Raw genomic sequence first — 228,686 nt, 5'->3', positions numbered from 1 at the left:
ACGGCAGCAGGACAGTGGTCGTGGAAGTCGATCCAGGCGGTCATGACGCCCGGGCAGTGGACGGTCAAGGTGGAGACACGGGGCGAGGGCGGCCCTGCCCTGGACTACGTCATGGCGGCCCCCTACACGCCGCCCGCGCAGGCGCGGCGCCTCCGGCACGACGCCTATGGCGCGTACGCGGACCACCTGAACGCGTTCGTGCACTACATGCGCGACAACGGGGTGGAGCTGTACGGCATCTCGGTCCAGAACGAGCCCGACTACGCGCACGAGTGGACGTGGTGGACGACGGAGGAGATGAACCGATTCCTGCGCGACTTCGCGGGGCGCATCGACTGCCGGGTGATCGCGCCCGAGTCGTTCCAGTACGTCAAGGAGGTGTCCGACCCGATCCTGCAGGACCCGGCCGCGCTCGCGAACGTCGACATCATCGGCGCGCACCTCTACGGCACCGCCTACGAGGACTTCCCGTACCCGCTGTTCGAGGAGAAGGGCGCGGGCAAGGAGCTGTGGATGACCGAGGTCTACCACCCGAACAGCTCCAGCTCCGCGGACCTCTGGCCCGAGGCGCTCAAGGTCGCCGAGCACGTCCATCACGCGATGACCGACGCCGAATTCCAGGCGTACGTCTGGTGGTACATCCGCCGCTTCTACGGCCCGATGCGCGAGGACGGCACGATCAGCAAGCGCGGTCGGATGCTGTCGCACTACGCGAAGTTCGTCCGCCCCGGGTTCACGCGCGTCGAGGCGCCGCGCGAGCCGCAGCCCGGCGTCCTCACCTCCGCGTACATCGGCCCGGACGGCCTTCTCGTGCTCGTCGCCGTCAACATGTCGGAGTCGACGGCGAACCCGTCACTCGCGGTGCAGGGGCGGCGCGTGCGCAGTGCGCGATCGTGGCTGACCGACGCCACGCGCGACCTCGAGGAGCAGCCGGTGATCACAGGAAAGGCGGGCGGCTTCGTCGCGACCCTTCCGCCGCAGAGCGTGACGACCTTCGTCATCCACTCCTGACACGACGAAGCGCCGGCCGCTCGAGAGCGCGGCCGGCGCTTCGTGTGTCGCGACGCGCTCAGCGCTCGAGCGTCGCGGCGCGGACGATCTGGATCACGCCGAAGACGAGCAGCGAGGCGCCGATGAAGAGCCAGAGCCACACGGCGGCGAGCATCGGCGAGACGAGCAGCACGATGCCCGCGAGGATGCTGACGATCGCGTACGCGATCGTCCAGCCCTTCGAGCGGACGACCGGGCTGAACGGGTCCTTGGGGCCGCCGAGCGCGAACAGGGTGACGACACCCTCGAAGATCCACGCGATGCCGAGGAACGTCGAGACGAAGACGCCGAGGAGGGCCGTCGTCGACGCGAGGTTCGAGAAGGCGACGATCGAGGCGACCACGAAGAGGACGCCGAGGAGCGCCAGGCCGACTCTCAGCCATCCGCTCAGCCCCTTCGAGACGACCGCGAGCGCGATGTCGATGATGCCCGCGACGAGGGTGTAGATCGCGATGAGAACCGTGACGGCGACGGCCGACTTGAACGGCCAGATGACGATCACGAGGCCCGCGATGAGCGAGATGACGCCCGTGACGATGGCGATCGTGCGCAGGGTGCGGGCGAGTCCGATGGGCTGGTGCTGGGTGTCCGTCACGGTTCCTCCTGGTGTGCGCCGATTCTCCGACTGCCTCGACGCTATCGCGCTGGCCGCGCGAAGTGCAGGAGCGCCCCGTGTCTCACGGACACGGGGCGCTCTCTGGCATGTGCTGGCGCGCGATCACAGATGCGCGTCGGCGTAGACCGTCAGCGCGTCGCGCACGAACGTCGCGCCGGCCGTGCCGCCGTAGTTCGCGGCGAACCGGTCGTCGGCCACGTACATCTCGGCGAGACCGAGCACGTAGGCCTTGACGTCGCCGCCGGGCACGGCCGCGGGGGTGCCGGGGATGCCGGTCAGCCACTCCACGTGGCGCTGCGCCAGAGCCTGTGCGTCGTCGGACGCGGGATCGACGCCGGCCTCGGCGGCCGCCGTCCAGTCGCGCGCGAGCTGCGACGTGCGCTCGCCCCAGGCGCTGCGCTCCGCATCGCTCATCCCGCGCCACCAGGCGTCGCCCCGCGCGTACGCGTCGCGACCCCAGCGCTGCTCGACCTCGTCCTTGTACTGCGTGTGGTCGAAGCCGTCGAACATGTTCTCTGCCATGAGCTCCTTCCCCTCCTTCAGGGATCCGATGGTCGACGTCACCGCGCGGATCTGCCGCTCGAGTCGACCCTTCTCTTCCTCCAGCCACGCCAGATGCGTCTCGAGCGCGCGGGCCGGACTCGTCTCGCGAGCCAGCACGTCGCCGATCTGCGGCAGGCCGAGCCCGAGCTCGCGCAGCAGCAGGATGCGCTGCAGGCGGACCAGGGCCGACTCGTCGTAGTAGCGGTAGCCGTTGTGGCCGACGCGCGACGGCGGCAGCAGCCCGATGTCGTCGTAGTGACGCAGCGTGCGGCTCGTCGTGCCCGTCAGGCGGGCGATCTGCTGGATCGACCATTCCATGGCGGCTCCCTCTCCTCTGTCGTAGTGGTGAGAATCACGCTAGAGGTTGACGTTGCGTCAATGTCAACCGCGGATTTCCCGAAGACGCTTGCGGATCGAGATATATCGTGTTTGACTTCCCCCAAGTCGAGATATATCTCGAGTCGGATGCCCGTGCCGGGGCAGACAGGAGCAGATCATGACAGACGAGAAGTGGGTCATCCATCCGGGGGAGACCCGCATCATCGACGTCGAGGGCGTCCGCCGCCTCAAGGTGGGCCTCATCGGCGGCCAGGTCGACATCATCGGACACGACGAGCCGCATGCGCGGGTCGAGGTGCACGGCGTGACCGTCAAAGACCTTCGCATCGAGCTCACGGGAGACGAGCTCGAGATCGACCACCCGCAGCTGCGCTGGGACAACTTCCTCGAGGTCTTCCGCAACTTCGGCGCGGCCGGTCCGCGTGCGGAGATCAGCGTCGCCGTCCCACGCGCGGTCGCCCTCACGCTCGGCGTCGTGAGCGCGGGCGCGCTCGTGGCGGGGCTCGAGCAGCCCGCGCGTCTGAACACCGTGTCGGGCGACGTGCTCGTCGACGGCCTGCGCGGCGATCTCGGAGCGAATGCCGTCTCGGGCGACGTGCAGGTGCGCGACCTCGAGGGCGCCTTCTCGGCCAACACCGTCTCCGGCGATGTCGCCGTCTCGGGCGCCGTGTCGCGGGTCGACGTCGACACGGTCTCGGGCACCACCTTCGTCGACGCGGTCGGACAGGTCGAGCGCGTGTCGATCAACGGCGTGAGCGGCGCGGTGACGCTGCGCCTGGACAAGGGATACGCCGCGAACTACGTGGCGCGCTCGGCGAGCGGCCGCGTGCGCATCGACGGCGTCGCGTACGCGTCGTCCGGACCGGTGAGCTACACGGACTCGGTGGGCGAGCTGTCGAGCCGCTTCGTCGACGTGCGGATCAACACGGTCGCGGGCGACATCACGGTCGTGCGCCGCGAGGACGGCTCGGTGCCCGATGCCGCGGCCGAGACGGATGGCGAGGTGCAGTGGCCGGGGCAGGCAGCGGCCGGCGAGGGAGAGGCTCGCTGATGCCTCCGGTCTTCTCGCACGGCGACCTGCGCCTCTACCTCCTGAGCCTCCTCGACGAGACGCCGCGTCACGGCTACGACATCATGCAGGCGTTCGCGGAGCGCACGGGCGGCACCTACACGCCGAGCGCGGGCACGATCTACCCCCGCCTGGCGAAGCTCGAGGAGGAGGGGCTCGTCACGAAGAGCGTCGACGGCCGCAAGACGATCTACGCGATCACGGATGCCGGGCGCGCCGAGGTGCGTGCGCGCGCGGCCGAACTCGACGGCATCCAGGAGGGGCTCGCCGACTCCGTCCGGATCATCGCCGACGGCGTGCGCTCGAGCGTGAGCGAGGCGATGAAGAGCCTGCGCGCCGACCTCGCGGCGGCCGCGAGCGCGACCGCGGAGGCGCCGCGACCGCACCGTGGGGATGACCCGCGCGTCCGCGCGCGCGAGCAGCTGCAGCGCGCCGAGGTGCTCGTGGGCGAGTTCCGCGGTCGCATCCGGGCTGACCTGCGCACGCACGTGGCGCGCGGAGGCGAGCTCGCGTCATCCGTCGTCGACGACCTCGGCCGTGCTCTCGAGGACGCAGCCGCCGCCCTCGAGCGCGCGCTCGGCGGCCGCTGAGGGCTACTCCTCGAGCGGCCAGTCCTCGTCGTCCGCGAGCGGCTCGCCCACGGGCACCACGAGGATGTTGCGGTGCTGCCGGTGCGACAGGCGCGCGGCGACCGATCCGGTGAAGAACTCCCGGATCGAGTCGCCGATGCCGCGCTTGCGCGTGCCGACGACGATCAGGCGCGCGTCGATCTTCTCGGCGAAGTGCTTGAGGGCGAGCGCCGGGTCGCCGACGAGCTGGCGGACCGTCCAGCGGACGTCCTTGCCGGCGAGGTTCTCCTCGGCTGCTCGGCGGACGGCCTCGAGCTCCTCGGCGCCGGCGTCGATGTGGATGTCGACGGGTGCGGTCTGCACGAATCCGTCCGGATCCTCGTAGGTCACGAAGCGCGTCACGTCGACGTGGGCCACGACGAGCGGCGCGTGCAGAAGGGCCGCATAGCGGGCCGCCTCCTTCATCACGCGGGGTGCCTGGCCCGGGATCGCGCCCACGATGACGGCCCCGTGCAGGGACTCGTCGGCTGCCGCGTCGGGTGCCTCGTCGGCGGGGAAGACCTCGTTATCGCTCATGGCCCGTCCTCTCTGTGCCGCAGCCCGGCCGGTGCCCGAGGGCCGCGTGGTATCCTGGATCCTACTCTTTCCCGGCATCAGCCGGCTGTCGGAAGTTATGCATACGGGCCGGCGCATGAAGCCCGATGCTGCTCAACATAAGGGGGTCTCGCGCATGGGGCGTGGCCGTCAGAAGGCGAAGCACACAAAGCTCGCCCGCGAACTCAAGTCGTTCAGCCCGAGCGTCGATTATCGGGCACTGGAACGCGAACTCGCGCATCCGGATGACGACCCGTACGTCGACCGCTGGGCTGACCAGTACGCCGACGAGGACGAGGACGAAGACGAGCTCGAGAAGGCCTAGCCCTTCTCAGATCATCATGGAAAGTCGCCGCGGAGCACCCTCCGCGGCGACTTTCGTGTGCCTGCGCGACGGGCACCCGCGCACGTGCGTCGAGCCGGTAGTGTCTCGCTCGTGACGCGTGCACCCATCCGCTGGGAGCTGCTGCCCCTCGTCTGCGCGGGCGGCGCGATCGGCGTCGCCGCACGTCACGTGCTGACGGCGCTCGTGCCGGACGGCTCCGTCGTCTGGATGACGGCCGTCATCAACGTGGTCGGATCGCTCCTGCTCGGGTTCGTCGCGGGCGTATGCGGCGCGCGGCATGCACGATGGCGCGGGTTCCTCGGGACGGGCGTGCTGGGCGGCTTCACGACCTACAGCGCGTTCGCCGTGCAGGTCGCGGGCGCGACCCCTGGCCCGCAGATCGCGCTCGTGCTCGCCGGCTCCGCCCTGCTCGTGATCCTCGCGGTCGGCGCGGCGCTCGCGGGTCTCGTCGTCGGCGCGCGCGTCGCGCGCGGGGCCGCGGCGTGACCCCCGGTCTCGTCGCGCTCGTCGCTCTGGCCGGCGGGATCGGCGCCGGTCTGCGCTGGCTCGTCGACGTGCTGCTCTCGCGCATCGTCCCGCGCGGCTTCCCCTGGGCCATCCTCGCGGTGAACCTGTCGGGTTCGCTCGCGCTCGGGGTGCTCACGGGCGCCGCGCTCGGATGGCCATGGCTCGCGATCGCGGGGACGGGACTGCTGGGCGGCTACACGACCTTCAGCACGGTGTCGCTCGACGCGGCGGCGTTCCTCCGCGAGGGCCAGGTGCGGAAGGCGCTTCTCGACGCGCTGGGGACCCTCGCGCTCTGCGTGGCGGCCGCCGCGGCCGGTGTCGCGATCGGTGCCCTGGTCTGATCAGGATCATCCCGTAGGTGGAGGCGCCGCTGCGCGCCCCGCTGAGAGAATGACGACGCGGATACAGGACCGTATCGGTCCGTCCGCTCCCGCGCCAGGCTCCACCAACGAGAGAGATCCGTGTCGAAGCTCGCCGTCCTCAGCCTCAAGAACCGCGCCCTCATCGCGCTCATCACGATCTGCGCAGCCGTCTTCGGCGGGCTGTCGCTCACGAGCCTCAAGCAGGAGCTGATCCCGTCGATCGAACTCCCGACGCTCGTCGTGATGACGACCTACCCCGGGGCATCGCCCGAGGTCGTGGAGTCCGATGTGTCGACGCCGATCGAGACGGCCGTGCAGGGCGTCGCGGGTCTCGAGTCGACCACGGCGACATCGACGACTGACGCGTCGATCGTGCAGGCGACGTTCGCCTACGGCTCGAACCTCGCGACGGCCGAGCAGAAGATGCAGCAGGCGATCAACCGCATCTCGAGCCAGCTGCCGGAGAACGTCGAGCCCCAGGTGCTGTCGGTCAGCATCGACGACCTGCCCGTCATCCAGGTCGCGGTCTCCGGTCTCGGCGAGGACGCGCAGGCGCAGCTCGAGAGCATCGCCATCCCCGACATCGAGGACGTCGACGGCGTCGGCTCGGCCGAGATCGTCGGAGGCACGGGCCAGCGCATCACGATCACCCCCGACGCCGAGGCGCTCGCGGCGAACGGCCTCACGCAGCAGGCGATCTCGGATGCGCTGCAGCAGAACGGCAACCTCTTCCCCGGTGGCGAGATCACGGAGGGCGACCGCACCCTCACGGTCCAGACCGGGGCGAAGATCGAGGATCTCGACACGCTGCGCGAGCTGCCCCTCGCCGCGGCCGCCGCCCCGACGGTCGACCCGACGACGGGGCAGCCGATCGTGCCGCCCGCGCTGACGATCGACGATGTGGCCGAGGTCGAGCAGACCGACGATCCGGCCACCTCGCTGTCGCGCGTGAACGGCGAGGACGCGATCTCGATCTCGATCACGAAGCTGCCTGCGGCGAACACGGTCGAGGTGTCCGAAGGCGTGCAGGCGGTCATCGACGAGCTGCGCGAGACCTTCCCCGACGCCGAGTTCACGATCGTGTTCGATCAGGCGCCGTACATCGTCGAGTCGATCGAGACGCTCGCCACGGAGGGACTGCTCGGCCTCGTCTTCGCCGTGCTCGTCATCCTCGTGTTCCTGCTGTCGATCCGCTCCACGATCGTCACGGCCATCTCCATCCCGACGAGCGTGCTCGTCACGTTCATCGGCATGCAGGCCTTCGGGTACTCGCTCAACATGCTCACGCTCGGCGCGCTCACGATCTCCATCGGGCGCGTGGTCGACGACTCGATCGTGGTGATCGAGAACATCAAGCGGCACTACGTGCGCGGCGCCGAGAAGGGTGCGGCCATCCGCCTCGCCGTCCGCGAGGTCGCGGGAGCCGTCACGGCGTCGACGATCACGACGGTCGCGGTGTTCCTGCCGATCGTGTTCGTGGGCGACATGGTCGGCGAGCTCTTCCGTCCGTTCGCGCTCACGGTCACGATCGCGATGAGCGCGTCGCTCCTCGTCGCGCTCACGATCGTGCCGGTGCTCGCGTACTGGTTCATGCGCCCCGGCAAGCCGCTGCTCGACGCGGAGGGGCGCCCGATCGACCCCGAGCACCCCGACGCTCCGCCGTCGCGACTGCAGCGTGCGTACCTTCCGGTGCTCGGATGGACCCTCCGGCACTCGGGCATCACCCTCGTGCTCGCCGTGCTGGTGCTCGTCGGCACGGTCGCGGCCGCGCCGCTCATGAAGGTCAACTTCCTCGGCGACTCGGGTCAGAACACGATGACCATCTCGCAGGACCTGGGCGACACGGCGAGCCTCGAGGCGAAGGATGCCGCGGCTCGCCAGGTCGAGGACGCGCTCGACGGGATCGACGGCATCGAGGCCGTGCAGGCCTCGATCGGCTCGAGTGGATCCGCGCTGTCCGACGCGTTCCGCGGGGGCGGCGGCGTCACCTACTCCGTCATGACCGAGGACGGCGTCGACCAGGAGGCTCTGCGCGCCGAGGTCGAGGAGGCCCTCGACGGCCTCGAGGGAGCCGGCGAGATCACTGTCGCCGGCTCGTCCGGATTCGGCTCGTCCGACATCGAGATCAGTGTGGAGGCGCCGACCTCCGACGCGCTCGCCGATGCCACCGCGGCGATCGTCGCCGAGCTCGAGGGGCGCGAGGGCGTCGGCACCGTGGCGGACGACCTCGCATCGTCGCTGCCGTACATCGCCGTCGAGGTCGACCGCGCGGCCGCCGCCGAGGCCGGTCTCTCCGAGGCCGCCATCGGCTCGATCGTGTCGTCCGCGATGCAGCCGCAGCAGGCGGGCACGGTCGAGTTCGGCGACACCGCGCTGACGGTGTACATCGCCGCCGAGGACCCGCCCGCGACCGTCGAGGAGCTGCGCGAGCTGGCCATCCCGACGGCCCGCGGCGTCGTGCCCCTCGAGGATCTCGCCGTGATCGAGGAGAGCGAGGGCCCCGCCTCGATCACGACGGTCGGCGGACGCCGCACGGCCACGATCACGGTGCCGCCCTCCGTCGACGACCTTGCGGTCGCGACCGGCTCGGCCTCCGCCGCGATCGCCGCGGCCGACCTGCCCGACGGCGCGACCGCCTCGGTCGGGGGTGTGGCGGAGCAGCAGGCGGAGTCGTTCGCGCAGCTCGGCCTCGCCATGCTCGCGGCCATCCTCATCGTCTACGTCGTCATGGTCGCGACGTTCAAATCGCTGCGGCAGCCCATCCTCCTCCTCGTCTCCGTCCCGTTCGCGGCGACCGGCGCCATCCTGCTGCAGGTCGTGACGGGCGTGCCCCTGGGCGTCGCCTCGCTCATCGGCGTGCTCATGCTCATCGGCATCGTCGTGACGAACGCGATCGTGCTCGTCGACCTCGTGAACCAGTACCGCGAGCGCGGGCTGTCTGCGCATGACGCGACGCTCGCGGGGGCGTCGATGCGACTCCGGCCGATCCTCATGACCGCGCTCGCGACGATCTTCGCCCTCACGCCGATGGGCCTCGGGATCACCGGCCACGGCGGATTCATCTCGCAGCCGCTCGCGATCGTCGTGATCGGCGGCCTCGTCTCGTCGACCCTGCTCACGCTCATCGTGCTGCCCACGCTCTACAACCTCGTCGAGGGGGCGAAGGAGCGCCGTGCCGCCAAGCGCGCCGGCCGCGGCGGCTCGGATGGCGAAGGCACGGCCTCGGACGAGCCGACCGACGACGGGCCGGTTAGCGGCGCCACGGCGGATGGCGGTGCGCGAGCCGGCCACAGCGCGGCGGCTCCCGAGGTGCGCGCGGGGGAGCGGGTCGGCGCCGCGGTGTACGTCGCGCCGACGGCGACTCCGACCCAGACGGCGACGATCGCGGGCGGTCTGCCGGCGGCCTCGCCGGTGCAGCACCGACCGCAGTAGGTGGGGCGCGGGCGCGGGCCCGGCGGAGGCCGCGGGCCCGGGCCCTGCGGGTTCGGCGGGCTCGTGTCTGGAATCGGATCGCTGGGGCTGGTGTGCGCGTGTCGTGCTCATGAGTCGACAGGGGCACCACGGGTCCGATTCGGGGGACGGCGGGCTTGTGTCTGGAATCGGATCGCTGGGGCTGGTGTGCGCGTGTCATGCTCATGAGTCGACAGGGGCACCACGGGTCCGATTCGGGGGACGGCGGATGGCGTTGCCGGGCGGTTTCCCAGACCGGTCCGGTAGTGTCGTCCGGTCGGCTTCGGACACCGCGCACAGCGCGGACGTTTTGGCAAGGTGTGAGTCCAGGGGCCGATGGTGAGCGTCGATCGACGCGCATGAACCATCACATGAATGGCCCCCGGCCGACGACTGTCCGGGTCTGCTCGCGCCTGCGTGCGTCGAGCGCTGTTCTCGTGCGAGAACCCGAAGGACACACCCATGCCCAAGAACAAGAAGCCCGCCGGCGGTCGTCCGGCCCAGAACTTCGACCCCCGCTACGCCAAGAAGAAGCCCGGCGGCCCCTTCCGCGGCAACGACGGGGCGTCTCGCGGCCCGCGTCGCGACGACGCGCGCCCCGCGCGTGACGGCGACCGCTTCGACCGCTCGTCGAGCGACCGCTTCGAGCGCCGCGACGACCGCGGTTTCGGTGGTCAGCGTCGTGAAGGCGGATACGCCGGCCAGCGCCGCGAGGGCGGTTACGAGCGTCGCGACGACCGTGGTTACGGCGGTCAGCGCCGTGAGGGCGGCTACGCCAGCCAGCGTCGTGAGGGCGGCTACGAGCGCCGCGAGGGTGGCTTCAACGGCCAGCGTCGTGAGGGCGGTTTCGCCGGTCGTGACAACGGTCAGCGTCGCGAGGGTGGCTTCGAGCGTCGCGAGGGTGGCTTCAACGGCCAGCGTCGTGAGGGCTTCGCCGGTCGCGATGGTGGTCAGCGCCGCGAGGGTGGCTACGAGCGTCGCGAGGGTGGCTACGCCGGCCAGCGTCGTGAGGGCGGATTCGCCGGTCGTGACGCCGGCCAGCGTCGTGAGGGCGGATTCGCCGGTCGTGACAGCGGCCAGCGTCGCGAGGGCGGCTTCGAGCGCCCGCGCTTCAACCGCGACGACCGTACCGAGCGCCCGCGCTTCACCCGCGACGACCGCGCGCCCCGCACGGACCGCCCGTCGTTCCGCGACGACCGTCCGCGTCGCGACGAGCGCCCCGCGCGCTCGGCCGCGCAGGAGCAGCAGATCGACGTCGTCCACGAGCGTCTCGAGGCCCAGGCGGTCCAGACGAGCGAGGCCGTCGACGTGTCGTTCGGCGAGCTCGGCCTCGGCGACAACATCGAGCGCGCTCTCGCCGAGCTCGGCGCGGCGAAGCCGTTCCCGATCCAGGCTGCGACCATCCCCCCGATCATCGAGGGCCGCGACGTCCTCGCTCGCGGACGCACGGGCTCGGGCAAGACCATCGCGTTCGGTGCACCGCTCGTCGAGCGCGTGCTCCGCTCGAAGGCCGGCCAGAAGCGCGAGTTCGGCCGCGCGCCGGTCGCGCTCATCCTCGCCCCGACGCGCGAGCTCGCCCTGCAGATCGACCGGACCATCCAGCCGATCGCGCGCAGCGTCGGCCTCTTCACGACGCAGATCTACGGCGGCGTGCCGCAGGCCCGCCAGGTGGGCGCGCTGAAGAAGGGCGTCGACATCATCATCGGCACTCCCGGGCGCATGGAGGATCTGCACGCGCAGGGCAAGCTCGACCTCTCGCAGATCAGCATCGCCGTCCTCGACGAGGCCGACCACATGTGCGAGCTCGGCTTCCTCGAGCCCGTTCAGCGTCTCCTCCGTCTCACGGCCGACGGATCGCAGAAGCTGCTGTTCTCGGCCACGCTCGACCGCGAGGTCGCCGCGCTCGTCGACGAGTTCCTCGTCGAGCCGTCGGTCTACGAGGTCGCCGGCGAGACGCAGGACTCGGGCACGATCGACCACCGCGTGCTCGTGATCGACCAGCGCCGCAAGGGCGAGATCCTCGAGACGCTCGTCGACCGCGAGGGCAAGACGCTCGTCTTCTCGCGCACCCGCGCCTACGCCGAGCAGCTCGTCGAGCAGTTCGAGGACGCGGGCCTCACGGCCGTCGCCCTCCACGGCGACCTGAACCAGGCCAAGCGCACGCGCAACATCGAGAAGTTCTCGAAGGGTCGCGCGCAGGTGCTCGTCGCGACGGATGTCGCCGCGCGCGGAATCCACGTCGACGACGTCGATCTCGTGGTCCAGGCCGACGCGCCGACGGAGTACAAGACGTACCTGCACCGCGCGGGCCGCACGGGTCGTGCCGGCCGCGAGGGCCGTGTCGTCACGCTCATCACGCGGATGCGCCAGCGCCGCATGAGCGAGCTGCTCGAGCGGGCCGAGATCGACGCGCCCTTCGATCAGGTGCGCCCCGGCGACGACCTCCTCGAGGAGCTCGCGGGCGCCCCCACCGCGGAGCAGCTGACCGCGTAGCCCCCGTACATGCAGAACGGCCCCGTCATCCGACGGGGCCGTTCTGCGTCAGCTCTCCGGTCAGCGATCGCCGCGGCTGAGCTTCGACGGCCACCAGACGGCACGGCCGATGTCGTATGCGAGCGCCGGCACGAGCAGCGAGCGGACGACGAACGTGTCGAGCAGGACGCCGAACGCGACGATGAACGCGAGCTGCACGAGGAACAGCACCGGGATCACCGACAGCGCCGTGAACGTCGCCGCGAGCACGAGGCCCGCCGACGTGATGACGCCGCCCGTGATCGCGAGACCGCGCAGGACGCCGTCGCGGGTCCCGTGCGCGAGCGACTCCTCGCGCACGCGCGTCATGAGGAAGATGTTGTAGTCGATGCCGAGTGCGACGAGGAAGACGAACCCGTAGAGCGGCACGGCGGGGTCGGCGCCCGGGAAGCCGAGGAGCTCGTTGAAGACGAGCGCCGAGACGCCCATCGCCGTCCCGAACGACAGCACGGTCGTGAGGATGAGCAGCACGGGCGCGAGGATGGCGCGCAGCAGCAGCATGAGAATCACGAGGATGACCGCGAGGATCACCGGGATGATGAGGTTGCGGTCGTGGATCGAGGCGTCGTTCGTGTCGACGTCGGTCGCCGTGACGCCTCCGACGAGCGCACCCGGAACGGCGTCCTCGAGGGCCGCGCGCAGGTCGCGCACCGTCTGCTCGGCCGCGGCCGAGTCGGCGGCATCCGCGAGCGTCCCCTGGAGCAGCACATCGCCATCCGCCACCGTCGGCGCGGGCGCGGGCGTTCCGGGAGGGCCGAACGCGGTGACACCGTCCTCCGTGACGGGCGCCGTGCCGCTGTCGGTGTCGGCCGACACGGCCACGCCGTCGATCCCGTCTTCGGCGAGGAGCACGTCGGCCGCGGCCTGCAGGTCGTCCTCCGCGACGACGACGTATACGGGGCTGCCCGAGCCCGCCGCGAAGTGCTCGCCCAGCACCGCCTGCCCGTCGCGCGCCTCGGATGACCCGAGCACGAGCTCCGACTGCGGCACGCCCGACGCCTGGAACTGGGTGAAGCCGAGCGATCCCGCCGCGAGGACGAGCGCCGTGACGATCCAGATGAGTCGGGGCCGTCGCTCCACGAGACGCGAGACACGCGCCCACAGCCCGCGCGACGGCACGGCGGCCGACGGCGCGTTCGGCGCGTAGACCGGGCGGCGGGGCCAGAACGACGCCCGCCCGAACACGTACAGCAGAGCGGGCAGCAGCGTCAGCGCCGAGAGCATCGCGAAGACGATGCCGATGGCGGCCACCGGGCCGAGGGTGCTGTTCGACTTGAGGTCGCTCAGGAGGAGGCAGAGGAGCCCGGCGATCACGGTGCCGCCCGACGCGAGGATCGGCTCGAACGACCCGCGCAGCGCGCGCATCGAGGCGGTCCAGCGGCGCTCCTCGTGGATGAGCTCGTCGCGGTAGCGGGCGACGTAGAGGAGCGAGTAGTCGGTCGCGGCCCCGATGACGAGGATGAAGAGGATGCCCTGCGTCTGCCCGCTCAGCAGCAGGACGCCCGCCTTGGCGAGCCACCACACGGTGAGCAGCGCGACGCACAGCGCGAAGAGGCTCGTCGACAGCACCGCGAGCGGCAGGAGGAGCGATCGGTACACGATCACGAGGATGACGAGCACGGCCAGCAGCGCGACGAGCAGCAGGATGCCGTCGATGCCGGCGAACGCCGACACGAGGTCGTTCGAGAAGCCCGCCGGGCCCGTGATGTGGACCTCGACCCCGTCCGGGAGTCCGTCGCGGAGCGTGCTCCCGAGCTCGGAGATCGCCTCCCCGAGCTCGGCCTCCGACGACACGGGCACGAACGCCTGCGCCGCGAGCTCGTCTTCCGAGGGGATGGCCGGCGACACCTCGTCGACGGCGGGCAGGTCGGCCGCGGCGGCGAGACGGTCGTCGATCGCGGCGAGGGCATCGCCGTCGAGGGGCTCATCCGACGAGAACACGACGACGGCGGGGATCGCGTCGCCGTCCGTGAAGTCGGACAGGCGCTGCTGCACGGCGGTCGCGTCGGCGCTCTCCGGCAGGTACGTCGTCTGGTCGTTCGACGACACCTCGTCGACCTTGCCGAAGTACGGTCCGCCGATGGAGGCGGCCGCGAACCAGACGAGGATGAGGATCGCCGGGAGAAGGATGCGCAGCCATCGCGGTGCGCGCGGGGTGCTGCCGTTCTGCGGCCTCACCGTCTGGACCCGGGGTGCGGAGGGAAGGTCGACGGGCGTGCGGCGGTCGCGCATGGAGCTCCTGTTCGGCGAAAGTCTTTAGCCAGGCTAGCAAACTCGGACGGCCGCGGAGCGCGATACTGGGGTTGCGGCGGGTGGCCGCAGAAGCAGGGAGCGACGATGAAGCGAATCGATCCGACCGGCGAGCAGGTCGTTCTCCGGGCACAGGGCGCGTCGGGCGAGGTCACCGCGCAGATCGCGCAGGTCGGGGCGTCGCTGCGCGCGCTGACGGTCGGCGGCGTCGACCTCGTGTCGCGGTACCCGGAAGGCGAGCGCACGCCATCCGCAGCGGGCATCGTGCTCGTGCCGTGGCCGAACCGCATCCGCGACGGCCGGTGGACGCAGCGCGGCGCCACGGAGCAGCTCGCCATCTCCGAGCCGAAGTACGGCAACGCGAGCCACGGACTGCTCCGCTTCGCGCCGTATGAGATCTTCGCTGGCGAGGCGGAGGCGACGCTGTCGGCCGTTGTCTATCCCCAGAACGGCTACCTGTTCACTCTCGCCACGAGTGTGACGTACACCCTGGTCGACGACGGGCTCGCGGTGACGCACCGTGTCCGCAACGCGGGCGACGCCGAGGCTCCCGTCGCGCTCGGCACCCACCCGTTCTTCGAGATCGGCGGCGTCGACACGGCGGACCTCGTGATCGCCGCGCCCGGCACGACCTGGTTCGAGGTGGATGACCGGATGCTGCCCGTCGCCGAGCACGACGTCGACGACGCGACGGATCTCCGCGACGGCGTGCGCCTCGGCGACGTCGCTCTGGATCGCGCCTACGGCGGCGTCGTGCGCGGGGAGGATGGGCTCGCCCGAACGACTCTGACGGCGCCGGACGGTCGCCGGCTCACCGTCTGGCAGGACGAGAGCTTCGGCTTCGTGCAGGTCTTCACGACCGAGAACTATCCCGGGCGCGACCTGGCCGTCGCGATCGAGCCGATGACCGCCCCCGCCGACGCGTTCAACTCCGGTCGCGCGCTCACGTGGCTCGCGCCCGGCGAGGAGTGGGTGCTGCGGTGGGGTGTGTCGTACTCGGGGTGAGCGCTCAGAACAGCGTGGGCGCCGCCGCCGGAGCCGAGCGTGTCTCGATGAACCGCGGTGCCGCGCGCGGCGTGACGCGTGTGCGCGGGGGCTCGTCCTCCTCGGCGTAGCCGTTCAGTCCGTGCGCGCGGATGAGCGGGCGGATGCGCTGCGCGAGCCACGTGCGGTACCCCTTTGGTGCCTCGACGGACGCCCCGGGATAGAGCCCGCGATACGCGGGGACGAGGTCGGGATGCTCGCGCTGCAGCCACTGGAAGAACCACGGCTTGACGCCGGGCCGCAGATGAAGCGCGCCGTAGACGACCCGGTGCGCTCCCGACGCCTTCACGCGCGCGAGCGCATCGTCGAGCGCTTCGACCGAGTCGCTGAGGTGCGGCACGATCGGCATGAGGAAGACCTGCACCCGGAATCCGAGGTCGGCCGCCGCGCGGACCGTGTCGAGCCGCGCCTGCGCCGAGGGCGTCCCCGGCTCGATCGCGTGCTGCAGCGCATCGTCGTAGACGGCGATCGACATCGCGAGCGAGATGTCGACATCCGCTCTGCGCCTCGCGAGCTGCGGGAGATCCCGCCGCAGCAGCGTGCCCTTGGTGAGGATCGAGAACGGCGTCCCCGAGTCCGCGAGCGCATCGATGATGTCGGGCATGAGCCGATAGCGCCCCTCCGCCCGCTGGTACGGGTCGGTGTTCGTGCCGAGCGCGACGTGCTCGCGCTGCCACGACGGGCGGGAGAGCTCGCGGCGCAGCACCTCTGCGACATTCACCTTCACGACGATCTGGGAGTCGAAGTCGCGCCCGGCGTCGAGCTCGAGGTACTCGTGGGTTCCGCGAGCGAAGCAGTACACGCAGGCATGGCTGCAGCCCCGGTACGGGTTGATCGTCCAGTCGAACGGCATCGAGCTCGGCCCGGGAACGTGGTTCAGCGCCGACTTGGCCATCACCTCGTGGAACGTCATCCCCGCGAACTCGGGTGTGGTGACGGTCCGCACTCCGGCGTCGACGCGGTCGAGACCGGGGAGTGCCGATGCGTCCACCGCACCCAGACGCTGCCCCTGCCACCTCATCCCTCCATAGAACAGATATCCGAAAATGATGTCAAGTCCATACTGGACAGAAGTTCGATCCGGGGAGTCGGAGGATCGTCAGGGTCGGGTCCGCGACAATGGGGGCATGACGAACGGGCGCTATGCACGGCGCCGCGGGCTCGTCGCGCGACATGCGGCGCGGCCGCCGCGGCTGCTCTCGGGGCGCGGCCTCGTCGTGCTCGCGACCGCGGCGGGCGTCGTCGCCGCGTGCGTCCTGGGTGCCGTCTGGTCGGTCGCCCACGACGAGCGCCCCGCGCACGCGTCGTCGGCGCAGACGGCGTCGCCCGCGCCCGTCGAGACGCCTCCCGGCTCGATCGAGTCGCTGCCCGTGCCGCAGTTCGAGGTGGTCGTCGCGGAGGATCCGTGCGCGTCGCCCGCCGCAGCGGCGGCCGGAGACGCCGCCGCGGTCGTCGCCGCGTTCGGCGGAGCGGAGGAGTTCCGCGAGGCGGCGGCGGAGGGCGCCTCGTGCATCCGCCTCGACGACCCGACGCAGCCCTGGGTGGTCGTGAACAAGCAGCGGCCCGTGAACCCGATCGACTACGCCCCCGAGGTGATGGTGCCCGCGGGCACGCGGAGCCTCGTCGGCGGCGGGCTGCGGCCGGACGCGGCCGCCGCGCTCGACGCGCTCGTGGCGGATGCCGCCGCATCGGGCGCGGGGGACGTGGCGCTCCAGAGCGGGTACCGCTCGTATCAGACCCAGGTCAGCACGTTCCAGGGGCAGATCGGCGCGCTCGGAGAGGAGGGCGCCGAGGCGATCTCCGCGCGCCCGGGCTTCAGCGAGCACCAGCTCGGTCTCGCCGCCGACGTCGTGGCCTGCACGTCGGGCAGCTGCGGCACGATCTACGACATCGCCGGCACGCCGCAGGGTGACTGGATCGTCGAGAACGCGTGGCGGCACGGCTGGATCGTCCGCTACGAGAGCGGCCACACCGACACGACCGGCTACAACCCGGAGCCGTGGCACCTGCGCTACATCGGGGTCGAGCTCGCGCAGGCCTACCACGAGGGCGGCTACCACACGCTCGAGGAGTTCTTCGGGCTCCCCGCTGCGCCCGACTACGCCGACTGAGCGGCTTCGGTCACCCGCCCGCGCCGGCCCCGACCCGCCAGTATCCGCAGAAGCCGATATCGGCCTTGTCGACGCCGCGCTCGTGGACGAGGAGCCGTCGCGCGCCGGTGGCGAGCTGCTGCTCCCCGACGAGGAAGGCATGGAAGCGCTCGGTCGGGAGCGCGGCATCGCGCAGCGCCGCGAGGGCGGCGGCGCCCGGACGGGCGTGCGGATCCTCGCGGATGACCCAGTGCACGGCGACTCCCTCGGGGTGCGCGAACGGGAGCGCGTCGTCGTGCGATGGCACCTCGATGATCGCGAGGCCGGTCGCGTCGGCGGGGAGCGATGCGCAGATGCCCGCGATCGCCGGCGCCCCCGTCTCATCCGAGACGAGCACCACGCGATCGGTGCCGCGCTCGGGATGGAAGACGAGGCCCTCGTCGATGATCGCGACGTCCTCGCCCGGCTGCGCGGCGACCGCCCAGCTCGGCGCGGGGCCCATCGAGCCATCCGGAGCCTCGTGCACGACGAAGTCGACGTCGAGCTCAGCGCCCGCCGCGCCATCCGCCGGGCGGAACGCGCGCACGGTGTAGCTGCGCATCGCGGGCCGCATCCCCTCGGGGATTCGCAGGAACTTCAGGTACCCGAAGAGGCGGTTCGCCTTCGCGGGCACCCGCTCGAGCCCCGCCTCCCCGTGCACGGGGAGGAAGATCCGGAACCACTGGTCGTAGCCCATCGGGCGGAAGCGCGCGATGTCGCCGCCGCCGAGGGTGACGCGCATCCAGTGCGGGGAGAGTCGCTGCGTGCGCAGCACGGTCAGGCGCAGCAGCTCCTGTGTCTCGGGCTTCACGAGTCGGCTGGCGACGGCCATGGCGTTCCTTCGGGTCGGGGCGTCAGCCGAACGGGCGGATGAGCGCGATGAGCAGGGCGGTGCACGCCCAGAAGGCGAGGACGAAGACGGTGTCGCGGGTGCGCCAGAGCACGACGTGCCGCTCGGTGCGCGTGGGATGGGCGCCGAACGCGCGCGCATCCATAGCCAGGGCGACGCGCTCGGCATGCCGGATGGCTCCCGCGAGCAGCGGCACGATGGTGCCGAATCCGCGTCGCACTGCCGCGAGCGGGCCCCGGCCGCCGTGGTGCCCGCGCACGCGGTGGGCCGCGCGGATGAGCTCGAGCTCGTGCCGGAACCGGGGCACGAACCGGTACGCCGCGAGCGCCGCGTAGCCGATGCGGTACGGCAGCCGCAGCGTCCGGATCGCGGCGCGCACGAGATCGGGCCCCTCGGTCGTCGCGCCGCCGATGAGCGCGAGGGCGAGGAGCGCCGCGAGGCGCAGCGACGTCGCGAAGCCGACGGCCAGCGCTCCCGCGTGCAGCCGCCATCCGCCGATCTCCGCGACGACGGGCGTCCCCGCGACACTCGCGGCGTCGGTCCAGATCGAGAACCCCGCGCCGACCGCGAGCACCATCGCGGGCAGGGCGACGCCGAGCAGGAGCGCGACGCGTCGCGTGAGGCGGGCGCCCGCGAGGACGAGCGCGCACGCGAGCGCGAGGAAGGCGGCAGGAGTCGCGAGGTCGCGGCTCAGCAGCACGATCGCCATCGCGGGCAGCGGGGCGGCGATCTTCGCGAGCGGATTGAGGGCGAGGAGGGGAGGGCAGCGGCGGACGGATGGCGCGGTGTGCGCGACCGAGGACGAGGCGATCGTCACGCGGGCACCTCCGCCTCGAGCGCGGTCGCTGCCGCGGGGTGCGCTGCGAGCACGCGCCGCAGGGGCGACGGGCGCAGACCGGCGCGCGCGAGCAGCCCCGCGTCGTCGAGCACATCCGCCGCCGTGCCGAACCCGACGACCGTGCCGTCCGCGACGACGGCGGCGTGCGTCGCGTGCTGCTCGACGACGGAGAGGTCGTGCGTCACGATGACGACGGTCGTGCCCGCCTCGTGCAGGCGCGTGAGGATGCCGAGCAGCTCGTCAGCGCGTGCGCGGTCCTGGCCGAAGGTCGGCTCGTCGAGCACGAGCACGCTGGGCGCCGTGATGAGGGCGGTCCCGACAGACAGGCGCCGCTTCTGCCCTCCGGAGAGGCGGAACGGGTGCGCGTCGGCATGCGCGGTCAGGCCGAAGCGCTCGAGCATGTCGCCGACGCGCTCTCGGATCTCGGGCTCGGGAACCCGCCGGATGCGCAGCCCGTGCGCGAGCTCGTCGAAGACCGTGTGCGCGATGAACTGGTGCTCGGGGTTCTGGAAGACGAAGCCCACCCGCGCGGAGATCTCGCGTGCCGACGCGCGCCCGACATCGAGGCCCTGCACGCTCACACTCCGCTTCGGCGGGGCGACGACGCCCGCGATCGCCTGCACGAGCGTCGTCTTGCCCGCGCCGTTCGTGCCGACGACGGCCGTGAACGATCCCGCGGGAAGATCGAGATCGACGTCGCGGATGGCGACGGCGCGGCCCCGGCGGACGGTGAGACCGCGCACGCTCACGGCGGTGCCGCGAGCCTCGACACCTCGGGTGGTCGCGGCCGGGGACGGTGCGATGCCCGACGGCGGTCCCTGCCTGTCGAGCGCCGAAGCGAGCTCATCGGGAGTGAGCGGCAGGGCGTCGAACCGCCATCCCTGCCGCTCCAGGCGGCGTGCGGCGATGAGAGCGGATGGGAGCCAGACGCCCATCCGCTCGAGCGCGTCGACGCGCGTGCGCAGGACCTCGGCCACCGGTCCGTCGAACGCGAGCCGGCCGGAGGCATCGAGCACGATCGCGCGCGTCGCGAGGGCGACCGCGGCGTCGAGATCGTGCTCGATGAGCACGATCGCCCGGTCTCCGGCGGACACGAGATCGTGCAGCGCCTCGTACACGTCGGCGACGCCCTGCGGATCGAGGTTCGCGGTCGGCTCGTCCAGGACGACGACGTCGGCGCGCGCCGCGAGTGCGCACGCGATCGCGAGGCGCTGGCGACCGCCGCCCGACAGGGCATCGGGGTCGAGGTCGCGCTGCTCCCACAGCCCGACGCGGCGCAGGGCCGCCTCGGAGCGGGAGAGCACCTCGTCGACGGGGAGCAGGAGGTTCTCGAGGGTGAACGCGACCTCGTCGAGCACGGTCGCGGTGACGACCTGGGCGTCGGGATCCTGGAACACGATGCCCACGCGCGTGCTGAGCCGGGCCGGCGAGCTGTCGCGGGTGTCGATGCCGTCGACCTCGACCGTGCCGGCGAGATCGGCGTCGATCGCGTGCGGGATGAGCCCGTCGAGCGTGAGCGCGAGCGTCGACTTGCCCGAGCCGCTCGGTCCGAGGACGAGCACGACCTCTCCGCGCCGGACCTCGAACGTCACGCCGTCGGGTGCGCGTCGCTCGCTTTCCGGATAGGCGACCGAGACCTCGCGCACGCGCAGGAGCGTCTCGTCGTCGGCGGGGGTCACCCCACCAATTTAGCCTTACCTAACCTGAGTGAGCGGTCTGTCGGCTCACGGGGTCCGCGCGGGCTGCCTCCGTGGCGTCGCGACGCCGGCGCGTCGGAGGCCGGCGCCGACGGCGAGCCCCACGAGCGTCCAGGCGAGCGGCCCGAGCACCGAGAGCACGAGGTAGGCGACCTGCGCCCAGGTGGGAAGGGCTGCGATGTCGGCGGCCAGTGCGACGATGACCGCCACGAAGACGCCGATCGCCGCACCGGAGAGGAGGAAGCGCCACCACGACCACGCGCGATAGCGGAACAGGGCGGCGACGCCCTCCTGCAGACCGCCGAAGAGCAGCGCCGTCATGAGGAACTGGAGCGTGAACGGCGGCGCGACCGCGGCGCTCACGAGCGCGGCGAGCACGTGCGCGAGAAGCGCGACCCAGGGCATCCGGAGCAGCTCCTGAGCGACGATGCCCGGGAGCACGTGCACGCCGAGGAGGAACCCGTAGATGATCGGCGCCCCGGCCAGCACCGGCGTGACGAGCCATCCCTCGATGCCGCCGAGAGCGCCGGTCGCGACCCCGATCGCGGCGCAGACGAGCAGGACGCGCGTGGACAGGGCGGAGTTGCGGGGCACGAAGCCCAGCCTAAGTCCGCTCAGATGCGACGGCGCCGAGTGGTCAGGCGGACGTTCGGCAGGGGAGGGGCCGGGATACGCTGCTCGGGCGGATGGCCCTCGACCGTGCCGAAGCGAGCCCCCGCCGCCTCCCACTCCTCGCGCGCGACGGCGATCTCGTCGTGCGATCGCCCCACGAAGTTCCACCACATGACGATGTCGTCGGGGAAGGGCTCGCCGCCGATGAGGAACAGCAGGGCGCCGTCCTCCGTCGCGAGCTCGATCTCGTCGCGGTGCACGCCGAGGTAGAGGAGGTCCTGCGCCCGCACGGGCGTCTCCTCGAGGTCGGAACCGGTCACGACTCGGAGGTCGCCCTCGATGCCGACGACGGCGTGCTCCCACTCGTGCTGCAGCGGAACGCGCACGCGAGAGCGGGGCGGGAGCGAGATCTCGGCGCCGACGATGGGCGTGTGCATGGTCGCCGGGGAGGCGACGCCGGCGAGCTCGCCGACCACGACGGTCGCCTGTGCCGCGTCGCCGTCGCGGGTCGGGAGTGACAGGGTCGGCAGGCGGTCGTGCCGCTCGAACGCGGGGCCGCCGTGGCGGCGCTCCTCGGGGAGCGCGACCCACAGCTGCAGGGCGTCCAGGGGCACAGCGCCCTCGCCGAGCGAGTACTCCGAGTGCGAGATGCCCGCCCCCGCGGTCATGATGTTGAGCGAGCCACGGCGGACGACGACGTCGCTGCCGATGCTGTCGCGGTGGTGCACCTCTCCCACGAGCGGCCAGGTCACCGTCTGGAGCCCGATGTGAGGGTGCGGGTCGACCCGCATGACGGCCTCCTGCGGACCGAAGCGGTCGAGAAAGCACCAGGCGCCCACCGTCGGGAGCTCGCGCTGCGGGAGCGAGCGGTGCACCTCCATCGCACGCACCCCGCCCAGCGGGACCTCCCGCGCGGCGAGGAGCACGGCCCGCGGGCCGTCGCACCGGGTCGAGCCGCTCTCCTCGACGCCGGCGTCGAGCCGGGTCATCCCGGCTGCTCTCCCGGGGTCGCGGCGTCGTGCGGCGTGCCGTCGGGCCACTGCACGACCGCGCCGGAGACCTCGTTCTCCTTGAGGAACTTCGCGATGAAGGGGCACAGCGGGATGATCGTGTCGCCGCGGCGGGCCACATCGGCGAGGGCGTCGGATGCGAGCATCTCGCCGTACCCGCGGCCCCGGAACTCGCGCTCCACGACCGTGTGCGTGAACCGGATCCGGCCCGTTCCCTGCTCGAACTCCGCGTAGCCCGCGACGACGCCTGCTTCGCCGTCGTGAAGCTCGTACCTGCTCAGCTCGTCGTTCCGGGTGACCGTGAGATCGCTCATGGGCGCTCCTTTCCTGGGGCTTCCACGCTAGGGCAGATCCCGGGCGCCGGGGCCGGATGTCGCGGGTCGTCTTTAGACTCGAGGGCATGCCCGCGCATCTGCAGAGCGACCCCCAGGGCGATCCGTGGATCGTCGCGCGCATCCCCGACGACGACAGCTGGGTTCCGCCGGAGGAGCCGTACGACGACGGCCCGCCGGAGGGATGGATCCCGCCGGATGACGCGCCCCGGGCGCCCCGCGAGCCGTCCCGCGCGCGGCAGGCGGCGCCATCCCGCTTCCCCCGTGCGATCGACGCGCTGCGCACGGTCTACGGCTACGAGTCGTTCCGCGGCGATCAGGAGGCGATCGTCGAGCAGGTCATCGCGGGCGGCGATGCCGTCGTGCTCATGCCGACCGGTGGCGGCAAGAGCGTCTGCTACCAGGTGCCGGCGCTCGTGCGCGAGGGCACGGGGCTCGTCGTGTCGCCGCTCATCGCGCTCATGCACGACCAGGTCGACGCGCTGCGCGCGAACGGCGTGCGGGCCGCGTACCTCAACTCCACGCAGGCGCCCGACGAGCGCGCCGCGGTCGAGCGCGCGTACCTCGCGGGTGAGCTCGACCTGCTCTATGTGGCGCCCGAGCGGCTGAACGGCGAGCAGACTCTCGCGCTGCTCGCGCGCGGAGCGCTCAGCGTGATCGCGATCGACGAAGCGCACTGCGTGAGCCAGTGGGGCCATGACTTCCGCCCCGACTACCTCGCGCTGGGCGGGCTCGCCGAGCGCTTCCCCGGCGTTCCGCGGATGGCGCTGACGGCCACCGCCACGCGCGAGACGCACCGCGAGATCACGGAGCGGCTGCGCCTCCCCGAGGCCAAGCACTTCGTCGCGAGCTTCGATCGACCGAACATCCGCTACCGCATCGAGCCGAAGACCGACGTCCGTCGCCAGCTGCTGCAGTTCATCCGCTCGCAGCCCGAGGGATCGGCTGGCATCGTCTACGCGCTGAGCCGCAAGTCCGTCGAGCAGGTCGCGGCGTTCCTCGCCCAGCAGGGGATCGACGCCATCCCGTATCACGCGGGTCTCGACGCGCGGGTGCGCGCGGCGCACCAGGCGCGGTTCCTCCGCGAGGACGGCGTGGTGGTCGTCGCGACGATCGCGTTCGGCATGGGCATCGACAAGCCCGATGTCCGCTTCGTGGCGCACGTCGATCTGCCGAAGTCGGTCGAGGGCTACTACCAGGAGACCGGGCGCGCGGGTCGCGACGGCGAGCCGTCGGTCGCGTGGATGGCCTACGGCCTGGGTGACGTCGTCCAGCAGCGGCGGATGATCCAGCAGAGCGACGGCGACCGCGCCATCCAGCAGCGCCAGGGGCAGCATCTCGACGCGATGCTCGCACTGTGCGAGACGGTCTCGTGCCGTCGGCAGAATCTGCTCGGCTACTTCGGGCAGGAGTCGGGCCCCTGCGGCAACTGCGACACGTGCCTCGAGCCGCCCGAGACGTGGGATGGCCTCATCGCGGCGCAGAAGCTCCTCTCGACGGTCGTGCGGCTGAAGCGCGAGCGCGGGCAGTCGTACGGCGCGGGCCACATCATCGACATCCTGCGCGGGGCGTCGACGGATCGCATCCGGAAGTTCGGGCACGAGTCGCTCTCGACGTACGGGATCGGGCAGGACCTCTCCGAGCAGGACTGGCGCAGCGTCATCCGACAGCTCCTCGCGCGAGGCCTGCTCGCGGCCGAAGGCGAGTACGGCACCCTTGCGCTGAGCCCGGCGTCCGCGGGCGTGCTCCGTGGGGAGACGCCGGTGCCGCTGCGGAAGGACGTCATCGGGCGCGCGTCGCGCGGTCCCCAGCGCAAGGCGAGTGCCGCCGATGCGCTCGCGCCCGAGAATCGTGACCTGTTCGAGACGTTGCGAGCCTGGCGGGCGGAGACGGCTCGCGAGCAGGGCGTTCCGGCGTACATCGTCTTCGGCGACGCGACCTTGCGTGCACTGGCGGAGATCCGCCCCACGACGCTGTCGCAGCTCGACGGCGTCACCGGCATCGGCGCCAAGAAGCGCGATGCCTACGGCGAGGCGGTGCTCGCCGTCATCGCGCGGCATTAGGCGACTCGCCGCGTCACAACCGGTATCCCAGACTGGACACCTCGACTGATATAACGCCATACTCAAATTCGACGTGTGTGCACAGTGTGCCCGGGGGGTGCCCGTGCATGGCGTTCTCCCAACCCCAGAACCAGGAGACCCATGGATAACTCGACTGCGGGCGCGAGAGCGCCCCGCAAGCGAAGGCTCGCGCCTATCGCGACGCTGGCCGCGGCCAGCCTCGTCGCGGGCGGCGTCGCCTACGCGGCGAATGTGAACACGACAGGCGCGGCGAACGCCGCCGTCGGTGACACCTCCACGACGAGCTCGCAGTTCATCAGCGGCTCCCTTCTCGCCGACCTCGATCTGTCATCGGTCGCCGGCGTCGAGGGAACTACCGCCTCGAACCCGGGTGGCGTCCCCGACGTGGTGGATACGACGGATCTTGACGTCACTGCGCTCAGCGCGATCAACGTGATCATCGACGACGGCCTCTCGGTTCCCCTTGGGGAGCTCCTGGCTCTCGGAGCGGTGAATCAGTACTCGGTCGCTAAGGACGCTGGCGTGTCCATGTCGGCGTCCGGAGCTGTCAGTGACGCCGGCGTCATCGACACTTCGGGCAACGGCAGCTTCCCGGCCGATGCCAGCCTCGACCTGACCGCACTTCTCGGCCCCATCGTCGGAGAGAGCGTGATCAGTGAGGCCGGGCTGACGCTGAACGCCGTCACGGGCGTCGCGGCGCTCGACGCGGCGAACCCTGCGGAGATCGCGCAGGCGTGCGCGGACCTCAGCGCGCCGGGCCACTGCCTTGACTACAGCATCGCGGGCGCCACGATCGACGTCGAGTCTCCGCTCATCGGCGAACTCGTGACGGACGCGCAGGGTGCGCTGTCCACACTCTCGACCGGCCTCGATGGCCTCGGCGACGACATCGTCACGGGTCTGCTCGGAGGAGTGACAGACTCGCTCGAGCTGATCTCGTCGCTCGTCCCGGGTGTCAGCCTGGTGAGCAACGACCTCGTTGCCGACGTGACCGTCGACCTCTCCGGTGCTCTCGCCCCCGTGCTCTCCGAGGAGCGGTCGGTCGGAGGGGTCACGCTCGACCTGAGCAACGGCAGCGTCTCGGTCGACCTCTCGCAGCTGCTCGACCTCAACAACCTGCCGCCGAACACGCCGCTGCTCAGCGACGCGGTGCTGTCGACGATCGGCGCGAGTCTGGGGACGCTTATCACGGACCTCCAGAGCGACCTCACCGCCGTGCTCGACGGCGTGCTCGGCTCGACGACGGTCAACATCAGTGGCGGCGTCTGCCTCCTCGAGGTGCTTGGCGTCTGCACGGCCGGGCTCGACCTGAGCTACAACGGCTCGCTGGGTGCCCTGCTCGACGGGACCTCGCCCCTGACTATCGGCGGCACCGGCGCGCTCGCTGTGCTGAACCCGATTATCACGCCCCTGCTCTCGACCGTGACAGCTGGCCTCACAAGCGTGGTTGATCCGCTTGCCGATGGCCTGCTCGCAACCGCGGGTGCGACGATCTCGACCGCGGTCAGCGCGCTCTCGACGGAGCTTGTGCCGGTGTTCAACGCGCTCGCTGAGGTCGTGACCGTCAACATCAACGTGCAGGAGGCTGAGGGAGGCGTGTTCACCGAGACGGCTGTGCAGCTCGCCCTCATTGGCGGCAGTGGCGCGACGGTGAACCTCGGCCGCGCTTCGGTCGGGCCGAACGCGATCCTGGTTCCCGCGACGATCGCCGGCACGGACCCGGCCTACGCCGGGATCGACCTCCCGCTCACGGGAGCGAACTGGCCAACTTCTTCGACGGTCTCCGTGACCCTTGAGGATGGCGACGGCAACATCGTTGCCGGCCCCGTCGACGTCGAGACCGACGCCGACGGTGCGATCGTCGCCGGTGCGGTGCTTCCGCTCGACGACGTGGCTGCGGGCGACTACACGATTGTCGGCACCTCAGGTGCAATCGAGGCGACGGATGCCCAGACCGTGTACGCACCGACGGTCGCTGCGACCGAGCCGGCGACGCCCGGCACGGATGTCCCCGTGACGGGCGAGGGCTTCCCGCCCAGCACCCTCATCGAACTCGTGGTGGTCGACCCCGATGGCAACCCTGTCGAGGACGCTGACGGCAACGTGATCGTCATCGAGTTCACGTCGACGCCCGAGGGCGGAGTTCCCGCTGGCACGGTCTACCCGCTTCCCGAGGACGCCGTCGACGGCACCTACACGCTCGAGGCCAGTGACCCGGCCGTGGGTGGCCCGGTGGCCACCGATGACTTCCTCGTCGGTGACGGCTCAGACGTTGATGCAGCGGCGAACGCGGACGCAGAAGCAGACGTGAACGCCTCCGCCTCCGCGTCGGCCTCGGCTGACGCCACCGCCGACGGCGACCCGTCCGCTCAGGCCGCTGCTCAGGCAGCCGCACTCGCTGACGCCACGACCGACGCCTCGGCTGCGGCTGACGTGACGGCCGCTGCGGCTGCTCAGGCTGCCGCTACCGCTGACGCTTCGTCGGACGCTTCGGCGACCGCGGAGTCCGACGTGAATGCCGCAGCTCAGGCTGCTGCCCAGTCGTCGGCCGAGGCCGACTCGCAGGCAGACGCGAGCGCTGCCGCCGAGGCGAACTCCGCCGCTGCGGCAGAGGCAGCGTCCAACGCCGACTCGTCCACCAACGCGTCGGTCGAGGCCTCGGCCAACGCCAACGCATCGTCCTCGGCCGCCGCTTCGGCGAACGCCGACGCGGACAGCAACGCGGTGGCTGAGGCTGCTGCTCAGGCTGCTGCCTACGCAGACGCAACCGCGGAGACGTCGGCCGCTGCCGACGCCACGGCGAACGCTGCCGCGCAGGCGGCGGCGACCGCTGACTCGTCGACGAACGCGTCGGCTGACATCTCGGCTGACGCGAACGCATCGTCGGCTGCGGCAGCGCAGGCTGCGGCGCTGGCGGACGCGTCGACCGACGCCAACGCAGAGGGCTCGGCCGCTGAAGAGGGCAACGCCGCTGCTGCTGCTGAGGCCGCATCCGATGAGGACTCGTCCAACGAGGCCTCGGCGAACGCTGCGGCGGACGTCAACGCCGCGGCGAATGCGGACGCGGACGCTGATGTGAACGCTTCGGCGTCGGCTTCGGCTTCGGCGAATGCGGATGACAACAGCAACGCGTCGGCTCAGGTTGCGGCGCAGGCTGCGGCTCTTGCGGACGCGACGACGGACGCCTCGGCTGCGGCTGACGCGACGGCTGCTGCGGCTGCTCAGGCAGCGGCGACGGCTGACGCTTCGTCGGACGCTTCGACGACGGCTGACTCCGACGTGACGGCTGCGGCTCAGGCTGCTGCGCAGTCGTCGGCTGAGGCTGACTCGCAGGCGGACTCGACCGCTGCTGCCAACGCGAACGCTTCCGCAGCTGCTTCGGCCGCATCCAACGCCGACTCGTCGACGAACGCCTCGGCTGAGGCCGCTGCCAACGCCGACGCGACGGCTGACGCGACCGCTGCTGCCACGGCTGACGCGACGGCTGACGCCACCGCTGCTGCCACGGCTGACGCGACTGCTGAGGCTTCGGCCGACGCGACCGCTGAGGCCGCTGCTGACGCCACGGCTGAGGCTTCGGCTGACGCGACCGCTGAGGCCGCTGCTGACGCCACGGCTGAGGCTTCGGCTGACGCGACCGCTGAGGCTTCGGCTGACGCGACCTCGGAGGCTTCGGCTTCGGCTGATGCCAACGCCGCAGCAGAGGCCTCGGCCGCTGCCGACAGCTCGTCCGCCTCGGACAGCGACTCCGCTTCGGACAGCGACTCGGCTTCGGACAGCGACTCGTCGGCGACGGCCTCGGCCAACGCCAACGCGTCGAGCGACTCCGACGGCAGCGCGATCTCGATGGAGCTCGAGCACGACCGCCGCATGGTCGGGCAGGTGCAGATCGCCTACGGTCACGGCTTCGAGCCGGGTGAGACCGTCGAGGCGACGATGTACTCGACGCCGCACGAGCTGGGCACCCAGGTGGCTGACGAGAACGGCGACGTGACCTTCACGTGGACGATCAAGTCGGGCACGCCCACGGGCGACCACCGTGTCGAGCTCGTCGGCGCGACGTCCGGCTCGGTCGACGCGACCTTCGAGGTCTACGCGAAGTCCGGTCAGCTCTCGCCCACGGGCGGCGACCTGACCCTCCCGCTCGGCGGTCTCGCCGCAGCGATGCTTCTCGGAAGCGCCGCCATCTGGATGATGGTGCGCCGCCGCGGGGCGGACGTCTGATCCAGACGTGAGAGCCGGGTGCTTCGGGCTGGCAAGGCCCGAAGCACCCGGTAACCTTTTGGGATATCGGCAGTGCCCCGGTGAACGCTCACCGGGGCACAGTCGGTTGGCAAGGAACTCCGGCCAGGGGAGGCGGCACCAGTGCCCGAAAAGACCGTCCCACGACGACGTGTGTACACGCGCGTCGTGATGATCCTCGCGGTGGCCTTCACGGCCTGGCACGTCTTCGCGTCGTTCCTCTGGATCGCGCCGTGGTCGCCGTTGCGCGAGGTCGTCTCGCAGAAGGCGCTCTCGGCGTACATGCTCCCGTTCTTCGGCCAGTCCTGGAGCGTCTTCGCCCCCGAGCCCATCAACGGCGACTACCGGTTCGAGGTCCGCGCGATCGTCGACGGGCAGGAGACCGAGTGGGTCAGCGCGAGCGACGTCGAGCTCTCGATGATCCGCTACAACCTCTTCACGCCGCGCGCCGGCATCCAGGCGATGGATGTCTCGAGCCAGCTCAAGGGCGCCTGGGCCGATCTCAACGACGATCAGAAGGCCGTCGCCGAGCTCAACTACTTCAAGGACGACTGGGAGGCGCGGATGTCCGAGGCCATGACGGCGTACGGCGACGCGGAGGTCGTCGACGCGTACGTCGCTCAGGAGCACCGCGCGACCGCCTACGCGACGCAGGTCGCCCTCGCGGTGTGGGGCGACGACGTCGAGCGGGTCCAGTACCAGGCCACGCGGCAGAACGTCATCCCGTTCGCCGATCGCCACGACCCCGAGGCCGAGCGCCCGGCCATCCAGTACTCGCCGACCGGATGGCGCGGGCTCGTGGTGAACGACGGGCAGTCCCAGCAGGCCTTCGAGGACGTCTTCCTCCCCGCCTACGAGCGGATGGCCGAATGAGCGCGCGCGAGAAGGCCGGGATCGCGGATCGCCTCGGCGAGGTGCGCGCGATCGCCGCCCGCACGCCGCGCGCGCTCGGTCGTCTCGTCTCCGAGCTGCTGCGCATCGTGTGGGATGTCGCCCGGCGCGCGTGGCTCTTCACGGAGGCGTGGCTCCTCGACTCCAAGAAGTCGCTCTACGGCATCGCCGTCACGCGCATCCTGCTCGGCCTCACCGGCGTCGGCCTGCTCCTCACGAACTTCTCGACCCGCCTCTACACCTTCGGCTCGGGATCGGCATGGAACGGCGAGGCTGCCGAGCCGGTCAGCGACTTCCCGAAGATCTGGCTGTTCGGACTGTTCGACAGCGTGCGCCTCGACGACGGCCTCTTCACGGTCCTGTACCTCGTGCTGCTTGCGCTGGCCGTGCTGTTCACGCTCGGATGGCGCTTCAAGATCGTGCTGCCGGTCTACTTCGTGCTGTGGGTCAGCTTCATCGAGATGAACGACGCCGTGGGCGACCAGGGCGACAACATGTACCGGATCGTCCTGATCCTGCTCTTCTTCGCCGACCCCGCCGCCCGCTGGTCGCTCGACGCCCGCCGTCGCGCGCGGGGCGGCGACCGGACCATCCTGCCGCGCGAGATCAGCAACCTCCTCCACAACCTCGCCCTCGTCGCGATGACGGCGCAGGTCTGCTTCGTGTACGTCTCGGGCGGCCTGTACAAGGCCGGCGGCGACCCCTGGTCAGGCGGCTACGCGGTGTACAACCCGCTCATGACCGAGCGCTTCGGCACGTGGCCCGTGCTGAGCGAGCTCATCACCGCATGGGGCCCGGCGGTGACGATCGCGAGCTGGGGGTCGATCATCCTGCAGATCGCCTTCCCGTTCATGCTCCTGTCGCGCCCCACCCGCATCCTCGCGCTCTTCGGCATCATGAGCTTCCACATCGGCATCGGCGTGCTGATGGGCCTGCCGTGGTTCTCGCTCGCGATGATCGGCATCGACTTCATCTTCATCCGCGACCGCACATGGCAGCGCGCGCTCGAGATCGTGAAGGGCAGCTTCCGCAGCGACGACGACGCGATGCGGGAAGCGGCAGCGGAGACCGAGCCCGCATCAGAGGCGGACCCCGTCGTGAGCGACGATCGCGCGGAGCGCGGGCGGCCGGTCGGTGCGGGAGGCGGAGTGCGCGCCCGACGTCGCTAGCGCCGTTATCGATTCGTTACCTGCTGATGATGCGAATCTCTGTACGAATGTCGGGATCCAGAGTAGCATAGAGGCATGGAACGGATGTTCCCCGCGATCGATGAGGATCTGCGGGAGGCCTGCGAGGCGCTCGAGCGGGTGTGCGACCGGCTCGAGCCCGGCGGTGCGGCTCCCGGCGAGCTGTCGTCGCTCCTCGCTCGCTTCGGCGAGGTGAAGCGGAGAGCGGATGCGGGGTTCGCGGCGGTCGCTGCGGAGGTCTCGCGGCAGTCCCGGCGCGAGCTCGGCAAGGACGGGTTCGCGCGCCGGCAGGGGTTCTCCTCACCCGCGGCCCTCATCTCGGCGGAGACCGGGGCCGCGACCGCGGAGGCTGCCCGGCTCATCCAGGTCGGCGAGGCGATCGCGCCGCGCGCCAACCTGGTCGGGGAGACCCTTCCCGCGAAGCATCCGCACGTCGCGGCCGCAATGCGGGCGGGCCTGCTCGGGATGGCGTCGGCCGGCGCGATCATCTCGCTGCTCGACCGAGTGGTCGTGCGCGCCGGAACGGCGGCGTGCGAGCGGATGGAGGAGATGCTCGTCGAGCACGCGCAGGGCCTCACGAGCGACGCGCTGCGGAAGCTCCTCCTCGAGGCCGAGGCCCGTCTCGATCCCGACGGCGCGGCGCCCCGCGAGGGCGCGGCGCACGCGGCCCGTCGTCTCACGTTCCGCCGCGACCGCGACGGCGGCGTCTCGTTCTCCGGCTGGCTGGATGCGGAGTCCGCCGCACCGGTGCTGACGGCGATCGACTCGTCGGTCACCGGCATCCTGCGGCGCAGAGAGCAGTGCGCCGATGAGGCCATGCGCGACGACCGCTCGGTCGTGCAGATGCAGGCCGACGTGCTGGTCGACCTGGCCCGCCACGGGCTCGGCTGCGAGCAGGTGCCGACGCGGCCCACATCGACCGTCGTGGTGCGGATGGCGCTGGATGACCTCCTGGCCGCGACGGGCGTCCGCCCCCTCGGCGAGGGCGCCGCGGAGGTGCACGTGCCGGGCGAGCCGGACGGGGTCGCGGGGTGCGCGGTCGGGTTCGCGACGATCGACGGCGTCGAGCAGCCGGTGACCGCCGGGATGGTGCGGAGGATGGCCGCCGATGCCGACATCATCCCCATGGTGCTCGGCACGGGAAGCGAATGCCTCGACGTGGGCTACCGCTACCGGTCCTTCACTCCCGCGCAGCGCGTCGCCCTCGCGGAGCGCGACGGCGGGTGCGCGTTCTGCGGAGCGCCCCCGGGTCACACGGTCGCGCACCACATCCGCTGGTGGTCGCAGGGCGGTCGCACGGATCTCGACAACGGCATCCTCCTGTGCACGCGATGTCACCACCGGATCCACGACGACGGGTGGGAGATCCGGATCGACGGGGTCGGTCGCGACGGCATTCCGTGGTTCATCCCACCCGCGTGGCTCGATCCGCTGCGCGCGCCGCGCATGGGCGGCCGGGCGCGCTACGCGCTCACCGCCTGAGCGCGGGGGCGGCGGCGGATCACCGTCGTCCGCATCTGTCGCCGACGGACAACACCGCGGCCGTGCGCCGCCGGGCCGCGCTGTGCGCCCTGGACAAACTCCCGGACGCGTCGTTGTCGGGCGCCTAGCGTGAGAGACATCCTTCCCACCCCGCAGAAGAGGTGTGCCCATGGTCGACACAGTCGTTCGTCCCGCTCAGCCTGGCTCGCGTCCGGTCGCCGCAGAAGCCGACGACGCCCGCATCGACATCCCGGCCGTGACCCGGATGCTCCTCGGCACCTGGGCGGACATCCGGCTCGAGGCGCGCGAGATGATCAAGGACTCGGCGTTCTGGCGCATCGACGGCCTCAGCCACCACGCGCACCGCGAGCGCGTCCTCGAGCAGACGCAGCTGCTGGCGGACGCCGGCGCCGGAGCCCGTGCCTACCCGACCGAGTACGGCGGTCGGAACACGAACGGCGGCAACCTCGCCGGCTTCGAGGAGCTCGTCCTCGCCGACCCGAGCCTGCAGATCAAGTCGGGCGTGCAGTGGGGGCTCTTCGGGAGTGCGGTCCTGCAGCTCGGGACGAAGAAGCACCACGACCGCTGGCTGCGCGACATCATGAGCCTCAAGATCCCCGGCGCGTTCGCGATGACCGAGAGCGGGCACGGCTCCGACGTGCAGTCGATCGGGACCACCGCCACCTACGACCCCGAGACGGAGGAGTTCGTCATCCACACGCCGTTCCGCGGCGCCTGGAAGGACTACCTCGGCAACGCGGCCGTGCACGGCAAGGCGGCGACGGTCTTCGCGCAGCTCATCTCGAAGGGCGTCAACTACGGCGTGCACTGCTTCTTCGTGCCGATCCGCGACGACAACGGGGTCTTCCTCCCGGGCGTCGGCGGCGAGGACGACGGCGTCAAGGGCGGCCTCAACGGCGTCGACAACGGGCGCCTGCACTTCGACCACGTCCGCGTGCCGCGCGAGAACCTCCTGAACCGCTACGGCGACGTCGCCCCCGACGGCACGTACTCGAGCCCGATCGCGAGCCCCGGCCGCCGCTTCTTCACGATGCTCGGCGCGCTCGTGCAGGGCCGCGTCTCGCTCGATGGGTCCGCCACCTGGGCGTCGGGCCTCGCGCTCAAGATCGCCGTCACGTACGGCAATCAGCGCCGGCAGTTCGACAGCGGAACGGGCGCCGGCGAGACCGTCCTCCTGGACTACGCCAAGCACCGCCGCCGCCTGCTCCCGCTCCTCGCGACGACCTACGCCCAGGCGTTCGCGCACGACGAGCTGCTCGTGAAGTTCGACGGCGTGTTCGGCGGCACCGCCGACACCGACGAGTCCCGTGAGGACCTCGAGACGCTGGCGGCGGCGCTCAAGCCGCTCTCGACCTGGCACGCGCTCGCGACCATCCAGGAGTGCCGCGAGGCCTGCGGCGGAGCGGGCTACATGGCGGAGAACCGCCTCGTTACCCTCCACCAGGACCTCGACGTCTACGTCACGTTCGAGGGCGACAACAACGTGCTCCTCCAGCTCGTCGGCAAGCGCCTGCTCTCGGACTACGGAAAGCAGTTCACGGGCAAGGACGCACGGGCGCTCGCGGCCTACGCGGTGGGCGAGACAGCCGACAAGATCTTCCACGGCGCGGGCCTGCGCCGGCTGGGGCAGGCGTTCGCCGACCTCGGCTCGACCGCGCGCTCGGTCGAGCTGGGGCTGCGCGCCCACGACCAGCAGGAGCTCCTCACCGATCGCGTCCAGCGGATGACGGCGGATGTCGCGGGCCGCCTGCGTCTCGCGTCTCGCCTCTCGCCCGCACAGGCGGCAGAGCTGTTCAACGAGAACCAGGTCGCCCTCCTCGGGGCCGCCCGCGCCCACGGCGAGCTGCTGCAGTGGGAGGCCTTCACCGATGCCGTGGAGCGCGTGGAGGACGAGGGCACCCGTCAGGTGCTCACGTGGCTCCGCGATCTCTTCGGCCTCGGGCTCATCGAGAAGCACCTCGCGTGGTACCTCCTGAACGGGCGCCTGTCGACGCAGCGCGCGGCGGCCGTGTCGAGCTACATCGACCGTCTCTGCGCGCGGCTCCGCCCGCACGCTCAGGACCTCGTCGACGCGTTCGGCTTCGAGCCGGAGCACGTCCGGGCGCCCATCGCTTCCGGGCAGGAGCAGGCGCGTCAGGAGGAGGCGGCGGCGTACTATGCGGCCCTCCGTGCCAGCGGCGAGGCCCCGGTCAAGGAGAAGAAGCCCGCGCGCTGACCGCCGCCGGTCAGCGCCTGCGGAGCGCGATCACGGTGAGGTCGTCGTCCGGCGTCCCGTGCGACGCGAGCTCGACGACCGCCTCGACGGCCTCGGGCGCCGAACGCGCCGACGACACCCGGCGCCACACGGGCGCGAGGTCGTCGAGCCCGCCGCCGACCGCATCGAGCACGCCGTCGCTCACGACGAGCAGGGTCTCGCCGGGTGCCAGGCGCTCGGCGCCCGCCTCGCGCTGCTCCTCCGGCGCGATGCCGAGGGGCAGGCCGCCCGCGGGGAGGCGCCGGACGTCGCCCTCCGGCGGGACGATCGCCGCGAGCCCGTGGCCCGCGTCGGCGTAGGCGATCTCTCCGGTCGATGCGCGCACGAACGCGCGGAAGGCCGTCACGAAGGCACCCGCATTCGCGAGGTCGGCGTCCATGCGGCGCTCGGTCTCGACGAGCGGCCGCACGACCTCGCCGTCGGCGCTGTGGGCGCGCAGGAGCGAGCGTGTCGTCGCCGCGAGGATCGCCGCGCCCATGCCCTTGCCCATGACGTCCGCGAGCGTGATGACGGCGCCGTCGTCCACCTCGTGCCAGTCGTAGAAGTCGCCGCCCACCGAGCCGGCCGGCACGAAGCGCGCGGCGAGGCTGTAGCCGGGCAGCCGCGGCTGAGCGACCGGCAGGAGGGCCGCCTGCACCTGCGCGGCGCGCTCGAGCTCAGCGCGCTCGAGCGTGACGTCGCGGAGGACGGTGACGACGCCGCCTCCCGCGCGAGCGGGCAGCCGGGCCGTTGTGAACGCGACGGTGCGCTCGTCGGCGACCGGCGGCCGCACGAGAAGCGGCAGGTCCTTGACGTCCTCGCCCGCGAGTGAGCGGCGGAAGGGGAGCTCATGGTCGGCGAGCGGGCTGCCGTCCAGATGGCGGAGGCCCGCGAGGTCGTCCGCGTCGCCCGTGCCTTCCGCGGGCTCGGTGTCGTCGCCGGTCAGGAGGCGCCGTGCGGCGGGATTGCGGACGACGATGCCGCCGTCGCGGTCGACGACCCGCACGCCCTCCGTCATCGTGTCGACGATCGTGCGCAGCAGCTCGGCCTGAGCCTGCGCTCCGTCGCGTGCCTCGCGCAGCGCGGTGGCGAGCGCGTGCCGGTCGTCCCTGTCGAGCGCGAGCGCGAGTCCGATCGTGCACACGAGCACGGTGTAGAGCTGGGCGACCGCGATCTGCGTCGTCGCATCGTCGAGCCCGAGGAAGGGGCCGATGCCGCTCGCGGTCAGGGCGATCGCGACGACCGCGACGAGGGCCCCGTGTCCGATGACGAACCGCGCCGGGAGGCGCACGCCCGCCCAGCAGGCCAGTGTGAGCAGCGGGAAGACGACGGTCGGCTCGGCGAATCCCGAGAACCAGGCGGCGTGCACGGCGGGGGAGAGCACGAGCACCGCGAACCACTCGAGCGGGCGCGACGCGAGGCCGGCGCCGAGGTCGGACAGGCGGAGAATCGGGAGCCCCGCGCGCCGACGACGCACGCTGTCGCCCACCATGAAGCCGAGGGGCACGAGCACGACGATGCTGCCGAGGTTGCGCGCGCACCAGAGGAGGATGACGTTCCACTGCCATCCTGTTCCCGACAGAAGCCCGTCGAGCTCGATGAGCGGTGACGAGATGAGCGGGCCGGCCAGTGCCGCGAGCAGGAACCACCACAGCTCGCGGCGGTCGAGAAGGCGACCGGCGCGGCTGAACCATACGCGCGGGCAGTGCCGAGCCAGCACCGCGCGGCACACGACGGCCTGCACGACGGCGGCGAGCCCGCCGAGCGCGCTCTGCAGCGGGGCGCCGCCGGTCGCCGAGACGACCGCCCACGTGAGGACCCCCATGAGCGCGAGGTCCAGGGCGATCCAGGGACGCCGCGCTCGCGCGACCATCCACAGCACCGAGACGCCGGCGGCCGGCCACACCATGCTGATCCCGCTGTCCGGCAGCACCGTCAGGCGCCCCGCGATCGCGGCGAGGGCGTACGCGAGGGCGAACCCCGCGAGCAGCGACGCCTCCGAGGCGACCGTCACAGCCATCCGCGCGGGGCGGTTCGCGGTCATGGCGCTGTCCTCACTCCGGGGCGTCGGGGGCGGGCGCGGTGGCCGCGAGCGCCTCGAGGAAGCGGATGACGACCTCGCGCTCGTCGGGCGCGAGGGCCGCGGCGACGTCGAACCTCCGCGCATGCGTGCGACCGACGCTCGCCCGTGCGGACGCCCGCGTCTCCTCGGTCACCTCGATCGCCAGGCTCCTGCGATCGTGGGGGTGGGGGAGGCGCCGGATGTGGTCGCCCGCCGCGAGACGATCGAGGAGCTTGGTCGTCGACGCGGTCGAGATGCCCAGGTGGGCCGCGATCGAGCTCGGCGTCACGACCGCGCCGTGGCGCTGCGACGCGATGATGTAGCGCAGGGCGCGCATATCGGTCTCGCCGAGCTTCATGTAGCGGCGCGAGGCCTCGCTCATGGCGCGCTCGGCGTTCCGCCAGGTCTGCAGCGCCTCGAGCACGCGCACGACCTGAGCGAGCTCGTCGTCCGTGAGGTGGGCCCGCTGGACGAGCTCCTCGTCGGGATCGATCACCCGGGGATCGAGCATCGAGAACCGCTCGTCGCGGGGCGCGTGGTCTTCTGGCACAGCGTGAGCTTACCCTCCGTCGGAAAATCAGCTATGTTGATTGCTAGCTTAGCTAATAACACGGTGGGAGAGACGATGCGGACGATGACGGGTCACGACGAGCGGGTGGTGCTCCTCGACGAGGACGGCCGTCCCACGGGCGTCGCCGACAAGGCGAGCGTCCACGGGGCGCGCACGCCGCTCCATCTCGCGTTCTCCTGCCACGTGAGCGATGACGCGGGGCGCATCCTGCTGACCCGCCGCGCCCTGTCCAAGCGCACGTGGCCGGGGGTCTGGACCAACGCGTTCTGCGGTCATCCGGCGCCCTTCGAGCCGATCCCGGCGGCGGTCGAGCGACGCGCTCGCGAGGAGCTGGGGCTCTCGCTGCGCGCGATCCGGCTCGCCCTGCCCGACTTCCGATACCGCGCGGTCGACGCCTCGGGGATGGTCGAGAACGAGCTCTGCCCCGTCTACCTCGCGGTCGCCGACAGCGAGCTCTCTGCGCGCCCGGACGAGGTGGTCGAGGCCCGATGGGTCGACCCCGCCGACCTCGACGTCGCGCTCGCCGCGGCGCCGTGGGCGTTCAGTCCGTGGCTCGTCCGGCAGCGGCAGGAGCTCGTGCGGGCGGGCGCCGCGGCGAGGACGCCGTGATGTCCGCTGTGCGCAGCGCCCCCGAGCGGGTGGACGACGTGCTCGACGCCTTTCTCGCCGAGAGGGTCGAGCGGGCGGCGAGCCTGGGGGCGCCCTACGCCCGCCTCTGGCGGCGGCTCGCCGACGCGTCGCGCGGCGGGAAGCGCCTGCGCCCGCGGCTCGTGCTCGCCGCGCACGACGGTCTCGGCGGGACGGACGACTCCTCGGCGCGGACGGCCGCCGCCGCGATCGAGCTCCTGCACACCGCCCTGCTCCTCCATGACGACGTCCTGGACGGCGATCTCGTCCGCCGCGGCCGTCCGAATCTCGCGGGGGCGTTCGCGACCGAGGCCATCGAGAGCGGCCTCGGATCCGACGCGGCGACGTCCTGGGGCGCCGCGTCCGGCGTGCTGGCGGGCGACCTGCTCCTCAGCGCGGTGCACGCGCTCGTGTCCCGCATCGAGTCGCCGGCGCGCGCCGCCGTGCACGAGATCGTCGACGAGAGCCTCTTCCTCACGGCGGCGGGCGAGCACGCCGACGTCGGCTTCAGTCTCGGCGCCGTGCCCGCGGACACCGCCGGGATCGTGCGCATGATGGAGCAGAAGACCGCGAGCTACTCCTTCGCCGCTCCGCTGCGCGTCGGCGCGGTCCTCGCCGGCGCCGGGCCGCTCGTCGATGCGGCGCTGCAGCGGATCGGCACGCAGCTCGGCTTCGTCTACCAGCTGCGAGACGACGTCCTCGGCGTCTTCGGGACGGAGGAGCGCACGGGCAAGACCGCTCTCGGCGACCTGCGCGAGGGCAAGCGCACCCTGCTCGTGGCCTTCGCCGAGCCGCATGCGGCGTGGCGCGAGGTCGCGCATCTCTTCGGCCGGCGCTCTCTCGAGGAGGACGACGCCGCTCTGCTGCGCGACGCGATCCGCGCGAGCGGAGCGGCGGACGAGATCGAGCGGCTCATCGCGGAGCAGAGCGCGGCGACGCGCCGCGAGATCGCGGCCGCGCCGATCCCCGACGGGCTGCGGGCGGAGCTGGATGCGCTCGTCGGGCGCTGTGCGGAGCGGGACGCATGACCGCCCTGGACCTCTACACCCGAACGGCGCGCGCGGCGTCGTCCCGCGTGCTTCCCGCCTATTCGTCCTCGTTCGGGCTCGCGAGCCGCCTGCTGCCCCCGCGCGTCCGCGGCCACGTCGCCGACGTCTACGCGCTCGTGCGCGTCGCCGACGAGATCGTCGACGGCCCCGCGAGCGAGGCGGGGCTCGGCGACGCTGCGCGGCGAGCCGCCCTGGACGAGCTCGAGGGCGAGACCCTGCGGGCGCTCTCGTGCGGGTTCAGCGCGAACCTCGTCGTGCATGCCTTCGCCGACACCGCGCGGCGCACGGGCATCTCCGAGACCCTCGTTCGGCCGTTCTTCGCGTCGATGCGAATGGACGCCGACGGCGTCGAGATCGGCGACGAGGCGACGTACCGCGCCTACATCCACGGCTCCGCGGAGGTCGTCGGGTCGATGTGCCTGCGCGCGTTCGCCCAGGAGGACGGCGCGCTCCTCATCGACGACGAGCTCGAGGAGGGCGCGCGGCGCCTCGGCGCGGCCTTCCAGAAGGTGAACTTCCTGCGCGATCTGGCGGATGACCGCGAGCGGCTCGGCCGCTCGTACTTCCCGGGGGTCGACCCGTGCGCCCTGTCGGAGGACGACAAGCTCCGCATCGTCTCCGATGTCGACTCCGACCTCGCCGTCGCGTCGTCGGCTCTGACGCGGCTGCCGCGGAGGTCCCGACGGGCGACCGCCGCGGCGGCTGGCCTCTTCTCCCGTCTCAACGATGCCCTTCGCGCGACGCCCGCGCGCGAGCTCCTCGAGCGGCGGGTCTCGCTGCCGCGCCGCGCGAAGGCCGCCGTGCTCGTGCGGGCAGCGCTGGACCGCCCGACGGCGGTGCGCGCATGAGCGCGCGCGCGGTCGTCGTCATCGGCGGCGGCATCTCGGGCCTCGCGACCGCCGCCCTGCTCGCGGCGGAGGGCGACGACGTCACTCTCATCGAGGCTCGCGACGAGCTCGGCGGTCGCGCGGGCCGGCGCCGCGTCGACGGATTCACGTTCGACACGGGCCCCTCGTGGTACCTCATGCCCGAGGTGTTCGACCACTTCTTCCGTCTCCTCGGCACCACGGCGGCGGAGCAGCTCGACCTCGTGCCGCTCGACCCCGCCTACCGCGTGTGGTTCGAGGGCGACGAGGTGCCGTTCGACCTGCCGGCGCACGGCGCGCGGGAGGCGCTGCGGGCGCTCGATCCCGGCGCTGCGTCGCGGATCGACGCCTACCTCGCCTCGGCCGCGGAGACCTACGACCTCGCCACGGAGCGGTTCCTGTACAGCACGTTCGCGTCGCTCCGCCCCCTGCTCGACACCCGCACGCTCCGGCGGCTGCCGCGTCTCGCTCGCCTTCTGGCCGAGCCGCTCGACCGTCTCATCGCGCGGCACGCCGACGACCGCAGGGCGCGCCAGGTGCTCGGCTACCCCGCCGTCTTCCTCGGGACCTCGCCGTCGCGCGCACCGGGTATGTACCACCTCATGAGCCATCTCGACGTGGGCCAGGGCGTGCTCTATCCGCGCGGGGGATTCGGGACGGTGATCGACGCGATCGCGGCGCTCGCCCGCGACCGCGGCGCGCGCCTGCACACCGGATGGCGCGCCACCGGCATCGAGGTCGCGGCCGGCGCGGTGCGCGCGGTCGAGGCGGAGCGCGCGGACGGCTCTCGCACGCGCCTCGTCGCCGACGTGGTCGTCTCGAGCGCCGACCTGCGGGTGACCGAGAGCCTGCTGCCCTCGCCGCATCGCTCGCGCACCGAGGCCTGGTGGGACCGCCGCGACCCGGGCCCCGGGGCGGTGCTGGCCCTGCTCGGCGTGCGCGGCGAGCTGCCGCAGCTCGCGCACCACTCCCTCTTCTTCACGCGCGACTGGGACGCCGGATTCGACGCGATCTACGGCCCCGCGCGTCGCATCCCCGATCCCGCGTCCCTGTACGTGTGCCGCCCGAGCGCGACCGACGACACGGTGGCGCCGGCCGGCCACGAGAACCTCTTCGTGCTCGTGCCGGTGCCGGCCGACCCCGGGATCGGATCGGGCGGGGCGGATGGCGCGGGCGACGCCGACGTCGAGCGCACGGTCGATGCGGCGATCGACCAGATCGCCTCATGGGCGCGGGTGCCCGACCTGCGCGAGCGGATCGTCGTGCGGCAGACGATCGGGCCAGCGGACTTCGAGCGCGACTTCGGCGCCTGGCGCGGGGGAGCGCTCGGCCCCGCGCACACGCTCCGCCAGAGCGCGCTCCTGCGCGGCTCGAACGCATCCGCCCGCGTCGGCGGCCTCCTCTACGCGGGGGCGACGACGATCCCCGGCATCGGGCTGCCGATGTGCCTCATCAGCGCGGAGCTCGTCGTGAAGCGCCTGCGCGGCGATGTCTCCGCGGGCCCGCTGCCGGAGCCGCTGTGAGCCTCGTCTACCTCGGATGCCTCCTGCTCGCGCTCTCGTGCGTGCTGGCGGTCGACCGGCGCTTCCGGCTGTTCGTGTGGCGCGCTCCCGCGCACGCGGCGCTCGTCCTCGCCACCGGGCTCGTCTTCCTCCTCGCGTGGGATGCCGCCGGCATCGCCCTCGGCATCTTCTTCCGCGCCGAGACCGCGGTCATGACCGGCCTCGTGATCGCGCCCGAGCTGCCCGTCGAGGAGCCCGTGTTCCTCCTCTTCCTCTGCGAGCTCACGATGGTGCTCTTCTGCGGCGCCGACCGACTTCTGGCCGCTCGCGACAGGGGGCGGCCATGACCTACGTCGTCCTGTGCGCGGCGTTCCTCGCCGTCGCCGTGGCCTCCGCCCTGGCACTGTCCGCCCGGCGCCGCCCGCGGCTGAGCGCGGTCGCGCTCGCCGCCGCCGCGCTCGTCGTGCTCACGGCGGTCTTCGACAGCGTCATGATCGCGGTCGGCCTGTTCGCGTACGACGACGAGCGGATCTCCGGCGTGCGGATCGGCCTCGCGCCCCTCGAGGACTTCGCCTACCCGCTGGCGGCGGCCATCCTGCTGCCCGCGCTGTGGGTCGCCCTGAGGAGGCGCCGAGATGATCCGTGACCTGCTGGTCGCATCGCGGCCCCTCAGCTGGATCAACACGGCCTTCCCCTTCGCCGCCGCGTATCTCCTGACCGCGCGCGAGGTCGACCTCGCTCTGATCGTGGGCACCGTGTTCTTCCTCATCCCCTACAACCTCGCCATGTACGGCGTGAACGACGTGTTCGACTACGCGTCCGATCTCGCCAATCCCCGCAAGGGCGGCGTGGAGGGCGCCCTGCTCGCCCCGGCCGCGCACCGCGTCGTGCTCGTCGCCGCCGCGGTGTCGTGCCTGCCGTTCGCGGTCGCGCTCGTCCTTCTCGGCGGGCCGATGTCGTGGGCCGTCCTGGCCGTGAGCCTCTTCGCGGTCGTCGCCTACTCCGCGCCGCCCTTCCGGTTCAAGGAGGTGCCGTTCCTCGACTCGCTCACCTCGAGCGTGCACTTCGCGAGCCCCGCCGTCTACGGGATCGTGCTCGCGGGGGACGCACCCGATCGCGGAGCGCTCCTCGTGCTCGCGGCATTCCTGCTGTGGGGCGTGGCCAGTCACGCGTTCGGCGCCGTGCAGGACGTCGTGCCCGACCGAGAGGGCGGGATCGCGTCGATCGCGACGGTCCTCGGCGCGGCCCGCACGGTGCGCTTCGCGCTCGCCGCGTGGATCGCCGCGGCCCTGCTCGTGCTCGCCGCCGGCGGCACGGCGGCCTGGGCCGCTCCGCTCGCGCTCCCCTATCTCGCGACCGCCGCTCCGTACGCGCGCGTGTCCGACGCCGACTCCGCGTGCGCGAATCGCGGCTGGCGGCGCTTCCTCTGGATCAACTACGCCGTCGGCTTCGCGGTGACGATGCTCCTCATCGTCTTCGCCCTGCAGACGGCCTGAGCCCGACCACCCTCGAACGACAGGAGCACGCCATGACCACGGCATCCGTCCCCTTCGCCTCGCCCGCCGCGCGCGACGGCGCCCCGTACGCGACCGTCCCGCAGCGCTACGACGCGATCCTCCTCGCGGGTTTCGGCGGCCCCGAGGGGCAGGACGACGTCATCCCCTTCCTGCGCAACGTCACGCGGGGCCGCGGGATCCCCGACGAGCGCCTCGAGGAGGTCGCGCACCACTACCGCCACTTCGGCGGCGTGAGCCCGATCAACGCCCAGAACCGCGCGCTCAAGGCCGCGCTGGAGGCCGAGATCGCCCGGCGGGGCCTCGACCTGCCGGTCTACTGGGGCAACCGCAACTGGGCGCCGTACCTCTCCGAGGCCGTGCAGGAGGCCGCCGACGACGGGCGCACGCGCCTCCTCGCGGTCGCGACGAGCGCCTACAGCTCGTACTCGAGCTGTCGTCAGTATCGCGAGGACTTCGCGCGCGCCCTCGACGATACCGCGCTGGGGAGCGTCGTCGAGATCGACAAGGTGCGGCAGTTCTTCGACCACCCCGGGTTCGTCGAGGCCTTCGTCGACGGGCTCGTCGACGCGATCCGAGGCTTCCTCGCCGACCGGCTCCGAGTGCGCGTCCTCTTCGCGACCCACAGCATCCCGGTCGACGACGCGCGGCGATCCGGCCCTCGCGACCTCGATCTCGGGCCGGGTGGCGCCTACGAGGCGCAGCATCGCGCGGTCGCCGCGGCGGTCATGGAGCGGGTCGCCGCGATCGTCCCCGAGGCGGCCGATGTCCCGTGGGAGCTCGTCTACCAGTCGCGGTCGGGCCCGGCCTCGCAGCCCTGGCTCGAGCCCGACATCTGCGACCGGATCGCCGAGTTGTCCGCGGAGGGGGTCGAGGCCGTCGCGATCGTCCCGGTCGGGTTCCTCAGCGACCACATGGAGGTCATGTGGGATCTCGACGAGGAGGCGCTGCAGGCGGCGGCCGACGCCGGCCTCCGAGCGGTGCGCACGCCGACGCCGGGCGCCGACCCGCGGTTCGTCGCGGGCGTCGTCGACCTCGTGGAGGAGCGGATGGCCGCCACGCCGCGCGAGGAGCGGCCGGCCGCGACGCCGCTCGGCCCGTGGTTCGACGTCTGCCGCCCCGGGTGCTGCGAGAACGTGCGCGCGGGGTTCCGCCCGGCCGCCGCGGGCATCGCGCCCTGAGGCGTGGGCACCTGTGCCCATGCGCTCGCATGGGCGGATCAGGGGGCACAGGTACCCTGGAAGTCCGTGACCGCGCGCCGCCACGCTCCCTGCGGCCCGCGGCGAGGCGAGCATCAGGGGGAGGCCGACCGCGGATGAAGGCATGGACCCGTCTGCGCGCACGCCGCAAGACCCTCATCGGCACGGCGGTCGTCACGGCCGCGACGCTCGCGATCGGCACGATGGCGTTCGCCTACGACGGCAACCCGACGACCGAGGTCGACCTGCATGACGGGAGCGTGTGGATCACGCGCTCGTCCAGCCTCCTCGTCGGCCACTTCAACCACGAGTCGCGCCTCCTCGACGGGAGCCTCCGGACGACGAGCGAGCGCTACGACATCCGGCAGGACGGCGGCAACGTCCTCGTCGTCGACGAGGCGGATGCGGCGGTCGCCGTCGTGAACCCCTCGACCGTCTCGCTCGGCGATCGCGTCGAGCTCCCCGGCAACGCGCGGGTCGAGCTCGGCGGCGACACGGTCGCGATCCTCGACCCGGAGTCGGGCGACCTCTTCGTCGCGCCGGTCGCGGCCCTCGGCGGGTTCGACCCGGCGGAGGCCGAGCCGGTGGCCGAGCTCGGCGAGGGAGCGGCGGTCACGGTCGGGCTCGATGGCACCGTGCACGCCGTCTCGCCGAAGAAGGGCATCGTGACAGTTCCCGTCACGGCGGAGGGCGAGCCCGGCGAGCCCGAGGCGCGGGAGCTGGACCTCGAGAAGGGCGCCGAGCTCTCGATCACGTCGGTCGGCGACCGGGCGGTCGTGCTCGATCGGTCGACGGGCGTCGTGCACCTCGACGACGGCACCGAGATCGAGGTCCCGGGAGGGAAGGAGGCGGCGCTCGCCCTCGACGCCGCCGCGGCGTCGAGCGTCACGGCCGCGACCGCCTCCGAGCTCGTCACGATCCCTCTCGACGGCTCCGAGATCGTCTCCGCCCCGAGCGGCGCGGGCCCCGGCGACCCGGTCGAGCCCGTCGTCCTCGGCGGATGCGCGTACGCGGCCTGGGCGGGCGCCGGCCAGTTCCTGCGGGACTGCGCGGGCGATGCGCACGACCTCTCCACCGCGGTGCAGGACTACGACTCCGATGGCGAGCTCGTCTTCCGCGTGAACCGCGACGTCGTCATGCTCAACGACTCCGTGAGCGGCGCCGCATGGCTCGCGAGCGACTCGATGCTCCGCGTCGACAACTGGGACGAGCTCACTCCGCCCGACGACGGCGACGAGGAGCAGGAGGAGGAGACGACCGAGGAGACGCTCGAGACGACGCTGCCCGAGCGGAGCGAGGAGAACACCGTCCCGATCGCGGCAGACGACCGGTTCGGCGTCCGCGCGGGGCGCACGACGATCATCCCCGTGCTCGACAACGACTCCGATCCCGACGGCGACGTCCTCACCGTCTCCCTGCCCGACGGGAGCCCCGACTTCGCGGACGTCCAGCTCATCCACAACGGGACGTCGCTGCAGGTCGCGGTGCCCGAGGGGCGCACGGGCTCGGGCAGCTTCACGTACCAGGTCGACGACGGCCGCGAAGGGCGGGACCGCGCGACCGTGCGCATCGACGTGCATCCGGAATCGCAGAACGCGGGGCCGGAGCAGACGCGCACGCCGACCGTCGCGGTCGAGACCGGCGGCACCGTCACCTACGACGTCATGCCCGACTGGCGCGACGACGACGGCGACGACACCTATCTCGTCGACGTCTTCCCCGCCGAGGGCGACGAGGCGGACTTCACCTCGGATGGGCGCATCACCTACCGTGCGATCTCCGGCGCACAGGGGCCGCTCGAGGTCGAGGTGGTCGTCTCGGACGGGAGGCTCGCGCAATCGGGCACGCTCAAGCTCGACGTGCGGCCGGCCGGCTCCGCCCCGCCCGTGACGAACGCCGACCACGTCGTCGTGCGACTGGGACAGCAGGCGACCGTCTCCCCGCTCGCGAACGACATCTCCGCGAGCATCGACCCGCTGCGGCTGACGCGCGTCGACGAGGAGGAGGGGCTCATCATCACCCCCGACTTCTCCGACAAGACCTTCACGGTGGAGGGGACGCGCGTGGGCACGAGATACGTGCAGTACCTCGCGGCCTCGGGGGCTGACGGCGTGCCCGGTCTCGTCCGGGTCGACGTCGTCGCCGACGAGGGCAGCGATCTGCCGCCCGTCGCGGTGCGCGATCTCGCCCTCCTCCCGGCGGGCGGCGAGGTGCTCGCCGGCGTGCTCGACAACGACTCCGACCCCGCCGGCGGCGTCCTCGTCGTGCAGTCCGTGTCGGTGCCCGAGGACGCGGGCATCTCCGTCTCGGTGCTCGGCCACGAGACGCTCCGCATCGCGGACCGTGCCCAGCTCGCTGAGCAGACCACGGTGACATACCGGCTGTCGAACGGGAAGGAGAGCGTCGAGGGCGAGGTCGTGATCATCCCCGTCCCTGCCGACGAGAAGCTCCGGCCTCCCGTCGCGAACGACGACGAGGTGGTCGTCCGCGCGAACGATCTCGTCACCATCCCGGTCCTCGACAACGACTACCACCCGAACGACGACGAGATCCACGTCGCCCCCGAGCTCGTGGAGGCGCCGTCGGCCGAGGCCGGGCAGATGTTCGTGTCGGAGGACACCGTGCGCTTCCGCGCGAGCGATGTCGCTCAGACGGTGTACGCGACCTACGACGTCGTCGACTCGACCGGGCAGAAGGACGCCGGCCTCATCACGATCCAGGTGCTGCCCGTCGACGCCGAGACGAACGCGCCGCCGAACCCGCCCGACGTGACCGTGCGCGCCCTCGCCGGCGAGACCGCGAACATCCCGATCCCGCTGAACGGAATCGATCCCGACGGAGACTCGGTCGAGCTCGTCGAGCCCGCGTCCGCCGCGAAGAGGGGGACGATCGACGAGGTTGCGGTCGACCATCTCGTCTACCGCGCCTACGACGACGCCGCGGGGCTCGACACCTTCACGTATCGCGTGCGCGACGCGCTCGGCGCCGAGGCGATCGGGACCATCCGCGTGGGCGTGGCGCCCGCGGAGTCCGCGAACCAGGCGCCGTACGCCGTGACCGACTCGCTCCATGTGCGTCCGGGGCGCGTCGTCGCCGTCCCCGTCCTCGCCAACGACTCCGATCCCGAGGGCAAGCAGCTGCTCGTCGTCCCCGACGGGCTCGTGGTCCCCGACGTCGACGGGCTCGAGGCGGAGACCCTGCCCGGCCTCGTCGAGATCACGGCGCCCGGCCGCGAGATGGAGACCTCGGTCCAGTACACGATCGAGGACGAGCACGGCGCACGCGCGCAGGGCGTGATCCAGGTGACCGTCGACGACGAGGTGCCGCTGCAGGCTCCCGTCGCGAAGGACGCTCATGTGCTCCCGGCCGACATCCAGGACGACTTCACCGCCGACGTCGATCTGCGCGAGCGGCTCTCGGATCCCGACGGCACGCCGAGCACCCTCGAGCTGACGGCGGACGGCGGCGAGCTCGTCGACCCCGAGGCCGGCGTCCTCCGGGTGTCGATCGGGGAGGAGCGGCAGCTCATCCCCTTCACCGCGACCGACGAGGACGGCCTGACCGCGACGGCGTACGTGCACGTCCCCGCGAGAGCCGACCTCCGCCCCGTCCGCACGAGCACCGAGCCCGTCGTCGTCCAGAGCGGCGAGACGGTCGAGATCGCCCTCGCGGATCACGTGCGCTCGGCGACCGGCGACCCGGTGGTCATCACCGAGGCGGCGAAGGTGCAGGCGGGCAACAGCGACGGCTCGCCGCTCGTGCGCGACCAGCAGACCCTCGTCTACACCTCGGCGTACCGCTGGTCGGGCGATGACGCCATCACGTTCGAGGTCACCGACGGGACGTCGCCGGACGACCCCAGCGGCACCAAGGCGACGCTGTCCATCCCGATCCACGTGCTCCCACCCGAGAACGAGCCGCCCGAGTTCGTCGACAGCGAGCTGACGGTGGGGGCCGGCGACGGCCCCGCCACGCTCGACCTCGCGCCGCTCGCGAGCGACATCGACGAGGACGACCTGACCTTCGCGGTCGCCGCCACCGCGGACGCCGGCGACATCGCCGTCTCGATCGACGGCACCGTCCTCACCGCGGAGGCCCAGCCCGACAGCGCGGGCACGGAGCGCACCGTCAGCGTGACCGTGTCGGACGGCGTCAACGAGCCCGTCCGCGGCGAGGTGCGCGTGGCCGTGACGGCATCGAGCAAGCCGCTGCCGGTCGCGAACGACGACGTCTTCGACGCATGGAACCAGGGCGAGACGCTCACGGTGCCCGTCCTGGACAACGACGTGAACCCGTTCCCCGAGACCCCGCTCGAGCTGCTCTCGGCGACCCTCGAGACCGGCGAGGCCGAGGTCGCGGCCGAGGGCGACCAGCTCGTCGTGACGCCGGCGGCGGACTTCCACGGGACCGTCGTCGTCCGCTACCGCATCGCCGACGCCACGGGGGATCAGTCGCGGATGGTCGAGGGCCGCGTGCGCGTCACCGTGCGCGGCGTGCCGGATGCGCCCGGCAAGCCCACGGTCTCGAGCGTGCAGGACCGCAAGGTCGCGCTCAGCTGGACGCCGCCGTCGGACAACGGCGCGACGATCGCCGAGTACGTCGTCACGAGCGTCGCGGGCGATTACGAGAAGCGCTGCGCCGCGACGACGTGCACGCTCGACGGGCTCACGAACAACGTCGAGTACCGGTTCACGGTCGTCGCCGTGAACGAGGTCGGCGCATCCGAGCCCTCGCTGCCCAGCCAGCCCGCGCGCCCCGATGCGCGCCCCGACCAGCCGCAGGCTCCCAAGCTGCCGTCGTTCGGCGATCGCGCCCTCGGGGTCACCTGGGAGACGCCGGAGACCCCCGGCTCGCCGGTCTCGAGCTTCACGCTCGAGATCTCGCCCGCGCCGCCCAACGGGATCTCGCAGAAGACCGGCGTCACGGGCAACAAGATCACCTGGGAGGGCCTCGAGAACGGCACCGCCTACCGGGTGCGGGTGCGCGCGCACAACCAGGCGCCCGACCCGTCGAGCTGGAGCGCCTGGTCGGCGGCCAACATCCCGGCGGCGCCTCCGGCCGTCCCCGCGCAGCCGTCCGCGCAGATGGCGGCGCCGGTCGGCGATCAGGCGCAGATGACCGTCTCCTGGACGAAGCCGGCGACGAACGGCGATGAGATCGACGCCTATCAGCTGCAGGTGCTCCGGGGCGGCGAGCTCGTGCACACGGTGGACGTCCCCGGCGACCAGACGACGCAGAACGTGACGCTCGACACGTCCGAGACGGACTACCGCTTCCGCGTGCAGGCGAAGAACAAGGCCGGCTGGAGCGGCTGGAGCACGGAGTCCGAGCCGCGACGGGCGTACACCGCGCCCGATGCGCCCACGAACGTGAAGGCCGCGCCCCACGACAACAGCATCTCCGTGAGCTGGACGCCGGCCGCGCGCAACGGTATCAAGGAGAGCGAGATCAGCTGGCAGTACTCGCTCAACGGCGGCGCGTGGAGCAGCCAGTGGTCGGGTGCCGCGGATCCGGCCGGATCGACGATCGCCCAGGGCATCTCGAACGGCGCGTCGTACACCGTCAGCATCCGCGCGGTCTACGCGGCCACCCTGGGCACCGGCAACGGCACGGTGGCGAGCCAGGGCTCGGCGCCGTCGAACGCCGTCGTCCCGTTCGGACCCGTCCGGAACCCCACGGTCGACGCCCAGCGCACGGGCGACGGTCGCGAGATCACCTACTCGTGGGCCGCTCCGCAGCCGAACGGGCGCGACGTCGCGATGCAGATCCGCATCGACGGCGGCGCGTGGCAGGACGTCGCCCTCACCGGCTCGACGAGCGCCCGGTACGGCTACTCGACGACGCACACGATCGAAGCCCGCGCGACGGACACCGAGGGGCAGCAGAGCGCGATCGTCTCGGCGCAGGCGACCACCGTGCCCGAGGCGAAGGCGTGGACGACGCAGGGGCCTGACCGCAGCGCCAAGGACGAGAAGAACTGCGACACGGACAACTGCGAGTACCTCGTCCTCAACACGGAGAACTTCCCCGAGGGCGACTACCGCGCGACCTGCAACGACGCTGACGGCGCGTTCCGCGACGTGGGCGTCATCCACATCCCCGCCAACGGCTCCATCTACGTCGGGAAGAACCCGCACTGCTACTTCGGTACGCCCGGCGACACGGTCTACGTCCACATCGAGGGCTGGGGCAACGCGCAGTCCGTCGTCTGGCGCTGACCGCCGACCTGAGAAGAGAGAACACGCATGACGATGACGCCCGAGCAGGCATCCTGGTTCGAGGGGACCTTCGCGCGCCTCGTCGACAACGTCGACCGCGCCCTCATGGGCAAGCGCGACGTCGTCGGGCTCGTGCTCTCGGCGATGCTCGCCGAGGGCCACGTGCTGCTCGAGGACGCACCCGGAACCGGCAAGACGAGCCTCGCGAAGGCGCTCGCGGCGACCGTGCAGGGCACCTCGAACCGCATCCAGTTCACCCCCGACCTCCTGCCGAGCGACGTCACCGGTGTGACGATCTACGACCAGCAGAGCCACCGCTTCGAGTTCCACCGCGGGCCCGTGTTCGCGTCGATCGTGCTCGCGGACGAGATCAACCGCGCCTCTCCCAAGACGCAGTCCGCGCTCCTCGAGGTCATGGAGGAGTCGCGCGTCACGGTCGACGGCGTCGCGCACGACGTGGGCCGCCCCTTCCTCGTGATCGCGACGCAGAACCCCATCGAGCAGGCGGGCACGTACAAGCTGCCCGAGGCGCAGCTCGACCGCTTCCTCATCAAGACCTCGATCGGGTACCCGACGGTCGAGGTGACCGAGCGCATCCTCGCGGGCTCCGCCGACCGCAACCCCTCCGCGGGGCTCACCCCGATCATCACGACGGGCGCCGTGGCCGACATGGCCGACCTCGCGGCGACCGCGCACGTCGAGCCCAGCGTGCTGCGCTACGCCGCCGAGCTCGCGGAGGCGACCAGGGACGACTCCGACACGATGCTCGGCGTCTCGGTGCGCGGCGCCATCGCGATGGTGCGCCTCGCCAAGGTGCGTGCGGCGTCGCTCGGGCGCCACTACGTCCTCCCCGACGACATCAAGGCGCTCACCGGCCCGGTCTGGACCCACCGCCTCGTGCTCGACCCGGAGGCGGAGTTCTCGGGCGCGACCGCGGAGCGCGTGATCGCACGCGTCGTGTCGCAGGTGCCGGCGCCGCAGGTGCGATGAGCACGGAGGCGCCCGAGGCGGCCGAGGCCGAGCAGGCGGAGGAGCGGGCAGGCTGGGCCGCGGTCCTCCGCTACGTCCTCGCGCGCGGATGGCGAGGCGTCCGCGTCGTCGCGGCCGTCGTCCGTCCGCTCGGCTGGGTCCTCCTCGTCGCCGCCGTCGCGCTGTGGGTCGTCGGCATCGCCTTCGGGTGGGTCGAGGTGCGCGCGATCGCCGCCATCCTCACCGCGACCCTCGTGCTCTGCGCGGGCTTCCTCTTCGGGCGCACGTCGTACGACGTCGAGCTCGACCTCACGCGCACGCGCGTCGTCGTCGGCGAGCGCGCAGTCGGCGCGCTCCGGCTCGCGAACACCGGCAGCCGCGCCATCCTCCCCTCCCGGATCGTCCTGCCGGTCGGATCGGGGCGCGGCGTCTTCGGCATCCCGCAGCTCGCGCCGGAGGAGTCGATCGAGGAGCTGTTCGCGATCCCGACCCAGCGCCGCGCCGTGCTGCCGGTCGGGCCCGTGAGCATCGTGCGGGGAGATCCGCTCGGGCTGTACGAGCGGATCGACCGCCGCGACGAGCCCGTCGACCTGTACGTCCACCCGCGCACGGTGAGACTGGATGGGCAGTCGATCGGCTTCGTGCGGGATCTCGAGGGCATGGAGACGCGCGACCTCGCGCGCGACGACATCGCCTTCCACGCGCTCTCGGAGTACCAGCCCGGCGACGACCTCCGTCACGTGCACTGGCGCTCGACCGCGCGCACGGGCACGCTCATGATGCGCACGTACGAGCAGACCCGCCGCTCGCACTTCGTCATCGGCCTGTCGACCGCGACCGCCGACTACGCGTCGCCCGAGGAGTTCGAGACCGCGATCTCGGCGGGCGGCTCGCTGGGCCTGCGCGCCATCCGCGACGCCTTCCACGTGGATGTGCGGACGCCGGCCGGTCCGCTTCGCGCCGGCACCGGTCGCCAGCTGCTCGACTCGCTCTCGGGCGTCGAGCACAGTCGTGCGCGGGCGGGGAGGGTGGCCGACCTCGCCGGCGCGGTCGCCGCGGCGGCTCCGCTCGCGAGCGTCGTCGTGCTCCTGTGCGGCAGCACGGCTGACCCCGCCGACCTCCGCGACGCCGCCTCGCGCCTGCCGCTCGGCGCACGCACGCTCATCGTCGTGGCCGCCGCCGACGCGGATACCGGGCGCCGGCGCATCGGCGAGACCGACGTGCTCACCCTCGCGACGGTCGACGACCTGCCGCGCGCGCTGCGGAAGGTGCTCGGATGAGCGCGCGCGACGGCGGGCGCCTCGGCGGATGGCGCGGCGACGCGATCGACCTGGGCGCGGTCGCGCTGCTCCTGCTCGTCCCCGTGATCGGCTTCGCGCCGACCTTCGACGGACCGCAGTACCTGATCCCCGCCCTCGCCGGCCTCGTGCTGGGGCTCGGGATCGCCTGGACGGGGGCCATCCGGCGGTGGAGCGTCCTCCTGCTCGCGGCGGCCGCCGTGGGCGTGTACTTCGTGCTCGGCGGGGCGCTCGCGCTGCCGCACACGGCGATCGGCGGGGTGATCCCGACCATCGACACGCTCCGCCAGCTGGCGGCGGGCGTCGTGACGTCGTGGAAGTCGCTGCTCACCTCGATCGCGCCGGTCGCGGCCGCCGACGGGCACCTCATCGTGCCGCTCCTCCTCTCGCTCGCCTTCGCGACGCTCGCGGGGAGCCTCGCTCTGCGCGTCGTCCCGGCGGCCTGGACGCTCGTGCCCGCCGCGGCGCTGCTCGTGCTCCAGATCGCCCTCGGGACGGCGCAGCCCGCCGCGCCGTTCGTGCAGGCTGCGGTGTTCGCCGTCGTCGCGGTCGCCTGGCTCGCGCTGCGGACGGCGCTCGCGCCGCAGCGGAGCGCGGTCGCGACGGCCGAGTCGCCACAGGCTGACGGGGGTCGCTCGAGCGTCGTGCGCCGGGTTGTGTCGGGCGCGGTCGTCCTCGCGATCGCGGCGGGCGCGGGCGCGGTCTCGCTCGCCCTCGCGCCCGCGAACGAGACCCGCTACGTGCTGCGCGAGGTGATCATCCCGCCGTTCGACATCCGCGAGTACCCGAGCCCGCTGCAGTCGTTCCGGCTCTACGTGCGCGACTTCGACGAGGACGCCCTGTTCACGGTCCGGGGCCTGCCGAGCGGGGCCCGCCTGCGACTCGCGACGATGGACGCCTACTCGGGAGTGGTCTACGACGTCGCCGACTCGTCGAGCGACTTCACCCCCATCCGCTCGAACATGGCGCAGGGGGCCGCGGGGGAGGCCGCGCGCCTCACGGTCGAGGTCGGCGGCTACGAGGGGGTCTGGGTTCCGGCCGCCGGCGCGGTGCGCAGCCTCGCGTTCGACGGCGACCGCGGAGAGAGCCTGCGCCGCAGCGCGTACTACAACGCCGACACGGGCACCGCGGTCGTCCGCGACGGGCTCCGCGAGGGCGATCGGTACACCGCCGATGTCGTCATCCCGCCGACGTCGGCCGACGAGGCGCTCGCCGACGACGGCTTCGCGGACGTCGACCTGCCGCGGCCCGTCGACGTTCCCGGCGACGTCGCCGAGCTCGCCGCCGACGCGGTCGCGGAGGCGCGCACGCCGATCGAGAAGGCGCGCGCCCTCACGTCGTTCCTCTCGGAGGGCGGCTTCTTCAGCCACGGTCTCGAGGGCGAGGTCCCCTCCCGCGCGGGGCACGGGTCGCAGCGCATCGCGAGCCTGCTCGGCGCCGAGCAGATGGTCGGCGACGACGAGCAGTACGCGGTCGCGATGGCGCTCATGGCACGGGAGCTCGGCATCCCGGCGCGCGTCGTGCTGGGCTTCCACCCCGGCGAGGACGAGACGGCGGAGAACCCGTACGTCGTCACGGGCGACGACGTGCACGCGTGGGTCGAGATCGCCTTCGAGGACGCCGGATGGGTCGCCTTCGATCCCACACCGCCCGAGGACCAGCAGCCGAACGACCAGACGACCCGGCCGAAGAGCGCACCCAAGCCGCAGGTGCTGCAGCCGCCTCCGCCTCCGCAGGAGCCGGTCGAGCTCCCGCCGCTCGTGCCCGACGATCGGAAGGCGGATGAGGACGCCGAGCCCGAGGACGGCGCTCTCGGCCTGATCCTCCTCGTGGGCGGGGCCGGCGTCTCCGTCCTCCTCCTGCTGCTCGCGCCCTTCGTCGTGATCGGCGCCGTGAAGGCCGCCCGCCGTCGCCGACGGCGCGCGGCCGAGCGCGCGGCCGACCGCGTCAGCGGGGGCTGGGATGAGCTGCGCGATCGCGCCGTCGACTACCGCGCCTACCCGCTCGACGGCGCGTCGGCCGGAGGAACGCGCTCGGAGGAGGCCGCCGTGCTCGTCGCGACGCTCGAGGACGCCCGCGTGACCGACCTCGCCGCGCGCGCGGACGCCGGCGTCTTCGGGCCGGGCGAGCCCGACCCCGAATTCGTCGCGGCGTTCTGGAGCGAGGTCGACACCCTGGTGGACGGGATGGGCGAGAAGGCGACATTCTGGAGTCGCCTCCGCGCCCGACTGAGCCTGCGCTCGCTGCGGCGCAGGACCGGATCGTCGTGGATCCGGAGGCTGCGCGCCGCCGCGGCCGATCGACGGAAGGATGGCTGACATGACCGCGTCGAATCCCCACCGCGCACCGCTGCCGCCTGGGTACGGGCTGCCGGCCGCTGCGCCCGAGCCGCGCCCTGCTCCGCTCGGCCGGCGCGCCGGCGCCTACATCGTCGACATGCTCATCGTCGGCGCGGTGATGTCCGTGCTCTCGGGCGTCACGGTGTGGGTCGCGATGAACGGCCCGCTGTGGCTCACGCTGACGCTCTCCGCGGTCGTCGGCCTGCTCGCGATCGGCTGGGTCCTCCTCTACAGCTGGTGGCAGGGCACCCGTCGCGGAACGCCGGGCATGCGCGCCCTGCGCGTGCGGCTCGTCCGCGACGACGACGGCGCGCCCCTCGGGTTCGGCCGCGCCTTCCTGCGCAACGTGATCTGGGGCCTCGGCGCCGCTATCGTCGTCGGCTACTTCTCGCCCCTCTTCGACGGCTCCCCGTGGCACCGCGGCTGGCACGATCGGGTCGCCGGATCGCGGATGGCCGACGCCCGCTCCGCGCGCGACGCTGCTCCGCTGCACCAGGCGAGCGCGCCTGCGGCCCCCGTCGCGCCCGCGGCGCCGGTGCCGCCGATGCCCGCCGCCGTGCCGCCGCGTCCGCCGGCTCCGCCCGCCGCCGCCCCCGCCGCGCCTGCCGCCGCCCCGGCCATCCCGCCGCGGCCGCCGATGCCCCCCGCACCTCCCGCGGCTCCGCCCGCACCCCCGCGCGTGGGGGGCGGTTCCGCTCCAGTGGCTCCTCCTGCGCCCGCGACGCCGCCCCCGCCACCACGCTCGGAGCCGAGCGCCCCTCTCGGCGTGATCGCGTACGTTCCCGGCATCACGCAGGACCCGCCGGCGCCCGCCCCGGCTCCGGCGGAGGCCCCCGCGCCGGCCCCCGCGTCCGCCCCGGCCCCGGCGGAGGCCCCGGCGCCCGCCCCGGCGGACGAGGTCTCCGACGACACGATCGTGCCGGGAGGCGACGCGCACGACGGGTACGACCCCCTTCTCGATGACACGATCGTCGTGCGTCGCGAGCCGCCGCGGCCGACCGCGACGCTCGTGTGGGACGACGGCGCCGTGCACACGGTCGACGGCTTCACGCTCTTCGGCCGGAACCCCGCGGGGGAGGGGGAGACCGTCGCCGTGCGCGACGAGAGCCTCTCGCTGTCGAAGACGCACTTCGCGCTCGACGTCGACGGCGACGGCGCGTGGATCACCGACCGCCACTCGACGAACGGCGTCGTCATCGTGCGCGGCGGCGACCGCATCGACGTCGTGCCCGGAGAGCGCACGCCGCTCGTCGAGGGCGACGTGCTCGAGATGGGCGACCGGACGGCGACCTACGGGGCGCCCGCATGACCGCGCCGATCACGGTCGCGGTCGGCGCCGCGACGGACACCGGCCGGCGCCGGGCGATCAACGAGGACGCGCTGCTCGCGTCCGCCCCGGTGTTCCTCGTCGCAGACGGGATGGGCGGGCACGACGCGGGCGAGGTGGCATCGCGGATGGCGGTGGCCGCGTTCGCGGACCTCGTCGGGCGCGATCACCTCACGGTCGACGAGGTGCGCGAGGCCGTCGAGGCCGCCCGTCGGCGCATCGACGCGTTCTCGTCATCCCGCGAGACGGGCGCGGGGACGACCCTGTCGGGGGTCGTCATCGTCGACGTGCGCGGAGCGGGCTACTGGCTCGCGCTCAACATCGGCGACTCGCGCACCTACCGGCTCGCGGGCGACCGCCTCGAGCAGATCAGCGTCGACCACTCGCTCGTGCAGGAGCTCGTCGACTCGGGGCGCCTCGCTGAGGCCGACGCCGAGCACGACCCGCGCCGCAACGTCATCACGCGCGCCCTGGGGGCCGGCAGCAGCGAGCGGGTGGACTTCTGGATGCTCCCGGCGAGCCGCGGCGACCGCCTGCTCATCTGCTCGGATGGCCTGCCGCGCGAGGTCGGGCGCGACCAGATCGCGGCCATCCTGAGCGCCGAGGACGACCCGCAGACCGCAGCCAGCCGACTGGTCGAGGCGGCCGTCGCGCGCGGCGGCCGCGACAACGTCTCGGTGATCGTCGTCGACGCCGTGCACGTGGCGTGGCACGACGGAGACACCGGCACCCGCGACATCGACGCCGACACGCGGCCGCGCGAGCCGGTGGGGGGTCGCCGGGCATGACCGCGGGCGATCAGCGCGAGGCAGCAGCCGACACGATCGCCCCGACGGGAGATGGGCTCGGCGACCACGACGGCGCGACGATCTCGGCCGCCGACCTCCGGGGCCTGCGCGGGGACCACGACGGCACGACCATCCCGCGCGGCGCGCGCTCGGCCGCTCCCACGCGGACGGCACGCGCCCGCATCCGCCTCTCGAGCGGCGAGGTCGTCGCGCTCGATCGTCCGATCGTGATCGGGCGCCGTCCGCGCGCGACCCGGTCGACCGGCGCCGAGCTGCCGCACCTCATCTCGGTCGAGAGCCCGTCGCTCGACATCTCGCGCAGTCATGTCGAGGTCATCCCCGACGCCGACAGCGTCGTCGTCGTCGACCTCCACTCGACCAACGGCACGACGCTCCTGCGCGGAGGGGAGGAGCCCGTGCAGCTCCACCCGGGCGAGCACACGGTCGTCGTGACGGGCGACGTCGTCGATCTCGGCGACGGCGTCTCCTTCGCGTTCGAGGACCTGCCGTGAACCAGCGCCGCCCGCCCGCACCGCCGCCGCGCATCCCGGGCTTCCAGTGCATCGAGCTGCTCGGATCGGGCGGCTTCGCCGACGTGTACCGGTACGAGCAGGAGCTCCCGCGTCGCCAGGTCGCGATCAAGGTCCTCCTGCCCGATCGGATGGGCGGAACCGCCGGCCAGTTCACCGCCGAGGCGAACACGATGGCGATGCTCTCGAGCCATCCCGCGATCGTCACGATCCTGCAGGCCGGCGTCTCGGACGACGGCCGGCCCTACCTCGTCATGGAGTACTGCCCGGGCGCGAACCTGCAGGTGCGGTACCGTCGCGAGCCGTTCTCGGTCGCGGAGGCGCTGCGCGTGGGCATCCCGATCGCCGCGGCCGTCGAGACCGCGCACCGCGCGGGTGTGCTCCACCGCGACATCAAGCCCGCGAACATCCTCGTGACCGAGTACGGGCGGCCCGCGCTCACCGACTTCGGCATCGCCGCGACCGCGCACGGGCCGACCGAGACGACCGGCATGTCGATCCCGTGGTCGCCGCCCGAGTCGTTCGGCGACGTCGCGCGCAGCGGCCCGCGCTCCGACGTGTACCAGCTCGGCGCGACCGTCTACACGCTGCTCGCGGGCCGCTCGCCGTTCGAGGTCGCGGGCCAGAGCAACGCGAGCGCCGACCTCATCGACCGGATCGAGCGGATGCCGCTGCCGCCGCTCGATCGGCCGGACGTGCCGGAGGCGCTCCAGAGCGTGCTCGAGCGCGCGATGGCCAAGGATCCGGCCGACCGCCACACGAGCGCGCTGGCCTTCGCGCGCGCTCTGCAGAAGGTGCAGATCGAGCTCGCGCACGCGGTCACGCCGATCGACATCATCGACGAGGGCGCCAGGGGCGACCGCGACGAGGACGAGGACGGCGGCCTCACGCGCGTCCGCGCCGTCATGAGCATCGCCCCCGACGCCGCCGACGTGGCGACGTCGCCGCGCCCGGCGTCGGCAGAGACCATCCGCCGGGGCGCGCAGGACGAGGCGACCGTCGTGCGCGGGGCCCGCAGCATCCATCCCGACGACGCCACGGTCATCCGCCCTCCCGTGCCCGCGTCGGCTCCCGAGTCGACCATCCCGCGGCGCGAGATCGCGGCCGAGGCGCCGCGACGGGGCCGGTGGGGATGGTGGGTGTCAGTCGGCGTGATCGCGCTCGCCGCGGTCGCCGTCATCGGCTTCGGGCTGCCCGCGCTGCTCGCCGAGCCCGACCCGGAGGACACGCCGGCGCAGACGGTCGCGCCGCAGGACCCGATCGTCGCCGTCCCGTCCGTCGCCGACCTCCAGGGCGCCGTGGAGGGCGATGAGGTCGTGTTCACCTGGACGAACCCCGAGCCGGAGGAGGGCGACAGCTACCTCTGGACCATCGCGAGCGTCGCCGGCGAGCCGGACTACGAGCGGACCGTCGAGCCGACGGTGACCGTGCCGGTCGCGGAGGGCGAGACGTGCGTCGAGGTGGTGCTCCGCCGCGCGAGCGGGACGAGCTCCGAGCCCGCCGTCGCGTGCGTCGGCGGCTGACCGGCGCGCCGGGGGTGGGCATCCGCACTGCGGGCACGGCACAATGGACGTGGAGGAGCACCATGAGCCACGCAGACACCGCCGAGACCGAGATCCATCAGGCTTCGGAGTGCCCGAAGTGCTTCGTCGAGCTCCAGCGGGACGGCGGATGGTGGCAGGCGCGTCCTGCGGGATCGCGTCTCGTGGGCCTCGTCGTGCAGCGCGACGACATGCCGTCGGTGATCCAGCAGCGCGAGGACCTCACGCGCTTCGGCGTGCCGATCGAGGGCTTCCGGCACCCTGCGCCCGACATCCTCGAATCATGGGAGGAGCGCCTGCAGCGCCTCTTCTCGCGCCTGAAGTCGGGCGATGTCGTCGTCGTCGCGAGCGTGCACGCGCTGGGCCGCGACGCGGCGGAGGAGGTGCGCACGATCGCCGAGCTCTCGCGCCGCGGCGTCGTCGTGAAGGTGCTCGGGCACGGCCAGAAGCACCTCCACGACGCCTGATCGCGCGAGGGCCTCAGATGAGGGCGAGCTCCTTGAGCTTCGCCTCGACGTCGGCGTTCGACGGCTCGACGTGGTGGGTCGCGTCGGGGTAGACCACGACCGGGATGTTCGTGCGTCCCGAGATCTCCTTGGCGACCTCGGCGGCCGCGGGCTCGGCCTCGAGGTCGACGTACGTGTACGCGACGCCGAGCTCATCGAGCTGCGCCTTGGTGCGGCGGCAGTCGCGGCACCACTCGGCGCCGAACATGGTGATCTCGTTGGTGGCGGAAGTCGTCATGCCTTCCAGGTTACGCGCGCTGCGGGGCGCGGGATCCGCGCGATCGTAGGCTGAGGGGATGGGTGCGCTCGAGGACGCGGCGGAGGCCGCGGATGACGTGATCGACGAGCTGGCGGGGGCGCCGGAGGACGGCCGCATCTCGCGCTTCACATGGCAGGGCGCGACCCTCGTCGCGGAGGAGCGCGGAGCGGGCGAGCCCGTCTTCCTCCTCGTGCACGGGATCGGCATGGGCCGCCGCGTCTTCGCCGACGTCGCCGTCCACCTCGCCGAGCGCGGGCGGGCGATCGCGATCGACCAGCCCGGATACGGGGAGGCGCCCGAGCCGCCGCGGACGCCGTCGATCGAGCGCGTCGCCGACCTCGTCGCGGCGTTCATCCGCGATCGCCGTCTCGAGCGCCCGGTCCTCATCGGGCACTCGATGGGCACGCAGGTCGTCGCCGAGATCGCGGCCCGCCACCCGGATCTCGCGGGGCCGGTCGTCCTCGTCGCCCCGACCGTCGACTCCGAGGCGCGCCGCGCCGTCCCCCAGCTGCTGCGTCTGGGGCGCGATCTCCTCGGCGAGAGCCTCAAGGTGCTCGTCCTCGGTGCGAGGGAGTACCTGCGGGCGGGCCCGAACCTGCGGCGCAAGATGAAGGCGATGCTGTCGCATCGCCCCGAGGACGCGTACGAGCGGATCCGCTCGCGCACGCTCGTCGTGCGGGGCGCGAACGACGTCGTCTGCCCGCCCGTGTGGGTGCGCCGCGTCGCGGAGCTCGTGCCCGACGCGACCTCGATCGAGATCCCCGGCCACGGGCACGAGACGATGATCCGCGACGGCGCCCCCGCGGCCGAGCGCATCCTGGCGTGGCTCGACCGCGGGTGACGCGTCGGATCAGGCCGTCGCGGCGTCGAGGACGATGACTGCCCACGACATCGGCGGCAGGGTGGCGCGCACGGCGCCGTCGGCGATGCCCGCGTCGCGCAGGGGGACGAGCCCCACGCGGTCCTGATCGTCGGCGACGTTCGCGGAGCGCCGGTCGCCGCCCTCGGGCACGGTCAGCACCTCGGCCGAGCGGATGGCCGTGGCTGCGAGCCCGCGCAGGTCGACCGTGACGTCGCCGGCCTCCTCGAGCGAGCGGTTCGCGACGAACAGCGCGATCGTCCCGCTCGCCTCGTCCCACGTCGCGGCCGCGTCGATCGCGTCGACGTCGCCGAACTTGCGCGTGCTCGTCTGCGACGAGTCGACCGCGAGCCGCAGGATCCGCCCCTGCGCGAGACGCGCCATCCGCGCGAACGGCCAGAAGATCGACTGGCGCCACGCGGGCCCGCCCTCCTCCGAGCGGATCGGCGCGATGACGTTGACGAGCTGGGCCTGGTTGGCGATGCGCACGCGGTCGCCGTGGCGCAGCAGGCTGTGCAGCAGGGTGCCGACGACGACGGCGTCGGCGACGTCGTACGTGTCCTCGATGAGGCGCGGGTGCTCGCGCCATCCCGCCGCCTCGATCTCGCGCGCCTCGTGGTCGTTGTACCGGTCCTGGTCCCAGACGTTCCACTCGTCGAACGAGATGTCGACCTGCTTGCGGTGCTTGCCCGCGGCCTTCACGGCGTCGATCGTCGCGATCACGCCGTCGATGAACGCGTCCATGTCGACGCCCTCGGCCAGGAACGACGCGGCGTCGCCGTCGCGCTCCTGGTAGTACGCGTGCATCGAGATGTAGTCGACCTCCTCGTACGCGTGCGTGAGCACGGTGTGCTCCCACGTGCCGAAGGTCGGCATCTGCCGGTTCGACGATCCCACCGCGACGAGCTCGATCGTCGGGTCGACCAGGCGCATCGCCTTCGCCGTCTCCTGCGCGAGGCGGCCGTACTCGTGCGCGGTCTTGTGGCCGATCTGCCACGGCCCGTCGAGCTCGTTGCCGAGGCACCACAGGCGGATGTCGAACGGGTCGGCTGCGCCGTTGCGGCGGCGCAGGTCCGACCAGTAGGTGCCGCCGGGGTGGTTCGCGTACTCGACGAGCGCGCGCGCCTCCTCGACCCCGCGCGTGCCGAGGTTCACGGCCTCCATGACCTCGACGCCCGCCTCGTCCGCCCACTCGACGAACTCGTGCAGGCCGAAGGCGTTGGTCTCGATCGTGTGCCATGCGCCGTCCAGCCGGCGCGGGCGCTGGTCGACCGGCCCGACGCCGTCCTCCCACAGGTAGCCCGAGACGAAGTTGCCTCCGGGGTAGCGGACGACGGTCGGCCCCAGCTCCTTCACGAGCTGCAGCACGTCGCGCCGGAAGCCCCGCTCGTCGGCCTGCGGGTGGCCGGGCTCGAAGATGCCGGTGTAGACGCAGCGTCCCATGTGCTCGACGAACGATCCGAAGAGCCGGCGCGGCACGTCGGCGATCGTGAAGTCGCGGTCGATGGTGATGCGGGCGCGGGTCATTTCTCTCCTGGTTCCGGGTGTCACTGGCCGCCGAAGCCGGTGGTCGCGACGCCCTTGACGATCTGCTTCTGGAAGATGAGGAACACGATGATGAGCGGCAGCGCGGCGAGCACGGCCTGGGCCATCACCTGCGCGTACTGCACGCCGTAGGCGCTGATGACGGTCTGCAGGCCGACCGGCAGCGTCATGAGCGTCGTGTCGTTGATGACGAGGAACGGCCAGAGGAAGTTGTTCCACGCGCCGATGAACACGAAGATCGCGACCGACGCGAGGATGGGCCGCGACAGCGGGAGCACGATCGACCAGAACACGCGGAAGCGGCTCGCGCCGTCCACGCGGGCGGCGTCCTCGAGCTCGATCGGCACGGCGTCGAAGAACTGCTTGAGGATGAACACCATCGCCGGGGCGACGACCTGCGGCAGGATGAGGCCCCAGTGCGTGTCGATCATGTTGAAGGCGAGCATCTCGTAGAACAGCGGGATGATGAGCGCCTGCGGTGGCACGACGATCGCGGCGATGACGGCCACGTAGAGCCAGCGCCGCCCGGTGAAGTCGAGCCGCGAGAACGCGTAGGCGGCCATCGCGGAGATCGCGAGCGTGATGGCCGTCACGGCGGCCGACGTCCAGAGGCTGTTGAAGGCCCAGATCCACACGTTGCCCTGCGAGAGGATGGCCGTGAACGCGTCGGTCGTGGGGCCGCTCGGCCCGATCCACGAGGGGTCGCCCGACGCGGCGTCGGTCTCGGTCTTGAACGCGGTCGCGACCGCCCACAGGAACGGCAGCAGCCATCCGATCGCGAGGAGCAGGAGCACCGCGAACGCGACGATCCGCAGCGGGCCGAACCGCCGGGCCCCGGGCTTGCGCTCGGCGCGGCGCGCGGTGGAGGGGGTGACGAGGGTCTGCGTGACGGTGGTCATCGCTGCTCCTTCCTGCGCGCGGCGGCGGCACCACGGGACATGATCGCCGCCTGGGCGACGCCGATGATGACGATGAGCGCGAAGAACACGTAGGAGATGGCTGCCGAGTAGCCGAAGCGGTAGCCGACGAAGCCGGCCTCGTACATGTACTGCACGATGGAGCGCGTGGTGTCGCTCGCGACGCCGCCGAGCATCTGGTACGCCTGGTCGAACAGCTTGAGCGACGCGAGGATCTGCAGCATCACGATGAGGACCGTCGCGGGCCCGAGCTGCGGGATCGTGATCGACCAGAGCTGGCGCCACGGCCCCGCGCCGTCGAGCGACGCTGCCTCGTACTGCTGGGCGGGGATGTTCTGGAGGGCCGCGAGGTAGAGCAGGAAGTTGAACCCGACCGTCCACCACACGGTCGCGATGACGATCGCGATCATGTTCGTGTCGGGGTTCTGCAGCCACGCGATGGGGGCGAGCCCGAGCGCCTCGAGGATGTTGTTGGCCGCGCCGATCTGAGGGTTGAAGATCCAGACCCAGATCTGCGAGATGACGGTCGAGGCGAGGAGGAACGGCATGAAGAACGACAGGCGCCACAGCCACTGGCCGGGGATGCCGCGGTCGACGAGCACCGCCATGACGAGCGCGATGACGACGAGCGGAACGGTCGAGAGCACCGTGAACCAGAGGGTGTTCCCGAGCGAGCGCCACATGACGGGGTCGGCGAGGGCCTCGGCGTAGTTCGCGAAGCCGACGAGGTCGCCGCCCGCGCCGGTCAGGGACTGGTTCGTGAAGCTCAGGTAGATGCCGTGGAGGATCGGCCACACGAGGAAGAGCGCGAACGCGATGAGGAACGGCGCGAGGAAGACCCAGCTCACGAGCTGCTCGCTGCGCTGGGCTCCGACGTGACGGCGTCCGCCGCGCTGCGCGCCGCCGGTGACGATCGTGCGGGTGGTGGGAGCTGTGGTCGTCATGACTGCCACGTCCCCTCGGGGTCGGCCGGGTTCGGCTTGGAGAGCATGCTGTCGACGCGCGCCTGGAAGGCCGCGATGGCGGCGGCGGGGTCGCCGCCGCTGAGGAGCACGTCCTGCACGGACGCGCCGAAGTCGCCCTGGAAGTTCGAGCCAGAGCCGGTGAACCACGCGGGCGGGTCGTATGCGACGTTCTCGGCTGCATTCGCGTAGTGCGCCTGGGGGACGAGGTCGGCGTAGTCGGGCGACTCCGTGATCGGCAGGTAGGCCGGGATGTGGCCCGCCCCCGCCCAGTCGAACGAGCCCTTGAGGATGTCGGCGACGAACCGGTAGGTGAGGTCGCGCTTGACGGGGTCGGGGCTCGTCTGGTGCGGCAGCACGAACGAGTGCGAGTCGGCGTACACGGAGTCGGTGCCGTAGAGCGTGGGGATGGTCGTCGCGTCGAACGGGATGCCCGCGTTCTGCATGGTCCGCAGCTCCCACACGCCCGTGAGGAACATGCCGCTGCGGCCCGTCGCGAACTCGGCGACGGCCGACTGGTAGTCGTTCTGCGGGGCGGCGATCTCGCCGTCCAGCAGGCTCTGCATGAGCGTGAGCGACTCGACGGCCGCGTCCTGGTCGAGCACGCTCTTCCCGCCCTCGGGCAGCTCCATCGCGAGCCCGTGCTGCGTGTAGAGGGTGTAGAAGAGGCGCCACATCTGAGCGCCGTCGCCGAGGTACCCGTACGAGAGGCCGTGGCTCTCCGACGATCCGGCCACTGCCCGCGTGAGCTCGAGGAACTCCTCGGGCGACGACGTCGGCAGGAGCCGCCCGTCGCTGTCGAGCACGCCGGCGGCGTCGCAGATGTCGGTGTTGAACATGAGGATGAACGGGTGCGCGTCGAGCGCGACGCTGTAGAGCTCGCCGCCCGCGAAGCCCTTCTCCCAGATCGGCGCGGGGAAGGTGCTCTCGTCGACGCCGAGCTCGGCGAGCCGGTCGACGTCCCACGGGTCGAGCAGGCCGCCCGGCGCGTAGCCCGCCACGCGCGTGGCGTGCATGACCGCGACCTCGGGTGCGCGCCCGCCCGTCGCCGCCATGGCGAGCTTGGTGTAGTACGGCGAACCCCACGCGAGGACGGTGGGGCGGATGCGGTACTCCTCCTGCGCGGCGTTGACGCCGTCGAGGAGGCCCGACATCGTCACGCCGTCGCCGCCGGAGAGCAGGTGCCAGAACTGCAGCTGCTGCGCGCCGCGGGCGGCGCTCGCCGGGGTGCAGCCGGCGATGAGCGCCGTCCCCGCGAGAGCCGCGGCGCCCGCGAAGAGCTGGCGCCGCGTGATGTGGACCGGTGGTGATGCCATCGCCACTCCTTCGTGACCGTCTGACAGAGACGACGCCATCATTACATCGATGTAATGGATGCGCAAGAGGCGTGCGGAGGCGAGCCGCTCACGAGCGGTCGGTGCTCGCGCGGACGATGAGCTCATGAGCGACCTGCACGGCGCGCGGCGCCTGCGACCGGTCGGACATCCGGCTCTCGAGCAGCGTGACGGCCTCCCGCGCGAAGGCGCCTCGGTCGAAGCGGATGGTCGTCAGAGCGGGGGTCGCGAAGCGCGCGGGCTCGACGTCGTCGAACCCCGCGACGAGCACGTCGTCGGGGACGCGGAGCCCGTGCGCGTGCAGGGCGTGCAGCGCGCCGATCGCGATCGAGTCGGTGAACGCGACGACGGCGTCGAACGGGGTCCCGCGCGCGACGAGCTCGTCGATGCCGGCCGCGCCCGCCGCCATCGTCCAGGGGAAGCGGTTGACCTCGAGCGCGGGATCGAGGGGGATCCCCGCGTCGGCGAGCGCCTTGCGGTAGCCGGCGAGCCGCAGCCGGCTCGTGGCGGTCGCGATCTCCGACGCGTCGTCGCCCCCGACGGCCGCGATCCGGCGCGCGCCGCGCTCGAGGAGGTGGCGGGTGATCTCGCGCGAGGCCGCGAGGCTGTCGACGAACACGCGGTCGGTGACGTGCTGCTCGACCTCGCCGATGAGCACGACGGGTGGCAGGTGATCGGCGTGCTCGACCGCGCTGTCCTCGAGGCGGATCGGGTTGAGGATGAGCCCGTCGATGAGGTGCGCGCGGGCGCGCGAGATGAGCTCGTACTCGCGGCCGGGCTCGGCGGCCGTCTCCTCGATCTGCACCGCGAAGCCGCGCTCGTGGGCGACGTCGAGGATGCTGTCGAGCAGCTCGGCCGAGAACGCGGTCGCGAGATCCGGCAGCGCGACCGCGATCGTGCCCGAGCGGCCATTGCGGAGGCCGCGCGCACTGAGGTTGGGCACGAAGTCGAGCTCGGCCATCGCCCTCTCGACCCGCTCGGTCGTCTCGGGGCGGACGAAGACCGTGCCCGTCACGACGTTGGAGACGGTCTTCGGCGACACTCCGGCGAGCGCCGCCACGTCCTTCATGGTGGCCCGCATCGCCCTCCTCGCCATCCGCTCAGAATAGACGCCCCCCTGTGCGTGTCTCACTCGGCGCGGGAATGCCGCCGGCATTCCCGCGCCGAGTGAGACACGCAGGGGAGAGAGGGCGGGATCAGCCGGTGTTCTGCAGACCGGCCGCGACACCCGAGACCGACAGGAGCAGGAGGCGCTGCTGCTCGGGGTCGGCGTTCCCGCCCGCTGGCGTCTCGCGCAGCGCGCGGAGGGCGCGCAGCTGCAGGAGCGAGAGCGCGTCGACGTACGGGCTGCGGAGCTTGACCGCGCGCTGGAGCACGGGCTTGTTCGCGAGGAGCCCGTCGCCGCCCACGATCCGCACGACCCACGAGCGCGTGAGCGCCATCTCGTCCATGACGAGCGCGGCGAGGTCGTCGCGGTCGCCGAGGGCGAGGTACTGGCGGGCGATCCGGTCGTCCGCCTTCGCGAGGCTCATCGCGACGTTGTCGATCATCGTGCGGAAGAGCGGCCACTCGGCGTAGGCGGCCCGCAGCCGCTCCTCGTCGCCGACCGACTCGAGCGCGGTGCCGAGCCCGAACCATCCGGCGAGGTTGATGCGCGCCTGCGTCCACGCGAACACCCACGGGATGGCGCGGAGGTCCTCGAGCGACTCGACCGAGAGCCCGCGGCGGGCCGGGCGCGAGCCGAGCGCGAGCAGCCCGATCTCCTCCATCGGCGTCACGGTGGCGAACCACGGCGCGAAGCCCGGGGCCTTCACGAGGTCGAAGAACCGCGCGCGCGACGTCGTCTCCATGACCTGCGCGATGTCGGCGTACCGCTCGGCGGCCGTGCGGTTGCGGTCCTCGTTCGACGGCGCGCCCGCCGTGAGGATGGCCGCGGCCACCTGGTCGATGTGCCGCATCGCGATGTCGGGGTCGCCGTAGCGGGCGAAGATGACCTCGCCCTGCTCGGTGAGCTTGAAGCGGCCGTCGACCGAGTGCGGCGGCTGCGCGAGGATCGCGCTGTTCGCGGGGCCGCCGCCGCGGCCGAGCGCGCCGCCGCGGCCGTGGAAGAGCGTGAGCTCGATGCGGTTCTCCTGCGCCCACGCGGCGATCGCCGCCTGCGCCTCGTACAGGGCGAGGTTCGCCGCGACGGGGCCGACGTCCTTCGACGAGTCGGAGTAGCCGAGCATGACCTCGAGGCGACGGCCGGTCGCGTCGAGGCGCGACGCGAACTCGGGGTGCTCGACGATCTCGGCGAGGATGCGCGGCGCGGCCTGCAGGTCGGCGAACGTCTCGAAGAGGGGGATGACGTCGAGCACGGGCGCGGGCCCCGCGTCGCCGACCGCGTAGCGCGCGAGGCGGTGCACGTTGGCGAGGTCGTCGGCGGACTGCGTGAACGACACGATGTAGCGGCCGGCCGCGCGCGGCCCGAAGCGCTCCTGGATGAACGCGATCGCGCGGAAGACCTCGAGGACCTCCTCGGTCAGCTCGCTGCGCGGGCCGCCCGCGTCGAGCTCGGCGAGGACCTTCGCGTGCACGGCCGAGTGCTGGCGCACCTCGAGCTCGGCGAGATGGAAGCCGTAGGTCTCCACCTGCCAGATGAGGTGCTGCAGGCTGCCGTACGCCTGACGCGCGGCGCCCGCGTCGGCCAGCGACGTCTGCACGATCCGCAGGTCGGCGAGCAGGTGCTCGGGGTCGCGGTAGGCCAGGTCGGCGTCGCGCGTGCGGGTCGCCGTGATGCGGCGCGCGATGAGGAGGAGGATGCGCCGGTGCGGCTCGTTGGGGGAGCGCTTGGCGATGTCGGCGGCGGCGTCCTCGTCGGCGCTGCGCAGACGCTCCCAGAGCGCGAGCAGCTCGTCGCTCGGCGGCGTGGAGGTCGCGTCGAGCGTGAGCCCGCGGCCCACGCGCTGCGCGGCGCGCTCGAGGCCGAGGAGCACGTGCTCGCTCGCGATCGCGGCGGCCTTGCGGCTCACCTTGGCCGTGACGAACGGGTTGCCGTCGCGGTCGCCGCCGACCCAGCTGCCCACGCGGACGAACGGGCGCACGACGGGCGGCCGGTCGCCGTCGACGCCGCCGTGGATGGCGTCGTCGACGCGGCGGTACATCTCGGGGACGGCCGTGAAGAGCGTGTCGTCGAAGACCGCCATGACCGCGCGCACCTCGTCGGTCGGCGACGGCTTCTCGGGGCGGATGGGCGCGGTGCGCCACAGCGTGTCGATCTCCTCGAGCATGAGGCGCTGCGTGCGCTGCGCGGCCGAGCCGCCCTCGGGCGCGGCGCCCAGCTCGTCGACGAGGGCCGACAGGCGGCGGATGCTCGTCGAGACGGCGCGGCGGCGGGCCTCGGTCGGGTGGGCCGTGAAGACGGGGTGGAAGCGCAGCGCCTGCAGGCGCTCGCGCGCCGCGTCCTCGCCGATCTCGCCGGCGAGCTCGGCGAACGCGCCGGCGATCGTGCCGCGCGGGTCGCGCTCGGGCTGGCCGTCGCGCTCGCGGAGCACGCGCACGCGGTGGTGCTCCTCGGCGAGGTTCACGAGGTGGAAGTAGCACGTGAACGCCCGTGCGACCTCGTCTGCCCGCTGGATCGAGAACGAGTCGGCGATCCGGACGGCGCGGTCGAAGGCCTCGGGGCTGGGGTCCGTGTACGCGTGGATGGTCGCGACGCGCAGGCGCTCGACGTCGTCGAACAGGCCGGCCGAGCCGCTCTCGCGAAGCACCTGGCCGAGGAGGGAGCCCAGCAGGCGCACGTCGGCGCGCATCTGCTCGGGGATCTCCTGCTCCGCTTCCAGTCGCCCGACGGCGTCGAGAACTTCCGTGGGGGTGGGATCGTGCATGCAGACAACGCTAGCGGGCGCGCGCGACCGCTCCGTTCACGCGAGGGCGGATGTGACGGCGTGCGACAGCGCGTCGCGCACGCGCTCGACGTGCGGGCCCGCCGGGGCGCCGGGTCGCCGCACGAGATGGAGGGTGTTGCGGGGCGGGTCGTCGGACGGCCGGAGGTCCACGAGCTCGCCGCCGGCGAGCGCCGCGCGGCAGAGATGCTCGGGGAGCGCGGTCACGCCGGCGCCGGCGATCGCGGCCGCGCGGAGCGCGCGCAGGTCGGGGAGCGTGAGCGCGGGCTCGCGCTCGAGTCGCGTTCCGAACACGTGCCGCCAGTACCGGCGCAGGATGGGCACGTCGTGCGCATAGGCGAGAAGCGGCACGTCGGCGAGGGCATCGGGCGCGACCGCGCCGCGTGCGAGCCCGCGGGCGCGCGCGAACGCGGGCGACGCGACGAGGACGAACGCCTCGTCGGCGAGCGGCGCCGCGACGACCGCGCGTCCGCGAGGGCGCTCGGACGCCACGACGAGGTCGAGCACGCCCGCGCGGAGGCCGTCGACGAGCGCGCCGCTCAGCCCGGGCACGAGCTGCAGCCGCACGCCGTCCGCGACGAGCGGTGCGAGCGCGGGCGCCGCGATCTCGGCGAGGAGCTCGGCCGGCCCGCCCACGCGCACGGGCGCGTGCGACGTCGCACTTCCCGCGTCGGCACCGGACAGCGCGGTGGCGAGCGCGCCGAACGGCTCCGCGAGCCGGGCGGCGAGCGCCTCGGCCCGGGGCGTGGGCGTGACGCCGCGGGCTCCGCGGGCGAAGAGGCGCTCGCCCAGGCGCCGCTCGAGGGTCTGCAGCTGCGCCGTGACGGCCGGCTGCGTGAGGCCGAGCGTGCGCGCGGCACCCGAGAGGGACCCGGCCGTGTGCACCGCGAGGAAGGTGCGCCACAGGGCGAGGTCATCCAGCCCATCAGAGGATCTATGGCTCACATCGCGAAGATATCGGAAGAGTAGCGGTCTCCATGCGTTGTCCTCGGTGCCGGCCCGCTCGGGCCGTCCCATCGAGAAGGAGTCGCCATGTCCACCGTCCTGTTCGTCGTCACCGGAGCCCGCACCTGGACCCTCTCCGACGGCACCGCGCATCCGACCGGATACTGGGCCGAGGAGCTGCTCGCGCCGTACCGCCTGCTCGTCGGGGCCGGCCACGATGTCGCCTTCGCGACCCCCGGCGGCGTCGTCCCCGTCGTCGACGAGGGATCGATCGCCGACGACGAGGAGGCGCGGGCCGCGCTCGCCGCGATCCCCGGCCTGCAGCGCCCGCTCGTGCTCGCGGAGGTCGACCCCGGCGCGTTCGACGCCGTGTTCTACCCCGGCGGGCACGGACCCATGGAGGACCTCGCGCGCGACGCCGCCTCCGGCGCCCTGATCGTGCGGGCGCTCGACGCCGGCACGCCCCTCGCGCTGGTCTGCCACGGCGTCGCGGCGCTGCTCGCGGCGAAGCGGTCGGACGGCGCGCTCGCGGCGGCGGGGCGCACCGTCGCGGCGTTCACCGACGAGGAGGAGCGCCAGGGCGGGCTCGCTCCGAAGGCGCCGTGGCTGCTCGAGTCGACGCTGCGCGACGGCGGCATCGCGGTCGACGCCGCCGAGCCGTGGGCCGATCACGTCGTCGAGGACGGCGCGCTCGTGACAGGTCAGAACCCGCAGTCGTCCGCATCCGTCGCGCGCGCCCTGCTCGCGCGCCTGTCCTGAGGCGGCGCGGAGCCATCCGCCCCGGCGGGCGCTACGCGGCGACGGCCGCGTGGCGCCCGCACGGGTGCACGTCGCCGCAGCCCGCGCACAGGACGACGCGGACCTGGCAGGTCTCGTCGACGCAGTCGACCATCCGGTCGGTGGGGCTCTCGCACGCCGCGCAGCGCGAGATCACCGCCGCGCCGTCGCCGAACGTCATCGACTCGCGGCCGTCGAAGACGTAGAGCGATCCCTCCCACAGGCCCGCGTTGCCGAAGGTCTCTCCGTAGCGGACGATGCCGCCGTCGAGCTGGTACACCTCGCCGAAGCCGCGCGCCGTCATGAGGCTCGAGAGCACCTCGCACCGGATGCCGCCCGTGCAGTAGGTCACGACGGGCCGCCCCTTGAGGTCGTCGTAGCGCCCCGAGTCGAGCTCCGCGATGAAGTCGCGCGTCGTGGCGACATCCGGCACGACGGCGTTCCGGAAGCGGCCGATCGCCGCCTCGAACGCGTTGCGGCCGTCGAAGAACACCACCTCGTCGCCGCGCTCCTCGACGAGCTTGTGCAGGGCACCCGGTGTGAGGTGCGTGCCGCCGCCCACGACGCCGTTCTCGTCGACCCGCAGCTCGCCGGGCGCGCCGAACGACACGATCTCGTCGCGCACCTTGACCGACATCCGCGGGAAGTCGAGGCTGCGGCCCTCCGCGTCGAGGCCCGACCCCGACGACCACTTGAAGTCGATGCCCTTGAAGGGCGCGTAGTCCTTCGTCTTGCGGACGTAGCGCTTGAGCGCCTGCATGTCCCCGCCGACCGTGCCGTTGATGCCGTGCTCCGACAGGAGGATCCGGCCCCGCAGCCCCAGCAGCTCGCACAGGTCGCGCTGCCAGAGGCGGATGGCCTCGGGGTCGGCGATCGGCGTGAAGAGGTAGTAGAGGAGGATCTTGGCGGGCACGGATCCAGGGTAGGCGAGCAGGCCGTGAGGACGCCGGTCGGGAGCGGTACCGTGGGCGTCATGACGTTCAACGAGAACGCGGATGTGAGCGGGCACGGCGCACGGCGTCGAGGACGGACCGCGGCGATCGCGGGCGGCGGGATCGGCGGCCTCGGCCTGCTCGGCGTGCTCGTCGTCGGACTGCTCACGGGCGGCGACTTCGGGTCGGTGCTCGGGCTGCTGTCGCCCGACGCCGGCGCGCCCGGCGGCTCCGGCCAGGAGACGGCGATCTCGGACTGCGAGACGGGCCAGGACGCGAACGAGAACGACGACTGCCGGCTCGCGGCCGGATCGCTCGCGCTCGACCAGTTCTGGGCCGGCGCCCTCGAGGGGTACCGCGAGCCCGAGCTCATCATCGTGGACGGGCAGACCGAGACCTCGTGCGGCACCGCGTCGAACGCGACGGGGCCGTTCTACTGCCCGCCCGACGAGACGGTCTACATCGACCCGACGTTCTTCTCCCTGCTGCGCGAGCGCTACGACGCGCAGGCGGGCGACCTCGCGCAGCTGTACGTGCTCGCACACGAGTACGGGCACCACGTGCAGAACCTCACGGGCGTGCTGCAGGAGCATCAGGGCGGCGGAACCGGGCCCGAGAGCGACGGCGTGCGCACCGAGCTGCAGGCCGACTGCTTCGCGGGCGCCTGGGTGGGCGCGATGACCGAGCAGGTCGACGAGAACGGCGTCCCGTACCTCGAGGCGCCCACCCGCGGGCAGCTCGCCGACGCGATGGACGCCGCCTCCGCGGTGGGCGACGACCACATCCAGCAGGAATCCGGCGGCGTCGTCAACCCCGACAGCTGGAGCCACGGCTCGAGCGAGCAGCGCATGCGGTGGTTCCAGACCGGGTACGAGCGCGGAGAGCGCGCGTGCGACACCTTCGCCGTGCCGGGGAGCGAGCTCTGACCCGCGCGTAGTCTGTCGCGTGTGAACGCACCGCACTCCGCGCTCGGCCGTCTGCGGATGGTCCCCATGCGCCCGCGCGACCCGCGCGAGCCCCATCGGGCCGCGACCTCCCTCGAGCTGTTCTTCGACCTCGTGTTCGTGATCGCCGTGAGCACGGCGGCGGTCAACCTGCACCACGCCCTCGTCGAGGCGCACGTGCTCGACGGCGTCGTGTCGTACCTGCTCGTCTTCTTCGCCATCTGGTGGGCGTGGATGAACTTCACGTGGTTCGCGACGTCGTTCGACGCCGACGACTGGCTGTACCGCGTGCTCACGATCGTGCAGATGGGCGGCGTGCTCGTGCTCGCGGCCGGGGTGGGCCCCGCCTTCCACGGCGACTTCACGATCCCCGTCGTCGGCTACGTCATCATGCGCGTCGCGATGGTGGCGCAGTGGCTGCGCGCCTCGCGGGGCGCCGGCCGCACCCGGCGCACGACCCTCATGTACGCGCTCGGCATCGCGGTCGTGCAGGTGTACTGGCTGCTCACTCTGCTCGTGCCCGAGGGCGCGTTCCTCGTGGCCTTCCTCATCGGCGTCGTGCTCGAGCTCGCCGTCCCGATCATCGCCGAGCGCGGAGCGAACACCCCGTGGCATCCGCACCACATCACCGAGCGGTACGGGCTCTTCACGCTCATCCTGCTCGGCGAGAGCCTGCTCGCGTCGGCCAACGCCATCATCGAGGCCCTCGAAGACGCTGACGCGCTGGCTCCGCTCATCGCGATCGCCGTGCTGACCCTCGTCGTGACGGCCGCGCTCTGGTGGATCTACTTCTGGCCCCCGCACCACTCCGCGATCGGATCGCTCGCGCAGTCGATTCGCTACGGGTACGTGCACTACGTCGTCTTCGCGGCGGCGGGGGCGTTCTCGGCCGGCGTCGAGGTCGAGATCGACGCGCTGACCCACCACAGCGAGCTCACGGGGCCCGCCGCGGCCTCCACGGTGACCATCCCGATCGCGCTGTTCGTCCTCGGCATCTGGTGGATCGCCATCCGCGCGCACGCCGATCGCGTCGTGAACACGGTGGTGCCCGTGGGCGCCGTGCTCGTCCTGCTCGACGCGCTCCTGCCGTTCCCGCTCGCGCTGAGCGCGGTCATCCTCGTGGCGATCGTCGTCGTCCTCGTGCTGAGGTCGCCGCGCTCCGCCGGGGCGCCGCTGCCCGGGCAGGCGCGCTGAGCGCCGCCTGGGCAGCGCCTCGGTATCGACTGCATCACGTATCACGCCGCGTGTTGCACGCCTCGTCGCAGGTATGGACACAATGTGTCTGACATGGACGATCTCTCCCTGTCGCCCGCGGATGACGCGGACGACGTCGCCGACGCCCACGGCGCGGCGCGCTGGGAGCAGGCGGCCGCGCACTTCGCGCGCTGGCGCAGCGGCGACCCGCAGGCGATCGACGAGCTGGTGCGCATCATGACCCCCGTGCTGTGGCACGTCGTCCGCGCGTACGGCCTGCGTCGCGCGGCGGCGGAGGACGTCATCCAGACGACGTGGCTCACGCTCGTCCGCAAGCACGACACGATCGCGAGCGCCGACGCGGTCTCCGGATGGCTGCGCGTGACCGCGCGCCGCGAGGCATGGCGCGTCGCGCGCGCGGACCGTCGCGCCGATCCGACCGACGACGACCTGCTCGAGGCGCGGCTCCCGTCGCGCCGCGCGGCCGAGGACGACGTCGCCGAGGCCGACACGGCCGACCGCCTGTGGCTGGCCGTGCGCGCGCTCGACGAGCGGTGCCAGCGGCTGCTGCGGATCGTCGCCTTCGAGGACCGACCGGACTACGCCCAGATCGCCGCCGATCTGCGCATGCCGGTGGGAAGCATCGGGCCCACGAGGCAGCGCTGCCTCGCTAAGCTTCGAGCCAGATTGAATCCCGATATACGAGACGAGGGACGATCGTGAACGACCACGTCGGGGGAGCAGAGGACCGCGAGCTCCTCGACGCGCTGCGCGCGTCCTGGGAGCAGGCCGATCCCGTCCCCGCAGGACTCGCCGACCGCATGATCGCGGCCGTGGCCGTGGACGACCTCTCGCGCGAGTTCGCGCTGCTCTCCCTCGTCGACGGCGCGCAGGCCGCCGTGCGGGCGGGCGACGAGCGCCGCACGCTCCAGTTCGCGGACGACGACGCCGAGGTGCTGCTGCACGTGTCGCCGACGGATGGCGGCGCGCGCCGGATCGACGGATGGTCCCGTCCTGCGGTGCTCGCGGCGCGCCTCGCGCAGGACGACGCCGAGTGGGCCGCCGACACGGTCGGCGACGGCCGCTTCTCGTTCGAGGGCGTGGCCGCGGGGCGCGCGCAGGTGCGGATGGTCGTGCGGCAGGAGGAGGGTCTCCGGGAGGTCGCGACCCCCTGGTTCGACATGTGAGGTCGATCTTCCCGTGACCGCGGTTCTGGGGCAGAATACGCGCAAGCGGTGCTCCCCTGGCCGAGTGCCCGGGGAGGTGCGCGATGCCCGACGACAGCCGGACCACATCCCAGCCCGACGGATGGTCGTGGCGTGATCGCGCCGCGGGATCGATCCCGGTCGGGCGGGTCCTCGACCCGGCGGTCGAGCCCGTCGACGGCGTGCGCGCGTTCCCGACCGCGTACGTTCCCGACCGGCTCCTGATCGCACGGCGCGACGACGATGCGGAGGCGGTCGACGGACTCCGCCTCGTCCGGGAGGCCGCTGCCTTGTTCGGGTGGCAGGTCGTCCCCGAATCGCTGCGCGGCGACGCGCTCGGCGAGGCGGACGAGCCGACCCCGCTGCTGCCGGGCCTCGGGATGCTGCGCGCGCAGCTCGTCGCGCCCGACGGGCCGTCGCGGGGAGAGGCGCCCGTGCCGCCCGATGCATGGCGCGTCCTGCAGCGGGCGCGACGACTCTCTCGAGGCCGACTGCGCGACGTCGCGCTCGACCACGTCGTCGCGATCGACCCCGTCGGCGTCAATCCGTTCACGCGCACGAATCCCTTCACCCGGACGAACCCGTTCACGCGCACCAACCCGCATGGCGCTGACCAGTACGCCGAAGCGGGGCACGGCGGGCGGCAGCCCGTCGTGCGCCTCGGCGCCGGGCCGACGCGCGCGGGGAAGCCGCCGCGCGGCCGACGGCGCCCCGTCGTCGCGATCCTCGACACGGGGTGCGGCGCGCACGAGTGGCTGCCCGACGACATCGTCACGCGGCGCGTCGAGCTCGACGGAGCGCCGCTCGGACTCACGGACGACGCCGACCCCGAGCGGTTCCCCGACCTCTACGGCCAGCTGGACGGGGAGATCGATCCGGTCGCCGGGCACGGCACCTTCATCGCCGGGATCGTCCGGCAGGTCGCCCCGGAGGCCGACATCCTCTCCGTGCGGGTCGCGAACGCCCTCGGCATCGTCGACGAGAGCGCGCTTCTCGAGACGCTGGCCGGGCTCGTCGAGCTGCTCGCGCGGCACCGCGCGGGGCGGGAGGGCGGATGCGCGATCGACGTGATCAGCCTGTCGCTCGGCTACTACCACGAGACCCCGGAGGACGGGCTCTTCTCGACCGTGCTCTTCGAGCTCCTGCGCAGGGCGCGCGAGCTCGGCTGCGCGGTCGTGTGCTCCGCGGGCAACGACGCGATCGACCGGCCGCCCTTCCCCGCGTCGCTCTGGCCGTGGCCGGGCGGCGACAACGGCATCGAGCCCGACGACGGGGCCGAGCACGTGTCGGTGGGCGCGCTGAACCCGAGCGGCGCGGCGGTCGCGCTCTTCTCGAACGTCGGGTCGTGGGTGCGCGTGTACGCGCCGGGCGCCGCGGTGGTGAGCACGATCCCCGCGTTCGAGGGCGGGCGGCAGGCGTCGTCGCGCGATGACCGCTTCGCGCGGCGGCGGGAGACGATCGGGCCGGAGTGCTACCTCGGGAGCTTCGCCGTGTGGAGCGGCACGTCGTTCGCTGCCCCGTTCGCCGCCGCGATGATCGCCGCGCAGCTCGGATGGCCCGCGGCCGGCATCCGCGCGGCGGGCGATGCATGCGCCGAGAGCCGCGCGGCCACGGCGGCCGCGCTCGAGCTGCTCGCCGCCCGGGACCGGTCAGGGGGATGACGTGGCCTCGCGCCCGGAGCTTCCCGTCGAGGAGCTCCTCCGCCGGGGAGTCGACGCCGCCAACGCGAAGCGGCTGCGCACCGCGAGGCGGCTTCTCGTGCGCGCCCTCGAGGCCGCCGACGACGATGTCCTGCGCGCACGGATCAGCGCGTCGCTGGCCTACGCGCTCGGGCAGCTCGGCGATCCGGACGGGGCGGAGCTGCTCTGCCGCACCGCCCTGCGCTTCCCGATGCTGCCGGAGGAGACCCGCGGCATCATCTCCGGTCAGCTGGCGACGCTGCTCCTGCACCGGGGCGACGTCGACGCCGCCCTCCCGCTCTTCGAACGGGCCGTCGCGCTCATCGACAGCCCCGCCTCGCGCGCCAACGTCGTCCTGAATCGCGGCGTCGCGCTTCTGCAGCGCCGACGACTCGGCGAGAGCGCCGACGCGTTCCGGTCGGCGGCCGCGCTCTTCGCGGACCTCGGCGACCGCGGCGGCGAAGCGCAGGCCCGCCACAATCTCGGGTACACGGCGCTCCTCGCGGGGGACCTCGTGCTCGCGCTCAGCGAGATGACCGTCGCGCGCGCGGAGATCGCGCGCGACTCCGCCGTCGCCGCGGCGATCTCCGACCTCGATCGCGCCGAGGTCCTCCGGGAATCGGGTCAGCTGCGCGAGTCGGCCGCTCTGCTCGAGCAGGTCGCCCAGGCGTTCGGCCGGGCGCGCATGCAGCAGGCGCGCGGTGAGGCCGAGCTCCAGCTCGCGCAGACCCTGCTCGGCTACGAGCCGGGTCGCGCCGCCCGGGTCGCGCTCCGCGCCAGTCGGCGCTTCCGCGGGCTCGGCAGCGCGTCCTGGGAGGTGCGAGCGGAGGGCGTCCGGCTGCGGGCGCTCCTCGCGCCCACGGCCGACCGCACGTCGGCGAAGCCCGTCCCCTCGGCGCTCGAGGAGGAGTGCGCGCGCGTCGCGCGGCGGCTGTCGCGCTTCGGGTTCCGCGTCGAGGCCCGCGCGCTCCGCTACGTGCTCGATGCGGCCCTCGCGCGCACGGGGCGGCCGCCGTCGCGCGCGGCCCGCCTGCATCCCGACGACCCGCTGTCCGTCCGCGTGCTCGCCCACGAGGCGAGGGCCGCCCGCTCGGCGGCCCTCGGGCGCGACGCGGACGCCCGCCGGCACGCCGAGGCGGGCCTCCACGAGGTGTCGGCCTGGCAGCGGTCGTTCGGGTCGCTCGAGGTGCTCTCGTCGACGGCCGTGCACGGATCGGGGATCTTCATCGAGGGCCTCGCAGCGAGCGTGCGCTCCGGCCGCCCCGACACGGTCTTCCGCTGGTCGGAGTACACGCGCCACTTCAGCCAGCAGGTCTCGCCCGTGCGCCCTCCGCAGGACGCCGAGCACGCGGCCGACCTCGCGCAGCTGCGTGCGCTGCGCGCCGAGCTCGCCTCGTCGGACTGGGTCGCCGACCCGCGGGTGACGGCACTGCGCCAGCGGATCAGCGAGCGTCAGTGGGTGGCGACGGCCTCGACGGACGGCCCTCCCGTGGTCTCCCTCGACGAGCTGCGGTCGGCGCTCGACGGCGACACGGCCCTCCTCACCTACGTGTACGTCCGGGGCCGGCTCACGTGCCTCGTCGTGCCCGGGCGCGGCGCGCCCTCGCTCATCGACATCCCGTGGGGGCGCGTGCGCGACCTCCGCCGCGGTCTGTACAGCGAGCTCAACGCGGCCGCGGCGACGCGCACGGGGCCCGGAAGCCGGCTCATCCGCGAGTCGCTCGAGGCCCGGCTGTCGTGCCTGTCGCGCGCACTCGTCGAGGAGGCCGTGCGCGCCGCGGGAGACCCGAGGAGGGTCGTCGTGACGGCGCCGGGCGAGCTGCGGGGAACGCCGTGGGGCATGCTGCCGGCGCTGCGCGGCCGGGTCGTGACGCACGTCCGCTCGGCATCGCGCTGGGTCGCCACGCGCGGCTCGGTGCCGCTCTCCTCGGCCGGGTTCGTCGTGGGCCCGGGCGTCGCGCGCGGCGACGAGGAGGCGGACACGGGTGCGCGGGCCTGGCGGCGCGCCGGGCGCCCTGCGCGCATTCTCACAGGCGACGCGTCGCGGATCGAGCACGCGACGGCTCTCGCGGAGGGTGTCGATGTGCTCCACGTCGTCGCGCACGGGCGGCACTCGCCGGATTCGCCGCTCCTGTCCGGATTCGAGCTCGCGGACGGCACGCTGTTCGGCTACGACATCGACGCGATCGCGCGCCCGCCCGCCGTCGTCGTGCTGTCGGCGTGCGAGCTCGGCCGCTCGTCGGCGCTGTGGGGCGAGGAGGCGGTCGGGATGGCGAGGGCGTGGCTGCACGCGGGGTCGCACTGCGTCATCGCGGCCCCCGTGACCGTGGCCGACGATGTCGCCTGCGAGCTGCTGGGCGCGATGCACGAGGGGCTCGTCGGCGGGCTCGACCCTGCCGAGGCGCTCATGCGGGCGACGGCCCAGACCGGGCACGTCGCGCCCTTCGTCTGCTACGGCTCGGGCTTCTGAGTCACCGCGCGACGGGAAGGGCCGGCGCGAGGGCGTCGAGCGCGCGCCGCAGCGCGGTGCTCGAGGTGTGCGCGGTGTAGGGGAAGTAGACGACCTCGACGCCGACGGCGCCGAACTCGCGCTCGAGGCGGAGGCCCTTCTCGGTGCCCCGCCAGTCGTCGCCCTTGAAGAAGTGGGTGAAGCCGACCTCGCGCCACACATCGAGCTTGTCCGGCACCGTCTCGACGTGGACGTCGTCGACGTACCGGATGCTCCGGACGATCTCCGCGCGCTCGGCGGTGGGCACGACCGAGCGGATGCCCTTCACGGCGCGGAGCATCTCGTCGCTCACGACGCCCGCGATGAGGACGTCGCAGTTCTCCTTGGCGTGGCGGAGGAGGTTGAGGTGGCCGACGTGGAAGAGGTCGAACGCGCCGGCCGCGTAGCCGATGCGCGTCATGCGGGCGCCTTCCCGCGGGCGGGACGGCGGGAGGTGCCCCGGTGGCGCAGGGGGCGCACCACCGGGGCGATGGGAGAGAGCTCGGATCTCTCCCATGGCTCGGCCGGGACGGCCGAGGCGACCGATGCGGACGTCGCCGGGGGTTCGGCATCGGCATCGGGGTCTGGGGCCGCTCGGCCGGGGGCCACGGGCACCGCGCGGACCGCCCCAGACGGCGGCAGTGCCCGTGAGCTCTCAACGGATCGCATACTGGGGAAGAGCGCGGACCGCGTCGGCTGATACATCACGACTCGGTAACGAGCTCGGACCGCGGCGAGCGCACGACGCCGCCGGCCGGCACGTCCTTGACGACCACGGCGTAGGGGCCGATCCGCGCGCCCCGGCCGACCGTGATCGCGCCGATGACGACGGCTCCGACCCCGATCTCGACGTCGTCCTCGATCACGGGGCAGTCATGCGGCGTGCGGCGATTGCCGAGCGTCACCCCGTGGCGGAGCATCACGTTGCGGCCGATCACGGTCGCGGGGTTCACGACGACGCCGATGCCGTGACGCAGCCGGAGTCCGGGTTCGACGCGGGTCGTCGGGGGGATCTCGATGCCCATGATCCACTCCGTCACGAGCTTGTATCCCGCGGCGTGCGCGAGGTAGATCGCGCGGCCGAGGGGCCGGCGGCTGCCCTGCCAGCGTTGGCAGCGGCGCAGCCAGCCGAGCACGAACCGGCTCTTCGGGTACCGCGCGTTCGCCGCCCGGTCGGCCTGGAGCGCCGCGCGGAGGCGATCGCGCGCGGCGCTCATGACGCTGCCTCCGCTCGCTCGTCCGCGGCGGCGCGGATCCGCTCGCGGCACCAGGCCGCGCGCCGCGCGAGGCGCGGCAGCACCGCGGCGCGATCCGTCGGCCGGAGCCGCGACGCCGCACAGCGGAACCGCCGCTCGAACTCGTCGAGGCATGCGGCCTTCTCCTCCGCGGGCAGCGGAGCGACCGCGAGGGCCGTGAGGCGCGGGAGCGGGGCGCCGAGCACGCGAGCCGACAGCTCCGCGAAGGCGGCCTGCGTGCGCTCGTCGTTCCACGACCGCAGGCGCCAGCCCTCGGCGGACGTGACCTGCCCCGGATGCACGCGGTAGAGAAGGGACGGGGCCGCGAGACGACGCAGACGAGCGCCCGACGAGGCGAGCCGCAGCCACAGGTCGTAGTCCTCGCTCGGGACGACGCGGTAGCCGCGAACGGCCTCGACCGCGGAGCGCCGAGCGGCCATGGTCGAGTGGGCGACGGGGTTCGTCAGGAGGAGATGGAACGGGAAGGACGCGATCCCGATGCCGGACGGCCACGGCGGGCGGGGCACCCCGGCTCCGTGCCACGAGGCGACGGTCGTGAAGACGGCGTCCGCGGCCTTCAGCGCCCGCAGCTGCCGGCGGAAGCGGCCGGGGAGGACGACGTCGTCGGCGTCCATCCGCGCGACGAACTCGCTCGCTGAGGCATCCAGCAGGGCGTTCAGCGCCCGGGCGACGCCGCGATTCGGGCCCGTCAGCACGCGCAGGCGCGGATCGTCGATGCGCTCGAGCGCCGCGAGCGTGCCGTCGGACGATCCGTCGTCCTGCACGACGAGCTCGGCGTCGGCTGGCAGGTCGCGCAGCGTCGACCGCACGGCGCGGTCGATCGTCGGCGCCGCGTCGAACGCCGGCATGAGCACGGAGAGTCGCGGCATGTCACATCCCCCGTCCGCGCGCGTTCAGGGCCGAGACGACGCGCCCGCCCGAGACGAGGTGGAGGCCGACGCACATCGCGAGGTACGCGCGCGGCTGCAGGAGGTCGTGGCGGATGGCCGCCCGAGCCCATCGCCGGGCGGGGGCGAGCGCGCCGAGCGCTCCGTGCGCGAAGGCGATCTGACCCTCGATGCGCGCGCGGCCGCGCGCGGATCGGGCGAACTCGGGGTGCTTGTCGAGCAGGTAGCTGAGGCCGTCGGCGATGCCGCGCCAGCGCTCGCTGAAGTACGACGGCCGGTCCCAGTGGACGATCGTCAGCGGCGCCGCGACCGCGGCGATGCGGCCGATCTTGGCCGCGCGCAGCAGCAGGTCGTAGTCCTCGCCGTAGCACGCGGGCAGCTCCTCGTCGACGAGACCCAGGCGCCCTCGCGCATCGGCCGTGCGCAGGAGGAAGGAGGACGGGTGCAGCTCGGTGATGCGCGAGCGGAGGAGGTCCTCGAGCGCGACCCGCTCGGGCGGGAGCCGGTCGTGCGCGCCTCCCGTCGAGAGGATGCGGATGCCGGTGGCGGCGATGACGACGTCGGGGTCCTCGAGGAGCGGCAGCTGCGCCTCGAGCTTCCCGGGCGCCCATTCGTCGTCGTCGTCGCAGAAGGCGATGATCGGCGCCTCGGCCGCGAGGATCCCCGTGTTCCGACCGCCCGCGAGTCCGGGCGTCCGGTCGTTCGCGATCGTCCGCACGACGTGGCGACCGCGCGGGAGGTCGGCGAGGGGATCGACCGCGCATCCGTCGAAGACCACGACGATCTCGAGCGGGTGCGCCGTGTCCTGAGCGAGCACGGAGCGCACGGCCCGTCGCAGGAGCTCGGGGCGGTCGCGGGTGGCGATGACGACGGTGACGCGGGGGTTCATGAGGACGGCCTCTCGAGAGCGGTGTCGCGGGGAAGGGCGGCGGCCGCCGGGAGGAGGGCCAGCACGAGCCCGTGCGGGAGCACGCCGTAGTAGAAGACCTCGACGAGGAGCACCACCTGCACGACGTGGACAGCGGTCATCCGCCTGCGCACATGGCGCGTCGACCACGCGAGCCAGAGGAGGGCGAGGAGGAAGACCGCGAGCGCGGGCAGGCCGTGCGAGAACATCACCATCCACACGTGACCCTGCGTGCCCGCGGACGGCGCGCCCTCCGTCCACGACGGGCGCGGCGCCCCGTAGCCGAAGACCGGGGACCGGAGGGTCCGCACGAGCGTCTCCTGGTAGAGGTCCGCACGGTCCTCGGTCGACGAGCTCGACTCGACGCGCCCGAGGAGCCGGTCTCCGACGTCGAGCACCGCGGCCGCGGCGAGGCCCACGGCGCACGCCGCCGCGAGGCCCGCGACGGCGCGGACCCGACCGGAGGCGAGGAGGATGAGGCCCCCGTAGACCGCCGCGACGCCGAGCCCGATGAACATCCCGCGATTGAGGGTGAGGAACGCGGGGACGAACGAGAGCGGGATCGCGACGAGGAGGCCGAGGAACCGGAGGTCCCGGGGGATGCGCGCCACGTACGAGATGACGAGCGGGAGGAGCATCGAGTACGCGTTGCCCCAGCCGTTCGTATAGAGGAAGGGAGCGGCCGGGCGCGGATCGAGGACCGTCCAGGCGTCCGGGTTCCACTGCGTCGCCCGCCGCACCACCATCTCGCCCACGAGCTCGTTGCTCTGGAGGCCGCGGGGGAGCACGTAGCCGAGCGGGGTCCGGAAGGAGAACTCGGGGGCGATCACGCCGAGCCATCCGCCTGCCACGACGAAGAGCCAGAACAGCGTGAGCATGCCGAGCAGCCAGTCGAGCGTGATCGTGCGGCGCGCGTTGTAGACGTAGAGGAAGGCGATCGTGATCGAGAGGTACTGCAGGGCGCGGTAGACGAACCCGATGAGCCGGCCGGGGGTGTCGATCCCGATCACCGACACGGCGACGAGCGCGAGGAACAGCAGCCAGATCCCGAAGCCCCGCGGCGCGCGGACGTCGCCGCGGCGGATCAGGAGCACCGCCATGGCCGCGGCGAGCGGGATCCACGCCATCTCGGCCATCCCGAGCGCCCACCACAGGGGGAACGCCGCGAACATCGCGGTGATCGGCCAGTGCGGCAGGTCGCCGCGAGCCTCCGTCGCGGTCAGCCGTGCGGGAGCCGGGGCGAACGCCGTGTCAGACCGCATCGGCGTACTCCTCGCGAGCGGGCGTCTCGTCGGCCGCGGGCGCGACCTCCCGTCGGCCTGAGCGGCGCCGTGATCGCCGCCGCTCGCGGGGGACGACGACGGCGCCGATGAGGGGCACCCCCGCGGTCACGGACTCGTCGCGCAGGGCGGCGGCTGTGGTGCGGCGGCTCGCGCCCTCCTGCAGCACGACGACCACCGCGTCGGCCAGGCGCAGCGCGGCGAGCAGGTCGGCCGTGCCGGCCGAGACCGGGACCGCGAGCATGACGAGCGTCCCCTCGGGCGCGGACTCGACGGCGACCCGCGCCTCGGCGGTGCGCGCCTCGCCGTGCAGGTCCGCGCGCCCGAAGCGGACGCTGAGCCCGGGCACGGCGGCCCGGGGCGCCGCTCCGGCCGACCGGAGGACCGCGAGGCGCCGCTCGGAAGGATGGGGGAGCACGAGCCGCACGGAGAACCCGCTCTGCGCGGTCGCCATCGCCAGCCCCGTCGCGACGGCCCCCTCCGACGACGTGTCGTCGAGCACCGCGACCGCCCGCGCCCCGGCGGGGAGGTCGGCGAGCATGCGCTCGCGTGCGATGCGCATCGCCTCGGCGTCCGGCGCCTCGAGGGGCGTCCGCGGGTGCGGCGTGCGGAGCGTGGCGAGCACGCGCGCGCCGAGCGCGCGCGTGATCTCGGCTCCGCTGCGCAGGCGCCCGTCGAAGGGCTCGCGGAGGAAGGCCAGCAGGATGCCGACGATCGCGCCGATCCCGATCCCGGTCGCGGCCGTCGTGTAGCGCGGCGGCGCCGAGTCGATCGGGTTGTCGGCGGCTCCCGTCAGCACGCTGCCGCCCGAGGTGTCGACGCTCTGCAGCGCGTTCCGCTGCGACAGCAGGCCCTCGAGCTCGAGGAGGATCTGCTCTCGGTCGCTCGTCGCCTGCGCCTGCGCGGCGCCGGCTCCCGCATCCGCGATCGCCGCGTTCGCCTCGGCCAGCTGCGCGTCGAGCTCGTCGATGCGCGTGCTGAGCCCCGAGACCATGACGTCGAGCCGGCTCTCGGCCTGCTCGCTGCGGTAGGCGAGGTAGGCGGCCGCGACGGAGTCCGCCCGCTCGATCGCGAGCGCGCGCGTCGCGGCCGTCGCGGAGACGTGGGCGATCGTGCCGCCCTCCGAGATCGTGACGTCGACGGTGTCGTGGATCTCGCGCGTCGCGTCGGCGTCGCCGAGCAGGGCCGCCGCGCGCTCGGCCACGACGTGGGAGCGGGCGATCGCGGCCTCGGTGGCATCGTCCAGCAGACCCGACGCCGCGCGCTGCGGATTGAAGGGATCCGTCGTGATGACGGAGAGGTTGACATCGGTCGTCGCCGTGATGCGCTGCGGGGCGACGAGCAGGTACGCGATCGCGGCGATCGCCCCGATCGCGATCGCGGCGACGACGAGGCGCCACTGCCTGCGCAGCACGCGAGCGTAGTGATCGAGACCGAGTGTCGTGGTGTGTGCGGTGTCGGACATCGTGCTTCCCCCGGTGAAGCCGTCACCTCAGACGGCGGTGCTTGCGGCGCATCGAGATGCCCGCGTGGATGAGGTTCGCGATGAAGAGGAGGCCGTAGACCGCGGCGAAGGCCGCGTGCGCTCCCCACAGCGCGAAGGCCCAGCACAGCGTGCCGGGGTCGGTCGGGATGAGCGCGACCGACTTGGCGACGCCGCTCGGCTCCGAGACCGAGCGGCCGTGACGCGACGCGAGCTGCTCCGCGAGGATCTGGCTCATGAACTGGCCCGACGTCAGGAGCGCGAAGCCGAGCGCGACTCCCATCAGCCAGACGTCCTGAGGGCGGTGCACGAAGCATCCGACCGCGACGCCCAGGTGGATCGCCGGGGAGCGGATCGCGTCGACGACGTGATCGAGCCATTCGCCGGCCGGGCTCGACGCCCCGCTGAGCCGGGCGACCTGGCCGTCCGCCGAGTCGAGGACGTATCCCGCCGCCAGGAGCACGGCGGCGGCGACGCCCGAGCCCGCGGACGGCGGGGCGGCCGCGATCACGGCGATGCCCGCCGCCGACATCGCTGCGCTGAGCAGCGTGACCGCGTTCGGCGTCATCCCGATCCTCACGGCAGCGGCTGCGACGCCGCGCGCGAGGCGGCGGTTGATCCAGCGCGTGTACGCGGGGACCCCGGCGCCGCTCTTCTGCGCCTGCGCGAGGGCGGTGCGCGAGGTGCGGAGGGCGCGCGCGGGCCGCGCCGATGCCGTCTGGGCGCTCATGGCGCCGTCACCGTCATCTCGAAGCTGTGGCTGTTCGCGGTCCGGTAGTTGGAGTGGACCTCGACCGCGATCGTGTTGGCCCCCGTGCGGAAGGCGGTCGCGGGGATCTCCGCCACGTACGGCTGCGCCATCGCCGTGGTGCCCGAGACCGCGGTGTTGGCGTAGGTGCTCGCGGTGACCGGGCCGGGGTCGATGTTCCTGCGGAGCACTTCCGCCCCGTTGACGTAGACGACGACCCCGTCGTCGACCCGGACCGAGAAGCGCAGCGCGACCGCGCCGCCCGGGAGGTCGATGTCGTGCCGGTGGTAGCTCGTGAGCGGGCGAGGCGACAGCGACGTGTCGAGGGCGGTCGCGATGTCCGACGTCCCCCAGCCGACGGGAGTCGCGCCGCTGAGCCAGGAGCCGTCGTCGAACTCGGGAGCAGCCCAGTCGGACGGCGGCGCGGCGGTCGACCAGAGGGTCGCCCAGGTCGAGCCGGCGTCGATGAGCGTCGGCGAGGCCGGATCGGGCCCGGGAGCCGCCTCGGCGGGGACGGCCGGGGTGCTCGCCGAGCGGTTCCCGGCCGCGTCCACGGCGCGCACGGCATAGAGCGTGCCGTCGGGAGCGGGCGGGAGAGCCGCCGACGTCCCGCCGACGGTCGCGACCACTCGATCGGCCCGCAGCACCTGGTAGGCGGTCACGGCTCGGTCGTCCGTCGCCGCCGTCCACGTGAGGTTCACGCCCTCGGCCGTCCTGACGGCCTTGAACGCGCCCGGCGTCGACGGGCTCGTGACGTCGGAGGGGGCGTGGCGCACGAAGCCGCCCGACCACTGGCGCACATAGCCCGCGCGGGTCGAGTAGCTGTAGTCGCCGCCCTGCCAGAGCGTGCCGCGCGAGTCGACGAAGAGGGCCCAGGCGCCGGCGCCGGCGCGCGTGTTGAGGATGCCGTTGAACGACTCGAGGTACTCGCCGCTCTCGGCGCTCCAGGCGCCGCTGCCGTAGATCGCGTGCGCGCCGGTCCATGCCGTCCCGATGCCGGGCCACACGGTCGCGCCCTCGTAGTTCGTGCCGAAGCAGTGGCAGCCGGCGTACACGGTCTCGCCGTCGGACGCGATCGCCTGGAAGTCCCCGCCGGCGAGCGTGATGTTCGAGCTCGCCATCTCCATCGTGTCGCGGCGGTAGCTCATGAGCGAGTGCTCGGAGCCGCCGAGCCAGACGCGATCTCCGACCTCGAGCACGGCCTGCTGGTAGCCCTGGCGGCCGCTCGTGCGGTTGGAGAACACGACCGGCCACGGCGTGAGCGACTCATCGGCGGTCGACAGCACAGCGGCCTTGTCGGCGGGGCGCCCCTTCGACTGGCTGAAGAACCCGGCCGCGTACACGCGGTCGCCGTGAGCTGAGGCGTCGAGGCTGATGACGGTTCCGTTGAACTCCGGGTTCCACGCGTCGGGCACGCTGCTCGCGATCGAGAACCGCACGGTGTTGCGTGCATAGACCTGAGCGCCGGTCGCGGCCTTGGCGTGCGTGAAGGACCCGCCCACGTACAGCCAGTCGCCCTGCACGTCGAGGGTGCGCACGACGGGCACGCCGCCGGAGAGGAAGTTCAGCAGGGCGCCCGTGAACGAGGCGTCCACGGCGCCCGTCGTCGCGTCGAGCACGACGAGGCCGGGGTGACTCTCGCCGTTCACGGTCGAGAAGTAGCCGCCGACGGCGATGCGCCCGCCCGGGAGCGGCGCGAGGGCCTTCACCTGGTTGTCGAACACCGGGCGGAAGGTCGAGATCCAGGTGCCCGTGTCGCGCTCGAACGCCGCGAGATACGCCTGCTCGACCGCGCCCGAGCCGCCGGCCGAGCGCTGCACCTTCGTGAAGTTGCCGCCCACGAAGACGCGGTCGACGTTCTCGGTGAAGGCCGACACCTCGTTGCTGCCCTCGAGGGTCGATGGGCCGGCGCCGAGGCCGGCGACACCCCACGGCTGGGTCTGCGCGAAGGCCTCCGCGACCGCCGTGCCGGCCGTCGCGGGCGTGCCGCCGGCCGGGACCGGTGCGAAGACATCGGCGCTCAGGAGCTTCGGTCGGATGAAGACCTGCGTGAACGGCCGGGCGTAGCCCGCGTTCGTGCTCGTCGACCACAGGTAGCTCGTGCCGTCGGGTGAGCCCTTGATGTCGGAGCCGTACCCGAATCCCATCGCCCAGCCCTCGGCGGAGCCGGTGATGGTGCGCACGCGGATGAGCCCGTTGTCGTTCCCGAAGTTGCTCGTCGTCCCGCCGGTGCCGTTGCGGTTGCCGATCCGGAACGACCCCACGCGCTGCTGGTTGTTGAACTCCCACGTCCACTCGTCGCGCGGGCTGGTGAGGCGGAAGCGCGTGTCCTGCCAGGACGTCCCGGCCGCGTTCGCGGCGCGGACGAGGCGGATGCCGTCGGCGAGGGCGCCGATCGGCTGGTCGTTGTTGAGCTGGTCGATGAGGGCGCCGGGCAGCTGCCGGGGCGTGAACGCCGCGGTGCCCGTCGCGGGCTCGCGCACCTGCGCGGGCGTCCCGGAGCCGAGGATGGACTCGGACCATCCCTGGCGTCCGCGCCCCACGAGGACCCAGCCGCCGCCATCCGTCTCCTGGTCGCAGTAGAACTGCTGCGCGGAGCCCATGGCGGGGGTCGCGAGCCAGTAGACGCCGCTCGGGGCGTCGGGGTCGACCTGCGCGACCTCCCAGCAGGAGGCCGCGGCCGTCGCCTCGGTGCGCCCGTCGGGGGCGGGCAGCGTCGGATCGGCGGCCGTCGCGGGGATCGGCGCTGCCAGCGTCGCGATGAGGGCGATCGCGGCGACCGCCGCGATGCGGGTGCGGAGTGTCATGAGCGGGCCCTTCTTCAGCACGCGGGGTCGTCGGGGAACGAGCGGGAGAGGACGCGCCACGTGCCGTCCTCGTAGACGAGGTCGAAGAGGTGGGCGGCCCGCGGGTGGGTGTCCTTCTCGGAGCCGATCCGCTCGCCGTCGGCGTCGACGAGCTCGAGCCCGCTCGCGTCGATGCAGGCCTTCACCTGCGCGGTGGCCGGCTCGGCCTCCTCGTCGAGCGCGAGGATCTCGAGCCCGACGACCTGGGACTCCCCGACGTACGACCATCCGTTCGCCGAGAGCTCGAGCCACTGGGCCTCGAGCTCGGCGCGGTAGGCGCCGGCGGTCACGTCGGCGAGGAGCGCCTCGAGATCGCCGGGGCGGGCCGCATCCTCCGCGTCGGGTGGGGTGAGCACCTCCTCCACGAGCTCCTCGGCCGGACCCTTCTCGAGATCCCGGTCGCCGAAGCGGCCGCGCCCCTCCGCATGCTCGTCGCGATCCGGCTCGGGAGCAGGACGGGTCGTCGCGGGCGGAGCGGGGCGGTCGCGCCGCGGCGGCTCCTCGGTCGCGACCGGCGTCGCGGATGCGGTGGGCGTCGGGGTCGCGGATGCCGTGGGCGTCGGAGAGGGCGGAGCCGCCTCGTCACCGGGGTCGGCGTTCGCGACGGCGCCCGCGAGGAGCGCGGCGCCGATCGCGACGAGCAGGGTGGCGGCGCCGGCGACCGAGCCGGCCACGGTCGCGGACAGCCGGGAGCGATATGGACTCATGAGGGGTCTCCTGTGGTGCTCCGCCGGATCCGAGCGAGATCGGCGAAGGCGTCGAGGTGAAGGGAGCGCGGGGCGAGCCGCGCCCAGGTGAGAAGGGCGCCGCCGCCGACGACGGCGGCGACGGCGAGGCCGAGCCAGGTCGAGCCGAGCAGCAGCCGGGCGCCGAGGGCGGCGGCCCCCAGGGTCGAGAGCGCGATGAGCAGCGGGCGCACCCCCGCCGCGAGCGGCAGGGGCAGCGCGAGGACGCGGTGCACCTGGATGGTCGCGAGGATCGCGTCGAGGAGGCAGGCCGCGGCCCACGCGACGGCGGCGCCGGTGACGCCCCAGAGCGGCACGAGCACGAGCAGGAGCGCGACGTCGGCCGTGACCGCGATCGCCTTGTTCGCCGCGGCGAGACCGCTGCGGCCGCTCATGAGGAGCACCGAGTGGACGCTGCCGGCGAGGAAGGTCACGACCGACCCGAGGCAGAGGGCGGCGAGCGCGACGGCGCCCTCCTCGAAGGATGGCCCGAGCAGCGACAGCGCGAGCGGCGAGAACACCGCGAGGAGCAGGTAGAGCGGTGCGCTGAAGAGCACGAGCCAGGTCGTCGCGGCGCGGAAGAGGTCGGCGAGGGCCGCGTGGTCGCGACGGTGCAGCAGGCGGCTGAAGACGGGCGAGACGACCACGCGGATGGCGGAGTCCACGAGCGATCCGGCGGACGCGATCCGCGTGGCGGCGCCGTAGACCCCGGCAGCGGCCGGGCCGGCGATGGCGCCGACGATGAGCACGTCGAGCCAGATGAGCAGCTGCGACAGGAACTCCGACACGACACGGGGGAGCGCGTAGCGGTGCAGGCGCCGCGGGAGACCGGACGCCCGGAACGCGCTCGCGGTCATCGGCTCCACACCGAGCGCGTCGGCCCGCCGGCGGAGGACGAGGAGGGCCGCCGCGAGGGCGAGGGCCGCGGGCGCGGCCCACGCGAGGCTCGCGGCGACGACGCCGCCCCCTGCGGCGACGGCGAGGGCGACGGCCGCCGGCCGCAGCGCCGGGAGCCCGACGCCGCCGATCGCGACGTAGGGGCCGACCCCGCCGAGCGCTCGCTCCCCGGCGAGCGCGGTCAGCATCATCGCCGCGAGAGGGAGACACCATGCGGCCGCGGGAAGCGCCGCGGCCACGGGGCCGTCGAGAAGCGCGGCGCCGAGGGTCAGCGCGACCGCGCCGACCGCTCCGCCGAGCCCCGCGACGGCGATGAGGTGCGCGAGCGCGGGGCGGATGGCGCCGCGCTCGCCGTCGGCGAGGCGGGGCAGGATCCACAGCGCGGCGGAGTCGGCGCCCCACCGGGCGAACCCGAGTGCGATCGTGAAGAGCGCGATCACCTGCAGCACGATCCCCGCACCGACGTCGCCGAGCAGCCGGCCGAGCAGCACGACGAGCGCGAGTCCGAGGACGGCGCTCGCCGCGGACCCGGCGAAGCTCAGCGCGCTGCCCCGGGCGAGGGCGGCGCGGTCGGATGCGGCGACGGTGCTCATGCTGCTCGGTGGTGCGCGATGCGGGTCGGGCGCCGCGAGGCCTCGGCGAGACGCTGGCGGACGACGGCGGCGACGAATGCGGGGTTCCCCGCGAGATAGCGGCGGGCGAGCCGGCGCGGCTCGAGGCCCAGCCGCCACAGCCACTCGAGACCGGCGCGGATCATCCACTGCGGCGCCCGGCGATGCGTGCCGCTCAGCCAGTCGAAGAGCCCGCCGCAGGTCAGGACGACCGGCGGCAGCTGATCGCGGTGCCGCTCGACCCAGCGCTCCTGCACGGGATCGCCGAGCCCGACGAAGAGGATCCGGGTGCCGTGCTCGCGGATGTCGCGGATGAGCGCATCCGACTCCTCGTCGGGGATGTACCCGTGGCTCGTGCGGATCGCGAGACCCGGCAGCTCCTGCGCCATCCGCTCGGCCGCGGCCGCAGCCACTCCCGGGCGTGCGCCGAAGAAGTACACGGGCAGCCGGTCGCGCGCGGCGGCCGCGAGCAGCGGAGCCGCGAGATCCGTGGTCGCGACCCTCTCGGGCAGCGCCGCGCCCAGCAGGCGCGTCGCCCAGACGACGGACTGCCCGTCGGCGTAGTTCATCGTCGTCGTCGCGAGGAATCGGCGCAGCGTCGCGTCGTGGCGCGCGAGGTTCACGACGTGCGCGTTCACGCCGACGAGGACGTCGACGCCCGTCGTGCGCGTCATGGCGACGATCGCGTCGACGAGGGCGGCCATGGTGAGCGACCGCACGGGTACGCCGTCCACGATGCGGGCTTCGCCGAGCCCGATGCCCTGCTCGGCCGCCGCTGGCCGGCTGAGTGCTGCGGCTCGGGCGAACGAGGGGACCGGCAGCGCGTGGCCGGGGAGGATGACGGACATCAGTACGCTCCTTTCGGGCGGACCATCACCCTGACGGTGCGCCACATGATCGAGATGTCGTCCTGGAGCGACCAGTTCTCGACATAGCCGAGGTCGATCCGGACGCTCTCCTGCCAGGACAGGTCGCTGCGCCCGCCGATCTGCCAGGGACCCGTGATCCCGGGCTTCACGTAGAGCCGCCGCACGGTCGCGTCGTCGTACGCGAGGACCTCGCTCGGAAGCGGCGGGCGCGGCCCGACGACGCTCATGTCGCCGACGAGCACGTTCCAGAACTGCGGCAGCTCGTCGAGCGAGTAGTGCCGCAGGAAGCGGCCGACGCGCGTGACGCGCGGATCGCGGCGCAGCTTGAACAGTGGGCCGGCGCCCTCGTTCTGCGCGCGCAGCTGCGCGAGCTCGGCCTCCGCGGTCGTCCGCATCGACCGGAACTTCACGAGCCGGAACGTGCGCCCGTCGCGCCCCACGCGCTCCTGCGTGAAGAAGACAGGGCCCGGGGAGTCGAGAGCGATCGCGAGCGCGATGACGGGGGTGATCAGCGCGATGCCCGCGAGCGCGACCGTCGAGACGACGATGTCGAACGCCCGCTTGAGGACGAGGGCGCCGCCGTCGTACTCCGGCATCCGGAGGCGGACGAGGGGGAGCCCGCCCACCGCGTCCAGCGACATCCGGGCCCGCGCGACGTCCATAACGCCGTTCGCGACGATGAGCTCGGCGGCCGTGCCCTCGAGGCACCAGCCGAGGCGCTTCACGAAGTCGGCGTCCGAGGCGGCCGTGCTCGCGACGATCACGGCGTCCGCGTCGCGTCGAGCCGCCTCCTGCGCGATGTGCATCGCGGCCGCCTGCGTGCGCGGCGCCTCGTCGAACTCCACGGCGCCGACGACGCGGTACCCCGAGGCGTCGCTGCCGGTGATCGTCGACGACACGCGCGCGACGTCGGAGGGGCGGCCGGTGACGAGGGCGCGCGAGACACGCAGGCCCGCGGCGCGCTCGGCCGTGAGCCGGCGTCGCCAGATGGTGCGCGCGGCGAGGAGGCCGGCGAGCCCGATCGGCGCCGCGACGAACAGCTGCGCGCAGATCGCGGGGGCGCCGGTCACGACCAGGCCGAGGCCGAGGAGCCCGAAGACGTCGAGCGTGACAGCGGCGACCCGCGCGAGCTCGCGTCCGCGGGTGTCGTGGACGCTCCGCGGTGCCGCGATGGCGAGGCCGATCCACCAGAAGAGGCCGAGCGCGACCGCGAAGAGCACGGGGAGCGCGGGGGCGACGACCGCGGAGGACGGGGCGAGGGTCCCGCGTGCGGCGAGCGTCGTGGCGGTCGACGGGCCGGTCGAGGAGACGGCTCCGGCGACGAGCGCCGCGAGGGCCACGACGCCGGCGTCGGAGAGCAGCACGCGCGCCGTGTGGCGGCGCTCGAGGCGCCGTCTCCGCTCGAGCGAGGGGGCCATGCGCGGCGTGCGGATCGCGGGAGCGGCTTCGCGGCTCGCCCGCGAGGGGGAGACGAGGCGGCTGCTCGGCGCGAGGACGAGCGCCCGCTCGAGCACGGTCACCGGTGTCCTCCGCCACGGCGCATGCGCGAGCCGGGTGTCCTCGTGGCGGATGTGGGTCCCTGCTCCCCGATACCGGAATACATCGCGTCTCCCCGCTGCGCCTCGCCGTGGACATCCGGGAGGCGCGCGCTCGCCGGCGCCTCCCGTCACAGGGGAGGAGAGGTCAGCGCCGGATCTGATACATCACGGCTGGATAACGGCGCGCGGGCAGAGCCCCATGCGCTCGGGCGCTCTTAGAGTGGCGGCATGAGCGACTACCAGGTGAGCGAGATCGGCGGCCTCGACCAGTGGCGCGACCACTTCGGCGGCTTCCGCCCCGACAGCTCGCGCGACGGACGGCGCGTGGTCGACTTCGAGCTCGCGATGCAGTACATCGGGCTCACGGCGAACGCGCTCGAGCCCGGGGAGCAGGCGGGCTACTGGCACCGCCATGCGCGCGTCGAAGAGGTCTACGTGTTCCTCGAGGGGCGCGGTCAGATGGGGCTCGACGACGACGTCGTCGACGTCGGCCCCGGGACGATCGTCCGGGTGGGGCAGGGCGTCTGGCGCACGTGGCGCGCGCACCCGGAATCGGATGGGCAGCTGCGGTGGCTCTGCATCAGGGCCGGCGGTTACGAGCTGCCCGACCTCCCCGACGACAGCGAGCGCGGGCCGGAGCGCCCGCTGCCGTGGTGAGCTGAGCGGGGCTCACTCCAGGCCGAACGGGCGGCCCTCCGAGACCGAGATCGCGTAGGCGCGCGCGAGCTCCGACGAGACCCCGGGGCTGAGCCGGTCGACCATCTTCCGCGCGTGCGGTTCGATCTCGTCGACGGGGTGCCCCGTCCATTCGCGTCGGAACTCGGCGTCGAGCTGCTGCCACCTGTGATTCATCTCCTCACGGTCGCACGTCTGAGGGCGCGCTGTCGTGGGGTTGAAGCTCGTCGCGACGCGCGCTAGCGGGGACTGCGCGCGGCGGGGCCGCTCAGTAGGGTGGGGAGCGTGACATCGCTCGTCCTCACCGTCATCGGAGACGACCGCGCGGGCCTCGTGGCGGCCCTCGCCGACGTCGTCGACGCCCACGGCGCCAACTGGGAGAACAGCCGGCTCGCCGAGCTCGACGGCACGTTCGCGGGCGTGATCCAGGTCTCGGTGCCGCCCGAGCGCGTCGACGCGCTCCGCGAGGGGCTGAAGGGCCTCGAAGGGCTGCTCACCGTGGTCGTGCGCGCCGCCGAGGAGGTGCACGCGCCGCGCGGCCGCAGCGTCACGCTGCAGGTGCTGGGGCACGATCGTCCGGGTATCGTGCGCGAGATCTCCTCTGCGCTCCGCGCCCGCTCGCTGAGCATCGAGTCGATGGCGACCGAGGCGCGCGACGCGGCCATGGCGGGCGGGCGCCTGTTCGAGGCGACGGCGGAGCTGCGGGTGCCCGACGACGTCGATCTCGCCGACGTCGTCGCCGACCTCGAGCGGATCGCCGCCGAGATCCAGGTCGACGTCACGTTCGTCGAGTAGCTCAGACGGAGGGGCGCAGCTCGAACGCGGTCGCGCCCGTGGGGGCGATCTCCTCGATCGCGATGTCGTCCACGCGGGAGCCGGTCGGCCCCTGCCGCATCCACTCGACGACCGCGTCGACGGCGTCGGAGCCGCCCTCGAGCTCGGCCTCGACGCGATGCGCGCCCGCGTTGCGGACCCAGCCGACGACGTCCCTGCGCTCTGCCTGACGCGCCGTGCTCCACCGGAATCCGACGCCCTGGACGACGCCCTCGACGACCACCCTGACCCGCCTCATGCGGGCCATCCTCGCATCGGATGGCCCGCAGCTGAAGCAGGTGCGCGGGCACCCCGCACGGCCGATCTCGCCGCGGGTCTTCCGTCTGCGACGAGAACCGGTCAGTATAGGCGCGGGGGAAACATGCAGCAGGACACTTCCGACGGCGAGTCGAACGACGCATCCGCGACGCGGGTGCGCTCGACGCGCGCCGCGCACGCGAGCGTCATCGTGGCGGCCCTCGTCGCCGCGGCCACCGGAGCCGGCGCCCTCGCGGCGGCCGGCGCGCCGCCCGAGAGCGAGCCGGTCGCGGCGGTCTCGATCGCGGTCGACGACGGCGAGGTGTCGGACGACCTCGAGCGCCCCGAGTCACCGACCGCGGGCCTCTCGGATGAGGCGGCGGCGTTCGCCGAGGCCGGCGCGATCGAGGTGCCCGCGCTCGCCGGAAGCGATTACGGCGCGACGACCGTCGACGAGGTGACGAAGCTGCGGCGCGAGGCGCGCGAGAAGCTCATCCGCGCGGCGATCGCCGCGGGCATCGACGTCGACCTCTCGCGCCTCGGGGATGACGGCAAGCTCGCGTCCCTCGACACCTTCCTGTGGCCGATCGCGAACCCCGTGCTCACCGACCAGTTCGGGGCGCGCAACGGTCGCCACATGGGCATGGACATCGCGGCGCCGGGCGGCACGCCCATCGGCGCGGCCGCCCCCGGCATCGTCGTGCTCTCGAGCGAGAGCCACTACGGCTACGGCGTCGCGGTCATGATCCAGCACGTCAACGGCGTGCGCACGCTCTACGGGCACATGACGCACGGGAGCCGCGTGGTCGAGGAGGGCGACTGGGTCGAGGCCGGCGATCCCATCGGGCTCGTGGGCAACACCGGTCGCAGCTTCGGGAACCACCTCCATTTCGAGGTGCACGTGAACGGCGTCCCGGTCGACCCGCGTCGCTACCTCGACGGGGCCGGCGAGCCGGTCGACATCAAGCCGTGGGCTCCTGATCCGCGCGCATCGCAGAACCCGCAGCCGGCCGAGAGCCCGCAGTCGAGCGAGCCGCCGAAGCCGTCGGAGAACCCGCAGCCCTCGGAGAAGCCGAGCGAGACGCCGAAGCCGAGCACGCCGCCGACGACACCGCCGCCGACGACCCAGCCCCCGGCGACGACGCCGCCTCCGACGAGCCCGCCGCCGACACAGCCGCCCGCGACGACGCCGCCTCCGACGAGCCCGCCGCCCACGCAGCCGCCCGCGACGACGCCGCCTCCCACGACGCAGCCGCCCGCGACGAGCCCGCCGCCGACCGAGCCCGCGCCATCCCCCGAGACGAGCGAGCCGGCGCCCTCCCCCGAGACGAGCGAGCCGTCCACCCCGTCGCCATCGCCGTCGCAGACCCATACGCCGGTCACGCCGATGCCGCTGCCGACGGTGACGCTGCCGGCGGAGTGACCAGGCGGCCGGGCAGTCCTGCCGCAGCCCGTTCCTGTTTCTCGACGCCTCGACGCCTCGCCGCCTCGACGCCTCGCCGCCTCGCCGCCTCGCCGCTGACCGAGCGCGGCTGGGGCCTCCGACGAGTCGCCGAGGCACCCCGACATGCGGGGTCGGATTCGCGGGATCACCTCTTCCGCCAGCCCGTTCGAATGTCGGTGGTGGGGTTGATGATGGGGGTGTGACGAGCAGGAAGCCGCGGTTTGTGGATCCGCTGTCGTGGGATGCGACGGTGGAGGAGCGGTGGGTGCTGTCGAATGTGCGGGAGACGTTGACGGGTTTCCGGCGGGCGGTGGCGTCGGCTGCGGCGGCGGAGGTGCAGGCGTTCGCGGTGGCGGCGCGGGTGGCGCGGGCGCAGATGGAGCGGTCGGGGTCGGATTCGGAGTTCGCGTTCCCGTGGCGGGCGGTCGCGGCTGAGCTCGCGGTGGCGTTGCGTGTGCCGGTGGGTGAGGTGGAGGCGCGGATGGCGGATGCGGAGCTGCTGGAGGCGCGGTTGCCTCAGGTGCGGGCGGCGCTGTCGGCGGGGCGGATCACGCGCAAGCATGCGGATGTGATCCGGGAGGTCGCGCAGGGGCTGCCGGATGCGGTGCTGGGGGAGTTCCTGCGGCGGGTGGTGGGGTTCGCGGAGGAGGCCACGCCGCGGCAGTTGCGGGTGTTCGCGAGCGAGCTGGCGGGTGTGCTGCATCCGGTTCCGGTGGCGGAGGGTCAGGCGGCGGTGCGGGAGAAGCGGGGAACGTGGACGCGGGCTCTGCCGGGTGGGCTGGGTGAGTTCGTGATGCGGGACGAGGCGTCGGTGATCGCGGCGGTCGCGGACCGGCTGGATCAGATGGCGCGTCTGGTCGAGGCCGATGAGCGCCGCGCGGACCGGGAAGCGCAGGACGCGGCGCGGGATGCGCGGGATGCGGCGGATGCGGCGGTGGGGGTGACGAGGGACGGGTTGGGGTTCCGGGTGGATCGGGAGGGGAACCGGATCGACCAGGGCGCGGTGCGGGTGCCTGGCGGTGCCCCGGACCCGGTGGTGTCGGCGGTCGATCCGGAGCGGGTGGTGCGGGATGCGGGGCTGTTCTCGGGCCGGTGCGCGCCGGGGGAGCGGGAGGGGGCTCGGGAGGCGGAGCGGGTGCGGGTGACGCGCACGCAGCGGCGCGCGGATCTGGCGGGGAACCTTCTTCTGACGGGGGCGCCGACGGGGTATCCGATCGACGGGGATCCGGAGCGGCTGGCGGGGGTGCGCGGGACGGTGACGGTGACGGTGCCGGTGACGAGTCTGGTCGGGCTGGATGACGGGCCGGCGATGCTGGCGGGGTACGGGCCGGTCCCGGCCGAGACCGCCCGCCGGCTCGCGCGGTACGCGCCGGGGTGGGAGCGGATCTTCCAGAACCCCGACACCGGTGCTCTGCTGACCGTCGATCATTACCAGCCGACCGCGGCGATCCGTCGTCTGGTCGAGCTGCGCGACGAGTGCTGCCGTTTCCCGGGCTGCTCGCGCCCGGCCCCGGGGTGCGAGAAGGACCACGTCCGGGAGTACTCCCGCGGCGGCCCGACGAACGCGGAGAACCTCGAGGCCCTGTGCCGGCCGCACCACTACCTGCGGCACCACACGAGGTGGTCTCCGCGGGCGCTCGAGGACGGCGGCATCGAGTGGACCAGCCCGCTCGGGCACGTGTACGTCACCGAGCCCGAACCCCGAAGACGACACCACGCCATCCACGACCCCCAGCCCCCACCCGAACCCCCACCCTTCTGAGACAACCCAGCCCCGCCATCCGCCATGCGCGCCTTTGCGCGGGTAGCTCGGATCTGCTGTGCTGGGCGGATGGCGATCACCCTCATGCGACCCACGCTCGAGCTGTTCGACAGCTGGTCGGCCGCGATCGACGAGTTCGGTGGCGTGCATGTGGACGGATCGGGGCTGACGCCGCCGACGTCGGGAGACCGGGCGACGTGCGAGAAGCTCGTCGCCAAGGCCGCGGAGATCGCCGACACCTCGCGCGTCCTCCCGGGCGGTCTCGTGCACAACGACCTCTACTGGATCGTCGACGGGGGTGAGGTCGTGGGCTTCGTGTCGTTCCGGCATGCTCTGAACGACTACCTGCGCCGGGTCGGCGGGCACATCGGCTATTCGGTCCGCCCCTCCCGCCGGCGGCGCGGCTACGCGTCGCGGGGGCTCGCTCTCGCGCTCGAGCGTGCGCGCGAGATCGGCCTCGATCGGGTGATGCTCACGTGCGATGACGACAACGTGGGCTCCGCGCGGACGATCGAGGGCGCCGGGGGCGTGCTCGAGGATGTCTCAGATCAGTCGGCGCACGGCCATCCGCTGCTGCGCCGGTACTGGATCGAGCTGTAGGGCGGAGAAGGCTCTCTCGTAGCTCGCTTGCGCTCGAACGACGGACGGGGACTCGGCGTGGAGGTCGGTGCCCTTAGCTTTCACGTCGTGGACGACTCGTGCCAAGTATCCAATCTGGCGGTGGGCGCGGACGCGCGGCGAGTGTCGGTGGGGCGCTCTACCCTCGCGGCATGGCCCTGAAATGTCCCACGACGCGCGCCCCGATCGCATCGCAGGCCGAAGCTATGGTCTTCGCGAGGCGGGCGCACAAGCCGACTAATGTCGTGCGCTGCCGCTACTGCGGATGGTGGCATGTCGTCGGAGTGGGCTCGTCGCTGGAGCGACCCTCGGAAGGGCGCAAGCGTCGATAGGGACGAGGCCTAGGCGGCCACCCAGAAAGGCCAGCCCTCAACGCCCGGGGGAGGAACCAGCCCTCAACGCCCGGAGGTGGAGCCCGCCCTCACCAGGGCAAAGCAAAACCCCCGCGATGTAGAAGCTACGCGAGGGTTTCTGGGACCGTTGTAACGACGGTCCTTGTGGCTCCGACGGGCGTCGATCCCGTGACCTCACGATTTTCAGTCGTGCGCTCTACCAACTGAGCTACAGAGCCGAGCTGCAGAAAACTGCCGCTTCCTAGACGAAAGGCCTTCTCGAAAGAAGGCCCGTCGCTTGGAGCGACCCTGACGGGACTTGAACCCGCGACCTCCGCCGTGACAGGGCGGCACGCTAACCAACTGCGCTACAGGGCCATGAATGTGCTTTCGCACACGATTTTCAATTGTATCAGCTTGAGTGACCCCAACGGGATTCGAACCCGTGCTACCGCCGTGAAAGGGCGGCGTCCTAGGCCGCTAAACGATGGGGCCGCGGTGTGAACCCGGGGCTCACGCTTGCCGACGATCAAGCATACGCAGACGCTCTCCGAAAATCCAAACCGCGCCCGCGCGCCGGGCGTGCCGCGCGGCCGATCCGGGTGAGGATGGCTCTGTTCCGCGCCCCGAAGCGGATCTTTCATAGTGCCAGAAGTGAACGATGTTGCTACTGTTGCGGATGTGATTGGCCGGAGAAGGGTGTGATGGAAGCCGAGCAGAATCTCGCGGAAGAGTGCGGCTGCGCGCCCACCGCCGCTGAGCGACGCATTCTCTGGAACCCCATCTCGCGGCGCAACGCCCTCGTGATGGGCGCGCTCGGCGTCGCTGCCATCGGCGCGGCGACCGCCACGAGCCCCTTCGGCCCCGGTGTCTCCGGCGCGTTCGCCGCGTCGTACAACCCCGACGACTACCCCTCGTGGGAGGACGTCGAGGCAGCCCGCAACAACGAGGCCGCCAAGGCGGCCGAGGTGCAGCGCATCGAGGGCCTCATCGCCGGTCTCAAGCAGCGCGTCGCCGAGACCCAGGCGGCCGCGAAGGCCGCGGCCGACGCCTACTACGCCGCCCAGCAGGCCTACTATGAGGCGGCCTACCGCGCCGACGAGCTCCAGAAGCAGGCCGACGAGCAGGCTGAGAAGGCCGATGCCGCCGCGTTGACCGCGGCCCGCCTCGCCGCGCAGCTCTCGCGCTCGGGCGGAGACGACACCTCCCTCGAGCTCCTCTTCGCAGGCTCGGCCGAGAACGCCGACCAGCTCCTCACCCAGCTCGGCCAGATGGACAAGCTCATCGAGCGCAACGAGTCCGTCTACGCGGAGGCCGCGTCGGCACGCGACTCCGCGCAGTCCCTGAGCGATCAGGCCGAGGTGGCCCGCGCCGAGCGCGACCGCCTGCAGAAGATCGCCGAGGAGAAGATGGTCGCCGCCCAGGAGGCGCAGCAGGCCGCCGAGGCCGCGCTCGCCGACCAGGAGGAGAACCTCATCACCCTCGAGGCGCAGCTCGCGGCCCTCAAGGACACGACGAGCAAGACCGTCCAGGAGTACCAGGAGGGCGTCGAGGCCAAGCGGAAGTACGAGGAGCAGCTCCGCCGCGAGGCCGAGGAGCGCGCCCGCAAGGAGGCCGAGCGGCAGCGCGAGCTCCTCCGCCAGCAGCAGCTCGAGCAGCAGCGCCAGCTCGAGCAGCAGCAACAGCAGCAGCAGAACAGCGGCGGTGGAGGCGGCGGCGGTGGAGGCGGCCAGCAGGCGCCCGCCGACAACGGCGGCGGGGGCGGCACGACCCAGCCCGGAACGGGCGGATGGGTGCGCCCCAACAACGGCACGCGCACGTCGGGCTACGGCCCGCGGTACCAGATCTGCGGCTCGAGCTACTGCTCATCGTCCTTCCACGCGGGGGTCGACCTCGCCGCAGGCTGCGGTGCGGGCATCTACGCGGCGCACTCGGGCACGGTCGTCTACGCCGGCTACAACGGCGGCTACGGCAACTACATCCACATCGACAACGGCGACGGCACCGGAACGGGCTACGGCCACATCGTCGACGGCGGCGTCCTCGTCGGCTACGGACAGTGGGTCGAGGCCGGCCAGCTCATCGCCCTCGAGGGCAACACGGGCAACTCGTTCGGCTGCCACCTCCACTTCGAGGTCTACGTCAACGGCGCGACGGTGAACCCGATCGACTTCATGGCGGCGCGCGGCATCTGGGTCTGACCGTCGGATACGCGAAGGGCGCCTGCCGGCCGGCAGGCGCCCTTCGCGTATCCGCAGCGCGGGATCAGGAGCGGGAGTCGGGCAGCTCGCCCTCGCCCTGCGTGCGCGTCTGGCCCTCGTGCTCCTCGAAGCGCTCGAATGCCTCCTTGACGAGGCGCTCGGCCTCGGCGGCGTTCGCCCACTCGTCGACCTTGACCCACTTGTTGGGCTCGAGGTCCTTGTAGTGCTCGAAGAAGTGCTCGATCTCCTTGCGGGTGTACTCCGGGAGGTCGTCGACGTCCTGGATGTGGTCCCAGCGCGGGTCCTTCGCGAGCACGGCCACGACCTTGTCGTCGCCACCGGCCTCGTCGCTCATCTTGAGCACGGCCACGGGGCGGACCTTGGCGCTCACGCCCGGGTAGATCGCGTGGTCGAGCAGCACGAGCACGTCGAGCGGGTCGCCGTCCTCGCCGAGGGTGTTGTCGAAGAACCCGTAGTCGGTCGGGTAGCCGAAGGTCGTGTAGAGCACGCGGTCGAGGTACACGCGCCCCGTGCCGTGGTCGACCTCGTACTTCACGCGGCTGCCGCGCGGGATCTCGATGACTGCGTCGTACGCGCCCATGCGAGTGGTGTCCTCTCGTAAGGAAATCTGACGTCAGCAAGCGTAGCCGCGCCCGCGAGCCGCGACGAAGCGGGGAGCGCGGGGAGGGCGATTCGCCGCGGGCGGACTACCGTTGACGCGTGCTCGATCCCGCCATCGCCGCCGTCCGCCTCGCCGTGCGCACCGCGCTCGCCCCGCTGGAGGGATCGGCCGCGACCGTCCTCGTCGCCCTGTCCGGCGGCGCCGACTCGCTCGCGCTCGCGGCGGCCGCCGCCTTCGAGGCCCCGCGGCTCGGCCTCCGCGTCGTGAGCGTCACGGTCGACCACGGGCTGCAGGAGGGGTCGGCGGAGGTCGCCGCGCGAGCCGCCGAGCAGGCGCGGATGGCCGGGGTGACGGATGCCCGGATCGTGCGCGTCGAGGTGGGCGCGGAGGGCGGGCCCGAGGCCGCGGCCCGCACGGCACGCTACGCGGCCCTGCGCGATGCGGCGGCGGAGACCGGCGCCGTCGCCGTGCTCCTCGGCCACACCCTCGACGACCAGGCCGAGACCGTCCTCCTCGGGCTCGCGCGCGGCGCGGGCGCCGGGAGCCTCGCGGGCATGGCGCCGCGCCGCGACGAGCGCGGACTGGCCTGGATCCGCCCGCTCCTGGCCATCCGACGCGAGCAGACCCACGGCTTCTGCGAGGCCTCGGGGCTCGAGCCGTGGCACGATCCGCACAACGCCGACGCGCGCTTCTCCCGCGTGCGGGTGCGGCGCGCGGTCCTCCCCGTGCTCGAGGCCGAGCTGGGCCCCGGCGTCGCGCTCGCGCTCGCCCGGACGGCCGAGCAGCTGCGGGAGGACAACGAGGCCTTCGCTGAGATGATCGACGAGACGATCGAGGACATCGTCGAGCACATCGAGGCGGGCATCGCGATCTCGGTGCCCGCGCTCGTCGCCAACCCGCCCGCGCTCCGGCACCGGATCATCCGCCACGTCGCGCAGAGCGAGTTCGGCGCGAGCCTCACGCGCACGCAGACCCTCGAGGTCGCGCGGCTCGTCTCCGACTGGCAGGGCCAGGGGCCGATCGACCTCCCGGGCTTCGTCGCCGACCGGCGCGGAGCGCTCATCGCGTTCACGGCCCGCAGCACGGAGCGGGGGAGCGAGGAGCAGGGGAGCGCGGGGTGAGCGGACCGCGCGACATCGAGCCCCTCCCGATCGGGCCGGCGCTCGCGTTCGCGGCAGGCCTCGCGCGGACGACGGGCGGGGCCTTCGTCGCCTCGGGGATCGTCTTCGTCGTCGTGCTCGTCACGGGCATCATCGGCGAGGAGGCGTACTCCCTCCCGTCGGTGTTCGACGCGATGCTCCGCGCGCTCATGGGCGGCGTCCTCGTCGTCACGGGCGCCGCGCTCCTCGTCGAGCTGCTCCGCGGCATCGCCGAGCGGAGGATGCGGCTGCGCGCGGCCGAGCGCCGGCACGCCCAGCCGACCGCGCCGCGCGTGCCGGTCGTCGAGGCGCGGCGCCTCCGCGAGGATCCGTACGGCGGCATCATGGTGCTCGCCTGGTTCGCCGTCGTCCTCGGCCCCGTCACGGCGCTCGTCGACCTCGTCTCGGGCTTCGACTACGACGGCATCGCCCTGCTCGCCGGAGTGGGGATCACGCTCGCCGCGGTCGCGCTCTTCACGCTGCGCGGCTGGCTCGGCCGGCGCTGGGAGGCGCGGGTGAAGCGCCTGCCGGGGCCCGGCGGCGGCGCGCGGATGGCCCATCCGCGGCCCGCGGGCGCCAAGCGGCGCGACGGACGGTGGGCCGCAGCGGGCTTCGCGCTGCAGCTCGGCGCCTACGTGTTCTTCGCCGGCGTCCTGCTGCGCCAGCCGTGCCGCGACTGCGACCCCGTCGACTACGGCGGCGGCCCGATCGAGGGCGTCATCGATGCGCTGGTGAGCGTCGGCGGGGTGCTGATCCTCATCCCGATCGCCCTCCTGCTGCTCTCGACGGTCCCGTTCCTCGTCCGCACCGCGGTCCTCGAGCGGCGGACGCTCCGGGCCGCGCGCGAGGGCGCCCTCTCGCCATCCGCGGACGTCGACGCGCAGCTGACCGGAGCCGGCGCGCTCTCGCACCTCGCGTCGGGCCTCACCGTGATCGGCTTCCTGCTCGTCATCCTCGGCGCGACCCCGTGGACCGTGCTCGCGAACGACTCGGCGGGCGACGACGACATCGCGGCGCTCGCGGCCTTCCAGCCGCTCCTCGCCCCCGGCTGGGCGCTCATCGCCGCCGGGCTCGCGGCGGGCATCGCCGGGGTCGTCGAGACACGTGCGCGCAGGGCCGCGATCCACCGCGCGCTCCCGCGCTACGACGTCGGGGTCGCAGCGGAGGAGTCGTAGGATGGCCTCCATGCGTGCTGCCGACATCTCCGGTGACCTCGACCGCGTTCTCGTGACCGAGGAGGAGATCCAGGCCAAGCTCCGCGAGCTCGCCGCCCAGGTCGAGAAGGACTACGAGGGCAAGAAGCTCCTCCTCGTCGGCGTGCTCAAGGGCGCCGTCATGGTGATGGCCGACTTCATGCGCTGCCTCACGCGCGAGGTCGTCATGGACTGGATGGCGGTCTCGAGCTACGGCACGAGCACCAAGTCGAGCGGCGTCGTGCAGATCCGGAAGGACCTCGACACCGACCTCGAGGGCTACCACGTGCTCATCGTCGAGGACATCATCGACTCCGGCCTCACCCTCAGCTGGCTGCTCAGCAACTTCGCCTCGCGCGGCGCCGAGTCGATCGAGGTGCTCGCGCTCCTGCGCAAGCCCGACGCGGCCAAGGTCGAGATCGACTGCCGCTACCTCGGGTTCGACATCCCCAACGAGTTCGTCGTCGGCTACGGCCTCGACTACGCCGAGCACTACCGCAACCTGCGCGACGTCGCCGTGCTCGCGCCGCACGTCTACGCCTGACGTACGCCGTGGGCGAATCCCAGTCGGCGCATAGACGCGCCGGGGTAGCCTGAGACGACTACGCGCTCGTCGCGTCGACGGGAGGAAGTCACCCCAGGTATGGACGTCAAGAAGCTCACTCGCAACCCGCTGATCTACATCCTGCTGGTCGGCGTGCTGCTGATCGTCGGGTTCTCGCTCGTGTCCAACCTGGGCGCCCCGCGCCAGGTGTCCACGCAGGAGGGGCTCGAGCTGCTGGACGGCGACACCGTCAGCAAGGTGCTCATCACGGATGGCGACCAGCGCGTCGACATGACCCTCACGAAGGCCTACGAGGGCGCCACGGACGTGCAGTTCTACTACGTCTCGGCGCGTGCCGAGGAGGTCGTCGACGCGGTAGAGGCGGCGGCGCCCGCCGACGGCTACGACGACGCCGTGCCGCGCGCGACGATCTGGGACAGCCTGCTGTCGCTGGCCATCCCGATCCTCCTGCTCGGCCTGCTCTTCTGGTTCCTCATGTCGAGCGCCCAGGGCGGCGGTCGCGGCGTCATGCAGTTCGGCAAGTCGCGCGCGAAGCTCATGAGCAAGGAGCACCCCGACGTCACGTTCGGCGACGTCGCGGGTGCCGACGAGGCCATCGAGGAGCTCCAGGAGATCAAGGAGTTCCTCAAGGACCCGGCGCGCTTCCAGGCGGTGGGCGCGCGCATCCCGAAGGGCGTGCTGCTGTACGGCCCTCCCGGCACCGGCAAGACGCTGCTCGCGCGCGCGGTCGCGGGCGAGGCGGGCGTGCCGTTCTACTCGATCTCGGGCTCGGACTTCGTCGAGATGTTCGTCGGCGTCGGCGCGAGCCGCGTGCGCGACCTCTTCAACCAGGCCAAGGAGAACTCGCCGGCGATCATCTTCATCGACGAGATCGACGCCGTCGGCCGGCACCGCGGCGCGGGCATGGGCGGAGGCCACGACGAGCGCGAGCAGACGCTCAACCAGATGCTCGTCGAGATGGACGGCTTCGACCCCAAGGTCAACGTCATCGTCATCGCGGCGACGAACCGCCCCGACATCCTCGACCCCGCGCTGCTGCGCCCCGGCCGCTTCGACCGCCAGATCGGCGTGGACGCGCCCGACCTCAAGGGGCGGCTCCGGATCCTCCAGGTGCACAGCCGCGGCAAGCCGCTCGCCGACAACGTCGACCTCGAGGTCGTCGCGCGCAAGACGCCCGGCTTCACGGGCGCCGACCTCGCGAACGTGCTCAACGAGGCGGCCCTCCTCACGGCGCGCTCGAACGCCCAGCTCATCGACGACCGCGCGATGGACGAGGCGATCGACCGCGTCATCGCGGGCCCCCAGCGCCGCACGCGCGTCATGAAGGACAAGGAGAAGCTCATCACGGCGTACCACGAGGGCGGCCACGCCCTCGCCGCCGCGGCGATGAACCACTCCGACCCCGTCACGAAGATCACGATCCTGCCGCGCGGCAAGGCCCTCGGCTACACGATGGTGCTGCCCCTCGAGGACAAGTACTCCGTGACGCGCAACGAGCTCCAGGACCAGCTCGCGTACGCCATGGGCGGCCGCGTCGCCGAGGAGATCGTCTTCCACGACCCCACGACCGGCGCGTCCAACGACATCGAGAAGGCGACGAGCATCGCCCGCAAGATGGTCACCGAGTACGGCATGACGACCGCCGTCGGGCCCGTCAAGCTCGGCAGCGGCAGCGGCGAGGTCTTCATGGGCCGAGACATGGGCCACGGCCGCGACTACTCGGAGCGCATCGCCGAGCACATCGACGAGGAGGTGCGCGCGCTCATCGAGCTCGCGCACAACGAGGCGTACGAGGTGCTCAACGCGAACCGCGACATCCTCGACAAGCTCGCCCTGGCCCTCCTCGAGCACGAGACGCTCGATCACGTCCAGATCGAGGAGATCTTCAAGGACATCAAGAAGCTGCCCGAGCGCCCCCAGTGGCTCTCGTCGAGCGATCGCCCGGTGTCGGCGCTGCCGCCCATCGACGTCCCGCGCAAGCGCCAGCACGACGGGATCGCCGCGTCGACGACGGCCGAGAGCTCGCCGTCGCAGCCCGCGACCCGGCCGGCGTCCGGTCACGCGCGGCCCGCGACGGCCTGAGGACGCGACGCGTGACCGTCGATCGGGAGCGCGTCGCGGCGCTCACCCGCGAGCTGCTCGTCGCGATCGGGGAGGACCCCGATCGCGCGGGTCTGCGGCAGACGCCGCAGCGCGTCGCCGACGCGTACGCCGAGTTCTTCGCGGGCGTGGGCCAGGACGCTGCCGAGCCCCTCGCGCACACCATCAGCGTCAGCCGCGGCCCCGCGCCGGACACGCTCCCGTCGGGCGCGGTCCTGCTCCGTGGCGTGCGCTTCCGCTCGGTCTGCGAGCACCATCTGCTGCCGTTCATCGGGCACGCCCACATCGCCTACCTCCCCGGTGAGCAGGTGGTCGGCCTCGGCGCGCTCCCGAAGGTCGTCGACGTGCTCGCCGCGCGCCCGCAGGTGCAGGAGCGGCTCGGCGAGCAGATCGCCGACACGATCGCGGGCTCGCTCGACACCCGCGGCGTCGTCGTCGTGCTCGACGCCGTCCACCAGTGCGTGACGATGCGCGGCGGCCGTCAGAGCGACAGCTCGACGGTGACGGTCGCGGCCCGCGGAGAGCTCGCCGAGCCCGCGGCGCGGGGCGAGATCGTGTCGCTCATCGCGCTCGGGGGCGGCATCGCCCACGAGGACCTCGCATGACCTCCATCTGGGGCATCGTCAACGTCACGCCGGACTCGTTCTCGGATGGCGGCGCCCACTACGCGGCCGACGACGCGATCGCGCACGGGCGGCTTCTGCGCGAGGGCGGCGCGACCGTGCTCGACGTCGGCGGCGAGTCGACCCGTCCCGGCGCGGAGCCGGTGGGCGCGGAGGTCGAGATCGCACGCATCCTGCCCGTCATCCGCACCCTCGCGGCCGACGGCGCCACCGTGAGCGTCGACACCTACCGCGCCGCGACCGCCGAGGCCGCGATCGCCGAGGGGGCCGCGATCGTCAACGACGTCTCGGGCGGCCTGGCCGATCCGGAGATCCTCGATGTCGTCGCCGAGCGGGGCGTCGACATCGCCCTCGGCCACTGGCGCGGCCCGTCATCCGACATGTACGCGCAGGCGACCTACACGCACATCGGCCGCGAGGTCGCCGACGAGCTCTCGGCGCGCGCGGAGGCCGCGATCGCCGCGGGCGTCGCGCGCGAGCGGGTCATCCTCGACCCGGGCATCGGGTTCGCGAAGCGCGGCGAGCAGAACTGGGCGCTCCTGCGCGAGCTCGACGCGATCGTCGGCCTCGGGTACCGGGTGCTCGTCGGGACATCGCGCAAGCGGTTCCTTGCCTCGGCGCTCGGCGAGGAGGCGACCATCGAGCGGCGGGATCTCGCGACAGCGCTCACGAGCGTGCTCGCCGTGCAGGCCGGTGCGTGGGGCGTGCGCGTGCACGACGCAGCGGCGACCCGCGACGCGCTCGCGGTCGCGCGGGAATGGAAGGGCTGAGGGCATGAACCCGTTCGACATGATCGAGCTCCGCGGGCTCACCGCATTCGGGCGCCACGGCGTGTACGAGGCCGAGCGCGCGGAGGGGCAGGACTTCACCGTCGACCTGCGGCTGCACGTCGACACCGCGCGTGCCGCCGAGACCGACGACATCGCCGACACCGTGCACTACGGCGAGCTCGCCGAGAAGGTCGTCGCGATCGTCGAGGGCGAGCCCGTCGATCTCATCGAGACGCTCGCGCACCGCATCGCCGACGCGGTGCTCGAGGACGAGCGCGTGCACGGCGTCCTCGTCACCGTGCACAAGCCGCACGCGCCCATCCGCGCGCGCTTCTCGGATGTCTCGGTCACGGTGCACCGCCTGCGTCAGGAGCGCGCATGACCGCCGGCCGCCGCCCTGACCCGCCGCTGCGTCCCCTCGCGGCGCCGCCCGCGCCCCGACGCCGAGAGCCCGTGACCGCCGTCGTCGCGCTCGGCGCGAACCTCGGCGACCGCGCGGCCACCCTCGACGCGGCCGTGCGCGAGCTCGAGCGGCTGCCGCTCACGGATCGGGTGGTCTGCTCCTCCGCCCACGAGTCCGTCGCGGTCACGCTGGACGGCCCCGACGCCGAGGCGCCGGCGTACCTCAACGCGGTGGCCCTCGTGACGACGCGCCTCGCGCCGAGCGTGCTCCTCGGCTTCCTGCACGCGATCGAGGAGCGGCACGGGCGTGTGCGCCGCGAGCGCTGGGGCGACCGGACACTCGACCTCGACCTCGTGGCCTACGGCGACGTCGTCTCCGACGACCCGCGGCTCACCATCCCGCACCCGCGCGCAGCCGAGCGCGACTTCGTGCTCGGCCCGTGGCTCGAGGTCGACCCCGACGCCGAGCTCCCGCGCGCCGGACGCGTCGACGCTCTCCTCGCGCGACTCCGCGGAGCCGCGCCGTGAGGCGGACGAGCCTCCTCGCGCTCCTCGTCGCCGCCCTGCTGGGCGGAGGCGGCGGCTTCCTGCTCGACCACCTCCTCACCTCGTCGGGGCGCTCGACCTTCGCGCCCTCGCTCATGCTGCCCGTGCTCCTCGTGCTCCTGGGCGCCCTGTGCCTCGCGCTCGCGTGGCCCGTGCGCCGCTCGGTGCGCGACCCCGACGCGCCGCGCATCGACCCGTTCCGCGCACTGCGGATCGCGATGCTTTCGAAGTCGGCGAGCATCGTGGGGGCCGCCGTCACGGGCGCGGCGCTCGGCCTCCTCCTGTACGGCGCGACGCGCCCTGTGGCCCCCGCGCTAGGGTCGTTGGGGACGACCATCGCGAGCGCGATCGCGGGCGCACTGCTCGTGGGCGCGGCGCTGCTCGCAGAGCATTTCTGCACGCTGCCGAAGGATCCAGATGAGCGACAGCCCGACGACACCCCAGCCGGACTCGAACCAGACTGACCCCCAGACCCCGGCCCCGCTCACGCGCGCCGAGGCGCGCGCGGCCGCAGCCGCGCCATCCGCACCCGCACCGGAGGCACCCGCCGGACCCGCACAGCCCGAGGTGCTCGACGCCGGCACCTTCACCGCGATCCGCGAGCCCCGCGGCGCCGGCCGACTCGCTCTCGACGGGGCGTGGCATCAGATCTCGCCCAAGTACGTCGTGTCTCAGCTCGTGCAGAACGCGATCTTCCTCGCGATCGTGTGGGCCGCGGCCTTCGTCGTGGCCGAGGTGGCGCGCCTGGGCATGTGGGCGTGGATCGTCGCGGGTGCGATCACGGTCGTCACGCTCCTGACCCTGATCGTGCTGCCGCGGCAGGCGCGCGCGCTCGGGTACATGCTGCGCGACGACGACATCGTGTTCCGCAAGGGCATCCTGTGGCAGCGGATGGTCGCGGTGCCCTACGGCCGCATGCAGCTCGTCGACATCACGCACGGGCCCATGGACCGCGCGTTCGGCATCGCCAAGCTCAAGATGGTGACCGCCGCCGCGACCACGGGCGTGGAGATCCCCGGGATCAGCCAGGCGGCGGCCGAGGCGCTGCGCGACACGCTCATCGAGGTCGCCGAGACCCGCAGGACCGGGCTGTGACCGGTCAGCCTCCCAGCGCGGCGGAGACGGCCGAGGCGCCCGTCCTGCCCGGCGGCGGTTCGTCGTCGCTCGCCGACGGCGCCTGGCACCGGCTCCACCCGCTCACGCCCCTGTTCAAGGGCGGGCTCGTGCTGCTCATCGTCGCGGGCATCGCGATCGGGAATGCGCGCGACCGGATCATCTTCTGGGTCGTCTCCCTCTTCACCCCGAGGAGGCGCACGTCGAGGACTACGCGGGAGGGGACCCCTTCGACTGGGTGCTCGCGAACAACCTCATCCTCGTGGCGCTCCTCGCCCTCGTGGGCGTGCTCGCGGTGCTCGTCCTCGCGTTCTGGCTCGTCTGGCGGTTCCAGCAGTTCCGGATCACCGACGAGCACGTCGAGGTGCGCAAGGGCATCGTCTTCCGCTCGCACCGGCGGGCCCCGCTCGACCGCGTGCAGGGCGTGAACCTCACGCGCCCCTTCCCCGCGCGCCTCATCGGGATGGCCAAGCTCGAGGTCGTCGGCGCGGGCACCGACGCGAACGTCGCCCTCGAGTACCTCGCCACCGCGCGCGCGGAGGCCGTGCGCGCCGACATCCTCCGCCTCGCCTCGGGAGCGCGGGCCGCGCGGGAGGCTGCGCGCACCGGGCAGCCGGCGCCGCGCACCAGTGCGCGCGGACAGCTCGTCGGGCACCTCAACGACGGCGTGAGCGGCCTCATCGAGGGGGTCGACCTCTCCGACGTCGCGCCCGAGAGCGTCGTCAAGATCCCTACGGGCCGCCTCATCGGCTCGCAGGTGATCAGCGGCGTGCTGTGGCTGGTGTTCTTCGGTCTCCTGTTCGCCGTCGTCATGGCCTTCCTGCTCCCGATCGCCCTGGCCGACGGCGAGGGGCTCATCGTGCTCCTCGGCGCGGGCCTCGGCACCGGCATCCCGCTCGTCCTCACGGCGGTCGCGATCACGTGGGCGCAGATCTCGAAGTCGCTGCGCTACGCGATCGCCCCGACGCCCGACGGCGTCCGCATCACCTACGGCCTGCTCACCACGGTCACCGAGACGCTCCCGCCGGGCCGCATCTTCGCGGTCGAGGTCTCGCAGTCGCTCCTGTGGCGGCCGTTCGGATGGTGGACCATCAAGATCAACCGGATGTCCGGCAAGAGCGCCGCGCAGCAGCAGTCCGGCAGCGCGCAGCAGTTCAACGTCGTCCTGCCGGTCGGCAAGCGCGCCGACGTCGAGCGCGTGCTCGCGCTCATCCTCCCCGACGCCCCGGTCGAGGATCTCCCGCTCGTCTGGGAGCACGGCATCCTCGGCCCCGTCGAGGGCGACCCGTACCGCACGATGCCCGCGCGCGCCTGGTGGCGCCGCCCGGTCTCGTGGCGACGCCACGGATACGCGATCACCGACTTCGGGCTCCTGCTGCGGCGCGGGCGCGTCTGGCGCAAGCTCGCGATCTTCCCCCTCGCGCGGCTCCAGGGCGTCTCGATCGCGCAGGGCCCCGTCGACCGCCTGCAGCGCGTCGCGTGGGGGCAGGCGCACACGGTCGCCGGGCCCATCTCCGGCCAGGTCGTCGGCCTCGAGCGCGACGACGCCATCGCGCTCCTGCAGCGCGCAAGCCGCGGGGCGGTCGAGGCGGCGTCGCGCGATCACACGCATCGCTGGGGCGAGAGGTAGGGCGCGTGCGACGCGACGGACGCCTGGGGGTCGGGATCATCGGGGCCGGTCGGGTGGGCCCCGTGATCGGCGCCGCGCTCGCGGGCGCGGGGCACGCCATCACCGGCATCACCGGCGGATCCGACGACGATCGCGCGTCGGCCGTGCTGCCCGACGTGCCGGTGCTCGACCCGCTCGAGGTGGTGCGCCGGTCGGAGCTCGTGGTCCTGGCCGTTCCGCGCGCTGAGCTGCCCGGCCTCGTGCAGGGGCTCGCCGACATCGGCGCGTGGCAGATGGGGCAGCTCGTGCTGCACACGGACGCGTCGTTCGGCATCGAGGTGCTCCGCCCCGCGGCCGAGAAGGGCGCCATCCCGCTCGCCGTGCATCCCGCGATGGCGTTCACCGGGACGACGATCGACCTCCGTCAGCTCGCCGCCTCGTACGCCGCCGTCACGGCGCCGCCCGCCGTGCTGCCGATCGCGCAGGCGCTCGCGGTCGAGCTCGGCTGCGAGCCCGTCGTCGTCGCGGAGGACGACCGGCCCGCCTACGCCGAGGCGATCGAGACGGCGTCGGCGTTCTCGCGTCAGATCGTGCACCAGGCCACGGGCCTGCTCCGGGGGATCGGCGTCGAGAACCCGGGCGGCTACCTCTCCGCGCTCGTGCGCTCGACGGTCGACCAGGCGCTCAACGAGGCGACACCGGCCATCCCCGATCTGCCGCCCGAGGACTGAGCCCGCCCGCAGGGAGCGCCGAGGCCTGCTGACTAGACTTGACGGCAGACTTTCCTGAGGAGCTTTTGCATGTCTGAGACGCCCGCCGAGAACGCCCCCGAGACCGAGGAGGACGTGTTCGAGCAGAAGGCGGTGCGCCTCGCCAAGCGCGAGCGCCTGATCGCCGAGCGCGCCTCCGCCGCGGGCGGCGCCTACCCGGTCACCGTGCCCGTCACGACGACGATCCCGGCGCTGCGCGCGGAGTACGGCGACCTCGAGCCGGGCGCCGAGACGGGCGTGACCGCGGGCGTGGCCGGCCGCGTCGTGTTCAGCCGCAACACGGGCAAGCTCTGCTTCGCGAGCCTGCAGTCGGGCGATGGATCGCGGATCCAGGCGATGGTCTCCCTCGCGAACGTCGGGGACGAGTCGCTCGCGCGCTGGAAGGAGCTCGTCGACCTCGGCGACCACGTGTTCGTGACGGGCGAGGTCATCTCGAGTCGCCGCGGAGAGCTCTCGATCATGGTGACGGACTGGCAGATCGCCGCCAAGGCCGTGCTGCCGCTGCCGAACATGTACACGGAGCTCAGCGAGGAGAGCCGCGTCCGCAGCCGGTTCCTCGACCTCATCGTGCGGGATCAGGCGCGCACGACCGTGCGGGCACGCGCCAAGGTGAACGCGAGCCTGCGCGCCACCTTCGAGCAGCACGACTTCGTCGAGGTCGAGACGCCCATGCTGCAGGTGCAGCCGGGCGGCGCGACCGCGCGCCCGTTCATCACGCACTCGAACGCGTTCGACACCGAGCTGTACATGCGCATCGCGCCCGAGCTCTACCTCAAGCGCGCGGTCGTCGGCGGCATCGACCGGGTGTTCGAGATCAACCGCAACTTCCGGAATGAGGGCGCCGACTCCACCCACAGCCCCGAGTTCGCGATGCTCGAGGCGTACCAGGCGTACACCGACTACAACGGCATCGCCGACCTCACGCAGGAGCTCATCCAGAACGCCGCGATCGCGGTCGCCGGCGACACGAAGGTGACGTGGGCCGACGGCACCGAGTACGACCTCGGCGGGCAGTGGGACCGCGTGTCCATGTACCCCTCGCTCTCGGAGGCCGCGGGCGTGGAGATCACGCCCGAGACCTCGCTCGACGAGCTCGTGAAGCTCGCCGAGGCGAACGGCGTGGACGTGCCCCCGCACGCGACCCACGGCAAGCTCGTCGAGGAGCTCTGGGAGCACTTCGTCAAGCAGCACCTCACGCGCCCGACGTTCGTGATGGACTTCCCCGTCGACACGAGCCCCCTCGTCCGCGAGCACCGCACCACCCCCGGTGTGGTCGAGAAGTGGGACCTCTACGTGCGCGGCTTCGAGCTCGCGACCGGCTACTCCGAGCTCGTCGACCCGGTCATCCAGCGAGAGCGCTTCGTCGAGCAGGCGAAGCTCGCCGACCGCGGCGACGACGAGGCCATGCGCATCGACGAGGAGTTCCTCCGCGCGCTCGAGCACGGCATGCCGCCGACCGGCGGCATGGGCATGGGGATCGACCGCCTGCTCATGGCGATCACGGGGCTCGGCATCCGCGAGACCATCCTCTTCCCGCTCGTCAAGTAGCGTCACGGGCGCTCGAACGCCCACGGCGGCAGGTAGCTCGCCTCGAGCATCGACGCGATGATGCTCGCGAGGCCGTGCTCGGGGTCGATCTCGGCCACGAGGGCGACGTAGCGGGCCGCGTGCGTCGCCCGGCCGAGCGCCCAGCTGAGCCAGGCCGCCGCGACGAGCGGGCCCACGCGCGCCTCGCGCGGTGCGGCCGCCGCGAGCCTGCGGACGAGTTCGAGCGCGCGCTCGAGCCGGTCGGCGTCGGGTCGCGGGCCCTCGCCCATGAGGCGGACGGGGCCCGTCGGCTCGGCCCGGTGCCCCGCCCGCCAGCGCTCGTTGAAGGCCAGCGTCTCGTACCCCTCCTCGATGTCGGCGCTCCACTGCGAGAGCGCGACGTCGCGGAAGAACGGACGGTTGAGCGCCCACGCGACCGCGCCGGCGAGGTACGGCTCGAGGGCCTCGACGTCCCATGCCAGGCTCTCCTCGAACACCTCGGGGATCTGCCCGAGGAGGCATGCCGTCGCGAGCGCGCGCGGATGGATGCCGGCGATGCCGCTCTCGTCGCCGTCGCTGCCGAGAGCCGCGCACGCGCGGTCGATCTCGGCGAGCGCGCGGCCCAGGCGCTCCTTCTCGGCGAGGTCGCACGCGGGCAGCTCGGCGCCGTCGCCCTGATCGGCCCGCACGGGTGTCGGCTCGACGCCCTCGGGCAGCGCGCCCTCGAACGCGATCTCGTCGAGAGGGCGCCCGTGCTCGGGCGAGGGGTCGTCGAGGTACGAGCCCCAGCCGTCGGCCGCGACGCACAGCGCGTCGACGACCTCGACACCGCAGTGGTCGGCGCGCTCGCGGAGGTAGCCCATGAACCCCTCGAACGCGATCGCACCGTCTCGGTCGACGAACGGGTCGTCGGTGTACACGACCGCAGCGAAGCGCCCGGCGTCGGGCAGGCGGCACACGATGCCGAGCGCGGTCGCGGCGACCTCTCCCCACGCCTCCTCGTCCTGCGGGAGATCGAGCCGCGCGACGCCGGCGGTGCGCCCGTCGACGACGGGGACCACGACGAGGCTGAGGCGCGGCACGTAGCCGCACACGTGGGGGAGGACCGAGAGGAACTTCTGCGCGGATCGCGCGGGGATGATCGTCGTCATGCTCCGAGGCTCGCGCGCCGGGTGGTCGCGGACCCCGATCAGCCGGGTGCTGTGGAGGCCAGGACGGAGCGCCGCGACGCTGTGCACGCGGCGTCGATCCGCTCACGCCCGGGTTTCTCTCGACCGCGCCTCGTAGGATGGGCCCGTGGACAGTTTCTGGGTGGCGGCGCTGTGGTCGCTCGCGCCCACCGTGGCGATCGCGATCGTGTTCTGGCTCATCCTCCGGAACATCCTCCGATTCGACCGCACCGAGCGCCGCACGTACGCCGCGATCGAGGCCGAGGAGCGCGCCAAGCGCGGACTCCCGCCGCGCGCGGACGGCGAAGCGGGCTAACGCCCGGCCGCGAGGCCTGTCAAGGCACTCCCGCGCAGGCCGCGTGCACGCGACCCTGGAGGCCATGTTCATCGGCTACCACGCGTCGCACGAGCAGCTCGCGCCGAGCGAGCTGCTGTCGTCCGTCCAGCTCGCCGAGCGCGTCGGCTTCCACGGCGCCATGTGCTCCGACCATCTCGCGCCGTGGGGCGTCGCGCAGGGGCACTCGGGGTACGCGTGGTCGTGGCTCGGCGCCGCGCTCGCGCTCACCCGCTTCGGGTTCGGCGTCGTCACGGCGCCGGGCCAGCGCTACCACCCCGCCGTCGCCGCGCAGGCGATCGCGACTCTCGCCGAGATGTTCCCCGGGAGGTTCTGGGCCGCTCTCGGCAGCGGCGAGCTCGTGAACGAGCACGTCACGGGCGATCCGTGGCCCGAGAAGGGCGAGCGCGATCGGCGTCTCGACGAGAGCGCGTCGGTCATCCGCCGCCTCCTGCACGGGGAGCGCGTCGACCACGACGGCGCCGTCCGCGTGCACGACGCGCGCGTGTGGAGCCTGCCCACCGCGCCGCCCCTGCTCGTCGGGGCCGCGATCTCCCCCGGCACAGCCGAGCGGGTCGCCGCCTGGGCGGATGGCCTCATCACGACGGGCACGGACGCATCGGCGCTCGCGGACGCGATCGGCGCCTACCGCGCGGCCGGAGGGTGCGGCGAGGTGAGCCTCCAGGTGCACCTGAGCATCGCGCGGACCGCCGACGACGCGGCGGCGCTCGCGCGCGACCAGTGGCGTCATGGGGCCGTGACGCGCGTCTCGCCCTGGGATGTCGCGCAGCCCGAGGACTTCGACCGGCTCGCGGCGGAGTCCGACGCCGACCCCGCCGAGTCGGTCATCGCGGGGGCCGAGCCGCACGAGATCGCCGACCGGGTGCGCGCGCTGTGCGCCGGCGTCGACCGTGTCTACCTGCACCACATCGGGAAGGATCAGCGGCGGTTCGTGGAGGAGGACGCCCCCGCGCTCATCGCCGCGCTGGAGGAGGCCTCATGAGGCGGGAGAACATCGCGGACCTCTGGTGGCGGTCGTCGGTCATCTACTGCCTCGACGTCGAGACGTTCCTCGACGCGGATGGAGACGGCACGGGCGACCTGCAGGGGCTCGCCCGCGCGGTCGACTACATCGCCGACCTCGGGGCGGACGTCATCTGGCTCATGCCGTTCTACCCGACGCCGAACCGCGACGACGGCTACGACGTCACCGACTTCTACGGGGTCGACGCGCGCTACGGCACGCACGGCGACCTCCTCGAGGTCATCCGGCTCGCGCACGATCGCGGGATCCGCGTGATCGTCGACCTCGTCGTGAACCACACCTCCGACGAGCACCCGTGGTTCCAGTCCGCGCGCAGCTTCCGGACGTCGCCCTACCGCGACTTCTACGTGTGGCGCGACGAGAAGCCCGAGAACGACGCCAACACGGTCTTCCCGGGCGAGGAGTCGAGCATGTGGGAGTGGGAGCCGCGCACGCGGCAGTACTTCCTGCACAGCTTCTACCGCCATCAGCCCGACCTGAACTTCGGGAACCCGCGCGTGCGCGACGAGATCGCGAAGGCGATCGCGTTCTGGCTGAGCCTCGGGATCGACGGCTTCCGCGTCGACGCCGTCCCGTTCCTCATCGACGTGCCGCACGAGGGCGTCGCCGATCCGCACGAGTACCTGCGCGACATCAAGCGCTTCCTGCGGCGGCGCTCGCCGCAGGCCGTCCTCCTCGGCGAGGTCGGTCTCGATCACGCGGGACAGGAGCCGTACTTCGGGGCCGGAGGCGACGAGCTCGATCTGCAGTTCGACTTCGAGACGAACGTCGCGATGTACCTTGCGCTCGTCCGCGAGGATCCCGAGCCGATCGTCCGCGCCATCCGGAGCCGCACGGCGCCCTCGTCCGACGTCGGCTGGGCGGTCTTCCTCCGCAACCACGACGAGCTCTCGCTCGAGATGCTCGCCGAGGACGAGCGCGCCGAGGTGTTCGATGCGCTCGCGCCCGACGAGGATCAGCGGGTGTACGGGCGCGGCATCGTGCGGCGGCTCCCGCCCATGCTCGGCGGCGATCCGCGGCGCGTGCGACTCGTGTACAGCCTGGTGTTCTCGCTGCCCGGCGCGACCGCGCTGCTCTACGGCGAGGAGATCGGGATGGGCGAGAACCCTGCGCTCGAGAAGCGCCGGGCCGTGCGCACGCCCATGCAGTGGACCGCGCAGGGCGGCTTCTCAACGGCGGAGGCGGCCGAGCTCGTCGCGCCGTTCCCCGAGGGCGGCTACGCGCCCGAGCACGTGAACGTCGCCGACCAGCGGCGCGACCCCACCTCGCTCCATCGCTTCATGCGGGCGATCATCGCGGCGTACCGGGCGACGCCCGCGATCTCGTGGGGCGCGTTCGAGGTGCTCGAGCACGACGCGCCGTCCGTCCTCGTCCACCGGATGCGCTCCGACGTGGGCGACGCGCTCTTCGCGCACAATCTCGGCGGAAGCCCGGCGACCGTGCGGATCCGCCTCGACGAGGCCGACGACGCGGTGCTCATCGACCTGCACGGCGAGAGCGCGCCGCTCGAAGTGAGCGACCCCCTCGAGCTCGCGCTCGACGGCTACGGGTACCGGTGGTTCCGGCTGCGCAGGGAGTCGGACATCGGCCCCGACGAGGCGGGGCCGACCGTGCGCGGGCACACTCCCTGAGCGCAGGGGCGCCCCGTACCCGCGGGGAGGAGCGGGCACGGGGCGGATGGCGTCAGAGCGAGATCTGCTCGACCGTCTCCCCGGTCTCGACGGGGGCCAGCGCGAGCGCGACGTCGGCCTGGCTGACGATGCCGACGAGGAGGTGGTCCTCGATGACGGGGAGCCTGCGCACCTGGTGGTCCTGCATGAGCGTGAGCGCGTCGCGGATGTCCTGATCCGCGTCGACCGTCACGGGCTTGCCCTCGGCGAGCTCTCCCGCGGTCGTCGTGGCCGGGTCCGCTCCCTTCGCGAGCCCCTTCACGACGATGTCCCGGTCGGTCAGCATGCCCTTGAGCTTGCCGTCGTCGCCGCAGATCGGCAGCGAGCCGACGTCGAGGTCGGCCAGCAGTCTCGCCGCCTCGGTGAGGGACTCGTGCTCGCCGACGCAGCGCGGCGACGGGGTCATGATGTCGCGTGCCGTGGTCATGATGTCTCCTCTCTCTCCTCTTTCCGTGTTCGCGGGCGACGATACGAGGCGCGAGGGCGTCGGGCAGGGCGGTTGACAGATCCGGATCGGGTGATCTCGCGACGAGCATCCCGCGCCGCCCGCGCGCAACCCCCTGTCGCGGGCCCGCGGCCGCGGATACTGTCGCGCCATGACCGTCACACTGACCGGCCTCGCGACCGTCGTGCCGCCGACCGTGCTCCACCAGGACGAGGTGAGGGAGGTGTTCGCGGCGCAGCCGGGGCTCACCCGCCTCTCGCAGCGGATCGTCAGCACGTCGTTCGGCGTCTCGGGCATCGAGCGCCGCTACACCGTGCTCACCGAGCTCGGCGACCGCACGGCCGTGCCGGGTGCGGAGCGCCGCTTCTACGACCCCACGACGAACGAGCTCGCCTCTCCCGGCACGAAGCTGCGCAACGACATCTACGCGGTCGAGGCGAGCCGCCTCTACGTCGAGGCCGGCCGCGCCGCGCTCGCGCAGCAGGAGGACTTCTCGGCCGACGACGTCACCCACGTCATCACGGTGTCGTGCACGGGGTTCTACGCGCCCGGGCCCGACTTCGTCGTTGCGCGCGACCTGGGCCTCCCGGCCGACGTCCAGCGCTTCCATCTCGGCTTCATGGGCTGCTACGCGTCCCTCCCCGCGCTGCGGCTCGCGAGCCAGCTCGCGCAGGCCGACCCCGACGCCGTCGTCCTCGTGATCAGCGTCGAGCTGTGCACGCTGCACCTGCGGACCTCGAACGACCCCGACACGATCGTCGCGACGTCGCTCTTCGGCGACGGAGCCGGGGCGGCGCTCGTCACCTCCCGCCCCGTGTCTGCCCACGAGCCCGGCTTCGAGCTCGAGCGCTTCGCGTCGCGCGTCGCGCCCGAGGGCGAGAGCGACATGGCGTGGCGCATCGGCGACCACGGCTTCGAGATGGTCCTCTCCAACGCGGTCCCCGCGATCCTCGGACAGCACGTGACGGGAGCCGTCCGTCCGCTCTTCGCGCCCGAGCCCCGTCTCGAGCGGGCTCTCGACGAGCGGCGGGCGGGCGAGGCCATCCCGCACTGGGCCATCCATCCCGGCGGCCGGAGCATCCTCGACAAGGTGGAGTCGGCGCTCGAGCTGAGCGAGGCGCAGCTGCTGCCCGCGCGCGCCACGCTGCGCGACTTCGGCAACATGTCGAGCGCCACCGTGCTCTTCGTGCTCCGGCACATCCTCGACTCGCCCGCCGCATCGGCCGGCGAGCGCGTCGTCGCGATGGCGTTCGGCCCCGGCCTCACGGTCGAGTCGGCGCTGCTCACCCTGCGGGGCTCGTGATGCCGGGGCGGCTCGCCGTGCGCGACGCCGTCGCGACCGAGCGGATGGACGACCCGCACTGCGACCCCGAGCGGCTCGCGCGGACCTACGCGCGCTTCGGCCTCGTCAACGCGGTCGTCGCGTCGCCGCGAGCGACGTACCGCCGCTGGATCGCGCCGCGCCTGAGGCAGGGCGACGTGCGCCTCCTCGACATCGGCACGGGCGGGGCCGACTTCCCCCGCGCGGTGTGCCGATGGGCGCGCCGCGAGCGCGGCCGGCTCGACGTGCTCGCGATCGACCCCGACCCGCGCGCGTTCGCGTTCGCGGCGCGTGGTCCTCGGGGGCGCGGGCTGCGAGTGCGGCAGATGGATGCGGCGGCCGTGATCGTGACCGGTGAGCGCTTCGACGTGGTCGTGTCCAACCACGTGCTCCACCACCTCTCCGACGCGGAGGTCACCGCCCTCCTCGAGGAGTCCGCGCAGCTGCTGCGACCGGGCGGCGTCGCCGTCCACCGCGACATCGAGCGCTCGTGGGGCGCGTACCTCGCGTTCTGGATCGGGACGCTGCCCTTCGTGCCGTTCGTCCTGCGGGGCACGTTCCTGCGCGAGGACGGTCTCACGTCGATCCGCCGCAGCCGCACGGCGCGCGAGCTCGCGCAGCTCGTCCCGACGGGCTGGCGCGTGGAGAGGGGATGGCCCGCGCGCGTCGAGGCGGTGCGCGAGGCATGACGCGCGTGCACGACGCCGCGATCGTCGGCGCGGGGCCGGTGGGCCTGCTCGTCGCCGCGCTGCTCGCGCAGGGCGGCGCCGACGTCGTCGTCCTCGAGCGGGCGCAGGCGCCATCCGCCAGCACGCGCGCGATCGGCATCCATCCGCCCGGGCTCGCGGCGCTCGACGCGGCGGGCGTCGGCGACCGCGTCCGCGGCGAGGCGGCGCTCGTGCGCGGCGGCGAGGCGCTCCGCGACGGCCGGATGCTCGGCGCGCTCGCGTTCGACGAGCCCGTCCGCACCCTCCCTCAGCACCGCACGGAGGCCCTCCTCGTCCAGCGCCTGCGCGCGCTCGGCCCCGGCGCGCTCCGTCGCGGCGAGAGCGTGCGGGGCCTGCGCTCCGTCGCGGGCGGCGTCGAGCTGCGGACGGATGACGGCATCGTGCGCGCCCGCGCCGTCGTCGGCGCCGACGGCACCCGCAGCGCGGTCCGCGCGGCCGCGGGGATCGGGTGGGAGCGCCGCGATCCCGACACGCGGTGGGTCATGGCCGATGCCGACGACACGACGGGGCGGCCCGAGACGGCGCTCCTCCACCTCAAGCGCGACGGCGTCGTGGAGTCGTTCCCGCTCCCGGGCGGCCGACGCCGATGGGTCGTGCGCGTCGACGACAGCGCGGGACCGGAGACGGCGGCGGGCTTCGCGGCTCTCGTGCGCGAGCGCGTGGGCGTCGACCTCGAGGGGCTGGAGGAGCCGAGCCGATTCGCCGCGCGGCAGCGGATGGCGCGCGCGTTCGCGCGGGGACGGATCGCGCTCGTGGGCGATGCGGCGCACGAGATCAGCCCGATCGGCGGGCAGGGGATGAATCTCGGATGGCTCGACGCGCTCGCGCTCGCCGAGGCGTTCGCCGCGGCCCGCGCGCGGGGAGCCGAGGGGGAGGAGCCCTGGGCCGGCTGGGCGGAGGAGCGCAGGGCCGCCGCGCGCCGCGCGATGCGCCGAGCCCGCTTCAACATGGCGATGGGCGCGCCCCGCGCCGGCGCGGCGCTCGCGGTGCGCGACGTCGCTGTGCGCGCGCTCTCATCCGCGCCCTTCCGCGGAGCGCTCAGCGCGGCCTTCACGATGCGCGGACTCTGATGCGGCGGCGCGGTGTCAACCCCCTGCCGCGGGTGCGCCGCGCGCGGTTGCCTGGGGGAACGGCAATCACAGCAGCAGAGGAGACACAAGAATGAGCGACAGAACCGTGAACAGGGTCCGATACGCCGGCACGGCCATCCAGAAGGCCGCGCTCGTGTTCGGCATCGTGTTCCTGCTCGTCGGCATCGCCGGGTTCATCCCCGGGATCACGACGGGGACCGACCAGCTCGAGTTCGCCACGCACACGTCCGGCGCGATGCTGCTGGGGATCTTCCAGGTGTCGGTCCTGCACAACCTCGTCCACGTCATGTTCGGCGTCGCGGGGCTCGCGCTCGCCGGGTCGGCGCCGGGGTCGAAGGGGTACCTCATCGTGGGCGGCGCGCTGTACGCGGTGCTCTGGGTGTACGGCCTCGTCGTGCCGCACGACCACGCGGCGAACTTCGTCCCCCTCAACGCAGCGGACAACTGGCTCCACCTCGTCCTCGCGGTGGCGATGATCGCGCTCGGCGTCTTCCTCGGGCGGGACGCGCGCAACCGGGTCTGATGTCCAGGCACGCGCGAGCCGCCGTCCGCCGCACGCGGGCGGCGGCTCGCGCGCTGTGCGCGGGGCTCGCCATCGGCGCGCTCCTCGCGGCGCCCGGATGCGGCCTGCGCGTTCCGGAGGACCCCGACGGCACGCTCGACCGCGTGATCGCGGACGGCGTGCTCGAGGTCGGGGCGACGGTCGAGGAGGGCCTCGTCGAGGAGGGGCCGGGCGGCGCGGCGGAAGGGCCCCTCGCCGACCTCGCGGAGGGGTTCGCCGACACGGTCGGGGCGCGCGTGGAGTGGACATGGGCGAGCGAGGAGTCCCTCGTGGGCCTGCTCGAGCGCGGGAGCATCGACCTCGCGGTCGGCGGCTTCACCGATCAGACGCCGTGGGTCGACCGCGTCGGCGTCACGCGCGGCTACCCCGGCGTGCCGGGCGCCGAGCGGCGGTCGATCGTCATGCTCGTCCCGCTCGGCGAGAACCGGCTCCTGTCGGCGCTCGAGAGCCACCTCGACGAGGAGGTCGGCGGATGAGCGAGACCTGGCGGCGCTTCGGCCGCGCCGACCTGCCGGATGAGCAGCGCGGCGCGCTGCGCAGCGCCGTCCGCTGGGAGATCTTCACGATCTGCTACACGACGGTCACGATCGCCCTCGTCGCCCTCGTGGTCGGCAACTCGCAGGCCATGCGGACCGCGTGGATCGAGGACATGCTCTCCCTCATCCCGCAGCTCGCCTTCCTCGTCGCCCTGCCGTTCGTGCGCAGCGCGCCCTCGCGCCGGTACCCCTTCGGCAAGCACCGGGCGATGGGCGTGGGCCACCTCGTGGCGGGCGTCGCCCTGCTCACGGTCGGCCTGAACCTCGCGGTCGAGGCCGTCGTCGGGCTCGCCTCTCAGGAGCATCCGACCATCGGCACGGTGCGGCTCTTCGGCCACACCGTCTGGCTCGGCTGGCTCATGGTGGCCGTGATGGTCGTCATCGTCGTCGGCCCGGTCTTCCTCTACGGCCCGGCCAAGGCGCGCCTCGCACCCGTGCTCCACAACAAGCTGCTGTACGCCGACGCCGACATGGCGAAGGCCGACTGGCACACGAACGCGGCGTCGATCGTCGGCGTGCTCGGCGTCGGCATCGGCATCTGGTGGCTGGACGGCGCCGCGGCCCTCTTCATCTCCGTCGGCATCGTGTGGGACGGCGTGCGCAACACCCGCTCCGCGGTCGTCGACCTCATGGACCGCCGCGCGCTCACCTACGACGACGCGGCCCCGCATCCGCTCGCGGCCGCGGCCGTGACGCGGCTGCGCTCCCTGCGCTGGATCGAGGACGCCGCCGTGCGCGTGCGCGACCAGGGGCAGGTCCTCCACATCGAGGCCTTCGTCATCCCGCGTCGCGGTCGGGTCGCCGTCGACCGGCTCGTGCGCGCGTCGCAGGCCGTGGCGGCGCTCGACTGGAAGATCCGCGACGTGCAGGTCATCCCCGTCGACGTGCTCCCCGAGGAAGCCGACCCGGCGCGCTGAGTCGGCGCGGCGCGGGGCCTCGGTCCCCGCTTCGCTAGGCTGGCGGGGACGAGGAGGATGCCGATGGACTGGTGGGCGAATTCCGCGTTCTGGTTCGGTGTCTACACGGTCGTCGACATCATCGTCCGCATCCTCGCGCTCGTCGTCGTGCCCGGCAATCGCAAGCCGACCTCGGCGATGGCGTGGCTGCTCGCGATCTTCCTCCTGCCGATCCCGGGCATGCTGCTCTTCCTCCTCATCGGCAACCCGCGTCTGCCGCGCAAGCGCCGCAGGATGCAGACCGAGATCAACGCCGTGCTGCGCGAGGCGAACGAGCACCTCGAGCGCGGGACGCTGCGGCCGCACGAGCCGGAGTGGTTCACCTCCCTCGTCCGCATGAACCGCGAGCTCGGCGCCCTTCCGCTCTCGGGCGACAACGGCGTGCGCCTCGTCACGGGATACCAGGAGAGCCTCGACGAGATGGCCGAGGCCATCCGCTCCGCCCGGCGCTACGTGCACGTCGAGTTCTACATCCTCAAGTCCGACCGGTCGACGGAGAACTTCTTCCGCGCGCTCGAGGAGGCGTGCGCGCGCGGCATCCCCGTGCGCGTGCTCATGGACCACTGGGCGAACCTCTCCAAGCCGCTGCATCGCCGGACGCGCGACCGCCTCGAGCGGATGGGCGCGGACTGGCACTACCTCCTTCCGCTGCGGCCGCTTCACGGCCGCTGGCAGCGCCCCGATCTGCGCAACCACCGCAAGCTGCTCATCGTCGACGGCGAGGTCGCGTACCTCGGCTCCCAGAACGTCACGGACGCGAGCTACAACGTGCGCGCGAACATCAAGCGTGGCCTGCAGTGGGTCGACCTCATGGTGCGGCTCGACGGGCCCGTCGTCTCGAGCGTCGACGCGGTCTTCCTGAGCGACTACTACAGCGAGACCGGCGAGACGCCGGCGGGCGTCGACCTGCGCGAGATGGACGCCGGGTCGGGCGACCTCGACTGCCAGGTGGTGCCGTCGGGACCCGGGTTCGAGGTCGAGAACAACCTGCGCCTGTTCCTTGGGCTCATGTACGCGGCGCAGGAGAAGATCATCATGATCAGCCCGTACTTCGTCCCCGACGAGGCGCTCATGCTCGCCGTCAGCGCGGCGGTCTCGCGGGGCGTGCGGGTCGAGCTCTTCGTGTCGGAGATCAGCGACCAGGCGATGGTGTTCCACGCGCAGCGGAGCTACTACGAGGCGCTCCTGCGGGCCGGCGTGCGGATCTACCTCTTCCCACCGCCGTACATCCTGCACACGAAGACGCTCTCGATCGACGACGAGGTCGCCGTCATCGGATCGAGCAACATGGACATGCGCTCGTTCGGCCTCAACTTCGAGGTCTCGCTGCTCGTGCGCGGCGAGGAGTTCGTGCAGCAGCTGCGCCGCGTGGAGGACGACTACCGCGACCGCAGCACGCGGCTCTCGCTCGTGGACTGGGTGCGCCGGCCGTTCGGGAGCCGGGTGCTCGACAACCTCGCGCGGCTCACGTCGGCGCTGCAGTGACCGGTCAGAGCCGGTCGGTCGGGTGCCCCTTCGGCACGGCCATGAGCAGGGCGCCCTTCTCGATGCGGCAGTAGACGCGCGTCGCCTCGCCGAACTCGTCGCCGTCGAGCTCGACCGGCTGCACGTCGACCGACGCGGTCTCGATCCCCTCCCCGCGCAGGAACCGCACCGACGTGTCCCTGCGCCGCTCGACGACGCGGCGGCCGAGCCGAGAGCGCCGCAGGACGGAGTTGTCCCACCACACCTTGCGGAAGACCCCGAGCCATCCGAAGGGGCCGGATGGCTGGATGATCGCGATGTCGAGCTGGCCGTCGGCGACCGAGGCGCCGGGGATGAGCTCGATGCCGGCCGGGAGCGCGCCGCAGTTCGCGAAGAGGACGCTCTGCACCTTGGCCGCGTGGAGGCGGCCGCCGTCGAGCTGGTACACGACGCGGAACGGCTCGGCGCCCGGGAGGGACCGCGCGGCGCCATCGACGTAGGCGACCCAGCCGACCTGCTTCTTCAGCTTCGCGTTCGTGTTGGCGATCATCGCCGCATCGAGGCCGATGCCCGCCATCACGACGAAGGCGTGGTCCTCGACGGCGCCGTCGGGGCGGCGCAGCCGCGCGATGCCCAGGTCGATCGCGACCGTGTCGCCGTCGATCGCGGCCCGCACCATCTCCGCCGGGTCGGTGAGGGGGAGACGGAGGTTGCGCGCGAGGAGGTTGCCCGTGCCGCTCGGGACGATCGCGAGCCGCACGCCCGTCCCGTTCATCGCCTCGGCGACCGCGCGCACCGTGCCGTCGCCGCCCGCGACGAGCACGGCCGAGACGCCCTCCCTGAGCGCCCGTCGCGTCGCCTCCTGCCCCGGATCCTCGATCGTCGTCTCGAAGATGAGCGGCGGCAGCCATCCCGCCTCGTGGGAGACGAGCGCGACCGCCGACCGGAGGGCGTCGGACGAGGCGACCTTGACCGGGTTGTAGACCAGCGCGGCCCGCTGCGCGGAGGCGGCGGGGGCGGTCATGGTCACACTCTAAGTGGGGGCGGCGAGCCCGGGCGCGCCCCGCGCCTAGACTCGTAGGGTGATCGACCCCGTACTCCTCCGCGAAGACCCCGAGCTCATCAAGCGTTCTCAGGTCGCGCGCGGCAGCTCGCCCGACACGGTCGACGCGGCCCTCGCCGCCGACGCGGCGCGCCGTGCGGCGATCACCGCGTTCGAGGAGCTGCGCGCCGAGCAGAACGCGTTCGGCAAGACCGTCGCGAAGGCCCCCAAGGACGAGAAGGCCGCGCTCGTGGCGCAGGCCAAGGAGCTCGCGGACCGCGTGAAGGCCGCCCAGGCCGCCGCGAACGATGCCGAGGCCGCGTTCCGCGCGGCGATGGACGCGATCCAGAACGTCGTCATCGAGGGCGTGCCGGAAGGCGGCGAGGACGACTTCGTCGAGCTGCGCCGTGTGGGCGAGATCCCCGCGTTCGACTTCGAGCCGCTCGATCACCTGGCGCTCGGCGAGAAGCTCGGCGCGATCGACATGGAGCGCGGCGCGAAGGTCTCGGGTGCGCGCTTCTACTTCCTCACGGGCATCGGCGCGCGCCTCGAGCTCGCGCTCATGAACTACGCGCTGAACACCGCCCTCGAGCACGGGTTCACGCCGATGATCACGCCGACCCTCGTGCGGCCCGACATCATGGCGGGCACGGGCTTCCTCGGCGCCCACGCCGACGAGATCTACCGGCTCGAGGAGGACGACCTTTACCTCGTGGGCACGAGCGAGGTCGCGCTCGCCGGGTACCACAAGGACGAGATCCTCGACCTGCAGGGCGGTCCGATCCGCTACGCCGGATGGTCCACGTGCTACCGCCGCGAGGCGGGCTCGCACGGCAAGGACACCCGGGGGATCATCCGCGTCCACCAGTTCAACAAGCTCGAGATGTTCGTCTACACGGCGCCCGAGGACGCGGAGGCCGAGCACGAGCGCCTGCTCGCGCTCGAGGAGCAGATGCTCACCTCGCTCGGCCTCGCGTATCGCGTCATCGACGTGGCGGCGGGCGACCTCGGCTCGAGCGCCGCGCGCAAGTTCGACACCGAGGCCTGGGTGCCGACGCAGGGCGCGTACCGCGAGCTGACGTCGACGTCGAACTGCACGACCTATCAGGCGCGACGTCTCGACATCCGCCACCGCCCCGAGGGCGGCCGCACGCAGCACGTCGCGACGCTGAACGGCACGCTCGCGACGACCCGCTGGATCGTCGCGCTGCTCGAGACGCACCAGCGCGCCGACGGCTCGGTCGTCGTGCCCGAGCCGCTGCGCCCCTACCTCGGCGGCCTCGAGGTCATGGAGCCGATCGCGTGACGATCCCCGCGCCCGAGGAGGAGCGCCTCTTCATCGCGCTCGACATCGACGGAACGGTGCTGCTCGAGGACGGCTCGTACAGCCCCGGCGTCGAGGAGGCGGTCGCCGAGGCCGCCGAGCGCGGGCACCTCGTGACGCTCGCGACCGGGCGCAGCTGGGAGTCGACCCATCCCGTGATGACGCATCTCGGCATCCTGCCGCCGTACGTCGTGTGCGCGAACGGGGCGACGATCATGTCGCGCGACCCCGATGACCCGACCGGGTACATCCGCCACACGATCGAGACCTTCGATGCGACCGAGGCGCTGCGGTTCATCCGCGAGCACCTCCCCGGCGCGAACTACATGGTCGAGCTCGCCGACGGCACGCGCCTCTTCACGGAGTACATGGACGACTGGGATCTCAACCGTCCCGGCGCGCGCCACGTCGCGTTCGACGAGATGCTCGGCCTGCAGGTGACCCGCGTGGTCGTCGTCTCTCCCGAGCACGACGGCGACGAGTTCAACGCGTTCGTCGAGCGGATGGGGCTGCAGCAGGTGACCTACTCGGTCGGCTGGTCCGCGTGGCTCGACATCGCCCCGCAGGGCGTCAACAAGGCGACAGCGCTCGAGAAGGTGCGCGAGTGGCTCGAGGTCGACCCCTCGCGCGTCGTCGCGATGGGCGACGGCCGCAACGACATCGAGATGCTCACCTGGGCGCACGAGGGCGGCGGTCGCGGCATCGCGATGGGCCAGGCGCCGGACGAGGTGCAGGAGTGTGCGACGCAGCTGACCCTGCCCGTCGAGGGCGGGGGAGTGGCCGCCGCGCTCTCGGAGCTGGGCGCCGCGACGTCCACGATCGCGTGAGGCGCTGACAGGGCTCGCCCAGGGACCGCGTCGACAATAGCGGGAAGGCCGGTCGACTAGACTCGACGCCAGTCCGCGCGCGAGCGGGGGCACGGAGGGTTGTCCGAGCGGCCGAAGGATCCGGTCTTGAAAACCGGTGGGCAGCAATGTCCCGTGGGTTCGAATCCCACACCCTCCGCAGAGCGGGGCGCGCGCCCCGAGGTCGGAGCACCGTTCGTCCCAGCCCGAGAGGACTCGAGTGAGCGAGACCCCGAAGCACGCCGTGCGGCGCACGATCGCCCGCCACGGGCAGCTCTCCTCGCCCGGACCGGTGCAGCAGCTGCTGCGCGTGCTCGGCGTCGCCCTCGCCGTCGTGATCGTGAGCGCGTTCGGCGTTGTCGGCTACGCCGCGTACGACTTCGGCGCGACCTTCAGCGCGGACGCGGTCGTGCTCGAGGGGCAGGAGGCCGCCCCGCCGGACATCGGCGAGCTCGACAACAAGGGCGTGAACATCCTCTTCGCGGGCCTCGACGCGTGCGAGGAGGAGTACAAGCAGTACTTCGGCGGGCGCTGCCCCGACGACGCGGCCTACGACCCCGAGTCGCGCGAGGCGGTTCTGAACGACGTCAACATGCTCGTGCACATCTCGCCCGAGCCGCGTCGCGTGACGGTCGTGAGCTTCCCCCGCGACCTCATGGTCGAGGGGCCGGAGTGCACCGACCCGCAGGGCGACGTCGCCTCCGCGCTCTCGCGCACGCAGCTCAACGAGGCGTACTACCGCGGCGACCTCGGCTGCATCGTGAAGACGATCGAGGAGCTGTCGGGCCAGACGATCGACTACGGCGCGACCGTGACGTGGGGTGGCGTGATCGAGATCACGAACGCGATCGGCGGCGTCGACGTGTGCGTCGGCGGAGAGGGCATCTACGACGAGCACACGGGCCTCGCGATCCCGCCGTCGGAGAAGTACACGCTCGCGGGCGTCGAGGCCCTGCAGTTCCTCCGCACGCGTTACGGCGTGGGCGGCAGCGACCTCAACCGCATCAGCAACCAGCAGGTGTACATGTCGGCGCTCGCGCGCAAGCTCACGAGCGAGGAGGTGCTGTCCAATCCCAGCACGCTGCTCACGCTCGCGCGCACGACGCTCGAGAACGTCGACCCGTCGTCGAGCCTGACGAACCCGGTCACGCTCGTGCAGATCGCGATGGCCGCGAAGGACGTGCCTCTGCAGGACTTCACGTTCGTGCAGTACCCGGTCGTCGACGACCCGTACGACAGCAACCGCGTCGCTCCGGACTACGCCTCGGCCGAGGCGCTGTGGGCCGCCCTCGAGCAGAACGTCCCGCTGCAGATCACGGGCGACACCGGCGGCGGCGCCATCCTCGCGGAGGGCGAGGAGGGAGCGGAGACCCCCGCTCCCGAGGACACGCAGGCGCCCGTGGAGACCACGACGCCGGAGACGCCCTCGATGACGGAGACGCCGGCCCCGACCGACACCCCGGCGAGCGGCGAGCTGAGCGCCAACGTGCACGGCTCCGACGCGAGCCAGGTCACCTGCTCCAACGGCGTCGGCTGAGCCGGACCCGCGGATGGCGCAACGGTGGGGCGTGCTCTGAGTCGCGGTTCGCAGCACCCCGTCGGACCCGTTAGGATGGTCTACGTGTCTGCGTGCAGGCACCTGGAGACGTCGCATAGTCAGGCCTAGTGCACCACCCTGCTAAGGTGGAGTCCCCTTTAAGGGGACCGAGGGTTCAAATCCCTCCGTCTCCGCTCCGATCCGTGGTCCGCGATCCCTTGAAACACTGGGATCGCGGGCCATCGGTTTCTCAGGGAATGCCGCTTGCGAAGAATCTGCGAACAAACGTTTGCGGAATGGCCTTGTGATGTCTCAGGACATCGGTGACGGACGAGTGCGCCAGGACATCGGCGGCTGCGAGGCCGACTCAGGGCAGTTCGTCGATCCCGACCTTCCGGGCACCCTTGTCCAGCCTTTGGCACCGCGAGCAGGCGAACGCCCACCAGCGTGAGAAGTACCACGCCGATCCTGAGAGGCGGCGCCAGCGCCGCCGCGAGGCCTACGCCCGCAACCCCGACGCGCAGCGCACCTACTATGCCGCGAACTAGGAGAAGTCGCTCGCCACGCAGCAGCGCTGGCGCGATCGCGAGAAGCGTCGCGTAGAGGCAGGGCTCCCCGTCCGGCGACTGCATCGGGTATCCCCCGAGGAGCGTTTCTCGAACCGCGCCGCAGCGGATGAGTTCTTCGACCGAGTGCGGACGAACGCTGAGCTTGCCGTCGCGCTGCGGGAGATTGCCCACCGCCCGAAATCTTCGCCGCGTGGAAGCGAGAATCCCTTCGAGTTCGCGCGGCCCACCACCTCGTCGTTCAAAAGGAGGAGCTTGAGCGCCTCCGCACGGCACTCGCTCGTGGACGCCCCGGCCCGGAACCGAATTCGCTCCTGACGCCCGAGCAGATCGAGGACGCGCGGATGGATGCGATCGCGCGGCAGGTCAACAACCGTCTGCGCCACCGTGAGCCGCCACGACGCCGTCACGACCTCGACCCCGCCGCGCCGCGCCCGCAGGCACTCAGCAACGACCAGATGGGAATGAGCCGATGAAAACCATCCGCGACACCCTTCCGAGCTTCATCGATCGATCACAGACCGAGACGGTGCTGTACCGCGCCGCAGTCAGCGCACTGACGTGGCGGGCAGATGCCGAACCGGGCTACAGCATCGAGGACGAACAGCGCTGGTGCCTGGCCCCGCTAAGGGGCGTCGATCCAGGGCTGCCTCTCCGAGTGCTCGTCGTTGAAACGATCCTCGACCCGTCGCGCAACTGCGCCGAGCTCGTCCAGGCGCTCGTCGCGCTCCGCGATGGATGACCGCCGGGCACACGGTCGCGAGCGACTTCCCGGTGGCTGATCGTAGCTCCCGCCAGGGTGCTCCGTTCCGGGCTTTCGCGGCATATCCTCACCCCTCCGCTGGCGCTCCGGGCCTCCGGTATTCCACGATCCGGCACTGCGCACCCCTCCGGTCGCTTCTCGTGCCGCTTACCGGGAAGACGCCGCAGACAGGTCAGGTGCGAGTTCCACGCAGGAGCGTGAGCTGCGTCGGCGCGAGGTTCAGATCGTGAGTGTGGAGGCCGTAGCGACGGCTGCGATCGTCGCCGTTGTCATGGGCGGCGCCTTCGGGGCCGTAGCCGCCGCAGGGTCCATGGGAGCGGTGTGCGAAGGAAACGGCAGGCAGATGCTGCGCCTCGGAGCCCTCGTCGTCACGCTCGCGTTCGTCGCCTTCGTCGTTGCACCCGTGCTGGCTGCTTCTGGAGCGCCTGAGTGCCCCGGTTGCGCTGTCCTGCCGCGAGAAGTACTCAGATGAATCCTGCCGGTCGAGGTGCTCGACCAGACTCTCGGCGTGTCAGGCGGCGATAGCGGGGAACACCAGCAGCGACCCGTCTTTGCGACGCTCGATCTCGATTGCGACATCGGCCGGCTGCGCCGCCAGGTTGAGTTCTTGACCGAATGCGCGGAGGCGATATGCAGCCGCGAGGAGGTCGTCGACTTCGCCCGGGGTGAATGCCGGGATCCGGAAGCCGCCATGACGCTTTAGCTCCAGCGTCGACAGCTTGAGTAGTACGGAACTGATTCCGGCCTCGAGTTCGTTGACGCGGCGCTCGTCGTCATGCAGTTCGCCGAGGAAGCGCTTAAAGGGATTGTCGTCTAGTTGCGCGTGCTCGACAGCCTGCAGCACTAACACTCGCCGCTTGAGAGCGATCGCGAGTCGCGCGAGTTCGAGATGCGCGCGGAACGTGCCGCCGTCCTCGTCGATGCCGGGGAACGACTTGGTGAGCGTGCCGACTTCGACCGGACCTTCAGGGAGCCCGTCGATCGCAGCCTGCCACTTCGTGAGCCGTCGACGGGTCGCTTCGATGGCCTTGTTGATCTCGAACGTCGAGGAGTCGAGCCCAAGCGAAAGCCCGATCCGGCCCTGGTCGAGGAGTATCGCGGTCGCTTTGTCGATCGCGTCTCGACAGCCGTCGAGATTGTTGCGCTCAGCGTCGAGGCTGTCCTCATGTAGCTGCTCAAGCAGATCAGTGATCCGCTCGATCGCCTTCTGGCGCTCATGGTCGGCATGCGCGGCAACAGCGACCGCGACGGCCATGAGCACAAGCGGAGCAGCCACAGTCAAAGCCCCAGCGCTCGCCACCGCCGCTCCGGCCGTGGCAGCCGAGCCCGTCGCCGCCCCGGCGACGGCGGCCTTTCCCGCGACCGGAACGAACGTGGCCTTGGCGACGATCCCGGTCGAGTCGCGCAGTGCGCTGTATACGCCGCCCGCAACGGCCTTGGAAGTCATTGGCGTCACCAGGCCCTTGCCTACCTGCGCCGCGACCTTGGCGGGCACGACCATCCGGTAGAGAACCTCACCAGTCTCCGCGACGTTGATCTTGGCGGGAGCCGCCTTCGCGGTCTGCGCAACGAGTTGCGAAAGCTGCTGTGCGAGCGGGCTTGCCGCGTGCAGGGCGATCCCACCTGTGCGTTCGCGGGCGGCGGGCACCGGATGCGCCTCGAGCGTCGCGACCGGTGCATCGGCAAGCGCCGCGAGCACCGTCCGCAGCTCTGTGAGCCGGGCCGGAGTCATTCCAGTCTCATCGAGCACGCTCGGAACGCTCACAGGCTCGGTTGTGAGAGCCCAAACCGGCACGAGCGTGTCAGTCTCAGCAGCCATGACGTTGTCCTTCCCCAGGTCGGACTCCACCATAGAGCGTGGTTGCGACAACTTGATCGCGCAGCGGGTCGACGCGCGCCAGCGAGGCCCGTTCGCTCATCCCAGTCCGATTTCGAGGCGCGGCGCCGGCGTGGCAGCAGCGGGTTCCGCGATGTCGACACTCGTGCGCTCGGCTGGTGTTGCCCGCCGCAGTGCGTCGATCCGAGCGATGATTGTCGCTTCCGCTCTGGAGCGGGCCAGGGACTCCACTGGCAGCGGCAGGCGAGGGAGAACCTCGCCAAGCGCGAGCTCGTGCAGTTCCATAAGGACTTCGGCCAGTGGAGCGTGCACGCGGCGCGTGTTCAGCGCGAACTCGGTGCTTGCGCGGAGTTCGGAAAGCCACCGCCTCGCCTGGGGTCCGGACATCGGCGTCACCTGCTCGCGTACGAGCGCCCGGCTGGCTCCCGCGAAGCCTTCGGCGCGACGGGCATCAAAGACCCAGTCGCCTGCACGACCGACTACGGTTAGCCGATTGACGGATGCGTCGCCCTCGAGCGCGGTCACCAGCGCTCGCGTCGTCTCGAACCCCGCGTCATGCGTTGCGCGGTCAGTGAATGGAGCGCTCCGTTCGTCGAGAGCTGCAAGTAGGTGCCGCGATGCCTCGGACAGCAGGCTGACAGCGCGCGACTGTCCGACGACGGCCACGTGCGTCTCGAAGCCTTCGCGTTGGAACAGGTCCGCGGTGGCGATCGCTACTCGAGCGGACGAGAAGGATCCTTCGAGAAGGAGCGAGTGTCGATTCGTCCGGGCATATGCCAGGCAGTCACGTAGCCATACCGAGGTCGCCTCGGCGAAGATGCGCAGCGCTTCCGGGGACCGCGACCGCGACAGCTCGAAGAAGCGAGGGTGGAACGCGCGCAGGCGCCCTCCGTCGACTATCGCCGCACCAGGATGCTCCGCAAGCAGCGCCCGAGCCGCTCGGCCGGCACCAGCGCCGGGCTGCCCGACTACGAGCGTAAGGGCCGGAGCTTCGGGGCGGTCCATTGACGGGAACAGGAACGGCACGATCGTCGCGTCGAAGATCGCTCGCGTCTCGGCGGCTTCCAGTTCGAGGTCCGTCACGGCCGCGGCCTCGAGAACTCGGCAATGCGGTGCGTGAGGCGATCAATCAACGTGTCAAGTGTCGATCGGTCGAATGCGTCGACATCGAAGATCTCATGTCGGATCACTGATACCTCGGCGACAGCCTTATCGCGTGAGATCGCGCCGTCCGCGACAAGACGCAAGACGGCCGCGGTCGCCAGGTCCGCAACGTCGCGCAAGGCGTTGTACGCGACGATGTCGTTGGACCTCCATGCCGATTGCGGTGCCATTCGACCTCCAACGCGAGTCTACGAGTCGGGCACGGACACCCGCTGGACCCCACGCACATCCAGCGCGGCCTCCTGCCCCATCGGACGTGCACTTGCGCGTTGCCTGGGGCACGAGATCGAGACATCGCGGGTCCGCGGAAAGCTTGGTTAATTCCCGTGGCGTGGTGCCATCGCCACAGCAATAGGTCTCGGCGTTGGGTCGTCGGTCCGGACCGCTTGACCGTCATTTTTCTTGCCTATCGATCAAACTATGTCTGTGGTCTGGGCCAGACTGAAGGCCGATGGCGCGTTAGGCATAAATTAGCGATCAACACGAGAAGGGGGAAGTGCTGTGACACCGTTGACCGCGGATACTGCGCTCGATGTGCTCGGCCACCTCCACGTTCGTCTTGACTTGCAGTTCCGTGCCCTCCAGGAGTCTCGGCGCACTCTGGCCGCTGACGCCCCAGTATTCGCCTTGGAGCATGGGCTCTCCGAGACGGACCTAGACGCTCTATGCGCCGCCGTCCGCCATGCGGTGGCGCAGGGATTCGACCATCGTTACTGGCGGCAGAACTGGCTCCCATTCATCGTCTACGCTGCTGAGTCCGGCTACTCCTACATCGGCGGCGAGTATTGGCTGAGCTTCGAGCAGTCGACACCGGGATGGGCGCAGTACGGCAGCCGCGACCGTATTCGGATGTGGTTCCGTAAATTCACTACCGAGTACGGCGGAGCTGTCCCGAAGGGCGCGTTCGCCAGGAACTTCCCGATCATCGCCTGGCCGATCACCCACGCGGTCCTGCCGATCTATCTGCAGCGACATCTCGCTCAACTCCTTTACGAGTTCCGCATGGGGTTGACGACCAGCCTGCTCCAGAATCCCGAGGAGCTTGGCGAGCACCTTGCGGCGCGCACTTGGGGGTACACCGAACGGTTCCGCATCTTTTGTGAGAACACCTCCCTGCTCGGACAGGTCGCCGCCGCGTTGCTGTCCGGTGAGGGGGAGGATTCCCCCTACTTGCTCCGCTCGACGCTGCTCCGCCTGGTTGATGGTCTCGAGCAAGAGCGTCAGGCGAAGTTCTGGTTGAATCGCGCGCGTCAGGCAGCCAACCGGATACGGGCGCGCGGGTTCCAGCCAGGACTCTCGCGTGGGACAGGATCGGCCTCGCACGATCGTCTGCCGAGTCCGACTGATCCACGCCTCGTCCTCCGTGCTGGAGAGAACGGCTGGCAACTGTTCGCGGAACTGCCCGACCTCAGCACGCTCAGCGGGCGGCTGCCTCACGTCTATGAGGAACTCCGCACCAAGCGAGCACGGGTTGAGGGCGCCGACCAGACGATGGTGGCGCGCGGTCGACTGACGGCGGCAGGTCAGGAAGTCCGTCTCACGCGACGCCCAAACCCCGAGGTGCCATTCATCCAACTGGAGAACGGCGAGCCTGCCGTCAATGCACTCGTCCGAGATCAGGTGGAGGTCAGCCGCGGACCGATCTGGCTTTTCAAGCGCCGCGCTCCGGGGTCAGCCGTTGAGGTCAAGTGCAAACTGATCCGCCCCAACAGCACCTACTACGTCCTCCATGACGACGAGTGGTCGGTGCCTGATCTGCCCTGGGTGGAGCCGACCGCACTCGACGTTGTCGGTGCTGAGGCGGTGCGGCTTGCCGTCCCCGAGCGTCTCACCGAGGAAGCCACCGCTGCCCTGGTCGCTTCGGGTCTGAGCGTCATGTCCGACGCGTTTATTCGTCCAGTCGGCTTCGCCGCCAGTGCGTGGGACGGTGAGGGCGCGGTCGAGTGGTTGGCTGGTGAGCCAGGGCTTATCGGCATCCACGTTCAACAGATCCCGAGTGGCTGTACGTTCATCATCGCTGGCAACCGCTACACACTGGATTGGCCGGATGGCGAACGCGAACTCTTCCTGAGCCTCGATGATTTGCCTGTCGGTTCGCACGAGTTGAGGGTGACACTCACGGGTGCCCAGCAGCAGACCCTTGTCGAGGGATCTCTGCAGGTCACCATCCGTGATCCGCAGGCGCGCTCCGAGGCGGCCGAGGCTGGCGAGGGAATCCGCCTGCTGGCATCCCCGGCTCGCCCTACTATGAGCGAACTGTGGGAGCCGGAAGCTATCACCATCGCCGGCCCCGAGGGGCTTCACGTCGACCTTGCCGTCGTGCTCCGGTCGGAGACGAGTGCTGAGCTTGCCAACATTCGTCAGCAGATCACGTTGCCGCTCCGTGACACCGACTGGGCTGGTGTCGCCAAGAAGGTTCGCGGCGACACCCGCTTCAGCCGCTCCTTCGATCGGGCTGAGTCGATTGAGCTTTCGGTCTCTCGTGCTGGCGTGGGGTATGCCGTCCTCTCGGCGGATCGGGGCTTCCAACCGCTTCGATGGCAGTTGCTTCGAGATCGTGAAATCAACCGTGCGCGTCTAATCGATCGGACGGACAGCGGCGCGACGCGCGTCGAACTCTTTCGCGTGGAGTCGCCGCTGGCTGCCAGCGTCTGCGAGGCCGGAGTGGACATCGAGGTTCCGGCGTCTGGCGGACTGCTCCGCGCGGTTGCCGGGGAGGGCGTCGATGCCACGGCGACGGTCCTGCTTCCGACAGACCCGAACCAACTTCGAGGGGTGCGGCGTCTCATCCCTGACGTTCCGACGGGGAGCAAGACACCGGAGGAAGCGATGAAGCTTGTGAACGCCTACCAGCAATGGGCCGACGCTGATTTGCCCGGTGACGTTTTCGCGCAGTTTCAGCGCGACATGGTGCTGGCAGCGATTACCCGAGCTTTGGTGTCGCTCATCGCGGGAGGTCGATGGGCATCGGTCGAGCGAGACATCGCGCGCGCCGACGGATTGGAGGACTTTCTCGATGACATGCAGCGCGCGGTCGGAGAAGTCGATGAACAGAGGAAGCTGGCAAGGACGATCGGCATGAACCTCCACGCTTGGCTCAATCCAGCGTCACTCTTGATTGGGTTTGCCGAAGTCGCGGAGAGCGCAATCCGCGCGAACGGGATCGTAAACCGCCCTTCGACGGCTCGCTTCCTCCTCACCCTCGCGGGGCATCCTGGGCAGATACTGCAGTGGGAGGCAGGCGAGCGCAGAGTGCTGCTCCAGCACGTACTGAACTCGCCGATCCTGCTGCGGGCCGCGCGCTTTGCCGTGCTTGGCACGCGGGCGCTCAAGGACGCAGAGGATGCCGTGAGGGGATTCTGATGGAGCTTTCGCTACGGACTGCCGACGAGGTTTCCGCGACCTCGGTACGAGTGCTGGGGCTGGATGCCGGCAGCATCGCGTTGGACTACCCGGAAGCATTGAGCGCTTCGCTTCGGCGGGCGGCCGCGTTTCTCTGCCCGACGACGCCGAGGGCGCTCGTGGACGCGGTACTGGAAGTCCTGATGCCGGTGATCCCGCAGCCGCCAACACGGGATGACCTGATGGCGACGCTCGACCAGATGATCTCGACGGGAGATCTGCTCGAACTGGTCGACGCGACCAGCGATCGGGCGACTCGCTTGCTCTATCTCGGGCCACCAAGCTTCATCGAGCGGTCTCCCGGTCGCTACCTCGTGACGGGCATCCGGCCTCTTAGCCTGGCGCTCGTCGGAAGCGACATCACCCTTGAGCACGAGGGATACACACGCACGGCGGTACTCGACCCGGACGACGCCGTGGCGCGTCTTCGTGCTGCGGGTCTGCACGAGATCAGCCAGACACGGTGGATCGGGCAGCCGAGTTCGGTGCCGGCACTCGACTACCTGGCGGAGTACCGGACTCGACTCGACGTCGCACTGGCCGCAGGTTTCGTTGACGGCCTGACGATCATCGATCCCGCTACTCGTCCGACGTACTATCGCGGTCGCTGGCGCGATCCGGCCGAGGGCGACTCCGGCGAATTCGTGGGGAGGCGTCCCCAGGCGTATGGCGCGGACCGTTGGTGCCTTGTGCGACTGGTCGACGGCACTCCCGAACGCCTTCTTGATCTTCCCGTCGACAGTTCTGTGGCGCCGGGGCGCGACGAGGCGTGGCGGCTCCAAGCCGCGATCGACGCGGCGCGGGGCACCCCGCTTCAGTACCGCACTCGTCCCGTGCCCGGAGTCGATCCCGCGCAGGCGGTCGTTGACTTCTTTTCGCCGCTGCCGAGTTGGGCGGAGCGATACCTTGGACTCGTCGGATTGCCGGTGGAGAAGTCGCGCGGTGCGTTGTTCTCCTACCGGCTCCCGACATCCGCGCTGACAGGTCTCGCGTCGGTGTTGACCGAGACCCTGTGGATGACCACCACGACCGATGAGGAAGTCCAGTGACGGCAGAGGCACCAACGATCGCTGAGACGATCACCAAGATTCAGGCTGCTCTGCGCGACTACATCGAAGCGACCTATCACGTAGGGCATCCGACGCTCATCGAACAACGACGCGCGCTGTTGGACGAGGACGGCGTGATCTTCCGGGCACCGTTCATCGAGAGCACCCCGCGCTATCAGACCGATCGGCGTTTCGTGGAGTTGGCGCTCGACCCAGCAGTTCAGACGCTGTTCGCTCGTCTCACGAGTTCGGACGAAGGAACGCCGCTCCTCTATGACCCGCCCTACACGCACCAGGCAGAAGCTCTGGAGCTCACCATGCGTGACGGGTTGAGCCTGGCGGTGACCACGGGTACCGGCTCTGGCAAGACAGAGTCGTTCCTGCTCCCGATGCTGGCGAAGCTCGCGGCGGAGGCAGCTAACCGCCCGGACTCGTTCGCTCGTCCTGCGGTGCGCGCCTTGATCCTTTACCCGATGAACGCGCTCGTGAACGACCAACTCGGTCGACTCCGCTTGCTCCTCGGTGATACCCGCGTGACGAGTCAGTTTCAGTCGTGGGCCGAGCGCCCAGCGCGCTTCGCGAGGTACACCAGCCGCACGCTTTACCCCGGAGTGCGGAAGGTAGAACGCGACCAGCAGCGGCTGAAGTCCATTGAGGATTTCTACATCGATCTGCTCGACCGGAGCGATGACCCGGCATCGCGGTATCACGCGGACGCCACCGCACTCGTCGGCAAGCTCAAGGAACGCGGGAAGTGGCCCGCGAAGCCAGATCTCCGCGAGTGGTATGGGGCGAAGGGGTCGCGCTGGAAGAAGGACGGAGAGTTCTTGCGCGCCGTCCTTCAGCCGCGCGACGCCGAACTCTTGACGCGGCATGAGGTGCTTGGCGCCCCGCCAGACGTGCTCATCACGAACTACTCGATGCTCGAATACATGTTGATGCGCCCGCTGGAGCGCCCGGTCTTCGATGCAACGCGCGCATGGTTGGCGACCAATCCCGACGAGAAGTTCCTGCTCATCATTGACGAGGCACACCTCTACCGGGGCGCAGCGGGAGCCGAGGTCGCCCTGCTCCTACGGCGGCTGCGTGCCCGGCTGGGTATTGATGCGGATCGCCTTCAGGTGATCGCCACGAGTGCGAGCTTCGACAGCGCCGACTACGCGCGGCACTTCGCCGCGCAGCTCAGTGGCAAGGACGCCGACGACTTCCGCACGATCGTCGGGAAGTTGGCACTTCGTCCGAGGGCAGGCGTCGGTTCTGCTGTCGACGCCTCCCAACTCGCGGCGGTCTCGCTTGAAGACTTCTATGACGGCGCCACAGAGGACAAGCGCATCGAAGCCGTCGCCGGCCTCCTGTCGTATCGCGGACTGACCGCCGAACCAGGCACGACGGTCGGCGCGCTCCTCGACAAGGCGCTCGCCTCCTACGAACCCATGAACCTGCTTGTGAACGAGACGATGCAGCAGGCCCAGCCGGTCAGCGAGCTCGGCGCGAAAGTGTTCCCTGGTGTCGATCAGGAGACAGCGGATCGCGCAATCACCGCCCTTGTCGCGCTGGGGAGTGCTGCTCGTCTCAAGCCAGACGACGCGGGTCTTCTCCCGTGCCGCGTCCACGCCTTCTATCGGGGATTGCCCGGCCTCTGGGCGTGCGCCGATGCCGACTGCCCGCACGTAGATCGGGAGCGATACTCGACGCCCGGCCCCGTCGGCAAGCTCTACGCACAGCCCCAGGCGACTTGCTCCTGCGGTTCCCGAGTCTTCGAGCTCTTCACCTGTCGGCACTGTGGATCGGCGTATCTGCGTGCCTACACGGACGATCTTGCGAACCCGTCCTCGCTTTGGCACGAACCGGGCAACAGCTTCCAGGTGGCTTCCGGTGCGGTCCAGGAACTCCAGCCGCTCGACTTGCTCATGGAGGAGCCCGATCCGCAACTTGTCACACAGCCCGCTGACCTCGACCTCGTCACCGGGCGTCTCGACCCGATGAAACTCGGTTCGCGGGTTCGCACGGTGTATCTGCCAGGCAAGCGAACCGGCGACGTCGGCATCGCCGACGACGAGGAAGTGGACGGTACCAGCGAGGTCAAGGCGAACGGCGAGTTCAGTCCTTGCGGGGTTTGTGGACAGAGAGCTGGATTCGGTCGGTCCTCAGTGCAGGACCATCAGACCAAGGGTGACCAGCCGTTCCAGGCGCTGGTAACGCGACAGATCGAGGTTCAGCCCCCGTCACGCCCGTATAACGACTTCGCGCCGCTGCGCGGTCGAAAGGTGCTGGCGTTCTCGGACTCTCGGCAGGTGGCAGCTCGACTCGCGCCGAACCTCCAGAGCTACGCCATGCGCGACGTGATCCGGCCGCTCATCGTGCGTGGGTGGAGCGAGCTTTCGACCATCCCCGGGATCGGCAAGCAACTCAGCCTTGACCACTTGACGCTTGCCTCGATGGTGGGGGCGAAGAGGCTATCGGTGCGTCTTCGCCCTGAGCTTCGTCCGAGCGAGTCGATGAGTGCGCTTGCTGACGTTGGGCGGGTTCTGGATGCTGGTGCACTCGACGGAAACGATGATGCGCGGACCGAACTGGTCATGATGCAGCCGCAGACGCCGGAGTCGCTCCTCAAAGCCATCTACAAGACCTTGACCGATCGCTACTACGGGTTGTCGTCGCTCGGACTTGCCTCGCTACGCGAACGGGGGTCGCTTCGTGAGGACCTCCTCGACGTCCTGCCGGATATACCAGGAGTCGCAGACAGCGACGAGCGGAAGCTGGCCCTCGTGCGCCTGTGGCTGGCGCAGTGGAGCACGCCGTCGTGGGGCATCTGGTTCCAGTCTATGACCGCCGACTGGCGTGGCGTCAAGGAGGGCGTGCGTCCGCACTCCGGCAAGTTCCGCCCCTTCGAGCGATGGCTTGGCTCCGCTACCATCAGCAAGCAGTTCAACCAGGGCTGGCTGCCGACGCTGCGCCAGAAGTTCTGCGAGACGGCAGGAAACAAGTACTATCTGCTCGCCAGTCGGGTTGCGCTCGAACTCGGCGGCGAGTGGGGCTATTGCGAACGCTGCCGCTATACCCAGCGGCCGTTCCCTGGTGCGAACAAGTGCGCCAACTGCGGAGTTGACGAAGTCCGCGTTCTTGATCCTGAGACGGACCCTGTCTTCCAGGCGCGCAAGGGCTACTACCGCGCGAGCACCGTCCGTGCGCTCGCCAATCCGCCTGAACCGCCGATGAGCATCATCGCGGCCGAGCACACCGCCCAGCTCAACGCGGCGCAGTCCGACGCGGTGTTCTCGAAGGCAGAGGAGCACGAATTGCTCTTTCAGGACGTCAACCTCGGCCTCCCTGGACCGAACGCTCAGGAGCGGGCAGCCATCGACGTGCTGTCGTGTACGACAACGATGGAGGTCGGAATCGACATCGGCGCGCTCTCGGGCGTCGCCCTCCGCAACATGCCGCCGTCCCGCGCCAACTACCAGCAGCGAGCTGGTCGTGCCGGACGTCGCGGCAACTCTGTGGCAACCGTGATCGCTTTCGGTAGTGCCGACACGCACGATGACCACTACTTCCGCGAGCCAGCCGAGATGATCCGTGGCCGCGTTGACGATCCCGTGCTCACGATGGACAACGACGAGATTGCTCGTCGACACGTCGTTGCCTATCTGCTTCAGCGGTATCACCAGGATCGGCTGCCGACCTTCGACCCCTCGACGCAATCATCCCAGTTGTTCGAAGTGCTCGGGACGGTTCAGGAGTTCGTCGGCGCCCAGTCCCCTCTGAATCGCACCGACTTCGCACACTGGCTGGAAACGCACGAGGCACAGCTCAGGAACGACATCGATGGCTGGCTCCCATCTGAGTTGACGTCCGAGAGTCGGAATACTGTCCTCGATGGCATCGTCAGCAGGACGCTGGAGGACATCGACGAGGCACTCGATCTGACGGCCGAGGGTATGCTGCCAAAGCCGGTCGAGGGGGATCTCCCGCCAGAGCCTGAAGAGGTCGAGGCGGAAGGCCCCGGCGAGGACGGCGCGGATGAGCCAAGCCCTCAGCGCAGCCAGACCAATCTGCTCGACCGTCTGCTCTACAAGGGCGTGCTTCCTCGATATGCCTTCCCGACCGACGTAGCGGGATTCCACGTCTTCGACGTGGATAGGTCCGAGCGTTTTCGAGCAGCGTTCCGCTACGCGCCGAGCCAAGGGCTTCCGGTGGCACTGACTCAATACGCACCGGGCAAAGTCGTCTGGATCGACAATAAAGAATGGCGTTCCGGCGCGGTCTACTCTCCGGTAAGGGCTGAGCGGTACAAAGCATGGCAGGGGCACAAGCTCTACTTCGAATGTACGGTATGCCACTACGCCAACTACTTCGATCAGGAGGAGGCGCACCGTGGTGAAATCCGCGAGTGCCCCGCCTGCGGGTCTGAAGACTCGTTCGGCAAGGCGATGGCCTGGATGCGCCCGCCGGGGTTCGCGCACCCCGCCTACGAAGACCCTGGCACCAGCCCCGATGATGCCCCGGCGCGAAGCTACGCAACTCGCGCCAAGCTAGTCGCCCCTGGCCCTACCGATGACTCAGCCTGGACTCAGGTCACCGATCGCGTTCAGCAGACCTACCATCGTGAGACTCTGCTGGTCACGAACACCGGACCAAGGAACGAGGGCTACACCTACTGCTTCAAGTGTGGCCTCATCGAACCGACCAAGTCTGCAACCGGCGTCGTCGTGGGCCAGCATAAGAAGCCGTATCCAGACGAGCAGGAGCCGAACTGCCCCGGCTCATCCTCGACGAGCGGCCTCGTGCTCGGGACCGACTTCATTACCGATGTGCTGCTGGTGCGCTTCAAGGTCAAGCGTCCCGTGCGCCTTGGCCCTCAACTCCTCTCCACCCAGGTCGCGCTTCGCACCATCGCGGAGGCGATGACGATCGCGGCTACGCAGCGGTTGGACATCGAGGCCACGGAACTTCAGGCCGAGTTCCGCCCAGCGCTGACGCTGGGCGGCGCGGAGGGACTCGAGGCAGAGGTGTATCTCTACGACACACTTGCCGGTGGCGCGGGGTTCTCACGACGAGTCGAACACTTCGGCATCGACATCCTTCGTCAGACCCTGCAGCGGCTCGAAGCGTGCCCAGCGGACTGCGACGAGTCCTGCTATCGCTGCCTGCGGAGCTTCCGTAATCGCTTCGAGCACGGCCTGCTCGATCGCAAAGTCGGTGCGAGCCTACTCCGCTACCTGCTCGACGGCACCGCGCCGAGGCTTGACGAGGCTCGCCTGGCGCTCTCGACGGACCGCCTGTATCGCGACCTCATCGGGCGCGACATCGCTGGCGTGACCTTCGAGCGCGATCAGCAGGTCAACATTGCCGGCATCGGGCAGGTGCTGGCACCGATCCTGGCGACGAGGGGCGACCGGCAGTTCATCTTCGGTGTTCATGGCCCTCTGACTCCTGACCTTGCGCCAGACCCCGCGCTCAACGACGCCAAGGAGAACCAGACGACCATTCCGGTTCGTCTCATCGACGACATCGTGATTTCACGGAATCTGCCGAGCGCCAGCCACCAGGTTGAGAAGGCGCTGGCGTGACTGAGATAGCAGGCATGCTCGACACGGGCATTGCGCGGAGCCGAGCCTTGCTCCCTTCGCCGCCGAGTTACTGGAGTTACTCGTCCCTGAAGGAGATCGAAGCCTGTCCTCGCCGCTTTGCGCTGGCGCGGGCCACGTACCCAGACCTCTGGGATGGTCGTGGCTACCCGTCGCTACCGAGTACGCGCGCCTTGTTCGGAGATGTCGTTCACAGCACGCTCGAAGTCGTTGTCAAGGCGCTCGCAGAGGCGGGCGTGGAGTCGCCACAGGCAGTCGAGGCAACAATGGTGCTCCGCGATCTAGGCGGAATCACCGCCGTCGTTGAAGAGGTGGTGACCAAGCAACTTGCCCCGCTGGAGGGTAACCCGCGCGTCGACCTCGATCGCCATCGCAGAATAGCGCGCGAGCTTCGTGCTCAGATCCCGGATGCTCGTGTCCAGGTGCAGACCTACCTCAGCCGGACAGTGTTAGTCCCACGTCCATCTGCGTCGAGCGACATGCGGGACGGGAGTGCTGCCGCGCGTGGAGGCCAGCCCACGCGCAGAGCTCTCGGGAAGGGATCGCACGCCGAAGCGGTGCTCGTCGCCGACGAACTGCGGCTGCTCGGGCGTGTCGACCTTCTCACCATCTCTGGGGTCTCAGTCGACATCGTCGACTACAAGACCGGGGTCGAAGCTCCAGGGCATCACGAGCAACTGCGGTTGTACGCCCTGCTCTGGGATGCGGACCGGCAGGCGAACCCTGCCCGACTTCCGGCGGCGAGCCTCACGGTCGCGTATCGCGACCGTGACGTCGATGTTCCCGTTCCGTCGAGCGCAGACCTGGACGCGCTCCGCGTAGCCGTGTCAGCTCTGATTGAGTACGCCGATGTCGAGTTGAAATCGACGCTGCCCACGCCATTGCCGAGTCCAGCGAACTGCGAACGGTGTGCGGTACGTCACTTGTGCGCTGCGTACTGGGACGAGTCGACTCAAGAGCTGACGGCCATCGGCGACGGGGAGTGGTTCGACTACGAGGGGAAGATCGGGAAGCAGAACGGGCAGCGGAGTTGGTGGGTAATTGACCCCGAAACGGGAATCCAGCGCCTGCTGCTCCGAACCACCTCGGCAACACCGCCCTTCGCGACTGGTGATCACGTTCGTCTACTCGGGCTGCGCCACGAGCTCGATCCCGAAACGAATGCGCCGGTTGCTCTCCTCACGGCCGCCTCGGAGGTGTTCCAGGTCGTCTCTTCCTAGAGGTTCTCGACGCAGAGCGTCCCGTCGCTCTGCTCGATCTCTGCCCTCTCACCGCTCGGCAGCGGTACTCGCGCCGCATGCCGGAACGGTCGCACTAGTCGATGAGCACGCATCGACTCCCGCACCGGCGCTTGCTCCGCTCGGCGACGTCCCCAGCGCTCGAACCACCAGCGCGCGACCTCTACCTCACCATTTGTGAGATCAGCGTCGATCAGATACGTCGGATCGGAATCGATGCCAAGCGAGTAGTCGCGCAGGTTTTCCACCAGGCGCACGCCGTAGACGATGCGTTCGCGGCCATGCTTAAGCAGTTCGTTCGTCGGCCACCCGAGCGCAGCGAGACCGAGCCGGACCTTCCGCAGGCGCGGGCTGACGCCTTCGCCGAAAAGGCTGTTGACACGAACCGTCGTTCCATTGAGTCGCGACAAACGCACGAGCGCGTCTACGGTCTCGTCGCTGAACTGCGACGTGCCGAATGAGCGTGACCGACCAAGCTGCTGAAAACTGATCTGCTCATCGCGCGAGCCGCCCATGACATCAGCCGGCCAGCGAAGTCGGTTGTACTGACTTGATCCGCTGCCGTAGAGCGAAGTGGTGCTGATGAATGAGAGGCGCGACTCGCGCTCGATGGAGCGCCCCGCGATTGACGAGGCAATCTCGCTGGGGCGGGCGTACTTGGCGCGGTACGCCGCGACGACCTTCGGGGAGACCGCAAGCGCTCCAACCAGCTTGCCTGCAGCGAGCGCACTGTACGGCGCGACAGCACCGCACACCGTTAGGTCAGCGATGACGGTGCCTACGCGTTCGCCTCGAGCGCGACGGACAAGTCGGCGGATCTGCGTCCGAGCCTTCGAGTTCTCGAGGGCCTCCTTCAACCCTTCGGCCGTTGGAGTCGGGCGTAGGAATGGGCCGAGGACGAAGGCGATCTCCAGGGTTTCCGCGAGCACCGAAGCGCGCTTGCTCCGAAAGAGCGGCGTCAGCGCGCGCTCCAGCCAGGAGTCCTGCTCAATCTGACGCATAGCTTGGAGGGGGCCGCGGTGATGCTTCTGGCGATGTCGCTCTGCATCAGCCCGAAGCAGGGCGATGGCGTCGGGGGTGGGGTGCCGCAGGTCCGTAGGCTGGAGGACTCCGTCCCGAAGGAGGTCATCGAAGTAGATCTCACTGAGTTGAGCGTCGATACGCTCGGTGATCCACACGGCGATTTCGTCCGTCGGGTTGGCGCGCACCGACTCTAGGAACGTGTCGGTGTCCCATCCAATCCACTGGTCGCGTTCGGCAATCTGGACGACGGGGCTTGAGATGGCGGCGAGGCCGATCACAGCATGGTTCGGTGTCGCCGCATCTCGAATGAGGATCGGCATCGAGCGTCCAGGGACCGTGAAGTAGGCGTTCGACCAGGTGTGACGGAAATAGCGCCAGATGTCGTGGAGGGCGAAGCCCGTCAGGTCGCACTTTCCGCCATCGACGATCTGGATATATGGGCGGATGATGGTCTCGGGATTGGGGTCGCGCTCTAGGGCGTCGGCCAACTCACGCCCATCGCGCATGAGGCTGAAGATGGAGACTAGTCGTCCTCCGTGTTCGCGGGGCTTCTCCATCCTTTCGACAAACCGTCTGACGCTCGGCTTCCGAAGCTGTGGGTCACGCCGCAGATGCTCTTGGCGTCGGATCCGTACCTTCTCGATCTCGGGGTCGGCGTGCGACGGTGGCGGAGCCAGCAGTGGTCCGTGCTTGTAGTCGGTCAATTGCCACCCCTGGTCCAACAGGTCGATCAAGGTATGCGCGGCCGCTGCCAGGGTTGGCTGGTTGTAGAGATCGCCCAGTTTCGCCTGCTCGAACCAGCGCGTCCGGTCGATGGCCTCGGTCGGGTCGAGAGCCGCCGCGGTGAGCGCCTTGCAGAGTCGGAGGAACCCCTCGCGCTCGACGCGGCGTGTTCCCCTGGGCAGTGAGATGTTGATGAACTTCGCTTCGTTCTCGTGGCTCATGACTTCTGCAGCATCCGTCCGTAGGTCGCACCCCATACGCGGAGCAGGTCACGACAATCCTGCTCGCTCGCACCGACAGAGGCGACCGATCGCGCGAACGAGAGGAGTAGCAGTTCGAGTGCCGTGCGAACGGGCGCACCTGAGTCGCCCAACTCCTGGAGCGGGACGTACAGTGCGGTGAAGCCCGGATGGTCGATGTTCATCGTGACGTATAGGTGGCGCTGCTTCAGTGTCAAATCGAACATCGACTCTCCCGACATTTGATCTGCCCCAAGGTGGTAGCTCAGCGCTCCGGTGGTGCGTCCCGAGGTGCGGATCACCGGGAGGTCGGCGTCGGCGGCGCCGGCGATGCGGCAAGCGCCTTGCACGGCTGCCTCGAACTTTACCTCCTCGAAGGCACGGCGGACGCGGGCGTTCAAGACGCGGGCGATGGACTCCAGTTCGGGTTCGAGCGCTTCACGAAGCGCCGCGGTGGGGCGCACCCCCTGCTTGTTGACGGTTATTCCGAAGTGCTCGTCGAGCGCGGGGTCGAACTCGATCTCGCACCGCCACCAGTCGTCGTAGTTCTCCTTCCGTTTGCCCCCCATGAGGTACCAGCCGTTGGCAATCTCCCGCCCCGCGCGCAGGATCGAGACACCGCCGTGTCCCACAATGCCGGCCTTCCGCTTCGTGGTGTTGTCGAGGTGATGCCAGCGAGTGACGGGGAGGACCGTGAACGTGACCGTTACAAAACTCGTGTCGCCGGTCGTGGTAGCGATCTCGTAGCGCATTGGCTCGAACGCGAGCCGGGCCGCGTGGCCATTGAGTTCCGTAGAAAGCAACATCGGATCGAGCGGTTCGACCGTATGTCCGTTGATCCGCAGCGTCACGCCGCGGGCGAGGAACTTCCGAAACATCCGGCCAAGATCGCGGTGGAGCGCGCGCTCGAGCCATGCGAGGCGCCGGTACTCAATCCGGTCGCACTCCGTCCAGACGACCCGGCAGCCTGACGATGCGGCGCCTCTCACGCCATCGCGAAGCAACAGTGCTTCCTCGCCGCGCGCCACCGCGTCGACATCGAGGTGAACCGCCCGCGCAGCGGTGTCCGCTTGCCATGCTGTCACCTCGACCTTGCGTGCCTGGCTTAGCGATGCCGCAGGTAGCCCCATACCGAACCGCCCAAGAGAGGAGCGCGAGTCAAAGCGAGATGATCCACCAAAGCGAAGGCAAGCCGCCAGTTCGTCGTGGGTCATACCGTCGCCGTCGTCTTCGACACAGATCCGAGGAAGCGTATCAGGATCGCTCCGATCGACCGTGATGTCGATGACTGCAGCATTCGCTTGGAGCGAGTTATCGATCAGTTCTGCCAGCGACGTGGAGAGGCTGACGTAGCCCGATTCGCGGATCGCCCTGATGAAATTCGCGGGTACGAGCAGGCTGAGCGTCCGGTCCTGGAATCCGCCCATGTTGGCTCCCTCCGTCGGAGTTGGGGATAGGTCTAGGGTAGCTCGCCGGACTCGCTCACGAGCCACTCAACCTGTCCCCTCGCGATGCACGCAGGCACTGTCCTCGGGGAGCACGACGCCCTGGCGCAGTTCGAGTTGCGAGGCGCGCATGTCCTCTTCGCGGTCCGCCTCGGACGTGTAGCGGGTGTCGTGCGTAAACCAGGTGTCGAGGTACGCGAGCCACTCTTGTCGAGTGGTCAGCTGGGTGTCGAACGTGGAGGCAGTCGCCAGCGCCGCGCGCACGTAGTCCTCAGGGTCGGTCGTGATCGGCTCGGGTGCCCAGCCCTCCTCGGACGCCGTGTCGTCGACGTATTCGCCGGTGGGAGGCGCCGTCGCGGGCGGGGCGGACGTCTCGCGGGGATCGCTGCTCGGAGAGGGTTCGGTGGTCGGCGCCTGTGCCGTGACGGCCGAGAGGATGATCGCCGCGATCGCGGCGACGACGATGATGCCGCCGACAACAGCCCAGATAGCACCCCGGCGCGCGGGAGTTCGAGGGCGCGACATTAGCTGCCTCGCGCGCTTCCCGTGGCTCCTGACGGCCTTGACATGAGGGAAGCATATAACACTACCCTAGCGAAGGGGAAGCGTTTTTCGCTTCCGTTCCATGGACGAGTGAATCTCGCATGCGTCAGACTGGGGCGGTGCCCCGTTACGCTCGCCCCGCGAACAGTGATTTCGCGGAGGATCCGATCAAGGCTCTCGGGAACATGATGCAGGCGACGATCATCGGTCACCTGCGGAAGAACCCTGGCCAGACCAGGGGTGAGATCGCCGACGCGCTCGAGATCCCCGCGCTCACCGTCTACAACGGGCTCGAGAGGCTGCTCGACGCGGGCCTGATCATTGCTGATCCGCCGCGTGATGTCGCGACCCGCGGACAGCGCGTCCGGTACATCGTCGACGATGCTCAGGTCACCGAGATGGTGATGCGGCTGGAGCAGGTGCTGGGCGAGTTCTAGCCAGGTCGTGTGATCTCGGCCGCGCCGGTCTGGCATGCGGTCACGGAGGTCTGGCATGTCGACCCCGCTCGGCGATGTCGTCGTATCCACCCCTCGCGTTGAGCATGCTCAAACGCGGGCGGGACCCAACCGAGCCTTACCCGAAGGCGGAGGATGGGCAGGGGAACATGACAGAAGATGAGAGCAAGGCCGCGGCCGAGGGCCTGGCCAGGCGGTTGCGCCTGCTGCTTGACGTTGCCATTGCCGAGACGGGAGCTGAGCCGACGTACTCCCAGATCGCCGCGTTCGCGCGACCGGGGCGTCAACCTGTCCCGGTCTCGATGGACCTACATGGTCAACGGGCACCGCTATGTGCAGGACCGTCCGCTCTTCGAGGTACTCGCTGAGTTCTTCGACGTCGACGCCGCATTCCTTGCCGACGGGGACGACGCGCCGATGCCGGCGAAGGTCAGGGCGCAGCTTGATCTTGTCCGGTCGATGCGGGCCGAGAAGGTGAAGTCGTACGCGGTGCGAACGCTCGGCAACATCTCACCAGAGGCGCTCGAGGCGATCAGTCGATTCCTGGACAAGGAAGTGGCGAACAGATAGCGGCTGGCCCGGCGGGTGCGTGCGCTGCGACGGGTCGGATGGATGCGGAAGGAGTGGAACCGTGAACATCGAAGCGACCGTGTCGACGGCCATGGCAGAGCTCGCGCTCGGCGAGGCTTTCTCATTCGACAACCTCGTCGGCGCGTTGTAACTACGCAGACAGCGCCCGATTCGGATCGTGGAACTCGCGAATCTGAGCGACCAGGACGGCATCTGCGCGTTGTGGTTGATGACGGATACCGAGGACCTCGTCCTTCACGCGCGAAGTGAGTCGGCGTTGCATCGGCAGCAGTTCGTGCTCCACGAACTCGCCCACATGATGCTCGGCCACGGCGAGCACGAAGAGGCGACGACGCCCCACTTCCTGCTGCCCGACTCCCGCATCCACTCGCCAGCGTCTGCTCCGCCGCCAGGACCTTGTGACGGACGACGAGATCGTGGCGGGGTCGCTCGCGGACCACCTCGCCGGCGCGATCCGCGGTTCGGCTCTCCACCGCTCCCGTACTGCGGGCGATCACCATCTGGCTCAAACGGTTATGAGACACGCCCTAGTGCGCAGCAGGCGCCGACTCGGCGCCACCGCCTGCGGTCAGCAGCTCCTCGCTCAGGTGCCACAGCCGTCGAGCGGCATCGGGATCGATCGCGTGCGGCGCGACATCGGTGGGCGGCGGGCCGTCGAACGCGACGGACATCGGCGTTGCGTCGACCGCGGAGATGTCGTTGTCCTTGAGGTAGACGCCCCCGATGCCCTCGAGCAGGGGACTCGTCGCCGCGAACACCATGGTGCTCGCACCCTGCGCGACGGTCTTGAGTCCGTGCTCCGGCGCGATCACCGGCCGCCCTTCCGCGTCGATCAGGCCCTGCGCGCGCTGGAGCTCCTGCGGGGCCTCGATGCGCTCGCCGACTGCGCGCGCCGGCCCGAGGGACGTGCCGACGATGATGCCGGGGTGCACGGCGTAGCCGCGGATGCCGACCTCCGCCCACCGGCGGTCGAGCTCGACGGCGAACAGCACATTGGCGGTCTTCGACTGGCCGTAGGCGACGTGCCCGTCGTAGTCGTCGACGAGGAAGTTCGGATCCTCGAAGCGGATGCCCGTGAGCCGGTGGGCGCCGGAGGTCATGTTCACCACGCGGGCGCCGGCCGCTGCCCGCAGCGCGGGGAGGAGGCCGATCGTGAGCTGGAAGTGGCCGAGGTGGTTCGTGGCGAGATTCGCCTCGTAGCCGCGCGCGTCGCGCACGAGCGGGCCGGCCATGATCCCGGCGTTGTTGATCAGGATGTGGAGCGGACGACCCGACCCGAGGAAGCCGGCGACGAAGGCGTCGATCGAGGCCGGGTCCAGCAGGTCGAACTGCGCGGTCTCGACGCGGGCGATGCCCTCGAGCGCGACGGCGGCGCGCTCCGGATCGCGTGCAGCCACCGTGACGGATGCTCCTGCTGCGCTGAGGACGCGGGTCGCCTCGCGGCCGAGGCCCTGGTGCCCGCCGGTGATGATGACGTTCTTCCCGGCGAGGTCGATGCCCACGGCGACCTCCTCGGCGGTGGAGGCGGGTGAGAAGCCGGTTCCGATGGGGTGCTGGGTGCTGGTCATGAGAGTTCTCCTGTCGTGAGTGCGGGGAGGGGGAGGAGGGCGCGGGTCAGCGCGACGGCGGCCAGCGCGACCGCCGCCGACATCACCACGGCGGTCGCGAGTCCATCGCCGCCGAGGGTTCCGACCGCGGGTGCCGTGAGCGCGCCGCAGGTGAACTGCGCCGCGCCGATGACGGCGGCGGCGGTGCCTGCCGCCTCGCCGTGGCGCGAGAGGGCGGCCGCCGTCGTGTTCGGGATGACGAGCCATCCGCCGGCGAGCATCACGGCGACGGGGAGCAGGAAGCCGAGGACACCGCCCACCTGGAGCAGCTGCAGGGTGATGAGCACGACGCCGGCGACGAGGACGGCCGCGAGTCCGGCGGCGGCGATGCGCTCGGGTCGGTGATGCCGCAGCAGCACGGGGTTCACCTGGGAGCTCGCGACCATCACGACAGCGCAGGAGCCGAAGATCGCGCTGAACTGCTGCTCGTCCATGCCGTACTGCCCCTGCAGGACGAAGGACGAGCCCGCGACGAACGCGAACATCGCCGCGAAGCTCAGCGCCGTCGTGGCGACGAGCGGTCGGAAGTGCGGATCGTCGACGACCGCCCGGTACGACGCGAGCACCTGCCGGATGCCGAGCGTGCGCCGCCGTGCGGGAGGGAGGGTCTCCGGGAGGGCGAGAGCGGCGAGCACGATGACGCCGATCCCGAGCACGGCGAGGACAGCGAACACCCACCGCCAATCGCCGACGACCAGCACGGCGCTCCCGAGCGTCGGCGCGAGGATGGGCGCGACGCCCATCACCAACATGAGGCGGGAGACGGCTGCGGCCGCCCGGTGCCCGTCGAAGAGGTCGCGGACGATCGCCATGGCGACGACCGTCGCCGCCGCGGCGCCGAGCCCCTGCAGGATGCGCAGCGCGCCCATCGCGGCGAGGTCGGCGGCGCACGCGGTGAGCGCGGAAGCGATGACGTGCACGGCGACGCCGGCGAGGAGCGGACGACGGCGCCCGAGGGCGTCGGACAGCGGGCCGATGGCGAGCTGACCGAGCCCGAGGCCCAGCAGGGTCCCGGTGAGAGTGAGCTGGACGAGGGCGTCAGACGCTCCGAGGTCGGAGACGACGCGCGGCAGCGCGGGCAGGTACATGTCGATCGTGAGCGGGCCGAGCGCGACGAGCGCGCCCAGCACCGCGATCACGCGGGCAGAGCCCTGGCGTGTGGAGACATCCGGCGGGGACATCACGGCTCCCATCTGATTTCGGTGCGGTGCCTCCACGGTCGCGGGCGCTCCGGGATGCAGGAAGGCCCGCTTCATCCAGGGACGACCCGTCCCTGGATGGCTCAGAGCGCGCGAACGATACTGGGGTCATGATCGACCGCGCCGGGCTCGCCGCCTTCCTCCGCCGTCGTCGGGATCAGCTGCGCCCCGCCGACGTCGGTCTGGCCGACGGCGTGCGGCGTCGGGCGCCCGGCCTTCGGCGCGAGGAGGTCGCCCAGCTCGCGGGCATCTCGAGCGACTACTACGCGCGGATCGAGCAGGCGCGCGGGCCCCATCCGTCGGAGCCCATCATCGCGTCGCTCGCGCGGGCGCTGCGTCTCGACGTGGACGAGCGCGACTACCTTCTCCGCCTCGCCGGCTTCGCGCCTTCTCAGCGAGGAGGACATCACATCAGCCCGGGGCTGCTCCGCCTCGCCGATCGCCTCGCCGATGTCCCCGTGCTGATCGCGACCGATCTCGAGGTCGTGCTGTGGCAGAACCGCCTCGCGGCGGCGCTCGTGGGGCCGAGGAATCAGTCGCCGGGAGTCGAGGCGAGCGTGACCTGGCAGTGGTTCATGCGGCCGGAGACGCGGGCGATCTTCCCGCGGGAGGACTGGGAGCGGCACTCCGCGGCTCACGTGGCCGACCTGCGCGCGACCTCTGCCCGCCGCGGCGGCGATGCCGATGTGCGGCGGCTCATCCGGAGCCTCCAGGAGAGCGAGGAGTTCCGCCGGCTGTGGGAGCGGCATGACGTCGCCGTGCGCCGCTTCGACCGGAAGACCTTTCCTTGTTCCGAGCATCGGCGAGATCGCGCTGACCTGCGAGGCCGTGCTGAGCGCCGAGACGGACATCCGCCTGCGCGTGTTCTTCCCGGCCGAGGGGAGCGACGCGGGCGAGAAGCTCGAGCTGCTCGCCGTGATCGGCACTCAGAGGTTCGACGCCACCGCGCTGGGCTGAGCCGCAGCGCGGTGGCGTCGAACGGGCTCAGCGAGCGCTGACCTCGACCCTCAGGATGCGGTCGTCGCCGGGTCGCGGCTCGGTGCCGCCCCACGTCGCGCCGTCCGTGTTCGACGTGATCAGCCACAGCGAGCCGTCGGGTGCGGCCTCGACCGTGCGGATGCGGCCGTATTCCTCGACGAGATGGGCGATCGGCTCGGCCGCGGCCCTGCCGCCTTCGACGGGCAGCTGCCAGAGCCGCTGCCCGCCGAGCGCCCCGATCCAGAGCGATCCGCCCGCGTAGGCGACGCCGGATGGACTCGCCTCGTCGGGGTGGATCGTCGTGATCGGCGGCTCTCCTGTGTCCCCCGCGATGCCCTCCGTCTCCGGCCAGCCGTAGTCCGCGCCGGCGCGCAGGACGTTGACCTCGTCCCACGTGCGGTGGCCGAGCTCCGTGGCATAGGCCGTGCCATCGGGGCCGAAGACGATTCCCTGGACGTTGCGATGGCCCGAGGAGTAGATGAGGGAGTCCCGCGGATTGTCCTCTGGGATGCTCCCGTCCACCGCGATGCGCAGGATCTTGCCGTTGAGCGAGTCGGCCGTCGCGGCGTTCTCGGGCTCGAACGCGTCGCCGGTGCCGATCCAGAGGTGCCCGTCGGGGCCGATCGCGATCCGACCGCCGTGATGCCGGTCGGCGGTCTCGATGCCGTCGAGGAGCACGCGCTCGACGCTCAGGGAGCGCCAGTCGTCGGCCACCCTCACCGCGACGACCTGATTCTCATCGGCCCCGGACCGGTAGACGAAGACGGTGCGGTCCTGTTCGAACGTCGGCGACGCGACGATGCCGAGGAGGCCCCCCTCCGACGAGACCTCGACGTCGGGGACGACGCCGACGGGCTGCGCCGGCCCGCCCCCTGCCGGGATGCGGAGGATCCGCGCGGTGAGTCGCTCGGTGACGAGGGCGGACCCGTCGGGCAGGAACGTCAGTCCCCATGGAGAGCGCAGTCCGGTGGTGAGCTCGACAGGATCGGACAGGGTGGCGATGGCGGCCCTGTCGGGTGCCGCAGCGGGCCGGCTCGGCCGAGCTGAGCCATCCGCATCGTCGGCGTCTGCCGTGCCCGTGCACGCGGTCAGCATGCCGAGCACGAGAGCCAGGGCGGCGGCGGGAAGCGCCCTCGTCGCGCGGACCCGGCGTCGGGTGTTCATGCGTCTTCTCTCCTCGACGGCGGCTCAGGCGGCGCCGCCGTTGACGAAGATGTTCTGCCCGTTGACCCACCGGGCGGGGCCGGCGAGGAAGGCCACCGCCTCGGCGATGTCCTCCGGCGTGCCGAGCCGCTGGAACGGGTTGCCGCCGGCGATCTGGTCGATGAGCTCCTGGCTCTTGCCCTCGAAGAACAGGGGCGTCGCCGTCGGGCCCGGCGCGATCGCGTTCACGGTGATGTCCCGACCCCGCAGCTCGCGGGCGAGGATCAGCGTGATGGCCTCGACCGCCCCTTTCGACGCCGCGTAGGCAGCGTAGGCCGGGTACTGGAGCCGCGTGATCGATGTCGAGAAGTTGATGATCGCGCCGCCGCGGCGGATGCGCTGAGCGGCGAGCTGGTCGACGACGAAGGTGCCGCGCACGTTGACCCGCTGGACGCGGTCGAAGACCTCGAGGTCGAGCTGCTCGAGCGGCGACAGCGGCATGATCCCGGCGGTGTGCACGAGGACGTCCACGCCGCCGAACTCCTTCTCCGCGAGGTCGAAGAGCGCCTTCGCCTCGGCTTCCTCGGCGATGTCCGCCGAGGCGGCGATGGCGCGCCCGCCGGCGGCCTCGATCGCCGCGACGACCTCGTCGGCACCCTCCCGGTTGCTGCCGTAGTGCACGACGACGTCCATGCCCTCGGAGGCGAGGCGCCGAGCAGCGAGACCGCCGATGCCGCCTGAGCCGCCCGTGACGATGGCCACACGGTCGCTGATGCTGTTCATGAAGACTCCGTTCCTTATATGGACATTGTGTACATTACCGTGTCGCGGAGGAAATGGACAGAGGGTCCAGATGTATTCTCGGACGATGCGAGATGAGGCGAACACGCCGCAGACGCCGGCGACGCCGCGGCGCGGGCGAGGTCGTCGCCCCGCCGCCGAGGTACGTGCGGAGGTGCTCGCCGCGACCGGTCGCGTCCTTCTCGGCGAGGGACTGTCGGCCGTGACGTTCGGCCGCATCGCGGACGAATCCGGCGCGAGCAGGATGACGCTGTACAAGTGGTGGCCGTCGCCGGGCGCGCTCGCGGCGGAGGCGTACTTCGCGCAGAGCGCCCCGGTGCTCGACTTCCCGGATACGGGCGACGTGCGCGAGGACCTCGTCGCCCAGCTGACGGCGTTCGTGCGGTGGCTGACGGGTGGCGCGGCCGCCCCGGTCTCGGAGCTCATCGGGGCGGCGCAGCGGGATCCGGACGTCGCAACGGCGTGGGCTGAGAGCTACGCTCGCCCGCGGAGAGAGCTCGCGCGCAAGCGGCTGCAGAGTGCTCAGCAGCGGGGCCAGCTCCGGCCCGACGTCGACCTCGACGTCATCGTGGACCAGCTCTGGGGTGCGTGCTATCACCGGCTCCTCGTGCTCAAGGTGCCGCTGGACGAGGAGATCGTTCCTCGCCTCGTCGACCAGGCGCTCTTCGGCGCGGCCAGGCCCGATGCCACAGCCCGGTGACCCTGTCAACCGAGTGCGCCCGGCGACCCGCGCGCGTAGCGTCGCACGTGATCCCACCTCGAGACGACGGAGGACCACATGCAGGAGACGCCGCACGCGACCGACGAGGACCTCGCCCGCATCGCCGGGATCGTGAGGTCCGCCAAGATCGGGCTGCTCACGACCACCAGTCCCGAGGGGCAGTTGCACAGCCGCCCGCTCGCCGCGCAGGACGTCGAGTTCGACGGCGACCTCTGGTTCTTCACCCAGGACCCGAGCGAGAAGGTGCGCGACATCGCCGTGCACCCCGCCGTGAACGTCGCGTTCGAATCGGGCAAGGGCTACCTCTCGGTCGCCGGCACCGCGGAGGTCGTGCACGACCGGGCGAAGGCGGACGAGTACTGGACCCCCGCGGTCGAAGCCTGGTTCCCCGAGGGGCGGGAGGATCCGACCGTCGCGCTCATCCGCGTGCGCGCAGAGTCCGCCGAGTACTGGGCGACGGATGAGCCCGGCATCGTGTCGGCGTTCAAGATCGCGAAGGCCGTCGTGACGCGCACGCAGCCCGACGTCGGCGAGAACCGCGCCGTCGAACTCTGAATCGAGAGGAGCACATCATGGCGGATGCCCAGAGCCAGCCCGAGGGGAGCGTCGACGAGGAGGCGGCCGACACCATCCTGGACGACCCCAGCACGGAGAAGGACCCGGGTGAGGAGCCCAAGGCACCTCAGCCGCAGGAGGGGGAGCCGAGCCACCACGCGGTCGGCATCGGCGTCATCGACGCGGAGATCCCGGGCGAGGAGGAGTAGTCCTCACCACGCGGCTCGGCGCCCCACGGCGGCGAGCCGCGTGAGCGCGTCGGCGGGATGTCTCAGCAGGGCGCGAGACTCGGCGGACGAGGTCAGCACCTCGACGATGCGCTGCGCCGAGCGCACGTGCGACCGCCGGTAGCCAGCGATGTAGTGCGGGTCGACCTCCCACGTCACCTCGTCGCCCGAGGTGACCGTGAGGACGACCGGATACCGCTCGACCTCGCCCAGCGGGCTGACGTCGCCGAGCACGGCGAGCAGCAGCGAGCCGACCGTCTCCTGCATTCCCGGCCACGGCCAGATCGTGGTGGGCGGGCTGAAACGCAGGGCGCGGATGTCCGACCATGGCAGCACGGCCCTTGGTGCGTCGCCGACGCACTCTGCGACCCCGTCGGCGCGGAGCCGGACGTGGAGCGCGGCGACGTCGCCGATCGCGAGGCCGTCGGGGGTCGCGGTGAGGGGGCCGTGTCGAGACGCCATGCCTCGATCCTCACACGGCCCCCGCCGCCGTCGATGTCAGGGGAGGTCCTCGACCTCCACCCGGTCGTCATCGTCCTCCGCATCGTCGCGCCCGGGGCCGCGGATGGCATCGGGCGGCACCTCGCCGTCGCTCGAGCCGAGCCCGGGCGCGCCCTCGTCGGGGAGTCGGTCGGGGTCGCTCACGGCGTTCTCCCGCGCGAGGTCGGAATCGGACGTCTTCTTCTCTTCTGCGCTCATGTCGCGATCCTCGCGCGGGCGGGCGGATGGCGCGAGGGCGTTGACAAGCCCGGGATGCGCGGGAACGCCTTCCTGTTATCGCCAGACGGCCCGCGGCGCAAGGGGATGACGTCGCCCGGTCGCCTCCCGCAGGGTGGAGAGGACCCGACGAGGAGGACACCATGGGCAGGGAAGACGAGATCAAGCGCCAGGAGGACGAGGGCGAGTACACCGACGTCGAGGAGCCGGACGGCGAGCGGCGGCCCGACCGGGTCATCGAGGAGCCCGGTCAGTACACCGACGTCGACCGCGACGAAGAGGTCTGAGCGGTCGGCACGACGGCGCCCGGGGTGAGCAGGTCGACACGTCGGGCGCCGCACCGCGTGCAGCGGACGTAGAGGACGACGCCCTCGGACGTCGGATGGCGCGACTCCGTGCGCCATCCGTGCTCGCACGTGCGCGCGGTCGCGAGGTCGACGAGGGGCTGGCTGCGCGGGGAGGTCATGCGACCAGCGTGATGTAATGCTCTTGTGCATCTCAACCCTTACGGTGAGTACGCGGTGCTCCTCGCGGCGTCACTCGCGAACGCATGGCCGCACGATCGTGCGGGCATCGAGAGCCGCACGCGCGACTTCGGGATGACGATGCCGTTTCCCGAGCGCGCCGATGACCACGCCGCGACGCGCGAGGTGATCGACCGCTGGCTCGCGGTGGTCGACGCGGATTCGCCGGATGAGCGCGCCCGTCTGCTGAACGGGCTCATGAAGGAGGCGACCGCGTACCCGCGTCTGACCGACCATGACGGCGAGGGATGGCACCTCCACTACCGCGACGACGACCAGTCGCTCGCGCACGTGCTGCTCGCCGTCATCTCCGTCGGGACCGCTCTGCACCTGACGACCCGCGGGATGACCCGGCTCGGGCGGTGCGCCGCGGGCCGCGCGCCCGGCGATCCGTGCCGCAACGTCGTCGTCGACATCACCCGGAACGGCCGGCAGCGCTACTGCTCCGTCCGCTGCGCGAACCGCGACGCCGTGCGCCGCCATCGCGCCCGGCTCCGGTGAGCGTCGAGACTACTTCTTGCCGTTGCCCTGGCCGCCGTTCCCGCCGCCCTGATTCCCGTTGCCCTGCCCGCCGTTGCCCTGGCCGCCGTTCCCGTTCCCGGGGTCGCCGTTGCCCTCGCCTTCACCGCCCTCTCCGTCATCGCCGGCGCCGTCCTCGGCAGGCGGGTCTGACGGGAGGACAACCGGCTCCTCGCTCGGAGTCGGCGTCGGAGACGGCTCGGCGAGCCGCTCGAGGTCGGCGCGGACGGCGTCGATCGCCTCCCGGATGGCGACGGCGCGCGCCGCGTCGATCCGCCCGTCCACAAGGGCCTCGTTGACGTCGGCCTCGAGCCTGTCGAGAGAGGCGAGCGCCCCCGCGGCGTCGCCGTCCGCGGCCTGCTCGGCGACCGTCGCCACGGCGTCCTGGAACGCGGCGGTCGGGGTGTCGGACGGCGCGCAGCCGGTCAGGACGACGGCCGAGACGATCAGGGTGGGGAGCAGGAAGCGCCTCATGGCGTGACCGCCTCCATGAGGTCGTCGAGATGGCCGCGCAGGGGCTCGTCGAGCGCGGGCAGGGCGGGCGGCGCGGGTTCCTCCTGCGGGAACATCGTCGGCGCGCCGAGTGCCAGCGCGAGCGCGATGAGGGCGACCGCCGTCATCACCGCGACCATCGCGAGGATGCGCCGATGGCGCCGGCGGGGAGCCGCGGCCACGGCCGGCGGCTGGAGCGTGCCCAGCGGGATCGCGGCGGTCGGCGCAGGGCGGGATGGCAGGGGCGCGGTCGCCTGCGCGACGGGGAACGGTCGCGTCTCCTGCTCGTGGACGGCGGCCGACCGCGGCGTGAGCGGCTCGCTCGGGTCGGCCGCGATCTCCCGCGCGGTCGCGGCGACCTCGCGCGCCGTGGGGCGCCGCGCCGGGTCGCGGTCGGTCATCGCGGTGAGCAGGACGCGCCATCGCGGATCGAGCTCGTCGGGCATCTCCGGCTCGCCCGCGATGCGCGAGGCGAACAGCTCCTGCGCCGTGCCCGAGGGGAAGGGATGGCGGCCGATGAGGAGCTCGAGCAGCATGAGCCCGAGCGAGTAGATGTCGGATGCGGGGGCCGGCTGCATGCCGCGGACCTGCTCAGGGGAGAGGTACGCGGCCGTCCCGATCGTCGTTCCCGGCGTCGTGATGCGGCTCGAGTCGAGCAGGTAGGCGATCCCGAAGTCGGCCAGCGTCGCCGCGCTCGTGATGCCCGGCAGCTTCGGCGCCCGCATGAGCACGTTCGACGGCTTCACGTCGCGGTGGACGATGCCGGCGTCGTGGACGACGGCGAGAGCGTCGGCGAGCGCGACCGCGGTCTCGGCGACCTCCCGCCCCGAGAGCGGGGCTGCGGCCATCCGATCGCGCAGGGTCGGCCCTTCGACGTACTCCATCACGAGGTACGGATGGTCGTCCTCGTCGACATGCGCGTCGAACAGCGTGACGAGGGACGGATGGTTCAGGGCTGCGAGCAGGCGGGTCTCCGCGAGCCGACGCTGTCGCGACTGCGGATCATCCGGCATCGGGCGGAAGAGCTTGACGGCGACGTCGCGGCCGAGCAGCTCATCGCGCGCGCGGTAGACGGTGGCCATGCCGCCGGCGCCCACGCGCGCGATGAGCCGATAGCGGCCGTCGAGCACCTCTCCCGTGACGGGCTCGTCGAGGAGGTCGGACATGCGCGCTCAGGCGAGCGGCTCTCCGTTGTCCGTCGTCCGCCGCGTCGTGATCTGCTCGCCGCTGGCCGGGTCGACCGCCGTGCGCTGAGTGGAGACCGCGCTGCGGCGACGGAGCATGAGGACGAGGCTGATGAGGAAGACGACGGCACCGGCCGCCATGAGGATGTACCCGATGAGGGTGAGGTCGACCGCTCCGCCGAGGTCCACGTTGATGGCGAAAGCGATGATCGCGCCGATCGCGATGAGGGCGATTCCGGATCCGATTCCCATGGTCGTGCTCCTTCCAGGCGCTGGGCCCTGCGGCCGCTGACGGACGGGCTCGGGCGGCTCGTCACCGCGTCAGCGGGTTCCTTCAGGTGTACCGTCCGCGTCGTCCTGGCGTCTCGCGGTTGACACGAAAGCGCCGGGACGGTAGCCGTGCGCGCCGGGCATCAGTCCTCGACGGTCGACGGCGGCGTGCCGAGCTTCTCGAGCTCGGGCCAGAACTCGTCCGGCACGTGCGTCGCGCAGAGCTCCTCGAGCTCGGCGATGCGCTCGGGCCGGCCGACTCCCACGACCGTCGAGTGGACGCCGGGATGACGCAGGGAGAAGTGGAGCGCGGCGGCCGGGACCGAGAGCTTCCATTCCGCGCAGAGCTCGCGGACCCGGGCGAGCCACGCGAGCAGATCGGCGGGCGCCTCGCGATACGCGTAGCTCGTCGACGTTCCGGCGAGAAGCCCGCCGCCGAACGGCGCGGCGTTGAAGACGCCCATGCCGCGCTCGTTGGCCTCCGCGATGAGCTCCTCGGCGCTGCGGTCGACGATCGTCATGCGGTTGTGGGTGAGGACGGCGTCGAAGATGCCCGTCCCGACATACGCCTTCTCGAGGCTGATCTCGCCGACGGCGATGCCGATCGCCCCGGCCCGACCCTGCTCGCGCAGCTCGATCATCCCCTGGACTGCTCCGCCGGGAGCGAGCGCCTCCTCCACCGTGACGGCCCACGGGTCGTGGAGGTGCACGAGCGGGAACCGCTCGAGCCCGAGCTTCTCGACGCTCTCCTCGAACGAGCGCCACACGCGGTCGCGGTCGAATCGTCCGTCCTTCCCGACGTCGACCTTCGTGACGATGCTGTGGCCATCCGCGAGCCCGCCCCGGGCATCCAGCGCCCGCCCGAGCACCCGCTCGCTCTCGCCGCCCGCGTAGTTGTTCGATGTGTCGACGACCGCGAAGCGGGAGGACAGCATCGCCTCGGCGACCTCGAGCGGGTCGGAGGCCGAGCGCTGCGGATCGCCCAGCGACGAGGCGCCGAGCGTCACGGGGCTCACGACGAGAGGAGTCGCGCCGAGCGGGCGGGGGTCGAGCAGGGATGACATGGGGCCTCCATCGGTCGCAGGTGTCCCCACCAGCATGGCGCACGGGTCCGCGGATGTCTGCCGCCCACAATGGACTCGTGCCCATCATCGACAACGCCGTCTACGTCGACGGGCGGCGCATCGCCGACCCGGCGAGCCTCGACCAGACCTTCGAGTACATGCGCGACCAGAAGGGGATGGGCTGGATCGGCCTGCTGCGCCCGACCGACGACGAGCTGATGACCGTCGCGGCCGAGTTCGAGCTGCACGCGCTCGCCGTGGAGGATGCGCGCAAGGGGCACCAGCGCGCGAAGCTCGAGCGCTACGGCGACACGCTCTTCCTCGTGCTGCGGCCCGCCTGGTACATCGACGAGACCGAGACGGTCGAGTTCGGCGAGCTGCACGTGTTCGTCGGACCGGACTTCGTGCTCACGGTCCGTCATGGCGAGGCTCCCGACCTCTCGCGCGTCCGGCAGCGGATGGAGGCCGATCCGGCTCTCCTCGCGCGCGGGACAGAGGCCGTGCTCTACGCCATCCTCGACGAGGTGGTCGACCAGTACACCCCGGTCATGCGCGGCGTCGAGAACGACATCGACGAGATCGAGGACGCGCTCTTCACCGACACCGCGACATCCCTCTCCCGCCGGATCTACGAGCTGTCCGGCGAGGTGATCGCGTTCCAGCGCGGCACGCAGCCGCTCGACGGCATGCTCGCCGGCCTGCTGCGCGGAGGCGAGAAGTACGGTGTCGACCTCGAGCTGCAGCGCCTGCTGCGCGACGTGCACGATCATGTGCTGCGTCTCAACGACCGCATCGCGTCCTTCCGAGCCATCCTCGACAACGCGCTCACGGTGCACGCGACGATCGTCACGCAGCGGCAGACCGAGACGTCGCTGCAGCAGAACGAGCAGGTCAAGAAGATCTCGGGGTGGGCGGCGATCCTCTTCGGCCCGACGCTCATCGGCGGTATCTACGGCATGAACTTCGATCACATGCCCGAACTCCACTGGGCGTGGGGATACCCGCTCGCCCTCGCGCTCATGGCGGCGACGAGCGTCACCCTGTGGGCGCTGTTCAAGTGGCGGAAGTGGATGTGAGGACCACCGTGGCGTGCGGCTCGAGGCGCAGCGTGTCGCCGCACCAGAAGCTCGCGATGCCGCGCGTGCCCACGTGGACATGCTCGCCGGATGCTCCGGACATGCCGGTGCCCGACAGATCGAGCTCGATGGGCTCATCCCACTTGCTGATCAGGAGCAGCGACCTGCTGCCGTCGGGGCGCGTGAGGCCCTGCGCATGCAGGCGGGCGTCGGGGAATCCGGGGTAGCCCGTCGACGTCGGAACAGCGCGATCTCCCGGAGCGAAGTGGCGCAGGAGGAGCTGCGTCACGGCATACCGGGCGTTCGGCTCGCCGGTCTCCCAGTCGAGGAGCGACGTGCCGGGGATCATGCCGGGGTAGTCCATGAACTCCGCGATGCCGAGCAAGTCGATCCCCATGGGCAGCAGCCGCGCCCAGAGGTAGGCGTGGACCGTCCCGCTGAGGGCCCAGTAGAACGCGGGGATCTGCGGAGCGGGGTTCATGATGTCAGCCGGGTACGTCCCGATCTCATTGAGGAACATCCGCGCGCCCGGCGCCAGTCGCCGCGCGATGGACTGGATGTACGCCACGCTCTCCACGAAGGCATCGGCCTGCGCGAAGAAGGTGCTGCGCCACGTGCTCGGGTCGGCGTTGCCTTCCGGCCCGAACGGGTTGACGATCTCCGGCGACGCATAGAAGTGGCAGGAGAAGGCGTCGATGGGGATGCCGTCCTGGTGATTCGCGGCGTCGAGGAAGTGCCAGAAGTACTCGGGGTCGTGGTGCACGTGACTGAGGGACAGGCCGATGAACTTCATCTCGGGGTCCAGGGGCTGCAGCCGCTCGACCACGGCGTCGTACAGCCGGGTGTAGACCTCGGGCGGCATGCGCCGGTTGAGGTCGGGCTCGCAGAGCACCTCCCAGTACGCGAAGCGGTATCTGTGGCCCGACTCGTGCCAGCGGCCGAGCTCGTCGGTGAAGCCTCCCGTGATGTACCAGCTGGCGAGTCGGAAGAAGTAGTCCGCGACCTCGGCGAGCGTCTCGTCGCGGAAGTCCGATCCCTGCTCGTACTGCCAGTGGATCTCATCGCGGTCGCGCGAGACCACGACGTCCTCGGCGCCCTCGAACATCCAGTGCGGGATGGTCGCGAAGTTCGCGACGACCGGTCGCCCCTCGGCCGCGGCCATGAAGTCCTCGACGAACGGATCGAGGTGCGAGAAATCCCATGAGGTGGTCGTCTCGGTGGGCGGCTCCAGGGCGGGCACGGAGAGCACCGGATGCGAGAACCAGGGGAGGAAGCGCGCGCAGTCGGCCTTCAGATCGCGGAGAGCCGCGAACGCGCGATCGTGGATGGGCGACTCGCGGCGGAGGGGCGGTGCGGCCCAGAGGTGCGTGGTGAGGACCGTCTGGTTGACGTGGAACGCGCCATCCCACGACACCGTGACGGGTACGGCGATGCTGCCGGCGTCGGGCGACACGGGCGGGGTCTGCTCTGCGGACATGAGGCTCCTCGAGAGTTTGATACGTGCGTCTTATACGTATGTATAGCACGCCCGTACAGGGTGCGCCGTATGCTCGAGGAATGGGGCAACGTGAAGCGCTTCTCGCGGGAGCGAAGCAGTGCCTGGCCGAGCGCGGGTACGCGCACACCACGGCGCGCGACATCGTGGGCGTCACTGGGGCCAATCTTGCTGCGATCGGATATCACTTCGGCTCGAAGGACGCTCTGCTCAACGCCGCCGTCATCGAGACCTTCGAGGAGTGGGGCGATGCCGTCGCCAGCAGTGTGACCGCCGACCTCGACGGCGGCCCGGGGAGACGCCTCGAGCACTTCCTCGCCGGTCTGCTCGCGGCGGCGCCGGGTAAGCGCAGCGTCCTCGTCGCCAGTGTTCAGGCCTACGCCCAGGCGGAGTTCGCCGAGGAGGTCCGCAGGCAGCTTCTCCGCATCTATGCGGAGAGCCGCCGCGACCTCGCCGCGCTCGTGCTGGAGGTCGATCGGAACGAGGTCTCCGCGGACGACGCCCGCACCGTGGGTTCGCTTGCGCTCGCCCTCATCAACGGCGTGATGCTGCAGTGGATGCTGGACCCCTCGGCCACTCCGTCGGCAGAGGAGCTGTCGCGCGCGATCCGGGCGGTCGCGGCGTAGGTCCGGTCGACGGTCGCGTGGGCGTCACGCCATCGTCTCTATCTCCGAATGTGAAGTTATCCACAGTTCGAGATTGTTCGGTGGAATGTCCGATGGGGTGGGTAGTGTGGGGGTATGTCGAGGACGATGCCGCGGGTGGATGCGGGGGTGGGTTGGGAGCCCACTCCGGCGGAGGTCGCGGTGACGCGTTCGGCGGTGGAGCGGGCGCGTCGGGCGCGGGCTTTGCGGGCGGAGGCGGATGCGCTGGAGATTCAGGCGCTGGCTGAGGCGGGGGAGGTCGCGCGGGCGCAGCTGGCGAGGTCGGGGGCGGTCTCGTCGCGGTATGACTTCCCGTTCCGGGCGATGGCGGGGGAGTTCGCGGCGGCTCTGGGGGAGTCGAAGGGGCGGATGCAGACCCGCATCTCGGATGCGATGGTGCTGGTGGGATCGTCCCGGAGACGTTCGCGGCGCTGGAGGGCGCGCGGATCACGGGCCGGCACGCGGACGTGATCCGGCAGGTCGGGATGCGGCTGCCGGACGGGCTGCGGGAGGTGTTCGAGGCCGCGGCCGTCGGGTACGCGGAGAGTGCGACGCCGTTCGAGACGCGGGTGTTCGCGGAGGCCCTCGCGGAGAGGCTGGATCCGCGGTCGTTCTCGGATCGGCATCGGTCGGCGATGGCGCGGCGGGGCGTGTGGGTGAAGGTGCTCCCGGACGGGACGCAGGCGCTGGAGATCGTGGGCGAGGCGACCCGGATCCAGGCGATCGCCCGGACCCTGCGCCAGCACGCACGGCACCTGGCCCGACAGGAACGCCGCGCCGCCGAAACCACCACCGGTGGGGGCGTCGGGAGCGTTGAGGGCGCGGGTGCGGGTGTGGGCGCGGGTGCGGGTGTGGGTGTGGGCGCCGCGGGTGCGGGCGTCGCCGGTGGGTCGGGTGTGCGGTTCGAGGATTCGGAGCGGGTCGGTGAGGGTGGGGAGGGGCCGCGGACGGCGAGACAGATCGCGTCGGACCTCGCCGTGGAGGTCCTGTCCGCCCTGTGCGGCGACCCCGACGACGGCCCCGCCCCCTGGACCACAGACGCGAACGCAGACGGCACGGGCGCGACGGATGTCGGCGATGCGGACGCGGGCGCGACGGGCCTGGACGTGGATGCCGCGGGTGCGACCGCGGACACGGATTCGGCGGCCCCCGATGCGGGCACCGAGGTCGACGGAACGAAGGTCGACGCGGACGACGTGAGCGTGCACGCGGATTCCCGTGTCTCGGATGCTGCGCGAACGGCTGACGGGGCCGGCGGCCGAGCTGATCCGGTGGGTGCGGGCGCGGAATCCGATCCGCCCGACACCGCCGACGCCGCGCGAGGTCCCGGAGCCTCACCCCCGGACGGATCGCCTCGGGACGGAGGTCCTCCTCGTGGGGCGCCGCCGTTGCGGGGCTTGGTGGGGGATGTGGATCGGGTGCTGTCGCGGGTGCGGGCGGTGGTGCAGGTCACGGTCGCGGCGACGACGCTGGCGGGGCTCGATGATGAGCCGGGGTTCCTGGCCGGGTACGGGCCGATCGACGCGGACACGGCCCGCAAGCTCGCGGGGAACGCGGCGGGGTGGGAGCGGGTGTTCTGCCATCCCGACACCGGGGCGCTGCTCACCGTCGACCGGTACACCCCCACCGCGGCGCAGAAGCGGTACCTCCTCGCCCGCGACGAACGCTGCCGCACCCCCGGGTGCCGCAACCTCGCGATCACCGCCGACCTGGACCACACCATCCCGTACGCCCAGGGCGGTGTCACGGACGTGGGCAACCTCGCCTGCCTGTGCGAGGGATGCCACCAGGACAAGCACCACACGCCCTGGCAGGTCAGGCAGCTCGGCGACGGGGTCCTGGAATGGACCAGCCCCGCCGGTTACACGTACACCGAGAAGCCACCCCCGCGGGTCCGCGCGGAAGCCACCCCGAACCCGCTCATCGCCGACGCCCTCGCCCGCCACCACCGCGACCGCGAGCAGGCCGAGCAGCGCCGCCACGCCCGCCAGCACGAACGCGAACAGGAACGCGAGCGCGAACAGCACCAGCCGGAACGCGAACAGCACCAGCGGGAGGCGGAGCAGCGCCAGCGGGAACAGGAGGAGCGGGAGCGGGAGCGGCGACTGCACCTCGAGATCGAACACGACATCCAGGAATGGCTCCGCCACTACCGGACAACCCCCGAATACCTCGCCCAAGCCCTCCTCGACGCCGACGACATCGCCCACCACGAAGACCTCGACCACGGCGCGGACGCCCGATTCACCCTGGAACCCGCCTGAGCGAGACACCCTCGGATGCGCGGCGGGCCCGGGTTCAATCAGGGAGGAGAGCCCCGGGAGCGGGCGCCGTCCTCGCGATCACCTGCCGCGGGCCCCGGAGGCGTGGCCGGCCGCTCATTCGCCCCGGTCGCTCATTCGCCGCCGCCTCCACCGCCTCCGCCGCCGTCGCCGCCGCTCCCTCCGTCGCCGCCTCCACCGCCGTCGCCGCCTCCCCCGTCACCGCCGCTGCCGTCGCCGCCGTCTCCGCCGCCGTCGCCCCATCCGCCGTCGGTCGAGCTCCAGAGGCCCGCGTCTTCGGCCCACGTGAGCGCGATGCCGCCGCCCACCACGGCCGTGACGCCGTCCACGACGTGCCGTTGCTTCGGTGCGGTCCGCAGGACCTTCAGTGCACTCAGCGGCACGACGCGTCCCAGAGGCCAGCAGACGTCACGCTGTCGGTCGACCGCGATGACCGCGCTCGACCGCGAGCGCGCGTTGACGAGATAGCCCTCGATGCGCGCGGGAACGGAAGGAGGCATCAGCGCGCGGTCGCCCAGCACCGCCACTCGGGTCTCTCCGGCGAGGGCGCGAGCGAGCGCGGTGTCGGGGTCGAGGTGCTCGATCGTGCCCGCGATGACGACGCCCGATGGGCGGCCCCGCATGCCCATGCGACGCACGTCATCCTCGGCGACGCCGAGGATGAGATCCGGACGCCTGCGGTCGGCGTCGAACCCGTGCAGCACTCGCCACCGGCGGAGCCGGCTCACCGCGCGTCGCCCCGCGAGGATGAGCACAAGCAGAGGCCCCGCGAGCGTCAGCACGACGAGCAGGAGCCACAGCAGGAGGCCCATGGGCACAGCCATCCACTCCTGCTGCTCGGGGATCGAGCGCATGAGCTGATCGGTCCAGACGCCGGGCACGAGGATGGCGCCGTCGGTCGCCTGGATCACGCCGCGACTGAACCAGCCCATCCACGCGACCATCCCGAGGCAGAGCAGGATCGGGGGCAGGGCACGCCACAGAGACCGGCGTGCCGCTCGGTCGAGCAGGGATCGGTCCATCGCGTGTCCTCCTCACCGCCATCTTGGCCCATGACGAGGAGGGATCGGTCCGATGACCTCCTCACACCACCCGAACACCGGCCCGCCAGACGGCGGACGTGAGCGGCATGCCGGGGCGATAGGCGAGGTGGCTGACCGACGGGGCGTCGAGCAGCTGCAGGTCGGCGCGCGCGCCGGGCGCGACGACGCCGAGGCGCGGGCGGCCCGGTCGGTCGACGTGGCGGTCGAGCGCGATCGCTCCCCCGAGAGTCGCGGCGCGCACGGCCTCCTCGATGGTGAGCCCCATCTGCAGCACGGCGGTCGCGACGCAGAACGCCATCGACGATGTGTACGACGTGCCGGGGTTGCAGTTGCTCGCGATCGCGAGGACCGCCCCGGCGTCGATGAGCCGACGGGCGGGCGCGAGCGGCATGCGCGTCGAGAGGTCGCAGGCCGGGAGCACGGTCGCGACGGTGCCGCGCCCGTCGCCCTGCCACGTCGCCGCGAGGGCCTCCACGTCATCGTCGGTCAGGAAGCCGAGGTGGTCGACGCTCAGCGCTCCGTGCTCCACGGCGATCCGCACGCCGTCGCCGTGCCCGAGCTGATTGCCGTGCACGTGAGCGGCGATTCCTCGCGCCGTCGCGGCGGCGAGCACGCGCGCGCTCTCCTCCGCCGAGAACGCGCCGCGCTCGCAGAACACGTCGACGGCCGTCACCCACGGCGCGACCGCATCGAGCATCGGCCCGGTCACGAGTTCGAGGTACTCGACCCGGTCCGCACCCTCCGGGACGACGTGCGCCCCGAGGAAGGTGACTTCGTCGACCGCCTCCGCGGCGATCCGCGCCGATCGAACCTCGTCGTCGACCGTGAGCCCGTAGCCGGTCTTCGTCTCGAGAGCGGTCGTGCCGCCCGCGCGCGCCTCCGCGACGAGCCGAGCGACGCCCGCGCGCAGCTCGTCGTCGGAGGCGGCTCGCGTGGCCGAGACCGTCGCGTTGATGCCGCCGGCGGCATACGGCTGGCCCGCCATGCGCGACTCGAACTCGGCGGACCGGTCGCCCGCGAACACGAGATGCGTGTGGGAGTCGACCCACCCCGGCAGCGCGGCTCGACCATCCGCATCGACGCGCTCGTCGGCGTCGGGTGCGTCTGCGGCCGACCCGACCCACGCGAATCGGTCGCCGTCGATCACGACCGCGGCGTCGCGCAGGCGCGGGCCCTCGTTCGTCGTGAGCTCGCGGATGCCCGTGACGAGGATGCTGCCCATGTCAGTCCCGCACGACCGGCGTGAGCGGGATGCGCACGCCGCGCTCGGCGGCCACGTCGACCGCTCGTCGGTAGCCGGCGTCGACATGGCGGATGACGCCCATCCCGGGGTCGTTGGTGAGCAGGCGCGCGAGCTTCTCCGCCGCGAGCGGCGTGCCATCCGCGACGCCCACCTGCCCCGCGTGGATCGAGCGCCCGATGCCGACGCCGCCCCCGTGATGCAGCGACACCCAGGTGGCGCCCGACGAGGCGGCGGTGAGGGCGTTGAGGAGCGGCCAGTCGGCGATCGCGTCGGATCCGTCGAGCATCGACTCCGTCTCGCGGTAGGGCGACGCGACCGAGCCCGAGTCGAGGTGATCGCGGCCGATGACGATCGGCGCCGAGATCTCCCCCGAGGCGACGAGCTCGTTGAAGCGCAGTCCCGCCTTCGCCCGGTCGCCGTAGCCGAGCCAGCAGATGCGGGCGGGCAGGCCCTCGAACTCGACGCGCTCCTGCGCAGCGGTGATCCACCGGCGCAGGTGCGCATCCTCGGGGAACAGCTCGAGGATGGCGCGGTCGGTGACCTCGATGTCGCGCGGGTCGCCCGACAGCGCGGCCCAGCGGAACGGGCCGAGACCCTCGCAGAAGAGCGGGCGGATGTAGGCCGGCACGAACCCGGGGAAGGCGAACGCGCGCTCGTACCCGGCCTGGCGGGCCTCGTCTCGGATGGAGTTGCCGTAGTCGAAGACCTCGGCACCCGCATCCTGGAACCCCACCATCGCCTCGACCTGGGCCGCCATCGATGCGCGGGCGCGCTCGGTGAAGCCCTCGGGGTCGGCCGCGGCGGCGTCGTGCCACTCCTCGACGGATATGCCGACGGGCAGGTACGACAGGGGGTCGTGCGCGGAGGTCTGGTCGGTGACGATGTCGATCGCGACGCCGCGGCGCAGCAGCTCGGGGAAGACCTCGGCCGCGTTGCCGACGACGCCGATCGAGAGCGCGCGGCGCTGCTCCTTCGCCTCGAGGGCGACCGCGACGGCGGTGTCGAGGTCGGCCTCGACGCGGTCGAGGTAGCGCTTGCCGACGCGACGGCGCAGACGCGTCTCGTCGACGTCGACGACGAGGCAGACGCCCTCGTTGAGGGTGACCGCGAGCGGCTGAGCGCCGCCCATCCCGCCGCAGCCTCCCGTGAGCGTGAGCGTTCCGGCGAGCGTCCCGCCGAAGCGCTTGCGGGCGACGGCGGCGAACGTCTCGAACGTGCCCTGGAGGATGCCCTGCGTGCCGATGTAGATCCAGGAGCCGGCCGTCATCTGCCCGTACATCGTGAGCCCCTCGGCCTCGAGACGGCGGAACTCGGGCCACGTCGCCCAGTCGCCGACGAGGTGCGAGTTCGCGATGAGCACGCGCGGCGCCCACGGGTTCGTGCGGAAGATGCCGACCGGCTTGCCGGACTGCACGAGAAGCGTCTCGTCGTCCTCGAGATCAGTGAGCGCCGCCGTGATCGCGTCGAACGCCTCCCAGCTGCGCGCGGCGCGCCCGGTGCCGCCGTAGACGACGAGGTCGTCGGGCCGCTCGGCGACCTCGGGGTCGAGGTTGTTGTGCAGCATGCGCAGGGGGGCTTCGGTCTGCCAGCTCTTCGCCGTCAGGGTGGTGCCGCGCTGTGCGCGGACGGGGCGTGCGCCGGGGAGCGTCATCGTCGGGGGCCTCTCTCTCGAGCCGGGGTCTGCCTCGATCCAATCCCGCGACGGCCCGCGCGACAACGGGGAACGCGACGGCCCCGTCTGGAATCCCAGACGGGGCCGTCGCGTCGCGTCACGGCGCTCGAGGAGGCAGGGGGATGGGCGCTGTCGCGTCTTCGAGGTCAGGCGCCGATCGCCCCTGCTCGCGGACGAACAGCGTGTACGCCAGCCAGAGGACGGCCAGCCACACCGCGCCCACCATGAGCGCGGGCCGCGTGTCGGGCACGATGCCGAGCACGACGACGACGAACAGCACGAAGGCGATCGCCGCGTAGGAGGCCGCCGGCCAGAGCGGGACGGGGAACTCCGACGGCAGCCGGCCCTCCCGCGCGATCGCGTGCTTCATGCGCACGTGCGACAGCAGGATCATGAGCCACACCCACACCGTGGCGAACGTCGCGACCGATGCGATGAGGAGGAACGCCTGCTCGGGGATCACCGCGTTGAGGACGACGCCGACGAGCAGCGTCACCATGAGGATGAGGACAGGGAAGATCGGCACGCCCTGGCGGGAGGTCTTCCGGAAGATCGCGGGCGCCTGCCCCTGCTGCGCGAGGCCGAACATCATGCGACCCGCGCCGAAGATGTCGGAGTTGATGGCCGAGACCGCGGCCGTGATGACGACGGCGTTGAGGAGGTGCGGCGCGAACGGGATCCCGAGGGTCGTGAAGATCGAGACGAAGGGGCTCGCCTCGCCCGTGATCGACGTCCACGGCACGAGCATCATGATGACCCCGAGCGTGAGCACGTAGAAGAGGAGGATGCGCAGCGGCACGGTGTTGATCGCCTGCGGCAGCACGCGCTTGGGATCCTGGGCCTCCCCGGCCGTGACGCCGATGATCTCGATGCCGCCGAACGCGAACATGACGACTGCGAGGCTCGCGATGAGCCCGCCGATGCCCTCGGGGGCGAAGCCGCCGTGGCTCCACAGGTTCGCGATGCCGGAGGCGTTCTCCTCCTGGTTGCCGAGCCCGAACGCGATGATGGCGATGCCGCCCGCGATCATCGCGATGATCGCCGAGACCTTGACGAGCGAGAACCAGAACTCGAGCTCTCCGAACACCTTCACGCTCAGCAGGTTGAGCGCGCCGATGAAGAGGATGATCGAGAGCACCCAGATCCAGCGCGGCACGTCGGGGAACCAGAAGCCCATGTAGATGCCGAACGCCGTCACGTCGGCGAGGCACACGATCACCATCTCGAACGCGTACGTCCATCCCGTCACGAAGCCCGCGAGCGGGCCGAGGTAGCGGGCGGCGTACTGGCCGAAGGAGCCCGCGACGGGATGGCGGACGGCCATCTCGCCGAGCGCGCGCATCACCATGAAGACGGCGGCGCCGCCGACGATGTACGCGAGGAGCACGGCGGGTCCCGCGGACTGGATGGCCGCGGACGACCCATAGAAGAGGCCGGTCCCGATCGCGGAGCCGAGCGCCATGAAGCGCACGTGCCGGGCGGAGAGCCCGCGGCGGAGGGTGTGCGCGGAAGGGGTCGCGGCGGGCGCGTGCGTGGCAGAGGTGTCAGACATCGTCGTCTCCATTCTCCTCGGTCGGGCTAGCGTCCGGCGACGCCCGCGAGCGCCTCCAGGACGAGCGTCGCGACGAGGCGCACGGTGCGCCCGTCGGGGGTGTCCGCGGTCGCATCGACCTCGGTGAGGTCGAGCGATCGCACGCGGGGGTCGCGCGTGACGCGTCGGACGGCCCTGCGCAGCTCGGCGGCCGAGAGGCCGCCGGGCACGGAGGCCGGGCAGGCGGGAGCGACCGCGCGGTCGCAGACATCGACGTCGACGTCGACGTGGACCGCGCCTCCGCCCGCGCCCGCGATCGAGAGCGCCTCGTCGACGACGTCGGCGATCGGGCGATCGTGCAGGGCATCGCGCGGGATGACGGTGATCCCGAGCTCCTGCGCCCTCCGCGCGTACGCGAGCGAGTTCGCGAAGTCGGCGATGCCGATCTGCACCACGCGCCGCCCGTCGAGCCCTGCCTCGATGAGGCGCCGCACGGGGGAGCCGTTGCTGATCCCGTCGCGCAGGTCGTGATGCGCGTCGAAGGCGATGAGGCCGGCCGACACGATGCCGTCGCCCCACGCGCCGCGCGCCGCGGGGACCGTCGCCGCGTTGTCGCCGCCCAGTGCGATGACGAGCCGTGCGCGCTCCGCGAGCGCGCGGACGGCCGCGACAGCGGCGTCCTCATCGCGGCCGTGATCGGGCTCGGCGATGTCGCCCGCGTCGACGATGCGCAGCGCCTCGTCGAGGTCGACGGCGCCCCTGCCCTCCACGTGCGCGAGGGCCGAGTAGCGGCGCAGCGCGTCGCGCACCGCCGATGGCGTCGCGTCCGCGTGCGTCGGCGAGAGCGAGGTGCGCCGCGTCGGGAGCCCGATGAGGGCGGCGTCCGCCTCCGCGCCGTCGGGGCGCGGCCATCCGCCCGTGCGCGGCCAGAGGGGATCGTGCGAGAGGGCGGGGGAGGGCTGATCGCTCATGGCGTCACGGTACCCACGGGCGGTGCGGGGCGAACCGTCGCCTCGCACATCGTCGTCTGGGATCCCAGAGCGTGCCGTCTGGGATCCCAGACGGCGGGAGGCCCTCGGTGCTGTCCGCCGGGACGGACGTGACGTTCCATGGAGGGATGACCACCTCGCACGCCCTCCGCTCCATCTCGCTCGGCTCCGCGGGCCTCCGCCCGGACGACGTCGTCGCCGTGGCCCGAGACGGCGCGCCCGTCCATCTCTCGGAGCAGGCGCTCCGCGACATGGCGGAGAGCCGCGCGCTCATCGACGACCTCGCACACGACGCGCTCCCGCACTACGGCGTCTCGACGGGCTTCGGCGCCCTCGCCACCGTGCAGATCCCGCGCGAGAAGCGCCGGCAGCTGCAGCGCAGCCTCGTGCGATCGCACGCCGCCGGAACCGGGGAGGAGGTCGAGCGCGAGGTGGTCCGCGCGCTCATGCTCCTGCGTCTCGACACCCTCGCGACGGGCCGCACGGGCGCTCGCCCGATCGTCGCGGAGACCTACGCGAAGGTGCTCAACGCAGGGCTCACGCCCGTTGTGCACGAGTACGGCTCGCTCGGCTGCTCGGGCGACCTGTCGCCGCTCGCGCACTGCGCCCTCGCCATCATGGGCGAGGGCACCGTGCGCGATGCGGCCGGCGAGCTGCGCGACGCGGGCGATGCCCTCGAGGAGGCGGGCATCGCCCCCGTCGTGCTGGAGGAGAAGGAGGGCCTCGCCCTCATCAACGGCACCGACGGGATGCTCGGCACGCTCCTGCTCGCGCTGCACGACCTCGAGGCGCTCCTGCGCGTGGCCGACGTCGCGGCCGCCGCGAGCGTCGAGGCGCTCCGCGGGACCGACTCCGTGTTCGCCGCGGATCTGCAGGAGCTGCGCCCGCACCCCGGGCAGGCCGCCGCGGCCGCGAACATGGCGCGGGTGCTGGGCGACTCGGGCCTCGTCTCCCGGCGGGTGAGCGGCGAGTTCACGCGCGTGCAGGACGCGTACTCCCTGCGCTGCGCTCCGCAGGTGCACGGCGCTGCGCGCGACACGGCGGCGCATGCGGCCTCGGTCGCCCGCATCGAGCTCGGCAGCGCGATCGACAACCCGGTGGTGACCCGCGACGGGCGCGTCGAGTCGAACGGCAACTTCCACGGGGCGCCCGTCGGGTACGTGCTCGACTTCCTCGCGATCGCCGCGGCCGACGTCGCGTCGATGTCGGAGCGCCGGACCGACCGCTTCCTCGACGTCGCGCGCAACCACGGCCTCCCGCCGTTCCTCGCCGCCGACCCGGGGCTCGACTCGGGCCTCATGATCGCGCAGTACACGGCCGCGGGCATCGTCTCCGAGATGAAGCGGCTCGCGGTCCCCGCCTCGGTCGACTCCATCCCGTCCTCTGCGATGCAGGAGGACCACGTCGCGATGGGATGGGCGGCCGCGCGCAAGCTGCGCCGCTCGATCGACGGCCTCGCGCGCGTGCTCGCGATCGAGCTGCTCACCGCGACGCGCGCCCTCGACTTCCGCCTCGCCGCCGGCGAGGGCGAGCCGGGCGCGGCCACCCGCGCGCTGCACGCCCTCTTCCGCACCGACATCGCCGCGCCCGACACGGACGCCTTCACGTCGCCCGACATCCAGGCGGCGGTCGCGCACGTGCAGTCGGGCCGCGTGCTCGCGGCGGTCGAGACGGCGATCGGCGCGCTCGCGTAGCCTCGACCTCGATGTCAGAGTCGTCCCGCGTTCCCGCGTTCGAGAACGGGCTGCGCATCCTCGACCTGCTCGCGCGCGCGAGCGGGCCGCTCCAGGCCGCGACGATCGCGCAGCGCCTGGAGCTGCCCCGCTCGACGGTCTACCACCTCCTGAACGTCGCCGAGCGGGCGGGGTACGTCATGCGGCTGCCCGACGAGAGCCGATACGGGCTCGGCATCGCGGCTGTCGACCTCGGCAGCTCCTATGCGCGCACCGATCCGCTCGCGCGCCTCGGCCGCGTGCACGTCGCTCGCCTGGTCGACCGGATCGGGCTCAGCGCGCATCTCGCCGTCCTGCACGGGCGCGAGGTGCTCTACATCGTCGAGATCCGCGCGAAGCACGCCCCCGACCTCGTCACGGCCGTCGACGTCCGCCTGCCGGCCCAGCTGACCGCGAGCGGGCGGGCTATCCTCGCCGCGCTGCCCAAGGCGCAGCTGCGCGCGCTGTACCCCGATGCGCGGGCCTTCGTGCAGCGGCATGCCGAGACGCCCGCCGTGACGACCTACGCCGAGCTGCGCCGGGTGCTCGAGGAGGGGCGCCTGCGCGGATGGGCCGAGGAGACCGGGGACGTCACCCCCGGGCTGTCATCGGTCGCGGTCCCCGTGCTCGATCACCGCGGATGGCCCGTGGCCGCGATCGCGATCACCTATCCGGACGCGTCGGTCGCGCCCGAGCGCCTCCCGGCGCTCGTCGACGACGCCCGATCGGTGGCGGAGGAGATCTCGCGCCGCATCCACGGCGCGCCGCGCGACGCCTAGGCTGGACCCGTGGGCACAGCAGCGCGGCGGGTCGTCATCACGGGGAGCAGCGGGAAGCTGGGGCGCGCGGTCGTCGCGCACTTCGCCGAGCACGGGTACGCGGTGACCGCGGTCGACCGCGTGCGGCCCGCCTCGCTGCAGGAGGGGGCGCGCTTCCTGCAGGCCGACCTCAGCGACTACGGGCAGGCGGTCCAGGTGCTCACGCACGTCGACGAGCACTACGGCGCGCTTCCCGTCGGGTCGGGCCGCGGCGTCGACGCGCTCGTGCACCTCGCCGCGATCCCGGCGCCCGGGCTGCTGCCCGACGCGGCGACCTTCGCGAACAACACGGCGATCACCTACAACCTCTTCTCCGCGGCACGGCTCGCCGGCATCCGCCGCGTGGTGTTCGCATCGAGCGAGACCCTCCTCGGGCTGTCGTTCGCCGACACCCCTCCGCCGTACCTGCCCGTCGATGAGGAGTACGCCGTCCGGCCGCAGACGTCCTACTCCCTCGGGAAGGCGGTCGACGAGGAGCTCGCCCGCCACTTCGCCCGCTGGTGCCCCGATGCGGGCTTCCTCGGCCTGCGGTTCTCGAACGTGATGGATCCCGAGGACTACGCGCGCTTCCCAGCGTTCGACGCCGACCCGTCCGAGCGCTCGTGGAACGCGTGGGGCTACATCGACGCGCGCGACGGCGCGCTCGCCTGCCGCCTCGCGGTCGAGAGCGGCATCGTCGGCGCGGAGAACTTCGTCATCGCGGCGGCCGACACGGTGATGTCGCGGGGCTCGGCCGAGCTCGCCGCCGAGGTGTTCCCCGAGGTGCCGGTGCGCGGCGAGGTCGCGGGCACGCAGACCCTGCTGTCGATCGAGAAGGCGCGCCGCCTGCTGGGCTTCGAGCCGCAGCACTCCTGGCGCGGCTAGCCTCGGCCGGGCACGTCGACGACGCGCTCTCCGCCGACGACCGGCGCGAGGGCGCCGGCCGTGGCGGCTGCGAGGTCGTCGCGGAGCCGGCCGAGCTCGGCGGCCGGCGTCCAGAGCTCGAAGGTCGCGTGCGTCGCATAGGAGGTCTCGCCGAGCGTCGCACCGTGGTGCGCGGCCCACTCGCGCAGCAGGTTGTCGATGCGGCCCGCGTCGCCGTGCGGCACCGCGACCGTCACCTGCGTGAGCGCCTCCCGGCGCACGGGCGCGGCGAGGTCGAGCGCCTCCGACACGGCAGAGGAGTACGCGCGGACGAGCCCGCCCGCCCCGAGCTTGATCCCGCCGAAGTAGCGGGTGACGACCGCGACGACGTCGGTGAGGTCGCGGCGTCGCAGCACCTCGAGCATGGGGATCCCCGCCGTGCCCGACGGCTCGCCGTCGTCGGATGAGCGCGCCTGGTCGCCGAGGAGGCCCGTCACCATCGCGACGCAGTGGTGGCGGGCATCCCATGCGCGCCGGCGCGCGGCGGCGATGACCTCCTCCGCCTCCTGCGGCGAGGAGACCGGCGCGACCTGGGCGATGAAGCGCGACTTCCGCTCGACGAGCTCGTGCTCGACAGGCGCCGCGATGGTCGACGGATAGCGCCGGCTCACGGGGCGGCCGTCGCCCGGACGGTGTCGATGAGCGACGCCGCGAGGGCGCCCGCCGCGTCGCGGTCGCCGCGCGCGATGGCCTCGGCGAGAGCGCGATGGGCGTCGCCCACCTCGCGCGGCTCGGGGAGGGCGCTCGTCTCGGCGATCGAGTGGGTCACGAGCCCCGCCATCGCCTCGTGGAGGCGCGCGAGCAGGGGGTTGCCGCTCGCCTCGATCACCGCCCGGTGGAAGGCCGCGTCGGCCGCGACGCAGGCGTCGAGGTCGCCCGCCTCGTGCGCGCGCATCCGCTCGGCGAGGGCGCGCTCGATCGCCGGGCCGGCGGTCTCGGGGATGGCCGCGGCGGCGCGCGCGGCGGCGGCCTCGAGCCCGGCCCGCGCCTCGAAGACGTGGTCGATCGACACCTCGTCCCGCGCGAGCAGCACGGGGAGCTCGTCGGACGCGCGCACGTAGGTGCCGTCGCCCACGCGCGGCTCGAGGAGTCCAGCGACGCTCAGCGCGCGCAGCGCCTCGCGGACCGTGCCGCGGCTCACGTCCAGATCCTCTGCGAGCTGGATCTCGCCCGGGATCCGCGACCCCACCGGCCACGCGCCCGACACGATGAGCGCGCGGAACTGCTCGGTGACCTGCACGACGAGCGGGGCCTGCCGGATCGGCGCGTTGAGCGGCATCGCGATACCTCCTCCCGTCGAGCGTACCGGCGTCGCCGGCGTCCGGCTGGCGCGCGACGGCCAGATGTCCTACATTTGCACAGATGAACGAGGGCATGCGCAGAACCGGCTGGATGGCCGCTCTCGTCTTCCTCGTCGCGCTCTGCCTGCGCCCCGCGATCACGGCCGTCGGCCCGGTCCTCGGCGGCATCGGCGCGGAGACCGGGCTCGGGGAGGGTGCGCTCGGCCTGCTCTCGGCCCTGCCCCTCCTCGCCTTCGCCGCGGTGTCGCCGCTCGTGCACCGGATGGCGACGCGCTTCGGCGACGACAGGGCCGTGCTCGTCGCGCTCATCGTCCTCGTGGGCGCGACGCTCGTGCGCTCCTACGCGGGCGACGTCGGGCTGTGGGTCGGCACGTTCGCCGTGGGCGCCGCGGTCGCGGTCGGGAACGTGCTCACCCCGGTTCTCGTCAAGCGCGACTACCCGACGCGCATCTCCCTCGCGACCGGGTTCTACACGGCGTTCCTCACGTTCGCGGCGGGCGCCGGCTCCGCGCTCTCCGTGCCGCTCGCGCACCTCGTGGACTGGCGGTTCTCGCTCGTCGTGTGGGGCGGACTCGCGCTCGTCGTCGCGCTCGCGTGGCTGCCGCGGGTGGCGGGCCCCTCGTCGCATGCGCGCTCGCTCGATCCCGTTCCCGTGCCGCACCATCCGAGCATCTGGCGCTGGGGCACGGCGTGGCTCGCGACGGCGTACATGGGGCTGCAGTCCACGACCTTCTACGTCGTCGTCACGTGGCTGCCGACGATCGAGGGCACGTGGGGCGTGCCCGCCGCGACGGCCGGCCTGCACCTCTCCGTCGTGCTCCTCCTCGGCATCGCAGGCGGCCTGCTCATCCCGCGCCTGCTGCGCGATGGCGTCGACCAGGGCCCGGGGATGGTCGTGGCGACGGCTCCGCTCGCGATCGGAACGCTCGGCCTGCTCGTGTGGCCCGGTGCCCTGTACCTGTGGCTCGCGCTCCTCGGCCTCGCGCAGGGCGCATCGCTCGTGGCGGCGCTGACGATGCTCAGCCTGCGCGCGCGCAGCCACGGCGAGGCGGCGAAGCTGTCGGGCATGGCGCAGTCGCTCGGCTACCTGCTCGCGGCCGCCGGTCCGTTCGCCGCGGGCTTCCTCGCCGAGCGGACGGGCAGCTGGGCGCCGACCCTCGCGCTGCTCGTCGGGCTCACCGCGATCCAGACCGCGATCGGCTTCGTGCTGGGCCGCGGCGGCCGCCGCTGAGCAGAACGATGATCGGCCCCGGCGCGTCGCGCGGGTGATCGCGCAGGATGCGCAGCCCATTCGAGCCCGCCGCCGCATAGCCTGGAGGGACCGACATCCACCGCCGCGACGACGCGGCCAGAGCCTCGAAGATCGGAGGTTCCCATGTCCATGAGCCAGGTGCACAGCACGAAGGCGATCATCGGTGAGCCCGAGGTCGTCGAGGACGGCCGAGCCCCCGGCGCCGAGACCTCGGATGCGTGGCGGCGTCTCAAGGACGCCGCGATCGCGATCCAGGCGATGCAGGCATCCGACGGCTCGATCCCCGACGCATCGGCGCATGACGCCGCGCGCGCCGAGGTCGAGCGCGTGCAGGACGCGGTGCGCGAGCTCGCGCCGCGCTTCCCGCACGACGCCGCGTACCTCGAGGCGGTCGTCGCCGACCTCGGCCGCTGGGTCGCCGACGGGTTCGGCGTTCCCGACTTCCACGACGCCCTCGTCGCGTTCCACCCCGAGCAGCACCGGGTCGACGGGCTGCGTCACCTCGTCGTGTTCCCGATGTACACGCAGAACGGCTCGCCCGACCGGCATCTCGAGGCGCTCGTCGTCGAGGTCATCTGGCCCGACTTCATCGCGCGCCTCGAGGCGACCGACTACGGCAACCGGCTCTTCGTGAGCCTGCGTCTGGTCGACTTCACGCCCGGCTACGACACGAACTCCGCCGTGCTCTTCCCCGAGACCGTCGCCGTGCGCGAGATCCCCGCCTTCACGTGGGGAGCGATCTTCCAGGACCGCGAAGCAGCGCGCTACCGCCGCGTCGTCCGCGCGGCATCCGAGATCACGAAGCTCGAGCTTCCCGTCGAGGCCGCGCGGATGCTCGACGACCAGCAGCTGACCGAGCAGACCTTCGTCATGTGGGACATCATCCACGACCGGACCCACATGCGCGGCGATCTGCCGTTCGACCCGTTCATGATCAAGCAGCGGATGCCGTACTTCCTCTACTCGCTCGAGGAGCTGCGCTGCGACCTCACGGCCTTCCGCGAGTGCGTCGCCATCCAGCGGCGTCTCACGGGCGCCGAGGAGCTCTCCGCGGTCGAGGCCGAGACGCTCGAGCACGCGCGGCTCGTGCAGTACGCGGTGATCTTCGACCGGATCTTCCGGTTCGCGATCACGGGCAGCCGCGTGCGCAACTACGACGGGCTCGGCGGGCAGCTGCTGTTCGCGTGGCTGCATCAGCGCGGGGCGCTCCACTGGACGGACACCGCGCTCACGTTCGACTGGGACGCGGTCCCCGACGCGGTCGTCGCCCTGGGCGACGCGATCGATGACCTGTACTGGCGCTCGATCGACCGGCCGAAGACCGTGCACTGGCTCGCGGCATACGACCTCATCCGGTCGGTGCTGACGCCGCACCCCGCCTCGAAGTGGGCCCGCGGCCTTCCGGACGAGGTGCTCGCCGGCCCGCCGCGCGGCTTCACCGACGCCGTGCTGGACGACGAGTTCCCGCTGTCGATGTTCTACGAGGCGCTCGAGAAGAAGATGCGCGACGTGATCGCGCAGACCTCGGGCATCCGCGGGACGGATGACTGACGACGCCCTGGCCGGCCGCGCCGTGCTCCTCGCCGGGGGCACGAGCGCGGCCGGCCGCGCGGCGGCCCGGCGGCTCGCGGATGGCGGCGCGCGCGTCATCGTGGCGGGGCGCGACCCCCGGAAGCTCGCGGCGCTCGCGGGGAGGGCTTCGAGACGATCGAGGTCGACCTTGCGGACGAGGGCGAGGTGCGCACGCTCGCCTCGTCGGCGGGCGCGATCGACGGGCTGCTGCACCTCGTCGGCGGATGGCGCGGAGGCGGAGGGATCCCCGGCCAATCGGAGGAGGACCACCGGTTCCTCGAGTCGTCGTTCACGTCGCTGCGTCTCGTGACGCGCGCTCTGTGGCCGTCCTTCGTCGCGTCGTCGCGCGCTCGCGTCGCGATCGTCTCGTCCACGGCCGTCGCGCGCCCCCGCGCGGGCGGCGCGAGCTACGCGGCGGTCAAGGCCGCGAGCGAGGCGTGGACGCGCGCGCTCGCCGACGGCTTCGCGAAGGAGGCCCCCTCCTCGGCCGCGACGATCTTCCGCGTCACGGCTCTCGCCGGGCGCGAGGAGCGCCTCGCCGACGCGTACGCCGACCTGTGGGCGGCCGACGCGGCCGCCGTCAACGACCGGGTCGTCGAGCTCGCCTGACGACCCTGAATAGGCTGGATCAGTGACCCCGATTCATGACGCGAACCTGCGCGGATTCGCCTCCGACAACTACGCCGGCATCCACCCCGAGGTGCTCGCGGCGATCGCCGACGCGAACGCCGGACACCAGATCGCCTACGGAGAGGACGTCTACACCGCCCGCCTGCACGAGGTGCTCGCCGAGCACTTCGGCGGGCCCGTGGCCGCGTTCCCCGTGTTCAACGGCACGGGCGCGAACGTCACGGCGCTGCAGTCGATGCTGCCCCGCTGGGGCGCCGTGATCGCGGCCTCGACCGCGCACATCAACGTCGACGAGCAGGGGGCGCCCGAGCGCATCGGCGGCATGAAGCTCCTCACGGTGCCCACCGAGGACGGCAAGCTCACCCCCGACCTCATCGACCGCGAGGCGTGGGGCTGGGGCGACGAGCACCGCGCGCAGCCGCTCGTCGTCTCGATCACGCAGGCGACCGAGCTCGGCACCGTCTACACCCCCGACGAGATCCGCGCGATCGCCGACCACGCGCACGGCCTCGGCATGCGCGTGCACCTGGACGGCGCGCGCCTCGCGAACGCCGCGGCCGCGCTCGACCTCCCGCTACGCGCCTTCACGCGCGACGCGGGCGTGGACGTGCTCTCGCTGGGCGGCACGAAGAACGGCGCGATGCTCGCCGAGGCGATCGTCGTGCTCGACCCCGCGGCGTCGGATGGCCTCACCTTCCTCCGCAAGATGAACATGCAGCTCGCATCGAAGATGCGCTTCGTGTCGGCGCAGCTCGTGGCGCTCTTCGACGGCGACCTGTATCTGCGCAACGCCCGCCACGCCAACGCCATGGCGCGGCGGCTGCGCGCGGGCGTCGAGGCGGGCCTCGCGGACGGCTCGATCCGCGGCGTGCGGTTCACGCGCGAGACGCAGGCGAACGGCGTGTTCGCCATCCTCCCGGGCGGCGTCGCCGATCGCCTGCGCGAGAGCGTCCGCTTCTACGACTGGGACGAGTCGGTCGGCGAGGTGCGCTGGATGTGCAGCTTCGACACCACCGAGGACGACGTCGACGCGTTCGTCGCCGCGATCGCGCGCGAGACCTCCCGCTGACCGCCGCGGGGCGGCGTCACCGCAGCAGCGGCGCCGCCTCCGCCGCGAAGGCCGCGAACGGGCGCGCGGGGCGACCCGTGACGCGTTCGACGTCGGGTGAGACACGCTCGGCCTCGCCCGCTGCGTAGTGCGCGTAGTCCTCGAGGAGGCCCTCCACCTGCCACGCGGGGAGGAGCCCCTCGAGCGACCGGGCGAACGCCGGCGCGGGGACGTCCACGAAGCGGATGTCGCGCTCGGCCGCACGCGCGAGCGCGCTCGCCATCTCGGCGTGCGTGAGCGCGGCGGGCCCGGTGAGGTCGAGCACGCCCAGGCCCGTCTCGGACACGAGGGCGTGCGCGGCGACCGCTCCGATGTCGTCGACGTGCACGGCGCTCACGCGGGCGTCGCCGATCGGCGCGGGCACGATCCCCTGCGCGCGGATGAGGTCGCGGTACACGAGCAGGCCCTGCATGAAGAGGTTCGGCCGCAGGGCGGTCGAGGCCATCCCCGACGCGCGCAGCGCGGCCTCGACCACGGCGTGATAGCGCAGGAAGCGCACGGGGGAGTCCTCCGCCGCCGCGAACTGCGACAGCAGGACGATGTGCGCGACGCCCGCCTCACGTGCGGCCTCGAGGAACGCGAGCTGCTGGTCCTGCGCGCGCTCGGTCGAGGGCGTCACGAGATAGGCCGCGCCGACCCCCTCGAGCGCCCGCGCGACCGCGTCGCGGTCGTCGAAGTCGCCGCGGACGACGGTGCCGTCGCCAGGGAGAGGGGCATCGTCTCGGCGGGTGAATCCGCGGTAGGCGACGCCGCGAGCGGCGAGGGCGCGGGCCGTGGCCGACCCGGTCGCGCCGGTGACGCCCGTGACGAGGACAGAGGGTGTGGTGTGCATGGATTCTCCTTTTGTAGAGTGATCAATCACTCACTGATGGGTGGCGGTTGGAAGGAAGGGTGCGGTCAGGGGTGTCGGATGCCCGCCGTCAGCGCGCGAGCCCAGTCGGCGTCGACATCGTCGAGGCCCGCGGTCACGACGAGGTGGCACAGCTGGCCATAGGCGACGAACCGCTGCACCTGCGGGGGAGTGCCGCCCGAGCGCTCGGCGGCGAGCTCGGCGACGCGGCCGAGCCCGTGGCGGAGCGCGGCGCCGACCTCGGCGATCTCGGCAACGGACTGCGCGTGCACCTGGAGCAGAAGGAGGTCGCGGTCGGCGATGAGTGCAGCGTAGGCGCCGCCCATGGCGTCGAGCACCGCGTCGGCGTCCTCTCCCCGTGCCGTGTCGGCGCCTCGTTCGAGGGCATCCACGACGAGGTCGAAGCACCGATCGACGGCCGCGGCGAAGAGCTGCTCCTTGCGCGGGAAGAGCTTGAACGCGTACGCGGCGGAGATCCCGGCCTCGGCCGCGACAGAGGCGACGCTCGTGCCCGCGTAGCCGCCGCGCGCGAACCGGCGCACGGCGGCGTCGACGAGGTCGGGGCGTCGGGCGTCGGCGGTGAGGAGGGTGCGCGGCATGTGAGTGACTGTACACTCACTCTTCGCGGCCGGCAAGCGCAGCTGCGCTGCAGGGCGATGAGGCAGACTCGAGGGGATGGCCTCCTCCCTGCTCGACCGCATCCGAACGACCGACGGCGATGCGGACGCGCTCTACGACGCGTTCACCGCGTGGACGACCGAGCGCGGGCTCGCGCTCTACCCCGCTCAGGACGAGGCGCTGATCGAGCTCGTCTCGGGCAGCAATGTCGTCCTCGCGACGCCCACGGGCACGGGCAAGTCGCTCGTCGCGATCGCCGCGCACGCGATCGCGCTCGCCCGCGGCGGCCGCACCTACTACACGGCCCCCATCAAGGCGCTCGTGAGCGAGAAGTTCTTCGCGCTCGTCGACATCTTCGGGGCCGAGAGCGTCGGGATGGTCACGGGCGACTCGTCGGTCAACCCCGACGCCGCGATCGTCTGCTGCACCGCCGAGATCCTCGCGAACCTGGCCCTGCGCCAGGGGGCCGACGCCCCCGTCGATCAGGTCGTCATGGACGAGTTCCACTACTACGGCGACGCGGATCGCGGATGGGCCTGGCAGGTTCCGCTGCTGCTCCTGCCGCGCGCGCAGTTCCTCCTCATGTCGGCCACGCTCGGCGACACGACGGCCATCCAGGAGGACCTCACCCGGCGCACCGGACGGCAGACGACGCTCGTCGCGGGAGCGGAGAGGCCCGTGCCCCTGCATCACTCCTACTCCGACCATCCGGCGCACGAGACCGTCGAGCGGCTCCTCGAGGAGCGCGAGACGCCCGTGTACATCGTGCACTTCTCGCAGGCGGCGGCCATGGAGCGCGCCCAGGCGCTCGCGAGCGTCAAGGTCACCACCCGCGAGCAGCGCGACGAGATCGCCGAGGCGATCGGCGGATTCCGCTTCACGACCGCGTTCGGCAGGACGCTCTCGCGCCTCGTGCGATCGGGGATCGGCGTGCACCACGCGGGGATGCTCCCGCGCTACCGCCGCCTCGTCGAGACGCTCGCGCAGCGCGGGCTCCTCCGCGTCATCTGCGGGACCGACACCCTCGGGGTCGGCATCAACGTGCCCATCCGCACGGTCATGATCACGGCGCTGTCGAAGTACGACGGCACGCGCATGCGGCGGCTGTCGGCGCGCGAGTTCCATCAGATCGCGGGCCGCGCCGGCCGCGCGGGGTACGACCCGTATGGCAATGTCGTCGTGCTCGCCCCCGACCACGAGATCGAGAACGCGCAGGCCCTCCGCAAGGCCGGAGACGACCCCGTCAAGCGCAAGCGCGTGCAGCGCAAGAAGGCCCCGACCGGGTTCGTGTCGTGGAGCGAGCAGACCTTCGACAAGCTCGTGGAGGCGGAGCCGGAGGCGCTCCAGCCGCAGCTGCAGATCACGAGCGCGATGCTCATCAACGTGATCGGCCGCGGTGGAGACGTCTTCGCGAATGTGCGCGCACTCGTGTTCGACAACCACGAGCCGCAGAGCCGGAAGTACGCGCTCGCACGTCGGGCGCTCGCGATCTTCCGCACGCTGCGCGAGGCCGGGATCGTCGAGGTCGACGCCGACGGGCGCATCCACCTCGTCGTCGAGCTGCAGCCGAACTTCGCGCTCAACCAGCCGCTGTCGCCGTTCGCGCTCGCGGCGATCGAGCTGCTCGACCCCGAGGGCGGCGCCGACGGCGTGGGCACCGGCTCGTACGCTCTCGATGTCGTGAGCGTCATCGAGGCGACCCTCGACGACCCGCGGGCGATCCTGTCCCAGCAGGAGTTCAAGGCGCGAGGCGAGGCCGTCGCCGCCATGAAGCGCGAGGGCCTCGAGTACGAGGAGCGCATGAGCGCGCTCGAGGAGATCACCTACGCCAAGCCCCTCGCCGACCTCCTCCAGCAGTCGTTCGAGGTGTTCGCGACGAGCCAGCCGTGGGTGCGCGACTTCGAGCTGCGCCCCAAGTCGGTCGTGCGCGACATGTTCGAGCAGGCGATGTCGTTCGCGGAGTTCGTGAACGCGTACCAGCTCGGTCGCAGCGAGGGCCTCGTGCTCCGCTACCTCAGCGACGCGTACCGCGCCATCCGCCAGACCGTGCCCGCCGAGGCGCGCACCGAGGAGCTGCGCGACATCATCGAGTGGCTCGGCGAGCTCGTCCGCCAGGTCGACTCGAGCCTCGTCGACGAGTGGGAGGCGCTCGCCTCGGGCGCGGACGGCGACGACGCGACGTCCGTCGTGCCGCCGGCGCCGCCATCCGTCACGGTGAACCGGCGCGCGTTCACCGTGCTCGTGCGGAACGAGATGTTCCGGCGCGTGCAGCTCGCCGCGCTCGAGAAGGACGAGGAGCTCGAGGCGCTCGACCCGGACGTCGGATGGCCGCACGCCCTGGACCGCTACTACGCCGACCACGAGTCGATCGGCACGGGCGGCGCCTCCCGGTCGCCCGCGCTGTGTCGGATCGAGGAAGCGGGGGCGATCTGGCGGGTCGAGCAGACGATCGACGACCCCGAGGGCGACCACGACTGGCGCATCCGCGCCGAGGTCGACCTCGAGGCCTCGGCCGAGGCCGGCACCGCGATCGTCCGCGTGACCGAGGTCGTGCGGCTCTAGACGGGGCCTATGCGGACGTCGCGTCGAAGCCGCGCGCGATCGCCGCACCGGCCGAGAGCCACGCGCGCTGCGTCGCGGGCTTCAGGGCGCCGTAGTGCAGCAGGCCGCCGATCATCGCCGGGTCGTACGGGATGCTCACGACGTCGCGCGCGAGGGCCCGGTATCCGTCGACCACCTTGCGGTGCTCGCTCGACGGCGCGTTCGGGTCGGCCTGGCTCACGACCGCGACGGCGTTCCGCGCGAGACGCGCCGAGCGCTCGTCGCGCATCGCGAGCGCCTCGAGCAGCAGGGCGCCAGCCTCGGCGTGCTCCGCGCGCGACGTCGTCGCGACGACGAGCTGGTCGGTGTGGTCGATCATCTGCAGCCACACGGGGTCGGACTCGTCGTTGCCCGAGTCCATGACGATGAGGCGGTAGTACTTCGCCGCGACGGCGTGGATGCGGTCGACGTCTGCCGCGTCGATGCGCTGCTGCTCGGCGAGCGCCATCGGCTGCGAGCGGAGCACGTCGAAGCGGTCGCGGGTCTGGTGGTGCACGAAGCGGGCGAGATCGGCCGACTGCGCGCTCGACGAGAGCAGGTGATCGGTCTCGGGCAGCAGCTCGTGCAGCGTCGACTCGTGCGGCCCCTGCTCGGTGCGCCATCCGAGCGTGCCGCGCGTCTGGTTGTTGTCCCACGCGAGCACGCCGGCGCCGCCGAAGCGCGCGAAGACGGCCGCCGTGAGGATCGTCGTGGGCGTCTTGCCCGAGCCGCCCTTGCCGTTGACGACGGCGATCGTGCGGGGCCCCGCCCAGTGCTGGGAGACCGCGGCCTGGTCCTCGCGCTCGGCGCGCTCCGCCGACCCCGGCGGAACCCGCATGCCCGCGCGCACGAGCGCGCCCCGCCATCCGCGGGTCGCGGGCTCCTCGATGCGCTCAGGGGCCAGGAACGACGGGCGCTGCGCGCCGCCGTCGGCCGGCGTGCTCGCGGGCTGCGGCGCCGGGCTCGCGGGCTGCGGCGCTGGGCTCGCGGGCTGCGGGGCGGACCCTGTGCGCATGGGGCCGGGCTGCCCCGCCGCGCGCGCGGGAGCCGGGGCGGGGGCGGGAGTCGGGGCGGGCGCGGGAGCCGGGGCGGGCGCGGATGCCTGCTGCGGCGAGGGCTCGAACGTCACGGGGATGCGCGTCACGATCTGCGTGTCGGCGGCGAGGAGGTCGTCATCGGCGGTCTCGCCGCCCGCGGGGGCAGGTTCGGCGGCGCCCTCGTCGGAATCGACGCGGCCGTCGGGGTGCACGAGGAGCGGCCAGTCGCCGTCGGGCTCGTGCACCGTCACGTGCACGGGGCCGGAGAGCATCGCGGCGATCTCGGCGGCCCGGCGCACGATCTCGCGGCGCGCATCCTCGACGAGCGTCGTCGTGATCTGCTGCGGCGTCTCGTCGACGGTGAGCTCGGCGGATCCGTCGGGGCGGATCACAGCAGAGAGCCCGGCCTGGCTCGAGTCGTCAAGCATCTGGTCGTCTCCTCTGGGGAAAAGGCCGATGTCATCGGCGAACGTCGCTCTCAGCCTACAGACGTCGACATCACTGCCCGCGGTGAGAGAGGGCAGAACTGCCCACGCCGCGTCACGAGCGGTCGTCGGCCGCGCGGCGATCGCGCGCGACCTCGTCGGCGAGAGCGCTCATCGTGTCGGTGAGCATGGCCACGTCGAGGTCGGCCGCCGGCGAGAGAGCGCGTGCCCAGACCCGCCGCAGTCGCTCGAGGTTCGCCTCCGCGAGCGGCGTGATCGCGACGACGACGCCGCGGCCGTCGCCGGCAGGCCGCGAGCGGCTGACGAGGCCGAGGCGCTCGAGCTGGCGCAGGGCCTCGCTCACATTGGGGCGCTTGAGCGCGAGCCGGTCGGCGATCCCGCTGGGCGAGACGCCCGGATGGTGATGCACGAAACGCAGCACCATCCGGGCGGTCGCGGTGAGCGGGATGATCTCAGGATCCTCGCCGACGCGGAGATCGAGCTCGCGCGCGAGGGTGAGGACGGCGTCCGCCAGGTCGGCGAGGGCGGCGCGGGTCGGGACGTCGTCGGGCATGCGTTCAGGCTATCGGGCGGTATAGTTATGTACGCATAACTATCTGGAGGATCACATGACCACGGGAACCATCGCCGCGCCCGGCGCCGCCGTCCGCGCGAGCGGGATCACGGGAGGGCTGCTCGCCGTGCTCGCACTGCTCTCCGCGGTGGCGCCGTTCGCCACCGACCTCTATCTGCCCGCGTTCCCGCAGCTCGCGGCCGAGCTCGGCGCCGACGCGACCGGCGCCCAGCTCACCCTCACGGGCTTCCTCGTCGGCGTGGCGGCAGGGCAGCTCCTCTTCGGCCCGCTCTCCGACCGGTTCGGGCGGCGCGGACCGCTCCTCGCGGGCGCGATCGCGCTCGTGGTCGCGAGCGCCGCGGCGGTCGTCGCCCCGACCCTCGAGATCCTCATCGCCGCGCGTGTGGTGCAGGGGCTCGCGGGGGCGGCCGGCATGGTGCTCGGCCGCGCGGTCATCTCCGACCTCGCGACCGGACCCGCAGCGGCACGCGCCTTCAGCCTCATGATGATCGTCGGCGGCGTCGCCCCCGTGATCGCTCCGCTCGTGGGCGGATTCATCTCGGCGCCCCTGGGCTGGCGCGGGGTGCTCGCGGTCGTGCTCGCGATCGCGGTCGCGATGCTCCTCGCCGTGCTCGTGGTGGTGCGCGAGACCCATCCGGCGTCAGCGCGCGCCCGCCGCGCACCCGGCGCGGCCACGGGCGCGCGGGCTCTGCGCACGCGCGGCTATCTCGGCCACGCGCTCGCGTTCGCGTTCGCCTTCGCGGTCATGATGGCCTACATCTCGGCGTCGCCGTTCCTCTACCAGACGATGATGGGCTTCGACGAGGTGCAGTACGGACTGCTCTTCGGCGTCAACGCGCTCGCTCTCATGGCGACGAGCGCGCTCTCGGCGCGGCTCGCGGACCGGGTCGCGCCGCGCCGGCTCCTGGGGTGGGGCCTGACCGGCTCGCTCGCGGGCGCGGTGCTCTTCCTCGCGATCGCGGTCTCCGGCGCGCCGGCGCCCCTCCTCGCGGCGGCCGTGTTCATCGCGGTTGCGCCGCTCGGGCTCGTCCTCGGAAACGCCACGGCCCTCGCGCAGGCGGCGGCTCCCGGTGTGGCCGGCCTCGCATCGGCCGTGCTCGGCGCGCTGCAGTTCGGCCTCGCCGCGCTCGTCTCGCCCCTCGTCGGCCTCGGCGGGGAGACGACGGCGGTCCCCTGCGGCATCGTCATGGCGGTGTCGGCCGCCATCGCGCTCATGGCCTTCCAGCTTGCGCATTCGGAAAGAACTGCGGTTCTTGCCTCACCGAGTGGCCGCAAAGACCTCGATCACTGCGCATAGCCTGGAGTCGCCACGAGCAGCGCGGGCACAGCGGCCCGCCGACCGAAGGAGACAGAGCCAGCGTGAGCCAGCAGTTCGAAGCACGTCGCGCCGAGTGGATCGCCCGAGAGGAGCTGGCCGAGCGGATGATCCCGCTCATCGGCCGCCTGTACCGCGAGCTCGGCATCGTCACATCCATCCACGGCCGCCGCCTGCTGAACATCTCGCCCGTCGAGATCCTCCGCACCCACCGCTACACGCGCAAGGTCGGCGACGAGGTGCTGCGGCCCGAGAAGACCTACGCCGTGCTCGAGGCGCTCGAGACGCTCCGGCCCGGCCCGGCCTCGATCGACGTCGCGCGTCTCGTCGCGCGCTTCGACGCGCGCGGCGGCTCCTACGCGACCGACGAGCTCGTCGACTTCCTCCGCGAGGAGCTGGCCGAGGTGCTCACGGCCCGCGAATCGAAGCCCACCGACGTCGTGCTGTACGGCTTCGGGCGCATCGGGCGCCTCCTCGCGCGCATCCTCATCGCCCACCAGGGCGACGGCTCGGGCCTGCGTCTGCGGGCGATCGTCGTGCGCAGGGGATCGGCAGACGACCTCAAGAAGCGCGCGAGCCTCCTGCGCCGCGACTCGGTCCACGGCCCCTTCGCGGGGACGATCGAGATCGACGAGGAGAACGAGACGATCCTCGCGAACGGCACGCTCATCCAGGTCATCTACGCGAACGACCCTGCGGCCGTCGACTACACGCAGTACGGCATCTCCGACGCGATCGTCGTCGACAACACGGGCCGCTGGCGCGACGAGGAGGGGCTCGGCCAGCACCTCCGCGCGACGGGCGTCTCGCGCGTGCTCCTCACGGCACCCGGCAAGGGCGCGATCAAGAACATCGTGTCGGGCATCAACGGCGAGGACATCTCGCCTGAGGACCGCATCCTCTCGGCGGCGTCGTGCACGACGAACGCGATCACGCCGGTCCTCGCGGCGGTCGATCAGGCCTTCGGCATCCGCCACGGGCACGTCGAGACGGTCCACTCGTACACGAACGACCAGAACCTCATCGACAACTTCCACAAGGGCGACCGCCGCGGGCGCTCGGCGGCCCTGAACATGGTCATCACGGAGACGGGCGCCGCGAAGGCCGTCGCGAAGGCGCTGCCGCAGCTCGCCGGCCGGCTCTCCGGCAGCGCGATCCGCGTGCCCACGCCCGACGTGTCGCTCGCGATCCTCAACCTGCAGCTCGAGCGCCCGACCACGAAGGACGAGATCAACGCCTACCTGCGGCAGACGTCGCTCACGTCGCCGCTGCGCCAGCAGATCGACTACGTCGAGTCGCCCGAGGTCGTCTCGACCGACTTCGTGGGCAGCAACCGCGCGGGCATCGTCGACGGCCTCGCGACCGTCGCCGGCGAGGAGAGCGTCGTGCTGTACGTCTGGTACGACAACGAGTTCGGCTACTCGTGCCAGGTCGTCCGCGTGCTCGAGAAGATGGCGGACGTGCATCCGACGATCCTCCCGGTGCGCGAGCCCGTCGTGCTCGGCGCGGAGGCCGCGGTCGACGCCGTGGAGCCCGCGGCGGTCTGAGCCGCACCCGGACGACGCTCGTCGCTACTTGGCGACGAGCGTCGTCTCGAAGCTGTACATGTCGGGCCGGTAGCAGTGCCGCCCGAACTCGATCGCGCGCCCTGACGCGTCGTAGGCCACGCGCTCCATCGTGAGGAGCGGCCCGCCCCGGTCGACGTCGAGCAGCTCCGCCTCGTCGCCGTGCTCGCGACGCGCGCCGATGCGCTGCTTCGCGACCCGGATGGTCACGCCGCGCGATCGCAGGATCTGATAGAGACCCTGCTGCTCGAGCTGCTCGAGCGAGATGTCGGCGAGGTCGCCCGGCAGCCAGTTCTCGAGGAGGGCGACCGGAACGCCGTCGGTGCTGCGCTGTCGCCGCAGGTAGAGGACGTCGTCGCCGGCCGCGACGCCGAGACGCTCTGCCACGTCGGCCGGGACCGCGCGCACCTCGCGCGTGAGCACGCGCGTCGCCGGGTCGTGGTGCGCGCTCTTGAGGTCCTCGTAGAGGCTCGTGAGCTCGACCTGCCGCGTGACCTGGCCCTGCACGACCTGCGTGCCGATGCCGCGCCGGCGCACGAGCAGGCCCTTGTCGACGAGCTCCTGGATCGCGCGGCGGACGGTCGGGCGCGAGAGCCCGAGTCGATGCCCGATGGCGATCTCGTTCTCGAGGCGCGCACCGGGAGGGATGTCCCCCGAGCGGATGGCCTGCTCGAGCCGGCTGGACACCTGGAAGTAGAGCGGCACGGGCCCCGTGCGATCGAGGTCCGCGAAGAGTTCGTCCGGCCACACGGCCTCGTCGGCTGCCATCGCTGCGCTCCTCCTCGATCGTCAGGATGTGATGTCCCGACAACCTTACCCGCCTCGACCTTTGTCACCTCGGATTGACTGTTGCACGCCGGCGCTCTTGTGATATTGTCAGGACATAGATCGACCCGCGGGCGCAGCCGCCCAGTCACGACAACGGAGTATGACGATGAGCACCTCACCCGACGTCCTCGCGATCGGCCGCCTCGGCGTCGACATCTACCCGCTGCAGGACGGCGTGGGCCTCGAGAAGGTCGAGACGTTCGGCAAGTACCTCGGCGGGACGGCCGCCAACGTCTCGGTCGCCGTCGCCCGCTACGGCCACGACTCGGCCCTCGTCTCGCGCGTCGGCGACGACCCGTTCGGCCGCTATCTCCTCGGCGAGCTCACCCGCCTCGGCGTCGACAACCGGTACGTCGCGACCGACCCGACGCTGAGCACGCCCGTCACCTTCTGCGAGATCTTCCCGCCCGACGACTTCCCCCTGTACTTCTACCGCGAGCCCAAGGCGCCCGACATGAACGTCGACGCGGCGCAGATCGACCTCGACGCCGTCCGCGCCGCGCGCATCCTCTGGTTCACGACGACCGGGCTGAGCGAGGAGCCGAGCCGCGAGGCGCACCACGCGGCCCTCGCCGCGCGCGAGCGCCGGACCCACACCATCCTCGACCTCGACTACCGCCCGATGTTCTGGGAGGACCCGGCGCTCGCGACCGAGCAGATCGGCCAGGTGCTCGACCAGGTCACCGTCGCCGTCGGCAACCGCGAGGAGTGCCAGGTCGCGGTCGGCGAGACCGAGCCGCAGCGGGCGGCCGACGCCCTCCTCGAGCGCGGGGTCGAGCTCGCGATCGTGAAGCAGGGGCCCCGCGGGGTGCTCGCGAAGACGCGCGACGAGGTCGTCGAGGTCCCCGTCCATGCGGTCGACGTCATCAACGGCCTCGGCGCGGGCGACGCGTTCGGCGGCGCCCTCTGCCACGGACTTCTCGAGGGCTGGAGCATCGAGCGCACGCTGCGCTTCGCGAACGTCGCGGGCGCGATCGTCGCGTCGCGCCGCGAGTGCTCGACCGCCATGCCGACGGCCGACGAGGTCGAGAACACCCTCCAGGGAGCATGACATGACCGCACTCTCCGCAGCCGACTTCGAGCGGCTCCGCGACGTCCGCGCCCACCGGCCCGACGAGATCGGCGCCGCGTTCGCCGCCCGCCGACGCCGCGACGTGCTGCGCGGAGACGGCCGGCTCTTCATCGTGGCCGCCGACCACCCCGCGCGCGGCGCGCTCGCGGTCGGCTCCGACCAGACGGCCATGGCCGACCGCTACGAGCTCCTCGAGCGTCTCGCGATCGCGCTCGGCCGGCCGGGGGTCGACGGCGTGCTCGGCACGCCGGACATCATCGACGACCTCGCCGCGCTCGGGCTGCTCGACGACAAGGTGGTCGTCGGGTCGATGAACCGCGGCGGCCTGCGCGGTGCGGCGTTCGAGATGGACGACCGCTACGGCGCGTACGACGTCGCCACGATGGCGGCGAAGGGCATCGACTTCGCCAAGACCCTCATCCGCGTGAACCTCGGCGATCCCGCCACGGCGCCGACGCTCGAGGCCACGGCCCGCGCCGTGAACGAGGCGGCGGCCGCGCGGCTGCCGATCATGCTCGAGCCGTTCATGAGCGAGTGGCGCGACGGCCGCATCGTCAACGACCTGTCGACCGACGCCGTCATCCTCTCTGTCGCGATCGCGGCGGGGCTGGGCGCCGACAGCGCCTACACCTGGATGAAGCTGCCCGTCGTCGACGACATGGAGCGCGTCATGGCGGCCACGACCATGCCGACCCTGCTGCTGGGCGGCGACTCCGGCGCCGACCCCGATGAGACGTTCGCCGCCTGGGAGGGCGCGCTCGCCCTGCCCGGCGTGCGCGGCCTCACCGTGGGCCGCACGCTCCTCTACCCGCCCGACGGCGATGTCGCGGCGGCCGTCGACACGGCCGCGCGCCTCGTGCACCGCGACATCCCCGCGTCCGTCTGACCCCGACCATCCGAAGGACACCCCATGAGCACCATCACCGACACGACGGTCATCGGCCACTGGATCGACGGCGCACCGCGAGCGTCGCAGAGCGGGCGCACCGCACCCGTCTACAACCCCGCGACCGGCGCTGTGAGCGCCGAGGTGGCGCTCGCCGACGAGAGCGAGATCGACGCCGCGATCGCGTCGGCGCAGCGCGGCTTCGAGACGTGGAGCCGGTTCTCGGTCGCGAAGCGGCAGACCGTGCTGTTCGCGTTCCGCGAGCTGCTCAACGCGCGCAAGGGCGAGCTCGCCGCGATCATCACGGCCGAGCACGGCAAGGTCCTCTCCGACGCCATGGGCGAGATCCTGCGCGGCCAGGAGGTCGTCGAGCTCGCCACCGGGTTCCCGCACCTCATCAAGGGCGCGTTCAGCGAGAACGCCTCGACGGGCATCGACGTGTACTCGATCAAGCAGCCTCTCGGCGTGGTGGGCGTGATCAGCCCGTTCAACTTCCCGGCCATGGTGCCGATGTGGTTCTTCCCCATCGCGATCGCGGCCGGCAACGCGGTCGTGCTCAAGCCGAGTGAGAAGGACCCCTCCGCGGCGCTGTGGCTCGCGCAGCTGTGGAAGGAGGCCGGGCTGCCGGACGGCGTGTTCACGGTCCTTCAGGGCGACAAGCTCGCCGTCGACGGCCTCCTCACCGACCCCCGCGTGCAGTCGGTGTCGTTCGTCGGCTCGACGCCCATCGCGCAGTACATCTACGAGACCGCGTCGAAGCACGGCAAGCGCGTGCAGGCGCTCGGCGGCGCGAAGAACCACATGCTCGTGCTGCCCGACGCCGACCTCGATCTCGTCGCCGATCAGGCGATCAACGCCGGATACGGCGCGGCGGGGGAGCGCTGCATGGCGATCTCGGTCGTGCTCGCGGTCGAGCCGGTGGCCGACGAGCTCATCGCGAAGATCTCGGAGCGGATCGCGAAGCTCCGCATCGGCAACGGCGCCGGCGTCGACGGTGTCGAGCCCGACATGGGCCCGCTGATCACCGCGCAGCACCGCGAGAAGGTCGCCGGCTACGTCGACATCGCCGAGCAGGATGGCGCCACGATCGTCGTCGACGGGCGCGACTTCCGCGTCGAGGGGCACGAGGACGGCTTCTTCTTCGGCCCGACGCTCATCGACAAGGTGCCGACCACCTCTCGCGCGTACCAGGAGGAGATCTTCGGGCCCGTGCTCGAGGTCGTCCGCGTGCAGAGCTTCCAGGAGGGCGTCGACCTCATCAACTCCGGGCAGTTCGGCAACGGAACCGCGATCTTCACGAACGACGGCGGCGCGGCACGCCGCTTCCAGAACGAGATCCAGGTCGGCATGATCGGCATCAACGTGCCGATCCCCGTGCCGGTCGCGTACCACTCGTTCGGCGGATGGAAGCAGTCGCTGTTCGGCGACGCGAAGGCGTACGGCGTGCACGGCTTCGACTTCTTCACGCGCGAGAAGGCCGTCACGAGCCGCTGGCTCGACCCCGCGACCCACGGCGGCATCAACCTCGGCTTCCCCCAGAACGACTAGATGATGAGGCGAGCGGAGCGAGCCGCTCCCGGTCGTTGAGCGAGCGCCAGCGAGTCGAAACGCCGCGAGACGACCCCGAGAACGACGAGAAGAGAGATGGACATGACGGACCAGCGCTGGTTCCACCGCCGCGGCGCGCTCGCGCGCGACGGTTGGGAGACCGTCGTCGACGGCTCGATCGAGGGCTGGGAGCACACGGGCCTGCGGGTCGCGCAGCTCGCCGCCGGCGACGAGCTCGCGCTCGAGCCCGGCACCGAGAAGCTCGTGGTGCCGCTCGCGGGTGCGTTCGAGGTGCGCACGGGGGATGCCGCCTACGCGCTCGCGGGCCGGCGCTCCGTGTTCGACGGGCCGACGGACGTGCTTTACCTGTCGACCGCGGAGCAGGGCGTGCTGTCGGGGGAGGGGCGCGTGGCGGTCGCGACATCGCCGACCGAGAGGGTCTTCGCCACGCGTCTCATCCCCGCTGCCGACACGCCGGTCGAGCTGCGCGGCGCGGGGGCCTCGAGCCGTCAGGTCCACAACTTCGGCACGCCCCAGGCGCTCGACGCGGCGCGGTTCATCGTGTGCGAGGTCATCACCCCTGCCGAGAACTGGTCGTCGTACCCGCCGCACAAGCACGACGAGCACGTGCCGGGCCACGAGTCGCGCCTCGAGGAGATCTACTACTTCGAGACGGCTCCCGCCCGGGTCGGAGGCGCGAAGGGCACGCCGGAGGCCTCCTTCGGCATGTTCAGCACCTACTCCTCGCCCGCGGGCGAGATCGACATCAACGCGCAGGTGCGCACGGGCGACGTCGCGCTCGTGCCGTACGGCTACCACGGCCCCGCCGTCGCCGCGCCGGGCTACGACCTCTACTACCTCAACGTGATGGCCGGGCCCGACGCCGAGAGGGTCTGGCTCATCAGCGACGACCCCGGGCACGCCTGGGTGCGCGAGACCTGGGAGGGGCAGGAGCTCGACTCCCGCCTCCCCTACGAGAACAAGGAAGGCTGATCCCATGGGCAGCACCAAGCGGATGACCGTGAGCCAGGCTCTCGTCGAGTTCCTGGCGCACCAGTGGACGGTCGACGGCGACCGCCGCGAGCGCACGATCCCCGGCGTGTTCGGCATCTTCGGCCACGGCAACGTCGCGGGCGTGGGGCAGGCGCTCAAGCAGGTCCACGAGGAGCAGCCGGGCCTCATGCCGTACTACCAGGCCCGGAACGAGCAGGCCATGGTGCACCAGGCCGTCGGCTACGCGCGCATGCACCGTCGCCGTGCGACCTTCGCGTCGGCCGCTTCGGTCGGGCCGGGAGCGGCGAACATGCTCACCGGCGCGGCGCTCGCGACCTCCAACCGCCTGCCGGCTCTGCTCCTGCCGAGTGACACGTTCGCGACGCGCGTCGCCGACCCCGTGCTGCAGCAGCTCGAGCACCCGCACGACATCGGCATCCAGGTGACCGACGCCTTCCGCCCCGTGTCGCGCTTCTTCGACCGCGTGCAGCGCCCCGAGCAGCTGTACTCGATCGCGCTCGCCGCCATGCGCGTGCTCACCGACCCCGCCGAGACCGGGGCCGTCACGATCGCGCTCCCCGAGGACGTCCAGGCCGAGGCGATCGACGTGCCGATCGCGTTCCTCCAGGACCGCGAGTGGCGCGTGCGCCGTCCGCGTCCGGATCGCGACGCGCTCGCGCTCGCCGTGCGGGCCATCCGCGGCGCGCAGCGCCCCTTCATCGTCGCCGGCGGCGGCGTGCTCTACTCCGACGCCGAGGAGCAGCTGCGCGCGCTCGTCGAGGCCACGGGCATCCCCGTGGGCACGTCGCAGGCCGGCGGCGGCGTGCTGAACTGGGACCACCCGCAGTACCTCGGCGGCGTCGGCGCCACGGGCACGCTCGCCGCGAACCGCCTCGCGGCCGAGGCGGACGTCGTCATCGGCATCGGCACCCGCTACAGCGACTTCACGACGGCGTCGCGCACGGCGTTCCAGAACCCCGACGTCGCGTTCGTGAACATCAACGTCGCGTCGTTCGACGCCTACAAGCACGGCACGCAGCTGCCGGTTGTCGCGGACGCGCGCGAGGCCCTCGTCGAGCTCCTCGCCGAACTCGAGGGGCTCCGTGTGACCGGCGAGTACGCGGAGCGCATCGCGCGCGAGAAGGCCGCGTGGGACGCCACGGTCGACGAGGCGTTCGCCCGCTCGGGACTCGCGCTGCCGGGCCAGCCCGAGATCATCGGGGCCGTGCAGCAGGCGAGCGCCCCCGAGGACGTCGTCGTCCAGGCCGCGGGGTCGCTGCCGGGAGACCTCCACAAGCTGTGGCGTGTACGCGACCCGCTCGGGTACCACGTCGAGTACGCCTTCTCGTGCATGGGCTACGAGATCGCCGGCGGCATCGGCGTCAAGCGCGGCGCCGTGGCCGACGGCTCGGACCGCGACGTGATCGTCATGGTGGGCGACGGGTCGTACCTCATGCTCAACACCGAGCTGGTGACGGCCGTCGCCGAGGGCATCAAGATCATCGTCGTGCTCATCCAGAACCACGGGTACGCCTCGATCGGCCACCTGTCCGAGACGGTCGGGTCGGAGCGCTTCGGCACGAAGTACCGGGCCTACGACCCGCAGGCCCGCGACTTCCAGGGCGAGGACGTCCTCCCCGTCGACCTCGCGATGAACGCGCGCAGCTACGGCATGGACGTCATCGAGATCGAGCCGACGCCCTCCGCGGTCGACGATCTCCGCGACGCGATCGCTCGCGCCAAGGCGTCCGACCGGTCGACCTTCATCCACATCAACAGCGACCCGCACATCTACGCGCCCGACGGCGCGGGATGGTGGGACGTCCCGGTCGCGCAGGTGTCGACGCTCGCATCGACCCAGGCGGCCAGGGCGGAGTACGAGCAGCAGGTCCAGGCGCAGAAGCCGCTCATCGGCTGAGCGCGGGCATCGACAGGAGACACAGCATGACCGACAGCATCCCCGACGACGCAGACATCGTCGTCCGCTCCGACGCCGGCCTGCGCATCGGCACCGCGCCGGACTCGTGGGGCGTGTGGTTCCCCGACGACCCGAAGCAGGTGCCCTGGCAGCGGTTCCTCGACGAGGTCGTCGAGGCCGGGTACACGTGGATCGAGCTGGGCCCCTACGGCTATCTGCCGACCGACCCGCACCAGCTCGAGGACGAGCTGGGCAGCCGAGGGCTCCGGCTCTCGGGCGGCACGGTCTTCACGGGATTCCACAAGAGCGACGACGAGTGGCAGCGCGCGTGGGACCAGGCCGTGAAGGTCGCCGGCCTCGCGTCGCAGCTCGGCGCCGAGCACATCGTCGTCATCCCCGACCTCTGGCGCAGCGACGCCACGAGCGAGGTGCTCGAGGCGCGCACGCTCTCCGACGAGCAGTGGGCGAAGCTCGCCGCGGGGCACGACCGGCTCGGCAAGGCGCTCCTCGAGGAGTACGGCGTCCGCCAGCAGTTCCACTCGCACGCCGACAGCCATGTCGGCACGACCCGCGAGGTGCTCCGCTTCCTCGACGAGACCGACCCGCGCTACACGAACCTGTGCCTCGACACCGGGCACTTCGCGTACTACGGCGGCGACAATCTCAAGCTCATCGAGGAGCGGCCGGACCGCATCGGGTACCTGCACCTCAAGCAGGTCGACACGTCGCTGCTCTTCGACGTGCTCAAGAACGACGTGCCGTTCGCCGAGGCGGTCAGCCAGGGCATCATGATCGAGCCGCCGCACGGCGTGCCCGACCTCGGCCCGATCATCGAGGCCGTCGCGGCGATCGACCCCGACATCTTCGCGATCGTGGAGCAGGACATGTACGGCTGCGACGTCGACACCCCGTTCCCCATCGCGAGCCGCACCCGCCAGCACATCTTCAGCTGCACGCACTTCGCGCGCCAGCACTGAGTCTCCAGGAGAAGACGACATGAGCCAGGACCTCCGCATCGGCGTCGTGGGCGCAGGCGCCATGGGCGCCGACCACATCGCCCGCATCACGCAGCGCATCAGCGGCGCCCGCGTCGCGGCGATCATCGAGCCCGACGCAGGGCGCGCCGCGTCCGCCGCGGGGAACGCGCCGGGGGCGCAGACCTTCACCCGCATCGAGGACGCGATCGCGGCCGACGCCGTCGACGCCGTGCTCATCGCGACGCCGGGTCAGTTCCACCTGCCCGTGCTCGAGCCGGCGCTCGCCGCGGGCCTGCCGATCCTCTGCGAGAAGCCGCTCACGCCCGACTCCGAGACGTCGCGCCAGGTGCTCGAGCTCGAGCAGCGACTCGATCGGCCGCACATCCAGGTCGGCTTCATGCGCCGCTTCGACCCCGAGTACGCCCGGCTGCGCGAGCTCGTCGCCTCGGGCGAGGCGGGCGAGCTGCTCATGGTGCGCGCCGTGCACCGCAACCCGAGCGTGCCCGACAGCTACAGCCAGACGATGCTCATCACCGACTCGGTCGTGCACGAGTTCGACGTCGTGCCGTGGCTCGCCGGCTCGCCGATCGTGAGCGTCGAGGTGAAGTACCCGCGTCGCAACGACCTCTCGCCCGAGCGCCTGCGCGAGCCCATCCTCGTGCTCATCGAGCTCGAGAACGGCGTGCTCGTCGACGTCGAGATGAACGTCAGCGTGCAGTTCGGCTACCAGGTGGCGACCGAGGCCGTCTTCCAGCAGGGGATCGCCCGCATCGGCCAGCCGTCCGGGCTGCAGCTGTGGCAGGCGGGACGCGTCTCGACCGCCGAGCACGTGAGCTTCACGACGCGGTTCGCGACCGCGTACGACAACGAGATCCAGCGCTGGGTCGACGCCGTGCGCGACGGACGCCTCGTCGACGGCCCGAACGCGTGGGACGGCTACCTCGTCGCGCTCGCGTGCGAGGCCGGCGTGCGCGCGCTCGACGGCGGCGTGCAGCCGGTCGACGCCCCCGCCCGCCCCGCCTTCTACGCCTGACACCGAAGGAGCACGACGATGGTCCGCATCGCCCTCGACCCGACGCCGTTCCACGACGGGCACGCGCTGCTCGAGTTCCCCGACATCGCCGCACGGCTGGGCTACACGCACCTCCAGCTCACGCCTCACGCCGACTTCTCGCCCTTCTTCCGCTACCCGAAGGCCGACGACGGCCTCGTGGCGAAGCTGAAGAAGGCCGCGAGGGATGCCGGCGTGTCGATCCCGGCCATCCTCCCGGTTCAGCGCATCTCGTGGCCCGACGAGCCGCAGCGCCAGGCGGCCGTGCGGAACTTCCGCCGGATCATCCAGCTCGCCGTCGAGCTCGAGGTGCCCGTCATCAACACCGAGTTCTCGGGCCGCCCCGAGCGTCAGGAGGACTCCGAGGCGGCGTTCTACACCTCGATGGAGGAGCTCCTGCCGATCATCGAGCGCGAGGGCCTCCGCCTCAACGTCGATCCGCACCCCGACGACTTCGTCGAGGACGGCCTCGAGGGATGGCGCGTGCTGCGGGGGCTGAACTCCTCCGCCGTCGGCTTCGTGTACGTCGCCTCGCACACGTTCCACTACGGCGACCGCGCGACGACGCTCCTGCCCGAGATCGGCGACCGCGTCGGCGCCGTGTACACGGCCGACACGTTCGACCACACGCGCTCCCACGGGCTCCGCTACATCACGAACCCGCCGGGCAACGCGGTGCGCGTGCATCAGCACCTGAAGATCGGCGACGGCGACGTGAACTGGGACGAGCTCTTCACGACGCTCCGCGAGATCGGCTACCTCGACCGCGACGACGCGCTCATCGTGTCGAACGTGTTCGCCGAGGACGAGAACCGCGACGAGGTGTCGCGCTACCAGCTCGAGAAGCTGCGCGAGCTGATCGGATCCTGACCCATGACCAAGCTGTCGATGAACGTCACGACGACCTTCTACGGCAACGTCGTGGGCGACATCGCCATCGCGAAGGCCGCGGGCTATGGCGGGATCGAGCTGCAGAGCCCCAAGCTCTACCGGTACCTCGACGCGGGCTACGCCGTCGAGTCCCTGCCTCCCCTCCTCGAGGGGATCGAGGTGTCGGGCATCGGCGCCGTCCTGGATCTCGAGCGACGCGGCGCCGGCCGCGAGGCGCTCCTCGCCGAGGTCGAGCGGATGGCCGACATCGCCGTCGTCGTCGGCGCCCCCATCCTGCAGATGTGCACCGGCCCCGTCGACTGGGAGGTCGTCAAGGACTTCCGGGCCGGACGACTGTCGGCCGACGACGTGCGCTACCGCGGCACGCTCGGGCTCCCCGAGAGCGATGCGCTCGACGTGGCCGCGACGAACGTGCGCGAGGCGGCCGACATCGCGGCCGACCGCGGCCTCGACCTCTACCTCGAGCCGCTCGCCTGGTCGAACCTCAACCGGCACCGGCACTCCCTCGAGATCATCGAGCGTGCCGGCCGCGACAACGTCGGCATCGCGCTCGACACGTGGCACTACTGGACGACGGGCGACACCCTCGAGGAGGTCGCCGCGACGCCGAAGGAGCTCATCAAGGCCGCGCACATCTCCGACGGCCTCGACCTCGACCGGGAGCACGACGTGCCGGATCAGAGCGCGCACCGCAACGTCGTCATCGGCGGCGGCGCCATCCCGCTGCAGGAATGGGTCGATGCGATCAAGTCGACGGGGTACGACGGCTGGTGGGTGTCGGAGATGTTCTCCGACAAGGCGAACGAGCACGACTTCCTCGAGGTGGCCACGACCATCCGCGGGCTCCTCCACATCCTCGTGTCCTGAGAAGGCAGACCATGCAGCGCTTCGCCCTGATCGGAGCCGGCTTCATCGGCTCCGTCCACGCCCAGAGCCTCGCGGCCCATCCCGCCGTCGACTTCCGCCTCGTCTACGACGTCGACAGCGCCCGCGCGGAAGCGCTCGCCACGGCGCACGGCGCCCGCGCGGCGCGCTCGCTCGCCGAGGCCTTCGATCCCGAGCTCGTCGACGCCGTCTTCATCGCCTCGTCGACCGACACGCATGCCGAGAACCTGCGACGCGCCGCCGACGCCGGTCTCGCCGTGCTCGTCGAGAAGCCCATCGACCTCGACCTCGTGCACGCCGCCGAGACCGTCGCGCACCTCGAGCGGGCGGGCGTCCCCGCCATGGTCGACTTCAACCGCCGGTTCGACCGCGACCACGCCGAGCTCAAGCGGCTCGTCGACGAGGGCGCGGTGGGCGAGGTCGCGCTCGTGCAGCTCACCTCGCGCGGGCCGGCGCTGCCGCCGCTCGACTACCTGCGGGTGTCCGGCGGCCAGATGCGGGACCAGACGGTGCACTTCTTCGACCTCGCGCGGTGGATCACGGGCCTCGAGCCCGTCGAGGTTCACGTCGCGGGGTCGGCGCTCGCCGACCCGCGCGTGGCCGAGATCGGCGACGTCGACACCTCGGCGGCGACGCTGAAGCTCGCCGGAGGCGCGCTCGTCCAGATCGACAGCGTGCGGCACACGGGCTACGGCTACGACGAGCGCATCGAGGTGCTGGGCTCGACGGGGATGGCCGAGTCCGGTCGCATGCGCGCCGGCGGGGTCACCCGCTTCCGCGGCACGGAGGCGGTGTCCGACGGCCTCCACGCCGGATGGTTCGAGCGCGTGCAGCCGACCTACGCCGCCGCGCTCGGCGCGTTCGTGTCGGCGCTCGAAACGGGCGGTCCGGTCCCCGTCGGCCTGCGCGAGGGCCTCCGCGCGCAGGCGATCGCCGAAGCGGCGACGCGCTCGCTGGCCTCGGGGCGCAGCGAGCCCGTCGACGCCCTCGTCTGACGGCGCGACGAAAGGGGCCCGATCCGCGTCGCCTGCGGATCGGGCCCCTTCTTCGTGCACCGCGTCAGCGTCGGCGACGCCGTGTGTCCTCCTCGACGGTGCGGATGGCCTCGGTGCGGCCGCCGAGCTCCTTGAGCTCGTGGCTGAGCTCGGCGAGCTCGTCGCCGCCGGCCATCTGACGCGTGAGCTCGTCGAGGGTGACCTCGTCGCGCTTGCGGTCGAGGACGGCCTGGCCGAGCTTGAGGATGACGAAGTGGTCGCCCACGAGGTACGCGTGGTGCGGGTTGTGCGTGATGAAGACGACGCCGAGGCCCGCGTCGCGGGCCGCGGCGACGTACTTGAGCACGACGCCGGACTGCTTGACGCCGAGGGCTGCGGTGGGCTCGTCGAGGATGAGCACCTTGGCCCCGAAGTAGACGGCGCGGGCGATCGCGACGCACTGGCGCTGGCCTCCGGAGAGCTCGCTGATGGGCTGGTCGAGGTCCTTGACGACGATCCCCATCTTGCGCAGCTCGGCATCGGCGATCGCCTTCATGTCGCGGATGCTCATGCTCGCGAGCGGGAAGCGCGAGCGGACGAGCTCGGAGCCGAGGAAGAAGTTGCGCCACACCTCCATGAGGCCCACGACGGCGAGGTCCTGGTAGACCGTCGCGATGCCGTCCTCGAGCGCCTGGCGGGGGGAGTCGTAGCGGCGCTCGGCGCCCTCGACGAGGAGGGTGCCCTCGGTGTGCGGGTGGAGCCCGGCCATGATCTTGATGAGCGTGGACTTGCCCGCGCCGTTGTCGCCGAGCACGCACGCGACCTCCCCGGCGTTGACGGTGAGGTTGATGCCCTTGAGCGCTCGGATGGCGCCGTAGCTCTTGCCGACCTCGGTCATCTGGATGAGCGGCGCGCCGCCGCGGGGGCTCTCGGTCATCGTCGTCACCCGACCTTCCGTGCGGTGGAGAGCTTCTTGACATAGAGGTTCACGAGGACGGCGATGACGAGCATCGCCCCGAGGAACGAGCGGAACCAGTTCGGGTCCCATCCGGCGTACACGATGCCGAGCGAGGTCATCCCGAAGATGAAGGCGCCGATGGCCACGCCGATGGCGTTGCCGAAGCCGCCCGTGAGGAGCGTCCCGCCGACCACCGCGGCGATGATGTAGAGGAACTCGTTGCCGACGCCGTTGCCCGCCTGGAGCGTGTTGAACCGGAACAGCGTGTGCATGCCGACGAACCAGCCGAGGAACGACACCGTCATGAACAGGCCGATCTTGACGGCGACCACGGGCACGCCCACGGCGCGGGCGGAGGCGGCGTTCCCGCCGACCGCGTAGATCCAGTTGCCCACGCGCGTGCGCTGGAGGATCCACGCGGCGAGGGCGACGAACGCGATCCAGTAGAGGACGCTGTTCCAGATCGTGATCCCGCCGATCTGGAACGACCCGGCGAAGATCGTCCGGAGGATGTCGTAGCCGTCCATCCGCGAGATGTTCGGGCTCGCCACGGCGCCGGTGACGAGCTTGGTGATGCCGAGGTTCGCACCCTGGAGGATGAAGAACGAGCCGAGCGTGATGAGGAAGCTCGGGATGCCCGTGCGCATCACGAGGTAGCCGTTGACGAAGCCGACGCCGAGGCAGAACACGAGCGAGAGGACGGCCCCGACGATGAGGTTGATGCCGAGGTAGTACGAGAAGAGCGCGTTGAAGAGCCCCGCACTCGTGACGATGACGCCGGCGGAGAGGTCGAACTCCCCGCCGATCATGAGCAGGCCGACGGCGACGGCGACGATGCCGATCGTGGAGGCCTGGTAGAGCACGGTGAAGAGCGCGTCGGCCGAGCGGAACGCGGGCGCGACGGCGAGGAAGAACACGAAGATGAGCGCCGCGGCGACCGCCGCGCCGACCTCCGGACGGGCGAGCAGGCGGTGCGACCAGCCGAGCTTCACCCGGTTCGACGCCTCCGACGGAGCGGAGGAAGCGAAACCCTGTGACATGGGTACTCCTGGTGGTGGGGGAGGGCGGGCCCTGAGGCCCGCCCTCCGCGGTGGTCAGCGGGTGTTGTTCTCGGCGAACGGGAGGATCGTGTCGATGTTCGACTCGTCGACGAACGACGGGCCCGTCAGGACGGGCTTCCCGCCGCCGATGTCGTTGCCGTTCTTCAGGTAGAGGTAGAGCGACGTGACGGCCATGTACCCCTGCACGTACGGCTGCTGGTCGATCGAGAACTCGATCTGGCCGTCCTTGATCGCCTGCGCGGCGTCGGCGTTGAGGTCGAACGTGATGAGCTTCGCCTCGCTGCCGGACTGCTCCATCGCCTTCAGCGCGTCCAGCGCGATGGGAGCGCCGAGCGTCACGATGTAGTCGATCGACGGGTCCTGCTGGAGCTTCGCCTGCAGGCTCGCCACCACGGCGGAGTCGTCGGCGCCGTTCACCTGGATGTTCTCCGTGCCCGGCACGGCGCTCTTCACGCCCGCGCAGCGCGCCTCGAGGGCCACCGAGCCGGCGGCCTGGATGACGCACAGCGGATGCGCGCCGCCGGCCTCGGCGATGCGCTCTCCCGCCGTCTGCCCGGCGAGCGTCTCGTCCGAGCCGAAGTACATGAGCGCGCCCACATCCTGGTACTGGTCGATGCCGGAGTTGAAGCCGACGAGCGGGATGCCCGCATCGGCCGCCGCCTGCACTGACGCCGCAAGCGCGTCGGGGGTCGCGAGCGTGGTCGCGATGCCGTCGACGTCCGAGTCGATGGCGGTCTGGATGAGCTGGGCCTGCTTGTCGGCCGCCGGGTCGTTCGAGTACTGCAGCGTCGCTCCGACGTCCTTCGCGGCCTGCTCGGCGCCGGCGCGGATCTTGTCCCAGAACGTGTCTCCCGGGGTCTCGTGCGTGACCATCGAGATGACGTAGCCGGAGTCGCCGCCGCCTCCTCCGGACCCGTCATCGGCCGTGTTCTGCTGCGGCGCGCCGCCGCCGCTGCAGGCGGTCAGCGCGAGGACGGTCGCGAGGGCTCCCGCCCCCAGGAGCTTCCGAGGAGTGATCGTCGCCATGAGTGGTCCTTTCGGGAGGGCCGACCCCGTGCGCGCCCAGGGCGGCGCGCGGATGCCCGCGGACGGTCCGCGGGCGGGCAGAGGATGCCGTGCGCGGGCGGGCCGCTCTGCCCATCCGCGGTGCGTGGCCGGCGTCCTCGTCGGCACTGCGATCACTGTGACCCGTCATCGCGCGCTTGTCAACAGATTGTCAAGACATAGTGTCATTTTCGTTATGGAAGGCGGTGACGTGGCTTGTCCGTTTGACAGGACAAAGTGACGCGCTATTATGTAAAGACAAAGGCGTCGCTCGCCGGACGAAGGAGTCACCATGGCACATGCACACGCGGAGGGCTCGAGTACGGCCCTTCCCCCGCTCGTCGGAGGACCGCACCGGAAGCGGCTCGGCCTGGTCGCGCTCATCGCGACCTTCGGCGGGCTGCTCTTCGGCTACGACACCGGCGTGATCAACGGCGCGCTGCGCCCCATGGCCGAGGAGCTCGGCCTGAACGCGTTCACCGAGGGCGTCGCGACCAGCTCGCTCATCTTCGCCGCCGCGATCGGCGCGATGTTCTGCGGGCGGCTCTCGGACGGCTGGGGGCGTCGCAAGACGATCATCCTGCTCGCGGTGCTCTTCTTCGCGGGCACGCTGTTCGTCGTCTTCACGCCCAACCTGCCCGTGCTCGTCATCGGCCGCATCATCCTCGGGCTCGCCGTGGGCGGCGCCTCGACGGTCGTGCCGGTCTTCCTCGCCGAGCTCGCCCCGTACGAGATCCGCGGATCGCTCGCGGGCCGCAACGAGCTCATGATCGTGACCGGGCAGCTGGCCGCCTTCGTGGTCAACGCGATCATCGGCAACACCCTCGGGCACCTCGACGGCGTGTGGCGCATCATGTTCGCGATCTGCGCCCTGCCGGCGATCGCGCTGTTCTTCGGCATGCTGCGGATGCCAGAGTCGCCCCGCTGGCTCATCGAGAAGGGCGACCGTGCGGGCGCGCTCGCGGTGCTCAAGAGCGTCCGCTCGGAGGACCGCGCCCTGGCAGAGCTCGCCGAGCTCGAGAAGGTCGCCGACGAGGAGAAGCAGGAGAGCCAGCTCGGATGGCGCGCGATCCTCGGCAACCGCAACCTCACGCGCATCCTCCTCGTGGGCATCGGCCTCGGCGTCGCCCAGCAGCTGACCGGCATCAACTCGATCATGTACTTCGGCCAGACGGTGCTCATCGAGTCGGGCTTCGACGAGAGCGCGGCGCTCATCGCCAACATCGCCCCGGGCGTCATCGCGGTGGTCGGCGGCGTCATCGCCCTCGCCATGATGGACCGGCTCGACCGTCGGAAGACGTTCGCGATCGGCCTCACCCTCACGACGTCGTGCCACCTGCTCATCGGCGTCGCGTCGACCGTGCTCGAGGTCGGCAACCCCCTGCGCCCGTGGGTCATCCTCTTCCTCGTTGTCGCCTTCGTCGGCTCGATGCAGACGTTCCTCAACATCGCGGTGTGGGTGTACCTGTCCGAGATCTTCCCGCTGCACATGCGCGGCGTCGGCATGGGCATCTCGGTCTTCATGCTGTGGGTCGTGAACGGCGTCCTGTCGCTGTACTTCCTCTCACTCGTCGAGGCGGTCGGCATCACCGGCACGTTCTTCCTCTTCGCCGCGGTCGGGGCGCTCGCCCTCCTCTTCGTCCTCACCCAGGTGCCCGAGACGCGAGGCCGCACGCTCGAGGCGCTCGAGGAGGACGTCACGACCGGGGCGATCTACACCGTCTCGAAGTCGGCCGCACGCCGCCGCTGACTCCGCGCACCCGCAGGCCCGGCCCCCGCGAACGGAGCCGGGCCTGCGGCGTTCGCGGTGTCAGCAGCCGCAGGAGGCGCCGACGACGAGGTGTGGAGGCATGATGCGATGCACGGGCTCGCCGGTGTGGTCGAGCAGGGCCTCGACGGCGGCGGCGGCCATCTCCGTGAGCGGCTGCGCGACGGAGGTGAGCGTCGGCCAGCTGTAGGCGGCGTCGACGGACCCGTCGAACGACACGATCGCGAGATCCTCGGGCACGCGCACGCCCGCCTCGTGCGCGGCCTTGAGCACGCCGCGGCCCATCTGGTCGGAGCTCACGAAGAGCGCGCGCGGCACGCGCCCGCGCTGCAGAAGGCGGCGCATCGCCTCGTACCCGCCGTCGGGCGAGAAGGCGCCGCGCGCGATGGGGCCCGGCTCGAGCCCGAGCTCTTCGAGCGTCTCGCGCCATCCGATCTCGCGGCCGTCCTCCTCGTCGCCCGACGTGCGCCCGATCGCGAGGCCGATCTCCTCGTAGCCATGCCCAGCCAGGTGCTCGACCGCGAGGCGCGCGCCCTGCACGAGGTCGACGCCGATCGAGTTGCGGGCGGGCACGCCCGCGCTGTGGTTGAGGAGGACGACGGGGATGTTCGAGTGCTCGAGTCCGCGCAGGTCGGGCTCGAAGACGTTGCTGCACAGGAAGATGCCGTCGACGAGCCGCGTCGTGAGGTGCTCGAGGTGCCGTCGCTCCGACTCGATGGATCCGTCGGAGCTCGACGTGAGAAGCAGGTAGCCGCGCCGCGCCGCCGCGAGCTCGACCTCGTGCGCGAGCTGCGCGAAGTACGGATTGATGGACGTGGGCACGACCATCCCGAGCATCTCGGTCGATCCGAGCCGGAGCGCACGCGCCGAGGGGTTCGGCCGGTAGCCGAGCTTCTCGATCGCGTCGCGCACGCGCGCCTCGGTGTCGGGGGACACCTTCTTGGTGCCGTTCACCACGTAGCTGACGACCGCGGGGCTCACTCCCGCGAGCCGGGCGACGTCGTTGCGCGTCGCCCGGCTCGCAGAAGCGGACGTCGAGCGCGGCACGTCAGCCATCCTAACGAGCGAGCACCTGGCCATCCGGGGCGTCGGCCGCGACCGGGGCATCGCCGAAGTCGCGGATGGCGAGGCGCTCCCCGCCGCGGAGCGCGGACTGGTGCGCGACGATGCCGGGCAGCGTGTACCGCGCGGCCTCCCATGCGTTGACCGGCGGCAGCGTGCGGTTCGCGACGGCGACGGCGAAGTCGTCGACGAGGAAGTGGTGGCTGCCCTCGTGCCCGGTCGGCTGGCCGCGCAGCTCGACCGGAAGCCGCTCGGCATCGTGGACGCGCGCGAGCCCCGAGATGAAGGCGTCCCGCAGGGCGGGATCGACGTCGGCGAGCGACGGGTCGTCGGGCGACATGCTGGGCTTCGTCTCGAGGAGCTCCGTGACGTCGGAGAAGCCCTGCTTGTCCTGCCACACGGCCGTCTCGACGAGCTGCTCGAAGCTCGCCTCCGTGCCGAAGTAGCGGAAGCGCGACTCGCGCAGGTGCGACGGGTAGCCGACCCGCCGGAACTCGTTGATGCGCATGCTGCCGCCGCCGGCGAGCTCGAACAGCGCCGTGGCGTTCGAGAAGTCGTTGTCGAACATGCTGACCTCGCGATCGAAGACGCCGTCCCCTCGGTCGTCGCGCACGCCGATGCAGCTCACACTGACGGCGCGGCCGCCGATCGCGCCGAGCACGCCGCCGACCGAGTGCGTCGGGTAGAGCATGGGCGGGTAGCTCGCCGTGCGCTTCCATTCCGCGCCGCCGCTGAACTGGTACGCGGCGTAGAAGCCGAGGTCCATGTCGTGGACGTAGTCGCCCTCCGCGTAGAAGATGCGGCCGAAGGCGCCCTCCGCCGCGCGCTTGCGGGCGTAGACGGTCGCGGGGTTGTAGTAGCTCGTCTCGCCCATCATGTAGGTGAGCCCGGTCTCGCGCACGGCGTCGATGATCGCGGCGATCTCGTCCTCGCTGATCGCCATCGGCACGGCGGAGTACACGTGCTTGCCCGCGCGCAGCGCCTGCACGACGAGCGGCCCGTGCGTCCAGCGCTGCGTGAAGATCGCGACCGCATCGAGGTCGCTCGCGAGCATCGCGTCGAAGTCGACCAGCGTGCCGGCGAGGTGCTCGCGCGCGACGAGCGCCTCCGCACGCTCGGGGATGGTGTCGGTCACCCACACCTCGGAGATGAGCGGGTGCGCCTGGAACAGCTTCGCGAAGTGCCCGGAGAACTGCCCTGCGCCGACGATGCCGAGGGAGAAAGCCTGAGAGGTCATGCGGGCGAGTCTGCCACGAGGGGGTTACTCGTGTCAATGAATGCAGAGGAGTGAAACTTTCGGCACGGAATCCGTGCTTGCATCGGCATTGGTGACTCGTGTAACTTCGCCGTCATCACCGCTCATCGCCATCACAACGGAGTATGAAGATGACCACGACGACCATCGTCCTCGGACGCCGGCGCGCTCAGCGCGACGGCGGCGTCCGCAGGCGGAGAGGGCGCGGCGACCTGCGGATCGCACTCCTCTTCATCGCGCCGGCGCTCGTCGGCCTGATCGCGTTCTACCTCGTGCCGACCGTGCGGGGCCTGTTCCTCAGCTTCACGCAGTACAGCGTGCTCGACGAGCCGCGGTGGGTCGGCGTCGAGAACTACGCCCGCATCGCGCAGGACCCGCTGTTCTGGAACGCGCTCGGCGTGACGGTCCAGTACGTCCTCATCAACATCGTGCTGCAGACCGCGATCGCCCTCGGCCTCGCGCTGCTCATGCATCGTGTCGCGAAGTCGACGCTCGTGCGCGGACTCCTCCTCATGCCGTACCTCATGGCGAACGTGATCGCGGCTCTCCTGTGGTTCTGGATGCTCGACTACCAGCTCGGCATCGTCAACCAGGTCATCGAGTGGCTCGGCCTGCCGCGGGTCGCGTTCTTCGGCGCGCAGGAGTGGGCCATCCCGACGCAGGCGCTCATCAACACGTGGCGCCACATGGGCTACACGGCCCTCCTGATCTTCGCCGGGCTGCAGGCCATCCCGAACACCGTCTACGAGGCCGCGCACCTCGACGGCGCGAACCCGCTTCAGACCTTCGGGCGCATCACGATGCCGCTCCTGCGCCCCGTTCTCGCGCTCGTCCTCGTGCTCACCGTCACCGGATCGTTCCAGGTGTTCGACACGGTCGCCGTCACGACCCAGGGCGGCCCCGTCAACGCGAGCCGCGTGCTGCAGTTCTACATCTTCCAGAAGGCGTTCACGGAGCTCGAGTTCGGATACGCCTCCGCGCTGGCGATGATCCTCTTCGTCATCCTGGGCATCGTCGCGTTCGTGCAGATGAAGCTCCTCCGCGGCAACGAATCCGACCTGGCGTAAGGGGAGCAGGCCATGACCACCACCACGACCATCGTGACCCGCGGGCGCGGGGCGCGGAAGCCCGTCAGCTGGGGCCTCGTCCTCGGCTGGATCTGCCTCGGCATCGCCATCGCCGTGAGCATCCTGCCGTTCTACTGGGTGCTGCGGACGTCGCTGTCGATGAACAGCGGCCTCGCGGCCAACTCCGCGAGCATCCTCCCCGTCGACGTCAACCTCGGCGCCTTCGCGCGCGTGTTCGGCATGCAGTCCACCGAGGAGGCGCTCGCGCAGGGCGGCTCGGGTGCCGCGATCAACTTCTGGCAGTACCTGCTGAACTCGGTGCTCTTCTCGACGCTCACCACGGCCGGCGCCGTCTTCTTCAGCTCCATGGCCGCCTACGCGTTCTCCCGGCTGCAGTGGAAGCACCGCGACAAGGTCTTCGGCATCTTCCTCGCCACGGTGCTCGTGCCGCCGATCTTCACGGCGCTGCCCAACTTCCTCCTCGTGAAGAACCTCGGGCTGCTCGGGACGATCTTCGGCCTGATCCTGCCCTACGTGTTCATGACGCCGTTCGCGATCTTCTTCATGCGCCAGTTCTTCCTCAACATGTCGCGCGAGGTCGAGGAGGCCGCCATGCTCGACGGCGCCTCGCAGTGGCGCATCTTCATCCAGATCGTGATGCCCAACGCGGCCGCGCCGCTCGCGACCCTCGCCCTGCTGACCTTCATGGGGCAGTGGAACGAGTACTTCTGGCCGCTGCTCGTGTCCGACGAGAGCACGCGCGTGCTCACGGTGGGTCTGGGCACCTTCAAGTCCCAGTCGCCGCAGGGCGCGCCCGACTGGTCCGGCCTCATGGCCGCGACCCTCGTGTCGGCCGTCCCCGTGCTCATCCTGTTCATCGCCTTCGGGAAGCGGATCGTGAACTCCATCGGCTTCAGCGGGGTGAAGTGATCGTGAAAGGACGCAGGAACATGAAGAAGGTCCTTGCCGCCGCTGCGCTCGCCGCGGTCTCGACGTCGGCCCTCGGCGGATGCGCCGCGATCACCGGCGAGGAGGGGGTCATCGACTACTGGCTGTGGGATGCCAACCAGCTCCCGGGCTACCGCCAGTGCGCTGAGGACTTCAACGAGGCGAATCCCGACCTCACGGTCCGCATCACGCAGCTCGGCTGGGACGACTACTGGAGCAAGGTGACCAACGGCATGGTCGCCGAGAACGCGCCGGATGTGTTCACCAACCACCTCTCGAAGTACCCCGACTACCTCCGGTTCGACCAGCTCGTGCCTCTCGACGACGTCGACCTCGACTTCGGCCAGTACGCCGAGGGCCTCGCCGATCTGTGGGTCGGGCAGGACGGGAGCCGCTACGGCGTGCCGAAGGACTGGGACACGATCGCCCTCTTCTACAACCGCGAGATGGTCGAGGAGGCGGGCCTCTCCGACGAGGAGATGGCGGAGCTCACCTGGAACCCCGACGACGGCGGCACGCTCGAGAAGGCGATCGCGCGGCTCACGGTCGACCGCAACGGAGTGCGCGGAGACGAGCCCGGCTTCGACAAGGACCACGTCGAGGTGTACGGCCTGGGCCTCACCGCGTCGGGGGCAGGCATGGGCCAGACCGAGTGGAGCTGGCTCACCGGGACGACCGGCTGGACCCACACGAACGAGAACCCGTGGGGCGACCGCTACAACTACGACGACGAGCGCTTCCAGAGCGCGATCGCGTGGTGGTCTGGCCTCATCGACAAGGGGTACATGCCGCGGCTCGAGACGACGGTCGGCGCCTCGATGCCCGACAACTTCGGAGCCGGCCGTGCGGCGATCAACGCCAACGGATCGTGGATGATCGGCCAGTACGCCGGGTACGACGGGATCGACCTCGGCATCGCCCCCACGCCGATCGGGCCGGAGGGCCACCGGGCATCGATGTTCAACGGCCTCGCCGACTCGATCTGGGTCGGCACGGACGACCTCGAGGGATCGCGCAAGTGGGTCGAGTACCTCGGCTCGCCCGCCTGCCAGGACGTCGTCGGCGCGCAGGGCGTCGTGTTCCCGGCCATCCTCTCATCGACGGAGAAGGCGGTCGCGGCGTTCGAGGAGCGCGGCATCGACGTCTCGGCGTTCACCGATCACGTCTCGGAGGGCACGACCTTCCTGTTCCCCATCACCTCCGGGGCGGCGCAGGTGGAGGGCATCATGAAGCCCGCCATGGACGCGGTGCTGACCGGGCAGGCAGACGTGTCGTCGCTCACGCAGGCGAACGAGCGCGTCAACGCCCTCTTCGAGGGGGCGGACGACACCAGATGACGAAAGCGAATCGAATGAACCCCATCCATCTGCGCGCCGACGGCGTCAGCGTGCTGCTCTCCTTCCGCTCGGGCGAGGCCGAGATCGTCCACTGGGGTGCCGACCTCGGCGCGCACGTGCCGGATCTCGAGCTGCTCACCGACCCCGTCCCGCATTCGGCGCTCGACGTGCCCGTGATCGCGGGCGTCGTGCCGCAGCCGTCGTCGGGATGGCTCGGACGGCCGGGCCTGCGCGGGAGCCGCATCGACGAGGACGGGCGACCGGGGCGGGACTTCTCGCCGGCTCTGCGCGTCGTCGCGGCGGAGGCGGATGGCGAGACCGCGCGGATCGTGCAGCGAGATGCGAGCGCGGGGCTGGAGGTCGCGACGCGGCTCCGCCTGCACCCGTCCGGGCTGCTCGAGGCGGCGTCCTCGGTGACGAACACGGGCGCGACCCCCTACCAGGTCGACGAGCTCGCCATCCAGCTCCCGGTGCCCGCCGATGCGGGCGAGCTGCTCGACCTCACCGGGCGCTGGTGCCGGGAGAACCACCCGCAGCGGCAGGCCATCCGCCGTGGCACGTGGGTCCGCACGGGGCGGCACGGCCGCACCGGGCACGACTCCTCGCTGCTCGTCGCGGCGGGCACGCCGGGCTTCGGCAACCGCTCGGGCGCCGTGTGGGCAGCGCACTTCGCCTGGTCGGGCGACCACGAGCAGTTCCTCGACGCGCTCGCCGACGGGCGCCAGATGATCGGCGCCGCGGAGCTGCTCGGATCGGGCGAGGTCGTGCTCGCGCCGGGAGAGGCCTACGAGACGCCCGCGCTGTACGCCGCATGGTCGGATCGCGGCCTCGACGGCGTGACGGAGCGGTTCCACCGGTGGTTCCGTGCGCGTCCGCAGCACGTCGAGGTCGACGGCGGTCGCCCGCGGCCGGTCGTGCTCAACACCTGGGAGGCGGTCTACTTCGACCACCGCATCGAGCCGCTCGTCGAGCTCGCCGCGGCGGCCGCCGAGCTCGGCGTCGAGCGCTTCGTGCTCGACGACGGATGGTTCCGCGGGCGCCGCGACGACCGTGCGGGGCTCGGCGACTGGCACGTCGACGAGGGGCTGTGGCCGGATGGCCTCACGCCGCTCATCGAGGCCGTCACGTCGCGGGGCATGGAGTTCGGGCTGTGGGTCGAGCCCGAGATGGTGAACCTCGACTCCGACGTCGCGCGGGAGCATCCCGACTGGATCGTCGGACCCGACGCGCGCTCGCACGACGAGGGCGGGCGCCTGCCCGTCGAATGGCGGCATCAGCAGGTCATCGATCTCGTGAACCCCGACGCGTGGCAGTACGTCTACGACCGCATCGACGCCCTCCTCCGCGAGAACGACATCGCGTACCTCAAGTGGGATCAGAATCGCGACCTGCGCGAGCACGGGCACGATGGGCGCCCGTCCGTGCACGCGCAGACCCTCGCGGTCTACCGCCTGTTCGCGGCGCTCAAGGAGGCCCACCCCCGTGTCGAGATCGAGTCGTGCTCGTCGGGCGGCGCGCGCATCGATCTGGGCGTCCTCGCGCACACCGACCGCGTCTGGGCGTCGGACTGCAACGACGCGCTCGAGCGCCAGACGATCCAGCGGTGGACCCAGGCGGTGCTCCCGCCCGAGCTCGTCGGCGCCCACGTCGGACCCACCCACTCCCACACGACAGGCCGCGTCCACGACATCGGGTTCCGCGTGCTCACGGCCCTCTTCGGGCACTTCGGGATCGAGTGGGACATCCGCGCGGCCTCCGAGCACGAGCGAGCGGTCCTGCGGAAGGGCATCGAGCTGTACAAGCGCTTCCGCGGCCTGATCCACTCGGGGGTCCGCGTCAACGCCGACCTCGTCGAGCCGGCGCTCGCGCTCCACGGCGTCGTCGCGCAGGACCGGGGGGAGGCGCTCTTCACGGCGGTCATGCACCGGACCCCCGTCGCCGAGATGCCCGGCCGGGTGCGACTTCCGGGGCTCGACCCCGACCGGGTCTACCGCGTCGTGCCGCTCCTGCCCACGGCGGAGGACTTCCCGCGCACGACCGAGGGCGACAGCGCGAGCCCCTTCGTGCAGCACCGGGGACCGGGATGGTTCGACGAGGGGCTCACGGCGACGGGGCGCTTCCTCGACGCCGTGGGCGTGACGCTGCCGCTCCTGCGCCCCGAGCAGGCGCTGCTCCTGCACGCCGCCGCGGAGTGAGGCGGGCGGACGAGGGGTTGTCCTCCCGGAGACGCATATGAGAGAATGTCAGGACAAAGTTCTCGACCTCTCTCAGGAGTCCGCATGCCCCTCGTCCGCATCGACCACAGCGACGCCCGCACGAATCCCGCCGAGATCGCCGGCGCCGTCCACGACGCCATCGTCTCCGTCTACGGGATCCCCGAGCGCGACCGGTTCCAGGTGATCACCTCGCGCCCCGCGTCGACGATCGTCGCGGAGGATGCCGGGCTCGGCTTCGAGCGGACCGACCCCGTCGTCATCCAGATCTTCACGCAGCGGGGTCGCTCCGTCGATCAGAAGCAGCGCCTGTACGCCGCGATCGCCGCAGCGCTCGAGCCGGTCGGCGTCGCGCCGTCCGACGTCTTCATCGGGTACGTCGAGAACGGGCCGGAGGACTGGAGCTTCGGCTTCGGCCGCGCCCAGTACCTCACGGGAGAGCTCGCCGTCCCGCAGGCGTGACCCCGCGCCCGCCGCCCGGTCCTCGCGGCTAATCTGGTACGAGGAGGTGCGGTGGGACGGAACGCCGATGCGATCGCCGAGGGTCTCGCGATCGCGCATGCCGCCGCGCGGCTCGCGGTGAAGAACAGGATCCTCGTGAGCACGATCTCGCTCGACGAGGCGTTCGACGCGTCCCATTTCCTGCCGGTCGCCCGCGAGACGATCGCGGCGCTCGCCGACGAGTCCGAGCAGGCGGCGCAGGAGATCTCGAAGGCGCGGAAGGCCGCGTGGGGGAGGCACTCGCAGTCGCGCGGCACGCACGACTACCGCGACCGCGACGTGCGCAACCTCCGCCGCCGCGCCAAGCAGTACGTCGGCGTCGCGAAGGCTCTCCGCGCGGAGCTCGAAGACGAGGCGCAGCTGCTCGCGCTCGTCGAGCAGTCCCGCGAGGCGGCATGGGGCGACATCGCGTCGACGCTCGACAATCGTCTGCGCGTCGAGGCGATGCGCCCCGACGAGGACCCGGACTACGCCTCGATGCGCGAGGCGCGCATGCAGGCGCTGCGCCTCGTCGACCTGCAGAAGCTCGCTGTCGAGACCAAGGAGCGCCGGTCGGAGGGCGCCTCCGCGGCGGTCGACTGACGCGACGCGCCCGGGCGGCGCGCCCCGATTTGTCCGGTGCGGCGAACGCGTTGTATGCTCATACGGTTGCTTCGGCAGCGGTGAATGCGCCCCTAGCTCAATGGATAGAGCATCTGACTACGGATCAGAAGGTTGGGGGTTCGAGTCCCTCGGGGCGCACCACACGAGAACGGCCCCCGCTTCGGCGGGGGCCGTTCTGCGTTCGGGCGGGATGACCGCGCGTCAAGGGCATCGCCACGGCGGGTGCGCATGCGCTAGGCAGGAGGCATGCGCGAGCGTGAGATCGTCGTGGTGACCGGAGCCTCGGGGCGGATCGGGACGGCCGTCGTGCCGCTTCTGCGTCGGGAGGGGCGCGAGCTCCGTCTCGTCGACACGGCCGAGCCGTCGGCCGCCGAGCCCGGGGAGTGGCGCGACCTCTCGATCGACGACGCGACCGGGCTGCGGGACGCGCTGTCGGATGCGCGAGCGGTCATCCACCTCGCCGGCATCGCGTCGGAGGCACCCTGGAGCGACCTCCTGCGCGTCAACGTCGACGGCACGCGCATCCTGCTCGAAGCCGCGCGAGACGCAGGCGTCGGCGCCGTGCTCCTCGCGAGCTCCGTGCACGCGGCCGGGTTCCACGTGCCGGATCGCGTCGGCGAGGCGGAGCCCCTCCTGCCGCGACCGGACACCTACTACGGGGTCACGAAGGCGGCGATGGAGGCGCTCGGGAGCCTCTTCAGCGACCGCTTCGGGATGTCGATCGTCAGCGCGCGCATCTGCACCTTCCTCGAGACGCCCGACCCGGGCAGGGCCGCGGCGTCGTGGCTCTCGCCGGGCGACGCCTCCCGCCTCTTCGAGGCAGCGATCGCGCTCGCGGATGGCCGGCATCACATCGTGTGGGGCGTCTCGCGCAACGCGCCGGGATGGTTCCCGCTCGGGGCGGGCGAGGAGATCGGCTACCGCCCGCAGGACGACGCGATGGCGGAGCTGCACCGGCTCGGCGTGTCGGTTCCCTATCCCGATCCGACCGATCCGATCGGAGGGCCCTTCACGCGCCCAGACCATCCGATCGGGACGCGATGGTGACGTGGGGGAACGCGCCGACGTTGTTCGCGTACGCCCACCGGCCGTCCACGGCGACGAGGATCCGGATGCGGCGCCCGCGCTGCCCTGCATCCTCTTCACCGTGGTCGGCGCGCTGCTCGCGACCGGCGTGAGGTGCCCATCCGCCGGATCCCCGCGGCCGTCATCGTCGGCGCGATCGGAACGGGGCTCGCATGACCGCGCGCTCGGGTTCTCCTCAGGGATGTCTTTCAGGTCAGGCTATCCTTACCTGGGCGCTCGGCGCCTGAGGACCCTTCCCCGTGACCACGGGGGCCTCGAAGCAGGAGGAGACCCTCATGGTCGTCACCCGTTCGCGCGCGCTCGCCGGCGTGCTCCTCGTGTCCGCGCTCGCGCTCGCCGGATGCGGCGCGTCGGAGGCCGTCGAGCCCGAGGAGACGGCTGCGGCCGGCGAGGGCCGCACCGCATACCCGCTCGTCATCGAGAACTGCGGCCACGAGGTCGAGATCGACGCGCCCCCGCAGCGCGTCGTGTCGCTCGACCAGAACTCGACCGAGATCCTCCTCTCGCTCGGCCTCGAGGACCGCATGGTCGGCACGGCGTCGTGGACGGATCCGGTCCTGGAGTCGCTCGCCGCCGCGAACGAGACCGTGCCGCGGCTCGCCGACAACGCGCCCACCTACGAGGTGCTCCTGGGCGCCGACCCCGACTTCGTGACCGCGTCGTTCGGGCGTCACTACACCGAGGGCGGCGTCGTGACCCGCGACCGCCTCGACGAGACCGGCGTCGCGTCGTACCTGTCGCCCACCGACTGCGATGAGGGCGAGAGCGTGAACGGCGGCGGAGCGCGCACGCAGCCCCTCACCGTCGACGCGCTGTACCAGGAGATCCGCGAGCTCGCCGAGATCTTCGACGTCGCCGAGCGCGGGGAGGCGCTCGTGGCCGATCTGCAGGAGCGGGCTGCGGCCGCGGTCGAGGGCGTCGACTTCGGGGGCCAGACCGTCGTGTTCTGGTTCGCCGACACGAAGACGCCCTACATCGCGGGCGGGCTCGGCTCCGCGTCGATGCTGGCCGACCTCACCGGCATGGAGAACGCGTTCGCCGACGAGGTCGACGACTGGCCGGCGGTCGGCTGGGAGTCGGTCGTCGACGCCGACCCCGACCTGTTCGTGCTCGGCGACCTGCAGCGCGACCGCTTCCCCGGCGACCGCCTGGACGACAAGGTCGCCTTCCTCACGGGAGACCCCCTCACGCAGACGCTCGGCGCCGTCCAGGACGAGCGGTTCATCGCGCTGCACGGCGCGGAGATGAACCCGTCCATCCGCTTCGTCGACGGCCTCGAGAAGATCCGGGCGTGGTGGGCCGCGAACCAGGACGCCCGATGACGGCGGCCGCGACGGCCGACGCGCCGACCATCGTGCGCCCCGCGCGCGGGACCTGGTCGCGCGGGCTCGTCGTCGCGGCTCTCGCGCTCGCGGGGCTCGGGCTCGTCGTGCTCTCGGTGGGCGTCGCGGTGACGCTCGGCCCCGCCGACGTCTCGCTCGTGAACGTCCGCGACATCATCCTCAACCATCTCGGTCTCGCCGAGATCCCCGTGCGCGCGTCGGAGGACGCCATCGTGTGGGAGGAGCGCCTGCCGCGCGCCCTCGTCGCGGCCGCGTGCGGCGTGGGGCTCGGGCTGAGCGGCGCGATCCTCCAGTCCCTCCTGCGCAATCCGCTGGCCGACCCGTTCGTGCTCGGCGTCTCGTCGGGGGCGTCGACGGGGGCGGTCGCGATCGGCGTGCTCGGCGTCGGCGGCGGTGCCCTCGGCCTGTCGGGCGGTGCGTTCGCGGGCGCGCTCCTCGCCTTCGGCCTCGTGCTGCTCCTCGCGCGCTTCTCGAGCGGCGGCACCTCGGGCGTGATCCTCGCGGGCGTCGCGAGCACCCAGCTCTTCTCGGCGCTCACCTCCCTCATCGTCTTCGCGTTCGCGGACTCCGATGAGACGCGCGGGGTCATGTTCTGGCTCCTCGGGTCGCTCGAGGGCATGCGGTGGGACGACGTCGCCCTGTGCGCCGCCGCGGTGCTCGTCGGGCTCGTCATCTGCCTCGGCTCGGCGCGCGCCCTCGACGCGTTCGCGTTCGGCGAGGATGTCGCCGCCTCGCTCGGCGTGCACGTCGCCCGCACGCGGGGGCTGCTGCTCGTCATGACCGCGCTGCTCACCGCGACCCTGGTGAGCGTCGCGGGCGCGATCGGGTTCGTGGGCCTCGTGCTGCCGCACGCGGCGCGCCTGCTGTTCGGGCAGCGGCACTCGCGCGTGATCCCGGCCACGGCCATCCTCGGCGCGGTCTTCATGGTGTGGGTCGACGCCGGCTCGCGCGTCGCGTTCGCGCCGACCCCGCTGCCGGTGGGCGTGGGCACGGCGATCGTGGGCGTCCCGGTGTTCGTGCTCCTGCTGCTGCGACGGAGGGGGCGCGCATGACGCTCGAGGCGGAGCGGGTCTCCTGGCGGCGCGGCGGCGCGCTCGTCGTCGACGGCGTCAGCCTGCGGCCAGAGCCCGGTCAGACGATCGGCCTGCTCGGCCCGAACGGCTCGGGCAAGTCGTCGCTCCTGCGTCTGCTGCAGGGGCTCGCCCGGCCAGACGCGGGGCGCGTCACCCTCGACGGCGCCGACCTCTCGCAGCTGCGGCGCCGGGAGGTGGCCCGCGCGATCGCGACCGTGACGCAGCACGCCGAGACCGATGCCGACATCGTCGTGCGCGATGTCGTGCGGCTCGGCCGCACGCCGCACCGCCCGCTGCTCGGCGGCGAGACGGCGCACGACGAGCGGGCGATCGCCGACGCGCTCGAGCGGGTGGGCCTCGCCGACAAGGCCGATCGGCTGTGGCACGCGCTCTCGGGCGGCGAGCGTCAGCGTGCGCACATCGCGCGGGCGCTCGCCCAGGAGCCCCGCGAGCTGCTGCTCGACGAGCCGACGAACCACCTCGACATCCGCCACCAGCTCGAGCTGCTCGCGCTCGTCGCGGCGCTCCCGGTCACCGCGATCGTCGCGCTGCACGACCTCAACCTCGCCGCGATGTTCTGCGACGCCGTGCTCGTGCTGCGCGAGGGGCGCGTCGTGGCGGCGGGCGATCCTGCCGAGGTGCTCACGCCCGAGCTCATCGCCGACGTCTACGGCGTGCGCGCCGACGTGGCGCGCGACCCGGAGACGGGCCGCGCGACGGTGCTGTTCCGGCCGGGAGCGCCCGCGCCGGTCGGCTGAGCGCTCCTGCTCGTCAGCGCGTCTCGCGGACCGCCTCGGCGGCGCGCCACTCCTCCCAGCCGGCGTCGCCGGCCATGAAGCGCTCGATCTCGTCCTGGGAGGCCTCGAGCTTCGGGTCGTGCTTGAGGTATGCGCGCGTCTCGCGGGCGACGAGTCCCGAGAGCACGAGCAGGCCGATGAGGTTCGGCAGCGCCATGAGGCCGTTCATCACGTCGGAGAACGACCAGACGACGCTGAGCTCGGTCGTGCAGCCGACGAAGACGATGAGCGAGAAGACGACGCGGAACGGCAGCACGGCACGTCGGCCGAGCAGCTTCTCGATGCAGCGCTCGCCGTAGTAGGACCAGCCGAGCACCGTCGAGAACGCGAACATGACGAGCGCGAGCGTGACGACCCAGTGCCCCCACTCGCCGGGCAGGCCGTGGGTGAACGCCTCGCCGGTCATGACCGACGGATCGATCTGGGCGCCCGCCTCGTCCGTGAACGTGTAGGCGCCGGTCGTGACGATCACGAGGCCCGTCATCGACACGACGATGATCGTGTCGATGAACGTCTGCGTCATCGACACGAGGCCCTGGCGCACCGGGTGGCTCGTCTGCGCGGCCGCCGCGGCGATCGCCGCCGACCCCATGCCGGACTCGTTCGAGAAGATGCCGCGCGCGACGCCGAACTGGATGGCGATGATGAGCACCGACCCCGCGAAGCCGCCCGCCGCCGCGCTGCCCGTGAAGGCGTCGCGGAAGATCGTCGCGAAGGCGGCGGGCACCTCGCCGATGTTGGCGATGAGGATGTAGATCGCGCCGAGCACGTAGAACACGATCATGATCGGCACGAAGCCCGCGGTCACGCGGCCGATCGACTTGATGCCGCCCACGAGCACCGCGAGCGCGATGATCGTCAGCACGACGCCGGTGACCCAGGTCGGGATCGAGAAGCTGCTCTCGAGGTTCGCCGCGACCGAGTTGCCCTGCGTCATGTTGCCGATGCCGAAGCTCGCGAAGATCGCGAAGATCGTGAACGCCAGTGCGAGCACCTTGCCGACCGGCCCGCGGATTCCCCGCTCGAGATACTGCTGCGGGCCGCCGTTGCGCTCGCCGGCCGCATCCGTCGTTCGGAAGCGCACGCCGAGGAACGCCTCGGTGTACTTCGACGCCATGCCCAGCAGGCCCGTGATCCACATCCAGAACAGGGCGCCGGGGCCGCCGATCGCGATGGCCGTCGCGACGCCGACGATGTTGCCCGTGCCGACCGTGGCGGCGAGCGCGGTCGTGAGCGCCTGGAACTGCGAGATGTCGCCTTCCGCGCCGGCGTCCTTGCGGCGCCAGAGGCCGAGGCGGAGGGCGGGGCCCAGGCGGAGGAACTGGATGCCGCCGAGCCGGATGGTGAGGTAGAGCCCGGTCCCGAGGAGGAGCGGGATGAGCAGCCACGGGCCCCAGATGATGGCGCCGAGCTGATCGAGGAACGCCTGGATCGTGTCGAGCATTCGTGTGCCTTCCTGCCATGCGCGCCTCGTCGCGCGCTCTCCGTCGGAGGCGCGGGTGGCGCTCCTCCGCGTGATTCTAGGAGGAGAGCGCTCCCGCCCAGGCGAGGAACGCCTGCTGCGTGTCGGCGCCGAAGGAGTGCGGGCGATCGGCCCACGCCGTGTGCAGGGCGTGCTCGGCGCCCGCTCGGCGGTAGTGCGCGCGCAGACGCGCCTCGGCGTCGAGCATGCCGCGCAGGGGGAAGAGCGCGTCGCGGCGGGCGAAGCCGACGAACAGCGGACGCGGTGCGCGTGCGGCCGCGATGTCGGGCCATTCCCCGACCCGGGCCATCCCCGGGTTCATGAGCATCCACGTGTGGCGCTGGATGTACCCGTCGAGCATCGCATCGAAGGTCGCCATCATCGCGACGACCGCCGTCGCGCGCACGACCCGTTCGTCGAGCGCGCCGGCCAGGGCCGCGCGGGCGCCGCCGCCCGACAGTCCCACGAGGACGACGCCGCCGGGGCGCACGTCCGCCCGGGCCGCGAGCACGCGCGCGGCGATGAGGTCGTCGCGCGCGACGAGGCCGCCCCACGACGTCCCGAGGACGCCCAGCGTCTTGGCGACGGCGTCCTCGTTCGGGCTGGCGTGCAGGTCGTAGCGCGCGGCATCGTCGAGCGCGCCGCCCCGTGCGGCGATCGCGTCGGCGGCTGCCCGCAGGGTGCGCTCGGGCATGTCCTCCCGGCGCATCCGGCGGCTGCCCCAGCCGAACGCGTCGTGCGCGAGCACGGCGAAGCCGGCGCGGGCGAACGCGTTGGCCACGGCGACGCCGTCGTACGCCTCGGCGCGGAACGCCGCCACCCGCGGCTCGTCCACGGGGCCGTCGGCGATCTTCTCCTTCCCGTGGAACTTCATCCCGCCGTGGCAGTGCAGCGCCACGATGCCCGGGAGCGGCGCGCGCTCGCCGGCCGGGCGCAGGAGCCAGGCGCGGGTGTCGGGTCCGAACCCCGTGCTCCAGCGCAGGGCCAGGCCGTCGACGCCGTCGCGCGTCCAGGTGCCCTCCTCGACGACGGGGGTCGTGTCGGGCACGGGCGGCACGCCGAGCGCCGCCGCGAGGCGGGCGGGGACGGCGCCGAGATCCACCTCCTCGGGCCGCGCGGTGAAGGGCCGGCCGAGGAGCGCATCGAGCCCCTCGAGCCCCCGGAGATCGCGGCGGGTCATGTTCGTCCTTCCCCTGGTGTCGTGCAGCACCCTACGATGGATTGAGAGTAACCGGTTTCTCAGACGGGATCCCATGACAGAGCCGACCAGCGCCGCGCGGTACCGCAACCCGATCATCGACGCCGACGTCCCCGACCCCGATGCCATCCGCGTCGGCGACGTCTACTACCTCGTCGCCTCGAGCTTCAACCGCGCGCCGGGGCTGCCCGTGCTCGCCTCGACCGACCTCGTCAACTGGGAGATCGTCTCGCACGCGGTCGCCGGGAACACCCCGCAGGCCTGGTTCGCGCAGCCGCGGCATGGCGCCGGCGTCTGGGCGCCGTCCATCCGCCATCACGACGGCCTCTTCCACATCGTCTACCCGGATCCGGATCAGGGCGTCTTCGTGGTGAGCGCCGCCGACGCGCGCGGGCCCTGGAGCGCGCCGCGGCTGCTCCTGCCCGGGCTCGGCGTGATCGACCCGTGCCCCCTGTGGGACGACGACGGCGCGACGTACCTCGTGCACGGGTGGGCGCGCAGCCGCGCGGGCCGCAAGAACGTCCTCAGCATCGTGCCGGTCGACGCGGCCCTCACGGCCGTCGTCGGGCCGTCGCGCGACGTCGTCGACGGCGACGCGATCGACGGATGCGTCACGCTCGAGGGTCCGAAGCTCTACAAGCGCGACGGGTGGTACTGGATCCTCGCCCCCGCGGGCGGCGTCGCGACCGGATGGCAGTACGCGTTCCGCGCGCGCGGCCCGTACGGGCCGTACGAGGAGCGCGTCGTGCTCGCGCAGGGCGACACCCCCGTGAACGGGCCGCATCAGGGCGCGTGGGTCGAGACGGCCGATGGCGCGCACTGGTTCCTCCACTTCCAGGACCGCGGGGTCTTCGGCCGCGTCCTGCATCTCCAGCCGATGCACTGGGGCGACGACGGATGGCCCGTGCTCGGCGACCAGGGGCGCCCGGTCCTCGAGCACGCGTCGCCCCAGGGAGCGCCCCAGGGTCCGCGCACGCTCGCGCGCGGCGACGGCTTCCCCGACGGGCTCCCTGGCGCGCAGTGGGCGTGGCAGGCGAATCCCGACGGCGGATGGCTCCTCCCGGAACCGGGATGCCTGCGGATCGTCGCGGGGGTCGACGCGGGGAACCTGCGCACGCTGCCGCGCGTGATCGGGCAGCCGCTGCCGGGCGTCCCGTCCACGATGGCGGTCTCCCTCTCGCTCGAGGGCCCGGCCGGCACGCGCGCGGGCGCCGGGGTGCTCGGCCTCGACTACCTCTGGGCCGGGCTCCGCCGCACGGCCGAGGGCGATCGGCTCGTCGTCGCGACGCGGCATCGCGACGAGCCGGGGGAGACCGTGCGGCATGACGAGGCGGCGCCCGCGGGCTCCGTGCGGCTCGCGCTGTCGTGCGACGCCGACGGCGAGATCGCGGTGGCGGTGCGCGAGCCCGGCGGTGACCGCGCGCTCCCCGTGCGCTTCCGCGCGGCGGAGGGGCAGTGGATCGGCGCCGAGTACGTGCTGTTCGCGGCGACCGGGGCGGCCCAGCACGCCACGGCGCGCTTCGCAGACGTCGAGATCGACGTGCGAGACGGGAGAAGATGAGCCATGGCGACGAAGCGCACCCGACGGCACCCCGTCCGGCAGACGACGATCTCCGACATCGCGGAGCTCGCGGGAGTCTCCAAGGCCACCGTGTCCCGCGTGATGAACGGCGTCCCCACGGTCGCCGAGGACATCGCCGAGCGCGTCCGCGCGGCGATCGACGAGCTCGGATACACGCCCAGCCAGACCGCGCGGTCGCTCTCGCTCGGGGTCAGCCGCACGATCGGCGTGCTCGTGCCCGATCTGTCGAACCCCATGTTCCACCAGGTCCTCCACGGGGTGCACCGTGCGGCCGCGGCCGACGGGTACCGCGTGCTCGTCGCCGACACCCTCGAGGACGAGGCCGGCGAGGCCGCATCGGCCATCGACATCCGCAACCGCACCGACGCCGTCGTCCTCATCGCGCCGCGCATGACACGACCCGAGCTGCTCGACCTGCTCCCGCGCGTGCAGCCGGTCGCGGTCGTGAACCGCACGACGGGGCGCAACGCGGCGGTCGCGCAGGTGGACTACGCGACCGGGATCCAGACCCTCGC

At 71.7% G+C, this 228,686-nt stretch carries 202 protein-coding genes and 6 tRNA genes (2 of these 208 running past the window's edge); 127 read left to right on the top strand and 81 right to left on the bottom strand.

Translation table 11 applies throughout. The annotated features are described in order from the left end of the window. On the top strand, positions 1–1,011 hold the 3' portion of the coding sequence (locus GC092_RS14480) for a CBM35 domain-containing protein (protein WP_324012832.1). The gene continues 684 nt to the left of window position 1, outside the view; the window shows 1,011 of its 1,695 coding nt (coding positions 685–1,695); its start codon lies off the left edge, out of view; it ends in the stop codon at positions 1,009–1,011. 58 nt (positions 1,012–1,069) lie between these two features. Here the strand turns inward: GC092_RS14480 and GC092_RS14475 are convergent, their stop codons facing one another. Further along, positions 1,070–1,645: an HdeD family acid-resistance protein gene (locus tag GC092_RS14475; RefSeq protein WP_271173489.1), complete on the bottom strand. Its 576-nt coding sequence runs from the start codon at positions 1,643–1,645 to the stop codon at positions 1,070–1,072. Positions 1,646–1,768: 123 nt separating this feature from the next. Further along, the gene (locus GC092_RS14470) at positions 1,769–2,527 is read right to left on the bottom strand and encodes a MerR family transcriptional regulator (protein ID WP_324012828.1); all 759 of its coding nucleotides are present in this window, start codon (positions 2,525–2,527) and stop codon (positions 1,769–1,771) included. Positions 2,528–2,705: 178 nt separating this feature from the next. Here GC092_RS14470 and GC092_RS14465 point away from each other — a divergent pair, with 178 nt between their 5' ends. Next, positions 2,706–3,599: a DUF4097 family beta strand repeat-containing protein gene (locus tag GC092_RS14465; protein ID WP_324012826.1), complete on the top strand. Its 894-nt coding sequence runs from the start codon at positions 2,706–2,708 to the stop codon at positions 3,597–3,599. Beyond that, positions 3,599–4,207 (top strand): PadR family transcriptional regulator, encoded by a 609-nt coding sequence (locus GC092_RS14460; RefSeq protein WP_324012825.1) that lies wholly within the window; start codon positions 3,599–3,601, stop codon positions 4,205–4,207. The genes GC092_RS14465 and GC092_RS14460 overlap by 1 nt, the downstream gene beginning before the upstream one ends. Positions 4,208–4,210: 3 nt before the next feature. Here GC092_RS14460 and GC092_RS14455 read toward each other — a convergent pair whose 3' ends face one another. Continuing rightward, the gene (locus tag GC092_RS14455) at positions 4,211–4,762 is read right to left on the bottom strand and encodes a universal stress protein (protein ID WP_271173493.1); all 552 of its coding nucleotides are present in this window, start codon (positions 4,760–4,762) and stop codon (positions 4,211–4,213) included. Between the two features lie 154 nt (positions 4,763–4,916). Between GC092_RS14455 and GC092_RS14450 the strand changes: the two genes are divergently transcribed. From GC092_RS14450 to GC092_RS14430, 5 genes are all read left to right on the top strand, one after another. After that, on the top strand, positions 4,917–5,105 hold the full coding sequence (locus GC092_RS14450) for a DUF3073 domain-containing protein (protein ID WP_282979377.1): 189 nt from the start codon (positions 4,917–4,919) through the stop codon (positions 5,103–5,105). A gap of 111 nt (positions 5,106–5,216) precedes the next feature. After that, complete coding sequence (locus GC092_RS14445) at positions 5,217–5,612, top strand: fluoride efflux transporter FluC (protein ID WP_324012823.1); 396 nt, start codon at positions 5,217–5,219, stop codon at positions 5,610–5,612. Then, positions 5,609–5,974: a fluoride efflux transporter FluC gene (locus GC092_RS14440; protein ID WP_324012821.1), complete on the top strand. Its 366-nt coding sequence runs from the start codon at positions 5,609–5,611 to the stop codon at positions 5,972–5,974. The genes GC092_RS14445 and GC092_RS14440 overlap by 4 nt, the downstream gene beginning before the upstream one ends. A 120-nt stretch (positions 5,975–6,094) precedes the next feature. Beyond that, positions 6,095–9,427, top strand: coding sequence for an efflux RND transporter permease subunit (locus GC092_RS14435; RefSeq protein ID WP_324012819.1), 3,333 nt, complete (start codon positions 6,095–6,097; stop codon positions 9,425–9,427). Positions 9,428–9,907: 480 nt separating this feature from the next. Further along, positions 9,908–11,938, top strand: coding sequence for a DEAD/DEAH box helicase (locus GC092_RS14430; RefSeq protein WP_324012818.1), 2,031 nt, complete (start codon positions 9,908–9,910; stop codon positions 11,936–11,938). A 60-nt stretch (positions 11,939–11,998) separates the two neighbouring features. On the opposite strand, the gene GC092_RS14425 is transcribed toward GC092_RS14430, so the two are convergent. Beyond that, a complete protein-coding gene (locus GC092_RS14425; protein WP_324012817.1) occupies positions 11,999–14,209 on the bottom strand; it encodes an MMPL family transporter in 2,211 nt (736 codons plus the stop codon). 105 nt (positions 14,210–14,314) lie between these two features. Between GC092_RS14425 and GC092_RS14420 the strand changes: the two genes are divergently transcribed. Continuing rightward, the gene (locus tag GC092_RS14420) at positions 14,315–15,232 is read left to right on the top strand and encodes an aldose 1-epimerase family protein (protein WP_324012815.1); all 918 of its coding nucleotides are present in this window, start codon (positions 14,315–14,317) and stop codon (positions 15,230–15,232) included. Between the two features lie 4 nt (positions 15,233–15,236). Here GC092_RS14420 and GC092_RS14415 read toward each other — a convergent pair whose 3' ends face one another. After that, complete coding sequence (locus GC092_RS14415; RefSeq protein ID WP_324012813.1) at positions 15,237–16,292, bottom strand: Rv2578c family radical SAM protein; 1,056 nt, start codon at positions 16,290–16,292, stop codon at positions 15,237–15,239. Positions 16,293–16,398: 106 nt separating this feature from the next. Between GC092_RS14415 and GC092_RS14410 the strand changes: the two genes are divergently transcribed. Beyond that, positions 16,399–17,382 (top strand): M15 family metallopeptidase, encoded by a 984-nt coding sequence (locus GC092_RS14410; protein WP_324012811.1) that lies wholly within the window; start codon positions 16,399–16,401, stop codon positions 17,380–17,382. A gap of 10 nt (positions 17,383–17,392) precedes the next feature. Here the strand turns inward: GC092_RS14410 and GC092_RS14405 are convergent, their stop codons facing one another. From GC092_RS14405 to GC092_RS14380, 6 genes are read right to left on the bottom strand one after another with little or no spacing between them, the layout of a single operon-like run. Next, positions 17,393–18,232 (bottom strand): siderophore-interacting protein, encoded by an 840-nt coding sequence (locus GC092_RS14405; protein ID WP_324012809.1) that lies wholly within the window; start codon positions 18,230–18,232, stop codon positions 17,393–17,395. 22 nt (positions 18,233–18,254) lie between these two features. Further along, on the bottom strand, positions 18,255–19,067 hold the full coding sequence (locus GC092_RS14400; RefSeq protein WP_416383277.1) for an energy-coupling factor transporter transmembrane component T: 813 nt from the start codon (positions 19,065–19,067) through the stop codon (positions 18,255–18,257). Continuing rightward, positions 19,064–20,767, bottom strand: coding sequence for an ABC transporter ATP-binding protein (locus GC092_RS14395; RefSeq protein ID WP_324012806.1), 1,704 nt, complete (start codon positions 20,765–20,767; stop codon positions 19,064–19,066). The genes GC092_RS14400 and GC092_RS14395 overlap by 4 nt, the downstream gene beginning before the upstream one ends. Positions 20,768–20,812: 45 nt before the next feature. After that, positions 20,813–21,379 carry an ECF transporter S component gene (locus tag GC092_RS14390; RefSeq protein WP_324012805.1) on the bottom strand — a complete coding sequence of 189 codons (567 nt, stop codon included), beginning with the start codon at positions 21,377–21,379 and terminating at the stop codon, positions 20,813–20,815. 20 nt (positions 21,380–21,399) lie between these two features. Then, complete coding sequence (locus GC092_RS14385) at positions 21,400–22,386, bottom strand: pirin family protein (protein ID WP_324012804.1); 987 nt, start codon at positions 22,384–22,386, stop codon at positions 21,400–21,402. Beyond that, a complete protein-coding gene (locus GC092_RS14380) occupies positions 22,383–22,721 on the bottom strand; it encodes a GNAT family N-acetyltransferase (protein ID WP_324012803.1) in 339 nt (112 codons plus the stop codon). The genes GC092_RS14385 and GC092_RS14380 overlap by 4 nt, the downstream gene beginning before the upstream one ends. Before the next feature lie 86 nt (positions 22,722–22,807). Here GC092_RS14380 and recQ point away from each other — a divergent pair, with 86 nt between their 5' ends. From recQ to GC092_RS14350, 6 genes are all read left to right on the top strand, one after another. Next, positions 22,808–24,802, top strand: coding sequence for a DNA helicase RecQ (gene recQ / locus GC092_RS14375; RefSeq protein WP_324012802.1), 1,995 nt, complete (start codon positions 22,808–22,810; stop codon positions 24,800–24,802). A gap of 141 nt (positions 24,803–24,943) precedes the next feature. After that, positions 24,944–29,047 carry a choice-of-anchor G family protein gene (locus GC092_RS14370; protein ID WP_324012801.1) on the top strand — a complete coding sequence of 1,368 codons (4,104 nt, stop codon included), beginning with the start codon at positions 24,944–24,946 and terminating at the stop codon, positions 29,045–29,047. A 189-nt stretch (positions 29,048–29,236) separates the two neighbouring features. Beyond that, a complete protein-coding gene (locus GC092_RS14365) occupies positions 29,237–29,938 on the top strand; it encodes a DUF5819 family protein (RefSeq protein WP_310090260.1) in 702 nt (233 codons plus the stop codon). After that, positions 29,935–31,125, top strand: coding sequence for an HTTM domain-containing protein (locus GC092_RS14360; protein ID WP_324012800.1), 1,191 nt, complete (start codon positions 29,935–29,937; stop codon positions 31,123–31,125). The genes GC092_RS14365 and GC092_RS14360 overlap by 4 nt, the downstream gene beginning before the upstream one ends. 75 nt (positions 31,126–31,200) lie before the next feature. Then, positions 31,201–32,625 carry an HNH endonuclease gene (locus tag GC092_RS14355; protein WP_324012798.1) on the top strand — a complete coding sequence of 475 codons (1,425 nt, stop codon included), beginning with the start codon at positions 31,201–31,203 and terminating at the stop codon, positions 32,623–32,625. Between the two features lie 169 nt (positions 32,626–32,794). Further along, positions 32,795–34,861, top strand: a complete 2,067-nt coding sequence (locus GC092_RS14350; protein ID WP_324012795.1) for an acyl-CoA dehydrogenase family protein — start codon at positions 32,795–32,797, stop codon at positions 34,859–34,861. A gap of 10 nt (positions 34,862–34,871) precedes the next feature. Here the strand turns inward: GC092_RS14350 and GC092_RS14345 are convergent, their stop codons facing one another. Both GC092_RS14345 and GC092_RS14340 read right to left on the bottom strand, forming a co-directional pair. After that, positions 34,872–36,923: a SpoIIE family protein phosphatase gene (locus GC092_RS14345; RefSeq protein WP_324012793.1), complete on the bottom strand. Its 2,052-nt coding sequence runs from the start codon at positions 36,921–36,923 to the stop codon at positions 34,872–34,874. 10 nt (positions 36,924–36,933) lie between these two features. Continuing rightward, positions 36,934–37,491, bottom strand: coding sequence for a MarR family winged helix-turn-helix transcriptional regulator (locus GC092_RS14340; protein WP_271173519.1), 558 nt, complete (start codon positions 37,489–37,491; stop codon positions 36,934–36,936). An 84-nt stretch (positions 37,492–37,575) separates the two neighbouring features. On the opposite strand from GC092_RS14340, the gene idi reads away from it, so the two are divergent. From idi to GC092_RS14255, 17 genes are all read left to right on the top strand, one after another. Next, complete coding sequence (gene idi, locus GC092_RS14335) at positions 37,576–38,121, top strand: isopentenyl-diphosphate Delta-isomerase (protein WP_324012788.1); 546 nt, start codon at positions 37,576–37,578, stop codon at positions 38,119–38,121. Next, positions 38,121–39,167: a polyprenyl synthetase family protein gene (locus GC092_RS14330; RefSeq protein ID WP_324012787.1), complete on the top strand. Its 1,047-nt coding sequence runs from the start codon at positions 38,121–38,123 to the stop codon at positions 39,165–39,167. Before idi ends, GC092_RS14330 begins: the two co-directional genes overlap by 1 nt. Next, positions 39,164–40,036: a phytoene/squalene synthase family protein gene (locus GC092_RS14325; RefSeq protein ID WP_324012785.1), complete on the top strand. Its 873-nt coding sequence runs from the start codon at positions 39,164–39,166 to the stop codon at positions 40,034–40,036. Before GC092_RS14330 ends, GC092_RS14325 begins: the two co-directional genes overlap by 4 nt. Continuing rightward, entirely contained in the window at positions 40,033–41,577 is a 1,545-nt protein-coding gene (crtI, locus tag GC092_RS14320) for a phytoene desaturase family protein (RefSeq protein ID WP_324012783.1), read from the top strand. Before GC092_RS14325 ends, crtI begins: the two co-directional genes overlap by 4 nt. After that, positions 41,574–41,903, top strand: coding sequence for a lycopene cyclase domain-containing protein (locus GC092_RS14315; protein WP_271173523.1), 330 nt, complete (start codon positions 41,574–41,576; stop codon positions 41,901–41,903). Before crtI ends, GC092_RS14315 begins: the two co-directional genes overlap by 4 nt. Further along, positions 41,900–42,202 carry a lycopene cyclase domain-containing protein gene (locus GC092_RS14310; protein WP_271173524.1) on the top strand — a complete coding sequence of 101 codons (303 nt, stop codon included), beginning with the start codon at positions 41,900–41,902 and terminating at the stop codon, positions 42,200–42,202. The genes GC092_RS14315 and GC092_RS14310 overlap by 4 nt, the downstream gene beginning before the upstream one ends. Then, complete coding sequence (locus GC092_RS14305; RefSeq protein WP_324012780.1) at positions 42,192–43,052, top strand: prenyltransferase; 861 nt, start codon at positions 42,192–42,194, stop codon at positions 43,050–43,052. Before GC092_RS14310 ends, GC092_RS14305 begins: the two co-directional genes overlap by 11 nt. Before the next feature lie 32 nt (positions 43,053–43,084). Next, a complete protein-coding gene (locus GC092_RS14300; RefSeq protein ID WP_324012778.1) occupies positions 43,085–44,251 on the top strand; it encodes a ferrochelatase in 1,167 nt (388 codons plus the stop codon). 134 nt (positions 44,252–44,385) lie between these two features. After that, complete coding sequence (locus GC092_RS14295; RefSeq protein WP_324012776.1) at positions 44,386–50,487, top strand: Ig-like domain-containing protein; 6,102 nt, start codon at positions 44,386–44,388, stop codon at positions 50,485–50,487. A gap of 27 nt (positions 50,488–50,514) precedes the next feature. Beyond that, positions 50,515–51,477, top strand: coding sequence for an AAA family ATPase (locus GC092_RS14290; RefSeq protein WP_282979370.1), 963 nt, complete (start codon positions 50,515–50,517; stop codon positions 51,475–51,477). Further along, complete coding sequence (locus GC092_RS14285; protein ID WP_324012774.1) at positions 51,474–52,736, top strand: DUF58 domain-containing protein; 1,263 nt, start codon at positions 51,474–51,476, stop codon at positions 52,734–52,736. Before GC092_RS14290 ends, GC092_RS14285 begins: the two co-directional genes overlap by 4 nt. Further along, the gene (locus GC092_RS14280) at positions 52,733–55,072 is read left to right on the top strand and encodes a transglutaminase TgpA family protein (RefSeq protein ID WP_324012773.1); all 2,340 of its coding nucleotides are present in this window, start codon (positions 52,733–52,735) and stop codon (positions 55,070–55,072) included. Before GC092_RS14285 ends, GC092_RS14280 begins: the two co-directional genes overlap by 4 nt. 1 nt (position 55,073) lies before the next feature. Continuing rightward, a complete protein-coding gene (locus tag GC092_RS14275) occupies positions 55,074–56,402 on the top strand; it encodes an RDD family protein (protein ID WP_324012771.1) in 1,329 nt (442 codons plus the stop codon). Continuing rightward, a complete protein-coding gene (locus tag GC092_RS14270) occupies positions 56,399–57,208 on the top strand; it encodes a PP2C family protein-serine/threonine phosphatase (RefSeq protein WP_324012770.1) in 810 nt (269 codons plus the stop codon). Before GC092_RS14275 ends, GC092_RS14270 begins: the two co-directional genes overlap by 4 nt. Continuing rightward, the gene (locus GC092_RS14265; protein WP_324012769.1) at positions 57,205–57,720 is read left to right on the top strand and encodes an FHA domain-containing protein; all 516 of its coding nucleotides are present in this window, start codon (positions 57,205–57,207) and stop codon (positions 57,718–57,720) included. Before GC092_RS14270 ends, GC092_RS14265 begins: the two co-directional genes overlap by 4 nt. Next, positions 57,717–59,261 (top strand): serine/threonine-protein kinase, encoded by a 1,545-nt coding sequence (locus GC092_RS14260; RefSeq protein ID WP_324012767.1) that lies wholly within the window; start codon positions 57,717–57,719, stop codon positions 59,259–59,261. The genes GC092_RS14265 and GC092_RS14260 overlap by 4 nt, the downstream gene beginning before the upstream one ends. Positions 59,262–59,323: 62 nt before the next feature. Beyond that, on the top strand, positions 59,324–59,746 hold the full coding sequence (locus tag GC092_RS14255) for a recombinase family protein (protein ID WP_271174722.1): 423 nt from the start codon (positions 59,324–59,326) through the stop codon (positions 59,744–59,746). Between the two features lie 13 nt (positions 59,747–59,759). Here GC092_RS14255 and GC092_RS14250 read toward each other — a convergent pair whose 3' ends face one another. Continuing rightward, the gene (locus GC092_RS14250; RefSeq protein WP_271174721.1) at positions 59,760–60,023 is read right to left on the bottom strand and encodes a glutaredoxin family protein; all 264 of its coding nucleotides are present in this window, start codon (positions 60,021–60,023) and stop codon (positions 59,760–59,762) included. Positions 60,024–60,081: 58 nt separating this feature from the next. On the opposite strand from GC092_RS14250, the gene GC092_RS14245 reads away from it, so the two are divergent. Beyond that, a complete protein-coding gene (locus GC092_RS14245) occupies positions 60,082–60,885 on the top strand; it encodes an alpha/beta fold hydrolase (protein WP_282980498.1) in 804 nt (267 codons plus the stop codon). A gap of 9 nt (positions 60,886–60,894) precedes the next feature. Here GC092_RS14245 and GC092_RS14240 read toward each other — a convergent pair whose 3' ends face one another. From GC092_RS14240 to GC092_RS14210, 7 genes are all read right to left on the bottom strand, one after another. Beyond that, positions 60,895–62,430, bottom strand: coding sequence for an arabinosylfuranosidase ArfA (locus GC092_RS14240; protein WP_324012762.1), 1,536 nt, complete (start codon positions 62,428–62,430; stop codon positions 60,895–60,897). Between the two features lie 20 nt (positions 62,431–62,450). Beyond that, positions 62,451–63,347 carry a carbohydrate ABC transporter permease gene (locus GC092_RS14235; RefSeq protein ID WP_271174718.1) on the bottom strand — a complete coding sequence of 299 codons (897 nt, stop codon included), beginning with the start codon at positions 63,345–63,347 and terminating at the stop codon, positions 62,451–62,453. Next, positions 63,344–64,309: a carbohydrate ABC transporter permease gene (locus GC092_RS14230; protein ID WP_324012761.1), complete on the bottom strand. Its 966-nt coding sequence runs from the start codon at positions 64,307–64,309 to the stop codon at positions 63,344–63,346. The genes GC092_RS14235 and GC092_RS14230 overlap by 4 nt, the downstream gene beginning before the upstream one ends. Then, positions 64,306–65,643 carry an extracellular solute-binding protein gene (locus tag GC092_RS14225; RefSeq protein ID WP_271174716.1) on the bottom strand — a complete coding sequence of 446 codons (1,338 nt, stop codon included), beginning with the start codon at positions 65,641–65,643 and terminating at the stop codon, positions 64,306–64,308. The genes GC092_RS14230 and GC092_RS14225 overlap by 4 nt, the downstream gene beginning before the upstream one ends. A gap of 88 nt (positions 65,644–65,731) precedes the next feature. Beyond that, positions 65,732–66,742, bottom strand: a complete 1,011-nt coding sequence (locus GC092_RS14220) for a LacI family DNA-binding transcriptional regulator (protein ID WP_324012759.1) — start codon at positions 66,740–66,742, stop codon at positions 65,732–65,734. 115 nt (positions 66,743–66,857) lie between these two features. Further along, the gene (locus tag GC092_RS14215; RefSeq protein ID WP_324012757.1) at positions 66,858–69,527 is read right to left on the bottom strand and encodes a phosphoenolpyruvate carboxylase; all 2,670 of its coding nucleotides are present in this window, start codon (positions 69,525–69,527) and stop codon (positions 66,858–66,860) included. 36 nt (positions 69,528–69,563) lie between these two features. Further along, positions 69,564–70,490, bottom strand: a complete 927-nt coding sequence (locus GC092_RS14210) for a LysR family transcriptional regulator (protein ID WP_324012755.1) — start codon at positions 70,488–70,490, stop codon at positions 69,564–69,566. An 87-nt stretch (positions 70,491–70,577) separates the two neighbouring features. Here GC092_RS14210 and GC092_RS14205 point away from each other — a divergent pair, with 87 nt between their 5' ends. Further along, positions 70,578–71,249, top strand: coding sequence for a type 1 glutamine amidotransferase domain-containing protein (locus tag GC092_RS14205; protein WP_324012754.1), 672 nt, complete (start codon positions 70,578–70,580; stop codon positions 71,247–71,249). 31 nt (positions 71,250–71,280) lie between these two features. On the opposite strand, the gene GC092_RS14200 is transcribed toward GC092_RS14205, so the two are convergent. Then, complete coding sequence (locus GC092_RS14200; RefSeq protein WP_324012752.1) at positions 71,281–72,180, bottom strand: oxygen-dependent tRNA uridine(34) hydroxylase TrhO; 900 nt, start codon at positions 72,178–72,180, stop codon at positions 71,281–71,283. A gap of 60 nt (positions 72,181–72,240) precedes the next feature. On the opposite strand from GC092_RS14200, the gene GC092_RS14195 reads away from it, so the two are divergent. The 6 genes from GC092_RS14195 to GC092_RS14170 all read left to right on the top strand — a co-directional run bounded on the left by GC092_RS14195 (position 72,241) and on the right by GC092_RS14170 (position 79,691). Continuing rightward, positions 72,241–73,125: a KPN_02809 family neutral zinc metallopeptidase gene (locus GC092_RS14195; protein WP_324012751.1), complete on the top strand. Its 885-nt coding sequence runs from the start codon at positions 72,241–72,243 to the stop codon at positions 73,123–73,125. Between the two features lie 66 nt (positions 73,126–73,191). Then, on the top strand, positions 73,192–74,337 hold the full coding sequence (locus GC092_RS14190) for a low temperature requirement protein A (RefSeq protein ID WP_324014920.1): 1,146 nt from the start codon (positions 73,192–73,194) through the stop codon (positions 74,335–74,337). A 93-nt stretch (positions 74,338–74,430) separates the two neighbouring features. Then, positions 74,431–75,060 (top strand): RNA polymerase sigma factor, encoded by a 630-nt coding sequence (locus GC092_RS14185; protein ID WP_271174710.1) that lies wholly within the window; start codon positions 74,431–74,433, stop codon positions 75,058–75,060. Further along, positions 75,057–75,524 (top strand): hypothetical protein, encoded by a 468-nt coding sequence (locus GC092_RS14180; RefSeq protein ID WP_271174709.1) that lies wholly within the window; start codon positions 75,057–75,059, stop codon positions 75,522–75,524. Before GC092_RS14185 ends, GC092_RS14180 begins: the two co-directional genes overlap by 4 nt. A gap of 83 nt (positions 75,525–75,607) precedes the next feature. Further along, positions 75,608–77,203, top strand: coding sequence for a S8/S53 family peptidase (locus GC092_RS14175; RefSeq protein WP_324012748.1), 1,596 nt, complete (start codon positions 75,608–75,610; stop codon positions 77,201–77,203). 1 nt (position 77,204) lies between these two features. Continuing rightward, entirely contained in the window at positions 77,205–79,691 is a 2,487-nt protein-coding gene (locus GC092_RS14170) for a CHAT domain-containing protein (RefSeq protein ID WP_324012746.1), read from the top strand. Position 79,692: 1 nt separating this feature from the next. Here GC092_RS14170 and GC092_RS14165 read toward each other — a convergent pair whose 3' ends face one another. The 12 genes from GC092_RS14165 to GC092_RS14110 all read right to left on the bottom strand — a co-directional run bounded on the left by GC092_RS14165 (position 79,693) and on the right by GC092_RS14110 (position 93,738). After that, positions 79,693–80,130 (bottom strand): FAD synthase family protein, encoded by a 438-nt coding sequence (locus tag GC092_RS14165; RefSeq protein WP_271174706.1) that lies wholly within the window; start codon positions 80,128–80,130, stop codon positions 79,693–79,695. 283 nt (positions 80,131–80,413) lie between these two features. Further along, complete coding sequence (locus GC092_RS14160) at positions 80,414–80,926, bottom strand: serine acetyltransferase (RefSeq protein ID WP_324012744.1); 513 nt, start codon at positions 80,924–80,926, stop codon at positions 80,414–80,416. Further along, complete coding sequence (locus tag GC092_RS14155) at positions 80,923–81,834, bottom strand: glycosyltransferase family 2 protein (protein ID WP_324012743.1); 912 nt, start codon at positions 81,832–81,834, stop codon at positions 80,923–80,925. Before GC092_RS14155 ends, GC092_RS14160 begins: the two co-directional genes overlap by 4 nt. 1 nt (position 81,835) lies before the next feature. Continuing rightward, the gene (locus GC092_RS14150; RefSeq protein ID WP_324012742.1) at positions 81,836–82,741 is read right to left on the bottom strand and encodes a glycosyltransferase family 2 protein; all 906 of its coding nucleotides are present in this window, start codon (positions 82,739–82,741) and stop codon (positions 81,836–81,838) included. Further along, on the bottom strand, positions 82,738–84,021 hold the full coding sequence (locus tag GC092_RS14145) for an O-antigen ligase family protein (protein ID WP_324012741.1): 1,284 nt from the start codon (positions 84,019–84,021) through the stop codon (positions 82,738–82,740). Before GC092_RS14145 ends, GC092_RS14150 begins: the two co-directional genes overlap by 4 nt. Further along, the gene (locus GC092_RS14140) at positions 84,011–85,504 is read right to left on the bottom strand and encodes a GumC domain-containing protein (protein WP_324012739.1); all 1,494 of its coding nucleotides are present in this window, start codon (positions 85,502–85,504) and stop codon (positions 84,011–84,013) included. Before GC092_RS14140 ends, GC092_RS14145 begins: the two co-directional genes overlap by 11 nt. A gap of 22 nt (positions 85,505–85,526) precedes the next feature. Beyond that, positions 85,527–86,252 (bottom strand): CDP-alcohol phosphatidyltransferase family protein, encoded by a 726-nt coding sequence (locus GC092_RS14135; protein ID WP_324012737.1) that lies wholly within the window; start codon positions 86,250–86,252, stop codon positions 85,527–85,529. Further along, positions 86,249–89,077: a fibrinogen-like YCDxxxxGGGW domain-containing protein gene (locus GC092_RS14130; protein WP_324012735.1), complete on the bottom strand. Its 2,829-nt coding sequence runs from the start codon at positions 89,075–89,077 to the stop codon at positions 86,249–86,251. The genes GC092_RS14135 and GC092_RS14130 overlap by 4 nt, the downstream gene beginning before the upstream one ends. A 14-nt stretch (positions 89,078–89,091) precedes the next feature. Then, a complete protein-coding gene (locus tag GC092_RS14125; RefSeq protein WP_324012733.1) occupies positions 89,092–89,823 on the bottom strand; it encodes a hypothetical protein in 732 nt (243 codons plus the stop codon). Continuing rightward, the gene (locus tag GC092_RS14120; RefSeq protein ID WP_324012731.1) at positions 89,820–91,331 is read right to left on the bottom strand and encodes a lipopolysaccharide biosynthesis protein; all 1,512 of its coding nucleotides are present in this window, start codon (positions 91,329–91,331) and stop codon (positions 89,820–89,822) included. The genes GC092_RS14125 and GC092_RS14120 overlap by 4 nt, the downstream gene beginning before the upstream one ends. Beyond that, positions 91,328–92,197 carry a WecB/TagA/CpsF family glycosyltransferase gene (locus tag GC092_RS14115; RefSeq protein WP_282980469.1) on the bottom strand — a complete coding sequence of 290 codons (870 nt, stop codon included), beginning with the start codon at positions 92,195–92,197 and terminating at the stop codon, positions 91,328–91,330. Before GC092_RS14115 ends, GC092_RS14120 begins: the two co-directional genes overlap by 4 nt. Continuing rightward, complete coding sequence (locus GC092_RS14110; protein ID WP_324012728.1) at positions 92,197–93,738, bottom strand: sugar transferase; 1,542 nt, start codon at positions 93,736–93,738, stop codon at positions 92,197–92,199. The genes GC092_RS14115 and GC092_RS14110 overlap by 1 nt, the downstream gene beginning before the upstream one ends. Before the next feature lie 246 nt (positions 93,739–93,984). Between GC092_RS14110 and GC092_RS14105 the strand changes: the two genes are divergently transcribed. Further along, complete coding sequence (locus GC092_RS14105; RefSeq protein ID WP_282980465.1) at positions 93,985–94,413, top strand: cupin domain-containing protein; 429 nt, start codon at positions 93,985–93,987, stop codon at positions 94,411–94,413. A gap of 12 nt (positions 94,414–94,425) precedes the next feature. Here GC092_RS14105 and GC092_RS14100 read toward each other — a convergent pair whose 3' ends face one another. Next, a complete protein-coding gene (locus tag GC092_RS14100) occupies positions 94,426–94,608 on the bottom strand; it encodes a hypothetical protein (protein WP_271174693.1) in 183 nt (60 codons plus the stop codon). A 108-nt stretch (positions 94,609–94,716) separates the two neighbouring features. On the opposite strand from GC092_RS14100, the gene GC092_RS14095 reads away from it, so the two are divergent. Next, positions 94,717–95,226, top strand: coding sequence for a glycine cleavage system transcriptional repressor (locus GC092_RS14095; RefSeq protein WP_324012726.1), 510 nt, complete (start codon positions 94,717–94,719; stop codon positions 95,224–95,226). Between the two features lies 1 nt (position 95,227). Here the strand turns inward: GC092_RS14095 and GC092_RS14090 are convergent, their stop codons facing one another. Next, positions 95,228–95,503: an acylphosphatase gene (locus GC092_RS14090; protein ID WP_324012725.1), complete on the bottom strand. Its 276-nt coding sequence runs from the start codon at positions 95,501–95,503 to the stop codon at positions 95,228–95,230. Positions 95,504–95,626: 123 nt separating this feature from the next. Between GC092_RS14090 and GC092_RS14085 the strand changes: the two genes are divergently transcribed. The 3 genes from GC092_RS14085 (at position 95,627) to GC092_RS14075 (ending at position 99,308) form a co-directional block, all read left to right on the top strand. Continuing rightward, positions 95,627–96,925: a M23 family metallopeptidase gene (locus tag GC092_RS14085; RefSeq protein WP_324012724.1), complete on the top strand. Its 1,299-nt coding sequence runs from the start codon at positions 95,627–95,629 to the stop codon at positions 96,923–96,925. Between the two features lie 220 nt (positions 96,926–97,145). After that, positions 97,146–98,708 carry an HNH endonuclease signature motif containing protein gene (locus GC092_RS14080; protein WP_324012722.1) on the top strand — a complete coding sequence of 521 codons (1,563 nt, stop codon included), beginning with the start codon at positions 97,146–97,148 and terminating at the stop codon, positions 98,706–98,708. Positions 98,709–98,777: 69 nt separating this feature from the next. After that, a complete protein-coding gene (locus tag GC092_RS14075; RefSeq protein WP_324012721.1) occupies positions 98,778–99,308 on the top strand; it encodes a GNAT family N-acetyltransferase in 531 nt (176 codons plus the stop codon). A 516-nt stretch (positions 99,309–99,824) separates the two neighbouring features. Here GC092_RS14075 and GC092_RS14070 read toward each other — a convergent pair. From GC092_RS14070 to GC092_RS14060, 3 genes are all read right to left on the bottom strand, one after another. Beyond that, positions 99,825–99,897, bottom strand: a tRNA-Phe gene (locus GC092_RS14070). 65 nt (positions 99,898–99,962) lie between these two features. Then, positions 99,963–100,036, bottom strand: a tRNA-Asp gene (locus GC092_RS14065). 44 nt (positions 100,037–100,080) lie between these two features. Continuing rightward, positions 100,081–100,153, bottom strand: a tRNA-Glu gene (locus tag GC092_RS14060). 209 nt (positions 100,154–100,362) lie between these two features. Between GC092_RS14060 and GC092_RS14055 the strand changes: the two genes are divergently transcribed. Then, positions 100,363–101,859, top strand: coding sequence for a M23 family metallopeptidase (locus GC092_RS14055; protein WP_324012719.1), 1,497 nt, complete (start codon positions 100,363–100,365; stop codon positions 101,857–101,859). Positions 101,860–101,923: 64 nt separating this feature from the next. Here the strand turns inward: GC092_RS14055 and GC092_RS14050 are convergent, their stop codons facing one another. Further along, positions 101,924–102,460, bottom strand: a complete 537-nt coding sequence (locus GC092_RS14050; protein ID WP_271174647.1) for an inorganic diphosphatase — start codon at positions 102,458–102,460, stop codon at positions 101,924–101,926. A 119-nt stretch (positions 102,461–102,579) separates the two neighbouring features. Between GC092_RS14050 and tilS the strand changes: the two genes are divergently transcribed. From tilS to lysS, 13 genes are all read left to right on the top strand, one after another. After that, positions 102,580–103,602, top strand: a complete 1,023-nt coding sequence (tilS, locus tag GC092_RS14045; RefSeq protein ID WP_324012717.1) for a tRNA lysidine(34) synthetase TilS — start codon at positions 102,580–102,582, stop codon at positions 103,600–103,602. Beyond that, positions 103,599–104,795: a hypothetical protein gene (locus GC092_RS14040; protein ID WP_324012715.1), complete on the top strand. Its 1,197-nt coding sequence runs from the start codon at positions 103,599–103,601 to the stop codon at positions 104,793–104,795. Before tilS ends, GC092_RS14040 begins: the two co-directional genes overlap by 4 nt. Positions 104,796–104,805: 10 nt before the next feature. Then, positions 104,806–105,357: a hypoxanthine phosphoribosyltransferase gene (hpt, locus tag GC092_RS14035; RefSeq protein ID WP_271174690.1), complete on the top strand. Its 552-nt coding sequence runs from the start codon at positions 104,806–104,808 to the stop codon at positions 105,355–105,357. Positions 105,358–105,456: 99 nt separating this feature from the next. Continuing rightward, positions 105,457–107,460, top strand: coding sequence for an ATP-dependent zinc metalloprotease FtsH (gene ftsH, locus GC092_RS14030; RefSeq protein ID WP_271174650.1), 2,004 nt, complete (start codon positions 105,457–105,459; stop codon positions 107,458–107,460). An 11-nt stretch (positions 107,461–107,471) separates the two neighbouring features. Further along, the gene (folE, locus tag GC092_RS14025) at positions 107,472–108,083 is read left to right on the top strand and encodes a GTP cyclohydrolase I (protein ID WP_271174651.1); all 612 of its coding nucleotides are present in this window, start codon (positions 107,472–107,474) and stop codon (positions 108,081–108,083) included. After that, a complete protein-coding gene (gene folP, locus GC092_RS14020; RefSeq protein ID WP_324012712.1) occupies positions 108,080–108,871 on the top strand; it encodes a dihydropteroate synthase in 792 nt (263 codons plus the stop codon). The genes folE and folP overlap by 4 nt, the downstream gene beginning before the upstream one ends. A 4-nt stretch (positions 108,872–108,875) precedes the next feature. Next, a complete protein-coding gene (gene folB / locus GC092_RS14015; protein WP_271174653.1) occupies positions 108,876–109,253 on the top strand; it encodes a dihydroneopterin aldolase in 378 nt (125 codons plus the stop codon). Continuing rightward, positions 109,250–109,801, top strand: a complete 552-nt coding sequence (gene folK / locus GC092_RS14010; protein WP_282980427.1) for a 2-amino-4-hydroxy-6-hydroxymethyldihydropteridine diphosphokinase — start codon at positions 109,250–109,252, stop codon at positions 109,799–109,801. The genes folB and folK overlap by 4 nt, the downstream gene beginning before the upstream one ends. After that, entirely contained in the window at positions 109,798–110,283 is a 486-nt protein-coding gene (locus tag GC092_RS14005; RefSeq protein ID WP_271174655.1) for a DUF3180 domain-containing protein, read from the top strand. Before folK ends, GC092_RS14005 begins: the two co-directional genes overlap by 4 nt. Beyond that, positions 110,237–110,914 carry a PH domain-containing protein gene (locus GC092_RS14000; RefSeq protein WP_324012707.1) on the top strand — a complete coding sequence of 226 codons (678 nt, stop codon included), beginning with the start codon at positions 110,237–110,239 and terminating at the stop codon, positions 110,912–110,914. The genes GC092_RS14005 and GC092_RS14000 overlap by 47 nt, the downstream gene beginning before the upstream one ends. A gap of 256 nt (positions 110,915–111,170) precedes the next feature. Next, positions 111,171–112,562 (top strand): PH domain-containing protein, encoded by a 1,392-nt coding sequence (locus GC092_RS13995; protein ID WP_324012706.1) that lies wholly within the window; start codon positions 111,171–111,173, stop codon positions 112,560–112,562. A gap of 5 nt (positions 112,563–112,567) precedes the next feature. Next, entirely contained in the window at positions 112,568–113,272 is a 705-nt protein-coding gene (locus tag GC092_RS13990) for a DUF2520 domain-containing protein (RefSeq protein WP_324012704.1), read from the top strand. 69 nt (positions 113,273–113,341) lie between these two features. Beyond that, positions 113,342–114,859, top strand: coding sequence for a lysine--tRNA ligase (gene lysS, locus GC092_RS13985; protein WP_324012702.1), 1,518 nt, complete (start codon positions 113,342–113,344; stop codon positions 114,857–114,859). A gap of 2 nt (positions 114,860–114,861) precedes the next feature. Here lysS and GC092_RS13980 read toward each other — a convergent pair whose 3' ends face one another. Next, positions 114,862–115,989 (bottom strand): DUF4192 family protein, encoded by a 1,128-nt coding sequence (locus GC092_RS13980; protein WP_324012700.1) that lies wholly within the window; start codon positions 115,987–115,989, stop codon positions 114,862–114,864. Positions 115,990–116,134: 145 nt separating this feature from the next. Here GC092_RS13980 and GC092_RS13975 point away from each other — a divergent pair, with 145 nt between their 5' ends. The 3 genes from GC092_RS13975 to GC092_RS13965 are packed head-to-tail and all read left to right on the top strand — an operon-like array spanning position 116,135 to position 119,017. Beyond that, positions 116,135–116,323, top strand: a complete 189-nt coding sequence (locus tag GC092_RS13975; RefSeq protein WP_271174660.1) for a hypothetical protein — start codon at positions 116,135–116,137, stop codon at positions 116,321–116,323. Between the two features lie 43 nt (positions 116,324–116,366). Next, on the top strand, positions 116,367–117,344 hold the full coding sequence (locus tag GC092_RS13970) for a TIGR03557 family F420-dependent LLM class oxidoreductase (RefSeq protein ID WP_324012697.1): 978 nt from the start codon (positions 116,367–116,369) through the stop codon (positions 117,342–117,344). Further along, on the top strand, positions 117,341–119,017 hold the full coding sequence (locus tag GC092_RS13965) for an alpha-amylase family protein (protein ID WP_324012695.1): 1,677 nt from the start codon (positions 117,341–117,343) through the stop codon (positions 119,015–119,017). Before GC092_RS13970 ends, GC092_RS13965 begins: the two co-directional genes overlap by 4 nt. Before the next feature lie 52 nt (positions 119,018–119,069). Here GC092_RS13965 and GC092_RS13960 read toward each other — a convergent pair whose 3' ends face one another. Next, positions 119,070–119,483 (bottom strand): CBS domain-containing protein, encoded by a 414-nt coding sequence (locus tag GC092_RS13960; protein ID WP_282980434.1) that lies wholly within the window; start codon positions 119,481–119,483, stop codon positions 119,070–119,072. A 169-nt stretch (positions 119,484–119,652) separates the two neighbouring features. Here GC092_RS13960 and GC092_RS13955 point away from each other — a divergent pair, with 169 nt between their 5' ends. The 7 genes from GC092_RS13955 (at position 119,653) to cls (ending at position 126,180) form a co-directional block, all read left to right on the top strand. Beyond that, on the top strand, positions 119,653–120,804 hold the full coding sequence (locus GC092_RS13955) for a type III polyketide synthase (RefSeq protein WP_324012691.1): 1,152 nt from the start codon (positions 119,653–119,655) through the stop codon (positions 120,802–120,804). Next, positions 120,804–121,511: a methyltransferase domain-containing protein gene (locus tag GC092_RS13950; RefSeq protein WP_324014918.1), complete on the top strand. Its 708-nt coding sequence runs from the start codon at positions 120,804–120,806 to the stop codon at positions 121,509–121,511. Before GC092_RS13955 ends, GC092_RS13950 begins: the two co-directional genes overlap by 1 nt. Beyond that, positions 121,508–122,620 (top strand): FAD-dependent oxidoreductase, encoded by a 1,113-nt coding sequence (locus GC092_RS13945; RefSeq protein WP_324012690.1) that lies wholly within the window; start codon positions 121,508–121,510, stop codon positions 122,618–122,620. The genes GC092_RS13950 and GC092_RS13945 overlap by 4 nt, the downstream gene beginning before the upstream one ends. A 91-nt stretch (positions 122,621–122,711) precedes the next feature. Further along, positions 122,712–123,164, top strand: a complete 453-nt coding sequence (locus GC092_RS13940; protein WP_282980438.1) for a DUF4383 domain-containing protein — start codon at positions 122,712–122,714, stop codon at positions 123,162–123,164. Further along, entirely contained in the window at positions 123,164–123,679 is a 516-nt protein-coding gene (locus GC092_RS13935) for a transglycosylase SLT domain-containing protein (RefSeq protein WP_324012686.1), read from the top strand. Before GC092_RS13940 ends, GC092_RS13935 begins: the two co-directional genes overlap by 1 nt. After that, positions 123,676–124,656, top strand: coding sequence for a cation efflux transmembrane domain-containing protein (locus tag GC092_RS13930; RefSeq protein ID WP_324012684.1), 981 nt, complete (start codon positions 123,676–123,678; stop codon positions 124,654–124,656). Before GC092_RS13935 ends, GC092_RS13930 begins: the two co-directional genes overlap by 4 nt. Before the next feature lie 63 nt (positions 124,657–124,719). After that, entirely contained in the window at positions 124,720–126,180 is a 1,461-nt protein-coding gene (gene cls / locus GC092_RS13925; protein ID WP_271174669.1) for a cardiolipin synthase, read from the top strand. Between the two features lie 4 nt (positions 126,181–126,184). On the opposite strand, the gene GC092_RS13920 is transcribed toward cls, so the two are convergent. Beyond that, a complete protein-coding gene (locus GC092_RS13920) occupies positions 126,185–127,183 on the bottom strand; it encodes a diacylglycerol/lipid kinase family protein (RefSeq protein WP_282980443.1) in 999 nt (332 codons plus the stop codon). Positions 127,184–127,241: 58 nt separating this feature from the next. Here GC092_RS13920 and serS point away from each other — a divergent pair, with 58 nt between their 5' ends. From serS to GC092_RS13880, 8 genes are all read left to right on the top strand, one after another. Further along, the gene (serS, locus tag GC092_RS13915) at positions 127,242–128,507 is read left to right on the top strand and encodes a serine--tRNA ligase (RefSeq protein WP_324012681.1); all 1,266 of its coding nucleotides are present in this window, start codon (positions 127,242–127,244) and stop codon (positions 128,505–128,507) included. After that, on the top strand, positions 128,504–129,352 hold the full coding sequence (locus tag GC092_RS13910) for an HAD family hydrolase (protein WP_271174672.1): 849 nt from the start codon (positions 128,504–128,506) through the stop codon (positions 129,350–129,352). Before serS ends, GC092_RS13910 begins: the two co-directional genes overlap by 4 nt. Before the next feature lie 93 nt (positions 129,353–129,445). After that, positions 129,446–129,530: transfer RNA gene (locus GC092_RS13905), tRNA-Ser, on the top strand. Between the two features lie 60 nt (positions 129,531–129,590). Next, the gene (locus GC092_RS13900; protein WP_282980447.1) at positions 129,591–130,907 is read left to right on the top strand and encodes an LCP family protein; all 1,317 of its coding nucleotides are present in this window, start codon (positions 129,591–129,593) and stop codon (positions 130,905–130,907) included. A gap of 104 nt (positions 130,908–131,011) precedes the next feature. Further along, positions 131,012–131,101, top strand: a tRNA-Ser gene (locus GC092_RS13895). Positions 131,102–131,311: 210 nt separating this feature from the next. Beyond that, positions 131,312–131,455 carry a hypothetical protein gene (locus tag GC092_RS13890; protein ID WP_324012677.1) on the top strand — a complete coding sequence of 48 codons (144 nt, stop codon included), beginning with the start codon at positions 131,312–131,314 and terminating at the stop codon, positions 131,453–131,455. Positions 131,456–131,817: 362 nt separating this feature from the next. Continuing rightward, positions 131,818–131,949 carry a hypothetical protein gene (locus GC092_RS13885; RefSeq protein WP_324012676.1) on the top strand — a complete coding sequence of 44 codons (132 nt, stop codon included), beginning with the start codon at positions 131,818–131,820 and terminating at the stop codon, positions 131,947–131,949. Further along, on the top strand, positions 131,946–132,215 hold the full coding sequence (locus tag GC092_RS13880; RefSeq protein ID WP_324012674.1) for a hypothetical protein: 270 nt from the start codon (positions 131,946–131,948) through the stop codon (positions 132,213–132,215). The genes GC092_RS13885 and GC092_RS13880 overlap by 4 nt, the downstream gene beginning before the upstream one ends. Before the next feature lie 532 nt (positions 132,216–132,747). Here GC092_RS13880 and GC092_RS13875 read toward each other — a convergent pair. From GC092_RS13875 to GC092_RS13865, 3 genes are all read right to left on the bottom strand, one after another. Then, complete coding sequence (locus GC092_RS13875) at positions 132,748–134,055, bottom strand: hypothetical protein (RefSeq protein WP_324012671.1); 1,308 nt, start codon at positions 134,053–134,055, stop codon at positions 132,748–132,750. Positions 134,056–134,151: 96 nt separating this feature from the next. Beyond that, positions 134,152–135,156 carry a zeta toxin family protein gene (locus GC092_RS13870; protein ID WP_324012670.1) on the bottom strand — a complete coding sequence of 335 codons (1,005 nt, stop codon included), beginning with the start codon at positions 135,154–135,156 and terminating at the stop codon, positions 134,152–134,154. Then, complete coding sequence (locus GC092_RS13865; protein WP_324012668.1) at positions 135,153–135,407, bottom strand: hypothetical protein; 255 nt, start codon at positions 135,405–135,407, stop codon at positions 135,153–135,155. The genes GC092_RS13870 and GC092_RS13865 overlap by 4 nt, the downstream gene beginning before the upstream one ends. Positions 135,408–135,738: 331 nt before the next feature. On the opposite strand from GC092_RS13865, the gene GC092_RS13860 reads away from it, so the two are divergent. The 4 genes from GC092_RS13860 to GC092_RS13845 are packed head-to-tail and all read left to right on the top strand — an operon-like array spanning position 135,739 to position 146,496. Next, positions 135,739–138,600, top strand: a complete 2,862-nt coding sequence (locus GC092_RS13860) for a hypothetical protein (RefSeq protein WP_324012666.1) — start codon at positions 135,739–135,741, stop codon at positions 138,598–138,600. Next, positions 138,600–139,688 (top strand): hypothetical protein, encoded by a 1,089-nt coding sequence (locus GC092_RS13855; RefSeq protein WP_324012665.1) that lies wholly within the window; start codon positions 138,600–138,602, stop codon positions 139,686–139,688. Before GC092_RS13860 ends, GC092_RS13855 begins: the two co-directional genes overlap by 1 nt. Beyond that, the gene (locus GC092_RS13850; RefSeq protein WP_324012664.1) at positions 139,685–145,258 is read left to right on the top strand and encodes a DEAD/DEAH box helicase family protein; all 5,574 of its coding nucleotides are present in this window, start codon (positions 139,685–139,687) and stop codon (positions 145,256–145,258) included. Before GC092_RS13855 ends, GC092_RS13850 begins: the two co-directional genes overlap by 4 nt. Then, positions 145,255–146,496, top strand: a complete 1,242-nt coding sequence (locus GC092_RS13845; protein ID WP_324012662.1) for a PD-(D/E)XK nuclease family protein — start codon at positions 145,255–145,257, stop codon at positions 146,494–146,496. Before GC092_RS13850 ends, GC092_RS13845 begins: the two co-directional genes overlap by 4 nt. Here the strand turns inward: GC092_RS13845 and GC092_RS13840 are convergent. From GC092_RS13840 to GC092_RS13830, 3 genes are all read right to left on the bottom strand, one after another. Beyond that, complete coding sequence (locus GC092_RS13840; RefSeq protein ID WP_324012660.1) at positions 146,493–148,481, bottom strand: Druantia anti-phage system protein DruA; 1,989 nt, start codon at positions 148,479–148,481, stop codon at positions 146,493–146,495. The two genes, GC092_RS13845 and GC092_RS13840, sit on opposite strands and share 4 nt — an antisense overlap. Beyond that, positions 148,478–149,926 (bottom strand): ATP-binding protein, encoded by a 1,449-nt coding sequence (locus tag GC092_RS13835; protein WP_324012658.1) that lies wholly within the window; start codon positions 149,924–149,926, stop codon positions 148,478–148,480. Before GC092_RS13835 ends, GC092_RS13840 begins: the two co-directional genes overlap by 4 nt. A 66-nt stretch (positions 149,927–149,992) precedes the next feature. Next, on the bottom strand, positions 149,993–150,469 hold the full coding sequence (locus tag GC092_RS13830) for a hypothetical protein (protein WP_324012656.1): 477 nt from the start codon (positions 150,467–150,469) through the stop codon (positions 149,993–149,995). 203 nt (positions 150,470–150,672) lie between these two features. Here GC092_RS13830 and GC092_RS13825 point away from each other — a divergent pair, with 203 nt between their 5' ends. Both GC092_RS13825 and GC092_RS13820 read left to right on the top strand, forming a co-directional pair. Then, a complete protein-coding gene (locus GC092_RS13825; RefSeq protein ID WP_134746320.1) occupies positions 150,673–150,924 on the top strand; it encodes a winged helix-turn-helix domain-containing protein in 252 nt (83 codons plus the stop codon). A gap of 330 nt (positions 150,925–151,254) precedes the next feature. Next, positions 151,255–151,512: a hypothetical protein gene (locus tag GC092_RS13820; protein ID WP_324012653.1), complete on the top strand. Its 258-nt coding sequence runs from the start codon at positions 151,255–151,257 to the stop codon at positions 151,510–151,512. A gap of 151 nt (positions 151,513–151,663) precedes the next feature. Here the strand turns inward: GC092_RS13820 and GC092_RS13815 are convergent, their stop codons facing one another. The 3 genes from GC092_RS13815 to GC092_RS13805 form a co-directional block, all read right to left on the bottom strand. Beyond that, entirely contained in the window at positions 151,664–151,900 is a 237-nt protein-coding gene (locus tag GC092_RS13815) for a hypothetical protein (RefSeq protein ID WP_324012651.1), read from the bottom strand. A gap of 160 nt (positions 151,901–152,060) precedes the next feature. Beyond that, the gene (locus GC092_RS13810; protein ID WP_324012648.1) at positions 152,061–153,101 is read right to left on the bottom strand and encodes an SDR family NAD(P)-dependent oxidoreductase; all 1,041 of its coding nucleotides are present in this window, start codon (positions 153,099–153,101) and stop codon (positions 152,061–152,063) included. Next, positions 153,098–154,321, bottom strand: a complete 1,224-nt coding sequence (locus tag GC092_RS13805; protein ID WP_324012646.1) for a multidrug effflux MFS transporter — start codon at positions 154,319–154,321, stop codon at positions 153,098–153,100. The genes GC092_RS13810 and GC092_RS13805 overlap by 4 nt, the downstream gene beginning before the upstream one ends. Before the next feature lie 128 nt (positions 154,322–154,449). On the opposite strand from GC092_RS13805, the gene GC092_RS13800 reads away from it, so the two are divergent. After that, complete coding sequence (locus tag GC092_RS13800) at positions 154,450–155,337, top strand: helix-turn-helix transcriptional regulator (protein ID WP_324012645.1); 888 nt, start codon at positions 154,450–154,452, stop codon at positions 155,335–155,337. Here the strand turns inward: GC092_RS13800 and GC092_RS13795 are convergent. Both GC092_RS13795 and GC092_RS13790 read right to left on the bottom strand, forming a co-directional pair. Beyond that, the gene (locus GC092_RS13795) at positions 155,324–156,481 is read right to left on the bottom strand and encodes a PQQ-dependent sugar dehydrogenase (RefSeq protein WP_324012643.1); all 1,158 of its coding nucleotides are present in this window, start codon (positions 156,479–156,481) and stop codon (positions 155,324–155,326) included. The two genes, GC092_RS13800 and GC092_RS13795, sit on opposite strands and share 14 nt — an antisense overlap. A 24-nt stretch (positions 156,482–156,505) precedes the next feature. Next, the gene (locus tag GC092_RS13790; RefSeq protein WP_324012642.1) at positions 156,506–157,243 is read right to left on the bottom strand and encodes an SDR family oxidoreductase; all 738 of its coding nucleotides are present in this window, start codon (positions 157,241–157,243) and stop codon (positions 156,506–156,508) included. A gap of 85 nt (positions 157,244–157,328) precedes the next feature. On the opposite strand from GC092_RS13790, the gene GC092_RS13785 reads away from it, so the two are divergent. The 3 genes from GC092_RS13785 to GC092_RS13775 all read left to right on the top strand — a co-directional run bounded on the left by GC092_RS13785 (position 157,329) and on the right by GC092_RS13775 (position 158,746). After that, on the top strand, positions 157,329–157,961 hold the full coding sequence (locus tag GC092_RS13785) for a TetR/AcrR family transcriptional regulator (RefSeq protein WP_324012641.1): 633 nt from the start codon (positions 157,329–157,331) through the stop codon (positions 157,959–157,961). A gap of 78 nt (positions 157,962–158,039) precedes the next feature. Next, positions 158,040–158,537 carry a pyridoxamine 5'-phosphate oxidase family protein gene (locus GC092_RS13780; protein WP_324012640.1) on the top strand — a complete coding sequence of 166 codons (498 nt, stop codon included), beginning with the start codon at positions 158,040–158,042 and terminating at the stop codon, positions 158,535–158,537. A 17-nt stretch (positions 158,538–158,554) separates the two neighbouring features. Then, the gene (locus GC092_RS13775; protein WP_324012639.1) at positions 158,555–158,746 is read left to right on the top strand and encodes a hypothetical protein; all 192 of its coding nucleotides are present in this window, start codon (positions 158,555–158,557) and stop codon (positions 158,744–158,746) included. Between the two features lie 3 nt (positions 158,747–158,749). Here GC092_RS13775 and GC092_RS13770 read toward each other — a convergent pair whose 3' ends face one another. Both GC092_RS13770 and GC092_RS13765 read right to left on the bottom strand, forming a co-directional pair. Continuing rightward, positions 158,750–159,226, bottom strand: coding sequence for a hypothetical protein (locus GC092_RS13770; protein WP_324012638.1), 477 nt, complete (start codon positions 159,224–159,226; stop codon positions 158,750–158,752). 36 nt (positions 159,227–159,262) lie between these two features. Beyond that, entirely contained in the window at positions 159,263–159,463 is a 201-nt protein-coding gene (locus GC092_RS13765) for a hypothetical protein (protein WP_282980453.1), read from the bottom strand. 161 nt (positions 159,464–159,624) lie between these two features. Here GC092_RS13765 and GC092_RS13760 point away from each other — a divergent pair, with 161 nt between their 5' ends. Continuing rightward, the gene (locus GC092_RS13760) at positions 159,625–159,768 is read left to right on the top strand and encodes a hypothetical protein (RefSeq protein ID WP_271174679.1); all 144 of its coding nucleotides are present in this window, start codon (positions 159,625–159,627) and stop codon (positions 159,766–159,768) included. On the opposite strand, the gene GC092_RS13755 is transcribed toward GC092_RS13760, so the two are convergent. Further along, positions 159,732–159,947: a hypothetical protein gene (locus GC092_RS13755; protein ID WP_324012636.1), complete on the bottom strand. Its 216-nt coding sequence runs from the start codon at positions 159,945–159,947 to the stop codon at positions 159,732–159,734. The genes GC092_RS13760 and GC092_RS13755 overlap by 37 nt on opposite strands. Positions 159,948–159,972: 25 nt before the next feature. On the opposite strand from GC092_RS13755, the gene GC092_RS13750 reads away from it, so the two are divergent. Beyond that, positions 159,973–160,506, top strand: a complete 534-nt coding sequence (locus GC092_RS13750) for a CGNR zinc finger domain-containing protein (RefSeq protein WP_324012633.1) — start codon at positions 159,973–159,975, stop codon at positions 160,504–160,506. Positions 160,507–160,515: 9 nt separating this feature from the next. On the opposite strand, the gene GC092_RS13745 is transcribed toward GC092_RS13750, so the two are convergent. The 4 genes from GC092_RS13745 to GC092_RS13730 all read right to left on the bottom strand — a co-directional run bounded on the left by GC092_RS13745 (position 160,516) and on the right by GC092_RS13730 (position 163,534). Next, entirely contained in the window at positions 160,516–160,998 is a 483-nt protein-coding gene (locus tag GC092_RS13745; RefSeq protein WP_324012631.1) for a hypothetical protein, read from the bottom strand. Further along, the gene (locus GC092_RS13740; RefSeq protein ID WP_324012629.1) at positions 160,995–162,182 is read right to left on the bottom strand and encodes a serine/threonine-protein kinase; all 1,188 of its coding nucleotides are present in this window, start codon (positions 162,180–162,182) and stop codon (positions 160,995–160,997) included. The genes GC092_RS13745 and GC092_RS13740 overlap by 4 nt, the downstream gene beginning before the upstream one ends. A gap of 6 nt (positions 162,183–162,188) precedes the next feature. Next, entirely contained in the window at positions 162,189–162,452 is a 264-nt protein-coding gene (locus GC092_RS13735; RefSeq protein WP_271174684.1) for a DUF6458 family protein, read from the bottom strand. Between the two features lie 161 nt (positions 162,453–162,613). Further along, positions 162,614–163,534, bottom strand: a complete 921-nt coding sequence (locus GC092_RS13730; RefSeq protein WP_324012626.1) for an aldo/keto reductase — start codon at positions 163,532–163,534, stop codon at positions 162,614–162,616. A gap of 77 nt (positions 163,535–163,611) precedes the next feature. Between GC092_RS13730 and corA the strand changes: the two genes are divergently transcribed. Further along, on the top strand, positions 163,612–164,610 hold the full coding sequence (corA, locus tag GC092_RS13725) for a magnesium/cobalt transporter CorA (protein ID WP_271174686.1): 999 nt from the start codon (positions 163,612–163,614) through the stop codon (positions 164,608–164,610). Here the strand turns inward: corA and GC092_RS13720 are convergent. Further along, on the bottom strand, positions 164,588–166,087 hold the full coding sequence (locus GC092_RS13720) for a hypothetical protein (RefSeq protein ID WP_324012624.1): 1,500 nt from the start codon (positions 166,085–166,087) through the stop codon (positions 164,588–164,590). The two genes, corA and GC092_RS13720, sit on opposite strands and share 23 nt — an antisense overlap. 80 nt (positions 166,088–166,167) lie before the next feature. On the opposite strand from GC092_RS13720, the gene GC092_RS13715 reads away from it, so the two are divergent. Further along, positions 166,168–166,731: a TetR/AcrR family transcriptional regulator gene (locus tag GC092_RS13715; RefSeq protein ID WP_324012622.1), complete on the top strand. Its 564-nt coding sequence runs from the start codon at positions 166,168–166,170 to the stop codon at positions 166,729–166,731. 503 nt (positions 166,732–167,234) lie between these two features. Beyond that, entirely contained in the window at positions 167,235–169,013 is a 1,779-nt protein-coding gene (locus GC092_RS13710; RefSeq protein ID WP_324012620.1) for an HNH endonuclease signature motif containing protein, read from the top strand. A gap of 131 nt (positions 169,014–169,144) precedes the next feature. Here the strand turns inward: GC092_RS13710 and GC092_RS13705 are convergent, their stop codons facing one another. From GC092_RS13705 to GC092_RS13685, 5 genes are all read right to left on the bottom strand, one after another. Further along, the gene (locus tag GC092_RS13705) at positions 169,145–170,053 is read right to left on the bottom strand and encodes a hypothetical protein (RefSeq protein ID WP_324012618.1); all 909 of its coding nucleotides are present in this window, start codon (positions 170,051–170,053) and stop codon (positions 169,145–169,147) included. Positions 170,054–170,114: 61 nt separating this feature from the next. Next, entirely contained in the window at positions 170,115–171,296 is a 1,182-nt protein-coding gene (hutI, locus tag GC092_RS13700; RefSeq protein WP_324012617.1) for an imidazolonepropionase, read from the bottom strand. A 1-nt stretch (position 171,297) separates the two neighbouring features. Further along, entirely contained in the window at positions 171,298–172,968 is a 1,671-nt protein-coding gene (gene hutU, locus GC092_RS13695; protein WP_324012614.1) for a urocanate hydratase, read from the bottom strand. Positions 172,969–173,086: 118 nt separating this feature from the next. After that, on the bottom strand, positions 173,087–174,541 hold the full coding sequence (locus GC092_RS13690; RefSeq protein ID WP_324012612.1) for an amino acid permease: 1,455 nt from the start codon (positions 174,539–174,541) through the stop codon (positions 173,087–173,089). Positions 174,542–174,567: 26 nt separating this feature from the next. Next, on the bottom strand, positions 174,568–175,491 hold the full coding sequence (locus GC092_RS13685; RefSeq protein ID WP_324012611.1) for an arginase family protein: 924 nt from the start codon (positions 175,489–175,491) through the stop codon (positions 174,568–174,570). 146 nt (positions 175,492–175,637) lie between these two features. Between GC092_RS13685 and hutH the strand changes: the two genes are divergently transcribed. From hutH to GC092_RS13670, 3 genes are read left to right on the top strand one after another with little or no spacing between them, the layout of a single operon-like run. Further along, positions 175,638–177,203, top strand: coding sequence for a histidine ammonia-lyase (gene hutH, locus GC092_RS13680; protein WP_324012608.1), 1,566 nt, complete (start codon positions 175,638–175,640; stop codon positions 177,201–177,203). 11 nt (positions 177,204–177,214) lie between these two features. Beyond that, positions 177,215–178,000: an IclR family transcriptional regulator gene (locus tag GC092_RS13675; RefSeq protein WP_324012606.1), complete on the top strand. Its 786-nt coding sequence runs from the start codon at positions 177,215–177,217 to the stop codon at positions 177,998–178,000. Between the two features lie 9 nt (positions 178,001–178,009). Beyond that, the gene (locus GC092_RS13670) at positions 178,010–178,903 is read left to right on the top strand and encodes an NAD-dependent epimerase/dehydratase family protein (protein ID WP_324012603.1); all 894 of its coding nucleotides are present in this window, start codon (positions 178,010–178,012) and stop codon (positions 178,901–178,903) included. Here GC092_RS13670 and GC092_RS13665 read toward each other — a convergent pair. Both GC092_RS13665 and GC092_RS13660 read right to left on the bottom strand, forming a co-directional pair. After that, positions 178,900–179,553 carry an IMPACT family protein gene (locus GC092_RS13665; protein WP_324012601.1) on the bottom strand — a complete coding sequence of 218 codons (654 nt, stop codon included), beginning with the start codon at positions 179,551–179,553 and terminating at the stop codon, positions 178,900–178,902. The genes GC092_RS13670 and GC092_RS13665 overlap by 4 nt on opposite strands. Then, positions 179,550–180,221 (bottom strand): FadR/GntR family transcriptional regulator, encoded by a 672-nt coding sequence (locus GC092_RS13660; protein ID WP_282979076.1) that lies wholly within the window; start codon positions 180,219–180,221, stop codon positions 179,550–179,552. The genes GC092_RS13665 and GC092_RS13660 overlap by 4 nt, the downstream gene beginning before the upstream one ends. A gap of 83 nt (positions 180,222–180,304) precedes the next feature. Between GC092_RS13660 and GC092_RS13655 the strand changes: the two genes are divergently transcribed. The 4 genes from GC092_RS13655 (at position 180,305) to GC092_RS13640 (ending at position 184,766) form a co-directional block, all read left to right on the top strand. After that, complete coding sequence (locus tag GC092_RS13655; protein WP_324012598.1) at positions 180,305–181,474, top strand: MFS transporter; 1,170 nt, start codon at positions 180,305–180,307, stop codon at positions 181,472–181,474. Positions 181,475–181,618: 144 nt separating this feature from the next. Then, positions 181,619–183,046, top strand: a complete 1,428-nt coding sequence (locus GC092_RS13650; RefSeq protein ID WP_324012597.1) for a DUF6421 family protein — start codon at positions 181,619–181,621, stop codon at positions 183,044–183,046. Between the two features lie 186 nt (positions 183,047–183,232). Beyond that, entirely contained in the window at positions 183,233–183,676 is a 444-nt protein-coding gene (locus GC092_RS13645; RefSeq protein ID WP_324012595.1) for an SDR family NAD(P)-dependent oxidoreductase, read from the top strand. 22 nt (positions 183,677–183,698) lie between these two features. Continuing rightward, positions 183,699–184,766 carry a threonine aldolase family protein gene (locus GC092_RS13640; RefSeq protein WP_324012592.1) on the top strand — a complete coding sequence of 356 codons (1,068 nt, stop codon included), beginning with the start codon at positions 183,699–183,701 and terminating at the stop codon, positions 184,764–184,766. Positions 184,767–184,782: 16 nt separating this feature from the next. Here GC092_RS13640 and GC092_RS13635 read toward each other — a convergent pair whose 3' ends face one another. Further along, positions 184,783–185,637 (bottom strand): NmrA family NAD(P)-binding protein, encoded by an 855-nt coding sequence (locus GC092_RS13635; RefSeq protein ID WP_324012590.1) that lies wholly within the window; start codon positions 185,635–185,637, stop codon positions 184,783–184,785. Between the two features lie 65 nt (positions 185,638–185,702). Then, positions 185,703–186,254, bottom strand: a complete 552-nt coding sequence (locus GC092_RS13630) for a TetR/AcrR family transcriptional regulator (protein ID WP_324012588.1) — start codon at positions 186,252–186,254, stop codon at positions 185,703–185,705. Between the two features lie 76 nt (positions 186,255–186,330). On the opposite strand from GC092_RS13630, the gene GC092_RS13625 reads away from it, so the two are divergent. Then, complete coding sequence (locus tag GC092_RS13625; RefSeq protein ID WP_324012587.1) at positions 186,331–188,835, top strand: DEAD/DEAH box helicase; 2,505 nt, start codon at positions 186,331–186,333, stop codon at positions 188,833–188,835. Positions 188,836–188,842: 7 nt separating this feature from the next. Here GC092_RS13625 and GC092_RS13620 read toward each other — a convergent pair whose 3' ends face one another. Together GC092_RS13620 and GC092_RS13615 are read right to left on the bottom strand one after the other, a co-directional pair. Next, on the bottom strand, positions 188,843–190,318 hold the full coding sequence (locus GC092_RS13620; protein WP_324012585.1) for a MinD/ParA family ATP-binding protein: 1,476 nt from the start codon (positions 190,316–190,318) through the stop codon (positions 188,843–188,845). A gap of 112 nt (positions 190,319–190,430) precedes the next feature. Next, entirely contained in the window at positions 190,431–190,889 is a 459-nt protein-coding gene (locus GC092_RS13615; protein WP_324012583.1) for a MarR family transcriptional regulator, read from the bottom strand. Between the two features lie 55 nt (positions 190,890–190,944). Between GC092_RS13615 and GC092_RS13610 the strand changes: the two genes are divergently transcribed. Both GC092_RS13610 and GC092_RS13605 read left to right on the top strand, forming a co-directional pair. Next, complete coding sequence (locus tag GC092_RS13610) at positions 190,945–192,207, top strand: multidrug effflux MFS transporter (RefSeq protein WP_324012581.1); 1,263 nt, start codon at positions 190,945–190,947, stop codon at positions 192,205–192,207. A 62-nt stretch (positions 192,208–192,269) separates the two neighbouring features. After that, a complete protein-coding gene (locus tag GC092_RS13605; protein ID WP_324012579.1) occupies positions 192,270–193,772 on the top strand; it encodes a glyceraldehyde-3-phosphate dehydrogenase in 1,503 nt (500 codons plus the stop codon). A gap of 24 nt (positions 193,773–193,796) precedes the next feature. On the opposite strand, the gene GC092_RS13600 is transcribed toward GC092_RS13605, so the two are convergent. Continuing rightward, complete coding sequence (locus tag GC092_RS13600; RefSeq protein WP_271173206.1) at positions 193,797–194,558, bottom strand: GntR family transcriptional regulator; 762 nt, start codon at positions 194,556–194,558, stop codon at positions 193,797–193,799. 166 nt (positions 194,559–194,724) lie between these two features. Here GC092_RS13600 and iolC point away from each other — a divergent pair, with 166 nt between their 5' ends. The 10 genes from iolC (at position 194,725) to GC092_RS13550 (ending at position 205,834) form a co-directional block, all read left to right on the top strand. Beyond that, positions 194,725–195,669, top strand: a complete 945-nt coding sequence (gene iolC, locus GC092_RS13595) for a 5-dehydro-2-deoxygluconokinase (RefSeq protein WP_282979063.1) — start codon at positions 194,725–194,727, stop codon at positions 195,667–195,669. A 1-nt stretch (position 195,670) separates the two neighbouring features. Further along, positions 195,671–196,576: a class I fructose-bisphosphate aldolase gene (locus GC092_RS13590; protein WP_271173204.1), complete on the top strand. Its 906-nt coding sequence runs from the start codon at positions 195,671–195,673 to the stop codon at positions 196,574–196,576. Between the two features lie 24 nt (positions 196,577–196,600). Continuing rightward, entirely contained in the window at positions 196,601–198,124 is a 1,524-nt protein-coding gene (locus GC092_RS13585) for a CoA-acylating methylmalonate-semialdehyde dehydrogenase (protein WP_282979062.1), read from the top strand. A 102-nt stretch (positions 198,125–198,226) separates the two neighbouring features. Further along, entirely contained in the window at positions 198,227–199,117 is an 891-nt protein-coding gene (iolB, locus tag GC092_RS13580; RefSeq protein WP_282979061.1) for a 5-deoxy-glucuronate isomerase, read from the top strand. 4 nt (positions 199,118–199,121) lie between these two features. Further along, entirely contained in the window at positions 199,122–201,035 is a 1,914-nt protein-coding gene (gene iolD / locus GC092_RS13575) for a 3D-(3,5/4)-trihydroxycyclohexane-1,2-dione acylhydrolase (decyclizing) (RefSeq protein WP_324012574.1), read from the top strand. Positions 201,036–201,061: 26 nt separating this feature from the next. Then, positions 201,062–202,012 (top strand): sugar phosphate isomerase/epimerase family protein, encoded by a 951-nt coding sequence (locus GC092_RS13570; protein ID WP_271173200.1) that lies wholly within the window; start codon positions 201,062–201,064, stop codon positions 202,010–202,012. Positions 202,013–202,031: 19 nt separating this feature from the next. Further along, the gene (locus tag GC092_RS13565) at positions 202,032–203,045 is read left to right on the top strand and encodes a Gfo/Idh/MocA family protein (protein WP_324012572.1); all 1,014 of its coding nucleotides are present in this window, start codon (positions 202,032–202,034) and stop codon (positions 203,043–203,045) included. 18 nt (positions 203,046–203,063) lie between these two features. Beyond that, on the top strand, positions 203,064–203,933 hold the full coding sequence (locus GC092_RS13560) for a sugar phosphate isomerase/epimerase family protein (RefSeq protein ID WP_324012571.1): 870 nt from the start codon (positions 203,064–203,066) through the stop codon (positions 203,931–203,933). Positions 203,934–203,936: 3 nt separating this feature from the next. Further along, positions 203,937–204,821, top strand: a complete 885-nt coding sequence (locus GC092_RS13555; RefSeq protein WP_324012569.1) for a sugar phosphate isomerase/epimerase family protein — start codon at positions 203,937–203,939, stop codon at positions 204,819–204,821. Between the two features lie 11 nt (positions 204,822–204,832). Beyond that, the gene (locus GC092_RS13550) at positions 204,833–205,834 is read left to right on the top strand and encodes a Gfo/Idh/MocA family protein (protein WP_324012568.1); all 1,002 of its coding nucleotides are present in this window, start codon (positions 204,833–204,835) and stop codon (positions 205,832–205,834) included. A 64-nt stretch (positions 205,835–205,898) separates the two neighbouring features. On the opposite strand, the gene GC092_RS13545 is transcribed toward GC092_RS13550, so the two are convergent. Genes GC092_RS13545 through GC092_RS13535 form a run of 3 tightly spaced genes read right to left on the bottom strand, consistent with a single transcriptional unit; the run spans position 205,899 to position 208,858 of the window. Continuing rightward, complete coding sequence (locus tag GC092_RS13545; protein ID WP_324012566.1) at positions 205,899–206,750, bottom strand: ATP-binding cassette domain-containing protein; 852 nt, start codon at positions 206,748–206,750, stop codon at positions 205,899–205,901. Between the two features lie 5 nt (positions 206,751–206,755). Continuing rightward, the gene (locus GC092_RS13540; protein WP_282979051.1) at positions 206,756–207,811 is read right to left on the bottom strand and encodes an ABC transporter permease; all 1,056 of its coding nucleotides are present in this window, start codon (positions 207,809–207,811) and stop codon (positions 206,756–206,758) included. Positions 207,812–207,865: 54 nt separating this feature from the next. Continuing rightward, the gene (locus tag GC092_RS13535; RefSeq protein WP_324012564.1) at positions 207,866–208,858 is read right to left on the bottom strand and encodes a substrate-binding domain-containing protein; all 993 of its coding nucleotides are present in this window, start codon (positions 208,856–208,858) and stop codon (positions 207,866–207,868) included. A 310-nt stretch (positions 208,859–209,168) separates the two neighbouring features. On the opposite strand from GC092_RS13535, the gene GC092_RS13530 reads away from it, so the two are divergent. Then, positions 209,169–210,626 (top strand): sugar porter family MFS transporter, encoded by a 1,458-nt coding sequence (locus tag GC092_RS13530; protein ID WP_324012562.1) that lies wholly within the window; start codon positions 209,169–209,171, stop codon positions 210,624–210,626. A 60-nt stretch (positions 210,627–210,686) separates the two neighbouring features. On the opposite strand, the gene GC092_RS13525 is transcribed toward GC092_RS13530, so the two are convergent. Beyond that, positions 210,687–211,700 carry a LacI family DNA-binding transcriptional regulator gene (locus GC092_RS13525; RefSeq protein WP_282979049.1) on the bottom strand — a complete coding sequence of 338 codons (1,014 nt, stop codon included), beginning with the start codon at positions 211,698–211,700 and terminating at the stop codon, positions 210,687–210,689. A gap of 1 nt (position 211,701) precedes the next feature. Then, a complete protein-coding gene (locus GC092_RS13520) occupies positions 211,702–212,943 on the bottom strand; it encodes a Gfo/Idh/MocA family protein (RefSeq protein ID WP_324012560.1) in 1,242 nt (413 codons plus the stop codon). A gap of 149 nt (positions 212,944–213,092) precedes the next feature. On the opposite strand from GC092_RS13520, the gene GC092_RS13515 reads away from it, so the two are divergent. From GC092_RS13515 to GC092_RS13465, 11 genes are all read left to right on the top strand, one after another. Then, entirely contained in the window at positions 213,093–214,028 is a 936-nt protein-coding gene (locus GC092_RS13515) for a carbohydrate ABC transporter permease (protein WP_282979046.1), read from the top strand. Between the two features lie 12 nt (positions 214,029–214,040). Further along, positions 214,041–214,958, top strand: a complete 918-nt coding sequence (locus tag GC092_RS13510; protein ID WP_324012557.1) for a carbohydrate ABC transporter permease — start codon at positions 214,041–214,043, stop codon at positions 214,956–214,958. A gap of 20 nt (positions 214,959–214,978) precedes the next feature. Continuing rightward, complete coding sequence (locus tag GC092_RS13505) at positions 214,979–216,313, top strand: ABC transporter substrate-binding protein (RefSeq protein ID WP_324012555.1); 1,335 nt, start codon at positions 214,979–214,981, stop codon at positions 216,311–216,313. 14 nt (positions 216,314–216,327) lie between these two features. Beyond that, positions 216,328–218,508 (top strand): alpha-galactosidase, encoded by a 2,181-nt coding sequence (locus GC092_RS13500; protein ID WP_324012554.1) that lies wholly within the window; start codon positions 216,328–216,330, stop codon positions 218,506–218,508. An 84-nt stretch (positions 218,509–218,592) separates the two neighbouring features. Next, a complete protein-coding gene (locus tag GC092_RS13495) occupies positions 218,593–218,988 on the top strand; it encodes a tautomerase family protein (protein WP_324012553.1) in 396 nt (131 codons plus the stop codon). Between the two features lie 51 nt (positions 218,989–219,039). Then, a complete protein-coding gene (locus GC092_RS13490) occupies positions 219,040–219,609 on the top strand; it encodes an asparagine synthase (protein WP_324012551.1) in 570 nt (189 codons plus the stop codon). Positions 219,610–219,695: 86 nt separating this feature from the next. After that, positions 219,696–219,771 (top strand) — tRNA-Arg (locus GC092_RS13485). A gap of 105 nt (positions 219,772–219,876) precedes the next feature. Further along, positions 219,877–220,677, top strand: coding sequence for an NAD-dependent epimerase/dehydratase family protein (locus GC092_RS13480; RefSeq protein WP_324012550.1), 801 nt, complete (start codon positions 219,877–219,879; stop codon positions 220,675–220,677). Between the two features lie 278 nt (positions 220,678–220,955). Next, a complete protein-coding gene (locus GC092_RS13475) occupies positions 220,956–222,038 on the top strand; it encodes an ABC transporter substrate-binding protein (RefSeq protein ID WP_416383276.1) in 1,083 nt (360 codons plus the stop codon). Next, complete coding sequence (locus tag GC092_RS13470) at positions 222,035–223,111, top strand: FecCD family ABC transporter permease (RefSeq protein WP_324012548.1); 1,077 nt, start codon at positions 222,035–222,037, stop codon at positions 223,109–223,111. The genes GC092_RS13475 and GC092_RS13470 overlap by 4 nt, the downstream gene beginning before the upstream one ends. After that, positions 223,108–223,890, top strand: coding sequence for an ABC transporter ATP-binding protein (locus GC092_RS13465; protein ID WP_324012546.1), 783 nt, complete (start codon positions 223,108–223,110; stop codon positions 223,888–223,890). Before GC092_RS13470 ends, GC092_RS13465 begins: the two co-directional genes overlap by 4 nt. A gap of 13 nt (positions 223,891–223,903) precedes the next feature. Here the strand turns inward: GC092_RS13465 and GC092_RS13460 are convergent, their stop codons facing one another. Beyond that, on the bottom strand, positions 223,904–225,373 hold the full coding sequence (locus GC092_RS13460; RefSeq protein ID WP_282979040.1) for an alanine/glycine:cation symporter family protein: 1,470 nt from the start codon (positions 225,371–225,373) through the stop codon (positions 223,904–223,906). A gap of 76 nt (positions 225,374–225,449) precedes the next feature. Further along, positions 225,450–226,571: an alpha/beta hydrolase family protein gene (locus tag GC092_RS13455; protein WP_324012544.1), complete on the bottom strand. Its 1,122-nt coding sequence runs from the start codon at positions 226,569–226,571 to the stop codon at positions 225,450–225,452. A 73-nt stretch (positions 226,572–226,644) separates the two neighbouring features. Between GC092_RS13455 and GC092_RS13450 the strand changes: the two genes are divergently transcribed. Together GC092_RS13450 and GC092_RS13445 are read left to right on the top strand one after the other, a co-directional pair. After that, positions 226,645–228,150: a glycoside hydrolase family 43 protein gene (locus GC092_RS13450; RefSeq protein WP_324012542.1), complete on the top strand. Its 1,506-nt coding sequence runs from the start codon at positions 226,645–226,647 to the stop codon at positions 228,148–228,150. Positions 228,151–228,153: 3 nt separating this feature from the next. Further along, a protein-coding gene (locus tag GC092_RS13445) for a LacI family DNA-binding transcriptional regulator (RefSeq protein ID WP_324012540.1) crosses the window boundary here: on the top strand, positions 228,154–228,686 show its 5' portion. It continues 484 nt past the right edge of the window; 533 of the gene's 1,017 nt are visible here — the first part of the coding sequence; the start codon lies at positions 228,154–228,156; its stop codon lies off the right edge, out of view.

The sequence above is a fragment of the Microbacterium sp. JZ37 genome, from assembly GCF_035188445.1.
Classification (GTDB): domain Bacteria; phylum Actinomycetota; class Actinomycetes; order Actinomycetales; family Microbacteriaceae; genus Microbacterium; species Microbacterium barkeri.
Note: the sequence above shows the minus strand (reverse complement) of the source record. Positions and strands in the feature narration are given on the sequence as shown.

Bases quoted from the DNA above. Each gene is read 5' to 3' on its own strand.
- GC092_RS14470 (WP_324012828.1), bottom strand. From the start codon at position 2,527: ATGGAATGGTCGATCCAGCAGATCGCCCGCCTGACGGGCACGACGAGC.
- GC092_RS14465 (WP_324012826.1), top strand. From the start codon at position 2,706: ATGACAGACGAGAAGTGGGTCATCCATCCGGGGGAGACCCGCATCATC.
- GC092_RS14460 (WP_324012825.1), top strand. From the start codon at position 3,599: ATGCCTCCGGTCTTCTCGCACGGCGACCTGCGCCTCTACCTCCTGAGC.
- GC092_RS14455 (WP_271173493.1), bottom strand. From the start codon at position 4,762: ATGAGCGATAACGAGGTCTTCCCCGCCGACGAGGCACCCGACGCGGCA.
- GC092_RS14450 (WP_282979377.1), top strand. From the start codon at position 4,917: ATGGGGCGTGGCCGTCAGAAGGCGAAGCACACAAAGCTCGCCCGCGAA.
- GC092_RS14430 (WP_324012818.1), top strand. From the start codon at position 9,908: ATGCCCAAGAACAAGAAGCCCGCCGGCGGTCGTCCGGCCCAGAACTTC.
- GC092_RS14425 (WP_324012817.1), bottom strand. From the start codon at position 14,209: ATGCGCGACCGCCGCACGCCCGTCGACCTTCCCTCCGCACCCCGGGTC.
- GC092_RS14420 (WP_324012815.1), top strand. From the start codon at position 14,315: ATGAAGCGAATCGATCCGACCGGCGAGCAGGTCGTTCTCCGGGCACAG.
- GC092_RS14415 (WP_324012813.1), bottom strand. From the start codon at position 16,292: ATGAGGTGGCAGGGGCAGCGTCTGGGTGCGGTGGACGCATCGGCACTC.
- GC092_RS14410 (WP_324012811.1), top strand. From the start codon at position 16,399: ATGACGAACGGGCGCTATGCACGGCGCCGCGGGCTCGTCGCGCGACAT.
- GC092_RS14405 (WP_324012809.1), bottom strand. From the start codon at position 18,232: ATGGCCGTCGCCAGCCGACTCGTGAAGCCCGAGACACAGGAGCTGCTG.
- GC092_RS14385 (WP_324012804.1), bottom strand. From the start codon at position 22,386: ATGACCCGGCTCGACGCCGGCGTCGAGGAGAGCGGCTCGACCCGGTGC.
- GC092_RS14380 (WP_324012803.1), bottom strand. From the start codon at position 22,721: ATGAGCGATCTCACGGTCACCCGGAACGACGAGCTGAGCAGGTACGAG.
- recQ (WP_324012802.1), top strand. From the start codon at position 22,808: ATGCCCGCGCATCTGCAGAGCGACCCCCAGGGCGATCCGTGGATCGTC.
- GC092_RS14370 (WP_324012801.1), top strand. From the start codon at position 24,944: ATGGATAACTCGACTGCGGGCGCGAGAGCGCCCCGCAAGCGAAGGCTC.
- GC092_RS14365 (WP_310090260.1), top strand. From the start codon at position 29,237: ATGATCCTCGCGGTGGCCTTCACGGCCTGGCACGTCTTCGCGTCGTTC.
- GC092_RS14360 (WP_324012800.1), top strand. From the start codon at position 29,935: ATGAGCGCGCGCGAGAAGGCCGGGATCGCGGATCGCCTCGGCGAGGTG.
- GC092_RS14355 (WP_324012798.1), top strand. From the start codon at position 31,201: ATGGAACGGATGTTCCCCGCGATCGATGAGGATCTGCGGGAGGCCTGC.
- GC092_RS14350 (WP_324012795.1), top strand. From the start codon at position 32,795: ATGGTCGACACAGTCGTTCGTCCCGCTCAGCCTGGCTCGCGTCCGGTC.
- GC092_RS14345 (WP_324012793.1), bottom strand. From the start codon at position 36,923: ATGACCGCGAACCGCCCCGCGCGGATGGCTGTGACGGTCGCCTCGGAG.
- idi (WP_324012788.1), top strand. From the start codon at position 37,576: ATGACGGGTCACGACGAGCGGGTGGTGCTCCTCGACGAGGACGGCCGT.
- GC092_RS14330 (WP_324012787.1), top strand. From the start codon at position 38,121: ATGTCCGCTGTGCGCAGCGCCCCCGAGCGGGTGGACGACGTGCTCGAC.
- GC092_RS14325 (WP_324012785.1), top strand. From the start codon at position 39,164: ATGACCGCCCTGGACCTCTACACCCGAACGGCGCGCGCGGCGTCGTCC.
- crtI (WP_324012783.1), top strand. From the start codon at position 40,033: ATGAGCGCGCGCGCGGTCGTCGTCATCGGCGGCGGCATCTCGGGCCTC.
- GC092_RS14310 (WP_271173524.1), top strand. From the start codon at position 41,900: ATGACCTACGTCGTCCTGTGCGCGGCGTTCCTCGCCGTCGCCGTGGCC.
- GC092_RS14305 (WP_324012780.1), top strand. From the start codon at position 42,192: ATGATCCGTGACCTGCTGGTCGCATCGCGGCCCCTCAGCTGGATCAAC.
- GC092_RS14300 (WP_324012778.1), top strand. From the start codon at position 43,085: ATGACCACGGCATCCGTCCCCTTCGCCTCGCCCGCCGCGCGCGACGGC.
- GC092_RS14295 (WP_324012776.1), top strand. From the start codon at position 44,386: ATGAAGGCATGGACCCGTCTGCGCGCACGCCGCAAGACCCTCATCGGC.
- GC092_RS14290 (WP_282979370.1), top strand. From the start codon at position 50,515: ATGACGATGACGCCCGAGCAGGCATCCTGGTTCGAGGGGACCTTCGCG.
- GC092_RS14285 (WP_324012774.1), top strand. From the start codon at position 51,474: ATGAGCACGGAGGCGCCCGAGGCGGCCGAGGCCGAGCAGGCGGAGGAG.
- GC092_RS14280 (WP_324012773.1), top strand. From the start codon at position 52,733: ATGAGCGCGCGCGACGGCGGGCGCCTCGGCGGATGGCGCGGCGACGCG.
- GC092_RS14275 (WP_324012771.1), top strand. From the start codon at position 55,074: ATGACCGCGTCGAATCCCCACCGCGCACCGCTGCCGCCTGGGTACGGG.
- GC092_RS14270 (WP_324012770.1), top strand. From the start codon at position 56,399: ATGACCGCGCCGATCACGGTCGCGGTCGGCGCCGCGACGGACACCGGC.
- GC092_RS14265 (WP_324012769.1), top strand. From the start codon at position 57,205: ATGACCGCGGGCGATCAGCGCGAGGCAGCAGCCGACACGATCGCCCCG.
- GC092_RS14255 (WP_271174722.1), top strand. From the start codon at position 59,324: ATGAGCCACGCAGACACCGCCGAGACCGAGATCCATCAGGCTTCGGAG.
- GC092_RS14250 (WP_271174721.1), bottom strand. From the start codon at position 60,023: ATGACGACTTCCGCCACCAACGAGATCACCATGTTCGGCGCCGAGTGG.
- GC092_RS14245 (WP_282980498.1), top strand. From the start codon at position 60,082: ATGGGTGCGCTCGAGGACGCGGCGGAGGCCGCGGATGACGTGATCGAC.
- GC092_RS14240 (WP_324012762.1), bottom strand. From the start codon at position 62,430: ATGACCCGCGCCCGCATCACCATCGACCGCGACTTCACGATCGCCGAC.
- GC092_RS14235 (WP_271174718.1), bottom strand. From the start codon at position 63,347: ATGACCACCGTCACGCAGACCCTCGTCACCCCCTCCACCGCGCGCCGC.
- GC092_RS14230 (WP_324012761.1), bottom strand. From the start codon at position 64,309: ATGACGACCACAGCTCCCACCACCCGCACGATCGTCACCGGCGGCGCG.
- GC092_RS14225 (WP_271174716.1), bottom strand. From the start codon at position 65,643: ATGGCATCACCACCGGTCCACATCACGCGGCGCCAGCTCTTCGCGGGC.
- GC092_RS14220 (WP_324012759.1), bottom strand. From the start codon at position 66,742: ATGCGGGCCACCATGAAGGACGTGGCGGCGCTCGCCGGAGTGTCGCCG.
- GC092_RS14215 (WP_324012757.1), bottom strand. From the start codon at position 69,527: ATGCACGATCCCACCCCCACGGAAGTTCTCGACGCCGTCGGGCGACTG.
- GC092_RS14205 (WP_324012754.1), top strand. From the start codon at position 70,578: ATGTCCACCGTCCTGTTCGTCGTCACCGGAGCCCGCACCTGGACCCTC.
- GC092_RS14195 (WP_324012751.1), top strand. From the start codon at position 72,241: ATGACGTTCAACGAGAACGCGGATGTGAGCGGGCACGGCGCACGGCGT.
- GC092_RS14190 (WP_324014920.1), top strand. From the start codon at position 73,192: ATGCGCCCGCGCGACCCGCGCGAGCCCCATCGGGCCGCGACCTCCCTC.
- GC092_RS14185 (WP_271174710.1), top strand. From the start codon at position 74,431: ATGGACGATCTCTCCCTGTCGCCCGCGGATGACGCGGACGACGTCGCC.
- GC092_RS14175 (WP_324012748.1), top strand. From the start codon at position 75,608: ATGCCCGACGACAGCCGGACCACATCCCAGCCCGACGGATGGTCGTGG.
- GC092_RS14165 (WP_271174706.1), bottom strand. From the start codon at position 80,130: ATGACGCGCATCGGCTACGCGGCCGGCGCGTTCGACCTCTTCCACGTC.
- GC092_RS14160 (WP_324012744.1), bottom strand. From the start codon at position 80,926: ATGAGCGCCGCGCGCGATCGCCTCCGCGCGGCGCTCCAGGCCGACCGG.
- GC092_RS14155 (WP_324012743.1), bottom strand. From the start codon at position 81,834: ATGCCGCGACTCTCCGTGCTCATGCCGGCGTTCGACGCGGCGCCGACG.
- GC092_RS14150 (WP_324012742.1), bottom strand. From the start codon at position 82,741: ATGAACCCCCGCGTCACCGTCGTCATCGCCACCCGCGACCGCCCCGAG.
- GC092_RS14145 (WP_324012741.1), bottom strand. From the start codon at position 84,021: ATGCGGTCTGACACGGCGTTCGCCCCGGCTCCCGCACGGCTGACCGCG.
- GC092_RS14140 (WP_324012739.1), bottom strand. From the start codon at position 85,504: ATGTCCGACACCGCACACACCACGACACTCGGTCTCGATCACTACGCT.
- GC092_RS14135 (WP_324012737.1), bottom strand. From the start codon at position 86,252: ATGAGCGCCCAGACGGCATCGGCGCGGCCCGCGCGCGCCCTCCGCACC.
- GC092_RS14130 (WP_324012735.1), bottom strand. From the start codon at position 89,077: ATGACACTCCGCACCCGCATCGCGGCGGTCGCCGCGATCGCCCTCATC.
- GC092_RS14125 (WP_324012733.1), bottom strand. From the start codon at position 89,823: ATGAGTCCATATCGCTCCCGGCTGTCCGCGACCGTGGCCGGCTCGGTC.
- GC092_RS14120 (WP_324012731.1), bottom strand. From the start codon at position 91,331: ATGAGCACCGTCGCCGCATCCGACCGCGCCGCCCTCGCCCGGGGCAGC.
- GC092_RS14115 (WP_282980469.1), bottom strand. From the start codon at position 92,197: ATGTCCGTCATCCTCCCCGGCCACGCGCTGCCGGTCCCCTCGTTCGCC.
- GC092_RS14105 (WP_282980465.1), top strand. From the start codon at position 93,985: ATGAGCGACTACCAGGTGAGCGAGATCGGCGGCCTCGACCAGTGGCGC.
- GC092_RS14100 (WP_271174693.1), bottom strand. From the start codon at position 94,608: ATGAATCACAGGTGGCAGCAGCTCGACGCCGAGTTCCGACGCGAATGG.
- GC092_RS14090 (WP_324012725.1), bottom strand. From the start codon at position 95,503: ATGAGGCGGGTCAGGGTGGTCGTCGAGGGCGTCGTCCAGGGCGTCGGA.
- GC092_RS14085 (WP_324012724.1), top strand. From the start codon at position 95,627: ATGCAGCAGGACACTTCCGACGGCGAGTCGAACGACGCATCCGCGACG.
- GC092_RS14075 (WP_324012721.1), top strand. From the start codon at position 98,778: ATGGCGATCACCCTCATGCGACCCACGCTCGAGCTGTTCGACAGCTGG.
- GC092_RS14055 (WP_324012719.1), top strand. From the start codon at position 100,363: ATGGAAGCCGAGCAGAATCTCGCGGAAGAGTGCGGCTGCGCGCCCACC.
- GC092_RS14050 (WP_271174647.1), bottom strand. From the start codon at position 102,460: ATGGGCGCGTACGACGCAGTCATCGAGATCCCGCGCGGCAGCCGCGTG.
- hpt (WP_271174690.1), top strand. From the start codon at position 104,806: ATGCGTGCTGCCGACATCTCCGGTGACCTCGACCGCGTTCTCGTGACC.
- ftsH (WP_271174650.1), top strand. From the start codon at position 105,457: ATGGACGTCAAGAAGCTCACTCGCAACCCGCTGATCTACATCCTGCTG.
- folP (WP_324012712.1), top strand. From the start codon at position 108,080: ATGACCTCCATCTGGGGCATCGTCAACGTCACGCCGGACTCGTTCTCG.
- folB (WP_271174653.1), top strand. From the start codon at position 108,876: ATGAACCCGTTCGACATGATCGAGCTCCGCGGGCTCACCGCATTCGGG.
- folK (WP_282980427.1), top strand. From the start codon at position 109,250: ATGACCGCCGGCCGCCGCCCTGACCCGCCGCTGCGTCCCCTCGCGGCG.
- GC092_RS14000 (WP_324012707.1), top strand. From the start codon at position 110,237: ATGAGCGACAGCCCGACGACACCCCAGCCGGACTCGAACCAGACTGAC.
- lysS (WP_324012702.1), top strand. From the start codon at position 113,342: ATGTCTGAGACGCCCGCCGAGAACGCCCCCGAGACCGAGGAGGACGTG.
- GC092_RS13980 (WP_324012700.1), bottom strand. From the start codon at position 115,989: ATGACGACGATCATCCCCGCGCGATCCGCGCAGAAGTTCCTCTCGGTC.
- GC092_RS13965 (WP_324012695.1), top strand. From the start codon at position 117,341: ATGAGGCGGGAGAACATCGCGGACCTCTGGTGGCGGTCGTCGGTCATC.
- GC092_RS13960 (WP_282980434.1), bottom strand. From the start codon at position 119,483: ATGACCACGGCACGCGACATCATGACCCCGTCGCCGCGCTGCGTCGGC.
- GC092_RS13955 (WP_324012691.1), top strand. From the start codon at position 119,653: ATGACCGTCACACTGACCGGCCTCGCGACCGTCGTGCCGCCGACCGTG.
- GC092_RS13950 (WP_324014918.1), top strand. From the start codon at position 120,804: ATGCCGGGGCGGCTCGCCGTGCGCGACGCCGTCGCGACCGAGCGGATG.
- GC092_RS13945 (WP_324012690.1), top strand. From the start codon at position 121,508: ATGACGCGCGTGCACGACGCCGCGATCGTCGGCGCGGGGCCGGTGGGC.
- GC092_RS13940 (WP_282980438.1), top strand. From the start codon at position 122,712: ATGAGCGACAGAACCGTGAACAGGGTCCGATACGCCGGCACGGCCATC.
- GC092_RS13935 (WP_324012686.1), top strand. From the start codon at position 123,164: ATGTCCAGGCACGCGCGAGCCGCCGTCCGCCGCACGCGGGCGGCGGCT.
- GC092_RS13930 (WP_324012684.1), top strand. From the start codon at position 123,676: ATGAGCGAGACCTGGCGGCGCTTCGGCCGCGCCGACCTGCCGGATGAG.
- cls (WP_271174669.1), top strand. From the start codon at position 124,720: ATGGACTGGTGGGCGAATTCCGCGTTCTGGTTCGGTGTCTACACGGTC.
- GC092_RS13920 (WP_282980443.1), bottom strand. From the start codon at position 127,183: ATGACCGCCCCCGCCGCCTCCGCGCAGCGGGCCGCGCTGGTCTACAAC.
- GC092_RS13885 (WP_324012676.1), top strand. From the start codon at position 131,818: ATGGATGCGATCGCGCGGCAGGTCAACAACCGTCTGCGCCACCGTGAG.
- GC092_RS13880 (WP_324012674.1), top strand. From the start codon at position 131,946: ATGAAAACCATCCGCGACACCCTTCCGAGCTTCATCGATCGATCACAG.
- GC092_RS13875 (WP_324012671.1), bottom strand. From the start codon at position 134,055: ATGGCTGCTGAGACTGACACGCTCGTGCCGGTTTGGGCTCTCACAACC.
- GC092_RS13865 (WP_324012668.1), bottom strand. From the start codon at position 135,407: ATGGCACCGCAATCGGCATGGAGGTCCAACGACATCGTCGCGTACAAC.
- GC092_RS13855 (WP_324012665.1), top strand. From the start codon at position 138,600: ATGGAGCTTTCGCTACGGACTGCCGACGAGGTTTCCGCGACCTCGGTA.
- GC092_RS13840 (WP_324012660.1), bottom strand. From the start codon at position 148,481: ATGAGCCACGAGAACGAAGCGAAGTTCATCAACATCTCACTGCCCAGG.
- GC092_RS13835 (WP_324012658.1), bottom strand. From the start codon at position 149,926: ATGGGCGGATTCCAGGACCGGACGCTCAGCCTGCTCGTACCCGCGAAT.
- GC092_RS13830 (WP_324012656.1), bottom strand. From the start codon at position 150,469: ATGTCGCGCCCTCGAACTCCCGCGCGCCGGGGTGCTATCTGGGCTGTT.
- GC092_RS13825 (WP_134746320.1), top strand. From the start codon at position 150,673: ATGATGCAGGCGACGATCATCGGTCACCTGCGGAAGAACCCTGGCCAG.
- GC092_RS13820 (WP_324012653.1), top strand. From the start codon at position 151,255: ATGGTCAACGGGCACCGCTATGTGCAGGACCGTCCGCTCTTCGAGGTA.
- GC092_RS13810 (WP_324012648.1), bottom strand. From the start codon at position 153,101: ATGACCAGCACCCAGCACCCCATCGGAACCGGCTTCTCACCCGCCTCC.
- GC092_RS13805 (WP_324012646.1), bottom strand. From the start codon at position 154,321: ATGTCCCCGCCGGATGTCTCCACACGCCAGGGCTCTGCCCGCGTGATC.
- GC092_RS13800 (WP_324012645.1), top strand. From the start codon at position 154,450: ATGATCGACCGCGCCGGGCTCGCCGCCTTCCTCCGCCGTCGTCGGGAT.
- GC092_RS13795 (WP_324012643.1), bottom strand. From the start codon at position 156,481: ATGAACACCCGACGCCGGGTCCGCGCGACGAGGGCGCTTCCCGCCGCC.
- GC092_RS13790 (WP_324012642.1), bottom strand. From the start codon at position 157,243: ATGAACAGCATCAGCGACCGTGTGGCCATCGTCACGGGCGGCTCAGGC.
- GC092_RS13785 (WP_324012641.1), top strand. From the start codon at position 157,329: ATGCGAGATGAGGCGAACACGCCGCAGACGCCGGCGACGCCGCGGCGC.
- GC092_RS13780 (WP_324012640.1), top strand. From the start codon at position 158,040: ATGCAGGAGACGCCGCACGCGACCGACGAGGACCTCGCCCGCATCGCC.
- GC092_RS13775 (WP_324012639.1), top strand. From the start codon at position 158,555: ATGGCGGATGCCCAGAGCCAGCCCGAGGGGAGCGTCGACGAGGAGGCG.
- GC092_RS13770 (WP_324012638.1), bottom strand. From the start codon at position 159,226: ATGGCGTCTCGACACGGCCCCCTCACCGCGACCCCCGACGGCCTCGCG.
- GC092_RS13765 (WP_282980453.1), bottom strand. From the start codon at position 159,463: ATGAGCGCAGAAGAGAAGAAGACGTCCGATTCCGACCTCGCGCGGGAG.
- GC092_RS13760 (WP_271174679.1), top strand. From the start codon at position 159,625: ATGGGCAGGGAAGACGAGATCAAGCGCCAGGAGGACGAGGGCGAGTAC.
- GC092_RS13755 (WP_324012636.1), bottom strand. From the start codon at position 159,947: ATGACCTCCCCGCGCAGCCAGCCCCTCGTCGACCTCGCGACCGCGCGC.
- GC092_RS13745 (WP_324012631.1), bottom strand. From the start codon at position 160,998: ATGAGGCGCTTCCTGCTCCCCACCCTGATCGTCTCGGCCGTCGTCCTG.
- GC092_RS13740 (WP_324012629.1), bottom strand. From the start codon at position 162,182: ATGTCCGACCTCCTCGACGAGCCCGTCACGGGAGAGGTGCTCGACGGC.
- GC092_RS13735 (WP_271174684.1), bottom strand. From the start codon at position 162,452: ATGGGAATCGGATCCGGAATCGCCCTCATCGCGATCGGCGCGATCATC.
- GC092_RS13730 (WP_324012626.1), bottom strand. From the start codon at position 163,534: ATGTCATCCCTGCTCGACCCCCGCCCGCTCGGCGCGACTCCTCTCGTC.
- GC092_RS13720 (WP_324012624.1), bottom strand. From the start codon at position 166,087: ATGTCCGCAGAGCAGACCCCGCCCGTGTCGCCCGACGCCGGCAGCATC.
- GC092_RS13715 (WP_324012622.1), top strand. From the start codon at position 166,168: ATGGGGCAACGTGAAGCGCTTCTCGCGGGAGCGAAGCAGTGCCTGGCC.
- GC092_RS13710 (WP_324012620.1), top strand. From the start codon at position 167,235: ATGCGGCTGCCGGACGGGCTGCGGGAGGTGTTCGAGGCCGCGGCCGTC.
- GC092_RS13705 (WP_324012618.1), bottom strand. From the start codon at position 170,053: ATGGACCGATCCCTGCTCGACCGAGCGGCACGCCGGTCTCTGTGGCGT.
- hutI (WP_324012617.1), bottom strand. From the start codon at position 171,296: ATGGGCAGCATCCTCGTCACGGGCATCCGCGAGCTCACGACGAACGAG.
- hutU (WP_324012614.1), bottom strand. From the start codon at position 172,968: ATGACGCTCCCCGGCGCACGCCCCGTCCGCGCACAGCGCGGCACCACC.
- GC092_RS13690 (WP_324012612.1), bottom strand. From the start codon at position 174,541: ATGTCTGACACCTCTGCCACGCACGCGCCCGCCGCGACCCCTTCCGCG.
- GC092_RS13685 (WP_324012611.1), bottom strand. From the start codon at position 175,491: ATGAGCGATCAGCCCTCCCCCGCCCTCTCGCACGATCCCCTCTGGCCG.
- hutH (WP_324012608.1), top strand. From the start codon at position 175,638: ATGACCACCTCGCACGCCCTCCGCTCCATCTCGCTCGGCTCCGCGGGC.
- GC092_RS13675 (WP_324012606.1), top strand. From the start codon at position 177,215: ATGTCAGAGTCGTCCCGCGTTCCCGCGTTCGAGAACGGGCTGCGCATC.
- GC092_RS13660 (WP_282979076.1), bottom strand. From the start codon at position 180,221: ATGCCGCTCAACGCGCCGATCCGGCAGGCCCCGCTCGTCGTGCAGGTC.
- GC092_RS13655 (WP_324012598.1), top strand. From the start codon at position 180,305: ATGAACGAGGGCATGCGCAGAACCGGCTGGATGGCCGCTCTCGTCTTC.
- GC092_RS13650 (WP_324012597.1), top strand. From the start codon at position 181,619: ATGTCCATGAGCCAGGTGCACAGCACGAAGGCGATCATCGGTGAGCCC.
- GC092_RS13635 (WP_324012590.1), bottom strand. From the start codon at position 185,637: ATGCACACCACACCCTCTGTCCTCGTCACGGGCGTCACCGGCGCGACC.
- GC092_RS13630 (WP_324012588.1), bottom strand. From the start codon at position 186,254: ATGCCGCGCACCCTCCTCACCGCCGACGCCCGACGCCCCGACCTCGTC.
- GC092_RS13625 (WP_324012587.1), top strand. From the start codon at position 186,331: ATGGCCTCCTCCCTGCTCGACCGCATCCGAACGACCGACGGCGATGCG.
- GC092_RS13620 (WP_324012585.1), bottom strand. From the start codon at position 190,318: ATGCTTGACGACTCGAGCCAGGCCGGGCTCTCTGCTGTGATCCGCCCC.
- GC092_RS13615 (WP_324012583.1), bottom strand. From the start codon at position 190,889: ATGCCCGACGACGTCCCGACCCGCGCCGCCCTCGCCGACCTGGCGGAC.
- GC092_RS13610 (WP_324012581.1), top strand. From the start codon at position 190,945: ATGACCACGGGAACCATCGCCGCGCCCGGCGCCGCCGTCCGCGCGAGC.
- GC092_RS13600 (WP_271173206.1), bottom strand. From the start codon at position 194,558: ATGGCAGCCGACGAGGCCGTGTGGCCGGACGAACTCTTCGCGGACCTC.
- iolC (WP_282979063.1), top strand. From the start codon at position 194,725: ATGAGCACCTCACCCGACGTCCTCGCGATCGGCCGCCTCGGCGTCGAC.
- GC092_RS13590 (WP_271173204.1), top strand. From the start codon at position 195,671: ATGACCGCACTCTCCGCAGCCGACTTCGAGCGGCTCCGCGACGTCCGC.
- GC092_RS13585 (WP_282979062.1), top strand. From the start codon at position 196,601: ATGAGCACCATCACCGACACGACGGTCATCGGCCACTGGATCGACGGC.
- iolB (WP_282979061.1), top strand. From the start codon at position 198,227: ATGACGGACCAGCGCTGGTTCCACCGCCGCGGCGCGCTCGCGCGCGAC.
- iolD (WP_324012574.1), top strand. From the start codon at position 199,122: ATGGGCAGCACCAAGCGGATGACCGTGAGCCAGGCTCTCGTCGAGTTC.
- GC092_RS13570 (WP_271173200.1), top strand. From the start codon at position 201,062: ATGACCGACAGCATCCCCGACGACGCAGACATCGTCGTCCGCTCCGAC.
- GC092_RS13565 (WP_324012572.1), top strand. From the start codon at position 202,032: ATGAGCCAGGACCTCCGCATCGGCGTCGTGGGCGCAGGCGCCATGGGC.
- GC092_RS13560 (WP_324012571.1), top strand. From the start codon at position 203,064: ATGGTCCGCATCGCCCTCGACCCGACGCCGTTCCACGACGGGCACGCG.
- GC092_RS13555 (WP_324012569.1), top strand. From the start codon at position 203,937: ATGACCAAGCTGTCGATGAACGTCACGACGACCTTCTACGGCAACGTC.
- GC092_RS13550 (WP_324012568.1), top strand. From the start codon at position 204,833: ATGCAGCGCTTCGCCCTGATCGGAGCCGGCTTCATCGGCTCCGTCCAC.
- GC092_RS13545 (WP_324012566.1), bottom strand. From the start codon at position 206,750: ATGACCGAGAGCCCCCGCGGCGGCGCGCCGCTCATCCAGATGACCGAG.
- GC092_RS13540 (WP_282979051.1), bottom strand. From the start codon at position 207,811: ATGTCACAGGGTTTCGCTTCCTCCGCTCCGTCGGAGGCGTCGAACCGG.
- GC092_RS13535 (WP_324012564.1), bottom strand. From the start codon at position 208,858: ATGGCGACGATCACTCCTCGGAAGCTCCTGGGGGCGGGAGCCCTCGCG.
- GC092_RS13530 (WP_324012562.1), top strand. From the start codon at position 209,169: ATGGCACATGCACACGCGGAGGGCTCGAGTACGGCCCTTCCCCCGCTC.
- GC092_RS13525 (WP_282979049.1), bottom strand. From the start codon at position 211,700: ATGGCTGACGTGCCGCGCTCGACGTCCGCTTCTGCGAGCCGGGCGACG.
- GC092_RS13520 (WP_324012560.1), bottom strand. From the start codon at position 212,943: ATGACCTCTCAGGCTTTCTCCCTCGGCATCGTCGGCGCAGGGCAGTTC.
- GC092_RS13515 (WP_282979046.1), top strand. From the start codon at position 213,093: ATGACCACGACGACCATCGTCCTCGGACGCCGGCGCGCTCAGCGCGAC.
- GC092_RS13510 (WP_324012557.1), top strand. From the start codon at position 214,041: ATGACCACCACCACGACCATCGTGACCCGCGGGCGCGGGGCGCGGAAG.
- GC092_RS13505 (WP_324012555.1), top strand. From the start codon at position 214,979: ATGAAGAAGGTCCTTGCCGCCGCTGCGCTCGCCGCGGTCTCGACGTCG.
- GC092_RS13500 (WP_324012554.1), top strand. From the start codon at position 216,328: ATGAACCCCATCCATCTGCGCGCCGACGGCGTCAGCGTGCTGCTCTCC.
- GC092_RS13495 (WP_324012553.1), top strand. From the start codon at position 218,593: ATGCCCCTCGTCCGCATCGACCACAGCGACGCCCGCACGAATCCCGCC.
- GC092_RS13480 (WP_324012550.1), top strand. From the start codon at position 219,877: ATGCGCGAGCGTGAGATCGTCGTGGTGACCGGAGCCTCGGGGCGGATC.
- GC092_RS13470 (WP_324012548.1), top strand. From the start codon at position 222,035: ATGACGGCGGCCGCGACGGCCGACGCGCCGACCATCGTGCGCCCCGCG.
- GC092_RS13465 (WP_324012546.1), top strand. From the start codon at position 223,108: ATGACGCTCGAGGCGGAGCGGGTCTCCTGGCGGCGCGGCGGCGCGCTC.
- GC092_RS13460 (WP_282979040.1), bottom strand. From the start codon at position 225,373: ATGCTCGACACGATCCAGGCGTTCCTCGATCAGCTCGGCGCCATCATC.
- GC092_RS13455 (WP_324012544.1), bottom strand. From the start codon at position 226,571: ATGACCCGCCGCGATCTCCGGGGGCTCGAGGGGCTCGATGCGCTCCTC.
- GC092_RS13450 (WP_324012542.1), top strand. From the start codon at position 226,645: ATGACAGAGCCGACCAGCGCCGCGCGGTACCGCAACCCGATCATCGAC.